General features: G+C 43.7%; 184 protein-coding genes, 1 tRNA gene, 1 rRNA gene, 1 pseudogene and 2 riboswitches (1 of these 189 cut by a window edge). Of the genes and pseudogenes, 30 read left to right on the forward strand and 157 right to left on the reverse strand.

What is annotated here, in order from left to right; translation table 11 throughout:
• Nucleotides 1-93: 93 nt before the first annotated feature.
• Nucleotides 94-169: transfer RNA gene (locus MHH86_RS28595), tRNA-Ala, on the reverse strand.
• A 101-nt stretch (nucleotides 170-270) separates the two neighbouring features.
• Nucleotides 271-1,828 (reverse strand): 16S ribosomal RNA (locus MHH86_RS28600).
• A 405-nt stretch (nucleotides 1,829-2,233) separates the two neighbouring features.
• On the opposite strand from MHH86_RS28600, the gene MHH86_RS28605 reads away from it, so the two are divergent.
• Complete coding sequence (locus MHH86_RS28605; protein WP_036678676.1) at nucleotides 2,234-3,490, forward strand: MFS transporter; 1,257 nt, start codon at nucleotides 2,234-2,236, stop codon at nucleotides 3,488-3,490.
• Nucleotides 3,491-3,494: 4 nt separating this feature from the next.
• Here the strand turns inward: MHH86_RS28605 and MHH86_RS28610 are convergent, their stop codons facing one another.
• From MHH86_RS28610 to MHH86_RS28730, 25 genes are all read right to left on the reverse strand, one after another.
• The gene (locus MHH86_RS28610; protein WP_038573471.1) at nucleotides 3,495-5,354 is read right to left on the reverse strand and encodes a PBP1A family penicillin-binding protein; all 1,860 of its coding nucleotides are present in this window, start codon (nucleotides 5,352-5,354) and stop codon (nucleotides 3,495-3,497) included.
• On the reverse strand, nucleotides 5,351-5,935 hold the full coding sequence (locus MHH86_RS28615) for a HAMP domain-containing protein (protein ID WP_036678672.1): 585 nt from the start codon (nucleotides 5,933-5,935) through the stop codon (nucleotides 5,351-5,353). Before MHH86_RS28615 ends, MHH86_RS28610 begins: the two co-directional genes overlap by 4 nt.
• A 62-nt stretch (nucleotides 5,936-5,997) precedes the next feature.
• Nucleotides 5,998-7,110 (reverse strand): HAMP domain-containing sensor histidine kinase, encoded by a 1,113-nt coding sequence (locus MHH86_RS28620; protein ID WP_342479563.1) that lies wholly within the window; start codon nucleotides 7,108-7,110, stop codon nucleotides 5,998-6,000.
• Nucleotides 7,111-7,129: 19 nt separating this feature from the next.
• Nucleotides 7,130-7,837 (reverse strand): response regulator transcription factor, encoded by a 708-nt coding sequence (locus MHH86_RS28625; RefSeq protein ID WP_036678667.1) that lies wholly within the window; start codon nucleotides 7,835-7,837, stop codon nucleotides 7,130-7,132.
• Nucleotides 7,838-8,017: 180 nt separating this feature from the next.
• A complete protein-coding gene (gene ligA, locus MHH86_RS28630; RefSeq protein ID WP_076274816.1) occupies nucleotides 8,018-10,030 on the reverse strand; it encodes an NAD-dependent DNA ligase LigA in 2,013 nt (670 codons plus the stop codon).
• A 77-nt stretch (nucleotides 10,031-10,107) separates the two neighbouring features.
• On the reverse strand, nucleotides 10,108-12,447 hold the full coding sequence (gene pcrA / locus MHH86_RS28635; protein ID WP_036678664.1) for a DNA helicase PcrA: 2,340 nt from the start codon (nucleotides 12,445-12,447) through the stop codon (nucleotides 10,108-10,110).
• 61 nt (nucleotides 12,448-12,508) lie between these two features.
• Nucleotides 12,509-13,228: a heptaprenylglyceryl phosphate synthase gene (locus MHH86_RS28640; RefSeq protein ID WP_139330100.1), complete on the reverse strand. Its 720-nt coding sequence runs from the start codon at nucleotides 13,226-13,228 to the stop codon at nucleotides 12,509-12,511.
• A 226-nt stretch (nucleotides 13,229-13,454) separates the two neighbouring features.
• Nucleotides 13,455-14,324 (reverse strand): phosphatidylinositol-specific phospholipase C/glycerophosphodiester phosphodiesterase family protein, encoded by an 870-nt coding sequence (locus MHH86_RS28645; RefSeq protein ID WP_076317158.1) that lies wholly within the window; start codon nucleotides 14,322-14,324, stop codon nucleotides 13,455-13,457.
• A 108-nt stretch (nucleotides 14,325-14,432) separates the two neighbouring features.
• Nucleotides 14,433-15,839, reverse strand: a complete 1,407-nt coding sequence (locus MHH86_RS28650; protein WP_076205799.1) for an undecaprenyl-phosphate glucose phosphotransferase — start codon at nucleotides 15,837-15,839, stop codon at nucleotides 14,433-14,435.
• Complete coding sequence (locus tag MHH86_RS28655; protein WP_076317157.1) at nucleotides 15,836-16,789, reverse strand: glycosyltransferase family 2 protein; 954 nt, start codon at nucleotides 16,787-16,789, stop codon at nucleotides 15,836-15,838. Before MHH86_RS28655 ends, MHH86_RS28650 begins: the two co-directional genes overlap by 4 nt.
• 103 nt (nucleotides 16,790-16,892) lie before the next feature.
• Entirely contained in the window at nucleotides 16,893-17,918 is a 1,026-nt protein-coding gene (locus MHH86_RS28660; RefSeq protein ID WP_076317156.1) for a glycosyltransferase family 2 protein, read from the reverse strand.
• Nucleotides 17,919-18,036: 118 nt separating this feature from the next.
• Nucleotides 18,037-18,900: a dTDP-4-dehydrorhamnose reductase gene (gene rfbD / locus MHH86_RS28665; RefSeq protein ID WP_038573485.1), complete on the reverse strand. Its 864-nt coding sequence runs from the start codon at nucleotides 18,898-18,900 to the stop codon at nucleotides 18,037-18,039.
• A 24-nt stretch (nucleotides 18,901-18,924) separates the two neighbouring features.
• Nucleotides 18,925-19,947, reverse strand: coding sequence for a dTDP-glucose 4,6-dehydratase (rfbB, locus tag MHH86_RS28670; protein ID WP_076317155.1), 1,023 nt, complete (start codon nucleotides 19,945-19,947; stop codon nucleotides 18,925-18,927).
• Between the two features lie 54 nt (nucleotides 19,948-20,001).
• Nucleotides 20,002-20,550 carry a dTDP-4-dehydrorhamnose 3,5-epimerase gene (rfbC, locus tag MHH86_RS28675; RefSeq protein ID WP_076317154.1) on the reverse strand — a complete coding sequence of 183 codons (549 nt, stop codon included), beginning with the start codon at nucleotides 20,548-20,550 and terminating at the stop codon, nucleotides 20,002-20,004.
• 20 nt (nucleotides 20,551-20,570) lie between these two features.
• Nucleotides 20,571-21,314 (reverse strand): sugar phosphate nucleotidyltransferase, encoded by a 744-nt coding sequence (locus MHH86_RS28680; protein WP_076099639.1) that lies wholly within the window; start codon nucleotides 21,312-21,314, stop codon nucleotides 20,571-20,573.
• Nucleotides 21,315-21,328: 14 nt separating this feature from the next.
• The gene (locus tag MHH86_RS28685) at nucleotides 21,329-21,733 is read right to left on the reverse strand and encodes a GtrA family protein (protein ID WP_076099640.1); all 405 of its coding nucleotides are present in this window, start codon (nucleotides 21,731-21,733) and stop codon (nucleotides 21,329-21,331) included.
• Nucleotides 21,684-22,619: a glycosyltransferase family 2 protein gene (locus MHH86_RS28690; protein WP_076099641.1), complete on the reverse strand. Its 936-nt coding sequence runs from the start codon at nucleotides 22,617-22,619 to the stop codon at nucleotides 21,684-21,686. Before MHH86_RS28690 ends, MHH86_RS28685 begins: the two co-directional genes overlap by 50 nt.
• Nucleotides 22,600-23,697 carry a DegT/DnrJ/EryC1/StrS family aminotransferase gene (locus tag MHH86_RS28695; protein ID WP_076317153.1) on the reverse strand — a complete coding sequence of 366 codons (1,098 nt, stop codon included), beginning with the start codon at nucleotides 23,695-23,697 and terminating at the stop codon, nucleotides 22,600-22,602. The genes MHH86_RS28690 and MHH86_RS28695 overlap by 20 nt, the downstream gene beginning before the upstream one ends.
• A 24-nt stretch (nucleotides 23,698-23,721) precedes the next feature.
• A complete protein-coding gene (locus MHH86_RS28700; protein ID WP_076099643.1) occupies nucleotides 23,722-24,279 on the reverse strand; it encodes an acyltransferase in 558 nt (185 codons plus the stop codon).
• Nucleotides 24,276-24,695: an FdtA/QdtA family cupin domain-containing protein gene (locus tag MHH86_RS28705; RefSeq protein ID WP_076123766.1), complete on the reverse strand. Its 420-nt coding sequence runs from the start codon at nucleotides 24,693-24,695 to the stop codon at nucleotides 24,276-24,278. The genes MHH86_RS28700 and MHH86_RS28705 overlap by 4 nt, the downstream gene beginning before the upstream one ends.
• Nucleotides 24,696-24,760: 65 nt before the next feature.
• Nucleotides 24,761-26,782: a glucosyltransferase domain-containing protein gene (locus tag MHH86_RS28710; RefSeq protein WP_076317152.1), complete on the reverse strand. Its 2,022-nt coding sequence runs from the start codon at nucleotides 26,780-26,782 to the stop codon at nucleotides 24,761-24,763.
• Nucleotides 26,783-26,829: 47 nt separating this feature from the next.
• On the reverse strand, nucleotides 26,830-29,100 hold the full coding sequence (locus MHH86_RS28715; RefSeq protein ID WP_143766168.1) for a glycosyltransferase family 2 protein: 2,271 nt from the start codon (nucleotides 29,098-29,100) through the stop codon (nucleotides 26,830-26,832).
• Between the two features lie 32 nt (nucleotides 29,101-29,132).
• A complete protein-coding gene (locus MHH86_RS28720; RefSeq protein WP_076192494.1) occupies nucleotides 29,133-30,743 on the reverse strand; it encodes a class I SAM-dependent methyltransferase in 1,611 nt (536 codons plus the stop codon).
• Nucleotides 30,740-31,963, reverse strand: a complete 1,224-nt coding sequence (locus tag MHH86_RS28725; protein ID WP_076192492.1) for an ABC transporter ATP-binding protein — start codon at nucleotides 31,961-31,963, stop codon at nucleotides 30,740-30,742. Before MHH86_RS28725 ends, MHH86_RS28720 begins: the two co-directional genes overlap by 4 nt.
• Before the next feature lie 23 nt (nucleotides 31,964-31,986).
• Nucleotides 31,987-33,351 (reverse strand): ABC transporter permease, encoded by a 1,365-nt coding sequence (locus MHH86_RS28730; protein WP_076099648.1) that lies wholly within the window; start codon nucleotides 33,349-33,351, stop codon nucleotides 31,987-31,989.
• A gap of 239 nt (nucleotides 33,352-33,590) precedes the next feature.
• On the opposite strand from MHH86_RS28730, the gene MHH86_RS28735 reads away from it, so the two are divergent.
• Entirely contained in the window at nucleotides 33,591-36,344 is a 2,754-nt protein-coding gene (locus MHH86_RS28735) for an O-antigen ligase family protein (protein WP_076212532.1), read from the forward strand.
• 72 nt (nucleotides 36,345-36,416) lie between these two features.
• Here MHH86_RS28735 and galU read toward each other — a convergent pair whose 3' ends face one another.
• The 7 genes and pseudogenes from galU to uvrB all read right to left on the reverse strand — a co-directional run bounded on the left by galU (nucleotide 36,417) and on the right by uvrB (nucleotide 50,421).
• Nucleotides 36,417-37,304, reverse strand: a complete 888-nt coding sequence (gene galU, locus MHH86_RS28740; RefSeq protein WP_076212535.1) for a UTP--glucose-1-phosphate uridylyltransferase GalU — start codon at nucleotides 37,302-37,304, stop codon at nucleotides 36,417-36,419.
• 322 nt (nucleotides 37,305-37,626) lie between these two features.
• Nucleotides 37,627-40,149 (reverse strand): U32 family peptidase, encoded by a 2,523-nt coding sequence (locus tag MHH86_RS28745; RefSeq protein ID WP_076317151.1) that lies wholly within the window; start codon nucleotides 40,147-40,149, stop codon nucleotides 37,627-37,629.
• Nucleotides 40,150-40,673: 524 nt separating this feature from the next.
• Nucleotides 40,674-42,587: a stalk domain-containing protein gene (locus MHH86_RS28750; protein WP_076317150.1), complete on the reverse strand. Its 1,914-nt coding sequence runs from the start codon at nucleotides 42,585-42,587 to the stop codon at nucleotides 40,674-40,676.
• A 27-nt stretch (nucleotides 42,588-42,614) separates the two neighbouring features.
• Nucleotides 42,615-43,652, reverse strand: coding sequence for a trypsin-like peptidase domain-containing protein (locus tag MHH86_RS28755; RefSeq protein ID WP_256717406.1), 1,038 nt, complete (start codon nucleotides 43,650-43,652; stop codon nucleotides 42,615-42,617).
• 188 nt (nucleotides 43,653-43,840) lie between these two features.
• A complete protein-coding gene (locus MHH86_RS28760) occupies nucleotides 43,841-44,050 on the reverse strand; it encodes a DUF2759 family protein (RefSeq protein WP_036678627.1) in 210 nt (69 codons plus the stop codon).
• Between the two features lie 1,059 nt (nucleotides 44,051-45,109).
• Nucleotides 45,110-47,982 (reverse strand): annotated as a pseudogene (uvrA, locus tag MHH86_RS28765) (excinuclease ABC subunit UvrA).
• A gap of 447 nt (nucleotides 47,983-48,429) precedes the next feature.
• The gene (gene uvrB, locus MHH86_RS28770) at nucleotides 48,430-50,421 is read right to left on the reverse strand and encodes an excinuclease ABC subunit UvrB (protein WP_036678623.1); all 1,992 of its coding nucleotides are present in this window, start codon (nucleotides 50,419-50,421) and stop codon (nucleotides 48,430-48,432) included.
• A 179-nt stretch (nucleotides 50,422-50,600) separates the two neighbouring features.
• Between uvrB and MHH86_RS28775 the strand changes: the two genes are divergently transcribed.
• The 3 genes from MHH86_RS28775 to MHH86_RS28785 all read left to right on the forward strand — a co-directional run bounded on the left by MHH86_RS28775 (nucleotide 50,601) and on the right by MHH86_RS28785 (nucleotide 53,521).
• Nucleotides 50,601-51,383 carry a flagellar motor protein gene (locus MHH86_RS28775; protein WP_076317148.1) on the forward strand — a complete coding sequence of 261 codons (783 nt, stop codon included), beginning with the start codon at nucleotides 50,601-50,603 and terminating at the stop codon, nucleotides 51,381-51,383.
• Nucleotides 51,380-52,210, forward strand: a complete 831-nt coding sequence (locus MHH86_RS28780; RefSeq protein WP_076317147.1) for a flagellar motor protein MotB — start codon at nucleotides 51,380-51,382, stop codon at nucleotides 52,208-52,210. Before MHH86_RS28775 ends, MHH86_RS28780 begins: the two co-directional genes overlap by 4 nt.
• 195 nt (nucleotides 52,211-52,405) lie before the next feature.
• Nucleotides 52,406-53,521: an IS110 family transposase gene (locus tag MHH86_RS28785; RefSeq protein ID WP_036683961.1), complete on the forward strand. Its 1,116-nt coding sequence runs from the start codon at nucleotides 52,406-52,408 to the stop codon at nucleotides 53,519-53,521.
• Between the two features lie 125 nt (nucleotides 53,522-53,646).
• Here MHH86_RS28785 and MHH86_RS28790 read toward each other — a convergent pair whose 3' ends face one another.
• Together MHH86_RS28790 and gcvH are read right to left on the reverse strand one after the other, a co-directional pair.
• The gene (locus tag MHH86_RS28790; protein ID WP_340888140.1) at nucleotides 53,647-53,805 is read right to left on the reverse strand and encodes a hypothetical protein; all 159 of its coding nucleotides are present in this window, start codon (nucleotides 53,803-53,805) and stop codon (nucleotides 53,647-53,649) included.
• Nucleotides 53,806-54,144: 339 nt separating this feature from the next.
• Nucleotides 54,145-54,537 carry a glycine cleavage system protein GcvH gene (gene gcvH, locus MHH86_RS28795; protein WP_036678614.1) on the reverse strand — a complete coding sequence of 131 codons (393 nt, stop codon included), beginning with the start codon at nucleotides 54,535-54,537 and terminating at the stop codon, nucleotides 54,145-54,147.
• Between the two features lie 278 nt (nucleotides 54,538-54,815).
• Nucleotides 54,816-54,914, forward strand: a riboswitch (glycine riboswitch).
• A gap of 186 nt (nucleotides 54,915-55,100) precedes the next feature.
• On the opposite strand from gcvH, the gene gcvT reads away from it, so the two are divergent.
• From gcvT to gcvPB, 3 genes are all read left to right on the forward strand, one after another.
• The gene (gene gcvT / locus MHH86_RS28800) at nucleotides 55,101-56,213 is read left to right on the forward strand and encodes a glycine cleavage system aminomethyltransferase GcvT (RefSeq protein WP_076316176.1); all 1,113 of its coding nucleotides are present in this window, start codon (nucleotides 55,101-55,103) and stop codon (nucleotides 56,211-56,213) included.
• 106 nt (nucleotides 56,214-56,319) lie between these two features.
• The gene (gene gcvPA / locus MHH86_RS28805; RefSeq protein ID WP_076316175.1) at nucleotides 56,320-57,672 is read left to right on the forward strand and encodes an aminomethyl-transferring glycine dehydrogenase subunit GcvPA; all 1,353 of its coding nucleotides are present in this window, start codon (nucleotides 56,320-56,322) and stop codon (nucleotides 57,670-57,672) included.
• Nucleotides 57,669-59,129, forward strand: a complete 1,461-nt coding sequence (gene gcvPB / locus MHH86_RS28810; RefSeq protein WP_076107087.1) for an aminomethyl-transferring glycine dehydrogenase subunit GcvPB — start codon at nucleotides 57,669-57,671, stop codon at nucleotides 59,127-59,129. Before gcvPA ends, gcvPB begins: the two co-directional genes overlap by 4 nt.
• A gap of 118 nt (nucleotides 59,130-59,247) precedes the next feature.
• On the opposite strand, the gene MHH86_RS28815 is transcribed toward gcvPB, so the two are convergent.
• Nucleotides 59,248-60,039 carry a helix-turn-helix transcriptional regulator gene (locus MHH86_RS28815; protein ID WP_076316174.1) on the reverse strand — a complete coding sequence of 264 codons (792 nt, stop codon included), beginning with the start codon at nucleotides 60,037-60,039 and terminating at the stop codon, nucleotides 59,248-59,250.
• 312 nt (nucleotides 60,040-60,351) lie between these two features.
• On the opposite strand from MHH86_RS28815, the gene MHH86_RS28820 reads away from it, so the two are divergent.
• The 7 genes from MHH86_RS28820 to MHH86_RS28850 all read left to right on the forward strand — a co-directional run bounded on the left by MHH86_RS28820 (nucleotide 60,352) and on the right by MHH86_RS28850 (nucleotide 68,399).
• Nucleotides 60,352-60,825: a hypothetical protein gene (locus tag MHH86_RS28820; protein WP_051491031.1), complete on the forward strand. Its 474-nt coding sequence runs from the start codon at nucleotides 60,352-60,354 to the stop codon at nucleotides 60,823-60,825.
• A 437-nt stretch (nucleotides 60,826-61,262) separates the two neighbouring features.
• On the forward strand, nucleotides 61,263-61,517 hold the full coding sequence (locus tag MHH86_RS28825) for a hypothetical protein (RefSeq protein ID WP_036678596.1): 255 nt from the start codon (nucleotides 61,263-61,265) through the stop codon (nucleotides 61,515-61,517).
• A 12-nt stretch (nucleotides 61,518-61,529) separates the two neighbouring features.
• Nucleotides 61,530-61,778, forward strand: coding sequence for a hypothetical protein (locus MHH86_RS28830; RefSeq protein ID WP_036678593.1), 249 nt, complete (start codon nucleotides 61,530-61,532; stop codon nucleotides 61,776-61,778).
• Nucleotides 61,779-61,977: 199 nt separating this feature from the next.
• Nucleotides 61,978-64,215: a peptidase domain-containing ABC transporter gene (locus MHH86_RS28835; RefSeq protein WP_244886399.1), complete on the forward strand. Its 2,238-nt coding sequence runs from the start codon at nucleotides 61,978-61,980 to the stop codon at nucleotides 64,213-64,215.
• Nucleotides 64,212-65,870, forward strand: coding sequence for an HlyD family efflux transporter periplasmic adaptor subunit (locus tag MHH86_RS28840; protein WP_038573521.1), 1,659 nt, complete (start codon nucleotides 64,212-64,214; stop codon nucleotides 65,868-65,870). Before MHH86_RS28835 ends, MHH86_RS28840 begins: the two co-directional genes overlap by 4 nt.
• A gap of 16 nt (nucleotides 65,871-65,886) precedes the next feature.
• Entirely contained in the window at nucleotides 65,887-67,167 is a 1,281-nt protein-coding gene (locus MHH86_RS28845) for a hypothetical protein (protein ID WP_076316173.1), read from the forward strand.
• Nucleotides 67,168-67,211: 44 nt separating this feature from the next.
• Entirely contained in the window at nucleotides 67,212-68,399 is a 1,188-nt protein-coding gene (locus MHH86_RS28850) for a copper amine oxidase N-terminal domain-containing protein (RefSeq protein ID WP_038573525.1), read from the forward strand.
• A gap of 69 nt (nucleotides 68,400-68,468) precedes the next feature.
• On the opposite strand, the gene MHH86_RS28855 is transcribed toward MHH86_RS28850, so the two are convergent.
• From MHH86_RS28855 to MHH86_RS28880, 6 genes are all read right to left on the reverse strand, one after another.
• Complete coding sequence (locus MHH86_RS28855; protein WP_076316172.1) at nucleotides 68,469-71,477, reverse strand: efflux RND transporter permease subunit; 3,009 nt, start codon at nucleotides 71,475-71,477, stop codon at nucleotides 68,469-68,471.
• Nucleotides 71,478-71,754: 277 nt separating this feature from the next.
• Nucleotides 71,755-72,909, reverse strand: coding sequence for a cation:proton antiporter (locus MHH86_RS28860; RefSeq protein WP_076316185.1), 1,155 nt, complete (start codon nucleotides 72,907-72,909; stop codon nucleotides 71,755-71,757).
• 222 nt (nucleotides 72,910-73,131) lie between these two features.
• A complete protein-coding gene (locus MHH86_RS28865) occupies nucleotides 73,132-73,455 on the reverse strand; it encodes an L-rhamnose mutarotase (protein ID WP_038573529.1) in 324 nt (107 codons plus the stop codon).
• A 122-nt stretch (nucleotides 73,456-73,577) separates the two neighbouring features.
• Nucleotides 73,578-74,738 (reverse strand): ABC transporter permease, encoded by a 1,161-nt coding sequence (locus tag MHH86_RS28870; protein WP_076316171.1) that lies wholly within the window; start codon nucleotides 74,736-74,738, stop codon nucleotides 73,578-73,580.
• Nucleotides 74,731-75,903: an ABC transporter permease gene (locus MHH86_RS28875; RefSeq protein ID WP_051491030.1), complete on the reverse strand. Its 1,173-nt coding sequence runs from the start codon at nucleotides 75,901-75,903 to the stop codon at nucleotides 74,731-74,733. Before MHH86_RS28875 ends, MHH86_RS28870 begins: the two co-directional genes overlap by 8 nt.
• Before the next feature lie 17 nt (nucleotides 75,904-75,920).
• Nucleotides 75,921-76,856: an ABC transporter ATP-binding protein gene (locus MHH86_RS28880; protein WP_076179811.1), complete on the reverse strand. Its 936-nt coding sequence runs from the start codon at nucleotides 76,854-76,856 to the stop codon at nucleotides 75,921-75,923.
• A 164-nt stretch (nucleotides 76,857-77,020) separates the two neighbouring features.
• Between MHH86_RS28880 and MHH86_RS28885 the strand changes: the two genes are divergently transcribed.
• Genes MHH86_RS28885 through MHH86_RS28895 form a run of 3 tightly spaced genes read left to right on the forward strand, consistent with a single transcriptional unit; the run spans nucleotide 77,021 to nucleotide 79,044 of the window.
• Complete coding sequence (locus MHH86_RS28885; protein WP_076107076.1) at nucleotides 77,021-78,178, forward strand: sensor histidine kinase; 1,158 nt, start codon at nucleotides 77,021-77,023, stop codon at nucleotides 78,176-78,178.
• A gap of 17 nt (nucleotides 78,179-78,195) precedes the next feature.
• Nucleotides 78,196-78,849 (forward strand): response regulator transcription factor, encoded by a 654-nt coding sequence (locus tag MHH86_RS28890; RefSeq protein WP_076140765.1) that lies wholly within the window; start codon nucleotides 78,196-78,198, stop codon nucleotides 78,847-78,849.
• A gap of 18 nt (nucleotides 78,850-78,867) precedes the next feature.
• Nucleotides 78,868-79,044, forward strand: a complete 177-nt coding sequence (locus MHH86_RS28895; protein ID WP_342479564.1) for a hypothetical protein — start codon at nucleotides 78,868-78,870, stop codon at nucleotides 79,042-79,044.
• Nucleotides 79,045-79,268: 224 nt separating this feature from the next.
• On the opposite strand, the gene MHH86_RS28900 is transcribed toward MHH86_RS28895, so the two are convergent.
• The 5 genes from MHH86_RS28900 to ftsE all read right to left on the reverse strand — a co-directional run bounded on the left by MHH86_RS28900 (nucleotide 79,269) and on the right by ftsE (nucleotide 85,202).
• Nucleotides 79,269-80,243 carry a PDZ domain-containing protein gene (locus MHH86_RS28900; RefSeq protein ID WP_339279497.1) on the reverse strand — a complete coding sequence of 325 codons (975 nt, stop codon included), beginning with the start codon at nucleotides 80,241-80,243 and terminating at the stop codon, nucleotides 79,269-79,271.
• A gap of 450 nt (nucleotides 80,244-80,693) precedes the next feature.
• On the reverse strand, nucleotides 80,694-82,160 hold the full coding sequence (locus MHH86_RS28905; protein WP_076316170.1) for a S41 family peptidase: 1,467 nt from the start codon (nucleotides 82,158-82,160) through the stop codon (nucleotides 80,694-80,696).
• A 124-nt stretch (nucleotides 82,161-82,284) separates the two neighbouring features.
• A complete protein-coding gene (locus tag MHH86_RS28910; protein ID WP_076107069.1) occupies nucleotides 82,285-83,583 on the reverse strand; it encodes a peptidoglycan DD-metalloendopeptidase family protein in 1,299 nt (432 codons plus the stop codon).
• A 28-nt stretch (nucleotides 83,584-83,611) separates the two neighbouring features.
• The gene (gene ftsX / locus MHH86_RS28915) at nucleotides 83,612-84,526 is read right to left on the reverse strand and encodes a permease-like cell division protein FtsX (RefSeq protein WP_036678558.1); all 915 of its coding nucleotides are present in this window, start codon (nucleotides 84,524-84,526) and stop codon (nucleotides 83,612-83,614) included.
• Complete coding sequence (gene ftsE, locus MHH86_RS28920) at nucleotides 84,516-85,202, reverse strand: cell division ATP-binding protein FtsE (protein ID WP_036678556.1); 687 nt, start codon at nucleotides 85,200-85,202, stop codon at nucleotides 84,516-84,518. Before ftsE ends, ftsX begins: the two co-directional genes overlap by 11 nt.
• Nucleotides 85,203-85,544: 342 nt before the next feature.
• Between ftsE and MHH86_RS28925 the strand changes: the two genes are divergently transcribed.
• Together MHH86_RS28925 and MHH86_RS28930 are read left to right on the forward strand one after the other, a co-directional pair.
• Nucleotides 85,545-86,972 carry a VanW family protein gene (locus MHH86_RS28925; RefSeq protein ID WP_038573545.1) on the forward strand — a complete coding sequence of 476 codons (1,428 nt, stop codon included), beginning with the start codon at nucleotides 85,545-85,547 and terminating at the stop codon, nucleotides 86,970-86,972.
• A gap of 153 nt (nucleotides 86,973-87,125) precedes the next feature.
• Nucleotides 87,126-87,533 carry a CBS domain-containing protein gene (locus MHH86_RS28930; RefSeq protein ID WP_036678552.1) on the forward strand — a complete coding sequence of 136 codons (408 nt, stop codon included), beginning with the start codon at nucleotides 87,126-87,128 and terminating at the stop codon, nucleotides 87,531-87,533.
• 37 nt (nucleotides 87,534-87,570) lie between these two features.
• On the opposite strand, the gene MHH86_RS28935 is transcribed toward MHH86_RS28930, so the two are convergent.
• The 8 genes from MHH86_RS28935 to MHH86_RS28970 all read right to left on the reverse strand — a co-directional run bounded on the left by MHH86_RS28935 (nucleotide 87,571) and on the right by MHH86_RS28970 (nucleotide 96,069).
• Nucleotides 87,571-88,173: a DL-endopeptidase inhibitor IseA family protein gene (locus MHH86_RS28935; RefSeq protein WP_076316169.1), complete on the reverse strand. Its 603-nt coding sequence runs from the start codon at nucleotides 88,171-88,173 to the stop codon at nucleotides 87,571-87,573.
• Between the two features lie 196 nt (nucleotides 88,174-88,369).
• Nucleotides 88,370-88,975 (reverse strand): type 4a pilus biogenesis protein PilO, encoded by a 606-nt coding sequence (pilO, locus tag MHH86_RS28940; RefSeq protein ID WP_036678550.1) that lies wholly within the window; start codon nucleotides 88,973-88,975, stop codon nucleotides 88,370-88,372.
• Nucleotides 88,959-90,560 carry a pilus assembly protein PilM gene (gene pilM, locus MHH86_RS28945; RefSeq protein ID WP_036678547.1) on the reverse strand — a complete coding sequence of 534 codons (1,602 nt, stop codon included), beginning with the start codon at nucleotides 90,558-90,560 and terminating at the stop codon, nucleotides 88,959-88,961. The genes pilO and pilM overlap by 17 nt, the downstream gene beginning before the upstream one ends.
• 15 nt (nucleotides 90,561-90,575) lie before the next feature.
• Nucleotides 90,576-91,325 (reverse strand): prepilin peptidase, encoded by a 750-nt coding sequence (locus tag MHH86_RS28950; protein ID WP_342479565.1) that lies wholly within the window; start codon nucleotides 91,323-91,325, stop codon nucleotides 90,576-90,578.
• Between the two features lie 108 nt (nucleotides 91,326-91,433).
• Nucleotides 91,434-91,916: a type II secretion system protein gene (locus MHH86_RS28955; protein ID WP_076222341.1), complete on the reverse strand. Its 483-nt coding sequence runs from the start codon at nucleotides 91,914-91,916 to the stop codon at nucleotides 91,434-91,436.
• 190 nt (nucleotides 91,917-92,106) lie between these two features.
• Nucleotides 92,107-93,312: a type II secretion system F family protein gene (locus MHH86_RS28960; protein WP_076144668.1), complete on the reverse strand. Its 1,206-nt coding sequence runs from the start codon at nucleotides 93,310-93,312 to the stop codon at nucleotides 92,107-92,109.
• A complete protein-coding gene (locus MHH86_RS28965; RefSeq protein ID WP_342479566.1) occupies nucleotides 93,312-94,361 on the reverse strand; it encodes a type IV pilus twitching motility protein PilT in 1,050 nt (349 codons plus the stop codon). Before MHH86_RS28965 ends, MHH86_RS28960 begins: the two co-directional genes overlap by 1 nt.
• 43 nt (nucleotides 94,362-94,404) lie before the next feature.
• Nucleotides 94,405-96,069 carry an ATPase, T2SS/T4P/T4SS family gene (locus tag MHH86_RS28970; protein WP_038573557.1) on the reverse strand — a complete coding sequence of 555 codons (1,665 nt, stop codon included), beginning with the start codon at nucleotides 96,067-96,069 and terminating at the stop codon, nucleotides 94,405-94,407.
• Nucleotides 96,070-96,433: 364 nt separating this feature from the next.
• Between MHH86_RS28970 and MHH86_RS28975 the strand changes: the two genes are divergently transcribed.
• The gene (locus MHH86_RS28975) at nucleotides 96,434-101,035 is read left to right on the forward strand and encodes a DUF5057 domain-containing protein (RefSeq protein WP_076179801.1); all 4,602 of its coding nucleotides are present in this window, start codon (nucleotides 96,434-96,436) and stop codon (nucleotides 101,033-101,035) included.
• A gap of 85 nt (nucleotides 101,036-101,120) precedes the next feature.
• Here MHH86_RS28975 and MHH86_RS28980 read toward each other — a convergent pair whose 3' ends face one another.
• The 3 genes from MHH86_RS28980 to MHH86_RS28990 are packed head-to-tail and all read right to left on the reverse strand — an operon-like array spanning nucleotide 101,121 to nucleotide 104,009.
• Nucleotides 101,121-102,920, reverse strand: coding sequence for a hypothetical protein (locus MHH86_RS28980; protein WP_076179800.1), 1,800 nt, complete (start codon nucleotides 102,918-102,920; stop codon nucleotides 101,121-101,123).
• Between the two features lie 14 nt (nucleotides 102,921-102,934).
• Nucleotides 102,935-103,477 carry a prepilin-type N-terminal cleavage/methylation domain-containing protein gene (locus MHH86_RS28985; RefSeq protein ID WP_076179799.1) on the reverse strand — a complete coding sequence of 181 codons (543 nt, stop codon included), beginning with the start codon at nucleotides 103,475-103,477 and terminating at the stop codon, nucleotides 102,935-102,937.
• Complete coding sequence (locus tag MHH86_RS28990; protein WP_076179798.1) at nucleotides 103,461-104,009, reverse strand: type II secretion system protein; 549 nt, start codon at nucleotides 104,007-104,009, stop codon at nucleotides 103,461-103,463. The genes MHH86_RS28985 and MHH86_RS28990 overlap by 17 nt, the downstream gene beginning before the upstream one ends.
• Before the next feature lie 188 nt (nucleotides 104,010-104,197).
• Between MHH86_RS28990 and MHH86_RS28995 the strand changes: the two genes are divergently transcribed.
• Nucleotides 104,198-104,986: an alpha/beta hydrolase family protein gene (locus MHH86_RS28995; RefSeq protein WP_076123851.1), complete on the forward strand. Its 789-nt coding sequence runs from the start codon at nucleotides 104,198-104,200 to the stop codon at nucleotides 104,984-104,986.
• A gap of 130 nt (nucleotides 104,987-105,116) precedes the next feature.
• Here MHH86_RS28995 and MHH86_RS29000 read toward each other — a convergent pair whose 3' ends face one another.
• The 78 genes from MHH86_RS29000 to spoIIR all read right to left on the reverse strand — a co-directional run bounded on the left by MHH86_RS29000 (nucleotide 105,117) and on the right by spoIIR (nucleotide 193,832).
• Nucleotides 105,117-105,953, reverse strand: coding sequence for a phosphoenolpyruvate hydrolase family protein (locus MHH86_RS29000; RefSeq protein WP_042192344.1), 837 nt, complete (start codon nucleotides 105,951-105,953; stop codon nucleotides 105,117-105,119).
• Between the two features lie 43 nt (nucleotides 105,954-105,996).
• On the reverse strand, nucleotides 105,997-107,205 hold the full coding sequence (locus tag MHH86_RS29005; protein ID WP_076179797.1) for a Tm-1-like ATP-binding domain-containing protein: 1,209 nt from the start codon (nucleotides 107,203-107,205) through the stop codon (nucleotides 105,997-105,999).
• 152 nt (nucleotides 107,206-107,357) lie between these two features.
• The gene (locus MHH86_RS29010; protein ID WP_076144658.1) at nucleotides 107,358-108,557 is read right to left on the reverse strand and encodes a phosphoenolpyruvate hydrolase family protein; all 1,200 of its coding nucleotides are present in this window, start codon (nucleotides 108,555-108,557) and stop codon (nucleotides 107,358-107,360) included.
• A 137-nt stretch (nucleotides 108,558-108,694) separates the two neighbouring features.
• The gene (argH, locus tag MHH86_RS29015; protein WP_036678523.1) at nucleotides 108,695-110,110 is read right to left on the reverse strand and encodes an argininosuccinate lyase; all 1,416 of its coding nucleotides are present in this window, start codon (nucleotides 110,108-110,110) and stop codon (nucleotides 108,695-108,697) included.
• A 94-nt stretch (nucleotides 110,111-110,204) separates the two neighbouring features.
• Nucleotides 110,205-111,440, reverse strand: coding sequence for an argininosuccinate synthase (locus MHH86_RS29020; protein WP_042192353.1), 1,236 nt, complete (start codon nucleotides 111,438-111,440; stop codon nucleotides 110,205-110,207).
• A gap of 311 nt (nucleotides 111,441-111,751) precedes the next feature.
• Nucleotides 111,752-112,720 carry an ornithine carbamoyltransferase gene (gene argF / locus MHH86_RS29025; RefSeq protein ID WP_076316167.1) on the reverse strand — a complete coding sequence of 323 codons (969 nt, stop codon included), beginning with the start codon at nucleotides 112,718-112,720 and terminating at the stop codon, nucleotides 111,752-111,754.
• Nucleotides 112,717-114,003, reverse strand: coding sequence for an acetylornithine transaminase (locus MHH86_RS29030; protein ID WP_036678520.1), 1,287 nt, complete (start codon nucleotides 114,001-114,003; stop codon nucleotides 112,717-112,719). Before MHH86_RS29030 ends, argF begins: the two co-directional genes overlap by 4 nt.
• A gap of 69 nt (nucleotides 114,004-114,072) precedes the next feature.
• Nucleotides 114,073-114,903 (reverse strand): acetylglutamate kinase, encoded by an 831-nt coding sequence (argB, locus tag MHH86_RS29035; RefSeq protein WP_051491025.1) that lies wholly within the window; start codon nucleotides 114,901-114,903, stop codon nucleotides 114,073-114,075.
• Between the two features lie 41 nt (nucleotides 114,904-114,944).
• Nucleotides 114,945-116,177: a bifunctional ornithine acetyltransferase/N-acetylglutamate synthase gene (gene argJ, locus MHH86_RS29040; protein ID WP_036678517.1), complete on the reverse strand. Its 1,233-nt coding sequence runs from the start codon at nucleotides 116,175-116,177 to the stop codon at nucleotides 114,945-114,947.
• 20 nt (nucleotides 116,178-116,197) lie between these two features.
• Nucleotides 116,198-117,247: an N-acetyl-gamma-glutamyl-phosphate reductase gene (argC, locus tag MHH86_RS29045; RefSeq protein ID WP_218640713.1), complete on the reverse strand. Its 1,050-nt coding sequence runs from the start codon at nucleotides 117,245-117,247 to the stop codon at nucleotides 116,198-116,200.
• A gap of 183 nt (nucleotides 117,248-117,430) precedes the next feature.
• On the reverse strand, nucleotides 117,431-118,315 hold the full coding sequence (locus MHH86_RS29050; protein WP_076316166.1) for a YitT family protein: 885 nt from the start codon (nucleotides 118,313-118,315) through the stop codon (nucleotides 117,431-117,433).
• A gap of 99 nt (nucleotides 118,316-118,414) precedes the next feature.
• Nucleotides 118,415-119,528, reverse strand: a protein-coding gene (prfB, locus tag MHH86_RS29055; RefSeq protein WP_143758633.1) for a peptide chain release factor 2 whose coding sequence is annotated in 2 segments (ribosomal slippage) — nucleotides 118,415-119,455 and nucleotides 119,457-119,528 — 1,113 coding nt in all. Because the reading frame shifts where the segments join, the coding sequence is not laid out codon by codon here.
• Between the two features lie 366 nt (nucleotides 119,529-119,894).
• Entirely contained in the window at nucleotides 119,895-122,402 is a 2,508-nt protein-coding gene (gene secA / locus MHH86_RS29060; protein WP_036678509.1) for a preprotein translocase subunit SecA, read from the reverse strand.
• Nucleotides 122,403-122,671: 269 nt separating this feature from the next.
• Entirely contained in the window at nucleotides 122,672-123,220 is a 549-nt protein-coding gene (gene raiA, locus MHH86_RS29065) for a ribosome-associated translation inhibitor RaiA (RefSeq protein ID WP_036678506.1), read from the reverse strand.
• Nucleotides 123,221-123,449: 229 nt separating this feature from the next.
• Nucleotides 123,450-124,883, reverse strand: a complete 1,434-nt coding sequence (locus MHH86_RS29070) for an S-layer homology domain-containing protein (protein WP_051491023.1) — start codon at nucleotides 124,881-124,883, stop codon at nucleotides 123,450-123,452.
• A gap of 317 nt (nucleotides 124,884-125,200) precedes the next feature.
• A complete protein-coding gene (locus MHH86_RS29075; RefSeq protein ID WP_019915069.1) occupies nucleotides 125,201-125,398 on the reverse strand; it encodes a cold shock domain-containing protein in 198 nt (65 codons plus the stop codon).
• Nucleotides 125,399-125,657: 259 nt separating this feature from the next.
• A complete protein-coding gene (locus tag MHH86_RS29080; RefSeq protein ID WP_143766081.1) occupies nucleotides 125,658-126,842 on the reverse strand; it encodes a methyltransferase domain-containing protein in 1,185 nt (394 codons plus the stop codon).
• Between the two features lie 69 nt (nucleotides 126,843-126,911).
• The gene (locus MHH86_RS29085; RefSeq protein ID WP_076316165.1) at nucleotides 126,912-128,645 is read right to left on the reverse strand and encodes a glycosyltransferase; all 1,734 of its coding nucleotides are present in this window, start codon (nucleotides 128,643-128,645) and stop codon (nucleotides 126,912-126,914) included.
• A gap of 13 nt (nucleotides 128,646-128,658) precedes the next feature.
• On the reverse strand, nucleotides 128,659-130,593 hold the full coding sequence (locus MHH86_RS29090; RefSeq protein WP_076144651.1) for a glycosyltransferase family 2 protein: 1,935 nt from the start codon (nucleotides 130,591-130,593) through the stop codon (nucleotides 128,659-128,661).
• A gap of 20 nt (nucleotides 130,594-130,613) precedes the next feature.
• Entirely contained in the window at nucleotides 130,614-130,952 is a 339-nt protein-coding gene (locus MHH86_RS29095; RefSeq protein ID WP_076144649.1) for a hypothetical protein, read from the reverse strand.
• A complete protein-coding gene (gene fliS / locus MHH86_RS29100) occupies nucleotides 130,952-131,341 on the reverse strand; it encodes a flagellar export chaperone FliS (RefSeq protein ID WP_076144647.1) in 390 nt (129 codons plus the stop codon). Before fliS ends, MHH86_RS29095 begins: the two co-directional genes overlap by 1 nt.
• A 27-nt stretch (nucleotides 131,342-131,368) precedes the next feature.
• On the reverse strand, nucleotides 131,369-133,072 hold the full coding sequence (gene fliD, locus MHH86_RS29105; RefSeq protein WP_076144646.1) for a flagellar filament capping protein FliD: 1,704 nt from the start codon (nucleotides 133,070-133,072) through the stop codon (nucleotides 131,369-131,371).
• 12 nt (nucleotides 133,073-133,084) lie between these two features.
• The gene (locus MHH86_RS29110) at nucleotides 133,085-133,462 is read right to left on the reverse strand and encodes a flagellar protein FlaG (RefSeq protein WP_076144644.1); all 378 of its coding nucleotides are present in this window, start codon (nucleotides 133,460-133,462) and stop codon (nucleotides 133,085-133,087) included.
• Nucleotides 133,463-133,615: 153 nt separating this feature from the next.
• Nucleotides 133,616-134,386 (reverse strand): flagellin, encoded by a 771-nt coding sequence (locus MHH86_RS29115; RefSeq protein WP_076144643.1) that lies wholly within the window; start codon nucleotides 134,384-134,386, stop codon nucleotides 133,616-133,618.
• Between the two features lie 186 nt (nucleotides 134,387-134,572).
• The gene (gene csrA / locus MHH86_RS29120; protein ID WP_076144641.1) at nucleotides 134,573-134,797 is read right to left on the reverse strand and encodes a carbon storage regulator CsrA; all 225 of its coding nucleotides are present in this window, start codon (nucleotides 134,795-134,797) and stop codon (nucleotides 134,573-134,575) included.
• Nucleotides 134,797-135,246 carry a flagellar assembly protein FliW gene (fliW, locus tag MHH86_RS29125; protein ID WP_076144640.1) on the reverse strand — a complete coding sequence of 150 codons (450 nt, stop codon included), beginning with the start codon at nucleotides 135,244-135,246 and terminating at the stop codon, nucleotides 134,797-134,799. Before fliW ends, csrA begins: the two co-directional genes overlap by 1 nt.
• Before the next feature lie 94 nt (nucleotides 135,247-135,340).
• Nucleotides 135,341-136,249, reverse strand: a complete 909-nt coding sequence (flgL, locus tag MHH86_RS29130; protein ID WP_076144638.1) for a flagellar hook-associated protein FlgL — start codon at nucleotides 136,247-136,249, stop codon at nucleotides 135,341-135,343.
• Nucleotides 136,250-136,270: 21 nt separating this feature from the next.
• Complete coding sequence (gene flgK / locus MHH86_RS29135) at nucleotides 136,271-137,854, reverse strand: flagellar hook-associated protein FlgK (protein ID WP_076144636.1); 1,584 nt, start codon at nucleotides 137,852-137,854, stop codon at nucleotides 136,271-136,273.
• A gap of 16 nt (nucleotides 137,855-137,870) precedes the next feature.
• Nucleotides 137,871-138,371: a flagellar protein FlgN gene (locus tag MHH86_RS29140; RefSeq protein ID WP_076144635.1), complete on the reverse strand. Its 501-nt coding sequence runs from the start codon at nucleotides 138,369-138,371 to the stop codon at nucleotides 137,871-137,873.
• A gap of 12 nt (nucleotides 138,372-138,383) precedes the next feature.
• Nucleotides 138,384-138,671, reverse strand: coding sequence for a flagellar biosynthesis anti-sigma factor FlgM (gene flgM / locus MHH86_RS29145; RefSeq protein ID WP_036678454.1), 288 nt, complete (start codon nucleotides 138,669-138,671; stop codon nucleotides 138,384-138,386).
• A 103-nt stretch (nucleotides 138,672-138,774) separates the two neighbouring features.
• Nucleotides 138,775-139,185, reverse strand: coding sequence for a TIGR03826 family flagellar region protein (locus tag MHH86_RS29150; protein ID WP_036678678.1), 411 nt, complete (start codon nucleotides 139,183-139,185; stop codon nucleotides 138,775-138,777).
• Nucleotides 139,186-139,354: 169 nt separating this feature from the next.
• Nucleotides 139,355-140,209: a ComF family protein gene (locus MHH86_RS29155; protein WP_256717291.1), complete on the reverse strand. Its 855-nt coding sequence runs from the start codon at nucleotides 140,207-140,209 to the stop codon at nucleotides 139,355-139,357.
• Complete coding sequence (locus MHH86_RS29160; RefSeq protein WP_342479567.1) at nucleotides 140,206-141,423, reverse strand: helicase-related protein; 1,218 nt, start codon at nucleotides 141,421-141,423, stop codon at nucleotides 140,206-140,208. Before MHH86_RS29160 ends, MHH86_RS29155 begins: the two co-directional genes overlap by 4 nt.
• Nucleotides 141,314-142,213: a hypothetical protein gene (locus MHH86_RS29165; RefSeq protein ID WP_342479568.1), complete on the reverse strand. Its 900-nt coding sequence runs from the start codon at nucleotides 142,211-142,213 to the stop codon at nucleotides 141,314-141,316. Before MHH86_RS29165 ends, MHH86_RS29160 begins: the two co-directional genes overlap by 110 nt.
• Before the next feature lie 138 nt (nucleotides 142,214-142,351).
• The gene (locus MHH86_RS29170) at nucleotides 142,352-142,795 is read right to left on the reverse strand and encodes a glycosyltransferase family A protein (RefSeq protein WP_051491194.1); all 444 of its coding nucleotides are present in this window, start codon (nucleotides 142,793-142,795) and stop codon (nucleotides 142,352-142,354) included.
• Between the two features lie 135 nt (nucleotides 142,796-142,930).
• Complete coding sequence (locus MHH86_RS29175; protein ID WP_036681509.1) at nucleotides 142,931-143,653, reverse strand: response regulator transcription factor; 723 nt, start codon at nucleotides 143,651-143,653, stop codon at nucleotides 142,931-142,933.
• A 4-nt stretch (nucleotides 143,654-143,657) separates the two neighbouring features.
• Nucleotides 143,658-144,818, reverse strand: coding sequence for a sensor histidine kinase (locus MHH86_RS29180; protein WP_036681511.1), 1,161 nt, complete (start codon nucleotides 144,816-144,818; stop codon nucleotides 143,658-143,660).
• 57 nt (nucleotides 144,819-144,875) lie between these two features.
• On the reverse strand, nucleotides 144,876-147,608 hold the full coding sequence (locus MHH86_RS29185) for a stalk domain-containing protein (protein ID WP_340893008.1): 2,733 nt from the start codon (nucleotides 147,606-147,608) through the stop codon (nucleotides 144,876-144,878).
• Nucleotides 147,609-147,822: 214 nt separating this feature from the next.
• Nucleotides 147,823-151,857: an Ig-like domain-containing protein gene (locus MHH86_RS29190; RefSeq protein WP_342479569.1), complete on the reverse strand. Its 4,035-nt coding sequence runs from the start codon at nucleotides 151,855-151,857 to the stop codon at nucleotides 147,823-147,825.
• Nucleotides 151,858-152,057: 200 nt separating this feature from the next.
• Nucleotides 152,058-153,260: a methionine adenosyltransferase gene (gene metK, locus MHH86_RS29195; protein ID WP_076099677.1), complete on the reverse strand. Its 1,203-nt coding sequence runs from the start codon at nucleotides 153,258-153,260 to the stop codon at nucleotides 152,058-152,060.
• Between the two features lie 339 nt (nucleotides 153,261-153,599).
• Entirely contained in the window at nucleotides 153,600-153,869 is a 270-nt protein-coding gene (locus MHH86_RS29200) for an alpha/beta-type small acid-soluble spore protein (protein WP_036681516.1), read from the reverse strand.
• A gap of 153 nt (nucleotides 153,870-154,022) precedes the next feature.
• The gene (locus MHH86_RS29205; RefSeq protein ID WP_038573625.1) at nucleotides 154,023-154,562 is read right to left on the reverse strand and encodes a hypothetical protein; all 540 of its coding nucleotides are present in this window, start codon (nucleotides 154,560-154,562) and stop codon (nucleotides 154,023-154,025) included.
• 87 nt (nucleotides 154,563-154,649) lie between these two features.
• Entirely contained in the window at nucleotides 154,650-157,463 is a 2,814-nt protein-coding gene (locus MHH86_RS29210) for an Ig-like domain-containing protein (RefSeq protein ID WP_076099678.1), read from the reverse strand.
• A gap of 500 nt (nucleotides 157,464-157,963) precedes the next feature.
• Nucleotides 157,964-158,305 (reverse strand): hypothetical protein, encoded by a 342-nt coding sequence (locus tag MHH86_RS29215; RefSeq protein ID WP_036681520.1) that lies wholly within the window; start codon nucleotides 158,303-158,305, stop codon nucleotides 157,964-157,966.
• Nucleotides 158,306-158,460: 155 nt separating this feature from the next.
• On the reverse strand, nucleotides 158,461-162,387 hold the full coding sequence (locus tag MHH86_RS29220) for an S-layer homology domain-containing protein (protein ID WP_076316162.1): 3,927 nt from the start codon (nucleotides 162,385-162,387) through the stop codon (nucleotides 158,461-158,463).
• A 160-nt stretch (nucleotides 162,388-162,547) separates the two neighbouring features.
• Nucleotides 162,548-163,675, reverse strand: a complete 1,128-nt coding sequence (locus MHH86_RS29225; RefSeq protein ID WP_036681523.1) for an MraY family glycosyltransferase — start codon at nucleotides 163,673-163,675, stop codon at nucleotides 162,548-162,550.
• Nucleotides 163,676-163,791: 116 nt separating this feature from the next.
• Entirely contained in the window at nucleotides 163,792-164,547 is a 756-nt protein-coding gene (locus MHH86_RS29230) for a WecB/TagA/CpsF family glycosyltransferase (protein ID WP_036681526.1), read from the reverse strand.
• A 6-nt stretch (nucleotides 164,548-164,553) separates the two neighbouring features.
• Complete coding sequence (gene csaB, locus MHH86_RS29235) at nucleotides 164,554-165,687, reverse strand: polysaccharide pyruvyl transferase CsaB (RefSeq protein ID WP_036681529.1); 1,134 nt, start codon at nucleotides 165,685-165,687, stop codon at nucleotides 164,554-164,556.
• Nucleotides 165,663-167,699: a DUF5693 family protein gene (locus MHH86_RS29240; RefSeq protein ID WP_036681532.1), complete on the reverse strand. Its 2,037-nt coding sequence runs from the start codon at nucleotides 167,697-167,699 to the stop codon at nucleotides 165,663-165,665. Before MHH86_RS29240 ends, csaB begins: the two co-directional genes overlap by 25 nt.
• Before the next feature lie 128 nt (nucleotides 167,700-167,827).
• Complete coding sequence (locus MHH86_RS29245; RefSeq protein ID WP_076316161.1) at nucleotides 167,828-169,549, reverse strand: phospho-sugar mutase; 1,722 nt, start codon at nucleotides 169,547-169,549, stop codon at nucleotides 167,828-167,830.
• Between the two features lie 42 nt (nucleotides 169,550-169,591).
• Complete coding sequence (fabZ, locus tag MHH86_RS29250; RefSeq protein ID WP_036681536.1) at nucleotides 169,592-170,014, reverse strand: 3-hydroxyacyl-ACP dehydratase FabZ; 423 nt, start codon at nucleotides 170,012-170,014, stop codon at nucleotides 169,592-169,594.
• Nucleotides 170,015-170,277: 263 nt separating this feature from the next.
• Complete coding sequence (locus tag MHH86_RS29255) at nucleotides 170,278-170,502, reverse strand: DNA-directed RNA polymerase subunit beta (protein WP_036681538.1); 225 nt, start codon at nucleotides 170,500-170,502, stop codon at nucleotides 170,278-170,280.
• Nucleotides 170,503-170,512: 10 nt separating this feature from the next.
• Nucleotides 170,513-171,334, reverse strand: a complete 822-nt coding sequence (locus tag MHH86_RS29260) for a flagellar hook-basal body protein (protein ID WP_076099680.1) — start codon at nucleotides 171,332-171,334, stop codon at nucleotides 170,513-170,515.
• 52 nt (nucleotides 171,335-171,386) lie between these two features.
• Complete coding sequence (locus MHH86_RS29265) at nucleotides 171,387-172,265, reverse strand: flagellar hook-basal body protein (protein WP_038573634.1); 879 nt, start codon at nucleotides 172,263-172,265, stop codon at nucleotides 171,387-171,389.
• Between the two features lie 47 nt (nucleotides 172,266-172,312).
• Nucleotides 172,313-173,311 carry a rod shape-determining protein gene (locus tag MHH86_RS29270; protein WP_036681546.1) on the reverse strand — a complete coding sequence of 333 codons (999 nt, stop codon included), beginning with the start codon at nucleotides 173,309-173,311 and terminating at the stop codon, nucleotides 172,313-172,315.
• Nucleotides 173,312-173,440: 129 nt separating this feature from the next.
• A complete protein-coding gene (gene spoIIID / locus MHH86_RS29275; RefSeq protein ID WP_036681548.1) occupies nucleotides 173,441-173,728 on the reverse strand; it encodes a sporulation transcriptional regulator SpoIIID in 288 nt (95 codons plus the stop codon).
• A 272-nt stretch (nucleotides 173,729-174,000) separates the two neighbouring features.
• Nucleotides 174,001-174,744, reverse strand: a complete 744-nt coding sequence (locus MHH86_RS29280; RefSeq protein WP_036681550.1) for a M23 family metallopeptidase — start codon at nucleotides 174,742-174,744, stop codon at nucleotides 174,001-174,003.
• A gap of 61 nt (nucleotides 174,745-174,805) precedes the next feature.
• Nucleotides 174,806-175,948: a stage II sporulation protein D gene (gene spoIID / locus MHH86_RS29285; RefSeq protein WP_076316160.1), complete on the reverse strand. Its 1,143-nt coding sequence runs from the start codon at nucleotides 175,946-175,948 to the stop codon at nucleotides 174,806-174,808.
• Between the two features lie 216 nt (nucleotides 175,949-176,164).
• Nucleotides 176,165-177,541, reverse strand: coding sequence for a UDP-N-acetylglucosamine 1-carboxyvinyltransferase (gene murA / locus MHH86_RS29290; protein WP_036681554.1), 1,377 nt, complete (start codon nucleotides 177,539-177,541; stop codon nucleotides 176,165-176,167).
• A gap of 199 nt (nucleotides 177,542-177,740) precedes the next feature.
• A complete protein-coding gene (locus tag MHH86_RS29295; protein WP_036681556.1) occupies nucleotides 177,741-177,998 on the reverse strand; it encodes a DUF1146 family protein in 258 nt (85 codons plus the stop codon).
• A gap of 196 nt (nucleotides 177,999-178,194) precedes the next feature.
• On the reverse strand, nucleotides 178,195-178,611 hold the full coding sequence (locus MHH86_RS29300) for a F0F1 ATP synthase subunit epsilon (protein ID WP_036681559.1): 417 nt from the start codon (nucleotides 178,609-178,611) through the stop codon (nucleotides 178,195-178,197).
• A gap of 102 nt (nucleotides 178,612-178,713) precedes the next feature.
• The gene (atpD, locus tag MHH86_RS29305) at nucleotides 178,714-180,114 is read right to left on the reverse strand and encodes a F0F1 ATP synthase subunit beta (RefSeq protein ID WP_036681562.1); all 1,401 of its coding nucleotides are present in this window, start codon (nucleotides 180,112-180,114) and stop codon (nucleotides 178,714-178,716) included.
• Between the two features lie 239 nt (nucleotides 180,115-180,353).
• A complete protein-coding gene (gene atpG / locus MHH86_RS29310; RefSeq protein ID WP_036681564.1) occupies nucleotides 180,354-181,223 on the reverse strand; it encodes an ATP synthase F1 subunit gamma in 870 nt (289 codons plus the stop codon).
• Between the two features lie 191 nt (nucleotides 181,224-181,414).
• Nucleotides 181,415-182,926 carry a F0F1 ATP synthase subunit alpha gene (gene atpA / locus MHH86_RS29315; protein WP_036681566.1) on the reverse strand — a complete coding sequence of 504 codons (1,512 nt, stop codon included), beginning with the start codon at nucleotides 182,924-182,926 and terminating at the stop codon, nucleotides 181,415-181,417.
• An 11-nt stretch (nucleotides 182,927-182,937) separates the two neighbouring features.
• Nucleotides 182,938-183,489, reverse strand: a complete 552-nt coding sequence (locus MHH86_RS29320) for a F0F1 ATP synthase subunit delta (RefSeq protein WP_036681568.1) — start codon at nucleotides 183,487-183,489, stop codon at nucleotides 182,938-182,940.
• A complete protein-coding gene (gene atpF / locus MHH86_RS29325) occupies nucleotides 183,486-183,974 on the reverse strand; it encodes a F0F1 ATP synthase subunit B (RefSeq protein ID WP_036681571.1) in 489 nt (162 codons plus the stop codon). The genes MHH86_RS29320 and atpF overlap by 4 nt, the downstream gene beginning before the upstream one ends.
• A gap of 97 nt (nucleotides 183,975-184,071) precedes the next feature.
• A complete protein-coding gene (atpE, locus tag MHH86_RS29330; protein ID WP_036681574.1) occupies nucleotides 184,072-184,284 on the reverse strand; it encodes a F0F1 ATP synthase subunit C in 213 nt (70 codons plus the stop codon).
• Between the two features lie 105 nt (nucleotides 184,285-184,389).
• Nucleotides 184,390-185,157 (reverse strand): F0F1 ATP synthase subunit A, encoded by a 768-nt coding sequence (atpB, locus tag MHH86_RS29335; protein WP_036681575.1) that lies wholly within the window; start codon nucleotides 185,155-185,157, stop codon nucleotides 184,390-184,392.
• Between the two features lie 29 nt (nucleotides 185,158-185,186).
• Nucleotides 185,187-185,564: an ATP synthase subunit I gene (locus tag MHH86_RS29340; RefSeq protein ID WP_036681578.1), complete on the reverse strand. Its 378-nt coding sequence runs from the start codon at nucleotides 185,562-185,564 to the stop codon at nucleotides 185,187-185,189.
• Complete coding sequence (locus tag MHH86_RS29345) at nucleotides 185,557-185,790, reverse strand: AtpZ/AtpI family protein (RefSeq protein ID WP_036681579.1); 234 nt, start codon at nucleotides 185,788-185,790, stop codon at nucleotides 185,557-185,559. The genes MHH86_RS29340 and MHH86_RS29345 overlap by 8 nt, the downstream gene beginning before the upstream one ends.
• Nucleotides 185,791-185,968: 178 nt before the next feature.
• Nucleotides 185,969-187,129: a UDP-N-acetylglucosamine 2-epimerase (non-hydrolyzing) gene (wecB, locus tag MHH86_RS29350; protein WP_036681581.1), complete on the reverse strand. Its 1,161-nt coding sequence runs from the start codon at nucleotides 187,127-187,129 to the stop codon at nucleotides 185,969-185,971.
• A gap of 58 nt (nucleotides 187,130-187,187) precedes the next feature.
• Nucleotides 187,188-187,817: a uracil phosphoribosyltransferase gene (gene upp / locus MHH86_RS29355; RefSeq protein ID WP_036681583.1), complete on the reverse strand. Its 630-nt coding sequence runs from the start codon at nucleotides 187,815-187,817 to the stop codon at nucleotides 187,188-187,190.
• Nucleotides 187,818-188,239: 422 nt separating this feature from the next.
• Entirely contained in the window at nucleotides 188,240-189,487 is a 1,248-nt protein-coding gene (glyA, locus tag MHH86_RS29360) for a serine hydroxymethyltransferase (RefSeq protein ID WP_038573642.1), read from the reverse strand.
• Nucleotides 189,488-189,602: 115 nt separating this feature from the next.
• Nucleotides 189,603-190,187: a TIGR01440 family protein gene (locus tag MHH86_RS29365; protein ID WP_076144622.1), complete on the reverse strand. Its 585-nt coding sequence runs from the start codon at nucleotides 190,185-190,187 to the stop codon at nucleotides 189,603-189,605.
• Between the two features lie 74 nt (nucleotides 190,188-190,261).
• Nucleotides 190,262-190,344, reverse strand: a riboswitch (ZMP/ZTP riboswitch).
• 48 nt (nucleotides 190,345-190,392) lie between these two features.
• On the reverse strand, nucleotides 190,393-190,980 hold the full coding sequence (locus MHH86_RS29370; RefSeq protein WP_076144620.1) for a low molecular weight protein arginine phosphatase: 588 nt from the start codon (nucleotides 190,978-190,980) through the stop codon (nucleotides 190,393-190,395).
• Between the two features lie 45 nt (nucleotides 190,981-191,025).
• A complete protein-coding gene (locus MHH86_RS29375) occupies nucleotides 191,026-191,598 on the reverse strand; it encodes a manganese efflux pump MntP family protein (protein WP_038573646.1) in 573 nt (190 codons plus the stop codon).
• A 104-nt stretch (nucleotides 191,599-191,702) separates the two neighbouring features.
• Nucleotides 191,703-192,968: an L-threonylcarbamoyladenylate synthase gene (locus MHH86_RS29380; protein ID WP_076316184.1), complete on the reverse strand. Its 1,266-nt coding sequence runs from the start codon at nucleotides 192,966-192,968 to the stop codon at nucleotides 191,703-191,705.
• 105 nt (nucleotides 192,969-193,073) lie between these two features.
• Nucleotides 193,074-193,832 (reverse strand): stage II sporulation protein R, encoded by a 759-nt coding sequence (gene spoIIR, locus MHH86_RS29385; RefSeq protein ID WP_081384303.1) that lies wholly within the window; start codon nucleotides 193,830-193,832, stop codon nucleotides 193,074-193,076.
• A gap of 243 nt (nucleotides 193,833-194,075) precedes the next feature.
• Here spoIIR and MHH86_RS29390 point away from each other — a divergent pair, with 243 nt between their 5' ends.
• Nucleotides 194,076-194,678 (forward strand): hypothetical protein, encoded by a 603-nt coding sequence (locus MHH86_RS29390; RefSeq protein ID WP_076316159.1) that lies wholly within the window; start codon nucleotides 194,076-194,078, stop codon nucleotides 194,676-194,678.
• Between the two features lie 264 nt (nucleotides 194,679-194,942).
• On the opposite strand, the gene MHH86_RS29395 is transcribed toward MHH86_RS29390, so the two are convergent.
• The 7 genes from MHH86_RS29395 to fni form a co-directional block, all read right to left on the reverse strand.
• Nucleotides 194,943-196,130 (reverse strand): FtsW/RodA/SpoVE family cell cycle protein, encoded by a 1,188-nt coding sequence (locus MHH86_RS29395; RefSeq protein WP_076316158.1) that lies wholly within the window; start codon nucleotides 196,128-196,130, stop codon nucleotides 194,943-194,945.
• 139 nt (nucleotides 196,131-196,269) lie between these two features.
• The gene (gene prmC / locus MHH86_RS29400; RefSeq protein ID WP_340893328.1) at nucleotides 196,270-197,226 is read right to left on the reverse strand and encodes a peptide chain release factor N(5)-glutamine methyltransferase; all 957 of its coding nucleotides are present in this window, start codon (nucleotides 197,224-197,226) and stop codon (nucleotides 196,270-196,272) included.
• A 25-nt stretch (nucleotides 197,227-197,251) separates the two neighbouring features.
• Nucleotides 197,252-198,328, reverse strand: a complete 1,077-nt coding sequence (gene prfA, locus MHH86_RS29405; RefSeq protein ID WP_076144618.1) for a peptide chain release factor 1 — start codon at nucleotides 198,326-198,328, stop codon at nucleotides 197,252-197,254.
• A 233-nt stretch (nucleotides 198,329-198,561) separates the two neighbouring features.
• Nucleotides 198,562-199,662: a redox-regulated ATPase YchF gene (gene ychF / locus MHH86_RS29410; RefSeq protein WP_036681604.1), complete on the reverse strand. Its 1,101-nt coding sequence runs from the start codon at nucleotides 199,660-199,662 to the stop codon at nucleotides 198,562-198,564.
• A gap of 100 nt (nucleotides 199,663-199,762) precedes the next feature.
• Nucleotides 199,763-201,130 (reverse strand): S41 family peptidase, encoded by a 1,368-nt coding sequence (locus MHH86_RS29415; protein ID WP_051491197.1) that lies wholly within the window; start codon nucleotides 201,128-201,130, stop codon nucleotides 199,763-199,765.
• A 167-nt stretch (nucleotides 201,131-201,297) separates the two neighbouring features.
• On the reverse strand, nucleotides 201,298-201,768 hold the full coding sequence (locus MHH86_RS29420) for a GNAT family N-acetyltransferase (protein WP_235219460.1): 471 nt from the start codon (nucleotides 201,766-201,768) through the stop codon (nucleotides 201,298-201,300).
• Nucleotides 201,769-201,804: 36 nt separating this feature from the next.
• Entirely contained in the window at nucleotides 201,805-202,944 is a 1,140-nt protein-coding gene (gene fni / locus MHH86_RS29425; RefSeq protein WP_081383770.1) for a type 2 isopentenyl-diphosphate Delta-isomerase, read from the reverse strand.
• Between the two features lie 283 nt (nucleotides 202,945-203,227).
• On the opposite strand from fni, the gene MHH86_RS29430 reads away from it, so the two are divergent.
• Nucleotides 203,228-204,763 carry a phospholipase D family protein gene (locus MHH86_RS29430; protein ID WP_076316156.1) on the forward strand — a complete coding sequence of 512 codons (1,536 nt, stop codon included), beginning with the start codon at nucleotides 203,228-203,230 and terminating at the stop codon, nucleotides 204,761-204,763.
• A 50-nt stretch (nucleotides 204,764-204,813) separates the two neighbouring features.
• Here the strand turns inward: MHH86_RS29430 and cls are convergent, their stop codons facing one another.
• Entirely contained in the window at nucleotides 204,814-206,322 is a 1,509-nt protein-coding gene (gene cls, locus MHH86_RS29435) for a cardiolipin synthase (protein WP_036681607.1), read from the reverse strand.
• A 227-nt stretch (nucleotides 206,323-206,549) separates the two neighbouring features.
• On the opposite strand from cls, the gene MHH86_RS29440 reads away from it, so the two are divergent.
• Complete coding sequence (locus tag MHH86_RS29440; RefSeq protein ID WP_076316155.1) at nucleotides 206,550-207,467, forward strand: TetR/AcrR family transcriptional regulator; 918 nt, start codon at nucleotides 206,550-206,552, stop codon at nucleotides 207,465-207,467.
• Nucleotides 207,468-207,582: 115 nt separating this feature from the next.
• On the forward strand, nucleotides 207,583-210,750 hold the full coding sequence (locus tag MHH86_RS29445; RefSeq protein ID WP_076316154.1) for an efflux RND transporter permease subunit: 3,168 nt from the start codon (nucleotides 207,583-207,585) through the stop codon (nucleotides 210,748-210,750).
• 659 nt (nucleotides 210,751-211,409) lie between these two features.
• Here MHH86_RS29445 and MHH86_RS29450 read toward each other — a convergent pair.
• Nucleotides 211,410-212,102, reverse strand: coding sequence for a molecular chaperone TorD family protein (locus tag MHH86_RS29450; RefSeq protein ID WP_036681926.1), 693 nt, complete (start codon nucleotides 212,100-212,102; stop codon nucleotides 211,410-211,412).
• Nucleotides 212,103-212,522: 420 nt separating this feature from the next.
• On the opposite strand from MHH86_RS29450, the gene moaA reads away from it, so the two are divergent.
• On the forward strand, nucleotides 212,523-213,524 hold the full coding sequence (moaA, locus tag MHH86_RS29455) for a GTP 3',8-cyclase MoaA (protein WP_036681928.1): 1,002 nt from the start codon (nucleotides 212,523-212,525) through the stop codon (nucleotides 213,522-213,524).
• Between the two features lie 263 nt (nucleotides 213,525-213,787).
• On the opposite strand, the gene MHH86_RS29460 is transcribed toward moaA, so the two are convergent.
• Genes MHH86_RS29460 through MHH86_RS29470 form a run of 3 tightly spaced genes read right to left on the reverse strand, consistent with a single transcriptional unit; the run spans nucleotide 213,788 to nucleotide 217,300 of the window.
• Nucleotides 213,788-214,840, reverse strand: coding sequence for a HAMP domain-containing sensor histidine kinase (locus MHH86_RS29460; protein ID WP_036681931.1), 1,053 nt, complete (start codon nucleotides 214,838-214,840; stop codon nucleotides 213,788-213,790).
• Nucleotides 214,837-215,514: a response regulator transcription factor gene (locus MHH86_RS29465; RefSeq protein ID WP_036681932.1), complete on the reverse strand. Its 678-nt coding sequence runs from the start codon at nucleotides 215,512-215,514 to the stop codon at nucleotides 214,837-214,839. The genes MHH86_RS29460 and MHH86_RS29465 overlap by 4 nt, the downstream gene beginning before the upstream one ends.
• Nucleotides 215,444-217,300, reverse strand: a complete 1,857-nt coding sequence (locus MHH86_RS29470) for an ABC transporter ATP-binding protein (RefSeq protein ID WP_036681935.1) — start codon at nucleotides 217,298-217,300, stop codon at nucleotides 215,444-215,446. Before MHH86_RS29470 ends, MHH86_RS29465 begins: the two co-directional genes overlap by 71 nt.
• A 361-nt stretch (nucleotides 217,301-217,661) precedes the next feature.
• On the opposite strand from MHH86_RS29470, the gene MHH86_RS29475 reads away from it, so the two are divergent.
• Entirely contained in the window at nucleotides 217,662-218,897 is a 1,236-nt protein-coding gene (locus MHH86_RS29475; protein ID WP_305953522.1) for an MFS transporter, read from the forward strand.
• 85 nt (nucleotides 218,898-218,982) lie between these two features.
• Here MHH86_RS29475 and MHH86_RS29480 read toward each other — a convergent pair whose 3' ends face one another.
• A complete protein-coding gene (locus MHH86_RS29480; RefSeq protein WP_036682422.1) occupies nucleotides 218,983-220,689 on the reverse strand; it encodes a glutamine--tRNA ligase/YqeY domain fusion protein in 1,707 nt (568 codons plus the stop codon).
• Nucleotides 220,690-220,919: 230 nt separating this feature from the next.
• Between MHH86_RS29480 and MHH86_RS29485 the strand changes: the two genes are divergently transcribed.
• Nucleotides 220,920-221,468 carry a GNAT family protein gene (locus MHH86_RS29485; RefSeq protein WP_036681941.1) on the forward strand — a complete coding sequence of 183 codons (549 nt, stop codon included), beginning with the start codon at nucleotides 220,920-220,922 and terminating at the stop codon, nucleotides 221,466-221,468.
• Between the two features lie 89 nt (nucleotides 221,469-221,557).
• Here MHH86_RS29485 and MHH86_RS29490 read toward each other — a convergent pair whose 3' ends face one another.
• From MHH86_RS29490 to MHH86_RS29505, 4 genes are all read right to left on the reverse strand, one after another.
• Complete coding sequence (locus MHH86_RS29490) at nucleotides 221,558-222,202, reverse strand: MOSC domain-containing protein (RefSeq protein ID WP_081384302.1); 645 nt, start codon at nucleotides 222,200-222,202, stop codon at nucleotides 221,558-221,560.
• The gene (locus tag MHH86_RS29495; protein WP_076316153.1) at nucleotides 222,183-222,713 is read right to left on the reverse strand and encodes a GNAT family N-acetyltransferase; all 531 of its coding nucleotides are present in this window, start codon (nucleotides 222,711-222,713) and stop codon (nucleotides 222,183-222,185) included. The genes MHH86_RS29490 and MHH86_RS29495 overlap by 20 nt, the downstream gene beginning before the upstream one ends.
• 68 nt (nucleotides 222,714-222,781) lie before the next feature.
• Entirely contained in the window at nucleotides 222,782-224,002 is a 1,221-nt protein-coding gene (locus MHH86_RS29500; protein ID WP_076316152.1) for an MFS transporter, read from the reverse strand.
• Nucleotides 224,003-224,462: 460 nt separating this feature from the next.
• The gene (locus MHH86_RS29505) at nucleotides 224,463-225,290 is read right to left on the reverse strand and encodes a formate/nitrite transporter family protein (RefSeq protein ID WP_036681949.1); all 828 of its coding nucleotides are present in this window, start codon (nucleotides 225,288-225,290) and stop codon (nucleotides 224,463-224,465) included.
• A 1,252-nt stretch (nucleotides 225,291-226,542) separates the two neighbouring features.
• Here MHH86_RS29505 and MHH86_RS29510 point away from each other — a divergent pair.
• Nucleotides 226,543-226,752 carry a hypothetical protein gene (locus tag MHH86_RS29510; RefSeq protein ID WP_076315815.1) on the forward strand — a complete coding sequence of 70 codons (210 nt, stop codon included), beginning with the start codon at nucleotides 226,543-226,545 and terminating at the stop codon, nucleotides 226,750-226,752.
• Between the two features lie 46 nt (nucleotides 226,753-226,798).
• On the opposite strand, the gene MHH86_RS29515 is transcribed toward MHH86_RS29510, so the two are convergent.
• From MHH86_RS29515 to MHH86_RS29525, 3 genes are all read right to left on the reverse strand, one after another.
• On the reverse strand, nucleotides 226,799-228,163 hold the full coding sequence (locus MHH86_RS29515; RefSeq protein WP_076145433.1) for an FAD-dependent oxidoreductase: 1,365 nt from the start codon (nucleotides 228,161-228,163) through the stop codon (nucleotides 226,799-226,801).
• Between the two features lie 334 nt (nucleotides 228,164-228,497).
• Entirely contained in the window at nucleotides 228,498-230,132 is a 1,635-nt protein-coding gene (locus tag MHH86_RS29520) for a formate--tetrahydrofolate ligase (RefSeq protein ID WP_076140696.1), read from the reverse strand.
• 249 nt (nucleotides 230,133-230,381) lie between these two features.
• On the reverse strand, nucleotides 230,382-230,686 hold the 3' portion of the coding sequence (locus MHH86_RS29525; RefSeq protein WP_036681956.1) for a glutathione peroxidase. The gene runs 172 nt beyond the window's last position; only the last 305 of its 477 coding nucleotides appear in the window; its start codon lies beyond the right edge, outside the window — the gene reads right to left on this strand; its stop codon occupies nucleotides 230,382-230,384.

Genomic DNA, 230,686 nt, shown 5'->3' on the forward strand with positions numbered 1-230,686 from the left:
AAGTTGCTAAAAGATGTTCTAAAACGCAAATTCGTTTCGGTATCCAGTTTTCAAGGATCAAGTGTATAGACATAACAAATAGATGAAGTTTGTTGGTGGAGCCAAGCGGGATCGAACCGCTGACCTCCTGCTTGCAAGGCAGGCGCTCTCCCAGCTGAGCTATGGCCCCGCAAATTCCATCAAAACCGAACAAATGGATACACGTTAATTAGTTTTGGAAGCTTAGCTTCCGATTTGAATGTTCTCATTGCAGAGAACGATTCTCCATAGAAAGGAGGTGATCCAGCCGCACCTTCCGATACGGCTACCTTGTTACGACTTCACCCCAATCATCTACCCCACCTTCGGCGGCTGGCTCCCTTGCGGGTTACCCCACCGACTTCGGGTGTTGTAAACTCTCGTGGTGTGACGGGCGGTGTGTACAAGACCCGGGAACGTATTCACCGCGGCATGCTGATCCGCGATTACTAGCAATTCCGACTTCATGCAGGCGAGTTGCAGCCTGCAATCCGAACTGAGACCGGCTTTGATGGGATTGGCTCCACCTCGCGGCTTCGCTTCCCGTTGTACCGGCCATTGTAGTACGTGTGTAGCCCAGGTCATAAGGGGCATGATGATTTGACGTCATCCCCACCTTCCTCCGGTTTGTCACCGGCAGTCACTCTAGAGTGCCCAGCATTACCTGCTGGCAACTAAAGTTAAGGGTTGCGCTCGTTGCGGGACTTAACCCAACATCTCACGACACGAGCTGACGACAACCATGCACCACCTGTCTCCTCTGTCCCGAAGGCCGCTGCTATCTCTAGCAGATTCAGAGGGATGTCAAGACCTGGTAAGGTTCTTCGCGTTGCTTCGAATTAAACCACATACTCCACTGCTTGTGCGGGTCCCCGTCAATTCCTTTGAGTTTCAGTCTTGCGACCGTACTCCCCAGGCGGAGTGCTTACTGTGTTAACTTCGGCACCAAGGGTATCGAAACCCCTAACACCTAGCACTCATCGTTTACGGCGTGGACTACCAGGGTATCTAATCCTGTTTGCTCCCCACGCTTTCGCGCCTCAGCGTCAGTTACAGCCCAGAAAGTCGCCTTCGCCACTGGTGTTCCTCCACATATCTACGCATTTCACCGCTACACGTGGAATTCCACTTTCCTCTTCTGTACTCAAGCCACCCAGTTTCCAGTGCGACCTCAGGTTGAGCCCAAGGTTTAAACACCAGACTTAAATAGCCGCCTGCGCGCGCTTTACGCCCAATAATTCCGGACAACGCTTGCCCCCTACGTATTACCGCGGCTGCTGGCACGTAGTTAGCCGGGGCTTTCTTCTCAGGTACCGTCACTCCGGTAGCAGTTACTCTACCGGACGTTCTTCCCTGGCAACAGAGCTTTACGATCCGAAAACCTTCATCACTCACGCGGCGTTGCTCCGTCAGGCTTTCGCCCATTGCGGAAGATTCCCTACTGCTGCCTCCCGTAGGAGTCTGGGCCGTGTCTCAGTCCCAGTGTGGCCGTTCACCCTCTCAGGTCGGCTACGCATCGTCGCCTTGGTGGGCCCTTACCCCACCAACTAGCTAATGCGCCGCAGGCCCATCCCTCAGTGACAGATTGCTCCGTCTTTCATTCTTCTCTCAGGAGAAAAAAGAAATTATCCGGTATTAGCTACCGTTTCCGGTAGTTATCCCAGTCTGAAGGGCAGGTTGCCTACGTGTTACTCACCCGTCCGCCGCTAAGTTATTTTGAAAGCAAGCTTTCAAAATAACTCCGCTCGACTTGCATGTATTAGGCACGCCGCCAGCGTTCGTCCTGAGCCAGGATCAAACTCTCCAATTAGTATTGAAAAGAGCGATATGCTCATTTTGAAACTGACGATTCATTAAATGAATCTTTTTTAAAAATTAACGCGTTCCATTTGTTCAGTTTTCAAAGAACTTGCTCCTGGCATTTCGACATCCAATGTCTCTCGCACAGGAATTAGAGTATATCATGTTTGTTTCTATCTTGTCAACTTATTTTTTCATCGCTTGTGTTTCGTATGTGCGATGCGTCGTAAGCACAAGAGATAATATACCATGCTGTCATTGAGTTTGCAAGCTTTTTTTGAAATAAAAAAATCATTCGTATAAATAACTTCGATACAACACAAATTGATACCATTCATCCATTATTTGTGGCTAAATAGAATTTATCGTATTCGCCAATCTTACCTTCTAACTAACAGTACAGAGAGGAGTCAAAATGAAGACCAAACCTACAGACGCTGCGTCCACGGTAGACAGCAAGGACAAGGAGCAGCGTAATCTGCAGCAGGCAACGATTTATAAAATTTTGTTAGCTGTCAGTTTTGTTCATTTATTTAATGATTCTATACAGGCAGTCATTCCAGCAATCTTCCCTATTCTCAAAGATAATCTACTGCTCTCTTTCGCCCAGATTGGATGGATCTCATTCGCTTTAAATATGACGTCATCAGTAATCCAACCCGTCATTGGATATGCTGCAGACCGTAAACCCCGTCCTATATTATTACCACTGGGTATGTGCAGCACATTTTTAGGTGTACTTCTATTGGCTTATGCCAATAGCTATTTTCTGGTCTTATTCTCGGTTATCCTGATCGGATTCGGTTCAGCCACCTTCCACCCAGAGGGTATGCGTGTTGCTCATATGGCCGCAGGTCAGCGAAAGGGATTGTCGCAATCTATTTTTCAAGTGGGCGGCAATGCTGGACAGTCCCTTGGTCCAATGCTTACGAAATGGGTATTCATCCCCTTTGGCCAGATTGGTGCCCTAGGCTTCACGATCGTCGCGGCTGCCGGAATCGCTGTTCAGACCTATGTAGCTCGCTGGTATAGAGAAATGCTAGATGCCGGTTATACCTTTCATAAAAAATCAACAGCACGAGCAATCGACCCCGCCCGCCGAAAAAGCATACGAACAGCAACGATTATTCTTGTATTCCTAGTCTTTGTTAGGTCTTGGTATGGCGCTTCTATCGGTAGCTACTACGCCTTCTATCTAATGGACAAATATCAAATGACACTGGATAAAGCCCAAATCTATATTTTTATGTATTTGGCTGCTGGCGCAGTGGGTACATTTTTTGGGGGTCCGCTGGCTGACCGTTTTGGACGGCGTAATCTCATCTTACTGTCAATGGTCGGAACCGTCCCCTTTGCGCTTGCTCTACCCTTTGTAGGTCCATTATGGGCGGCTGTATTGCTGCTGATTGGCGGTTTCATACTTCTGTCCAGCTTCTCGGTTACCGTCATTTATGCTCAAATGCTATATCCGGGCAACATTGGCACAGTTTCAGGTCTGATCACGGGACTTGCTTTTGGACTCGGCGGGATCGGCTCATTAGTCCTCGGCAACCTCATTGATAGTATCGGGATTGCTAAAGTGTTCATCGCTTGTGGCTTCCTCCCGCTGCTTGGGTTTCTTGCCTTGCTGCTTCCTAGAGATGAGAAATTAGAAGAATGGGCGGCGCAATAACTTCTCAATGATCACTTAAGGCTTTACTCATTACTGTAGAAAATAGAGCGGCAGCCTTCCCGCTGCCTTCAGTCATATAATTATCCTGATTCGTACGATCAAAACCCATCCATACCGCAGCTGTCCACTCCGAAGTATAGCCTACAAACCAAAGATCCCGATTGGCTTTCTTGCTCACGCCAGCCAAGTCCAATTGGGTCGTACCGGTCTTTCCCGCTACTGGTCTGTTCATCTGCGCTTTTTTCCCTGTTCCTTCATTAACAACATTGCGTAACATAGCCGTCATCGCTTCTGCGGTACGCGGCGAGATTACCTGACGTGATTCAGAGGGATGAGTATACAAGACCTTCCCTTTTGAATCCGTTATGGAGCGCACCATATGAGCCGCATTAAATTTGCCTCCACTAGCAAAGACACTGTAGGCCTGGGCCATTTTTAGTGGAGAAACCCCATTATGAAGCCCCCCCAAAGCTATAGATAAATGATTGTCCTCCTCCGTCAGTACAATTCCTAATTTGGCGGCAAATTGCCGCGCAGAAGAGATTCCAACCTGCTTCAATAGCCAAACAGCTGGTGCATTGATGGACTTTTTCAAAGCTGTATTCATTGTAACCTGACCTTGGTATATACCGTTCAAGTTCTCAGGCTTATAGCTGCCATAAGCAACTTTACGGTCGGACAGCATACTATTCGAGTTGAATTTCCCGCTCTCGAGTGCAGGTCCATAATCAATGATCGGCTTAAAACTGGAACCAGGCTGACGTGCATCAATAATAGCTCTGTTCAAATTGCCCTCGTTTTGATCTCGCCCACCAATCAACGCCACTACTTCTCCTGTACGATGATCCATTATGGCCATAGCTGCTTCTACCTGCTGATCTTTTCCGTCAGGTGGAAATGAAGCCTCTTTGAGAACGGTCCGCTCAAGTGCCTGCTGTGCTTTGATGTTCAAACCTGTAACTATAGTGTAGCCGCCTGTACGAAGCTCCTCTACGGATTTTCCTGTGATCTGAGCCGCTTCCTTAAGGGCGGCATCCACATAATACACTCCGGCAACCCCATTTTCGACCGCAGCTGGAGGCTGATATTGTTTATTCAGAGCTTCCTGCATTTGCTCATACGTGATTAGTCGCTGATTGAACATCATCTTTAGCACTAGATTTCTTCTCGTTTTGGATAATGCACTATTGTCTACTGGGTTATAAATAGAGGGGCCTTTAGGGATTCCCGCCAGAGTGGCTATTTGCCAGATCTCCAATTTTTTCAGATCAGACACGCCGAAGTAACGCTTCGCTGCTGCTTTTACTCCATATTGTCCCCGCCCCATATAAATCTGATTGAGGTACAGCTGCAAAATCTCACGTTTCGTCAGTCGCTGCTCCAAGGCAAAAGCAATAGAGGTTTCATTTAACTTGCGCAGCATGTTCTTATCTCTGTTCAAATAAAGATTGCGAGCAAGCTGTTGAGTAATACTACTGCCACCTTCTGATAAACTCATGTCCAAGATATTTTTTAAGAAAGCGCGTGATATCCCTTTATAATCGACCCCTTGATGGCTATAAAAACGGCGGTCTTCTACTGTTAAAAAAGTATCTATTAATAAAGCCGGCATCTCCTCAAGCGCTGCTGTAAGCCTATAACCCGAGCTCGGTAGCGGAGTCATTCGTATAACTGTTCCATCTGAAGCTGTGATGATGCTTGATTCTGGCAATTGCAGCCTATCCTCATGCCGGTTAAGTACGATCCCCCCATACTGGTATACATAAAAAAAAATCAAAAGCGCCAATACCGTACTAATAACACTCACATCAAATAATAGGTACCCTACTCGCAATATCCGGGCGCGTGCATTCCATCTGCTCATGATTCGATAATCAGGTTCTCCAGGAACCGCTCCATACTGCGCACTTCATCATTCGCTGCTGCAAGAAGTGTATGTACTTCCGCCTCATCCTCTTCAACCTCACGGAGGGTGCGAAGTATCGCCCTAGTCCTTATTAATAAAGCTACTGCTGGTGTGTCCTCTATCCGCTTTGAGCTTGCATCCCTATCTGGAACTTCTATTCTTTGCATTCGATTGAGGTTAGCAGCAATTTCACCTATTTCTCCTCCAGAAAGAACCTTGATGTTCTGAGCGACTCCTTTGTCTGCCAGCTCCGAGGTTCCCACCACTAGCGAGCGCAAATCATCAGCTATTTTCTGTGAACGAAGAACATACAGCCCACCGAAGACTAGAATAAATAGAAGGATGGCACTAGGGGTTTGACCCAAATGATTAATAACCCAATGAATAAGCCGGACAAAAAAGGCTTCTGATTGGCCCGAATAATGAGAATACAGCAAAGCGACAGCCCGCTGGACAACAAAAAGAAAGGCAGCACTCAAAAGAGCGCAACCCATAAAAATATATAAATAGCTGATACGAACCGTCCGAAGTTTTGGCATGGTAGTTCCCTCCTTGTGCCACAAGGATAACTTCCAAATCTTAAGAACCCGCCAGAGTTTTCTTAAGATTCTATGAAGAATGGGAAACGGGTAATAAAATCCGTGCGAAGAGATGTACTTTCTACATAAATAACGCCATTGTGGCGTTCGATGATACTTTTGGCAATCGCAAGTCCAAGCCCTGAGCCACCTGTATGCTGTGAACGCGACTTTTCTGCCCGATAGAATCGTTCAAAAATAAAAGGGATATCACTTTCCGCAATCCTCTCTCCAAAGTTGCTAATACGGACCACAGCATCCCTTTCCTTTTTACTGAAACCTATCTCCAATTTTCCGCCGCTTCTGCCGTAACGGATCGCGTTAGTAATCAGATTTTCATAAGCACGTACTAATTCTTTAGGCGAAGCCTCTATCCATAACTCATCAGCAACGTCCTCGATCTCATAGACCATATCCGCCTTTGTTAGTTCAGGAACCGACTCCTCCGCCAGCTGCCGTATGAAAGCCTTCAAATCCAATCTCTGCATAACCAAAGGGTACTCTCCACTATTTACACGTGTGTATTCAAAAAGATCATCGATCAGTTTACGCAGCACCAGGGATTTGTTGTAGGCTATATCCACGTAATACCGTATTTCCGCTTCTTCCTTACATCGATCTTGTTCGATGTATTCCAGAAAACCCAAGACAGAGGTAAGCGGGGTGCGTAAATCATGGGAAACACCTGTGATCAAGTCATTTTTTGCATTTACAGCTTTACGTTCCTCCTCTATGGAGTGCTGCAAACGCTCAGCCATTTCATTAATATTCTCAGCCAGCACACCCAGCTCATCCGTGGTTCTGACTTCAATTCTATGGGACATCCCGGAGCTTGTAATTTCTCGAATCCCTTTCGTGATCTCTTCCAGATACAGCACAACTTTACGAGTGTAGATAAAAAAGAATAATAAAAAGCTGATAATACCCGCTGCTGTCATTAGTGGCATAGAACCAATATGATTAATAATCCAGCGCAGTATGCGTGAATAGGGCGCCGACTCTGAAGCCGGATTTAGATAGATCATAAAGTTGACGAGTTGGTACCCTGCCATAAGCAGCAAAGCGCCTGAAAGCACACTCAGCAAAAAAGCGAACATAAACTTCCAGCGAATCGTCGTTATATATTTAGAATTCAAGAAGCCTCACCTAATCCTTTCAGGAAGGTCCGTCCAATTTATAGCCAACTCCCCAGACGGTTTGTATGTAACGTGGGCGTTTCGAATCGATTTCGATTTTGTCTCGGAGATTACGAATATGTACCATCACTGTGTTACCGCCATCTAGAAAAGGTTCATTCCATACCTTATTGTAAATTTGCTCCAAGCTAAGCACTTGACCTTGGTGTCTCGCCAAAAGCTCTAGAATAGAGAATTCCCGCGGAGTCAGTTTAATCTTCTGCTGGTCTACATACACCTCATGCTTAGACGTATCTATAGTCAGATCCTCAAAGCTTAGTTTGCTGTCGTTTCCCAACGTATTACTATCCTTATTAAATCCGTGATAACGGCGCAGCTGTGATTTTACTCGTGCCACAATCTCCAAGGGATTAAACGGCTTGCCCACGTAGTCATCTGCCCCGAGGCTCAGGCCGGAGATTTTGTCCATATCTGTATTTTTGGCTGATAGTATGATAATTGGCATTTTCCGCTCTTCACGGATTTTCATACATGCAGCTAACCCGTCCATTTTAGGCATCATGACATCAAGAATAATTAGATCAACTTCCTCTTTCTGCAGACATTCCAGCGCTTCCATTCCATCATAAGCCTTTAGCAGTCTATAGCCTTCATTACAGAGATAAATCGTTAACAGTTCTACAATTTCCTTCTCATCATCTACTAACAATATCGTTTCTCTCTTCACAGGAAGGGTTTCCTTTCAAATATAGTAATAAATATCTATAGCCTATATATTAGCAGATCATCCGAATTTTTTTCTAAAAAAGAAACGTTTAGTTGTATCCACGCAAAAAAGGCCCCTGCTCCTCTCGCACTTAAACGAAATGGAACCCGGAACCTTTTGGAATCGAATATAGTTTGTTACTTACATATCCAACAAGCGAATTAGCTCATCTTCATCCTCAATGACCTGAATGCCTAACTGCTGAGCTTTAGCCAGCTTACTGCCAGCTTTTTCACCAGCGATAACTAAATCCGTCTTCTTGGACACACTTCCAGACACCTTTGCTCCAAGTGCTTCCAGACGTTCAGCTGCTTCATCTCGGGTAAGCTTTTGCAAGGAACCGGTCAATACGACCGTTTTGCCACTAAAGAAGGAATCGGTATTAACAGGACGTGGTGCCTCAGGAGCCTTCGCTTCCACACCCAACGCCCGCAAGCGGGAAACATTAGCTACTACAACTGGATCTGCGAAGAAGCTGACAATGCTCTCGGCGACAATCCCACCAATGTCTGGTAACTCAGCGAGCTCCTCGGCTTTGGCCTGCATCACAGCATCCAGATCGCGGAAATGATCAGCCAACATCTTCGTCGTTGCTTTACCTGTGTTAGGGATCCCTAACGCAAAGAGAAATGAAGCAAGATCTCTACCTTTGCTATCTTCTAAAGCTTGCAGCAAATTCTGTGCTTTTTTCTCACCAAAACGGTTCAGCTGTACAAGCTGCTCAAAGTTCAGTTCATACAGATCCGCAGAGTCATGTACATTAAGCTCATCATAGAGCTGACCCGCCGTCTTCTCACTGAACGTCTCGATATCCATCGCATCACGCGAAGCAAAGTGGGTGATCCGACTGATAATCTGCGGCCTACAATTCAGTTTATTGTTACAGAAAAGATGTGCTCCGCGCATTTCTAACGGATATCCACAAGCTGGACAGTCCTCAGGGAAAATAATCTCTCCACCGTCATTCTCCTCTGTTACCTTGCCGAGAATTTCTGGGATAACATCATTGGAACGGCGAATAAAGACCCGCGAACCTAAGGCGAATTTCAAGTTTTTGCGCTCAATATCACCCACATTATTCAGGGTGCAGTTCTGAACGGTAACTCCGGCAAGCTCTACAGCCTCAACCCGAGCCAGCGGAGTCACTTTACCTGTACGACCTACATTCCAGCTAACAGACTCCAGCACGGTCGTCGTTTCTTCGGCTTCAAATTTATAAGCAACTGCCCAACGCGGGAACTTGTCAGTGTAGCCAAGCACCTCACGGATCCGGAAATCCGTGACCTTAATTACAGCCCCATCAATGAGGTAATCAAGACTCGAACGACTCTCCTCGATTCCAGCGAGCTGCTCAGTTACATCATCAAAATCATTGCAGTAGGTCAGGTATGGGTTCACTTTAAATTTGTTATTCCGCAGAAAATCCATCATTTCCTGATGGTCAGCGAACTCCGCGCCTTCTGCAAAGCCTACATTATAGAAAAAAGCGTTCAAACGGCGGTCCGCAGTAGTCTTCGGATTAAGATTACGCAGTGCACCTGCTGCTGCATTACGCGCATTCTTCAGCGGCTCTGCAGCCCTTGTATTATAATCAGCCAGCACAGACAGATTCATAATCCCTTCACCCTGAACCTCAATGACCCCATCCTTGAAGGGAATCGTCAATGGAACGGATTTGATGGTCTTCACCTGTGCAAGTATTCCTTCGCCAACTACACCATTGCCACGCGTCGATGCCTGTTCGAGAACACCATTACGATAGGTTAAATTCAGCGTCAAGCCATCGAACTTCAGTTCTACTGCATAACAAGGATCAGGAAGAGGGGTATCTGGATTCTTAAGATTGTATTCATTCACTAACCGGAGCACCCGGGTATTCCAGCTGCGCAGCTGTTCAATATTCTGTGCTTTATCCAGACTCCAAAGCGGTGCGAGATGCCGATGCGGCGTGAAGCCCTTAAGCAGCTCTCCACCTACACGTTGTGTAGGCGAATCCGGTAGTACGAAGCCACTCTCAGCCTCCAGTGCTACAAGCTTGTCGTATAAAACATCGTATTCCTTATCGCTGACTAGCGGTGCATCCAGCGTGTAGTAGTGGTAATTATAGTTATTTAATTCCGCAACAAGCTCTTCCATCACATGCATAGCATCCATGCAGGTACATCCCTCCGTCAATAAGTTTCCTAAAGTTAGCGTGGTCTAAATATCCGTTCGTTAATCGTTGTCTGCTATTATTCCACTTTGGTAATCGGCGCAAACCCCGCAAGCAGGCGTTTCACACCCACGGGTGCCGGAAAAGCAATCTGTAGCTCCGTGTCATTCCCGCTGCCTTTAACAGATACAACGGTGCCCGTGCCCCATTTGCCGTGGGAGACCTTGTCACCCGCTTTGTAATCGCCAGCTGCTGCAGCCCCTGCTCCGGTAGCACGCTGTGCGCCTCCGGAGGTCACGGTCACGCTGCTCTTGCTTGCCGCCGCTGACGCCGTGCTTCCGCCGCCTGCCGGCGTAGCTCCGGCGGCTCCGCCCCGGCCGCCAAAGTTCCCACGGCCACCACTGCCGAAGCCGCGTCCGCCGTAAGCACCGCCTACCTCCGCGCCTCCGCGCTGGAAGCGGTCTTGAGTCTTAACGGTATCTTCCTTCAGTTCCTCCGGAATCTCCTCTAAGAAGCGGGACGGTTGGTTCGCCGTCGTCCGGCCAAAGAGCGTACGCATCCGCGCACAAGAGAGAAACAGTTGTTTCTCCGCGCGGGTGATCCCCACATACGCAAGCCGGCGTTCCTCTTCCAGCTCGTCGTTGTCCTGGAAGGCACGGCTGTGTGGGAACACGCCTTCTTCCATTCCGACGATAAATACCGTCGGAAACTCCAGACCTTTGGCGCTGTGCATCGTCATTAACACAACCGCATCACTACGATCCTCTTCATCATCGTTCACACTATCGATATCTGCGATAAGTGCAAGATCCGTGAGGAAGGAGACCAGCGACTTGTCTTCGTTGTTCTTTTCAAACTCCATCGTCACCGATAAGAACTCATCGATATTCTCTAGCCGCGAGCGTGATTCGAGTGTGTTTTCATTTTGCAGCTCCAAACGGTACTGCGACATTTCCAGTATTTTTTCCGTCAATTCGGTTACAGACAAGAACTCCACCATACGGTGTAGAGCTTCAATCATATCGTAGAACTCTACTAGCATATTCCGCGTCCGTCCGGCAAAGCCCAAATCATCGACCGTTTGCAGCACTCGGAAAATAGAAACACCACGTTCACCAGCAGCAGCTGCCAGCTTGCCAACCGTTGTATCTCCTAATCCACGCTTAGGAACATTAATAATACGCGTCAGGCTGATATCATCATCAGGGTTAGACAATAAACGTAGATACGCCAGCAGATCCTTGATTTCTTTACGATCATAGAACTTGATCCCGCCAACGATTTGATATGGAATATCTGATTTGATCAAAATTTCTTCTATTACCCGTGACTGAGCATTCGTCCGATACAGAATCGCGTGATTCTGGTAAGCTTGACCTTGCTTCACATTTTTGCTGATTTCTCCGGTTACAAAATACCCTTCGTCATGCTCGGAATCCGCCCGGTACACCTTAATCTTGGCGCCTTCCTCGGAATCGGTCCACAGCTTTTTCGGTTTACGGCCACTATTAAGCGCGATTACCCCATTGGCTGCATTCAGGATATTAGCGGTTGAACGGTAATTCTGTTCTAGCAGAATCGTCTTCGCTTCCGGATAATCCTCTTCAAAATTAAGAATATTCGTAATATCCGCACCACGCCAGCGATAGATCGACTGGTCACTATCCCCTACCACACAAATGCGGTGGTGGCTGTCTGCCAGCATGCGGCACAACATGTATTGTGCTCTGTTCGTATCCTGATACTCATCCACATGGATGTATTTGAACTTCTTTTGGTAAAAATCCAAAACCTCGGGAACTTCCTTAAATAATTCGATAGTCTTCATAATCAAATCATCAAAATCAAGCGAGTTATTGCTTCTCAAACGCCGTTGGTACATTTTATAAACCTTGGCAACTAAACCTTCGAAATAATCACCGACTTTTTGCTCATACTGCGCCGGAGTAATCAGTTCATTCTTAGATGCGCTAATTATGGCTTGTACAGCTTTCGGTTCGAATTTTTTCGTATCAATATTCAGTTCCTTCATGCAATTACGAATGACTGATAACTGGTCTGTAGAGTCCAGAATCGAGAAGTTGGAAGTAAATCCAATGCGCTCAATATCCTTCCGCAAGATCCGAACACACATGGAGTGAAAGGTGGATACCCAAATATCTCTTCCCTCAGGTCCAACGAGCTTAGATACACGTTCCTGCATTTCCCTCGCAGCTTTATTCGTAAATGTAATCGCCAAAATCGCCCAAGGCGGCGCCTTTCGATTAGCAATCAGCCAGGCAATTCTGTGAGTCAGCACTCTCGTCTTCCCACTGCCCGCACCAGCCATAATCAAAAGGGGGCCTTCAGTAGTTTCGACAGCCTGCCTTTGTGGAGGATTCAATCGGCTGACCGCGTCTTGTATGTTAATAAGTTGCATGTGTAACATGCTCCTTTCTAAAAATGAAATTACAAATCATAAGTAGTCTATAAGCTAACCGCTAGTCGAACTGCTCTTGCACCGTCTTTTTAACAGCAAATACCGTACGAATTGCCTGCTCTACATCCCGATAAATAATATTGCCGACAACTACTGTATCACATAGAGCTGCTGCCTGCTCGGCCTCTGCCTCACAAGTAATGCCGCCTCCATAAAATAGTTGGGCTTGCTCCACCATCTCACGCACTATACGTACTGTCTCCATATCCCCAAATCTACCGCTATATTCAAGATAGACTATTGGCAGGGACATCAGCTTGTCCGCAACCTGGGCATACGCAGCCGCCTCTTCAGCATTAATGGTTGTCTCGGCCCCTGTAATCCGCGCAACTGAAGAATCACTGTTCAAAACGACGTAACCTTCCGTTAGCAGCTGATCCCATGGGATCATAAATCCATAACGCTCTATAGCTCGACGATGATGGCCTACAATCCAAGCTGGATCAGGTGTATTTAGCACCATAGGAATCATATAAAGATCAAATCCGGGTACAGCAGCTTCAAGTTCGGATACCTCGAGTGCACAGGGCAGCTCAAAACGTCTTACTCTTGATAAGAGATCTACTGTATTCTCATAGGTTACTCCTGTAGAGCCTCCTATCAATATGGCATCCGTGCCGGACAAGCAAACGGCCTCCAAATCCTCATCTGAAATCATACGATCTGGGTCCAACTTAAACACATGCCGCCAAGGTTTGATCATTTGCTGTACTGATTTCATGGGAATCATCCTTAATTGTCATTTGGGCAAGACAAAACACTCCTGCCGCCGCAAAAGATATAGATCTAGTCTATGCCAGCACAGGAGGTGTGTCAATTTAAAGCGAACAAAAATACGAACATTTTTTCGTATGTAAATTTGAGGTCCCCGCAAAGTACCTGAATACACATCTGAGGAAAGCAGCACTTTGCAGGGATATATTAGTTGTAATGAGTGGAGATAAATTTCAGCGTATACCTCTGAGGTTATTCAAATCATTTTCAGGCACAAAATCACTATAAAATCCGTCTACACCCATACGAGATAACGCTCTAATCTCATCCTCTTCATCCACTGTATGAACGTATACACGAGCTCCGATATTTTTTAACTGTTTGACAAAACTCTTGGTGGCCCGGCTAACTGGCATCGTAATATCCACACCTGTTTTTTTAACAAACTCAATAACTTGTTCATCCGTATCCTTAGATTGGTACAGGGTGTAAAGCACTTCTGGAAAAGAATACACTTTATTGATCTCATCAAGCATCGGCTGATTGTAGATCTGTGGAACTATCCGCTCCAACAACGCTGGATCCCGACGCTGCGCCGCTTCGGTCAGCAATGTAAATTGCTTCTCTATAAGTTCCGGTTGGATTTCTTTGGTATCCGTAACGATATAAGCATCTGGATAATTCTGCATTAGATCAAGCACCTTCTCAATATCAAGCGGAGAGTATATATTCAGGATGGGGCTGTCCATAAATTCCTCGTAATCTAGTGCCACACCCTGTTTATTAGCAGGGAGAACCTCCAACTGACCTAAAAGCTTGCTCATATTGACTGTCCATTCATGCCGCGCAACCAACTGATCATCCTTCGATAACAAAAAATCAACTTCAAATACGCGAGTTCCCCGTTCATAGTTAGCGACAAAGGCCTCCCAAGCATTGGTATACGTATAGCCGTTAATTCCCCCCATGGCATGTGCAACGATTCTGTGCGTTTCAAAACCGCTCGCGGGTTGTTGCTCTTCCTCTTTGTTCAACGTTATTACAAGAATTATTATTAGTGCGACAATCATTACTACGGTTGCAATAATCTTTTTCTTATTCATAGTTGTGAGTTTCCTTTGCAAAGTTTAGATTAGAAAATTAATACCCCGCTCTGCCTGTGGCAAAACGGGGTATTATTAAAATTTCACAAATCTAAATAAGTGCAGGTCTCAATATGCGTTTTTGTTAACGAAGCCGTTGCGAATCGTTTTGAAAATAATTCGAATATCGAACAGTAAGGACCAGTTCTCGATATAGAAAATATCGTGCTTAATCCGTTCCTCAATTGAAGTATCCCCGCGCAGCCCATTGCTCTGTGCCCAGCCCGTAATTCCTGGACGCACATGGTGCTTCACCATATACTTCGGAATTTCATCACGGAATTGTTCTACATAAAATGGTCGTTCTGGCCGTGGGCCAACTACACTCATATGACCGAGTAATACATTAAAAAATTGCGGAAGCTCATCCAGACTTGTCTTACGGATAAAGGTTCCAAATCGAGTTCTACGAGGATCTTCCCGCGTACTCCAACCTGTATCCTCTTCCCCGTCCTGCTGCATCTTCATTGAACGAAACTTATACATCATAAAATTACGCCGATTAAGTCCCACCCGTTCCTGCCGGAATATGATCGGTCCCGGTGAGGTAAGACGTACGCCGAGAGCTACGATCAGCATCACAGGAGATATCATAATAATAGCGAATAGAGAGAACACGATATCAAACAAACGTTTTGCCATCTTATTCCCCGTCATATCCAGTGGAATATCACGAACATTAATCATTGGCATACCTGCAAAGTTATCAAAGTAAGGACGAGCTGGTAAATAATCAAAGAAATCCGGAATAATCAATGTGCGTACCCCTGCTTTTTCACAGGCTGCAATAATCGAAGGATATTTAGAATGCGCATCGAGCGGCAAAGCAAGAATAACCTCGTCCACAGGCAGCATCTCCAGCATTCCGGATAACTGATCAACCGTACCTAGAATCGGTTTATAGCGCTGTTCTTCAATTCCATCCCAAGTATGATAGTCGTCTAAGAAACCAATGGCTTCATATCCAAGCTCAGGATATTGTTCCAAATTGTTGTAGAATCTTTTACCAAGAGTACCTGCGCCGATGATAAGTACGAACTGGCGATTCAATCCTTTTTCGCGCAAAGATTTAAGCATCTTCTTCAACACATAACGGTAAAGCATAATGGAAAGAACATTAAATCCCATATAAATAGCCAGATATGTACGGGAGATATCAATTTCTTTCACGAAAAACATTAAACCAAGCAGGATGAAGATGCTCATGATATGCACTTGGAAAATCTTAATAAATTCATCGACAAAACGTTTCTTACGCTTAGGCAAATAAAGCGATAAAAGGATACCAATTAAGACAGCTACTACGCCATAAATCATACTCCAATAAGCGTAAGACTCTACAGGCAGCGTATTATAGGATTCCATCCATCCGCTCTTGAACTTGATCCACCAAGCCGCTAAAAAGGACAGTTGGATGACAAGAAAGTCAGCAACCATATAGAGCTGTGTCAAAAATTTCTGATTCCGCCGAATCATAATCTCACCTCAGTATTCTTATCGTTACGAGCGCCTGTTTCCGTAGAAGAGCTAAGACTCTGTGCAGGTGATGGAACTGCTTTAGGAAAGATTAGGGCATTCCGCAAAAGGGACAGAGCAAACTTCATACCAACACCAGCATATACTGTTCCATTTATAATACTGTTGTACTTCCTACTATAATGCTTACGATGAAATAAAATCATTGCCCTGTGAAATTCATAGACGATCTTGAACGGTCTACGTCTGGCACTGCCGCCTTTGAGATGTACGATGGAGGTCTTCGGATAATAATAAATCTCCCATCCAGCCTCTTTAATACGATAGCACCAGTCTAAATCCTCACCGTACATAAAAAACTCTTCATCTAATCCGCCGACCTGATCAATCGTCTCCCGCCGCAGCAGCATAAACGCACCCACCAGACAATCTATCGGGTAATCAAGATCAGGGTCCAGATAACCTAACTGATAACCGTTAAACTTCGGTCGATCCGGAAACAACTTACTGAAACCAAAAGCATAATAGAAGGAAGCTGACGGTGTAGGAAATCCTCGCTTACACGCTTTATCCAGCGACCCATCTGGCAAAATAATCTTACATCCTGACGCCCCAACATCGGGCCGACCATCCATAAAGGAGATCATCGTCTCCAGCGTATCCCTGCTTACCACCGTATCTGAATTGAGCAATAGTACATACCGTCCGGATGAAGCTTCCATCCCCTGATTATTTGCACGGGCAAAACCGACATTGTCGTTATTTGCGATCAACATGACACTTGGAAACTCTCTACCAATCATCTCTACCGAATCATCATGGGAATTGTTGTCTATCAAAATAATCTCATAGGAATAGTTCGTTTCTGAGTCATATACCGACCTGATACAGTCCATCGTCAGGCGACACGTGTTGTAATTGACAATAAGTATGCTTACATCTACATTCACTGCGTAACGCTCCTGACAAATATAGTAATCTACCGACAATTATTATAACATAAAACCTCCCTGAGAGGAGATGACCTTTCAGGGAGGTTTTACCATATACTGTTTAATTTACGGGTTTCTTTCTCTCTTTTACGACGGTCTGTATATATTTTCGTTTCTTTTTTAACGCTGGGAGCTGAGTGAAAAAGGATTTCCACGCTACGATTAACTTCGGCTCTCTCAGAAGCATATAACCATGAGCGGCAATTTCATAGGGAAGAGATATCAAGATTGTTTTCAGCATAGTTCGAGCCGATTCATTCTTGTAGATCATTTTGTAGCGATTAATGTAAGATATTCGCCGGATGAACATTGGTTTGGTACTGCGGCCAGACGTTTTCCACCCACGTTCATGATACCCAATTGCCTCAGCATCATAATACCCTTGCCAACCAAATAGCTGGGCTCTCCAAGCCACATCCACATCTTCCTTATATGCAAAAAAATCTGCATCAAAAAACTCCCCATCAACACTAACGTCTTCAATCATCCGCCGAGAATACATCGCCGCTGCCCCAGATACACCAAATACTGTCCCCGATTGTGTCCATAGTTCTGCTGGCTCCCCCGCACCACGGTCAAACGCACGACGCGCTTTGTTCATCCGAAGACCAGTGCTATCCACTAATCCGTGATCAGCCCTTAGCAAAAGCTTACCTGTGGCGCTGCCGATCTGCGGGTTCGCTTCCATTTGTGCGATTAGTCTAGAGATATAGTCTGGTGCCAGCGTCAAATCCGGATTGAGAACGAGCACATAATCTGTTTCTGTAGTAGCTATAGCTTGGTTATGAGCTGGGGCGAAGCCTGTGTTTTTTTGATTTTGGATAAGTAGAAGGCTCGTGGGCGCTTCCTTGTTAGCTTGTGAATTGAACAGATCTAATTCCTCTAGTGAATTACTAGAAAAAGCCCCTTTATCGATCGCGTTAAAGAATATATTCACTTTCTCTGCACAATCGTCCGAAGACGCATTGTCCACAACAACAATTTTCTCAATAGGATAATCCTGTGCCATTACTGCCTCTAAGCAATCTATAATGTCATCCGCACTGTTGTAGGTGACGATATGTACACTAACTGTTTTGTTATTCATGAGTATCCTCGACTTTGTAATTTCTAATTAACTACCTGCTTCCTTCTTATTATAACGAAAGAACACAAAAAACTCCCGCATCGTTATAAACGATTTAGGAGTTTCAATTGGTGTTATTCTATTCTTTTAGCTCTAAGAGGAAATCTCTCAAGCCTTCACGCCAAGGTCGAATGTCCTCAAAACCATTCGTACGTATCGACAGATGCTCCATCACCGAATTCCGAGGACGTGGTGCAGGTCTCGGAAACTGTTCCGTAGCACACGGTTCAAGCGTAGCAGTGAATTTGAAACCCAAAATATCCTCGGCCTCTACAAAGATCGCCTGTGTAAATTCAAACCAGGTACAAGAGTCGCTATTTGACGCATGGTATACACCATACTTCTCAGTTTGAACAAGCTCAAGCAAGAATCGAGCTAAATCGACTGTGTAAGTAGGCGAACCTTTTTGGTCATCGACAACTTGAAGCATTGGCTTTTCTTGACCAAGCTTTAGCATTGTTTTGACAAAGTTATTTCCGTATTTGCCGTACACCCATGACGTTCGTACGATGAAATACTTAGAGGAGAGGGATTGAACGAGTACCTCACCCGCACGTTTCGATTTGCCGTATATACTCTTAGGGTCTGTATTATCATATTCATGGTAAGGCTGTGCACCCATACCATCAAATACATAATCCGTGCTAATATACACCAGCTTGGCTCCAGCTTTTTCAGAAGCTAGCGCTACATTTCGGCTGCCAGTAGCATTAATTAAATAAGCTGCATCAATATCACTTTCTGCCGCATCTACTGCCGTATGAGCAGCACAGTGAATAACCGCATCCGGTCCAAAACCGCCAATAACTTGGATACACTGATCCAGATCAGTAATATCCATCTCCTGACGATCGCAAGCCAACACTTCGTGACCTTGATGCTGGAGCAGTAAAACTACGTCCTGACCTAGTTGTCCGGCCGCACCTGTAACAAGTACCTTCATAGCTATTTTACCCCCGTATCAAAATTACAATGAGTCACCTAAACGATCACCATACTGCTGTTCAGCATATTTTTGGTATTCCCCAGATTGAATACGGGTCCACCACTCGCGGTTATTGAGATACCATTGGATAGTTTCTTTAATACCTGTTTCAAACGTATGTTTCGGCTTCCATCCCAGTTCATTCATAATCTTAGTTGGATCAATCCCATAACGGCGATCATGACCAGGACGGTCTTGAACATAAGTAATCAAAGAATTAGGCTTGCCTAGTTCCTGCAATACCGTGTTTACAATATGCACATTCGTACGTTCATTATTACCACCAATGTTGTAGACTTCGCCGTTCACGCCCTTGTGAATAACCAGATCAATCGCGCTGCAATGATCCTCAACATACAACCAATCGCGGATATTCATTCCATCGCCATAAACAGGCAACGCTTGATCAGCAAGTGCACGGGAAATCATCAGCGGAATAAGCTTTTCCGGGAATTGGTACGGGCCATAATTGTTTGAGCAGCGGGTAATATTCACAGGCAGTCCAAACGTTTCGTGATACGCACGTACTAGCAAGTCTCCGCCTGCTTTACTTGCTGAATATGGACTGTTAGGAGCCAGAGGAGTTTCTTCGGTGAATAATCCTGTCGCTCCCAGTGATCCATATACCTCATCCGTAGATACTTGAACAAACTTAGTGATACTGTATTTTTTCGCCGCATCCAAAAGCACTTGTGTTCCAAGTACATTCGTCTTCACAAACACTTCCGGCTCTAAAATACTCCGATCCACATGCGACTCCGCCGCGAAATTAACAACGACATCCACACCCTGGCTAATCAGTTCATCCATCGCAGTAACATCTGTAATGTCGGCCTTCACAAACGTATAGTTCGGATGATTCTCGATCGATTTTAGGTTCTCCAGATTACCTGCGTAAGTCAATGCATCCACGTTGACGATCTGGTAATCAGGATGTTGTTGCAGCATGTATAATACAAAGTTGCTGCCGATAAATCCGGCTCCGCCGGTAACTAGCAGTTTCATTTATAGCCCACCTTTTGTTCTTTGAGATTATATTTAAATTTTTGCTTACCACTGTTAATCAAAGTTTATTTCCGCATCTTTCAGTAATGGATGACGTTGATCCTTATCCGACAATATCGGACTAGAAGTCGGCCAATCAATACCTAAGGCTGGATCATCCCATAATATGCCACGATCATTTTCAGGGGAATAATATTCGTCCACCTTATATAATACTTGGGTGTTAGGCACTAACGTACAAAAACCATGCGCGAAGCCTTTAGGCACCAGTAGTTGACGCTTATTATATTCGCTAAGAATTACTCCCACCCATTGTCCAAATGTAGGAGAATTACGACGGATATCGACGATAACATCATAAATAGCACCGGATAAGACGCGGATTAACTTTGTTTGCGCCTTAGGGTTCAACTGGTAATGCAGGCCACGTAACACTCCAACCTCTGCAGAAAGAGATTGGTTATCTTGGATAAAGTGATAGTTAACGCCAAGCTTATGCATGATTTCTTCGTTATAGCTTTCCATAAAAAAACCCCGGTTGTCGCCGTGGACCACAGGTTCTAGTATACTAGCGCCTTGTAGTTGTAGAGGTGTAACTTTCATATTGCAAAACTCCTTCACATCTAAAGTTTCAGTTTTCCGAATTCTTCACCAAAGAGAAGGTCTTGAGCCAAGTTATGTGCTTTAGCTAATGAGGCATGTGTACCTGCATCCGTCCACCATCCCTGTAGAACATCAAATGTCAATTCTCCACGGTTGATATATGCATTGTTAACGTCTGTAATCTCTAATTCTCCACGTGCAGAAGGAGTAATCGTTTTGATAATATTAAACACTTCACTATCGAACATATAAATTCCTGTTACTGCATAGGTTGATTTAGGCATAGCTGGTTTCTCTTCAATAGAAACAATTTGATTTCCATTTAGTTCAGGTACACCAAAACGCTTAGGATCAGAAACTTCTTGTATTAAAATCTTCGCACCTGTCTTTTGCTCACGGAAATTGCGCACATACGGAGCAATATCATCAGCAAAAACATTATCGCCAAGGATAACAATCATTTGATCATCTCCGACAAATTGCTCTGCCAAGTCCAACGCCTGCGCAATTCCACCTGCTTCATCTTGTACTTTGTAAGTAAAGCAAACGCCCATTTCACGGCCACTACCTAATAGATTAACTACGTCGCCCATATGTTCTTTCCCCGTAACAATCAGTATGTCTGTTACATCCGCTTGCTTTAATTTATAAACAGAATGAAAAATCATAGGGTATTTTCCTACAGGAAGAAGATGTTTATTTGTTACCTTTGTTAATGGATATAAGCGTGAGCCTGTACCACCTGCTAGGATTATGCCTTTCATTATATTACCTCCATTCATTTACTTTTAATAATAAGCTTGGAAAGTGTGTAGGTAATTGGAATTGTCACTACAATAACTATTAAGGGTACGATTTGTTTCGATAAATTTAAATACTCTACTAAAACAAACAACATTAATAAATTAATTAAATACTGCACGAGATATACGACCGGAAATTTAAGAAACTTCCTGAATGTAACTTTTTCTTTAAATACAAAAATTGTATTTAAGTAATATGAAAGAAATATACCCGAGATATATGAGATTGTATAAGACATGGAATAGCTCAGGACTTGAAGAAGGAGCAAATAAACCAAATATGTAAATAATGTATTTATTCCTCCACTAATGACAAATTTCAAAAATTGTTTATTCAAAAGTTTGGTCAACAACGTAGGATGGTCTTTCTCTACTTTCATCTAATATCCTCCAGAGATATTCACCTATAATCCCTAACATAATCATTATAATCCCTAATAAAAAAGTAATTAGCGCTATAATTGTAGTCCATCCTTGTAACTCAATAATACCAAAAACAGTGCTAAATATAACAAAAACACCATATAGAAAACTCAAAAGAGCTGTAGCAAAACCAATAAATGACATAAAACGAATAGGTGTGTATGAGAAACTTACAAATGAATCAACAAATAGTTTTATTTTCTTCGAGAGTGTCCACCTAGATTTCCCTAGTTTTCTTTCTTGTCTGACATAAGGTATTTGTACTTGATCATGTCCGAGCCAATAAATGAGACTCATGATATTCGTATTTTTCTCTTGTATCTCCAACACTTCTTGTACAACCTGTTTATCAATTAGCAAAAAATCAAATCCGCCTTTTGGGTAACCCTTTAATGCAAATTTCTCTAATAAAAAATAATAGGTATTGGAGAACATTTTCTGAGAAAGAGACTCTTCTCTATCTGCTCTTGTTCCAAGTACAACCTTTTTTCCAGTCCGCCAATGTTCTAACATCTCTTCAAACATTTCAGGAGGGTCTTGTAAATCAGCAGCTATAATACCAACACAATCACCAGTGGTGTATTTTAAGCCCGCCTGTATAGCCGCCATCGAACCAAAGTTACGACTTAGTTTAATGACTTTAATACGGGGATCTTTTTCTTTAGCATCCATTAGTAAAGAAAATGAATTATCTTTTGAACCATCATCTACAAATACAAACTCAAAATCACAATTCGGAATGATTTTCTCTAAGTTCTGTAATCGTGGGATAGTATGTGGAATGTTCAGCTCATTATAATATATAGGTACAACAATCGATAATTTAATTCGGTTTATACTCATTTACAACCTCCACAATTCTTTTCACATCTTCCATATCCATCACAGGACTAATTGGAAGACTAAGAATTTCTGAATGGATTTTCTCAGAAATAGGGAAGGATAATTCATTCCATTCTTTATATGCTTCCTGTTTATGAGGTGGAATAGGGTAATGAATCATAGTTTGAATACCTTTTTGGTTCATGAAGTTAATAAAATCAGTTCTCAAGGACGTTCTAACAACAAACACATGCCAGACATGTGATTCTGGTTTTTCTTCAACATACGGCAATACAAGATTTTCGTTATTTATATTATTCAAGTAATATGTTGCGATAGTTCTTCTGTAGTTGTTATCTTCATCTAAATACTTTAACTTTTCACTCAAAATTGGTGCTTGAAGTTCATCTAATCTACTATTATATCCTTTGAAAATATTTTCATATTTCTTATGTGATCCATAATTTCTTAAAGCCTGAAGATTTGTATATAGTTCTTCATCATTGGTAGTGATGGCACCTGCATCTCCTAAGGCTCCGAGATTTTTGCCAGGATAGAAACTGAATGCTGCGGCATCTCCTAAATTGCCCACCATTTTATCAGCATAAACAGAACCATGAGCCTGCGCACAATCTTCAATTATCTTCAGGTTGTATTTTTCTGCAATACTCTTAATTGGCGTCATATTACATGCTTGACCATAGAGGTGAACAACTAGAATTGCCTTTGTATTAGGAGTAATACTATCTTCAAGTTTGTCAGGGTCTAGGTTATATGTTAGTAAGTTAGGTTCGACTAACACAGGTATTGCGCCATTAGCGGATATGGATAATATAGATGCAATATAGGTATTCGAAGGCACAATAATTTCGTCTCCAGGACCAATATCATAAGCTCTAATTATTAATTCAAGAGCATCTAATCCATTAGCTACTCCCAGAGCATATTTGGTGCCACAATAATCAGCAAATTCCGATTCAAAAGATTTAACTTCTTCACCCATTATATACCATCCAGAGTGTAGAACTTTGCGAACACTATTTAATATAGCTTCTTCATGACGCAGATTGATTTTCTTCAGATCGAGGAAAGGGATCATGTTTTGTTCACCTATTTCATTAATTTAGTGTTGCTCAACTATAACTTCATCTTCCAGTAAGTATTGTTTACTACAAGCAGAACATAACAATTCATTATTAAGTTTTTCTCCACAATTACAAATATATCCTTTGAATTTGGCTGGATTACCATACCATAACGTATTGTTTGGAATGTTTTTAGTCACTAAAGACCCTGCTCCAATCATAGCGTACCTACCAATTGTATTCCCTGCTATAATTGTTGCGTTTGCACCTATTGAAACCCATTCCTCAAGCACAGTCTTCAAAAATTCAGTTGGGTACTGTTTGGAACGAGGTCTCAAATCATTAGTAAAAGTAACATTGGGACCAATAAAAACATTATCTTCTATTGTAACACCATCCCAAATATACACTCCTGATTTAACAGTAACATTATCCCCTAAGATTACATCATTTTCGATGAAAGTATGATCGTTAATATTACAGTTTGAACCAATCACCGCATTCGGTAAGATATGTGCAAACGCCCAAACTCGGGTGTTATGTCCAATTTTTTCCGATTCGACAATAGCCTGCGGATGAGTAAAGTAATGTTTCATCCCCCATACACCTCTATAAATTTGTCATAATCACGAATATAATCTGCCGAATCATATAAGTGGGAAGCGAGAACGAGTAATACGCAATCTGGAGAAAAATCATACATTTCATGCCAATCATTTGGTTCAAGTATAAGTATTTTAGTTGGTGAATCTAGAACCACGTCCGTCTTCCTTTTCGTGTTATCCAAATAAACTTTACAGCTCCCTGATACACTTATTAGAGCTTGTCTAGTTTTATAATGAGCGTGGAATCCTCGACGTATATCGGGTAAGGTTCCATAAATATAAAACACTCTCTTAATGTCAAACGGAATAGAATTTTGCCCTTCTATAACAGTTAGATAACCTCTTTCATCTCCAAGTGCACTACTTTCTTTAATTGAACTTTCCTTCTCATTTCCATCCAATTTCATCTCGTATCTCCTCGTGATTTAATTCATAATATAGAAAACCAAATCCTACTAACTGATTATGCTAATCATTTAAAAAAAGATATTTCCTTAATTTTAATAACTGATAAGGCAGGAGGATCTATTCGAAGAGATATAAGATTATTCATAAACTGTTGTCTTTCACAAATTATCTTGTTCATCCCTTTTTTTAATTTAATAACCCCACTATACTTTTCACTATAGGACTCATTTTCTTGAAGTAAAAATAATTGCATGTCACCTTCAACATTAGACTCTATGGTAAAGGATATATGTTCAAAAGAATCCTTTTCTAATTTTTCTGCAAGTGATATTGATATATAAGGATCAATATCCCCAGCCTTCAAAATATAACTATCACTTTCTGCATTTTCTATAACCAAGTCAGAAAAAAAATCAATATTATCCTTATCTAGCTTTACACTTTCAGTTTTCTTATATTGAGACATAGATTTATTCTCATCATTTATTAAATTCAATCCGTATTTTTCAGGATTATCTGATAGATTAACGATTATTAAGTCATCGACTAATGCCACAGAACCTTTATATGGCCACACAGGCATTGATTCAGCCAACTTAGTTGCCTTCTCTCTTTCAATTTCAGTAGGAATCTTATATTCGTATCCTAAAGAACTCATAAATTTACCTATCCTATTATTGTTCCCTCCATCCCATTCAAAAAAGGAAAACCCTAAGACCTCTTGCTTTATAACATTAGCTCTTTTCTTTTGCTCATGTTTACCCAGATAAACAACAGGGTATGGCGGTGTTTCACCTAAATCAAGGTCCATAATTCTATAACTAATTTGGTTAGCTATCTTCACATCTTCTTCATATCTATTGTAATCACTATAAAACAATTGTGCCATTGACTGGGACTGATAAAAAACCGCAATTATTGTACAAACTATAAATACAATTTTTAATTTTTTTATATCTATTATTTTATATAGTAAATACCAACTTGCGGAGATAAATAATGCTAAAACAAAATTCGCTCGAATTGGCATGGCAGATCCTAACAAAACAGACATCAAAAAAGGAGAAACTACGAAACTAAGAAACAAGATTACTATTAACCACGCAGTTCTCCTTACCTCAGTACGGATTAAAGCTTTATATATGAATAAAAACAAAAGTAAGAAACAAACAATCATACTTGGTAATATAATGTTACTACCATAAATGACATCCCCCATTATAAGGCCTTTAAAGTTGTTGATTAGGCCTCTGATTATAATACTAGGATTTTCTTTACCCCAAACAAAAAAGCCTTCAACATAATTGGATCTCGGTATATATAATGAAATAACTGTATCAATAATCTTATAGACAATTAGACTAATCACAGTAACAAGTATATATTTTAATATTACTATTAGGTATTCCTTAAAAATAACATTGGTATTCACCTTACTTAGAGATATTAAATTTATCAATGTAAGTAAAATCACACCACATATAAAAACCGGTAAATATGCTTGATATATAGAGATGGCCAATATTAATAGAAGAATACCTACTGCTATATAGCAGTTATCTTTTCTTAAAATCGCCCATTTGGCAACAAGTAATGTAGCTATCGATATAAATACCCATCCAATTCCCAGCTCAAAACTCATTATAGAGAACCCTATATTTTCTGAATGAGCAGGAAAGCTTAAAAATAATACAGCTACAGTCAATCCTCCAAAATCAAACTTCATTTTATTTTTATCCGCATCCAAGCTACTAAGGGCGTACGCCCATATTAGACTTGTTAAGCTGAGTGCTGATACAGACAAAAAGGTACTCGTAATAGAATTAGTTTGCCCACTAAAGAACAGAGTCTTTAAAATTGATATTCCAAAACGTCCCTGCATGCTCCAAACAGTTATAGCATCTCCAATACGAAATAGAGCGTTCTCTTCATCGATAGAAAGTGTAAAATGTGTTAATGGAAATCCGTAGGCAAATAGAGCTACAAAAAAAATGACAACACAAAACAGCTTATTACTTTTTATATAAGAATAAAAAGATTGAAATTCATTATTTAATTCAAATAAACGTCTTTTGGAAGGGCCCATTGCTCAATCTCCTTTAAACTACTATATAACTATAATATGATATGTTTCTAAATTTTTAATAGATAAGCCTTATCACTCTCTAATGAGAGATTTATATTATAGTAGGGATCAGCCTTAATATATCCAGGCCATTTTTCTAACATATACTCAATTTCTTGCATAAATCTTGCCTTTTTCTCTGCCGTATCTTCAGCGCCTCTAGTTTTTGATTCATGATGATATAAACTCACATTATTTAGGCAAACATTATAATACCCTTTATCAATTAATTTGAGGCAAAAGTCCACATCGTTAAATGCTACAGAAAGATCCTCTTCAAGCCCACCAACTTCATTAAACACTTCTTTTCTTACCATTAAACACGCCGCTGTTACCACTGAACTATTACGATTTGTTAATAACATACCAAAATACCCAGGGTCGAATTCATTACAAGTTCTAAAAGCGTGCCCAGCGACTCCACCTAACCCCATAATTACACCTGAATGCTGTATAGTTCGATCTGGGTAATATAGCTTGGCTCCAACTGCTCCAGTATTAGGTCGAAGGGTGTACCCCACCATTTCTTCTAACCAATTTGGACTTATAATTTCAATATCATTATTAAGCAGCAATATTAAAGAACCATTAGATGCTTGAACAGCGACATTATTAATCTTTGAGTAATTAAACGGAATGTCTAAAGGAATTATTTTAAGATTATCGTTTAAACGTTGTTCCCATTTTTCAAATACAGAAAATGTCTCTTCATCTTTACTCCCATTATCTACAATTATTATTTCATAGTTGCTATAATTCGTTTTAGTAACAATAGACTCTAAACAAAGATCTAGTATTCCACTTCCATCCTTTGTAGGGATAATTATTGAAACAAGAGGTTCTTTGCTTATATTGTAATGGATTCGATACATATTAGGATAACCATCAATTTCTTGTACTTTACCATCTATACCTCTTCTTTTAATTGTATCTTCTAAAGCCCTTACTCCTGCGTAGTGTGTATAATTCTTAGCACCTGATCCAGAAGCTGTAGATTCAGGAATCGATCTCCAATGATAGAGGATTTTCGGCAAGTGATGTATACGCTCAGATAATTCAGTAAACCTTAATACAAGGTCGTAATCTTGACTGCCCTCATAACCTTTTCTAAATCCACCTATTTGATCTACGATTTCTTTCCGATATATACCTAAATGACATGTATACATATGAGAAAGAATCAGGTCAGGCGACCAGTCTGGTTTAAAATATGGGGAATGTCTCTCCCCATTAACTCCTATTTTATCTTCATCTGTATAAATCATATCAGCGTCAGGATATGTATTTAATAATTTCACTACCTCAAATAATGCCGTTGAAGCTAATTCATCATCATGATCTAATAATGCGATAAATTCTCCTGATGCTATTTGAAGAGCTGAGTTCGAGTTTTCCGAGATATGACCATTCGTCTTCCTAAACACCACTTTTATCCTTGCATCTTGCTCTTCATATTCTTTTAACACATTTTTAATATGCATTTTAGGTGAGGCATCATCTGAAATACACAATTCCCAATTTGTATAAATTTGACCTACTACTGAGTCAATACATTTTCTTAGCCATACTTCATCCACATTATAGACTGGAAGAATAACTGATATTAAAGGATTATAATTAAAATTCTTCATGCTTTCATTAGCTTCTTGATAAGCACTTGATGTAACAGCATTTCGAGTAAGCCACACTTGATAACTATTATTAGTATCTAATTTATTTTCTTGTACAATCTTAATTTTTTGTTTTAAACCCGCTAACCCTTGGGCTTTATAAACAGTTAAAGCTTTGTGCAATAATATTTTAATTGTTTTTATATTAAGTCCACGTTGTTTTAAAATATTCAGAATTGATTTTAAAATCAGATAGTGTTTAATTGTTTTTTTAATCAATACCTTTTCCATTTTAAACTCAAATTCCCTATCACCTGGATCTAGTCTCAATTTTTTAACGCCAATGGGGATGTGAAAAATACTTTTATACTTACTTTCACCCGCTGAAATGGAGGCCAAATTCATACTTTTTTCTTCCGAAAACCCCGCACCATCATCCCAATATAGTTTAACTGGAATACTATCGCTGCTCACTGAATTCCAAGATATGATGTTCCAGCCGTAATAAAACTTCCCTTCCAAAATAAATGCTGGATCTGTACCCAATGAAATCCATGTTCCATTCACTTTTTTCAAATCAGATACGGGAAGGGGGTTCAAGGTTGATCTAAAACCAAACACACCCGCTATCACTGTCAAAATTCGAATAACTATGTCTGTAATCTTCAATACAATCCTCCTAAGTGCGCTTCTTTTGTTAGTTATTTCCCCAATATTCTTCTCGTTTTAACTACTAACTTCCATGCTTTAGAGTTATAAATACTACTTAACTCTTGCTCCTTTTCTACTAATTGTTGGTTAAATATTTGCTCCTTTTCTACTAATTGTTGAATCAACTCTTGTTTTTCGGTTTCTTTTACAATATTCCCTGCTCTTAAGTGCTCAATTTCAGCATTCAAATTTTCAATTACCCTGCCATTATCTGATAAATTACTTATAAAAATTTCCTTCGTCTTTAAATGATTTTCATTTTCTTCTTCCAAGATATATTTGTCATTAGTTAAATTATTTATATGCGCTTCTTTCATCTCTATTTGCTGCTTATATTCATTATTTATAGACATAATTTCATTTTCTTTACTAACTGACATACTCACATATTGATTGACAATCTCAGTTGTAGATAATTTCGATATATAGAATTCAATGTGCGCTATGCCCACTTCAGATTCAAAATTCAATATTATATTTGGATCATCCTTTTCAAACAAATAAACATTAGAAGTTTTAAAATCAAAACTACCTGACATTTGATATTTTATCTCAGTATCATTATTAGCCCCAATAAGTCTGAGATTATCGATTTTATAAAAGCCACAGTAATCTGAAGGATCAATTCTAATACCTTTGATAACATCAAAATCACGAAGATCAACTTTAACAAATTTCATTAATTCTACATCATTAAATTGAAAATACTCACTATTTGACTCTGTAAACCCATCACCACAATCTATAAAGATCTGAACTTTATCCACAAAGGCATTTTCTTCCTCATTTTCACCTGTCATTGAGCATAGGTTATAAAATGTGCGTTCCATCATTTCTAACGTTTTCAATGTTTCTGCAGGAATTTCTGAAGATGTTTCAAATGATAAGTTTAGATTTCTTGCTTTTTCTAAAATAACAATTTTCCTATAGGAATCTTCCGTATAATCATGGTCAAATATATAAGAATTATAAAATCTATCAATTTCTTGGCGATAGACAGCCAATTCCGGATTCTTTGCGGCAAAAAAGTGAATTCCCATTAACTTTTCCCAAATATTTATTCTTCCATGTCCAATCATCATATATCTTATATTTTTTAATTCGAGATACTCTTTAAGAGAATCCTTATTAGGGAGTCCATTGTCCATATGTTCTTCTAACCATATGAAATTTTTTTTAAATAAACTCTTATAGACCGAGTTCACTCTAGATTCTGCATCTATCGATTGTTGTGAATGAAATGGTGCAGTTATAATACACACTTGCGAACTAACGCGGTATAACTCATCAATAAATTGATTTCTCTTTTCCACTGGAATATGTTCAAATACATCCAATGCAACAATTACATCATACTCATCATCTGGGAAATCCATATTTGTAGCATCGCCGAGAATATAACTTGGATCATGTTGTAATTCTTCCGGTAGTTGAATATCTAAATAGGTTATCTTGTCTAAAGGCAAGAAATTTTCTAAATTACGATGTTCATTAGCCCCAACTTCAAGAATACGGAAGCTTTCATCACCACATCGCATTTCATTAATAATTTTCCGAATATTATTATATCTTTGATATTGATCAAAGAGTGTGTTTTTCATTTTGACACTTCCCATCTATGGTTCATATATATTAGCCCTTCAGAAATATATTTATTTGTTATAATAAAGTCCACAATATTCTCTTTATAGTGTAGACATACTATTCCTTCATTATTGAATATCCCTACATCTATACAGAAAGTCCCACCAAGTAACGGCAAACTAGATATAATATATTTCACTCTATGTCTTCCTAATTTATTCGGAATATCAATTTTCTCTAAGTGTGTATTTGGGCCAAATATATACTCTCGATCTGGAGTATAAATCGCTACACCCAATAATAAATCTTCTATGACATCTTCATAAACTTCATATTCAACTTCCACTACTAGCTCATCAAAAGTTTTAAAGTTATTCTTGTTTAGTTCCACTTTTGTAATTGACGCTAATACATCGGGATTCGTCGGTCTAATAAAATCATCTTGTGGCACGACTGGAATTGGCTCATTATCATTGGTAATCGTAGTTTCCATAATATGCTCAGTATTGTATTTCATGAAATCTTCATATAGATCAGCAATTTCAGATGATTCTCCTGATGCTTGCACTATACCATCCTTAAGCCAAACTGCTTTATTGCAGAACCTCTTCACTTGCTCAGTTGCATGGGATACAAACAATATTGTTGTTCCCTTACTCTTCAACTCTTTCATTTTATCAATACACTTCGTTTGAAAACGTACATCCCCAACAGCAAGAGCTTCATCAACAATAAGTATATCTGGCTCTACATTAATAGAAACAGCAAAAGCCAACCTCGCAAACATACCGCTAGAGTAAATTTTTACAGGTTGCTCAATAAATTCTCCAATATCTGCAAATTCGATTATATCATTCATTTTGATGTCAATTTCTTCACGGCTAAAGCCCATCATCAGACCATTTAAGTACACATTCTCTTTGCCACTGTACTCTGGATTAAATCCAGCTCCTAGCTCCAAAATTGCAGATATCTTACCCTTTACTTGTATAGACCCACTTGAAGGTGATAAGACTCCTGTTATCAACTTCAACAGCGTTGATTTACCCGATCCATTTTTACCTAGAATCCCAAGAGCGTCTCCCTTCTCAACTTTAAATGAGATACCGTTAAGAGCTTTGAATTCTTTGTGATACGTTCTATGAGATATGGAAAGAGCCTCTTTCAAGCGGTCTATGGGTTTATCGTATAATTTATAAGATTTTACAACATCTTGAATTTCGATTATCTCATTCAAAACTTTACTCCACCTTTACAACTTTATATTACATCTGCAAAATGAGGCTTCAACTTTTTCAAGCTCTTTATTCCAACTACAAGTGCTGTTAAGCAGAACATCCAGAAATAAAGAGTATAGTAGGGATGTTGGATAAATGAAACGCTATAAATGAAAGTATCTCTATAGCCTTCTACAATATAGAACATAGGATTTAATTTAAAAACATTACTCCAAAAATCCGGTAACATAGTGTATGACCATCCAATAGGAGTGAACCAAAACCCTATTTGCAAAATTATTATTATGATTTGATTTAAATCTTTAAAAAACAACACAATTGCAGATGTGACTAGAGACATCGAAAAAACAAGCATGATTGTACAAATTAAATAATATAACATCTGAAAACTGTATAAATCAGGGTAATATCCATATCCAGTATACATCACGAATATAAATAAAATGAAAAACAAATGTACGAATAAAGCCGAAATAATCTTTACTATAGGAAGAAGTTCAATCTTAAATACAACCTTCTTGACAAGATAACTATACTCTGAGTACACATTTGTAGCACTAGACAAAGCTTCTGAGAAGAAAAACCATGGAATTATGGCAACTATAAACCACAAAATAAATGGAACATCCGATACACTACCACTTCGTAACCCTACCTGAAATACAAACCAGTAGGTCACAATGGTTAGTAGTGGTTGAATGAACCCCCAGACTATTCCCAAGTAGGAAGACGCATATTTAGTTTTAAAATCATTTTTAGCTAGGCTAAAAATCAGCCTTCTACCCTTAAATATCTCTCTCAAGAATCTATAAACTTCTTTAATGGAGTTTATAATGTAAAGACTAATTAACGTTGCAACGACACTGCTTAATGAAATTATCGAAATATTCAGAAGGCTAGTTCCTTCTATCGCCGTATCACGATGGTCTTTAATATCTAAAATCACATACGGATCAGAATCTAATACTTGAAGTTCTATTTGTTTATCTTTCTGACTTGTTATTTTCACTTCATGCTCTTGAGTTATTATTTCATCAAGTGGAATGATTACACTTGAGTTGCCTTTTAACTTAACATCTTTAATCTTAACTATAGCCTTTTGATTCCCCACATCTAATCTAAGGGAGTATACATTTTTAGGTAAATCATACTTTAGATTTACCCAGTCTCCCTTTTGCTCATATTTTTGATGAAGTGATTGTTCTTCTGTCCATTCCTGATCCTTATTCATAATATAAAATAGTTGGTAATCATCGGACTGGTTAGAATTCAATTGAACCTCAAAAGTTAATTTGGTTCCATTTTTTTGATATGTAGCAAACATATTAAAGAATAAGACCACTAAGATAAGTCCCATTACAGCAAGTATCAATTTTTTAAATTTCATTCGTATACCCCTTCAATTATCACGAAAATTTAGAAATAACCTCTGTTTCAAAAAAAATATATATTTAAAATCACGCCATTCTGTCTAACTAAATCAAGATCGCTAGTAGAACGGTCCAGAGATGATACAATAAGTGGTACTAGTTTACTTGGTCTTTATTGTGCAATTCATAGTAGTAGTAATAGAAGTTAGCAATATGCTAAAATATTGTCGTACCTACAGGAAAAGGAGATTATAACGTGTCGAAACCAGTATACGGTAAAAACGCCGCTCAGTCGAGAAATGTTGAAAAGATAGCAAGTCCGATATGGGCATTAGTTGTTGGTTTTATTTTATTTTTGTGTTGGACCCCATTTCAAGTGGGATTGTTTAATGGATCACTAGTTGATTACGAGAAGCCAATATATGTATCAGCACTATTAAGCGCACTGATGCTGCTGGCCTGTGTTGGCTTGTATTACAAAAAGTTCAAGCTTGAAGGGCAGAGTGATTTAGTAGCTTGGGCAGCATTATTGCTCCCTGTGACCTATGCTCTGTCACTGTTTGTCGCAGTTTCGCATTACACGGCGATGAATATGCTATTTATTCAGTGTACATATGCCGCAGTTTTCATTATAGCCTTTTATCTCATGAAGCAAAAGCAAGTAAATGTTGTCATTCAAAATGCTATATTAGCGATTGCATATTTTATAGTGGGTTTTGGACTTTTAAATTGGTTAGGCAGCAGTAAATTAGCAGGAGCTCTTGTGGGCTGGTTCTCAAACACCGTCCGAAATGATGTCTACTTAGATGCAGTTATGACTGACTCTAACGGACTTCGTCTGACTTCGATCTTTCAGTACGCAAATACGTACGCAGCCTTCTTGATGGCCTTTCTATTTGTAGCAATATTCGCGCTTATTCGCTCTAAAAAATGGTATGGAACGTTGACGCATGGCTTTATGTTAGTTCCCATCATTGTGTCGATCTTGTTAACCTTATCTCGTGGCGGCTTAGTCCTGCTACCTGTAGTATTCATACTCCTACTTCTATTCCTAAAACCTGCACAGCAAATCCTTTGGATTCTGCATCTAGGAATTGCTGGTATTGTAGCTTTGCTCATTACGACACCCGTTACTAACCTAGGAATAGAGTTAAATGCTAATTTCACTTCTTCTTCAGCTTTAAAAGGTTGGGCGTATCTATTAGGAGCCTCAATAGTTGTGGCTGGCCTTTCTTGGGTCATTCAGCGTTTTGTCGCACCATGGTTGTATGCAAAACTAGAGAATTGGTCGTCACGTAAACGGACAGGTCTTTGGATTCCGCTCGGATCTGTCGCTCTAGTTGCTATTGTAGCTTTCTTGCTTATCGGTACGAGTGCAAAAAGCATCTTACCTGACAACATGGAGACTCGCCTCGAGAACATCAATTTCCAGCAACATAGCGTACTCGAGCGGATTACTTTTTATAAGGATGCCGTGAAGGTGGTTAAGGATTATCCGGTCCTCGGTGCTGGTGGAGGAGGCTGGGCCTCACTGTATGAGCATTATCAAAACAACCCTTATACAAGCCGGCAGGTGCATAACTTCTTCTTACAATTTCTCATTGAAGTAGGTATTGTTGGATTTCTCATATTTATGAGTTTCATTCTGTATATCTTCTATAAATATATTCGTGGATATGTAAAACGGGATAAAAACGAATTTGAGAATGGTTTCTTCTATCTAATTATTGCTCTATCTATTCTTGTGCACAGTCTACTTGATTTCAACATGAGTTATGCCTTTATGGGCATACTAGTTTTTATTGGCCTTGCCGGAATGGCCTCCGTTATGGATAGCAAGCCACTGCGGAAAAATTGGAATAAAGCGGGCATCCGTTTCGGATACCTCGCTGTGCTTTCTTTAGGAACCTTGTTCCTAGTGTTCTTGTCAATCAGCTATATTGGCTCCAGTAACTCTGCTTTGAAAGCTAAACAATTGAGAAGTTATAGCACTTCCTACGAAGAGCTTAGAGCCCCATTGATTGAGACTTTGAACAAACGTCCAAGTCATCCAGAATCGACAATTTATCTATCGGCCTTGGATCAGCAGGTATTTAGTCAAACACAACAGGAACAGTTCCTTGACGAGGCATACAGTGTATTAACTCGCGCACTCAAAGATGAGCCATACAACAAAAATCTTCTGCTCCAATTAGTGAGCTACTACGATCTGAAAGGTCAAAGCGACGTCGCCTTGGGTATTTACCGTGACAACGCAGATAAGTTCAACTGGGATATCGATTGGTATGATGCAATAATCAGCCGTTCCTTTGCCTTAGGTCAGCAGGCACTTAATCAAAAAGATGAGACAAAGAAACAAGAGTATTTCAATGAAGCGCAAGAAGCATATAATCATGTTCTTGCTGGAATAGAACATCTGAAGACTCTTCCACCAGAACAACTGCAAGGGCGTCCTTTCTCAGTAACGCCAACTATCGCTTTGAACGTTGGCAAAATGCAACTTTTATCCGGACAAGAGGATGCAGCGAAGTCCACCCTCAAGCTTAATTCAGATGCTAATTACACAGATATTATGAACAGTGAAGCTCCGTGGGATATAAATTGGTACAGTTCACTCATCAGCCGTTCATTTGATTTGGGGCAGGCAGCTTATACACAACAAGATAATCCAGATAGAATAGACAACATGAAAGCTGGTTTTGTCATTGGGCTTTTGGCCTACAATCATGTACTTGCGGATAATGATCCCTCGAAGGCATTTACTCCGGATGTGACACTGAAGGTAGGAAAAATGCAGTATATGTCTGGAAAGATACAAATTGCAGCCTCCATCTTAAAAACAGCCTTAAGCCAAGATTTCGCTGATGCAACCAATCGTGAGATTGCTCGTTGGTACCTTGCTGCACTGGCGAAAACTGGTGGTGAAGATCAGGTACTATACGATTCGCTGATCGCAGCTGATCCTGCGGAAGCAGCACAAGTTGAGGCCATTACAAATTCACAATTTTAAAAAAGAAAGAAACCATAAAAGCGCGCCACTGTAATTACAGTGGCGCGCCTTTTTTCGATATATGAGATTTACTTATAGCCCGACCTTAGCTGCTTCGCTCTCGACAAGCTCTTTCATATAACGAAGCAAGTCATCTTTAAGCTCCTCGTGTTGAAGTGCATAATGAATGGTAGTCTGGATAAAGCCCATTTTCTCACCCACATCATGACGTTTACCTTCAAAGTCATAGGCAATAATTCGTTCAACCTCGCTTAGACGTGCTATCGCATCTGTAAGTTGGATCTCTCCACCTACACCCACCTGCTGTTCTCCAAGCATATCGAAGATACGTGGAGTTAAAATATATCGTCCCAGAATAGCTAAGTTCGAAGGAGCCTCTTCTCTCTTCGGCTTCTCTACTAGACGATTTGCCTTGTAGACACGTTCCGCCAAAGACGAACCATCTACCACACCATACCGTGATACTTCCTCCCACGGAACAGGCTGAACACCTACGATAGAAGATTTATACTCGTCATATATGTCAATCATCTGTTTGAGGCACGGTTTGTCCGCTTCAACAATATCATCGCCGAGTAGGACAGCAAACGGTTCGTTTCCTATGAATTTACGTGCACACCAAATCGCATGTCCGAGACCTCTTGGTTCTTTTTGACGAATGTAATGAATATCGGCCATTTCGGAAGATTTACGAACGGATTCAAGCAGCTCCCACTTCTGCTTCTCAGCCAAGTTAAATTCCAGTTCAAAAGAGTTATCAAAGTGGTCTTCAATCGCACGTTTACCTTTCCCTGTTACAATAATAATATCCTCGATCCCGGAAGCAACAGCTTCTTCAACAATATATTGGATCGTCGGTTTATCTACAATCGGTAGCATTTCTTTAGGCATTGCTTTAGTTGCAGGTAAAAAACGAGTGCCGAGACCTGCGGCGGGAATAATCGCTTTACGGATCTTCATCACATTAACTCCTTCTATCATATACTCTTTTCAATTACATATCTGTAAGTACCCTAAAATGGCATATTTCTTTCAATTATAGCAGTTACAGCACATTTATGTCAGAGTGTTTGTTATATTTGTATATCTATTCCAATGAAATAAGAGGGCAGGAATTATAATCAAATTGCTATTTTAAATACTTTGCTGCCCCCATAATATACTATTATTTAGTATATGCAAATTAGGGTGAGGACGAGATCAAATCTAATAAAATGGGCTAAGCAATACCAGCATCTACCTGGTAGTTACTTAGCCCTTTTTCTTTAACTCTTAACTCTTATTACTTCGCGTTCACCAATTGCCCACGCGTTACGCCAAGTTGGTTAGTAGCCTTTAGGCTCTTCCATACCTGCGTACCAGAGATTTCACCACGCAGAGCGCGGCTGTAGAGGCTGATTACCTCAGCCACTTGCTCTGGCGTCTCTTCCAAGAACTCCACACGGTATGAAGATACTCCTAGGTCACGGAAATTGTTCAAATACTCCGCACCAGACTGCTCAACAGCGTTATAGACGGTATTACGGCAGCCTTCATCCACACGAACTGGATGTGACATTCCAATACGGTCTTGCAAAGAAGCACGGTGTTCTTCACAAGGACGACCACAGTTCGTAAAGTCCGTGCCTTCACTCATAAAGGTACAGTACACACAGTGTTCAGTATGGAACATCGGCAAATGCTGATGGATAACGACCTCCATCCGGGAAGTATCGCTGTGCTCAAGCAGATCGACCATCTGTTGAATGTTCAAGTCATAGGATGGCGTTACTATGTCACAGCCTGCCTCAAGGAACAAATCCACTGCTTTATGATTGGCGATATTCAATGAGAAATCGCCAATCAGGCGTGGATGCACAGCATCCGGTTGCTCCTGGCGGCGGCGCAGATAATAATATAACGCGCCTGTATTACGCACGAGCACAGCATCTGGCTGCAAGCGAAGAATATTCGCGTGGTAGCCGTTCTCGCCCGGCATATGAATGCGCGGCGTGGCCAGCGCTATGCTGGCTCCTGCAGCCCGTACCGCATCTACCGCTGCCGGGAACTGCTTGATAAACTCGAAGTCGGCGTAGATGTTTCTCACGCCGGCCTCGAGCGCAGCCTGCACCTGCGGCAGGCTGCGGCACAGCGCGGTGAGCTCCGCTTCACCAGCGCACTGCGGAGCGACACCCCTGCGGGTGGCGTCGCCGTAAACCTCGATCGCCCGTTTCACGTAGACGGGCGGTTTCGGGCGCTCGCCCGCAAGCAGCTCCACCGCTTGGCGGCGGATGCTGTTCAGCTCGCGCATAGGGACGATGACGTCGCCTTGCAGATGCGACTCCAACGCGTCAAGCTGGAACACGGTCCCGCCCAGGCGGCCGAATTGTTCTTCCAGCAGCGCGGTATCCATCGGACGCTTTTGCGCGGCTTCCAGCGCGAGCTCCGAATCCACACGGACGGTAACGTTCTTCTGAACGTCCGTCCACCAAGTCGTCAGCTTCTCGCCGACGCAGCCTTGCACTCTAACATGTACCGGAAATACCCGGTACGGCTTTTCAGTTTCATAAGTCTGGCGCAGCGCCTTATCTAACGCAGGGTCATTTGTCTTCCAAATGCGGTCACCGACATTTAGACGACGAAGATCCACATCATTACGACCGGCTACGATGTCGATGATCCAGCCTTCTCCGGCTTCGCCTTCCAGCTTCACACCTTTACGACGAAGGTCGTAGACACGACCGCCTTCTTCTTTTTTCGTCGGATCCCCAGCGTCAAAAACAATTCCGTCCCCACGCTTAAGCGGTGCATGAATACGGCAGACCACTCCGTCACGCAGAATTTGCTCAACAGTCCCCAAATATACACCACGGCTTTTTGGGAAAGTCCCGTCTACCAGTTTCTTATTGTTCGTTCCATCCAGGAAACCATGTGTAAACCCGCGGGAGAAGCTTTGTTGCAGCTCACGCACCTCCTCCTTCGAAGGTTTAGACAGATCGCCTTCAAAATACCGATCAATCGCTTTACGATACTTACTAACTACATTCGCTACATATTCCGGGCTTTTGAGGCGACCTTCGATTTTAAAAGAAGTCACACCCGCCTCGATCAGCTCAGGCATTAGATCAATTGCTGCCAGGTCCTTAGGAGAGAGCAAATAAGTTACGTCTCCCATAGGTTTTACCTCACCATCCACCATCAGATCATAAGGCAGGCGGCAAGCCTGCGCACATTCACCGCGGTTGGCAGAACGTCCGCCCCACATTTCAGAGGTCAGACATTGACCGGAGTAGGAAACACACAAAGCACCGTGTACGAATACTTCCATCGGCAGGCGGGCTTGCTCCCCGATCGTACGAATTTGTTTCAGATTGTTCTCACGACCTAATACCACACGTTCCAAACTAAAAGGTTTAGTAAACTCGACCGCTTCCGGCGAAGTAATGGTCATCTGTGTCGATCCGTGAATCGGGAAATCCGGTGAGATTTCGCGGATCATTTTGACCAAACCTAAATCTTGTACAATTACTGCGTCCACGCCAGCATCCACGCATGCATCAATCAGTTCTTTTGCATCAGACAATTCATTTTCAAAAACCAGTATATTAAAGGTCAAAAAGCCCTTCACACCATAGCTATGCAAAAACGCCATAATTTCCGACAGCTCGTCCATGCGAAAGTTGTTCGCTCTGGCCCGTGCATTAAACTTCTCTACGCCAAAAAAGATAGCATCCGCTCCGTTTGCTACCGCTGCACGCATGCAGTCCCAATCACCTGCGGGTGCCAATAGCTCCACGTCTTCTCTGCGTATTTGTTGCTCTTTCATTTATATCCTCCCAAACCGCCATTTGACGGGTCATTTCTAGTTGATTAACTTGATAATTGTATCAAATATCACACTTGAGCGCCATGCGTTTACCAACATTTATATAGAATAAAAGTCATAATGCTGTCAGGAAGCTGACTTCTTGCTTATTGCTCTTTACTCCGTGAATGTTGTAGAACATGTAACTATATCGACTTATCCAGCGCTTCAACAACTAAATGTTGTACATAAAGCATCATTCTCACACTCTAGTATCGACAACTGGCACAAAAAGTTGCAACATTTACAACAATTCACTAGGAATATCGTGACATACAATAGAATGTTGTATCAAATCGAATACACTAATCCACCCTTTAGCTATTCAAATTATGCCCAACTTGGATAACATTGGGTCCAATCCCTTTTCCCTCTTTATCCAAAAAAAGAACGCCCCAAGCCAAATCGGCAACTGGGACGTTCTTCGTCTGATTGAATTATACGCTTCTATTCGTGTGTCAGCTACGACATTGGTACTCTTTTAACTACTTGCTGCCTGTAAACCGAAACGATTGTAACGTCTTGTCTAATAGAGCCTGCTGTTCTGCAGTGGCATTGGCATCATTCAGCGTAACGGTAATCGTGTAGACCACATCATTTTTGCCGAAAACAACCTGCTTGCTGCGAAAAGGGATGCCATTTTTGATTTGATGTGCAGTTATGATCGTAGCAGGGACATCCGCAAAGGTAGACTCCACTACACTTTCTATACGAGGGCCTTTGGGATCATTATTTTTATTTTGATAAGCATCTTTGAGAACATTAACTGTATAATCCACTGAACCCTCGGATTTTGAGTTGATCTGTAGACGTCCTCCGCTGAAGCGATATTCAATCGACTGCGTCTCAAAAATATCCTGATAAGGTGTCCATAAACTTGGAATATCAATGGCATAACCGTAGGTTTTGGATACTTTGGTTAATGTCTTATTTTTGAGCGTCTTATAATCATCACTAGCGAGTCGCCCGAAGTTCTCCTTCAGCAGATCAAAATCAATATCAATAGAGGATATGATGGCTTTGAATTTTGCCTTATCGTCATCTTGCCCAGCAGCTGTTACATATTCAAAATAATAGCGATACCCATTTTTGAGTATGAGAGCTTGATATTCTGTAGTAACACCGTTGCCGTAATTTAGCTGTAGCTCATTGATTTGTGCAGATACACCGGAGATCTCCGACTTGTTGCTGTCTTTCAGAACATAAGCATCCGCTACAAAGTTTTCTTTAGTTTTCGTTTTCAGATCTTCAGCCCAGCTCTCTAGTGTAGAACCAGCAGGTGCCGAGGTAACCGCCACACTCAGATGACTTCCCTGCTTACTCTCATAATAGAGATGCTGGTCGTCCTTACTCCAATCTGCGGGAACCTGTAGTGAAATCCCATAGTCCTCATTGTACGCGTCACGCAATCCACTTTTCACCGTAGAAAGATCACGGATTTTTTTACTTTTAGTATCAAAAGAAGGCTGGAAAGAGTTAAGTAATCCTGTGTATTTAGCAAAATCTTTATAATTAACTGCTTTGTTATCCGTCAAATAAATCTCGTAGAGTCGACCTTCAGCATATAACAGTCTGCTTTCCCAGAGCGCTCCACTGGAATCTTTACTGATCAATCTAGCATAAGGTATCGCGGCTTTGGGGAACGACTCCCGATCCAATATCAACTCCCCACCTGCCTCGACCTCCCGAACCAGCTGTTCCAGCAGCCCATCCGCATCTACCGCAACCGCCTGGTCACTTACATGAATCTCCACATAATATAGATTGTCCGCACTTGAAAAGGTAGCCACACTTTCATCTCCACCGCTATTTCCAGCAATCAGCCCTGAGGGATAATTCAGTGTCCATTGAAAATAGCTGTTTCCAATTTGAGTCTTACCAACATCGCTGTCAATCCCAGTCTCCTCTGGCGTATCTTCTTCGCTGTCTATAGGAACTAGGGTAACCATTAGCTCATCCCCACTCCCTTGAGAGAGTGTCGCACCTAACACATCAGCTACAAAGCGAAGCGGTACCATCAGCACATCTGAAACCATCCGGGGCGCTGAACCCAGTTTAACTTTGATTCCATCCTTCCAAGCGATATCGCTCCCAATCGTCATCGCCCCTGAATGAGCACCATAGGTTACTTTTACCACATTGTTCTGCTCTAAGGAAACAGTGCTGCCAAACGTCTTTTTAAAAACCCCAAGCGGGACCATAACCGTTCCGTTCTCCGTATAAGGCCGCTCGATAACCACCTTCTTACCATTCACCGTAGCTGAAGTACTGCCAACTTTTAGACTCAGCTGTAGCTTATCTCCTTGTGAAGCTAATGCTGTTTGTATGGGTAATATAGAAAATAGCAGTAATAAGGCCAGCATCGCACAAAATCCTTGTTTTAAAATTTTCAAGCCCATTTACCGTCCCCCTCTCCAGTTTGCTAATCACTCTTCCGCGTGCTCGTCCCCATCCGTTTCATAATCATCTCCGGTTAACAACGGATCACCTTGAGTGAGCACGAGTTTACGGACGACGATATCCCCATCGCTTTGCATAACCAGCCGCACAGTTGCTCCCGGCAGGTAGCTTTTGAACAATTCATTAATATCAACTAGTGAGACCACACGATGCCCATCGATGCTATACAAGACGTCCCCTTCAGCAACCCCTGACTTGAGCGCTTCTGAAGACACCACCTTCGTGACGGACAGCGGGTCCAGCGTTGGCAATCCCACAATCGTAGACCAGCTTGCCTCCAGCTCTAGCCCCAGACTCGGATGCTGCACCTCACCATATTTTAAAAGCTGGTTCATAATATACTGCACAGTATTCGCCGGAATCGAAAACCCCATATTTTCCACGCCCACTGCTGAGTATTTCAGGCTGTTGATTCCCAGCACCTCACCTTTCATATTTACTAGCGGCCCTCCGCTATTTCCGGGATTAATCGCTGTGTCACTCTGGATAAGACGGTAAGCCGCATCTACCTCACGGTTAAGACCACTTATAACGCCTACTGTCGCTGAATTTCGTAGAGAAAAGCTAATCGGTGTTCCGATAGCAATAACCTTCTCCCCAACCACTGTTTTGCTATTCGCTGGAATAAACTTGGCGGGCTTTAAATGGGTGGCATTGATTTTGATCAGCGCAAGATCACTAACTTCATCCAGATATGTTTCTTTAACACTGTAGGTTTTGGAGTCCGAGGTGACTACTATGGCATTTTGCAGATCCTTGATTACATGAGCATTGGTTACAATCCATCCGTTCGATTTCACAATGATGCCGGAGCCATGCGTCAGATTATACCGATTATCCGGGCCACTATTCCCGCCACTCTCGTCTTTGCCGATAATGCCCACAACAGAGGGAGTGATACTTTTAATAATTCCAGGTATCGGATCTTCTGCCGCCGCTTTACTGACCACCTTACTAGTACTATCAAAAGCAAACACCGACTGACTCCATACTCCTGACAGCATTACGCCGCATAGTAATAGACCTAGTCCTTTCCTCGCCAGCTTCTCCCCAATACTCCTCATTCCTCACCAGACCCTCTCTTTGCTCATGGATAAATTTTACATTATATTATTTGAAAAAAGACGCCTTCAATGCGCCCATGGCGTTAAAGGAGTCTTTTGGTGCAAAGCTGTTCAATTTAGTTCTTTCATTAACTTAACCAATGCATCACCATGGCATAGTCAGAGATCACAAAAACCAGCAAGCTAACGGCTCCAAAACCAATGGCAAATTTGTTCTTCTGGGGAGCTTTCAATAGTCGAACAACCCCGACCAAAATCAAGATGGTAAATAAAATCATAAACACATCAAAGGTATGAAATTTAGACGGTCCTTGCGCGGCAACTTCTGCAAGCAGCATAACCTTACCTCCTCAAAAATGTTGTCAAGCAAGATCCAGTAATCCCCATATCACCTTCTATGTTATCGCTACCATTTGGGCGATGCAATAGGTTTTGTAGAAAAATTATGTATTTGTCGCAAAAAATATATTTTATCCCTGCAAAATCCGTAATATTGATGAGATTGATCACTGACAGTTGAGTGCGCTTAGGGAAACGTTGTGAGCCCAATCAACTCTTTCGTCGTGAAGGTTACAATAGAAAGTCCGTTAACTGCTTTAGAGATGAGATAAATTGAGCAGTGAATTGAAATTTAGAACTTAGAACTTAGAACTTAGAACTTAGAACTTAGAACTTAGAACTTAGAACTTAGAACTTAGAACTTAGAACTTAGAACTTAGAACTTAGAACTTAGAACTTAGAACTTAGAACTTAACATTCTGAGCTCAAAATTTAGGTTTTTAAAGAATTAGGGAAATTCTCCCTAAAATTGTCCGATTAACAGTTCATTTTGTGGTTATCAGGGAATTCCTCCCTAAAAATCATTAGAAAACCGGGTATATGAGTAAATTCACCCGATAATTGGGGAGGTTTTCCCGGATTTCACCTTATATGATCTAAAAACTCGGATTTTCAGGGAAGTTTTCCCTAATCTAACAAACAGTTATTTGATAGAGTGATATGATGATTAATTATTCGGTTTTCAAGGAACTTTTGGCCCTAACGTTAATCAATTACTTGTTAACCCTATCAACAGAATACTCCTCATTGAATCTTACTACGAACATGTCCTACATATGCCTACCTTGCCTATTATTAAATCCATTTTTTCTATAGAATTCGTATAACTTTTGCTAGAAATATCACATCATATATCTATGAGCCGTCTTTCGTAAAATTACCGGATAATCCTACAACGCCTTAAATGGCCTTGACTCCATTCTAGAGGACGAGGTTAGCTGTTCGTTGTTATTTGTTATATATTTCCCCTGTGAAAATTATTGCTTACAACCTACAATAAAAGCCCCGGCAAGATACCGAGGCCTTATTATACATAGGTTATATTACTTACTGTTTATTTAGAGGGTTTCCGCCGTCTCAAGCATAAGCGCTTCGGTCCGCTCTGTATCACGAATCAGAACCGGCTTCAGATACTTACCTGTGTAAGACTCTGTGACAGTAATGATCTTCTCCGGTGTTCCTGTTGCCAGGACGGTACCACCGCCGCTACCACCTTCCGGTCCCATATCGATGATATAATCCGCAGTCTTGATTACATCCAGATTATGTTCAATAACAAGAACCGATTCTCCGGAATCCACCAAACGATGCAATACCTCAAGCAGACGACCAATATCATCTACATGCAGACCTGTCGTAGGCTCATCCAAAATATAAAGTGTTTTACCCGTGCTGCGACGGTAGAGCTCAGAAGCCAATTTTACCCGCTGTGCTTCACCACCGGATAAAGTGGTTCCCGGTTGACCAATCTTAATATAACCAAGTCCTACATCCATCAGTGTTTGCATTTTACGATGGATACGCGGGATATTTACAAAAAACTCTGTTGCGTCCTCTACCGTCATCTCTAACACATCTGAAATGTTTTTGCCTTTATATTTCACTTCTAGTGTTTCCCGGTTATACCGTTTGCCTTTACATACTTCGAAGGGACGTATACGTCCGGCAAGAAGTGCATCTCAATCTTAATGATCCCGTCTCCACGGCAAGCTTCACAACGTCCGCCTTTTACGTTAAAGCTGAAGCGTCCCTTTTGGAAACCACGTACCTTAGCCTCATTTGTCTTGGAGAATAGGTCACGGATGTCATCGAATACACCTGTATAAGTTGCTGGGTTGGAGCGCGGTGTCCGCCCGATTGGCGACTGATCGATTTCAATAACCTTATCGAGATTTTCTAGTCCACGAATTTCTTTATGCTGACCAGGACGCACCTTCACAGCCTTATTCAGCTGCCGTGCTAAACTCTTGTAAAGAATCTCGTTGATAAGCGAGGATTTACCGGAACCCGATACACCTGTCACCGCTGTAAATACACCTAATGGAATCTTCACATTCACATTTTTCAGGTTATTCTCTTTAGCACCACGTATTTCTACCCAGCGATCATCGGTAGGACGGCGTTTAGCAGTAACCGGAATAAATTTACGTCCGCTTAAATATTCACCCGTTAATGAATTCGGATCTTTCATAATCTCTTCTGGCGTCCCTTGAGCCATAACTTGTCCACCATGAATACCTGCGCCCGGACCAATATCAATAATATAATCCGCTGCCATCATCGTATCTTCGTCATGCTCTACAACAATCAGCGTGTTGCCTAAATCACGCATATGCGCAAGCGTAGAGATCAGGCGATCATTGTCCCGTTGATGCAAGCCAATACTTGGCTCATCCAGAATGTACAATACACCCATGAGACTTGAACCGATCTGAGTAGCCAACCGAATACGCTGCGCCTCACCACCGGAAAGCGAACCCGCTGCACGGCTAAGCGTCAAATAATCCAAGCCTACATTCACAAGGAATCCAAGCCGATTGCAGATCTCTTTTAGAATGAGGTTGGCGATGGCTGTTTCTTTTTCACTCAATTTTATCTCTTCAAACCAATGCTGGCAGTCTCCTATTGAAAGGTCCGTAACATCAGAAATATTATGATCATTGATAGTCACAGCTAATATTTCTTTTTTCAGACGTTTACCTTTACATACATGACATGGCTTAGCACTCATAAATCCTTCGATAAATTCACGAATACCATCCGAAGCAGTTTCACGGTAACGCCGCTCTAGGTTAGGTATAATCCCTTCAAAGGCAACCATCGCATCTTTCTTTTGACCGAAATCATTTTCATAACGGAAGCGGACCTTCTCACTGCCTGTTCCGTTCAGTAATTTATTCATATGATCAGGTGTCAGACTGCTTACCGGAACGTTCTGTGGAATTTTAAAGTGTTCACAAACCGACTTCAGGAATTGCGGATAGTAATTAGAAGTACTTCCAGTCCAAGCTAAAAAAGCACCTTCTTCGATGGATTTCTCAGCATCAGGAATAAGCAGGTCTGGATCGACCACCATCTTCATGCCAAGTCCATCACACTCTGTACAAGCTCCAAACGGACTGTTGAAAGAGAACATCCGTGGTGCCAACTCTTCAATACTAAAACCACAAATTGGACAAGCAAAGTTAGAGCTGAAAAGCAGCTCTTCCTGGCCGATGATATCCACAAGGATTTTACCGCCCGAAAGCTTAAGCGCCGTCTCCAGTGAATCCGTCAGCCGGGTCTCCACATCGTCTTTAACAACGATCCGGTCTACCACAACTTCTATTGTATGTTTTTTATTCTTTTCTAGTTCAATATCCTCAGACAGATCTCTTAGTTCCCCGTCCACACGCACACGTACGAAGCCTTGCTTAGAGATATCTGTGAAGAGCCCTTTATGCTCACCTTTACGTCCTGAAATGATTGGCGCCAGGATCTGCAACCGAGTTTTCTCGGGATACTGCATAATCCGGTCTACCATCTGTTCAACGGTCTGGGAGGTAATCTCAATACCATGCTCTGGGCAATGGGGATGACCAATACGTGCAAAGAGCAACCGCAAATAGTCATAAATCTCCGTAACTGTACCTACCGTGGAGCGTGGGTTCCGGCTTGTTGTCTTCTGATCTATAGATATCGCCGGAGACAAACCATCAATTGAATCCACATCTGGTTTCTCCATTTGTCCCAAAAACTGACGTGCATAAGCCGACAAAGATTCAACATAACGCCGTTGTCCTTCAGCATAAATCGTATCAAATGCAAGCGATGATTTACCTGAGCCGCTAAGTCCCGTCAGCACGACGAAACGGTCACGTGGAATCGTCACATCGATGTTTTTGAGATTGTGCGCCCTCGCGCCTTTAATTACAATATTTTCGTTCGCCAACGGAACCTCTCCTTTAAAAAACTATTTCAACTTTATTTCAAAATATTCTCAAAGCCTTTTCAAAGCCTTTCGATCCCTCCCAAACCCTCTCTTCCAAGGGAGGGCCCCAAGGGTTGCACCCTCTGGACACCCGCATTTTCTGGAGAAGGAGTATGGTGGGACGTAACTTAGTGACTATAATGCTCAGAGCGCTTATCCCTGCGGGACCGCTTGGACATTCTCGCACTACCTAAAAGCAGGTACAAGCAACTGTCATAGACGTTGCATGGTGCTGTCCCTGCGGGATACGCATAAGTACCAAGTACATTGCGGGCGCTGTCCCTGCGGGATACGTTTAAGTGCCATAAACATTACTGGATACGCGACCCTCTATTGATTCAAAAAGAACGGTCTAGGACAGCACCGTTCAATACCTATTTTAAATATCGGTGATGCATTAATGGTTTGTTACTCAGCCCGAAGCTCCAGCAATGCGTCGCGCAGCTCTGCCGCGCGTTCGAATTGCAGGTTCTTGGCAGCGTCCTTCATTTCAGCTTCCAGACGCTGGATCAGACTTTGTTTTTCTTTCTTATTCATCTTGCCACCAACACCTGTGAGATAATCGGCTTTAGACTCAGCAACCTTCGTTGCCTCGATGATGTCACGCACTTTTTTATTAATGGTGGTTGGGGTGATGCCATGTTTCTCATTATGAGCAATCTGAATGGCGCGACGGCGCGATGTTTCGCTCATCGCTTTCTCCATCGAATCAGTGATCCGATCACCATACATGATTACACGACCCTCAGAGTTACGAGCCGCACGGCCAATCGTCTGAATTAGTGAACGTTCGGAACGAAGGAACCCTTCTTTATCGGCATCGAGAATTGCAACTAAAGATACCTCCGGTAAGTCGAGACCTTCTCTCAGGAGGTTAATCCCTACCAGTACATGGAACGTACCGAGACGAAGATCCCGCAAGATCGCCATCCGTTCCAGTGTTTTGATGTCAGAGTGCATATAACGAACCTTAATACCGATTTCCTTAAAGTAGTCTGTCAGATCCTCCGACATCTTCTTCGTCAAAGTGGTAACGAGTACACGTTCATCACGTTCGACCCGGTCACGGATTTCGCTAATCAGATCATCGATCTGGCCTTCTGTAGGACGAACCTCAATGATTGGATCCAATAGCCCAGTCGGACGGATAATCTGCTGCACCATAGTTTCGCAGTGTTCCATTTCATAAGGTCCAGGTGTCGCAGAAACGTAAATGATCTGGTTCACTTTATCTTCGAACTCTTCGAACTGAAGCGGACGGTTATCCAGTGCAGAAGGCAGACGGAAACCATGCTCTACCAACACTGTCTTACGCGCCCGGTCACCGTTATACATCGCCCGAATTTGCGGAAGGGTAACATGGGATTCATCTACGACAATTAACATATCATCAGGAAAATAATCCATTAACGTATATGGAGTTGCTCCTGGCTCCCTGAAGGTTAGTGGCCCGGAATAGTTCTCAATCCCTGAACAGAAACCCACTTCCTTCATCATCTCAATGTCGTAACGTGTCCGTTGTTCCAGACGTTGCGCTTCCAGAAGCTTGCCTGCGTCACGAAGCACGGTCAGCCGCTCTTCCAGCTCCCGTTCAATATTGACTATTGCTACACGCATCGTTTCTTCCTTGGTAACAAAGTGAGAAGCCGGAAAAATGGCGACATGATCGCGTTCACCGATCAATTCACCCGTTAAAACATCAATTTCAGTGATCCGCTCAATCTCATCGCCAAACAATTCAACGCGAATCGCATGTTCACCCTGAGAGGCCGGGAAGATTTCAACCACATCACCACGTACACGGAATGTTCCGCGTACAAAATTGATATCATTGCGCTGGTATTGAATATCCACCAGTCTGCTCAGAATCTCATTGCGCGGCTTCTCCATCCCAACCCGCAAGGACAACAGCAAGCTTCCGTATTCCATTGGTGAACCGAGACCGTAAATACAAGACACACTCGCTACAATAATAACGTCACGCCGTTCGAACAAGGAGCTTGTCGCGGAGTGGCGAAGTTTATCAATCTCTTCGTTAATGCTGGAATCTTTCTCAATATAAGTATCGGAGGAGGGAATGTACGCCTCTGGTTGGTAATAGTCGTAGTAGCTGACGAAATAGTCTACCGAATTATTCGGGAAAAACTCCTTAAACTCACTTGCCAGCTGGGCAGCCAGTGTCTTGTTATGCGCAATAACCAGCGTGGGGCGATTTAATTTGGAAATAACTTGCGCGACAGTAAAGGTCTTCCCTGTACCTGTCGCTCCCAGCAGCGTCTGGTGCTTCTTACCCTGCCGGATGCCTTGTAGTAATTCATCTATGGCATGAGGCTGATCGCCCTGGGGTGTATACTCGGACTCCAATTCAAAAGTCTTCGTACTGACGACAATATCACTCATTTGCCCGTCTCCCCTCTATCGTCTAAACTAGATTAATATATTATAATTGTTGTCTGAATCTTCTCTCTCCATACGATAGTAAAAAATATGGAAGATAAGAATATGTGTTCCCGTTCATTATACAGTGTTGCTTAGATCGATGCAAACCATAATACACAGAAATGTTAGGAGCTTGAAGCATGGATATTACCGCAATAATCGGCCTAGTGGCCGGACTGGCTGCGCTAATCGGCGGCTACCTCTGGGAAGGCGGAAGCCTTTCCGGACTGCTGCAGCTTAATGCAGCTTTGATTGTATTTGGAGGTACGATTGCCGCCGTAATGATCAGCTTCCCGGCAGCTAAGCTACGTTCCATCCCCACCGCTCTGCGCATGGCTTTTGGCCGCAATCCTGAACGTGATGAAGAGAAGGCAGAAGAGCTCATCGCAATGGCCACAGTGGCCCGCCGCGGCGGCGTTTTAATGCTCGAAAAACAAGCGGAGATACATCCTGATCCTTTTACACGTGAAGGACTGCTGCTTATCGTCGACGGCACCGACCCTGAGCAGGTAAGACAGATTTTGGAATTGGAAATGGATGCGAAAGAATTGAAGCATGAAAGCTACGCCAAGATTTTTGAAGCCGCTGGCGGATATGCTCCAACGATGGGGATCATCGGTACAGTTATGGGACTCATTAGGGTACTGGGCAACCTTACAGACCCATCAAATCTAGGTACCTCTATCGCAGTAGCGTTCACTGCAACACTGTACGGAGTAGCCATCGCTAATCTAATATTTTTACCCATTGCTTCCAAAATCAAATCCCGCAGCCAAAGTGAGCTGCATAGCATGGAGATGCTGCTAGTAGGCATTCTTTCTCTACAAAACGGGGATCATCCGCTGCTGGTGCGTAAAAAACTGAACTCCTTCATTTCAGACACCACCACAGATGACCGTGCAGAAGCAAGAGGTTTTATATGAGACAAAGAGACCGGCGCAAACGGCGGGTAGAGAATCGAGAAAGCCGTGATCGTTGGATGATTACTTACGCAGATCTAATTACGCTTTTACTTATATTTTTCGTTATATTGTATGCGATGAGCAGCCTGGACACTGACAAATACAATATCGTAACCGGCTCTTTATCCCAGACTTTCAAGTCGAGCAGCACTGTTCTTGAAGGCGGAGATGGTATTTTAGATGCTGGACAGACCCCTGACAACAAACCAGAGAGTACAGATGGGAATGGGGACGCAACTGCAAAACCAAATGACGGTTCTGATAAACAAACGGAGAATGAAACACCTTCAGCACGGGAGTTGGCTTTTCGAGAACAAGAGGCGAAGCTTGCTGAGTTAATGGGTGTGATCACCCACTATGTGGAGGAGAATAATCTCGGTGAACAAATATTTGTAGCCGACAAACCGCAGGGCATAGAAATCACGCTCAGCGACCGTTTTCTTTTTGATGTGGGTAAAGCAGATGTGAAGTCACCAGCCCTTCCTGCTCTTCAGCAGTTGTCTGGCTTATTCAAAGATATCGGGGCAACGATCAGCATTGAAGGACATACGGATAATACACCAGTGTCATCAGCTTCCCGTTATAACGACAATTGGGAGCTATCGGGTGCTCGTGCGCTTTCTGTGCTGCGCTTTTTCTTAGATAATGAAGGACTGAACCCGGACACTTTTCAATATGCAGGTTATGCTGATACCCGACCAACAGCAGATAATACTACGGTAGCAGGCAAACAAAAAAATCGACGCGTAGAGATCATTGTACTTCGACAGCTTCAAGAGGTGGAATAAAATATAGTTGTTTGTGCTCAGAGCTAAGTTCGGCGGCTAAGGCCATTTCAATTGCCACATTGACCAACAAAGGGGTTTCACCTAATTTAATTAGTTATGATGAACGAAAGGCAGCCCCTGTTTCGCACACCGTAGGTTAAAATGGAAGTTAAAAGGACAACCATTACAGAGCTACATGCGAAAGGAGCTGTTACTATGAAGAATACCATAAAATACGTCGGTTTGGATGTGTCTAAAGAAAAAATTGCGGTGGCGATTGCAGATGAGGGTCGGGAACCCGCACGATATTATGGAGCCATCCCCCATACCCCAGATGCAGTGGCTCGAATGATTCGGAAACTCAAAGGTTCAGGGATTACACTGGAGGTCTGCTATGAAGCCGGGCCTACGGGGTACGACTTATACCGCTGGTTGACGAAGATGGGAATTTCCTGTGTGGTAATTGCACCTTCGCGTATGCCACAGCGTCCCGGAGATGCCATAAAAACCGACCGACGGGATGCAGAAAAACTGGCTCAGTTACACCGGGCTGGAGAATTGACTGCGATCTATGTGCCAACGCCAGAACTCGAAGCTTTACGAGATCTCATTCGTGCACGAGAAGATGCTAGGCAAGACCTACATCGGGCTCGGCAACGGCTCATTCATTTTCTATTGCGCCACCAAATTCACAAGCCAGAGGGTATGAAAAAACGCTGGACCAAAAGGTACCGGGAATGGCTCTCTATGCTGAAGTTTAATAATGTAGCTCAAGAACGGGTATTTACCGAATCCCTGCAACAGCTCCGGGAAGTGGAGGAGCGAATCAAGCGACTTGAAGCCGCAATGCGAGAAGAAGCACAGATCTGCCCTTACGCACCTGTCATTCAAGCGTTGCAAGGCCTGAGGGGAATCGCCCTGCTGACAGCTATGACTTTAGTTGTCGAGATTGGAAATTTCGAACGTTTTCGTTCACCGGCTCAGCTCATGAGTTACCTGGGACTCGTGCCACGGGAATATTCCTCGGGAGCAAGTACCAAAAGAGGGAGTCTTACAAAAGTCGGAAATTCCGGAGTGCGGCGCGCACTGGTGGAGTCCGCATGGAGTTACCGTCACCGCCCTGCCGTCAAGGGAGATTTAGCAGTGCGTCTTGAGGGCCAGAGTATTCATGTCCATGAAACGTCGTGGAAAGCCCAAGAACGGTTACACAGCAAGTATTTAAAATTAGTCAGACGCGGGAAACACCGAAATTTAACCATGGCAGCAGTGGGTCGTGAGTTAATTGGATTTATCTGGTCGATTGCGGTAGAGGCAGAACGAAAAATGGCGTAGGTGAAACGAAAAAAATAAAAACATACCCAAAAGATTTGAATCCTTGGGGCATGGAGACAAAGAGAAAGGTTCGAGGAGAATCCATGAATTCCCTGTGCACAGGATCCCTGATCTAACGTGCGAAATTAGTTTACGGAAGCTCCTTCGACGTAGGCATAATATGTGGTAACCAACCCACGGATAGCAGATTGCCAGCCGACGACTCGCATTTTGTCTCTGTGCCCAAGGGATTGAAAACCCTCTAGTTTAAAGGGGAAAACAGGGGAATTGACTAATTCGTTCATAGCAGGGAAAACCTCCCTGATTATTCACCTATTATCGTATCCAATCGCGGAATGAGGGAATTACTCCCTGATTATTACTCTTTTTAGTCTGAAATAGTGGTTTTACCGAGATGATTAGGGAGGAATTCCCTCAAAACCTAACTTTCACGCTATAATCGTCTAAAATGAGGGAGGTTTTCCCTAATTCCATACTCCACTAGACCCTCAAACCACTCAATTGGGTTTACGGATACTCGCACAATCTACATAAGAAACACAAACAGCAAGTCCCCAAATCACAGAAACTTGCTGCTAAAAACATCACACTTGATCAGACTATTTCCCGTCCCCAATTTCCAATTATTCAGCAACTAACGCGCTATAACCGGCTGCATCTAACAGACCTTTTACAGCATCAGCATATTCTCCATCAACTTCAATCTCAAAAATCCAACCCCCGCCATATGGCTGATCATTGATAAGCTCCGGACTAGCTTCTAATCCATCATTCACCTTGGTAACCGTCCCAGAGACGGGCGAATACAATTCCGATACCGTCTTAACGGATTCGATACTGCCTACGCTGTCACCGGCCGAAATGGTTGATCCTACCTCAGGAAACTCAACAAATACGATGTCGCCTAATAAATGCTGAGCATGGTCCGTAATCCCAACACGTACTACTCGTCCTTCTACTTGCTGTGCCCATTCATGCTCTTCGCTGTAAAGAAGGTTGTCTAATACTTCACTCATTTCAAGCCGCCTCATTTCCAATTTGGAGTTCTAAATTTAGTTATAGCCTAAGTTATCCCGGCTCACAATGTCAATATTACTAACAGGAAATTTAAATTTGTCATTTTTTCGACGTTTTCTTGTTGACAGCGCCCGACTATACCCGTTTAATGGAGACATACAAGAAGAAACGACGTTGTCGTCTTTTTATAGACAATAACCGTTTCTCGGAGAAATATAAGGATAATGTATAATGTGAACCATATACTTTCTTATATTTGAAATAAATATAGTTGCGGATGATGGCATAGGGAGAGACTGTCTCACTTGAAGACGGCGCCGAAGGAGTAAGCCCTAACAGGGGTGAATCTCTCAGGCAAAAGGACCTTTGTCGGACGTATCTCTGGAGAGCATCAGACGCAAGGCTAGATGCGTCAGATCACCAACGGGGAAACCTGCAAGCTAGTTACGGCAGGGTAACTCTCAGGTACAAAGGACAGAGCAGAAAGCGATTTGTGCATTTATGCATGATTGCTTCTGCCTGTCCTTTTTTCGTATGTAATCAGATCAAGGGGAGTGACGACATGGATGCTTTGAGAAGAACACCTTTTTATGGTCTCTATTCCGCTTATGCGGAATCCAGATGCATTGACTTCGGTGGCTGGGAGCTGCCAGTACAGTTTACAGGTATCGTAAAAGAGCATGAAGCCGTTCGCCAGCAGGCTGGGCTGTTCGATGTCTCGCATATGGGTGAATTCATGGTGATTGGGAGCGGTGCAGAAGCCTTTTTGCAAAAAATGACAACCAATGATGTCAGCCGCCTCACGGATGGTGCGGCACAATATACACTGCTCTGTTATCCAAATGGCGGAGTTGTCGACGATCTACTCGTGTATCGCCTAAGCGAAGGGCATTATATGCTCGTCGTTAATGCCTCCAACATCGACAAAGACTTCCAGTGGCTGCAAGAGCATTTGACCTCTGAATTCGGCGAAGTCACGCTCACTAATGTCTCTGACGAGACGCTTTTGCTCGCCTTGCAGGGTCCTCTGGCAGAGACCATTCTCGCGGTAGTTACTGATGCTCCTATTTCAACACTCAAGCCTTTCCATTTCATCGAACGCGCCACCGTTTGCGGTGTAGAGGTACTTATCTCCCGTACGGGTTATACCGGTGAAGATGGCTTCGAGATCTACGCTTCGCTGGAAGGTGCAGAAACGTTATGGAACGGACTGCTTGCTGCAGGCGCGCCTCACGGATTAACACCTGCTGGACTGGGTGCACGGGATACCCTGCGTTTTGAGGCAAAATTACCACTGTACGGTCAGGAGCTATCCGCTGACATCACCCCGCTTGAAGCAGGAGTACAGTTCTTCGTGAAGCTGGACAAAATAGACTTTATCGGACGCGATGCACTAATACAGCAAAAAGAAGCTGGGATTCCCCGTCGCCTTGTCGGCCTAGAAATGATTGATCGAGGCATTCCACGCTCCCATTATCCTGTTTGGGCAGATGGGGTTAAGATTGGTGAGGTCACAACCGGAACACAGTCCCCTACGCTGAAACGGAACCTGGGGTTGGCTTTGATTGATGCTGCTTACAGTGAAATAGGCACAGAGGTTTACGTAGAGATACGCGGCAAGCAGCTTAAGGCTGTAGTGATCAAGGCCCCTTTTTACAAGTATAAACGCCTTTAGCGTCCATATAAGGACGGTGAGCTTTTAAGCGAGAAATAGAAGGATAAAGTATAGCGTGAAAATTGTACTTTCTTATATTTTAAAAAAGCCAAGGAGTGAAACCTTAATGAAGCACCGTTATCTGCCCATGACAGAACAGGACCGCGTAGAGATGATGGAGGCCGTCGGGATTCAGTCTATAGATGAGCTGTTCTCCGATATTCCTGAAGCGGTACGTTACCAAGGCACTATGCCGATGTCTGAACCACTCGATGAATACGCCCTGCTGCGCCACATGAAAGGTTTGGCTGACCAAAATGCCGACTTTGATTCTCACGCCAGCTTCCTCGGCGCCGGATTATACGATCATCACATCCCTGTGGTCATCAACCATGTCATTTCCCGTTCTGAATTCTACACTGCCTACACTCCTTATCAACCGGAGATCAGCCAAGGTGAGCTGCAAGCGATCTTCGAATTCCAATCCTACATTTGCGAACTAACCGGTATGAAAGTTGCCAATGCCAGTATGTATGATGGCGCTACAGCTTTATCCGAAGCAGCGGTTCTCGCAGCTGGTGCTACCAAACGCAAAAAATTAATCGTCTCCCGTACCGTTCATCCTGAGGCTCGACAAGTGCTATGTACTTCGGCTAATGCTTGGGGTCTGGAGGTGGTGGAGATTGACTATAAAGACGGTGTTACCGATCAAGCTAAACTCGCTGAAGCTATCGATGGAGATACTGCCGCAGTGCTTATTCAATCGCCTAACTTCTTCGGCAGCATCGAGGATCTTCGCTCGGTTGAGCCGCTGATTCACGCGGTTAAAGGTCTTCTTGTAGTCAGCGCGAACCCAATAGCTCTAGGTGTACTTGAAACTCCGGGCAAACTTGGAGCCGACATCGTAGTGGGTGATGCTCAGCCACTCGGTATTCCAGCTTCTCTCGGGGGTCCAACTTGCGGATTCTTTGCCGTAGCTGATCACCTGATGCGCCGCATGCCAGGCCGGATCGTTGGCCAAACGGTAGACCGTAACGGTAAACGTGGCTTCGTTCTTACACTTCAAGCGCGTGAGCAGCATATTCGTCGTGAAAAAGCGACATCGAATATCTGCTCCAATCAGGCGCTGCTGGCTCTCTGCGCATCCGTCTACTTGTCCGTTATGGGCAAAGAAGGCATGCGTGAAGTAGGCGAGCTAAATATTCGCAAAAGCCATTACGCTGCTAATAAACTCAGCGGACTAACAGGTGCTGAACTTGCCTTCTCCTCCCCATTCTTTAACGAATTTGTCGTGAAGCTTCCTGAAGGCAGCAGTGTGGCCTCTATTAATTCGAAGCTGCTGAAGGAAGGTTATCTTGGGGGTTATGATCTGGGTCGTGATTATCCTGAACTTGCTGGACATATGCTGGTTGCCGTAACGGAAAAAAGAAGCAAAACCGAAATCGACCAATTCGCTATCGCACTGGAGGGCTGTTTATGAAACCGGAGCAAAGTCTAATTTTTGAATTAAGCCGTCCTGGCCGTTCGGCCTATTCTTTGCCACTATGCGATGTGCCGCAGGAAGAAACCTTGGAGTCCCTGATTCCATCAGATTTACTCCGTAGCGAACCCGTCGTACTTCCAGAGGTATCTGAAGTAGACGTCATCCGCCACTACACTTCTCTTTCACGTCGCAACTTTGGTGTAGACAATGGCTTCTATCCACTCGGTTCATGCACGATGAAATACAATCCGAAGATTAACGAAGATGTTGCCCGCTTCTCCGGCTTCGCCAAAATTCATCCCTACCAACCGGAAGAGAGTATTCAAGGCGCACTGGAATTAATGTATACCCTACAAAATGATCTGTCCGCGCTGACGGGCATGGATGCAGTATCCTTACAGCCTGCCGCAGGTGCTCATGGTGAATGGACCGGCCTCATGATGATCCGCGCCTACCATGAAAGTCGCGGCGAGACGCGTACTAAGGTTATCGTGCCGGATTCCTCGCACGGAACCAATCCTGCTAGTGCCTCAGCAGCAGGACTTGAAACGATCACGATCCCTTCCACAGATAAAGGAATGGTCGATCTTGAAGCACTGAAGGCAGCCGTCGGTAGCGACACAGCCGCACTAATGCTAACTAACCCAAGCACACTGGGCTTGTTCGAAACCCAAATCGTCGAGATTGCTGAGATCGTGCATGAAGCAGGCGGCTTACTCTATTACGATGGAGCCAACTCCAATGCCATTATGGGCATTACCCGCCCTGGCGACATGGGCTTTGACGTTGTGCATCTGAACTTGCATAAGACAATGAGCACCCCACATGGCGGTGGTGGCCCTGGGGCCGGACCAGTCGGCGTAAAATCTATCCTCATTCCATTCTTGCCACAACCTACTGTGGTGAAGAATGAAGATAGCCGCTTCTCACTTAACTTCGGTGGTCCTGAATCCATTGGACGCGTGAAAGCTTTTTACGGAAACTTTGGTATTCTGGTTCGTGCCTATGCCTATATCCGCACCTATGGTCCAGACGGACTGCGTGAGGTATCCGAAAATGCCGTGTTGAATGCGAACTATATGATGCACCGTCTGGCACCGTATTTTGAAATCCCATATCCGGGTGTATGTAAGCATGAATTCGTGATGTCCGGCAAAAACCTCAAGCAATATGGCGTGCGCACCTTAGACGTTGCTAAACGATTGCTCGACTTCGGCTACCACCCGCCAACCGTGTACTTCCCTCTGACTGTTGAGGAATGCATGATGATCGAGCCGACGGAAACCGAAAGTAAAGAAACGCTCGACGGCTTCATCGATACGATGATTCAGATCGTGAAAGAAGCGCAGGAGACACCAGAAATTGTAATCAACGCACCGCATACCACAGAGATTAGCCGTTTGGATGAGACACAGGCTGCGCGTAAGCCAGTTTTGAATTGTTCTTGCGGTTAAGTACTTATCAAAAAAATGTTCTAGACAGATAAAAGCCATCCTCCGTTGTTGATTAATTTCGGAGGATGGCTTTTATATCTTATGTACAAACGAGTATTTTGATGTTTATCATCAAAATTTACAACTTAAGTATTTCTATCAATTCCCATCTCTCGCTGATATCCATCTTACTATAAATACTCTTAACGATATTCCGCACAGTCCCCTCTTTCACATTAAGGTCATTGGAAATTTGCAACGCACCTTTTCTTAGTGACCAGTGATACGCTACCTCCCTTTCTCTGGGCGATAATCGATACGAATCACACTTTTCCTGAAATCTGTACTCAATTAACTTTGGGCTTCGTTCCTTCAACTTCAGAACAATCTTTTCGGATAATTGTTTAATAAAGAGAATCGAAAAGCCAATTTGCCTCTCGGCTTCAAATGAAATGTCGATATATCCACATATACAACCATTTATCATTATAGGAGCGCATACACAATTCCACTCTTTAAATATTGACATACTATGCTCTTCTCCACGCACTACTGCAATTGATTTAACCTCCATCGCTAGTGAAACTGCATTTACTCCAGAGAATTGCTTCGAAAGGTTAGTTCCACTCCTAATTCCAAAATGATCTACTTTCTTCTGAAACGCTTCGAAAGGAGTAACAATATTAATAATATTGCCGGCTTGATCTGTTAAGAAAAAAACAAAGGGCAATATGAGAAATTCCGTTACTTTCGCCAATTCTGAATGTAGTACTTCAACCAATACCTCGTAGGGAACCAGCTCTTCTATAGAAAAGGATTTTTCTGTTTTGAGGTTACTCCAAGGTTGGCAAAATTCACACAAGGAATTATTAGATTTTTTATCTACATCATCTACCGTAAACCAAGCTCGTTCACATTCAAGAATATCCAAACAAACCATTCTCCCAACTTATGGTATTAATTAAACAGAGCATAACACTCCATTCAAAAGAAAACAATGACATAAGTCGTGAGGTTTGTGTTAGATCAAAAAGATAAAAAATTGTTAAATAAAGTGGATTTATTGTAAAAAAAATATATTTTAGCACAGATTAACTCAAAAGGGAATATGTACTGAGGGATATGTATCTTAATAGATATTCTAGTTACTATAAAGTTATTAATCCACTCATCAGGGAGTTTAACAATTACGATAGGTTTGTGAAAATTCACATAGTTATGATCTTTTTTAGGAGGTGCTGAATTGTTTGAAATTCAAAAAAATCAAGAAATTTTGCTTGAAAATGTCCTTTCCGTTAGAAAGAAGATGAATCAAGAAGAATTACAAATAGAAATAGCTCAAACTGCAAAAATAATAGAAAAATATCAAGCAGTGAAAGCAGGACCCCTTATTACGAGCACATTCTCGGCGGAGATTGTTAATGGGGAATATTTAATGGACATGGAGATTATGATTCCTCTCAATAAGCCTTTTCCATCAGATCAAACTTATAAACACAAAAAAATTTTCCACTTAGTTAATGCCCTATCCTGCAGATTCATGGGGAACCCTGTTGGAGTACAAAGTACATATGAATCTATTATAAAGTACATATCAGATAAGGGACTTCAACAAATCACAGCATTTTATAATGTGTACACTTCAGATAACTCTGAAGCTTCCTTAGAAAAAATGATTATTGACATTTATGTAGGTGTAAATCCATCTATTTTATAAAAATGAGGAGCCGGCTATGAAAAAAAAAATAGTGATTTTCTGTTTTAGTATCACATTAATTTTCACTATCTTGAGTTTTATTTATTATATCGATACCTTTCAAGATACTACAATTACTGTATTAGGAACTCTTTTGATTTTGAATCTATTTATCATCAGTGAATGGAATAAGCTTAGACTGGGAAATCAAAATATTAAGCTTTGGAAGGTGTATTTTTCAGTTATTTGCTCAGGAATTATATTGATAGCCAAAATGAATAGGATTACTAATGGTCCCATATGGATACCCTTTTGTTTCACAGGATTTATCGCTCTCATATTAATTGGATTGAATTTTCTAGCCAAACACGAAAAATGAATATGGAATTAAATCAGGGATTTTCATTTGATCATTCACTCCCGATTTAATATAAATCATGATTAAAGGAGGTGACATAATGGAACTCAGTTTTAATCATAGTACGTTTGAAGAACTTGATTTATCTTCGTTGATGGATCTTAATGGTGGTGGCTGGTTAACTAAAGCAGTCGGCGTAGCCTCTTCAGTAGTGGGCGTTGGGGTTGCTGCTGCTGGAGTACCAGCAATCGCTAGTAGCTGCGCAATCTTAGGAGCAATTGCCACAGTACCAGCTCTTCCTGCATTAGGTTTAGCTGCTGCAGTAGCAGGCGTAGGAGTCGCAATATTTGGATAAGGGGGGATTGAATTGGAAATTTCAAGTAGTGGTTTTGAATTATTAAAAGGATCTGAATTGTACGATATTCAGGGCGGTGCTCTTTGGGGACAAATTGCAACTGGTATAGGTGGAGTTATTGCTGGAGCCACTTTAATAGCAGTTGCGGCAACAGCACCAGTTAGTCTTCCAGTAGTAGCAGCATGCGCCTTTGGCTATACTGCCTTAACTACATCTAGTATCATTGTAATTTCCGCAGGAATTGCTAATAAAAATATATAAAACACTTTCCTGAATATTTAGTAGCTCCAAGAGAATAAATATCATTCACTTGGAGCTTATTATGATTTCTATTAGGTCAGAGAAGCAATCTTCTAGTGAGGCTTATTTACAAAAAGATTTTGTTTCAGTTACGAAATCATTCTCTACATGGATAAGATATTGTTGATCCCAATGAATATGTACAAATCACTAATAGTAGGTGGGGTTTATTCTGTTTAAGAAATACTATTGTATTAAACAGCTTGATATTAAAGACTGCGGTGCAGCCTGTCTAGCAACTATCTCCAAACAATACGGTCTCAAATATCCAATCACTAAAATTCGTGAAGTAGCCGGAACTGATAAAATGGGAACCAATATATATGGACTCATAAAAGCAGCAGAAAAACTTGGGTTTACAGCAAAAGGAGTCAAGGGAAGCCATGAAGCCTTCTTCGAAAACTTCCCACTTCCCGCTATTGCCCATGTCATTATAGATCAGACATTATTACACTATGTTGTAATCCACAAAATATCAAATAAGGAAATAATTGTTGCGGATCCAGTCCAAGGCATAGTTAAATATACACCGGAAGATTTCTTCCAAATCTGGACAAGTGTCCTTATCTTAATGGTACCCACTCCTCAATTCAAAAAAGGGGACCAAACAAAAGGTCTATTTGCTCGTTTCTTTGGATTGCTGATTCCTCAAAAAAGAATGCTAGGAGGAATTTTTCTAACATCTATACTCTACACTATCTTAGGTATACTTGCTGCATTCTATTTCCAATTTCTTTTAGACGAAATTCTACCCTTTGGATTAAAAAAGACACTTAACATAATATCTGTTGGAGTCATCATTCTCTACATATTTCAAATATTATTAAATGCCTTTCGTAGCCATATCTTACTGACGTTGAGCCAAAAACTCGATATTTCACTCATACTTGGCTATTACCACCATGTGTTAAAGCTCCCAATGAATTTTTTTGGTACACGTAAGACAGGAGAAATAATATCAAGGCTTATGGATGCTTCGAAAGTACGAGATGCCATTTCCAGCGCAACACTAACCATCATGATCGATATTATCATGGTTATTGCCGGTGGAATTATTCTATATTCGCAAAGTGCTCTTTTATTCGGAATTACTATACTTATGGTGCCAATGTATCTGGTATTGGTTTGGAGCTTCCACAAACCATTTGACCGTTTAAACCGCGAACAGATGGAAAAAAATGCTCAGCTCACCTCCTATATTGTTGAATCAATAGATGGTATCGAGACAGTTAAAGCCTATCATGCAGAATCGAAAGTGGGCTATGAAACTGAACAGAAGTTCATCTCATTTCTGAGATCTGTCTTCAGTTTTGGTCTTTTCAATAACATTCAAGCCTCCCTCAAGAGTTTTGTACAACTCGTTGGAGGAGTAGCCATACTGTGGGTCGGAGCAAGACAAGTGATAAAAGGCAATATGACAATGGGCCAATTGATTACCTATAACTCGTTATTGGCTTACTTCCTGCAACCCATCCAGAACTTAATCAACCTCCAGCCCACTTTGCAAACGGCCATTGTCGCTGCTGACCGATTAGGAGAAATTCTTGATTTGGAAGCGGAGAAGCATAATGATGAGGACAAGAAGATTCAACCTGCTTCATTAAAAGGTGATATTAAATTTGATCGTGTCAGCTTCAGATACGGTACACGTTCCCTTGTACTTCATGATATCGATTTGACACTTAGACAGGGTGAGAAAATTGCCTTTGTCGGTGAGAGCGGCTCGGGTAAAACCACACTAATCAAATTAATTATGCAATTTTACCAACACGAAGAAGGCGATATCTTAATTAACAACTACAACATTAAAGATATTCATTTAGATAGCTTAAGACAGCGGATCGCATATATCTCACAGGATACTTTCTTTTTTAGCGGAACAATTCGGGAAAATCTATGTCTGGGTGTCGATCAGGATATGGATTTGGAACTGATTGTTACCGCCTGCCAAACCGCACAGGCTCACGAATTCATCAATCAGCTTCCACTCCGCTACAACACTTTGTTAGAAGAGAATGCGACCAATATTTCCGGAGGACAGAAGCAGCGACTGGCTATCGCCAGAGCGGTGCTCAAACAGCCGGATATTCTTATTATGGATGAAGCCACTAGTAACCTGGATTCTACAACGGAGAAGGCAGTATCGGAGACGATCAATGCTTTTGAAGACATGACTACGATTATTATCGCTCACCGTTTGAGTACAATCATGCGTTGTGACCGAATTTATGTCATGGATCAGGGGCGGATTATTGAGTGTGGGACACATCAGGAGCTTCTAGATTACCGTGGAAAGTACTACGGCTTGTGGAAAGATCAACTCCCCGGGGTTGAACAAAAACAAGATCACACCATTCAATATGCTGCTGCAGGAGTAGGCGAGGTGTCTCTCGTATGAGCGCACAAATACATAACTTATCAGAAATGACCGATAGCAGAGAAATCATGGAATCCAAGACCAGTCCTGTGATTTCTATTTTCATACTTATCTTATTTATTCTATTGGGGTCTGCGTTGGTCTGGTCCTATTTTGGCCAGATCGATGAAGTCGCCAAAGCCTCTGCTGTAGTTAGGCCCAATGAAAAAGTCAGTACCATTCAGACTTCATCTGTGGGAAAAGTGGAACAGGTATATATCCATGAAGGGATGCAAATTAAGCAGGGCGAGCAGTTAATTTCCTTTGAGCATAAAGAACTCGATATAGAATTATCCAATCGTAACTCCGAAATCAATAAGCTCACTAAGAAACTGCACTATCTCGAGCTTTATAAACAAAGCATTAGCAATTTAAACAATCAATTTTCTTCTGAACATGCAGACGAAGTTTACTATTATGACATGGTAGAACAATTTCTCCTTGAATACAGCCAGCAGCAGCAGACCTATCAAGGAACCCAGGATCAGCTTACAGCTGCCATTCACGAGAATATAGGTTTGCAAGAATCTTCTGCCTTTAGTGCCGAATCCAGTTTGGATAAATCTCTTCAAAATAAAATTGAACTGGAACGAAAAAAGAAACTGCTGAATGTTGAAATTACAAACGAGAAATTGCTTGTGCAATCCATCAAAGAGAATCAAAATCTGCTTCCATCTACAGATACCAAACGGACGGAACAATATAATACATACCAAATTAAATATGTGCAACTATCTAAACAATCTGCTGAGAAAAAAGAAATCTACAACCGTTCGCTCAGCTTGGGGGACCGCCTTGTGCCTCAATCTCAGATTACAGATGAACAGCATCTATATGAAAGTTCATATTTGCAAATCAACCAATTCCAAACCGAAGCCGTGCTCAGCGCAGAAAGCAATATCACCAATTACAATCAACAATTAGTTGAGATAGAGGTCAGCCTCGATTTGCTAATAAATGGGCACGATCCCTCAGTTTCAGAACGAAAAACTTTAGAAATGCAAAAGAAACAGCTGGCTGAGCAGCAAAATGATCTACTGAATCAAGAGAAACTTAACCGGTCAACCGAAAAAACCTCATTGGAAAAGTTGAAACTTGACCGTATTGTACAGATTCATTCAGCAATAGAAGAAAATAAAAGAACCTTAATTACGCTGCAAGAGGCTATTAAGCAACTTGAGCTTGAACGAAACAAAAGACTGCTCATAGCACCAATTTCTGGGACCATTAATATTTTAAAAGAAACCAACATCGGGGACATGGTACAATCCGGCGAAGCCTTGATCTCCATTATTCCTAGCAACGAGTCAAAATATAAAATGAGCATCGCCGTACCTAACGCAGAAGCAGGAAAAATAGCGATTGGCAATAAAGTTGATTTCAGCTTTTCAGCCTTCCCTAAACAAAGTTTCGGTTCCCAAAAAGGTACGATTACATCTATCAGCACAGATTCAATTGTTCAGCAAGACGGTCTAAGCTACTATTTGGTGGAAGCAACGATATCCAATGACCCACTTGTTAATCGCAGAGGTGAACGTGGAGAGCTTCGTGTAGGGATGATAGCGCAAGCCTCTGTTATTACCGACTCCAAGAAGATCATTGATTTTGTTCTTGAAAAAATCAACTTAAAGGAATAGTGAGGTTGCCAGCTAAATGTTAAAGAAAACAGCTCTCTTGATACTTTCCTTCTTATTACTTCTATTGCCGCATTCCATTACAGCTCATGCTGATACGCAGGTATCTAGTGCAACAAAATTGCTTTCCATGGAAGAAACAATCCAGCTAGCATTAACTAACTATGTAGATATCAAGCTCTCACAATGGAATATTGCAGAAACGGATTCCAAATTCTCGTATGTATCATCTGAAAAGAAAAAGCTGGAACAAAAAAATGTAGTCATAACTAGCGGACTGCTGCCAGTAAATCCTGATATTTTTATCAGTAGTATTCCTGGTTACTCTGATTTAAGTAAAGAAGAACAGGCAGGGGTTAATCAATCCATTCTCATTCAAATTATGATTAACACATCTCTGAATCAATGGGTTAGCGCTCAGACTGAAAGCCAAAACAGTTACAATACAGAGACTAAAACAGCGCAGCTCAAGGAATTTCGTGACCAGTTGCGCACATTAGAAACAGATAAAGTAATTAATCAGTTACGACTTCAAAAAACAGAAGCCCTCATCCGCTACTACGCTGTGCAGAAATATTATCAACTCTCTTCTCTAAAAAAAACGATTGAGTATGACAAACAAGAAAGCCAATATTGGTTTCAACATTCTGTGGATACCTTACGATCATACGAGCATGGTCTACTGTCTAAGAGAAGTTTGGACGATTTTAATCGTAAAAATGCGGAACGAAAATCTGCTTTTGAACGTAACCTTAGGAGTTATGAAGCTCAGCTAGAACAATTTAAGCTTGAGTTAGGATTATCATCCTATTCAGAAGTCCTGCTGGATGATGTCATCTCCAGTGCACCAGAGCCTGTGAATTGGAACACTGTAGTCAGCCTCTCTAGCAATTATGATTTACGCGAGGAAGATGCACGAATCACACTCGCCAAAGATAATCTTGACGCAGCTAAAGCTTCCGATGCTGAACTCATCACTTATTATTCAGTCCTATGGTCTAGCCAGATTGCACACAAAAATATAGTACAACAACAACTCGAAGAAAAACTGGCTAGTTATAAGCCGGAAGCAAATGAAATTGATTTTGAATATTCAGAACTAAAAGAGCAGCAATTGGAACTCGTACGCGTCTCCCAGGATAATGATACTCTCCTAAATAGCGGGTTAATCTCAGCGGCTCAGGCAGATCAGGACAAGCTGGATTTACTAAACTTAAATCGGCAATTCGATAAGCAAAAAGTAAAGTACGCTTTATTCCAAGCAAAGGTTACTCTGGCTCTTAGTGGAGTTATCCTCTAATAACCATTAATTTATCATTCATAACCCAAAGGAGAAATCACAAGATGAAAACCATATCCAGCATAATCGCAGCAACTCTTCTTTCTACCGCTATCGCATGGCCTGTCCATGCCGCAGAGAAGCCAATCTCCATTCAGATCAATCAGCAACAGCTCGCACTGAAGGGACAGGCTCCCTTCAATGATAATGGTACAATTGTCGTTCCTTTTCGCCCGGTTTTTGAAAAACTAGGACTTTCAATCGATTGGAATCAAACCACAGGTACCATAACGGGTACTAAGGAAGGGCTTACGATTACACTGCAACTAGGCAGCAAGCAGGCCAGCGTCAATGGTGTAATAACCCAACTTTCTGTTGCCCCTAAGCTCATCAATAATTCCACTTACATTCCGCTGCGCTTCGTTGGGGAGGCTACAGGTAATGAAGTCTCCTGGAATGCACACTCGAAGACAGTAACCATTACAGGCAAGACTAACCAGGTAAACCCGCAGGAAATCAATGCTTTTTTTGAAAAATACGTAACCTATACCAACAATGAGAATTATGAAGGGTTCATGAGCCTAATCGATAGCAAGTCTCCTCTTGTGGTCATCGGGCCACAGATTAAGAGCCAAATGGAACAATACGATTCGACCACTTCACTTGATCAATTAGAGGTTATCAGCCTTCAACCCACAGAGGCTACGGTTCACGCCGTTGAAACGACTACACACCTCAGCGGTCCATTCACCTTAGACAATACCTCTGAATATATTTATAGCTTAACGCGTACTGCCAGCACTGAAGACTGGAAAATCAACAACCTGCAGATTAAAGGCGTACAATATATACTCCCAGATAAACTGCTGAACGCTAAGCCAGCTGTGACGAAGTCGGATGAAACGGATATATTAGCTGTGCTTAAGAGCAACTTGGACTATACCAATGCAGAGAATATTCAAGGTGTGCTATCTACTATTGATCCTGAGTCCCCTGCTCTCGAACAAACCAAACAGCTCTTCAGCCAAATTTTCACAGTCTATGATCTAAAGTTCACTCTGGAATCTGCCAAAATCATTCATTATACCCAGGATACCACAGCCGTATATATGGTTCAGACGAGCATCAAGCTTAAGGGTCCTGAGTTTCAGGATAACCGCTCCACCTCTGTCACAACGCTGAAGAAATCCAAAGCAGGCAAATGGATGCTGGATCAGACCTATCCGATTAGTGTAGACAAGTTAACTCCATAATTATAAGGATTTGTAACAAAACATAAAAACGGCAAGCCCCATTAACCCGGAGGCTTGCCGTTTGCCTATTTAAAGCGCTGGAGCATTAGTTTTTTCTGCTCCTTTACGCTCTTTTGCCGATTTACGGAAGTAGAACAACTCGTAAATCGCCGGCACTACAATCAGCGTAAGCAGTGTTGCTGCGGTTAAGCCGCCAATGACCACAATCGCCAAGCTTTGCGAGACGATGCTGCCCATCTCGGCATGGCCGAACAGCAGCGGTGTCATGGCGCAAATGGTGGCAATCGCCGTCATGAGAATCGGACGCATCCGTGTTCCGGCAGCTTCTAGAATAGCCTCGTGAATACTCATATTGGCTTCATTTTGCTTAATCCGGTCAATGAGCACAATGGCATTCGTAACAACAATACCTATTAACATCAACGCCCCGAACAGAGCAGTGAAGTCAGGCGTTACACCGGACACGATAAGTCCAACAATTGCACCAATCGCCGCTAGTGGCAAGGAGAACATAATCGCCAGTGGAGCCCGAAGGGTTTTAAAGGTGAGTACCATGATCAGATACACCAACCCGATGGAGATTAATGCCGTCATACCCAGGTCGTTGAAATCCTCTGACTGATCAACTGACGCTCCGCCTGCAAATAAGGTCACGCCTTTCGGAAGTGTAAGACTATCGGTTTCTTTTTTAATATTCGCACCGATCTCAGATACCTTCTTCGGATCAACCTCTGCTGTAATTCGTACATACGGCTTCCCATCTTTATGGAACAACATTGCAGGCTCATTCCGAACCTCATAAGTTGCGAGCTGAGACAGTGGCTTCGGCCCCTCAGCCGTCATGAGCGTCAGTGCTTTTAAATCCTGCTCCGTTTGCGGCTGAACCATAGGATCTAATACTACACCTGCTGCGTCACCATCGAGCTCAATTTGCCCCATTGGAATCGGATTAAGCATCGCTGATAACTGCATTGAAATCTCTTGCGCATTACTTTGCGCCGGATCTACCTTAAAGGAAAATACAGGTTTGGTATCCTCCATATTACTACTGACTTTTTGAATCCCCTCTACGGTCTTCAGCTTAGCGGTAACATCTGTTGCTACAGTAGTAATATCCGCAAGGTTATCTCCGACAATATCAATATATTCGCTGGTAGAGCTGGATCCCATCATGCTCATTTGATTGGCAACAAGCGTTGCTCCAGTGTATGAATCTTTTACCTCACGAACATGATCAATAAAAGCCTGAGCATCTGCACCTTTTTTCATAACAACGGTATAGTCCACTAAGGTTTCAGAGGTAACATTCCCCCACTTAGCGGCGTCCGCACTATTCCCTGATTGCATGATTACCGTTTCTGCTTGTGGCTGCTTCATCAAATCTTGTTCTAACTGCTTTCCCTTTTCCAAAATATCTTTGACAGGAACATCCTTCGGATAATTCATCTGAACAGAAACATAGCTGGCATCTGAAGCATCGAGTGCCCCTTTTGGCATAGTCACATAAGCAGCAATGGAGCCAATCAGAAGCAGGAGACCCAACGATAAGCTAACCCATTTACGGCGAAGATTCCAGTCCAGAAAGCGGATAAACCATTTAGAAGGTTCATGTTCTTTCATTGATGTCCTTCTCAGCAGCCATGAGCTTAAAAGAGGAACAACCGTCAAAGCTACTACGAGTGAAGTAAGCAATGAATAGGTCACTGTTAAAGCAAACGGCAGTAAGAAAGCTTGCAAACTACCACGTAAGAGACCCATCGGCAGAAATACTGCTACCGTAGCGATGGTTGATGAGGTAATCGCTCTAGCCACTTCCCCAGTTGCGCTAATAATCATTTCACGAGAAAGGGGTTCTTTTTGCAGCCTACGGTAAATGTTCTCAATCACCACGATACTATCATCGACCAAGCGGCCTACCGCAACCGCGACTCCCCCGAGTGTAATGATATTTAAGCTTATGCCGGAAATGTTCAGCAGATATAAGGTGACCGCTAACGAAAGCGGAATGGATACTGCCGTTATCAGAGTAGCCCGCAGGTTACGCAGGAACAACAGAATCACGATCGTCGCAAATAATGCACCTAGCAATACCTCACGCATCATACTATTCACCGAGGTAACTACCATATCCGATGTACTGAACACCACTGCTGCTTCTGCATTAGGAATAGTTTTATTAATATGATCTACTGCAGCCTGAATGTTATCTCCGACACTGACTGCATTCGCATTAGCCTCTTTGGTCACTATGGCGAATAGAACGTCTTTCCCGTTCGAACGGCTGACACTTTCCTGATCCTGCTTCAATTCGACAGCAGCGATATCCTGCAGCTTAACGCCCGCAGATACAGGAAGCTTTTTTAAAGTATCCATACTATCTATCGTAGAAACTACGTTAACATTACCGGTTTGCCCACCAATCGTTTGCTCCCCAAGGGATGCCGAAACATTACGTCCTTGAAGTAAACCTAATACTTGTGGAGTCGTGACTCCCATCTCAGCCATTAATTTTGGGTCCAGCTTAACACTGACCTGCGGAGTTACCTTACCATATAAAGCAACGTTCGCTACCCCTTCAGCTTTTTGCATCTCTGGAATGATAGTTTCTTCCGCAAGCTTAAGATTCTCTTTAGTCAGGCCTTCTTCAAAAGCAAGGGTAACCTGGGATACAGGAATCATGGAGGTATTCAACTGAAGTACAAAAGGAGCCATTACCCCTTCCGGGAACTTCAATGAATCGACGACCTTCTGGACCTCCTGCGCAGCATCCTTCATATTCGTTTTCGAATCATAAAAAATATTCACCTGCGCATATCCGTCTCCGGAAGTGGACAGTATTTCCTTCTTCCCTTTCACAAAAGCTGCTCCAGCTTCTATCGGCTTCGTTACATTAGTCTCCATAGCATGTGTATCCTGGCCAGGACCCAGCACAGTTACAGTCACTTGAGGATTATCCGCCTCTGGCATAAATTCCATCGGTAACGAAGTGTAGCTCATCCCTCCCACCACAAGAGCCATGACTACTAAAAGCCCCACCGCAGCCTTGTTACCGAACGACCATTTTGTTAACCATTTCATTTTCTTTTTCCCCTTCCACTCCACATGATTTCTGGCACTCCCCTTATGTCTGTTTGATTATGTATTAATTTCCATCCCGAGATTTAGTTTAGTCATTTTTGGCTGAAGTCAAAACAGCCCTACGGCTGGTTTCGTACTCAGTCTTAAGACGGGGAACTTTCCCCTTCTGCAGACAGATCCCCGTACTTTTTCTTGATGATGGCAACTGGAACGTGAGCATAAAAAAAGAGCCCCGTTAGCCATATAAATGGCCAACAAGACTCCCTTTTGTTATGGTTTATTTCCCTTCCGCATGTACTGGATCACGGAACATAAATTTCAATAGTGGCGGCGTTACAAGTGTAGTTACAATGACAACAATAATGACCGAAGTAAAATACTGTTGCTGTAACAAGCCGCTTTGCAGCCCTGTGGCGGCAATGATCAACGCAACTTCCCCCCGTGAAATCATCCCTGACCCAATAATGGCAGACGAGTGGTTATCAAAGCCTGTAAGACGCGCGCCCAGACCGCCACCAAACAGCTTGGTCAGAATGGCAACCACCGTAAGCAAGATCACGAAGCCTATTTGACTGCCTACCCCTTCAAAGGAAACACTAAGTCCGATACTTACAAAAAAGACTGGCACAAAAATCGAATAAGCAATCGGCTCGAGCTTGGATTCTACCGTGTGCTTAAAGGAAGTTTGCGAGATAGCAATCCCAGCCGCAAAGGCACCAATGATTCCTGCCATCCCCATGATTTCAGCAAAATAGGCGAATGCGAAACAAATCATTAACGCTGCTGAGATAACTGCCTCTGTCACCTTCAGCGGAGCCATCCATTTCATGACCCGAGGAACAATAAACCAGCCGGCAACAATCGCTACGGCAAAGAACAACACCTTTTTCCCAATTAGAAGACCAATAGAAACGTCTGCCCCTGTACCGAAAAAGCTCATCAGAACAGCGAGCAAAATAACAACCAGAATATCATCCACTACAGCAGCCCCCAGAATTGTAGAGCCTTCACGTGTGTTCAGCTTATTCATATCTTTTAACACCTGCACCGATATGCTGACCGATGTTGCACTAAGAATAACGCCCATAAACAATGCATTATGATAAGCAAAACCAAACATTTCTCCTAAGGCGAACCCACCCAAAAAGGGTAATATAATTCCACCGACGGCTACTGCAAAAGCTGATTTCCAGTTCTTGCGCAATTGATCCAGGTCCGTCTCAAGCCCTGCTATGAACATTAACAGTAGAACACCGATCTCAGAGATATAATGAATAAACTCTCCATCCTGAACCCAGCCCAGTACCGCAGGCCCCAGTATGATTCCCACAATAAGCTTGCCTAGCACAGCTGGTTGCCCAAGCCGCACAGATAGATCACCAGCTACTTTGGTGAACAATATGATCAGCATAAGATATAAAACAAACTCCATCTTTCTATCCACTCCCTTGTTGTATATAAGAACTGCCAACCAGGAGCTTCTCCAAGCCAAAAAAAGACAAAGAGGAGCCCTTGTTGACAGGCTCCTCCAAAAAACAAATAATTATTCAATTTAACTTTATAAATTATATTATACCTATATTTAAAATAACTGTAAACCAGATGCGCCGATAATATAATTATGCACATTTGATTTGTTCTAGAATGCAATTACTTATTTCAGATAGAACACTTCACGTAAGGGCTGCATAGGCACCTCATCATTGAAATCAAATGACCCTTCAACCATCTTAGAGGTAATCGCATTCCAGCGGTTGCAGGCATCACTTTTGGCAATGTAATCAAAAGCCGCCTTACTATCCTCACACTCATAACAGTAAAAAAATTGATTGCCATTCTGAAAGATGGAATAGTTAGAAATACCAGCCTTACTGTGCTCCTCCAAAATTTCTGGCCAAGGATTTAAATGCATAGCTACATACTCCTCTAAACATTCTTCCTTCACCCGCCATGTCCAAGCCAATTTATTGCTGCTCATCTGCTCATCCTCCTAGAAATCCCCTCTTTTGCACATATTAAGAACTAGGGACATTTGATACCTATTATTGTACCTGAATAGAGTAGTCCAAGCTATGCATATCTATATTCTCTGGAAATTTCTTAAGCGTTAATTCCGGCTTCACTCGGGCGAAGAATAGCAGAACCAATCGCCAGCAGCACGGCGGCCATAAGGCCCAAGATGGCAAAGGGCAGCCATAATTCATTCCAGCCCCCACCTGTAGCAGCGATATCGATCGCTTGGATCGCCCATTTTTGCGGTACAAAATTAGCTGCCTTCTGCATATAGTCCGGCATAATGGATAACGGCCAGAAGCAGCCTCCAAGCATACAGGTCGGGGTCAGGATCAGCGAATTAAGCATGCCCGTATTATTAGGATTGCGAATCAGACCTGCTACCGTACTGGCTAAACCCATGGAAACTAGCATAAATGCTGCAAGAACCAAGAAATACAAGTAGAGCGGTAATCCAAAGTCAAACTGCAGTACATAACGGCCCAAGGCAAGTACTACAACGATTTGAATTAACCCAACGATGAAGCTTCCCAGAAAATTACCGAGGGCAATCTCATACGAACGAACCGGGGCACTGAACATACGTTTCATCGTTCGTTCTCTTCGATCATCCATAATAAGTGACACTGAACTTGTAACCAGCCCCATTAAGAACATCAAAGTAAATCCTGTGACGATGCTTAAGCCCTCTTTTGGATATAAATCATAATCTGTTCTTATACTGCCTACACTATGTTGCTCTGCTCTCTGCATTACGGCAGCAAACTGTGAGTCCGAGCCAGTAGCCTCAGCCCGAGCTGCTCCAATTAGTCCAGCAGTGTTTCGCATTTCATCAGCAATTACACTGATTTTCATTTTTACCATAATTGATGTTTCGGTAGCCTTAAGCTCATACACACTAATTTGCGGCTCTTCTCCAGCAAGCAGTGCGGAGGTGAAGTTTTGCGGTATCAAAACACCGGCTTCTCCGTTCTGATCGATAATACTCTCCCTCAAATTATCCTCATCTGTCTTCTCCACAAGCTTATAATCACCGGTATTCTCCAGCTCGGTAAGCAAATGTTTACCTGCTGCACCATCATCCATATTCGAATATAAAATAGCAGCCGGTCTTTCACCCATACTTCCACTAATTGCTACTATCACCGACACGACAATACAGGGCAGAAGAATATACGTAAGCAGCCCATTCCGAGAACCGATCGTTCTTTTCACCATATTCCAAGCAATCGTTAAGATCTTATCCATGGTAACCTACCTTCCGGTACGAGATAACCGCTCCACTGAATAGAACTAGACAGATGATCGACATGACCAGCAGATTCGGCAAAATCTCTGAGACCTCTGCATGCAGCATCATTTTTAGAACAGCTTGTAGCACCCAGTGATTCAGGGTAAATGCCCCGACGGAGTTCACCCATGATTCCGGAAGTGGAGCCATCCCTCCACTAATAAAGGTCATGACCACAGTGATAACATTAATAATACTTCCTGCACTTGCTTTAGTTTTGCTAAACATTGAAATGACAATCGATAACGTCATGGAAGCAATGATCATTAAGAGACAGAAGAGCAGCAGCAAGCCCGGACGATTGCCCCAATTTACGCCAAACAACAAGTGAGTCAGGATAATAATCGCTGCACACTGCACTACACTTACAACCCCTACACCTAACATTTTACCAATAAACAGCTCAGAACCTTTTACCGGCATTGAAGTTATTCGGAAGAGGGTATGATTTTCTTTTTCATTAAAAAGAGAGGTACTGACGGTCAAACCGCTATATAGCAGAAACATCAGCATCATGGATACCGCATAGAATTGGGAGGCTGTATAGGATCGGCCACCTTCACTGAGCGCCCCAACCTTAACAGAAGGCTGCTCCCCCGAACTTGGTGCAGTAACGGTCAAAGCTTCTGGACCCAGCGTCATAGCTACGGACTGCTTATAGTTAATATTGTTCAAAAAGTTATCGAATACCGTCCCCGCAACCATATTATCTGTCCGATCTTTACCCAGAATAAACTCTAGCTGTGCAGTATCACCGCTTTGTACTTTTTTATCGAAGCCTGGAGGAACAATAACCGCATAACCATATTTTCCGGTACGCAAGCCGCTTTCCGCTGTCTCTCGGCTCCCTACTTTGACCGGAATGATGATATCCTTAAGCTCCGGCGTCTTCAAAAAGCTGTCTATCATCGCCGAGCTTTCATATCCTTCTCCAGAAAGATTAACTATACCAACACGTACTGGATCAATCTCAGACGCTGCCTTATCACCGATTACACTGGAAAGGGAGGCACCCAGCAGAAAGATCAAAAGCAGCGGTAGCAGAAACATATTAATGATGATTGAGCGTGAAATAAACAGCCTGCGAAGCTCATAAATCATAATTGTCCAAATATTTCTCAAAGCGTTCTCTCCCTCCTTTAATCGCGCAATGTCCGTCCTGTCAAACTAAGGAATAATGTCTCCAGATCCGGCTCCTCTATATTCAAAGAACCAATAACCCCTTCATGTTTAGCAAAAATAAATAAGATATCCTGCAGCTCATCCTGTGAGGAGGGAAGATACATTTCTACCGTTCCCTCTTTACTTTCCACTCTCGTGATCCGCGGGTGTAGACTAAGCTCATTGATTAGCTCCGGGGTGATGTTCGTTGCTTTGACCACTATTTTTTCTTCCTTAGAAACCCGTTCCCGCAGCTCCTTTTCCGTACCACAAGCAATGATATGTCCCTTATCCATAATCGCTACCCGATCACAAATGGCTGCAACCTCTTCCATATAATGACTAGTGTAGATGACGGTTGAGCCAAGCCGATTGAGCTCTTTGACCGACTCAAGGATATGATTACGAGACTGCGGATCAATCCCTACGGTCGGCTCATCCATAATAATCAGCTTTGGATGATGCATGATGGCACAGGCGATATTCAAACGTCTCTTCATCCCTCCGGAGAAGGTGGCTGGTTTTTCTTTGGCCCGGTCACTAAGTCCTGTGAAAGCAAGAGCTTCCGCCACCCGCTCTTTCAGCAATTTTCCCCGCAAACCATACAATCTTCCGAAAAAAGTTACATTTTCAGCTGCTGTCATTGTATTGTACAAAGCCAAATCCTGCGGAACTAAGCCGATCTTTTTCTTAACCTCCAGTGCATACGAAGAGACTGATAACCCATCAATAACAATGTCTCCACTATCAATCTTTAGCAGGCCGCAAATCATACTTATAGTTGTACTTTTGCCCGCCCCATTCGGCCCCAGCAGACCAAAGATCTCTCCTGCTTGGATCGTAACATTCACATGATCTACCGTTAATTTGTTCTCATACCGTTTCACCACATCGGTCAACACCGCGATTGCCATCTCTTATCTCCCCTGTCGTGTGTGCTTCTATATTTTCAATTTTATTCTAGGTTGAATTTTTACGGATGTACGAAAGGTCATTTTTTGAAGGTGACTAAAGTCATCTCCTGAAGTAGTGGGATAATATGCTAAGATTATTAAAAAACATAAAGGATGACTAAGGCGTGCCCAGAGAGCTAAATTTATTGCGTTACGGACTCATCTTAATCCCTGCGTTTATTACTATTTATGTCTATCAATATAACGATTATGGAATCTTCACGCTGCATATCCTGATGCTTCTATTCCTTGTGGTCATGGTGCCAAAGCTCCCTCGATCCATTCATGCTCTGATTAGTATCATTGAAATCTTGTTCACGGCCTGGTTATGTTATCAATATGGCAGCATGATGATTTTCCCCGCTATATCAGCACTGCTTTATTATTCCAGACTCCAGCCTAAAGCAGTGCCTTACGTGTTCACAGGTGTACATCTGATAGCTTTGAACGTTGCACTCCAGAATTCTCCATCGCTCGTAGTAACTTACATTAACTTTTCATTTCTGCTCACTGCCTACCTAAATAAGCTATTATTAAAAGCTGGCCAGCGGCGCGAAGACACTCTTCTTCTATATGATGAGTTGCGCAAAAAGCATTTCGAACTCGACGAAGCTCGCAACCGCCTGCTGGAGTTCAGCGCGCAAGTAGAAGAGTCTGCCCAATCCAAAGAGCGCGTCCGCATCTCACGACAGCTCCATGACGATATCGGCCACCGGCTAATCCGGATTAAAATGATGATGGAGGCCGCCCTCCAGACCTTGCCTACCTCTCCCGAGAGCGGAATGCAAATGATGGAACTGATTCGTGACCAGCTGTCGGCCAGCATGGACGATATGCGGTCCGCAGTTAAACGTATCAACTACACTCCGAAGCTTGAGGGAGCGTATGCGTTAGACCGGCTGCTCGAAGAAATTGGACGTGAGACGGGGATCGAGACCTCATACCAAGTACAGGGCATACCTTATCCACTCTATCCCAGTATTCAAGTAATCCTGTACAAAAACGCCCGTGAAGCTATAACCAACGCCTTGCGGCATGGAAAAGCAACGTCCATCCGGATCAAAATTGACTACGCGCAAGCAGGAATCACTATGGAGGTTAGCAACAATGGATCACTTCCAGAAGAAGAGAAGCTCCGCAAATTATTGGGGAGTGGTGGAGACGGGATGAAAGGAATGTACGAGCGCACTCATCTGATCGGCGGAACACTCGAACTAAGGCAGGCGCCACATTTTACAGTCGTTACACGGCTGCCCATTTATAAGCAAGATGAGATTGTATAACGAAAGGAGCCATGCTAATGATTAAAGTGTTGATTGTTGATGACGACCCCTTTATTCGCCAAAGTCTGCAAGTATTGCTAGGTATGGACCCAGATATTGAAGTTGCCGGAGCAGCTTGTGAAGGTAACGAGGCCTTGGAATTACTTCAAAAAGGATTAAAGACCGATGTAGCTCTGATGGATATCCGCATGCCCGGCTGCGGTGGCGTTGAAGGAACGGAGAAGATTAAGCAGGCTTTTCCGCAAATTGCGATATTGATGCTGACCACTTTCGATGACGATGAATATATCATTGAAGCACTGCGTAACGGAGCTAGTGGATATTTGCTCAAAAACATACCGCCAGACCGGATCATCCAGGGCATTAAAACGGTTTTTGATGGGAACATGCTTATCCACCCTGATATCGCCCGCAAGCTGGCAACCTTTCTGCAGCCTACGGCACGGCAAGAATTGCCACAGGTACAGCCACTGGAATCATTCGGATTGACCAAAACAGAGCTGGCTGTAGTGTCTTCTATCGCTGAGGGGCATAGCAACAAAGAAATCGCCGGACAGCTTTTTTTAAGCGAGGGTACCGTCAAAAATTACATAACGGATATATTAAGCAAATTAGAGCTCCGCGATCGTACGCAAATTGCAATTTTTTATTTGAAGAATATGCGGGGTTGAACTAGTAACATAAAGCCTGTGAGTAGGCCACTGCCAAAGTTAGTTTTTCTTACGGACTCCAGTGACGCTACTCCTTGGGCGCGGGTTCGGACTCCAGTGACGTTGCTCCTTGGCGCGGGCTCGGAGTTCAGCGACGCTACTCCTTGGGCGGGCTCGGACTCCAGCGACGCTATTTACAATTTTATCGGCGTTTGAGCAGAGTTTCGGACCCCAGCGACGTTATTCCTCAGAAAGAGGCTCATTTGGGGTGTTTTTAATGCCAATAGTGGCTTTGGGGTCCGTTACCATTCTAAAAAAGCGAAAATGCTGCGATTAGGGGCAAATGGGTCCGATAGCAACTTCTCGCACGCGAAACTACCATCTAATCAAAAACAAAGATGCCCCATTCACCATTTCATGGCCTATGGGGCATCTTCTAGTTATCCTTCCGCTGATTCCTGCTTGGCTTCAGTGGTTTTTTTTCGTTTAAGTTGGCCGTCCGGAAGGTTCCGGCTGCGTATGCCTGTCTTCATCCCGATGATGCTGTAGATGCTGGAAGGCTTCGCCTCAGCGGTAATCATCCCATCCGTCTCCGGCACCAAAATAATACCGAGCTGATGGTGATCCCCATCATAGATCGGGCTTTGAAGGTATTTGCTCTCCCCTTCACGGTTCAGCACCTCCAGCTTGCAGAACGCTGGATTCATGCGCAGCGCCTCATGTAGCTGCGCCGCATCGGTCAACAGGACCCCGTTGACCTTCAGTAAGATCTCGCCGGGCAGGATGCCCAGCTCCTGGCCGGGACTGCCCGGCAGCACGGCCAGCACTTTGCGGCCGCGCGGTGGATGCACGAAGATGGGGCTGATGCTGCGCTCTTCCAGAGCGCTGTACCAGCTTAACCCTTCGTGCAGCACAATGGCTGCGAGCGTCGCGACCAGGGTCAGCGGGCTCCACCAAGCGGCAAGCAGGCTTAAGCCGAGCAGGACGATGCTGTAGATCAGCAGTCGTCCTGCAGTGCGGGCCGCCTTGCGCCCGGGCAGCATGCCCTGCGTCATCTCGCTGAAGCCGATGATGACGGGCAAAGAGACGATGCCAAGGCTGCCGCCGAGCAGCGAGTGCCATGGCAAATCCGTTCCTGCACCCGAAGGGAGCAGCAGGAACAGCGGCAGCGGCCAGAAGGCCTGCAGCTGATAGCCGCCAACGACCATGCCGCGCTTTCCCTTCAGGAAGAGCGGCGTTGCAAGCTTGGCCCCTTGTCTGCGGGCCAGCAGTGCCTCCGCCATGTGCAGCAGCGCAGCTAACACTAGCAAAGCAGGAATATCCATCTCCCTTATGGCGGTGGTAATATTCCCTACCGTTCCACTATCTAAAGCATCTGGAAAGAAAGAAATTACAAACTGAATGATACCTAACAAGCCTATAGAATACGCAAAGCACAAATACCGCACACGCAGTAGCGACAACACGAGACTAACTACCCAAATACAGGCTACAGCGGTACCTGATAACGATATTCCTAGCAGAACGGCTGCTATAGAGACGACCAAACCCATGACTAGACCACTCCATACCGTCCGCCACGTTTCCTGACCCCAGCTATGTAATTTTACATGTATCAGCTTTCGTTCTAATGCCACCTGCCTACGGTAATATAACGCAATAAATATAATAGCAATGTAGTAATACGGCTGGATCAATAAGTGTAAGAACGCAGTGCCCAAGCTTCCTAACAGTTCCTGAATCACATTCAAACTGTTCGTCACACTCCTTTTCGTCCGATGACTGATTTGTATATATTCTAATTCCTCTACGTCGGTTGGCATTTTCTTATCTAAAAGAAAAAAAGAAGGCTGAATTCAGCCTTCTTACTTTTTCGACGCTGCCGCCTTAATTTCCTTCTGAATCTCAGCAATCCCTTTATTCCGTTGGTTGTCGCGAGCAGGGTCTTGAATGACCTTGATCAGCGCCGCTTCCAGCGCCTCCGCTGTCTTGGCGTCAATTGTGCCTGTGACTTGGAGCTTTGCTGTACTTTGGAACTTCTTCACTGCGTCCTTAGTGCCAGCATCGAAATAGCCATCTTTACGTCCAGGCTTGTAACCCAAACCGTCCAGCATCGTCTGTGCACTCTTCACATCAGCGTTGTTCATATTATATTGCAGCGCCACGCTTTTGTTAATTGGAGCCACCGAGAAGTAATCCGGCTGCGCTACCGCGATATCCGGTTTAATGCCCTTGCCGTGGATCCATGTGCCGTCTGGCGTAAGCCATTTGGCAATGGTAACTTTCAGCAAGCTGCCGTCTCCAAGCTGTTTGTCAAAGCTCGTCTGCACGGTGCCTTTACCGAAAGAATTGTCACCGATTAGCTTAGCTCCTGCCGACTGCTGCAAGGCACCCGCCAATATTTCCGAAGCACTTGCGCTACCTTTATTCATCAGCACGACCACTGGATAAGCTTTACTCGATCCTTTTGAGGTGCTAACTTCGCGTTTTTTGTCTTTGTATTCTATTTGCACTATAGATTTGCCAGCTGGAACAAATTGCTCTGCCATTTCAATAACAATCGGAAGAACACCACCTGGATCATTGCGGACGTCAATAACAAGTCCCTTCATGCCTTGCTTCTCTAACTTCTCCAGCTCTTCCTTGAATCGTTCTGCGGTATTCAAGGAGAACTGCGTAACCTCGATTACGCCCACATTGTCCTTTTCCATGGTAGCGTAGACTGTTTCGAGCTTCACATCATCCCGGGTAAGAACAAATTCCAGCGGCTCTACAGCGCCGGAACGTTGTATTTTCAAAGTGGCCTTACTGCCCTTAGGACCGCGAATCTTGGCAACAGCTGCATTCAGCTCCATACCTTCCAGCGATTCACCGTTAACGGACAAGATAACATCTTTGGCCTGAATCCCAGCTTTCTCAGCAGGTGAGCCCTTGATCGGAGAGACCACGACTACCTTGCCATTATCCGAAGAGACCTCCGCACCGATACCTGAAAAGGAACCCTCAATGCTTTCTTCGAATTTCTCAGCTGTTTCTTTACCCATATAGTTGGAATAAGGATCGCCCAGCGCTTCCATCATACCGTTGACAGCACCGTCTATCAGCTTCTCCCGATCTACTGTCTCGTAGTAATTGCTCTCAATCAGACTGAGAGCAGTTCCAAGCTTCTGGGATTCCTTCTGCTGAAGGCCAGTAACCTGCAATGCTGAGGCCAGTCCTTCTCCTGCAGCTTGTCCAATAACATGACTATAACCCGTCACGCCCAAGGTCACCAGACTACCGCATAGCAGGGCGGCGATAATCATAAACGCCGCTGTGCTTTTTTTTAACATGATGTTCCCACCGTCCCTTCTTGTCCATCTCGCAAACAACTCCATAAGTCCGTCCTGAAAGGTACGGTATCTCTTCCAGTATATGCCGTACGTTCAAATAATATGAGTTATAAGTTCTTAAAAATTAGAGATAAGGCATCGGATTTACTGTCTTGCCGTCGATCCGAACTTCAAAATGGAGATGGGGGCCCGTCGAATTACCTGTAGAACCGGATTCAGCAATCACATCCCCACGATTGACTCTATCCCCAGGGCTAACCTTGATACCACCTTTACGGATATGTCCGTAGAGGGTCCAAACTCCGCCGCCATGATCAACAATTACACAATATCCATAGCCGCTATACCATTCAGCTACGATTACCGTTCCGGAATCAGCCGCATGAATATTGGTTCCTTGTGGAACTGCAAAGTCTACCCCGGTGTGTACTTTCCCCTTCTCACCCGTAATTGGGTGTGTCCGTGGTCCGTAGGAGGAAGAGATTCTTGCCGAACCTACAGGCAGCAGGAAGGGTCCATCTCCACCAGCATACGCGGTTGAGGAGCTGGAGCTCGAACTGCTGCTTGCCTTGCTAGCTGCAGCTTTCTTGGCCGCTGCTGCTGCCCGGCGTGCTGCTTCTGCTTTGGCGGCTGCTGCTTTGCGAGCCGCTTCCTCAGCTTTAATCTTATCCTTTTGGGTTTCCAAAGCAGAACGTTCGCTCGCCAGCTTAACCAGCTTCTCGTTCTGCTCTTCACTTAGATCATCGCTTTCTTGAATCTGCTTATCATAAAATGCGATAAGCTCCTGCTTCTCCGCTTCCTTCTCTTTCAGCAGGCTTCTCTGATTTTCCAAGGAGGTGTATAACTGCTTGGCTTGAGCATATTGCCCCTCAAGCTCCTGCTTCTTCTCTACAACTGTCTGCTTGTCCAGCTTGTGTTGGACTAACAGCTCCTGATCCTGATCCACAATCATCTTAAGCGAATCGGTGCGGCCCAGAAAATCAGAGAAGCTTGTCGATGAGAGCAAAACATCTAGGTAAGACACCGCTCCATCAGTGTACATCAACCGGACACGGGATCCTAAGAGTTCTTCTCTTGAGGCCACTCGTGCCTCTGCTTCATCCAATTCCGTTGCTGTAACGTTAAGAGATTCTTCTGTATCGGAAATTTTGTTAGAGATTTCGGTCATTTTGCCTTTAACTTGATCCACTTGCTGCAATACATATTGTAAATTAATATTTGTCTTATTCTTATAGTGCTGCGCTTCCTGCGTTTGGGACTCCGCTTTCTCTTGCTGCGCCTTAGCTTCCTGCACCTCTTGTTGCAGCTGCTTTAATTGCTTATCGATCTCGGCAACACTTGTTTTTTTGGCATATCCATCAGAGGGTTGGAATATAGTGACAGCTAGTAACATTACGGCTAGTCCGGCGGCAATCTTCTTCAACTCGCACTCCCCATCCTTCACTCTTAAATTAAACTTTCAAAAACTTACGAATAGAAACCGTACTTCCCCAGACGCCGATCAGCACGCCTAGTCCTACTAACAGACCTACGAGCAGCAGCCAAATATCACTGAAAGGGATCAACTGCAATCCGAGCATAGGATCTCCCTGTACCGAAGATTCCAAACCGTTGTAACCGGCATATAAAACACCCGAAGTAATCAATGATCCAATGAGTCCAATTAATGCCCCTTCTATAAAGAAAGGCCAACGAATAAAATAATTTGTCGCGCCTACCAGCTTCATAATCCCAATCTCTTTACGCCGGGCAAGAATCGTTACCCGAATAGTATTGGAGATGAGGAACATAGACATAAGTGCCAGCCCCGCTACAAAAATAAATCCAATGTTTCGTACGGCACGCGTGATTTTAAACAATGTTTCAATCGAGCCTTTGCCATATTTCACTTTGTAGATAGGCTGCTCGGTATGTGTCTTGTTAAGGGCTTGAATCTTCTCAGCCACAAAAGCAACGGTTGTAGGTTCAATAACCTCTACCTGAAGGGTATCTGGAAGCGGGTTATTATCTTCATCGAACCCTTCCAGAAGCTCTGCTGCCTCCTCGCCCATATCCGCGCGGAGATCTTTAAGTCCCTGTTCCTTGGAGATGAACGTAATCTTGCTGACCTCCGGCATATTGCCAATTTCAGTCTGCAGGGTCTCGCGCATCTTCTGATCTGTATTCAAAGCTAGATGCACTTTGATCTGTACCTGACTGTCTGCCTCATCAGCTACAGAATTTACGTTGAGGACAAGAAGAATAAATACACCTAGAACAAAAAGAGAAACAACAATCGAAGTGATTGAGGCGATCGACATCCAGCCATTACGGAATACGCTTTTAAAGCCTTCCCGCACATGTCGCAAGAAGGTTTTAAAACTCATAACCATATTCCCCTCTCGCTTGGTCTCTGACAATGTTTCCATTCTCAATCGCAAGCACCCGTTTGCGCATTTTGTTCACAATATCTCTGTTATGGGTAGCCATTACAATCGTTGTTCCACGAAAATTAATCTCGTCAAGCAGCTGCATAATGCCCCATGAAGTCTCGGGGTCTAAGTTACCTGTAGGCTCGTCCGCAATAATAACAGAAGGATTGTTGACGATAGCCCGTGCAATAGCGATCCGTTGCTGCTCACCACCAGAAAGCTGTGAGGGCTCACGATTCGCTTTACTTCTTAGCCCAACCAAATCAAGAACCTCATTCACACGTTTCTTGATGACTTTTTTCGGTGCTTCAATAACTTCCATAGCAAAAGCTACATTCTCGTATGCCGTCATTCTGGGCAAAAGCCGAAAATCTTGAAATACAACGCCGATATTACGGCGGACATAAGGGATTTTGCGTGGTTTTAGCTTTCCTATATTGAAACCTCCCACCGAAATCTGTCCTTTGGTAGGCACTTCTTCTCTATAAATCAATTTCATAAAAGTAGATTTACCCGCGCCGGAAGGGCCGACAACGTACACGAATTCATTGCGGTCGATTTTCACTGAAACTCCTTGCAGTGCGTGAGTTCCGTTAGGGTACGTTTTCCATACATCTTGCATTTCAATCATTTTCTCACTTCCCAATTATGACATTTTCCACTTGTGCGAATCGACATTGTCCACCTCAAGTTTCCATAAACTTCAATATTTCCGCAATGTATCTATTGTAACAAATCTGTAACTGATTGAGTACCCCGTAACTGCACGACTATTCGAAAGTTTTGTAGTGACTGGACATATACATATAAAAAAGCACCTAACGGTGCCTGTTATCAGATGTCGTAACTCCCTTTATTAGAGACTACTTGTTTCTTACTAAGTTATTATCGGTATCCCACGAAGTGTTCTTTAAGTTTTGTTACAGGGCCGCGCCTGCTTAGCGCAATCCAAATCCCCAAAAGGAGATTAATTATGAAAAAAATCCATGCTGCCCTCATAGTGGTCATCGCACTCGTCCTTATCGGCTCCTGGATTTACGGAGGGCTTCATCTATATGGCAGCAAAACTACGCTTCCAAAGGGTACAACCCTTGCCGGCTGGCAGGTCGGAGGCATGACCCTCACCGAGGTCCGCTCCCAGCTGGATCAGCGGCTGCGTGCCCTCGAATCCGTCCCTCTAGTGCTAAAAGTGGAGGGCAATGCAGATTTACCCCTAACTCTTAGTAAGACTGGGTTGAGTTATGAAGCCGCTGCTTTTCAGCAGGGCTTAAAAGAGCTTGCCGAAGGAACACTTTGGGAGCGGGTAAAGGCACGCTATAACTTCCCTCAGCTGTGGAAGCTTGAAACGCATCTGGAAATCGCACAATTCCAGAAAATTCTAAGTCCCACTTGGGAGAAGGAGTCCTTTGGTGAACCAGTGGACGCTACGCGGCGAATTACAGGCGATGACCGAATCGTATATACTTCTGAGAAAACTTCCCTGGAGGTCGATTGGACAGCTCTGGAGACTTCCTTAGGAGCAGCTGCCCCCACCAGCTTCAATCATCTGAATACCCTCTTGGAGAAGGGAATCACGATGGAAGTCCCTTTGTTAATCCTGCAGCCTGACATAACATTAAAGAAATTAAAGGAACAAGGTATCGAGCGAAAAGTAATGCAATTCAGCACCTCTCTAGGTGCAAGTGGACCTGGACGAAGCTACAACGTAGAAGCTGCTGCCAAAGCTGTGGATGGAACCATTCTCCCGCCTGGAGCCGTCTTTGATTATGGAAAAGCTATAGAAAAAGCAAAGGTGAATTACGGCTTCCGTGAAGCGCCGGTGATTGTGAACGGCAAGCTGCAAGCAGGTGTTGGTGGAGGGATCTGCCAAGTGTCGAGCACTCTTTACAATGCCGCACTGCGTATAGGGCTAGAAATTGTGGAACGCCGTAATCATTCCTTGCCCGTCAACTACTTGCCCAAAGGTCAGGACGCAACATTCGCTGAAGGTTATATCAACTTTCGTTTTCGCAATACGACTGGCAAATATCTCATAATTAAAGCAGCTGTGCAGGGTAAATCACTGACCATAAAGCTGTTCGGCACGTTTCCGCAAAATGTCACTTACAAAGTTCATTCAAAAACAGTAGAGGTGCTCCCTCCAGTCGATAAATACGTAAACGATTCTTCACTGCCTCGTGGCAGCTCACGCGTTATTCAAAATGGGAAAACCGGATATATTGTAGAAACCTACATTACAAAGTATGTTGACGGTAAATCCACTGAGGTGAATAAACTGTCCCGCGACGTATATTACGCACAAAAACGATTAATCGCCATTAATCGTGGAGGCGTGAGCAAATCCATAATCCCCGATGTCCCCCGAAAGCAGCTGGTGGAGGACGGGGTCCGCAGTGAATAGCTAACAACAAATAACCGGTCAGAGCCCCTAAGGTCTGACCGGTTATTTTTGCCAGCAATCTATTTTACCTGTAGCTTACGTTACCCGGCTTTGAAATTTACGATTCAGGGGTACATTAGAAGTAGACCCATAATCAGAAAGGATGAACATCCTATGACAACAGCTCTTGTAAATGATCTTACTGGTATTGTCCGCAGTGCTCCCGCTATTTTTGCCTCACGCACTTGCAGAGAAGCTCTTCGCGTCATGTTTCAGCATCCAGAATCCAAATGTATCGTCGTCTGCAATGCTATGAATGAACCCCTCGGATTGTTGATGAGCGAACGTTTCTTTTTAAAAGCTACAGGAAGATCCGGAGTAGATCTGTTCTACAGAGAACCTGCCATGAAGCTTATGAACAAAACCCCGCTCATTCTTGACATTTCCACTCCACTCGATACGGTATTGAGCCTCGCTATGAACCGCCCAGACCCTATGAAAAATGATTGTGTCATTATCACTCGCAAAGGTAAATTCGTTGGTGTTGCATATACCTCTGACCTTATCCGCGCCCAAGCGTAGAACCTCTTTGCTCTTCCTCTTCTACCCTAACCCTTCCTCAAAAAAGAATATCCGGTGACGTATCAATTCTCCAGTATCCATTCACCTTTTTCAGCTTCACATACACCGACTCACTGCCTTCCTGCCCGCTCGAATAAGGAACTGTTAAGTCAAATTCAGCGGTTGTTGCAGTTTTGGAGAGCATTCGGGCGGTGGCTTTTTCAAACATTAATGAGTTTCCAAGATCCGTATTCACCTGTGACATTCTACCTTCATGCTCCAAAAATTGAGTCTGCACATAATAAGCTGCTGCATTATGCGTGTAGGCTTTTTTTATGTAATTCATCAGCTTCGCCTTTGTCCCAATATCATTGGAAAGGTAACGGTACTCTTGCGCTTTATACATGAAGGTTTCCATCGGGAAAAAGTTGCCCCCACGGCTAGTATAGAAATAGATTGCTCTGGCATGTACAACAAGCGGTACCACACTTTTTACCGTCAAATTGTTTATAGTAGCTGGGCCTTCTTTTCCTGTGCCAATCACAGCCACATTTTTTATTGCCGAGCTTCCCACTGATGATGAAGCTGCCATAACTCCGCTACCTGCTGATAAAAGGCCTAAGGATAGGGCCAACGAACCAAGCATCCATTTTTTGTTCATCTGAAGTTCCTCCTCTTTCATCTGAAAAATACAGGCGATCGCCACTGTTTCAGCTTATGCACCCCGCAAGCTAAAATACCCAATAAACAGAGGAATGAAAACGTATTACAACTCTTTTGAAAATATAAAAAAACTCCACCCTCCTGATTCACAGGAAAAGCGGAGTAATATAGTTAAATAAAGTAGTACAAGAACCCTAATCGGATGCTGCTGCGGTGGCCTCAAAATACGCTGTAAAAGCTACGTTAGCAGTCAAAATACTCTCCGTATTGTTCTTAGTACGATCCTCGTAGGATTGCTGAAAATTGAAAGAGTCCACATTCACAATACGGGGTAAGGCTTGTAGTTCATCCATCCATTGCCGGATCCCCGAATATGTCCCTTCCACCACTGCAGTCATTTTGATCTGTTTGACCGTCGGGAATGACACCTCAGCTGAACCTGTCATTTGCTGAATCGGATTAGCCTCATCCATAACAAAACTAAGATCCTTTAGCCGCGCTTGTGAGGACGTGCTAACCTCCCGCAAATCAACAATCAGACCTTCGCTGTCATCGCCCTTTGGGAGTTCCCCCAGTAATTCCTTCTGTTCTAGATCTCCCTCAGTGCCGCTGCCCTTCAGCTCATAGATTTTGTTTTGGAGGACTTCTGCTTCCTTTTCCAACTGACCGATCTCGCTGCTCTGTGCGGAAATTTCCTTATTGGTCGGCTGAACACCCAGCATATAGAACGCAAACAATATCAGGAACAAAATCAGCACTCCCAGAACAATCGGCGAGCGATACTTATTGATCTGTTCCATCGCTGCTCACCTCCCCTTGGCTGGCATCCGTTTCACTGTTTTGAAGCTTAGCCGCTGCTAAGTTCACTTTATAAATAGCCGTATACGTATTGTATGAAATGGCATCTGCGGCTCCTTCAGTAAGCTTTTGAATAGAGGCATCGGTCGTAAAAGACATTTGGCGAAGTTGTCTTAAATAGTTGGAAGCATCCTCCATAGTGGATACATTTACAGTCAGATCTATAGAGGTCCGGTAGGTATAGTTAATATCACGGATTAGTGCCTCCTTAGGCAATCCCTCCACTAATTCGTCCAAGATAGGGACTGCAATCACCTTATTGTCCTGAAGCACTGTGATGGCTGCTTTCCGATCTAGCTGTCCAGGTCCGCTGTTTTTAAGCTTCGCGAGCTCTACTTGGAGCATTAAACTGCGATCCTGCAGGCCTTGCAGCTCTTCTTTACCATTAGAAATCTGACCCTTATTGGCCGAAAAATAAATCCCCGTTCCGATCATCCCCAGCAGCCAGATCGCTACAAGCCCCATCGTGACATAAGGAAATAGCAACGTCTCCCGATCTTCTCTCGGCAATAAATCAATCGTATCCGTGTTGATGCTATTTTTTAGAGCGGTCCCGGCAGCTACGCGGTAATCATTTAGTTCAGGGTCAGAAACAGCAGCACTAGCCATCTGTTCCAGACTTATTGGTGTTATTACAAGTTCAGCTAGGGACTGCTGGAGTTCTAGGTCCAGTTGTTTACGAATCGAGGGAGTGCCCGTAATCACTAAATTGTTGATACGAGTGGAACCGTCATGCAAGCTGTATTGATAAAAGCTGAGCATACGGGAGATTTCCGCAGTGATTTCCACCATTTGCTCGGGTGATAAATGTTCTTCTACAGCGACAGCTGTTTCTGCCAAGGTTTCACTGTCTGTCAAAAGATCCATTCCCGCTAAATTTCTTCCTTTATGTAGATCAAGTAAGTTTATCGTACGAATGAAGACCGGATTCCCGTTTCTGAACATATAAATGTCCATTACCGATGGCTCCATATTAATCAGCATCGTCTCCGCAAAGCTCTCCCCGTGCCCAGTGGTTATAGCACGCGCCAAGGCGGTTGCCGAAATTTCGACACTGCTTATCCGAAGACCCGCCCGCTCCAGAACTTCTACGTAATCCTGAATCGATTTTCGCGGAGCAGCAAATACGAGCAGGTGACTTTGCTCCTCATCCACTTCGAGCGTTACATAGTCATAGACAGGATTTTCAAAAGGTAAATGCAGTCCCGTCTCCACTTCCAGCTTCACCAGTTGTTCTACCTGTTTGTCGTTGGTACTAGGAATACTCATTTTACGGATAATGATCTGTGAAGGGGGAATGGACAAAGAAACCTTACTGCCCCGTAAGCCTTCCTTCTTCACCCACTGCCTTACCCGATCATAAAGCGCCTCGCTATCCGCCACCTGATTCTCAATGATCATGCCTGGAAGGAGCGGGAGAAACCGTTTTTTACGGACTTCCCATGACTGTTTATTCTTAAAACTAATATAACGGATTCCGGCAGCTTCAATTGAAAGTCCGGCCACTTTGGGGCCTAATCCAAGCATGTGATCAATGTCCTCCTATCCGATAAGCGAGAGATACGCGCCGATGATGTGTGAGCCATATCCAAAACTAATTAAAGCTCCTATAGCTAACCATGGGCCGAAGGGTACCGGCTGTTTACGTTTGATTACACCGAGCAGCATCAGCAGTCCGCCCACCACGCTCCCAAGCAAACAAGCCACAAAAAAAGCCAAAATCACATTCGGAAAGCCAATCACCAAACCCAGCAGCGCAAATAACTTCACATCTCCAGCCCCCATGCCACCTAATAGAACAAAAGGGATAAGAACCCCTCCCCCAAGCACAGCTCCTAGCAGATGATGCCATATCGGTCCATCCGGAAATAGCAGTACAAGAATCAGCAGCAGCGGTAAAAAAAACAACAATACCTTGTTGGGAATCAGCATGTACTTCAAATCCGCAACCGTCACGATAACCGCTAAACTTACAAGAATGAACCCGATGATTCCCTTACCCGTCAGGCCAAATTGTAAATACACCCATAAAAAAAGCAAACCCGTTGCCGCTTCTCCAAGCGGGTATAATGGCGATACCCTTGTGCCGCAGTATCGGCACTTGCCTCCTGACAGCAGGTAGCTTAGCACCGGAAACAAATCCCGCGCTTTCAGCCGCGTGTTGCAGTTCGGGCAATGTGACGGCGGATTAAGCAAGGATTCCTTGACCGGCACCCGTAACGCCACTACGTTATAGAAGGAGCCTAGAATCAGACCCAGTAATGTGATGTAACTTGCGATAAATATCGTCATGGCTGTCCTCTATTAGCTTCTGGATTTTAAAAAAGGAATCGGGAAGTCCGATTCCTTAAGGATAAACCAAGATAATTCAGAAAAATAGAACATATATTTATAGAGTTATTACTTAGTCTTAGATTTCAAAACCTGCTCCGCTGTAAATGTACCCCCAGTAGTAGTACCTCCAGAAGTAATTGGTGTAGAACCTTCAGGTTGTGGAGATATCGATACCGAAGCCAATTGACCTTCCGGTGTATATGTTACAGTTCCTCCGCTGATTACCTTTTTCGAACTTGGGAGACTTAAAGGTTTATCCAAATACCCTTTATCTTGCATTTGGTCGATAGTTACTGTTACTGCATTTGTTGAATCATTAAATTTCCCATTGCTTTCACCAACAATATATAATCTGGAGGCATCATAAATTTGACGAGCAGTAGCAACATCAGAATCTTCTTTAGCATTCGATATTACATTCCCAATCAAAGGTATTGCAATAACCGCAATAATCCCCAAAATAACGATAACCGCCAGCAACTCGATCAGCGTAAAACCCTTTTGATTTTCCTCTTTGCTTAATCTTCTTTTAATCGCTTGTGCTAACATTTGATTTCCCCCTCTAAGTGGTGTGTGAGTGATAAAACCTATATTCTTCATTTCAGTGAATCCAACATCATCTTTCTTGTGCTTACGGAAACAGCTCGTCCATCGTCGTCTAATCGCCAGCGTAAGTTCGTGGATCTTGCCCCGCCTCCCCGGCGTCACCCCTCTCAATATATACAAGGAACCAAGAGGTTCACATATTACCGTACAGACTGAACATCGGCAGCATAATGGCAGCTACAATGACACCTACAACAGCAGCTAAAAAAGCAATCAGCAGCGGTTCAAGCAGCGATTTCAGACGGTCGACGGTATTCTCCACGTCCATCTCATAAAAATCAGCTACCTTGGACAACATCGTGTCGAGCGCCCCTGTCTCTTCGCCAATCGCTATCATCTGTGTAACTAGTGGCGGAAAGACCCAAGCTTTTTTTAGCGGCTCAGATAGTGGGTTTCCTTGTCTCAGCGAATCGCCTGCACTACGGATGAATCTCCCGATGACCTTATTTCCTGCTACCTCCTCAACAATCACCAAGGATTGTAGAATCGGTACAGAGCTGGCATAAAGAGAAGAAAAAGTGCGCGTAAACTGAGCAATCGAGCCCTTTTGATTCAGCTTGCCGAACACAGGAATTTTTAACTTGGCATAATCAAGGGCGTAAGCACCCTTTTCCGTACGTTTTGTAATCTGAAAAGCTATCACTAGGAGAAGTACTCCGAGTATCCAGAAATACCATTGACCTTGAATGCTTTTGCTAAGTGCCAAGACCATCTGTGTAATTGCCGGAAGCTCGGCATCCATCGATTCAAACATCGTTACAAACTGCGGCACAATCGCCCAAAGTAGATAGATAACCGCGGCAATCGCCATAACCCCTACGGTAATCGGGTACGTAAGCGCTGATTTTATCTTCTCTGTCGTGGTGTGCTGTTTCTCAAAAAACATAGCCAACCTGTCCAACGTCCCCTCAATATCACCGGATTCCTCACCGGCACGGATCATGCTGACAAATAGCTGCGGGAAGATTTTTTTATGATCCTGAACGGCTTGTGAGAACGATATCCCGCGCATCAGGCTGGAATTAACATCTACTAACGCTTTGCGCAGTGGCTTACTCTCGGTCTGCTCTGCCAAAATACGCGTTGCATCCACAATCGATACCCCCGCCCGCATAAGCGTGGCAAACTGCCTGCAATAAATGATGAAATGAAGCGGCTTAACGGGATTACCAATATAAATGTCCATCGATAAAATCGTGGTTTTGCGCTCAATCAGTGAAAATACCGTAAGTCCCCGCTTGCGTAGCTCCTCCATCGCCGTAGGTTTATCGGTTGCCGTTAGTTTCCCTTTGATAGATTTGCCTGCGGATGTCTTCACCTGATATTCAAAAAGAGGCATCAGCTGCTCACCTCCGCCATAAACGCCTTAGCTGCTGTTGGATCAATAAGCCCCTGCGATAAATAGTCACGGATGCTCATGTCCAATGTGTGCATGCCTTGTGAGCGTCCCGTTTGCATCACATTTTTGATCTGATGTGTTTTTTCGGTACGAATAAGATTGGCTACGGCTGGTGTATTGAGCAAAATTTCCGTAGCGCATAAACGCCCCCGACCTCCAGCCCTTGGGAACAACCGCTGACTGACTACTGCCAGCAGCACTGATGCTAATTGTGAACGAATCTGTCCCTGCTGATGTCCCGGAAAAGCGTCGATAATTCGGTCAATCGTCTGTGGTGCATCTGTTGTATGTAAGGTAGCCATCACAAGATGACCTGTTTCTGCGGCCGTAACTGCTGCTGAAATGGTCTCCAAATCCCGCATCTCACCAACGAGAATGACATCCGGATCCTGACGTAAGGCAGCACGTAATCCATTAGCAAAACTTGCGGTATCGCAGCCCACTTCACGTTGATCCACTAGACAGGTTCCATGGTTATGTAGAAATTCTATCGGATCTTCCAGAGTCACTATATGTTTGCTCTCCGTCTGGTTAATATAATTCAGCATAGCTGCAAGCGTAGAAGATTTGCCGCTGCCTGTGGGTCCTGTAACCAAAATTAGACCTTGTGGCTTAAGCGACAAAGTAGTTAAAATCGAAGGCATCGACAGCTGTTCCAGACTCGGAATCTCTGCAGGAATGGCCCGGGCGGCGATACTAACCTCGCCCCGCTGACGAAAAACGTTCACCCGGAATCTTACCCCACCATCAAGCGGATATGAAAAATCCAACTCGCCCGCATTCCGAAATGCTTCAATTCGTTCATTACCAAGTAGCGTTTTGGCCATATCTGCCGCTTCTTCAGCAGCCACGGATTCACCCTCAAGCGAGTGCAGCTTTCCATCCATCCGAATAACCGGCGGTGATCCTACGGAAATATGTAAGTCAGAAGCTTTGGAGGAGTAAGCCGTTTGTAATAGTTGTCTAATATCCCGCGTATACGTTGGCATTAGCCGCTCCCCCTAAGTCAGAATGCTAAATCCCTGTTAACCTCTAATGTGAGACCGTCTCGCGCATGACTTCTTGAAGCGTTGTAATTCCTTGACTGACCTTGAGCAGTCCGTCATCCATCAGTTGAACAAGCCCACGCGCTTTACCTGCTGCACGCAGTTCTTCTACTGAGGCAGTGTTTGTTATGAGCTGCCGTAAGTGATCATCAATACTGAGTACTTCATGAATCGCTATTCGTCCACGATAGCCAGAATTGTTACAGCTACCACAGCCGCGTCCACGCTGTAATTCTTCCGCAGGTAGTCCTAAGCTACGTAGCATAATTGCTTCCTGTTCAGATGGTTTGTAGGTTTCTTTGCAGTCAGTGCAGATTTTGCGCACCAGCCGCTGTGCTACCACACCAATCAGCGAAGAAGCGATCAAATAAGGTTCTACCCCCATATCCCGCAGTCGGGAGACGGAGCTAATCGCATCGTTTGTATGTAAAGTAGACAACACTAGATGACCCGTTAATGAGGCGCGAACAGCAATTTCTGCAGTTTCCGCATCCCGTATTTCACCAACCATTACGATATTCGGATCTTGTCGAAGAATCGAACGCAGCCCAGCTGCAAAGGTTAGTCCAATAGCCGAGTTTACGTGCACCTGATTTACTCCTTCAAGCTGGTATTCCACTGGATCTTCGACTGTGATAATATTTGCGCTTTCTACATTAAGTTGATTCAACGCTGAATATAAAGTTGTTGTTTTTCCGCTACCGGTAGGTCCTGTGATCAGCAAAATCCCATAAGGACGAGCTATCATCTCCTTAAAAGCTTCTGCATTCCCCTCACTGAATCCCAAAGCATCTATGGATTTGACCCCTGTGCTTAAATCTAGCAACCGCAGCACAATCTTCTCTCCGTGCATCGTTGGTAATGAAGACACACGAATATCTACCATTTTGTAATCGAACTGCATTTTGATCCGTCCGTCCTGCGGCAAACGCCGTTCTGCAATATTCAGGCGGGCCATTATTTTCAGACGGGCGGTGATAAAGCCCTGCATCTGCTTAGGAATAATCCGCTCTGTCCGTAAGGTTCCGTCAATGCGGTAGCGGATGGTTAAATTATTTTCACCTGGATCCATATGTATATCAGACGCCCGCAGAGCAACTGCCTGCTGAATCATCTGGTTGACCAAACGTACGATTGGGGAGTCCTCATCTGTAATCTCTGTCTCTTCTATTTCTTCCTGTGTCGGGAGTTCTACCAGCATCTGATTCATAGAATCGCGCATGCCATAGTGACGCGCAATCGCCCGCTGCAGCTCATCTCTCGTAGAAATAGCGGGTTCGATCCGGAAGCCAGTACTCATACGTAAATCTTCTATCGCAAAATAATCCAGCGGGTCCGCCATCGCAACCATCAGCTTGCCGCCCTCTTTTAAGAATGGAAGCACCTGATATCGCTTAGCCATACTTTCAGGGATTATCTGCGTGATTGCGGGATCTATCTGGTATTTAAATAAACTGACATGCGGGATGCCGAGTTGAAATTCAAGCACTTCAATCAACTGCTGCTCCGTAATATAGCCTTGAGAGATTAGCAGATCGCCGAGCTTACGTTTGCTCTTACGCTGTTCCGCGAGAGCCTCAAGCAACTGGTCCTGCGAAATAATATTATTTTCTACCAGCAAGTCTCCCAGTCTCTTTTTCGCGATAGCCAAGTCTATTCATCTCCGTATGCCGTTATTTATGCCGGCTGAAATAATGGATATTTTTTATAGAAATAGAAATCAAACTCCCAGCAAAATTCACTCAAAAACGAAAGACATAATTACCATAAATAGACCTTCCATAAATTTGTCAATTTTGAGTATTTTTCAATCTAACTAGGACTTTAGTTATAATTTAATAGGTATATTTCAATAGATTTATGTTGTCTATCAATGCTGAATGTCCTAGAATGTATATAACATAGATTGGATAATTTTACAACGACACGGAATGAAAAAGGCTGTCGGAATCTAGCATATACGAGACGGAATACGACCATATCTGCCAATAGTTAACAATCAGGGAGAGATGACAATGAAACTTGCCAGCAACAAAAAAGTTTTTATTTTTACAGTAACTACCCTGCTTCTCCTTCTGCTTGTTCTGCCGATCAAAAATCACTTTATGAATGTCGATGCCAGTTCAAATGAATACCAAATTCGTATGCTGGAGGTTACTGAGAGTGGGGTTAGTGAGCTTGCGTCTCTAAAAACAGGAATATCTAACCTTACCATTGACACGATGAGTATGAAGCGCTTTGTGGCGCTGCGGGATGATCTGGACGGAAGATATGATGCGGTATATATCGGGAAGGGGACTTACAATCCTGCACAGGTAAGTAATCAACAACCCGCCTCTGAGGAAAATAGAGCTAAGGCCCTTAATACCAAAAGTATGAAGAACGACATTACTCATCTGAAGGCTGATCAAATTACAAAGGAATTTATCAACAAGGGATTATATGTTTTTTTTCATAGCCAGCCCTTTAAAGACAAAGATGCAAAACCTCAAACTGAGCAAGGTATACTGTACAGCTCTTTTAACAGTTATCGTCTTTCCACCTCCAACCCAAATGTTAAGTTTGTAGATGACAGTGAACTCGCGGATATTTTTGCCGATTTAAAAAAACAAGACTCCAAATACATAAACGACTTGAAGAAACGCCCTCATCTACAAATTACGAATAGAATTCCCAACTATGACCCTAATGCAACTAACAGCAAAATCTATGTTCCTGGGGAGAAGCTTTCTTTTAATTTCAATGTCACCACACCCTCTACACAAAATAGTGCTCCGCTCTCAGTCAAACTGTACGTTGGTCTTGATAAATCCATCAAAATGGGAGAAAAACAGGTCGTTGCTGAAACTGAGATTAGTACATCCAGCGGAACTATTGAATACACTTTGCCAAAAACATACTCTGGGTTACTCTACTGGAAGCTAGAAGTTAATGATTACCACAGTACACAATTAAAAGACTTCGACAGCGGTGTAATTCGTTACCGTGGCGAGAAAACCATAGTAAATATTCTTCAGGTTATGCCTGACACTCTAACAGAAAGCAGCCTCCTGAACACTAGTAATATGAATCCGAATTTTCTCGATACATCTGACTATAAGCTCGATATAAAAATCAAAACGATGACTGAATTCAAAAACTATATTGATGACAGCTATGCTGCAACACATAGTTACGGACTAAATGGCACTTATGACATGCTCATCTTTGGATTTGTAGACGAATACTACAAAAAATCTAATTTAAACACTAATGCGATCAACGCTATTACACAATTTACTGGTACCTTCAAGCAAAGCGCCTTGTTCACTCACGATACCATCATTAATTTAGATGCAAATAAAAAGAACTGGATCAATAATTTCATGGGGATTACTGGTCAGGTGAATCCTGAGACCAACTTAGGCCATAATGCCATCAATCTTTCCACCAAGGTTAAGCCGGTGAATGACGGGCTTTTGATGCAATATCCTTTTTATCTAAGCAAGAGGGACGACAGCAACCAGCAAATCGATATTTCCACACCACAAATTGCACCAACACATAACCAGTACTTCACACTTAATTTGGAAGATCCTGAAGTAGTATCTTGGTATAACATTCAAAGTGAAGCATCAGGTACGAGGATAAAACCAAATGGAGAATATAATCAATACCAACGTGATACCGAGGATAGCTGGAATCAATATTACACATATTCCAAAGGAAATATTACCTACTCAGGTACAGGTCACTTTTTTGGAGTAAGTGATATTCCAGCCAATCTAAAGAAATTCCCGGACTGGGAACAACAATTGTTCGTTAATACTATGTATCGTGCTTTTATTGGGGCCAATCATGCTCCAGAGATTACCGTGCATACGCCGGCTAATGATTCATCGATTCCGTCTTATCAAGAAACACTCCTTGTCGACTATACAGTAACTGATTTGGACTTTAACGATCGTGATCTAACAACTGAAGTCCGTTTCAAATCAGGGAACACGTACTTTCCCAAGATTGAAATAAGTAAGATGAACATCAAATCCGGTCAAAATATATATAGAACAGTTGACAATCCGCTTCCAAACGGAGGTCTACTCGACATCGAAATTAAAGCTTGGGATCAAAATGGTGCGCTCTCAAGTAAAACGCTCAGAGTAAATGTCCTGCCGTCAAACACCAATTTGAGTGTAACACGATCTCTCTCTCAGAATGTTGTGAATGGCAAAATAGAAAAGGGAGAACCGGTCACTCTTAGTTATTCCATCACCCCAAAATCTGTACCGTTTGATAAAGTCGGCACGGTCAACCAGACCTCTAACACACAATTAATATCGGATATTGTATTTACCGAGAATCTCCCACCTAACCTGGAGATTTCAGGAGAATTACCTGCCGGTACGATCGTCACTGGAAATGCAACCAGTGGATTTAGATTGACACGCAATCTAAATGACATAACCTATTCATTAAAAACGGTGAACGGCGCCCAAATCTATAAACCAGACTCTGAACAGCCTATAACGTTCCAAATCACAGTTAAACCGACCGAGACCCAAACCTATATTTTAAATGATTCCAAACTTAGTTATATCGATATTCATGCCACATTGCCACCGCTAGGAATCTTAGGTAAATACAATGCACTTATCCTTCATACCACTTCACTTCGTGGTGGAACTATCAAGGGACCACTGGCTTCCGGGGGAACAGTCAACTTCAACAACGCGGGTATTACAGTAAATGAACAATTTAAAGACCAAGTGCCATATGGTATTGTCACGGGCGGAGATGTTTCCCTTCCTGAAGGAACAGTTTACGGAAACCTAATGGTTAAAGGCACCGTTAAAGACCAACGTCCTGGTTCTATCCAAAATGGTACCATCAATTACGGAGAACTTCTCGATTTCAACAAGCAAGAGAGTTATCTCCTTGGACTCTCTGATGCTATTGCCAAGCTGCCTTCCAATGCCACGGCGACTCATGAATACGGAAAACTTACGGTCACAGGTAACTCAGATATCAATATTGTTAATATTTCTAGTTCAGCGTTAAATACGCTTAACAGTTCCGAGCTTAAGGTTCCGCAAGGATCAACGGTAATTGTTAATGTACAACAAGACAGTAACAGTGAACCATTCTTACATTTCCCACTGGGGAGCGACGGTAGCCGTGTGCTATACAACTTCCCTAACGCCAAGCCTTTGCTAATTTCCCAAGCCAACGTATACGGAACCATTCTGGCACCACGATCTACTATAAACTTTGATGGAGGACAGGTGTATGGAACAATCATTGGAGCTTCAATGAATATGAGTAGTGCCACTTTATACCATTTCCCTTTTGCCGGTAGCCTACCAGCGGAAATCTATCCGCTACCTGTTCCAATCCCAACAGATCCTTCATCGACTAATTTAGCGCGGACTACAATTTCGTTTGAGACTTTAACTTTTACAGCCGAATATAAGATTAACGCCCTGCAATTGGATGACAAAACTATTTATGTAGGAGATGAGATTCGACTAATCCCAATAGTTACGCCTTCAGATTTAAGTAATTCTGCATTCCTCTGGACAACTAGTAATGCTTCAGTTGTGCAAATAGACTCCAACAGTGGCGATATTATCGGTTTGGCCAAAGGATCAGCACAAGTCACTGTTAAGGCTCTTGATGGTAGCGAAGTTACTGGTACTGCATTCATAACTGTAGAAAAACGTAATTCTCGTTCTCTATCAATTAAAGGATATGAAACAGGGAGAATCTATGAATCCATTACGTTAAGTGCCTCGTACGTTCAAGACAGTAAAGAACCTGAGACCAACATAACCTATATCTGGTCCGTTAAAAACATTACCTCTGGGGCAAGCACTGCTGTAATTAATACCAATCCAGAGTATCCCGGTGATGATACCGAAAAGATTTTCAGTGCGACGCAGTCAGGAACTTACCTAGTAAGTCTTACTGTAAATTCAAGTAACCCGGTTCCAATTACCCAAGAGAAAACCATAACAGTTACTAACCCACTAACCTCATTGTCGATTACAGGTCCAACAACGGTATTGATAGGAGGGCAAATCGATCTAAGCGCAAGTAGAAATCCTACGTATGCTGATCCAGCAACGCTAAGATGGAGATTCGTGAAATCAACGGATAAAAATATTACGGATGACACTATTACGAATGATCATATTGCTACTCTTACGCCTTCTAGTGATGGCTCAACCGCTAAATTGACGGCTGGTGATACCGCTAAAGAAGGACTGCTGATTGAGGTTTCATTCAAAGATATGACTTCAACACATGAGGTTAACATCGTTGAGTTAACGGGAATAAGATTTAAAGAACAGTCTATTACTATTGAAGTGGGTCATACTTTCCAATTAACCAATATTTTATGGGCATTCCCAACCTCCGTCTCGATAAAAGACATCAAAGATAACTTGAGCTGGGTAAGCGACAATTCTTCAATCGCCAGTGTCGATAATGGAACCAATATTGATACCAGAGGAATTGTTACCGGTGTCAAAAAGGGATCAACCACCATTACAGTGACTTATACCGGAAGCACAGGCACAACAGCAGAAGCAGATATTACGGTTAAGGTTGTAGAACCCCAGAATGACGATCGTTACTAATCTTTACATTTAAAAATAAGAAACTTCCAACGAAAAAAAGGGTATCCCTAAGCACTCGCTTAAGGATACCCTTTTTCAATTGGTCTCAATGACTCACAAGCTCCAGAGGGCCTACAGTTACATTCACCTGCTGCACACGCGGGAGGCTAGACTGCTGATGAGTAAAAACATCCTGATTATATTGAATCTGAAAACGGTGACCCAAATTATATCGATCCGCATCCTGATTTTCAAAATTAAAGCCGAGAGCCGGATCTAAGGGCTCAGTTACTCCTCCTAGTACTGCGTTTACTGTAAGATTCCCTTTGGCAAAGAAGCCACCATTTAACCAAAAGATTGACCCCACTCCGTACAAATCAGCGTCACTATCCGTGTAAAAAAAAGCTTTCATATAAAATGAATCCTGCTCAACTTTTTTCTTAGGTGGATTAGTAAAAGTATCAATTCGGTTAATGAGCACATCTCCTTGAGATATGAGGACTAACTCCTTACTACTTAAACCTTGGATCACGGCATCCTCTACTTTCGTTTCTCCTAAAACAAACATAGTAGAGTTGAATTTCACCTGACCTTTAATAGTAACATTACCTGTAACTAGAATATTAGCTTGTATCTCCAAAATTTTAGTTATATCTGGGCTATAGTTATTTACCTCCAGATCACCATTAACAATAAGCCATTTGGGCTTATTAGAAGGATTACCTGTTTTGGCTTCATCACTAAACTTTAACTGTTTGTAATCAATTCCATCGATAAGCAGATTACCGTTATAAAACGTAGAATTATTCAAATCTTTATCCAACAAGGAGTTCTGATATATTCTCAATTGTTCTTCGTATTGGCTGCACTCTAGTTCATACTTATCCTTTTCTTCTTTTGTCGGATTATCTTCAAGTACTGGCTCAGTGTAGGGTGGATTCTCATCGGGTAGTCTATCTAATGTTGTTGTGCTTAAATAATTCCCCAGTTGATTATCCTTAATAGCTTGCTTAAGTTCAGACCTTTTCCCGGTCAACCCTGTCGCTTCCTCCACTTTATCAAGAAACGATTCCAGCACATTAATCTGCACGAACTTTTTTTGCGGTTTGATAAACACCTGCTCTTTATTAACTCCCAGTATGTTAGGAAGAATAATTGAGGCGTTGTTTTTATTTACTGCTGCATTAATAATTCCATTTCCGGAATATTTAATACTTTCAAGTGATTGCACATGCACCTCAGGAAGAGGTTCCGTAGATGCTAGACTGGCAGGGTCTTTTAGTAATTCTACTTTAGGATATTGAGTCTTTTCTTTAAGATCTTTCACTTTCTTATACGTATAAACAGCCGTATCGCTGATGTTTAGTTCTTCACCCGCATATATATTGCCATGGAGACCAGGTGCTCCGTTTAATGTTAATACTTTTTCCGATCCAAAAGCATATTTAAGAAAATCAGGATAGGTATCAATGACTATCTTTTGTCTCAGCTGTCTGATGACGCCATTAACTGTGGCTTGTGCTTCAATATCGACATAATATTTTTGCTTATCCTGCTTCTCATAGGTGATGCTTTTGATCGTACCGCCAGCTCCAGATAGCCCCGTACTTACGCCATTGTTAACGCCGACAACTTTGGTGGTCACCTCATTAACAATACTTTTAATCTCATCTTCCATATGATCAGGATCAATATCCGTACGCCCGTCCAACTTCGTCTGTATGTATGCCGCTGCTTCATCGAGCCCCTTTTGAGCCAGATGCAGGCTCTGCACGTCGTTTTCCCTTGTCTCCGTTCGTTGTGCGCCACCCATCGTTGCCCCGAGTACAGCTACTCCGAGTATAGTAAGTAGAAGAGCAACAAACATAACTAATACTAGGGCTGAGCCTCTTTCATTATTCTTCATCCCTCCTGCTCCTCCTAGAATCCGAATTTACTTTTCAACTCCAATGGGTAATCCCTTCCGTCGTAGCTCTGAACTAGCGATAAATCTATAGATATCAAGCCGCTATCACAAGGGATGCTATTCTGACACTCTAAAGTTATAGCAGAATCCTGTTCTAATTTAGATATCGTCTCAGTTCTTGCATCTACTGGTGGATCGACTACATCAGGATTTGCTATTGTAAGAGCACCATTAACAATACGAATCTGAGACTTAGTTCCATCCTGACGTTCTAACGTAATGTAGCTATCAATAATAGTCCCTGAATCATTTTTGAGAATAGTTGGAGTGACCTTCTCAGGAGCAAATGTATACAACTCCGTTATAATTGCGGACATTAACAAATCACCTTCGTCTCGTAATGAGTTTTCAATCGAAATTTTATGATAGCTTCGTAAGCCCAGCATTGTTATCCCCGAAATAATTCCTGCTGCAACTGTAAACAATGATAGTGCCACAATTAGCTCTACTAATGTAAAGCCGCCTTCTCTGCGAAGAAGATTAACGAATTTTCTCATCGGTAATATATCCCTCCACAACAGGTTCACTTTGAGGTCCGCCAGAAGAATCCGCTCTGCTGACTTTGACCAACACAGGCAACAAATATACTGCCATCTTCTGTTTCTCCGGATCACTAGATTCCAAGCTTTGGTTATGTAGATCACGCTGATATTTAATATCTATCTGATAGTTCACACCATTTATTGCAGGATTCAAAACCTGGTTTAAGATTTCTGTATCCTGAACAAGCCCTTTGTAATCCTCACACTTCAGAGAATCATCCGTATCCTTTTGGCATTTTTCAGCCTCTATCGCATCTTCCCCTTGCGTAAAAAATTCCTTCATCGCCTTAAAATCCTGCTTCTCCACATAAAACAGTGCATTCCGCGCCAGATTGACCATAATCGTTTTGTTCTGGTTCGATTTAGAGTAACTCATGGCGTTAGTAAAGTAAGACGTAAGCACCAGTGAAACTATCGATAAAATTACAATAGCTGCCAGCACTTCGATTAATGTAAATCCTTTTTCCTGCTTTAGGCCCGGTTTCATCCTACTTTCCGCCTCTCGCCTATGAAAATACTTTTCGTATTTGCACGTTTTTCCTAAATTTTCTACTTCCATTATATTCTCTCATATCCAGCTACAGCAATCCTCAAAACCCTTATAATTCAGATATTTCTACAATATCTCTCCCTTTTGGTCTATGCTATGATTTGGAAAGAGAGGAGATGAATGAAATGGCTTTAATAGAGTGCAAATTTTATTCTGAAGTACTAGGTTTGAATACCTCAATGACTGTAATTTTGCCGCAAAAAACAACTACACAAATCGGGATGAGTAATGTAACAAGAGGTGATCTTCACCCTACTTTGTATTTACTGCATGGCTTGTCTGACGATGATTCGATCTGGCTGCGCCGGACTTCCATAGAACGGTATGTAGCGGAGATGGGGATAGCTGTGGTAATGCCAAATGTGCACCGCAGTTTCTACACAGATATGGCCATGGGGGGCCGTTATTGGACCTTCATTAGTGAGGAGTTGCCGATGCTGGCGCGCTCATTTTTCCCGCTTTCCGATAAACGCGAGGAGAACTTTGTAGCCGGGTTGTCGATGGGTGGTTATGGAGCGATTAAGCTGGGACTGCGTAAACCGGAATCTTTTGCAGCAGCAGCGAGTTTGTCTGGAGCACTTGATATGGCGCATAATTTCTTGAACGGGGAAGGTGCTACCACTAAAAGCAAAGAATACGAAATGATCTTCGGAAAAGAAGATACCGCTGGAACGCCGGAAGACCTTCTTTGGCTGCTTGAGGAAGTGAACCGCTCCACGGGGCCAAAACCAGCGTTGTATCAATGCTGTGGCACAGAAGATTTCCTATATACCGATAACTTGAGATTCCGCGATGCCTGCCAGGCAACCTCACTTTCTTTAACCTATGAAGAAGGTCCGGGGACACATGAATGGGGATACTGGGATGCCAAAATCCGCGATGTGCTGGCATGGCTACCTTTAAAAAGTAACTAGCTGTACTTAATAGACCACAAAAAGATGCAGCCATAAGCTGCACCTTAATATCTGTTCTACTCAGATTGCCCTCTTCGGAGGGTTCTTCTCGCTTAATTGCTTACCGTCCTTATAAGAACGCCGAAGGCAATTATGCTTGTTTGGTGATTTTTTTAAATAATCCAGTCTGTTCTGTGATTCCTTTTTCAGCAGCAAATCTTTCAATACTCGATGCACCAAAGAATCCGTCTATGCCTTCTGTCCGTTCAATTACGTACGCCGCATCTTCTGGCTCTGCAATCGGTCCGCCGTGACAAATTACCATAATATCTGGATTTACTGCTTTCCCTGCTTTAATAATCGCTTCGATTCTTTCTACACAATCATCCAATGTAAGAGCGGTCTTAGCTCCAATTGTACCTTTGGTAGTTAAGCCCATATGTGCCACCAAAATATCCGCTCCTGCTTCTGCCATAGCCTTAGCTTGCTCAGGATCAAACACATAAGGAGTGGTGAGCATATCCAATTCATGCGCAGCTCTAATCATATCTACTTCTAAACCATATCCCATGCCGGTCTCTTCTAGATTCTGTCTGAATACGCCATCGATCAAACCTACAGTTGGGAAGTTTTGTACGCCGCTAAAACCTTGTTCCTTAAGTTGTTTTAAATAAACCTCCATTACTCTAAATGGATCTGTTCCGCATACGCCTGCTAATACAGGGGTGTTTTTTACAACAGGCAATACTTCCGAGCCCATTTCGACTACAATTTGGTTGGCATCCCCATAAGATAATAACCCTGCCAGTGATCCACGGCCTGCCATTCTGTATCTTCCTGAATTATAAACAATCAGCATATCTGCTCCGCCAGCTTCACTGCTTTTTGCAGTAATTCCTGTGCCAGCCCCCACGCCTAAAAGAATCTTTCCATTTGCCACTTCTTCTCTAAACTTCGCCATGATTTCAGTTCTTGTATTTTTGTTCATGTGTAACGCCTCCATTTAAATATTTATTTATCTTATAAAAATCTTATTTGCTCATGAGATCTATTAGCTTCTGCGCTGCTGCTTCTGCAAACTCCACATCATTAATGGCACAATCCATTTCGATAACCTCGACAACATTTCTGTTTACACCATTTCTTAAGGTATCAAATAACATTTGATCTTCCTCTACCCCATAAAAAGCTTCCCCTGCGACATCAATGCCGGATATCCCTTTAAGCGGCAGCATTAACACCGTTTTCTCTTTGGCCATATTTAATTTCTCGACAAGCTTTTTGCCGATGGCTTCATTTTCTTCTACTGTTGTTCTCATCAGAGTAACTGTTGGATTGTGTTTATAAAACTTATGTCCAGCAAATTTGGCTGGTACCGTATCATAAGGGCCAAAGTTGCACATATCAAGCGCACCTACCGAGACAACCTGTGGAATATGATGTTTACCAGCAGCTTCTAACCGATGAGGTCCAGCATTTAGCACACCACCAATAATTTCGTCCGCCCATTCTGTTGTGGTCAGATCCAATACACCTTCAATAAAACCAGCCTCGATTAGCGCTTCCATGGACTGGCCACCTACACCTGTTGCATGGAATACAAGCACTTCATATCCTCTAGCTTCAAGATAGTTACGGGCTGCCGTCACACAGGGGGTTGTTACCCCAAACATGGTTGTAGCTACTAATGGTTTTTTCTCTATCACTTGTTTATTCTCAAATTTAAGCATACCGGCGATGGCGAAAGCTGCATTGGTAAAAATCTTTGTTGAAATGGAGTTCAGACCAGCAACATCTACAACTGATGGCATCATGACAATATCACTAGTGCCTACATATGGAGCAGTATTCCCTGAAGCTACGGTCGAAACCATCACTTTTGGTACACCAATAGGCAATGCCCGCATACCAGGGGTTACAAGTGAAGTGCCTCCAGTGCCCCCAAAGGAGATAATTCCATCAAATTTGCCTTGCTTATATAATTCAGGTACTAATTTTTCCATACCTTTGGCTAATAATTCTGTTGCTAGTGCTCTATCTTTTTTGGCAACGAGCTCATCTATACTTACACCCGCGGCTGCTGCTACTTCTCTATTAGAGATATCCGGTGTAAACGTGGGCTCAAACACACCTGTATGAATTGTAAACGTACCCAGCTCCAAGCTTTCCAATAAATTTTTAATGTAGAGATATTCTTCACCCTTGGTGTCAAAAGTTCCGGCAATAGCAATCGTCTTCATTTCTTCAACCTCCTCTTCAAATATCTACAACAAGAAATATAAGGATAATGTATTATGTGAAACTTATGCTTTCTTATATTTCAAAAAAAAGCATGATCAACTTATGAGTTAATCATACTTCTTTGATTTATGGATGAAAACGCTTTTATGTCTTATGTTTTTGTGTTTATGTTAGATTTATATTGTTTTGGAGAGAACCCTTTATACTTCTTGAACATTTTGCTAAACTGCGCATAATCCTGGTATCCAACTAATGGCGCTAGCTCAGATAACTGGATATGGTCTCTATGTAATATTTCCGCCGCCTTATCCATCCGAAATTGCACGAGATACGTTTGAAAGCTACAACCTACTTTTTTGGTAAACAAACTACTCAAGTAACTTCGGGATACATGTGCCACCTTAGCTAAATCTGCAAACAAGATCTCATTCATATAATTTTGAGCTACGTATTCTTTTACAAATTCAACATAATCATAGTGCTTTGTGATGCCGTCTAACATTTTGACCATAAAATCATCTTCATCCAGCGTCCCCGACACTTTAAAAGCTTTGGTTATATTCGTAATGGACTTCTCCGATGGAATTCTTTCAAAAGCAGAGCCTCCGATATATCCCATCAAGTTTTGATTATTGCTGTACATATATTGCACATCAATTGGCGTTTTCACCGGACCACCGTAAACCAGCTTAATTAAATCTGGCTTTAGCTCATTGCATGTATTAAATATCTTGTCCGCTTTAACCTTGGCCGCTTCCAGAGAGAATACTTTTTTAGCGCCTAATAACCCGCCTTCTGTTAGACCTAGATGTGCACAAATAATATCCGCTCCAGCCTCAATCATCTGTGCTGCCTGGATTTCGTCAAATACAAAAGCAATGGTAAACAAATTCTTCTCATGGGCTATTCTTATGGCTTCTACTTCAAGTAGATAACCATTCCCCTCTTCTTCGAGCGCTTCTCCAAATTGACCATCTATTAAACCAACCGTGGGGTAATTATTAATGCCGGCGAAGCCTCTATTCTTTATTTCACTTATATAGGATTCCATATCTTTGGTCGGATCAGTTGCATTGAGGCCAAAAATAATAGGGATATCTCTGACCAACGGTATGATCTCTCTAGATGCAAAGTCCATCACCATATCATTGCTATTACAAAATGGTAAAATACCAGCGAGAGAGCTCCTCCCCATCTGGCGAAATTTACCCGAGTTTAACATCAGAATAAAATCAGCTCCACCTTGCTTCGCATACTTTGCCGTTATACCAGCACCGGTGGCTACTCCAATAATATGATTGCCTACTTTTAATTCCGATCTAAGCTCGTCTAGGATTTGCTTTCTGTTCATATCTACGAACCCTCCTATCCTAACCTAAGGATAACCGTAAAGAACACTGCTAATCCAGTCATAGTTCATTTAGTTAATAAAAAAAATCCCGCCTGACACCTATAAAGGTCTGAGGCGAGATTTGATATTAATACGGTTTACAATATAGCATCCCCGTGTTGTACAACCCATTCATTAGCTTCGTGCAATGCCAGCTCTGCGCGTTCAATTGCAGCCTTCACCTGCACGGTGGCTGTGCCGCCATAAACGTTACGAGCGTTAACTACAGCTTCCGGTTGAAGAACAGCATAGATATTCTCGTCGAAAAGCGGCGAGAATTGCTTGAACTCTTCCAGGGTCAAATCCAACAAGAATTTGCCTTCGTTGATGCAGTAGAGTACCGTTTTCCCGATTACCTCATGCGCTTGGCGGAAAGGAAGCCCCTTGCCTACCAAGAAGTCAGCGATATCCGTTGCATTCGAGAAATCCGTGTTCACCGCTTCACGCATACGACCTTTGTTCACCTTCATAGTGGAGATCATCGGCGCGAACAATTGTAGTGCACCAGTCAGCGTAGTAACCGTATCGAACATGCCTTCTTTGTCTTCCTGCATATCCTTGTTGTACGCCAGTGGCAATGATTTCAGCACCGTCAGTAAGCCAATCAGGTTGCCGTAAACACGGCCTGTTTTGCCCCGTACCAGTTCTGGTACGTCAGGGTTCTTCTTCTGCGGCATAATGCTGCTGCCTGTGCAGAAAGCATCATCCAGTTCTACAAAGCTGAACTCTGTGCTGCTCCACAGCACCAGTTCCTCACTGAGTCTGGATAGATGTGTCATGATAAGGGAAGCATTCGCCAAGAACTCCACGATGAAATCGCGGTCGCTGACAGCATCCAGACTGTTCTCATACACACTGTCAAAACCCAGTTGTTCCGCTACAAAATGACGGTCAATCGGGAAGGTCGTTCCAGCAAGCGCTCCTGCTCCGAGTGGCAGCACGTTGATCCGTTTGTAGCTGTCCGTCAGACGTTCTGCATCGCGGCGGAACATCGATACGTAAGCCAGCAAGTGATGAGCAAACAGGATCGGCTGTGCCCGTTGCAAATGCGTATAACCAGGGATGATGGTCTCCACATTGTCTTTTGCTTGTTCGATCAAAGCTTCCTGCAGCTCATGCAGCAAACTAACTAGCTCAACTACACGGCCACGTAAGTAAAGGTGCATGTCCGTCGCCACTTGATCGTTACGGCTACGTCCTGTGTGCAGTTTACCACCAACTGGACCGATTTCCTCGATCAGATGTTTTTCAATATTCATATGGATGTCTTCATCCGATACTGAGAAAACAACCTCTCCAGCATTAACCTTGTCCAGCACTTTGTTCAGACCTTGTTTGATTGTTTCCACGTCTTCTTGTGGAAGGATTCCGCATTTGCCCAGCATCGTGACATGCGCCAGACTGCCTTGCACATCCTCTTTGGCCAAAGCCTTATCAAATCCAATGGAAGCCGTATATTCCTCCACCAGCTTGTTTGTTCCTTTAGTAAACCGTCCGCCCCAAAGCTTGCTCACCTGTAGTTTCCTCCTCTTGGACGCCAGAGGGCCGCTCCTATCCTGACGGGAGGAACGGCCTTCGGGGTTGCCCGTTTAAGTTTATGTTATCGTTCTATTTCGAAGCTCCATTTACACCTGTAGAAACCTTAAGGCGCAATGCGTTCAAGTGGATAAAACCAGTTGCATCCCCTTGATCATAAGCTTGTGTAGGATCAGCTTCCATCGTTGCAATTTCAGGGTTGTACAGGCTGACTGGGCTCTTCACTCCAGCGCCGATGATGTTGCCTTTGTACAGTTTAAGACGAACAGTACCTGTTACATTTTGCTGGCTCTGTGTTACAAGAGCTTGCAGTGCAATACGCTCTGGTGCGAACCAGAAACCGTTATACACCAAAGTGCTGTAACGGGTGATCAGGCTGTCACGCAGGTTCATCACTTCACGGTCCATCGTGATGGACTCCATTTTGCGATGAGCGACGAACAGGATTGTTCCACCCGGAGTCTCATACACACCACGGCTCTTCATGCCGACAAAACGGTTCTCAACCATATCCACACGTCCGATACCGTGTTTACCGCCCAGCTCGTTCAATTTCTCCATCACTTGAAGTGGGTTTAAGGACTCACCATTCAGCGCTACGCAGTCTCCCTTAACGAAATCGAGTTCCAAATATTCCGCTTCATCCGGAGCATCCTCTGGAGCGTTGCTCAGTAGGAACATTCCTTTGTTCTCTGGTGCACTTGGATCAAACCAAGGATCTTCCAGTACGCCGCTCTCATAGCTGATATGCAGCAAGTTACGGTCCATCGAATACGGCTTCGCCGCAGAGGCTTGTACCGGAATATCATTAGCTTCCGCATAAGCGATCATTTCCGCACGACCTGGGAATTGATTGCGGAACTCTTCTAGACGCCAAGGTGCGATCACCTTGATGTTCGGAGCCAATGCAGCTACGCCAAGCTCGAAACGGACTTGGTCGTTCCCTTTGCCTGTCGCGCCGTGCGCGATAGCCGTTGCGCCTTCAGCGATGGCGATATCTACCATGCGCTTAGCGATCAATGGACGAGCAATACTAGTTCCGAGCAAGTATTGGCCTTCATAAAGTGCGCCAGATTGGAACATCGGGTAGATGAAATCGCTAGCGAACTCATCGCGCAGATCGTCGATGTATACTTTCGATGCGCCAGTAGCAAGTGCTTTTTCCTCCAGACCGTCGAGCTCTTCTTTTTGGCCGATATCGGCTGTGAAGGCGATGATCTCCGCGTCATAGGTTTCTTTAAGCCATTTCAAAATAACGGATGTATCCAATCCGCCGGAATAGGCGAGTACAATTTTTTCTTTAGCCATGGTGTGGCAACTTCCTTTCGTGTGGGGGGTATAAGATTCGCTTAAATGCGCTTATAGAACTCCGGTGATAAAGCGCAACTACGTGAAATGTTTGGACTTCCGGTCGCTGTTATAATCAGATTTCTATGATTGTAGTCTGCCTTCGCAGATGAAATCTGATTATAAAGGCGAACGCTAACGCTCCTACAGTTCCAAACTTTCACTTCATTGCTCCGCACCGGAATTCCAGCGCTACTTATTAAGTTCATCTTATATAGTATTTTATATAATCTTAGACCAATATAAGTTCAATCCTAATTATCTATAATTCCTTAACTCATCAACGCAGCCATTAAAGCTTTTTGCGCATGCAGGCGGTTCTCAGCCTGATCAAAGATCACCGAGTTAGGGCCGTCAATCACGCCTGTGCTGACCTCTTCCTCACGGTGGGCTGGCAGACAGTGCAGGAAGAGATAATCGCTCTTAGCGCCTTTTACAAGCTCCTCATTGACCTGATAGTCCTTGAATGCCGCTTCGCGTGCCTTTTGCTCCTCCTCGAAGCCCATACTCGCCCATACATCTGTATAGATGACGTCAGCGTCTTGTACAGCTTCTTGCGGGCTGCGAGTGATCACAATCTTCGCTCCGGTTTCTTTAGCGATCTCACGAGCTTCTGCGACAACCGCTTCATCCGGCTCATAACCTTCCGGTCCGGCGATAGATACGTCCACGCCCAGCTTAGCTCCGCCAATCATTAAGGAATGCGCCATATTGTTGCCATCGCCGATGTAAGCCAGCTTCAGGCCCTTGAGCTTTCCTTTGTGCTCATAAATCGTTTGATAATCGGCCAGCACTTGGCAAGGATGTGCCAGGTCACTAAGACCGTTGATTACGGGAATAGAAGCATAACGAGCGAGATCTTCAACCTTGTCATGGCCGAAGGTACGGATCATAATTCCATCGAGATAACGCGACATTACTTGCGCTGTATCTCCAACAGTTTCTCCGCGTCCAAGCTGGATATCATTTTTGCTCAAGAAAAGGGCATGCCCTCCCAGCTGATACATTCCAACTTCAAACGACACACGCGTACGTGTAGAGGATTTTTCAAAAATAAGTCCAATCGTCTTTCCCTTCAGCGGCTGAAATTCTTCGCCATTTTTCTGCTTCTTCTTCAGCTCAATCGCCGATTCAATCAGATACGTAATTTCCTCCGGGCTGTAATCGTTCAGCTCCAGTAAATCACGGCCTTTCAGTTGCTGCGCAATGGTGTGTTTGTTACTCTGTACGCCCTGACTCATGAGCTTACCTCCCCGTTTGCTTGTTTAGCATAAGTATGAATGAGTTCGCATAGGATGTCCACCGCTTGGTCGATCTCCTCTTTGCTTACATATAGATTTGGCAGCAGACGAAGAACATTAGGACCGGCTGTCACGAACAACAGGCCTTTCTTTTGTCCAGCCAGTACAATATCGCCTACTGGGGATTGACATTCAATCCCGATCAACAGCCCTTTACCACGGATATCCTTCACAAAAGAACAGTCCGCCAGCTTCTCTTTCAAAAGGCCTGTCAGGTATTTACCCATTTCTTCGGCGCGCTGTGGAAGCTCATCTTCCAGCATCGTCTCAATCGTCGCTGCCATAACAGCTGTTGCTAGCGGTGTTCCCCCGAAGGTGGACGCATGGCTGCCCGCTGAGAAGGCTTCACGCAAATATCCTTTGCCAAGCATTAAACCTGCCGGGAACCCACTAGCAATCCCCTTTGCCAAGGTGAAAATATCCGGTTCAATTCCATAATGCTGATGAGCGAACAGCTTGCCTGTACGTCCCATACCTGTCTGTACTTCATCTACAATCAGAAGCAATCCGTGTTTCTTACACAAGGCCACTACAGCGTTCAAGAACTCAGGTTCTACCTCAAGCACGCCACCCTCTGCAAGTACCATCTCCAGCATGATAGCAGCTGTATGATCTCCGATAGCAGCTTCTAACGCTGGGAGATCATGCAAGGGTACGGTCTTGAAACCTGCTGGAAGCGGCAGGAAGCCTTCTTTTACCTTTTGCTGGCCTGTAGCTGTTAGTGTTGCTAGTGTACGTCCATGGAAGGATTGTTCGAATGTGATAACCTCATAACGGTCGACACCTTTAATCTTCTGATGGTAACGGCGGGCCAGCTTAATAGCAGCCTCATTCGCTTCTGCCCCGCTATTGCAGAAAAATACTTGATCAGCGCAGCTATTCTCTGTCAGAAGGTTGGCAACTTTATCTTGTCCCGGAATATGGAACAGATTCGAGACATGCCAGAGCGTATCAATCTGATCCTTCAGCTTAGCGCCGACTTTTTCAGGAGCATGACCTAGACTGGTCACAGCCAATCCACTGGTGAAATCCAGATACTTATTGCCTTTATCATCCCATACCCAGGTACCCTTGCCTTTAACTAAGCTGATATCATATCTGGCGTAAGAAGGGAACACTGCACTCAGCTTGCCTGCTGTAACATCCGGTGTACCTGATCCTACTGTATCGGTCTGCTGTGCCCCTGCTTGCGAATCCAACTCCGCTTGTGTAAGCTTGCTCATTCTAAGTCACTCTCCCATCGGCTGCTCCTGTGAACAGGCTGCGCCTCTAATTTGTATTCATCTATGATTCTACGAACGAATAATACGTGTACCTATCGCTTCACCTTGCAGTACTCGACTAAGCACCCGCGGTTCTTTTCCATCCACAATGATAACCTCTGATACGCTGCCCTGAATGCAATCTATAGCTGCCCGCACTTTAGGGATCATGCCACCGTAGATTTCTCCACTTTCGATCAAGGCTTCAATTTCCTGTACAGTAACGGAGGGAAGCACAATCTTTTCACCTTCCACTGTACTCATGATGCCTGGCACATCTGTGACGACGATCATTTTGGGAGACTCCACATAGGAAGCAACTGCCCCTGCTGCCGTATCTGCGTTAATATTGTAGCGCTGACCTGCTGCATCTACTCCGATAGGAGCAATGACAGGAATATAACCCATCCCAACAATACCAGTTATGATCTCAGCCTTAACTTCCGTTACTTCTCCTACCAAACCTACTTCGGCGCTGTTCGCCACTGGTTTAGCAAGGATCATATTCCCATCGATGCCCGAAAGCCCCAGAGCTAGACCGCCGCTCCCTTGAATTCGCCGGACAATCGCCTTGTTTATACTCCCTGCCAGGGTCATCTCTACAACATCTAGTACTTCCTCGGTGGTTACTCGCAGGCCATTCACAAAGCTGCTTTCAATGCCCAGTTTCGCTAGATTCTCAGAAATGGCTGGCCCTCCACCATGAACAATTACTGGCTGAATGCCCTCCTCCTGCAAATCTCGCAAATCCTCAAAAAAAGAATCAGGTAGAGCCGCAAGTGTACTGCCGCCGCATTTCATTACAAACAATCCACTACCATCTAAAGCATCTATAAGTTCAAGCTCGCTATTTAGCGTCATATGATCGGTATCCTTCCCTTATGGGCTTAACACGCCATAAATTAAGTGCGATATGCAGCGTTAATACGCACATAATCGTAAGTTAGGTCACAGCCCCAAGCCGTTGCTTTTCCGCTTCCATCATGCAGATCTACAGTGATCAGCACAGTTTCACTTTTTTGCAAATAGGCCAAAGCCTTTTCCTCGTCAAAAGCAACTGGCTTCGAGTGCAAAAGCACCTCAATATCCCCTAACGAAATGTTCACATGCTCCGGCGATACCGGAACACCCGCGCGTCCAACCGCAGCAATAATCCGCCCCCAGTTCGCATCCGCTCCAAAAATAGCAGATTTCACTAGACTAGAACCAACCACTGTCTTAGCAATCGCTGCCGCCGCCTCATCATGAACAGCACCATTCACTTGAACCTCAATCAGGTGAGTTGCACCTTCGCCATCTCGAGCAATCGCTTTGGCAAGCGTCTGGCACACATAAGTGAATCCAGCAGCAAAAGCGTCCCAATCCGGATGCAGCCGTGTCAGCTTCTCATTACCGGCAAGCCCACTCGCCATCGACACTAACATATCATTGGTGCTAGTATCTCCATCGACTGTAATCATATTAAAAGTAACATTCGTAGCTGAACGCAAAAGACTAAGTAAATCCTCCGCTGCAATATCAGCATCCGTGGTCATAAAGCCAAGCATAGTAGCCATGTTAGGATGGATCATCCCTGAGCCCTTTGCTGCTCCCGCAATTGTAACTTCTACACCGCCAACGAGCACCTTCACGGCAATCTCTTTTTTAACTAAATCGGTGGTAAGAATAGCTTGGCAGAATTCCTCCGCGCCAATAGCTCCACCGTCCAGCTTCTCTGGTATTGCAGTAATCCCGCTACGTACGCAGTCCATCTTCAACAGTTCACCAATAACTCCGGTCGAAGCAACTGCCACATCATTAACGGCCACACCTAAATGCTGAGCCGCAGCAGCGCGCATCTCATAAGCATCTGCTTCACCTTGTTCGCCTGTGCAGGCATTGGCATTCCCGCTGTTCACGATAACCGCCTGCAATACTCCGTTCGAAAGGCTTTCGCGAGTCACTTTCAGCGGAGCTGCCTGAAAAACATTCGTCGTATATACGGCCGCAGCTGTTGCCGGAACTTCACACAGAATCACTCCGAGATCGTTGCGATCTGTTTTTTTTAATCCACAATGCAATCCTCCGGACTTAAAACCCTTAGGTGAAGTGATGCTTCCACCCTCCAAGGTGGTAAATAACTCAATCTCGCTCATATTATTTGTACCGCTGATCCTTATGGATACACAGGTGTGTAGCCGAGGCCAAGGGTTTCCTCCCATCCCATCATCAAATTAAGGTTCTGTATTGCCTGCCCTGCCGCACCTTTTACAACATTATCAATGACGGAGACTATGGTCACCCGCCCTGTACGAGTATCTGTTGCAAATCCGATATCACAATAATTAGAGCCGCTAACTTCTTTTGTCGCCGGAATCACACCTACATCACGCACCCGCACATATGGCCGGCCCGCATAATATTCACGGTATAAATTCACAAAATCCTGCTCCGTATAATTGTCCGTCATCCCTGCATACATCGTACTCATAATTCCCCGGCTCATCGGCACGAGATGTGTGGTGAACGTTACCGTTACCTTTTCTCCAGCAACCTCTGTTAGTGTCTGCTCAATTTCTGGTATATGTTGATGCTTATTGATTTTATAAGCTTTAAAGTTCTCATTAATCTCTGCATAATGCACCATAAGGCTTGTTCCGCGTCCTGCTCCAGTAACTCCTGATTTAGCATCAATAATAATACTGTCGTGTTTAATCCAACCTGCCTGAATTGCAGGAATTAGTCCAAGAAGTGTAGCTGTAGGATAACAGCCTGGATTAGATATAAAATCTACCCCAGCCGCACGCTCTCCAAACACCTCGCAAAGTCCGTATACAGCCTGCTCTAGATATTCATCAGCCGGAGCGGGATGTTTATACCAGTGCTCATACTCTGCACCATCCTTCAATCGGAAATCACCGGACAGATCCACGACCTTAAGTCCAGCTTCCAGCAGCTGCGGTACCAGCTTTGCGCTCACACCCGACGGCGTCGCCGTAAATACCACATCCGCCCGCTCAGCCATCTGAGCCGGGTCAACGCCATCCAGCCTTCGATCAATGATGCCCGTCAAATGCGGAAAACCTTCCTCTATAGCATCCCCTGCACTTGATGAGGAAATTACCGAAGTAATCTCTACCTTAGGATGACTTTGTAGCAGCCGAATCAGCTCTACGCCCCCATAACCCGTTGATCCAACAATCGCCGCTCTCAGCTTGCCTTCCACTGTCATCCCCACTTCCTGCTTATCATGAATTATAATAAATAATATAATGCATACCGTCTTAGAAATATGTATTATTATACGACTCAATTAATATAAATACAACACATAGTGTTAACTTTCTTTATTCCTAAATATAATTGTATTTACAAAAAAAGAGAAGCATAGCTTCTCCTTGAGGAGAAATTACACTTCTCTTTTAAACCCTTCACCCAGTACCTCATGCGCCTCAGTTATAATCACAAAAGCACTAGTATCTACCGATTGAACAATCGCTTTTAATCTGGAAACCTCATTCTGGCCTACTACAACCATCAACACCGTACGCTCATCACCAGTATAACCGCCATGTGCATCCAGCTTCGTCAGACCCCGATCCAGATCATTCAAAATCGCCTCAGATATTTCTTCCGTCTTGTCCGAGATTATGTAAGCCACCTTTGTATAACGGAAGCCTACCTCTATCGCATTAATGGCCTTACCTGTAACAAACAGACCGATCAGTGCATATAGTGCTTGTTCCATACCGAGTATAAAAGCAGCCAGCACAATGACCGTCCCGTCCAACAGCACTACGGAAATCGAGAAGCTGAGACCGGATATCTTTTGAATAATCTGCGCCAAAATAGTAAGTCCACCTGTCGAGCCCCGTCCGCGGAACACAAGACCTAACCCCACCCCCACACAGATACCGCCATAAATGGAAGCTAAGAGTGGATTGGTGGTAGGTGCAGGCAAATCTTTTGTCAACAAGATAAAGAGCGGCAACACAAAGCTCCCAAGCAGCGAGCGAACTCCGTATTGTTTACCCAAGAAGATTACCCCGAGTACAAACAACGGAATATTAAGCGACCACTGCGTAAATGCCGGTTCAGCCCCAAACCAAGCTTCAGCCAATACAGACAGACCGGATACACCACCAGAAGCAATATGATTAGGCAGAAAAAAAAGATTAAACCCCAGCGCTGTAACTAGCGATCCGAGCAAAATTAACATCGTATCCACCACATGTCGGAGTGGCCCATTCAGAGGAATCAGTGGGGGTTTATTACGTGAATTGACTTTTTGCATTTCAAAGGCTCTCCTTAAAGTGTCATCTTGCTCTACGAAAGAAGAAACGGCCATCCCATCCTAATCCATGAATGGTATCCGTTTCCCCGAAACTCTCTTTTATTCTGCCTCAATCTTGATCTGGCTACGCAAGTAACCATCAATGAATGCATCAATATCTCCGTCCATCACAGCGCCAACATTCCCCGTTTCCACGGAAGTACGGTGATCCTTAACCATGTTATACGGATGGAATACATAGGAACGGATCTGACTGCCCCAAGCAATATCGGATTGCTCACCGCGAATCTCATCCAAATGCTGCTGTTGCTCTTGCAGTTTGCGCTCATATAGCTTGGAACGCAGCATTTTCATAGCTTGTTCGCGGTTTTTGATCTGTGAACGTTCGTTCTGACAGGTTACCACCACACCCGTAGGTAAGTGAGTAATCCGTACCGCGGAGTCTGTGGTATTAATATGCTGTCCACCGGCGCCACTTGCACGATACGTATCGATCTTAAGATCCTCCGTACGAATCTCAACCTCTACATCATCGGCAATTTCCGGAACGACATCACAGGATACAAAAGAAGTATGTCTTCTGCCCGAAGAGTCAAACGGAGAAATCCGTACTAGCCGATGTACACCTTTTTCAGCTTTCAGATATCCGTAGGCGTTGAAGCCTTTAATAAGTAGTGTGACACTCTTAATTCCCGCTTCATCACCCGGTAAGTAGTCCAGCACCTCAACCTTGAATCCACGTTTTTCAGCCCAACGAGTATACATCCGCAGCAGCATCTGGCCCCAGTCTTGGGATTCCGTACCGCCCGCACCCGGATGGAGCTCAAGAATAGCATTCAGCTTGTCATACGGCTGGTTAAGTAGCAATTGCAGCTCGAATTCATCAACTTTACTGCCTAAACTGCTGATCGTCTCCCCAATCTCTGCCGCAAGACCTTCATCGCCCTCTTCATCCGCAAGCTCCGCCATCATTGCAGCATCGTCGTATTCTTGTTGCAGCTTCTCGTATTGATCCACGGACGATTTCACGGCATTCATCTCGCCGATCACGCTCTGTGCCTGCTCTGGATTATCCCAGAAGCCTGGAGCAGCCATTTTTTCTTCAAAGTTCGAGATCATCTCTTGCTTAAGATCTAAGTCAAAGAGACCCCCTAAGGTCAGTTAGTTTCTTGCCTATTTCACGCAGATCCTGCTTTACATTAGCTTCAATCATATGGTCACTTCACCTTTCAAAATAGGTTGTTACGGTCCTCGCTATTGGAAAGTTAGTAATGAGTGAATGTTCAGCCATTCCGAGAAGGATTGGACTTCCGATCGCTGTTGTTTCCAGATTCCTTGAATTGATAACCGCATAGCGGTTGGAATCCAGAAACAAAGGCGATCACTCCGTTTCTCCAGTTCCAAACCTTCTCTCCATTCCTCATTCACTCAAGTGCTAAATATCCAAAAAAAGCGACTGGGCCGTAAACGGGGGATACCCCCGGGCCCAGCCGCTCTTTATGGTTAGTATACCCATAGAGATCAGGGTTAAAGACTTACATCTTCAACACCTGAATATGAGCGCTACTAAACGTTTGTCTTATGCGTTTTGACCGTGGCAGTTCTTGTACTTCTTGCCACTTCCGCAAGGGCAAAGATCATTACGACCAGCCGCAGCCTCAACATGTACCGGACGTTTCTCAGCAGGTTCGCTGTTAGTGGAAATTTTATTTTCCTCTACAACGGATTGACGCTCCTGATTTGTCTCGATGTGAGCCTTCATAATATAAGTAGCTACTTCTTCTTGAATCGTAGCCGTCATAGTATTAAACATTTCGAAACCTTCGAATTGATACTCGCGAAGTGGATCTGTACCACCGTAAGCACGCAGGTGAATCCCTTGACGCAATTGATCCATCGCATCGATGTGATCCATCCACTTGCTGTCTACAGAGCGCAGCACGATTACCTTCTCGAATTCACGCACCAATTCTGAACCCAGGCGTTCTTCACGAGCAGCATATTTCTCAAGTACACGTTCGAAGATGTACTCAATGATCTCTTCTGCTTCTTTGCCCCACAGAATATCGCGAGTCAAAGCACCTTCTTCAAGCAGCTTGCTGTTTACGTAATCAGCAACTTCTTGCAGCTCCCAGTTCTCAGGAATATCGTCACTGCAGTGTGCGTGAACAATACGTTCAATAACCGGCTTGATCATTTCAAGTACGATATCTTTAATATTTTCAGACTCCAGAATCTCACGGCGTTGTTTATAAATAATTTCACGCTGTTGATTCATCACGTCATCATATTGCAATACGACTTTACGAATATCAAAGTTATTACCTTCAACACGTTTCTGAGCAGATTCCACAGCACGCGTAATCATGCGGCTCTCAATCGGCTGATCTTCCTCAAACCCAAGGCGATCCATCATACTCAAAACGTTGTCAGCGCCAAAACGCTTCATCAACTCATCACCAAGGGATAAGTAGAATTGTGTAGAACCTGGGTCCCCTTGACGACCCGCACGACCACGCAGCTGGTTATCAATCCGGCGCGATTCATGACGCTCTGTACCAATGATATGCAGACCTCCAAGATCTGTCACACCTTCGCCCAGAACGATGTCCGTACCACGACCTGCCATGTTGGTAGCAATCGTAACTGTACCTGGCTGACCTGCATGTGTAATGATTTCAGCTTCAGCAGCGTGATGCTTCGCGTTAAGCACTTGGTGTCTAACGCCTTTGCGCTTCAGCATTTCAGATACGAGCTCTGAATTCTCAATCGATACTGTACCAACAAGTACAGGTTGGTTCTTTTTGTGACGCTCTACAATTTCTGCCACAACAGCGTTGAACTTACCGTTCTCACTCTTGTAGACGACATCTGGCATATCTATGCGCTGATTTGGTTTATTCGTAGGAACTTGAAGAACTTCAAGACCATAAATCTTCTTGAACTCTTCTTCCTCAGTTTTAGCTGTACCTGTCATACCGCCCAATTTGCGATACATACGGAAATAGTTCTGGAAAGTAATCGTAGCAAGCGTCATGCTCTCATTCTGTACTTCGATTTCTTCCTTCGCTTCAATCGCTTGGTGCAAACCGTCACTATAACGACGGCCTGACATTAAACGTCCCGTAAATTCATCAACAATAACGACCTCACCCTCGTTAACAACGTAGTCTACGTCACGACGCATAATTACGTTTGCTTTCAGGGCTTGGACGATATGGTGATTCAAGGTTACATGACTGTGATCATACAAGTTCTCAATACCAAAAGCGCGTTCAGCAGTAGCTACACCTTTTTCAGTCAAGGCTACGGACTTCACTTTGATATCAACTGTGTAGTCTTCTTCAGCTTTAAGCTTTTTCACAAAACGGTCTGCTGCAAAGTACAATTCAGTAGACTTCTCAGCTTGTCCGGAAATGATAAGAGGTGTACGGGCTTCATCAATAAGAATGGAGTCCACTTCATCAATAATACAGAAATAAAGAGGGCGCTGAACCATTTGTTCTTTATAAAGCACCATGTTGTCACGCAAATAATCGAAACCAAATTCGTTGTTCGTGCCATACGTAATATCGCAGGCGTAAGCATCTTGTTTATCAGCATGGTCCATACCGCTTAGGTTAACCCCAACCGTCATGCCCAGGAAGTTATAGATTTGTGCCATTTGTGCGCTGTCGCGCTGAGCCAAATAGTCATTGACCGTTACTACATGTACGCCTTTACCAAGCAAAGCATTCAGGTAAACCGGCAATGTTCCTACTAGAGTCTTACCTTCACCAGTCTTCATCTCGGAGATTCGGCCTTCATGCAGAGCCATACCACCAATTAATTGTACATCAAAATGCCGCATGCCAAGCGTCCGTTTGGAAGCTTCACGTACGGTTGCAAACGCCTCAGGAAGAATTTCTTCCAAGGTTTCGCCTTTCTCAATACGGGCGCGGAACTCTTCCGTCTTAGCTTTTAAAGCTTCATCGGATAGTGCTACAAATTCCGGCTCCAATCCATTAATTACATCGACTGTCTTCATGAGACGTTTAACGTCACGATCGTTTGTGTCTCCGAATATTTTCTTTACAAGTCCTAGCATGGTTAACCCCTTTCATGCAACACAGATGGTGGAACCGAGCCCATCCTCACAAAATTGAAAGGGCCATTTATAAATTCGATTCCGCTGCTTCATAAATTGTAACAGTTTGTAAGAGATGCCGCAATACAAGGTGTAACAGCCACATTTTTCATTTATACGCACAAGAGCCCTATTCGCAATAAGCGAATAGGGGCTCGGTTTAAATTTCTTAGGTTCTGACTAACTCTCGAGGCCCTTTATACTTAGAGCATAACTGGCATCATTATAACTTAGCCCTGTTCAATCAGTCCATATTTACCATCATCACGTTTGTAAACTACGCTAACTTCCGAGGTGTCGATATTGGAAAACACAAAGAAATTATGTCCTACCATGTTCATTTGAAGAATCGCTTCTTCCACATCCATCGGCTTCATCGTAAAGCGTTTGTTCCTAACCACTTCTAAATCATCATAATCTTGTTCTTCTACAGCAACAGCGGCACTAGCTCCATCCACAAACAGCGTTTTGAGTCCCTCTTGACGGAACTTCCGATTCAGCTTCGTTTTGTGTTTGCGAATTTGACGTTCCAGCTTGTCCACAACGGCGTCTATGGAAGCATACATGTCATCGCTGCGATCTTCCGCACGAAGCGTCACGCCAGCAAGCGGAATGGTTACTTCCACCGTATGAAGGCCGCGAACTACGCCAAGCGTCACAGACCCTTCAGAGGTAGGGGGTGCTTCGAAATACTTCTCAAGTTTGCTGAGCTTCTTATCAACATACTCTCTCAAAGCGTCGGTCACGTCAATTTGTTGACCTCGAATGGTGAATTGCATGGCCACTCCTCCTTTAGTTACACCTTCATTATACCAAATTGTAAGCGCTAAGTAAAAAGCAATTCCTTACAGCCCTTACATTTAGATAACAAATGTTGTCATAGCGTTCACAAATAAAACAAGTCCGGTAAGAGCAACCAATCGCCCTACCGGACCAAAAGTAAACCTGTCGTTATTATAGTACGGATTCCACTCTTATATTCTCCGAATGAAATCACATAAGGTCAGGCTATTTGGTATGAATTTGAATAATTTCTACAGGGGACCATTGAGAACCCGATCCTGCAATAACATATACCTTATAGGCAGTATTTGCTGCTAAACCAGTTAAAGTCTGTGTATGCTTTACACCAGGAGCAAACGTAAGCGTGTTAGTCCATGGAGCAGCCAATGCAGTACCGCTACCATTTTGACCTAAGGCAATCTGCGCTGCAGTAGGTGCCTTCTCATTTGCCGGCAATACTACATATCTAACTGGGGTTGTATCGCCACCTGTTACACCATATTTAACATATACATCTGCTGTAACTGTACTAACTTGTCCCGGCTCAAAAAGCGAAATCGAGCTAGCAGTAGCTTGAGCAGTAGTCAACCGAACTGTCGTTACAGTAGACAAGTTACCAGCTGCATCCGCAAGCGTGATATATGTTGCATATTCTGTACCAGGATTCAATCCGTAAACAGAGAATGTAACCGTTGTGTTAGCTACAGTCGCAACACTACCATGGATACCACTTGCAGTCCCGTTACTAATTTGTCCTTTTTCCACCTGTAATGCAGTTGGAGCAATTACATCAGCATTATAAGGAGCTACAACATAGTATACTGCACCAGTTACGGAAGGTGTCAGGTATACATCCGCTGTGACCGAACCAACATTACCGTAGGTTGCCCCACTTACTGTTGGCGCTGTGCTACTTCCGCCACCGTTACCACCGCCAGAACCTCCGCCAGTACTACCACCTGGAGCAGCAGTTGGGGTTGGTGTAGCTGTTGGTGTCGGAGTAGCCGTTGGAGTTGGTGTAGGTGTTACACCACCACCTGTGCCACTACCAGGATAATAGATAGCTGAAGTATTGATAATACCTACAGCCTCGGCACGTGTTAACGATCTCTTAGGACCAAAGGTTCCATCTGGATAACCGTTAACAATCTTCTTTTCCACTGCGGCTGCTACAGCACCTTTTGCCCATGCTGCAATTTGTGCATTGTCTTTAAATTTGTTCGAAGTTGTATTGGTGCTCAATTTAAGTAATTTTGCAGTAATTACAGCTGCTTCTTCTCTTGTAAGCGGATTATTAGGACGGAACGTATTATCCTCGTATCCTCCGATATATCCAGCTTCCACGGCTTTAGCCACTTCACTGTAATTCCAGTTTGTGCTCTTCATGTCTTTGAAAGTTACTGTTGCTTTAGTTGTAAACCCTAACAGGCGATTTACCATAGTCACATACTCACCACGCGTAATTGCTTTGTTTGGTTTTACCGTTCCATCTGGGTAGCCTCCAAGGTAACCTCTATCTAGCCATTCCTGCAGCTGACCTTGCGCCCAGTGGCCTTGAATATCCTTAGGTACAGCTGCAGCAGATACGCTGCCGAGAGACCCCAATAACATACTAGTACCTAATATTCCGGTCATAAGACCGCGCCACATCTTCTTCATCCTGCTAATCACCCTCCTAATTGTTTTGATAGCTTAGGCTATATTGAATTTCTTCGTGAATGTAGTAACCTAGGCTAACATAGTGTGTGTCGAGGTAAGATAAACAGCTCAACGTATATCTATTACCCACCTTTTGCAGAGTTCTAACATTTTCCATAAAATGAATTTACAAAACAGGCTATTTTCTTTACTAGGATTGGCTATACTAGACACATATGAACGCACAAAAAAAGGATCTTGGAAGATTCCAAGATCCCTGCTAGCGCTGTCTAAATTGCTAACCATCTACTTATATGTAGTTCGGCTTCGCCGGATGATTATAATTTGATTACGTTAGCTGCTTGTGGTCCACGTGCACCTTCAACGATATCGAATTCTACGGATTGACCTTCATCCAATGTCTTGAAACCATCAGTTTGAATCGCGGAAAAGTGTACGAATACGTCGCCACCGTCTGCAGTCTCGATAAAACCATAACCTTTTTCTGCGTTAAACCATTTTACTTTACCTTCCATTGATTAAACATTCCCTTCGTCATCAGATGAACGTGAGTCTTGCTCACAATTCGACTATACCACCGTAACTTCTTTATTGTCAATTGGAAAAGAAAATGTTTACATTCAATAATTTACCACGTAAAATAAACTATTAAATTTTCCATAAACAAGAAATAGATGCGGTACAATGATCAAAAAAAGGAGCAGACGGTATTTAATACCCGTCTACTCCTATAGTGAAACAGAGATGAACAATTTTATTGTTACTTTAAAATCTCTACTTTTTCTTCTTTCTGCATACCGCAACTAAATACATAGGTTCCGCATCTTTAATTTCCCCCAAAGGCATCAATGCAGAACCATGGGGGATTGAATTAGGATAAGATAAATTATTAATATTTAGTTGTCTTACCTCTCGCATAATTTTTGAATAATAATTCATATTATCATTTGTAAAATTCTGACCATATATTTCAATTAAATCATATTCTTTCAATAATTCTCCGACAAATTCTGAAACTCCATATTCGAATCGATGATGTGGATTTAAAGGTTGCTCTACGTAATACGTCCCGGGGTTTGTTATTTTCCTATTAGGAGTGGAGACCAAAAATATCCCTTCATCCTTCAGAATTCTAGCCGACTCTTTTATCCAGTTTGCTCCTGAATCTATATGTTCAATTGTTTCAAATGAAACAATTACATCAACACTCCGATCTCCCATATTCAGCTTATTCACATCCCCATACATATAACTGATATTGTTTTCAGCATATACTTTCCGAGCATTTTCTAAGCTTTCATTATCAATATCAACCCCAGTAACATGCGTGGCTCCCGCTTGTTGAAGCATCTTAGAGCCGTATCCCGCCCCACATGCTGCATCTAACACTAGTTTGTTATTTACATATTTACAAGCTAATTCATATCTCTGCAGATGTTCTTCCATTATACTATTGTAATTTTCTTTCACATGTTGATTTATCACTAACCGCTCTCCTGTAAAGAAGACATCATTCTGCTCTAGCGTTACAATATCTTCAGATATGCTCTTTTTAGGTTTATAGAGAGAAGCGAGTCTAGCCTCTATTTCCCTGACTTCTTTACTAGGATTGATTATTTTTCTAATATATTGAAGTGCTAATTCTGTCTCCCCGAAAATATCTAATATCTCACTTAAGTTGATTAAAGTATCCGTTTGTAATGGATCGTAATCCAAGGCAAGCTGAAGAGTAGGTATAACATTCTCATAAATGCCACAGTTAAAAAAACCAACTGCCAGCATATTAGTAATATCGATTTTATTTTCAATTTTTTCAGAAATCATTGTGAATATTTCACTTAATGGAACATTATCTATTTTAACTCTATTAATTAATAGCTGAATATTTTCTTCAACATTTTGAAACCCATCAATTTCTTTTAACAATAACAAATTACTTTTCTCCTGCTGTATATCCATCGGAATCACCCTTCTCTACCCTCTTCAGCTAAATCGTGGTCTAACTAGATTGAAAAACAAAAAACTTTACTAACAAATCACTTCAACTAGTTGCTTATAAAGTCCCAAGTCCAATTTTTTAAGTAGTAACATATATTCCTGTGCAAGTTCTGTTTCCCCCACGTACTGAAGAAAGTATGAAAGATTATAAAGTACCTCGCTGTTTTTCTCATCTAGTTCACGTGCTTCTTCGAAAAAAGGGATTACATTTTTAATCATTCCGTGTTCAAAATTAATTACTGCGAGCGAGTTAAGGAATTTAACACGTTCTTCTATAGTAAATCGATTTCGTTTACTGAGGTTTATAATATCCTCAGTTGAATAATTCATTGCACTTTTCCATATTTTCTCACCATTATCTTGATTGTCAATAACAAACTGCAAAAAGTCATTTAAATCGTCATTACTCGCACTGATTATATATTGATATATTTTATACTGCTGTATTATATGTTGCGGGCATATTTGTGTTAACTGCTGATAAAACAGTTCTTCTTCTTCTGACAGATTAATGGTAGTTCCTTCAATTACAATATTACTGTATCCCTGTTCATTTAACATATCTTGTATCGATTGATATGTGAAGAACCTTAAATGTGTTCGATCCATAATCCCTGCATCTTCATACTTCCATTCACCTTTTGCAATTAAATTCCTCATAACACTTACATGCATCACATTCGGAACACTAATTAATAGTTTTCCATCCTTTTTAAGAATCCTTTTCAACTTATTCACAATTGTCCAAGGATTGACCAAATGTTCAAGTACATCAGCTAATATAATATAATCAAAGAACTCGTCATTAAAAGGCAGGTCATTATTTTCAATATTTATTGAATACACTTCGCAAATCAACGCTGCAACTTCTGCTGCATACTCATTTAATTCGATACCGTATAGGTTGCTTTGTTTATATTTATTTTTGATTTCTAGAAGAGCACCTCCGCAAGCACAGCCAATGTCAAGGATATTCAACTCTTTATCTAATGGCTCTTGGATGAAGTTAATAATCTCTCTACGTAGATTTTGAGAATATAAAGGATTAAAACCCCACTTATTTTCATATTTCTTAGCGTTAGTGATCATCAAATTCTTATATTTCAACAATTCTTCTTTAAAACTCACGCTCCCATAATGATGAATAAAAGTATCCTTACACAAAAGTAATTTATATCCCGCTTTTCGAATTCTCAAGCTATAATCGTCATCTTCAAAATTTCCCGGAAAGAACATTTCGTCAAGAAGTCCTAGTTCGTTAATCACTTGCTTTTTGATCAACATGCAGAATCCGACAAGTTTCAATCTTTCATCCCATAAGTTACTGTCAAAAATATTATGTTTCTTCGCGAATCTATGCATTTCTTCTATAGAAGCATAGTCTACAGGAATCTCTTGTCCATACGAACAATTATTTGTAACACAACTTACAGCCCCTACTTTTTCATCACTATAAAGCGCTTTTAACAAATTAGATAGCCAATTCTTAGTAACAATAGTATCATTGTTCAGCAATAAAATTTCCGAGCCCGTCGCTATCTTAATACCAGCATTACAGCCACCTGGGAAGCCCAGATTATCTTTATTTAAGATAGTAATTATATCTGCCTGCTCTTGAAGCCAATCTATCGTTCCATCTACTGAATTATTATCAACAATAATAATTTCGTAATCCTCTTTATTTGTATATTTACGGATACTTTCAACACATTTCACAGTATATTCTAGTTTATTATAGGTCAGTATTATTATGCTAGTTTTCAATTCCACACATCCTTCATCCAAGCTTTCTTATTTCAATTGCTTTTTTAACAAATGAAATATCTTTAAATTGCGGATATCTTTCCTGGAACATTATTGAATATTTATCTTTATTTTCAATATCGGCATTTTTAATAACATTATAATACAGATGTCTTTTCTTCGGATCCATTTCTAATGCCATTGCTAAAAATTCAAAGGCCTCTTCCTGCAAATTATGATTGGATTGATAAAACCCTAAATTTTCGCAACTTAGAACGTTTAGCTGTTGCTTAGAAAAAAGAATAGAGTAGTATTTCATTGCCGCTTCCATCATGTTGATGTTGTAAAAGTAATTTGCAAGCATATTAAGTAACTCAGGATGTTGAACTTTTATAACAAACTGGTCAAACATCTCGTATCTTTGTAACATAAACAAGTCTTTAGCAATTAAAAACAGTTCATTACTATACAGATTTAACTCAACTTCTAACTCCTCTTCTCTAAGATATTGAATTAATAGCTGATTGACCTGCATAAACTCTGAGGAAACAGTAGCTAATACATCTGTATTTCGCCATATAACTGAACCTACAGCTAATTGTAGCCAGGTATTTAACTCGTTGCTATCCAATACTTCCGGAACGTTTATCTGCTTCATCCATTCCGAGGCATTATCATCAATAAGAGCAAATCTTGCTAACTCCTGCGATTTAAAAGGAATGTCAATACTAATTATTTTTTTGTATTGATCTACTAGTTCTTTTTTCCCTAGCGCTAATGTTATCTTCAATAGGAATAACACATCTGCTTGTTCCCCACAATCATAATTACTATTTAGGAAATCAAGAATTGCGTCCACATGTTCATTGTGACATAACCACTCCAACAACTTAATCGCAGTGTTGGCGTCTTTTTTATTAATTTGTAGTAATTTTGAGAACCAGTGGATGGCTTCATTATTTCTGTTCAATTTAAATAGCAAACTCATTAATTGAGTAGCTGGTATATTAAAGCCAAACTCAGGATTCATAAGCCATACTTCTGAAGACTCTCTTGCGTTTAGTTCTGCTCTTTCGAAAGCTTCTTTGTATGATAGTAATGCTTCTTCATAAAATCCTAATGTTTCATAATGATACCCCTTCATACTATGATATTCTGGGTAGTTGCGGTATTTTACAAATTTTGACTCAATTAAATTCCATGAGAGGTTAAGTTTGTCCATTTTCAAATAAAGACCGCTTAAGGCCAATAAACTGTACGGATACCATGACGCATTTTGAGGGGCACTCTTAATTGCTATTTCATAGCACTCCAAAGCCTTATCTTCGTCTTTAGCGAAAACATATTGATTACCCATTGTGAAATAATCATAGGCGCTCATTTCCCCATTTTTGTGCATTCTTCTGAATATATCCATATTTCTTTTGTGTTTATTTTTCTCTAGAACTGTCTGTTCCTGATATCCAGTGTGCTCTATAGTCAAACTCAATCTTTTATTGAGAAGTTCTCCAGTTTCGTTGGTTAACTGCTCATGAATAGGATTCATAAATCGAATTCCCATATGATTAGGAAACAAACGAGTGATAGGGGCTGTTGTAATTCCTTTATTAGCTCCATCATGGTTTACCACAATTATAGAATATGCAACATTCTTAGAGGGAACCTCTGTATCTAAGAATGTTCTCCATTCCGCCAACTGATTTACTGATAAATATTCATCCGCATCGAGTACTAATATCCATCTTCCCTCAGCATATTTCAAAGATTCGTTACGAGCAATTGAAAAGTCATCACACCACTTAAAGTCATAGATCTTATCTGTAAATTGATGCGCAATCTCTTTAGTATTATCCATTGAACCAGTGTCTACGATTATAATCTCATCTGCTAGCTCTTTTATACTATTCAAACATCTTGTTAAAATATCCTCCTCATTCTTAACAATCATGCAGACACTAAGAAGCTTCATGTTCCCCCGCCTTTAAATAATTAATTCTTCCGATCAAACAGTATACTTTCAGATACATAACTTGAGCCATAAGCTGTTTTTTGCTCTTTAATAGTTCCTTGTTTTAGTAACCAATCGCTAGCATCTAATTTTAAGATATTCATTTTATGAATAATAGTTGCATCGTAAGCATTCAATTTGGATAACCTTTGTTTTGCTTCCCAAGGTAATTCCTCTTTATATCTCTCTAGTAGCTTAATCAATTGAAATCGCTCTTCAGAAAATTCCTCTAATTGCTGATAAGTAACCGTGTTTATATTATTAACTACATCTATAGTTATACGTTCTAGCTCATCTATATAATTATTGAACGCTTGCATTACACAAGTCCTACTTTACTATTACTCAGTGACTTGTTGGCCGTATCCCACGCCTCACGTAAGTCTATCAAATAGTTTAGTACTTCAGTAGCCGTCGCTTTTTCCTTATTTATATTTGCCTTTATTAATTGATGAATCATGTATTCATATACACTATGAAGAGTATTTGATATTTCATAATCAAAGTTCAATGCTGCGATCAGTTCATGAATAACCCCCTGTGCCTTTCCCAAGTAAGTATTCGTTTTTTGAACATCCTTTTCTTCTATTCCTGAAATTCCAACTCGAATAAATCGAATAGCTCCATCATATAGCATCAGTAACAATTGCGCAGGTGAAGCAGTCTGTAATTGCGTCTGCTGGTATTTCTGATATGCTTGGTTAATCAAATTCATTCTCTCCTTTATACTTATACTCTAGGATAACATGCTAGTTAAACTAGAAGATGCGCTATTATATTTGTTAATAGCTGTTTCCATAGCTGAAAATTGTTTGTAATAACGGGTCTCAAGAAGGGTCAGACGTCTATTCATTTCTGATATCCGTGTATCTAAGCTATTAATCTGGTCACCCATTTGGCTTTTCACAAGAAAAGCAGTTGTCAGTTCACTGCTGTATTTAGAGGTTCCTGCTTTATCAGACAATGAAGTCAATGCGATGTTATCAATTTTTTTCAATCTACTAAAGATACCGTCGGACGATGTATAGTTAGTTGTAGATGAATTATCCGTTCGTCCAAAGAGTGCGTAAGCATTCTCCGGGTTAGCTTGGAGTGCATCTCTTAGCTTAGTTTCATCGATAATAAGTTTTCCTTTTTCACTATAGTTCCCGGTTGTTATGCCTAATTTGGTAATATTAAACTTACTTCCATCCGGCATGAGAACATCAGTCATAAGAGCAGCTCTCATATCACCGATCGTCTTGTCCACAATTGAATCGCTTTTCAGCATTCCACTTTTTGCTTTTGATTCCCAAAGTTTAATCTCATCTTCACTCATATCTGCCCTCTGCTCGGTAGTTAGTGGCAAATATTTCCTATATCGTTCTTCTGATGTTTTCTGATTCAACGTCGATAATGTTGCATTGTATGCTTCAACAAAGGATTGTATGGTCTCTACCAACTTGTCTACATCCTGAGTTACTGAAACTTGAGACGTCTGTCCTGTGGGTGTCACTCCAGTAGCTGTAATTGTGACCCCATTTACTGTAAAGGTATTAGAGGACTGTTTGGTTTCCAAACCGTTAATTGTTACTAAAGCATCCGTACCAAGTGTTTTAGTGGAGGTTGGGCCAAAAATATTAGTTAACAAACCACCACTAGTTGTTATATCTGTATTTCCGGTAGCGTTATTAGATAAAGACAATTTTCCTGAAGTCGCATCGTAGATCGCGGTTACTCCAGCTTTACTGCTGTTTATCTTAGTAACGAATGAAGTTATAGTGTCTGTATCTTCGACGAGAATTTCTATTCCATTGATTAATACTTTATCTGTCCCAGCATAAATTTTCGAAAGTGGTGTAGAACCTCCTGCAAATAAATTATCTAACAATTCACCACTTACTTCTACATCAGCACTCCCGGTGGTCTTATCAGCAAAAGACAACTTTCCTGTAGTGTTATCAAATCTCGCAGTAACTCCAGCTGCACTATTATTAATCTTAGTAACCAAAGAAGATATAGTGTCTGTACCTTCGAAATTAATTTGGGTCCCATTAACCGTGATACTGGTCTCAGAACCACTATAAACGCTAGAAAGTGAAGTTTCGGAAGCATTATTGCTGATTTTTGAAGATAAAGTTGTCGTAGCAGATGCCAAGCTCTGTATACTAATATTCATATTGCTGTTAGTAGCTGCTCCAGAGGCAGTAGCTGTTACATTTGAAGCACCAGTAACAGTAGCTTTCTTGGAATTAATTGAACTACTTAGACTGAATTTCGACAATTTTTCATTAAGACTAACCAAAGTCGTACTTACTTGACGGTACCCCTCACGTTTCCATTCCGTTAACTGCTTCTGCTGGTTTAACTTGTTTAGAGGACTTTTAGATGCTGTCATTAGATTTTTGACCATTGTATCAATATCCATCCCTGATGCTAGTCCACCAATTCTAATTGTCATACGAACCACTCCTTAGGCTTTTTCATCAAATAGAAGACCATTTAGCTCCATCATGTTAGCAGCAACATCTAATAGCTTCTCAGATGGGATTTCACGTATTAGATCACCAGTATTTTTATCAAACACCTTAACCATTATTGCTTTAGTATCCTTATGCACAGAAATCTCAAAAGCCTTTTCAGGCCCTTGAACCGCTCGGATTATTTTATCCAGCTGCTTAATGATCTGTTGTGTGCTACCATCTAATTGATTAATATTTTCGATTGGGGTGATCTTTGAGCTGCTATTCACTGGAGAAACGATAGTTTGTTCAATACCACTCTTTACCGATGACATATTTCCGCCCCCCATAGCAGGCATCCGGCTACCTGGAGTTATTATATTATCCATAGAGTGCTCCTCCTCAAAATTTTATACAAATTATTATGTATGCCGTATTCAGGATTGTTACTCTTTATATCGGAAAAACAGAAAGGTTTATGAAGAAGAAAAAAGAAAAGAGGCCTTGAAATTCCAAGGCCTCTTTGAAGAAAAAACTTAATATTAACGAAGTACAGACAAGATACCTTGTGGTGCAGAGTTTGCTTGAGCCAACATGGATTGCGATGCTTGCAGCAAGATGTTGTTCTTGGAAAGTTGAACCATTTCCTTAGCCATATCTGTATCACGGATACGGGATTCAGCAGCTGTAAGGTTTTCAACAGTAGTACCCAAGTTGTTAGAAGTATACTCAAGACGGTTTTGAACAGCACCAAGCTTAGCGCGTTCTGTTGATACCGCTTTAATGGAAGTTTCAATATCAGCAAGAGTTTTTGTGGAATCCAATGAAGTGAAGGATGTTGTTGTAATACTTGCAATCGTAATTGTGCTTGTAGCTTTATCGTTTACAGTGATTGCTGCACCTTCAGTAATAGTGATTCCGTTGAAAGTTGTTTTAGTCATGATTTCATCAATTTGCTTACCCAATTGATCCAATTCTTGACCAATATTAGCTTTATCTTCAGCACTATAAGTACCACTGGAATCTTGAACATTCAGTTCTTTCATACGAGTTAGCATGGAGGATACTTCGTTCATCGCACCTTCAGCAGTTTGTACGAATGAGATCCCATCCTGAGCGTTACGTTGAGCTTGTTCCAAACCACGGATTTGACCGCGCATGGATTCGGAGATGGACAAACCAGCAGCATCGTCAGCTGCACGATTGATGCGTAGACCGGAAGACAATTTCTCCATGTTTTTGCTAGTTGCAGTTGTGTTAAGACCCAAGTTACGGTGAGTGTTTAAGGCCGGTACGTTATGGTTGATAATCATTTAATATTTCCTCCCTGAAATGGTTTTATTCCCACATCCATGTGGTGTCAGCGTCTTCACAGGTCGGCCGCCCTGAAGAATTACCGCTCTAATTTATATATCGACTTTACAAGTACATTTGTTTAGAGTTTTTTCTCAAATTGTTTGATTTTTTTACAACCATTTATTTTATGATTAATGTTATTCTTATTTATCCATTTCTAACATCGCTTTTTCAATCGCTTCTGGGTCCATCACAGCACTTTGATTATTCTGCTCAATTGCATCGAAAATTTCTTTTCGATAAATATCAACATTTCTAGGAGCCGATATCCCAATCTTCATAACATCTCCTTCTATAGAAAGGACTGTAACGATAATGTCATTCTGAATAATTATGGACTCACCTTTTTTACGTGTAAGCACCAACATTAGAAATCACCGCCTTCGTAACCATTTTTAGGTATCCTCCATAAAGGGTGCTTTGTGGTATACGATGTATTTTGCAGTATAATTTGCTTCCCTTTATTATTTCCATTATTCAGAATCAGAGGTGCCAACAAATTTGCTGTTGTCTTCTGCCTGTCACTATGCCATGTAACAATACAGCGAATGGTAACATCTTCTCGGTTCTCTACTCCGATCTCATTGATAATATCTTCTGGCAGAATAAACTCATAGTCCTGAACAAAATCAAAAGGGTTGACCGTAATAAAATTAGCAGCAGGGTGATCAATTGAACTTAATAAACTAAACAATTCATTATGCTCCACTAGCCTATATTCCTTCAAATCTTCAAAACCAGGTAGTCCTTTTGGGAACAAGTATACTGGCACTATAGTTTCCAGCGTCACGTTCTGTTCTGTATAGTCTGGTGTCATTTCATTATCCTCCTAGAAATAATAAGAATACTAACAAAAGAAGCTATGGACTGCTTTGTCCATAGCTTCTCATTACCTTTTCAAAGAATCAAGTCTAGCTCATGAAATCCATCAGTGAAGGTTGCAATATTTGAGCAGATGATTTTAAAGCCGATTCATAAATGGTTTGTGCAGTTGTCGCTTGAATCATCAGACTAGCAATATCTGCATCCTCTGTCTTAGACTGCAACTTCGTTAAGTTTAGCTCCCGGTCATCCAGTCGAGATTGGACCAGCTCAACACGATTTGTGCGTGCCCCTACTTCAGATAGGGATGCCAGCATCTTTAATGATCTAGATTCAATCTTACTGGATTGAGCTGCAACATTTGTATAATCACTGTTACCTAGGGCAGTAATCAGATCGTCTATTATTTTAAATGCATTATCGCTGTCAGTCGAACTTCCGAAGAATTCACTACCGTAAGTATTAACCTGAAATGTCGATTGATCTCCAACGGCGTATTTAACTGCTCCCTGATCTGTATCAATTTGAGAGAAGCTAGTTACAGTACCAGAAAGCTGATATGGAATTTGATCATAATTTTGTCCATTAAAAATGTATTTACCCCGAATTTGGCTATTACCGATATTTCCGAGTTGTTCTTTCAATTGCTCGACCTCAAGCTTGACAGCATCCAAAGCGGATTGAGGAGCAGTTTCACTTGACCCCAATACAGTAAGCTCCTTTAAACGCTTCATGACATCATTAGCTTGTTGCATCGTTGTATCCGTGTAATCCAGCCAACTTACAGCAGAATCCGTATTGCTCTTGTACTGTTCATTGGAGGCAAGTTCTGCTCTATAACGAAGAGAATAAGTAACTCCAACCGGATCATCGGAAGGCTTGTTGATCTTACGTCCGGTAGAAATTTGATTTTCCATTTTACTCATGTTGCTATAGTTTCTGTTCAAGTTGCTGAGCGTCTGCATACTCATCATACCTTGGGTAACTCGAACTGACATCACATTTCACCCTTTCCTAATTTAAAGACCTACACGCCCAGTGCCATTAATTAATTTATTTAGCAGTTCATCAAAAGTGGTCATGAATCTGGAAGCTGCACTATATGCATGTTGAAATTTAATCAGATCAGTCATTTCTTCATCCAGTGATACACCGCTTATCGATTGTCTGCTCAATTCTACTTGCTCGGTTAATTGCTGTGCATTACTGGATTGGCGTTCTGCTTCTTGAGTCTGAACCCCCATTTTCCCTACAATAGCACTGAAGAAATCATCAACTGAACCCTTTGTAGACAATGCGTTACCAAAATCGAATTTCGCAGTCTTTAATCCCGCCATCGCCAAAGCCATATCATTATTTCCAACCACTACCTTCTCATTTGACGTCCCAACGCCTGTTACACGCATAGATGTAGATATTTTATTCGCATCATTTTGAATAAGTGGGTTCAAAGTAATATTGCCAGAAGTAATTGCTCCGCCATCCTTAGATGTAAAGAGCGGTAATCCTTTCTCAGGCGTAGTACCACTAACCGTATAACCAAGTTGAAGCAACCCATTAATTCCTTTAACCGTTACTGTGGTATCAGCTGTTAGGGTTCTGTTATTATTTGAATTGGAATAAGTAACTGCGGTTCCGTTCGCCCCAGTATTCAGAACAGTACCATCAGGAAGCACAGATCCAGCCGGTAGTGTTATTTCAATATCCCCATTAGCCAGTGTGTTTGCCAATTGATCAATCTCAGATTGATAGTTTGCTACGTACGTATCCTTTGACATTAATAGCCCAAATACTTCACCGCCTGTAAGCGCTCCGCCATCATATGCCGATTTCAAGCTTTCTGCCGACATGGTTACCGTTACTTGATTGCCTGAAACGGCTAATTGTCCACCTAAAGTAACTTGATAGCCATCACTGAGCTGAGTTACTTGAACATTGGCTATTTTGGAAAGCTTATCTATAGCTAGATCACGTTGATCGCGAAGATCATTCGGATTCTCACCCAGACCTTCCAATTTTGTAATACTATTATTAAGATCAGCTACAGTCTGTAAAAGAGAGTTCGCCTCTGATGCCTTTAACGCAATGCTATTTGTTAAATCAGAATTTAAAGCATTTAACTGTGTGCTCATTTGATTCATTGCATCCGTGAGAGCTTTTGTAGTCTCACTGACAATCTTACGGTTTGTGATATTCTCAGGGTCCTGGCTCAAATCGGACCAGGCGTTCCAGAAATTATCCAACACTTTGCGCAGCCCTGTATCAGATGGCTCATTGATAAGTGCTTCAAGCTTCTCCAACGTGTCAAACCGTACACTCCAGCTGCCGTAATTTGAGTTTTCATTTCGATATTGGTCATCCAAATAACTCTGTCTTACCCGCTCAATCGAATTAAACTCAACGCCTGTACCCATTTGACCAGCTGCTGTTGATCGCAAGAAGCCGTAAGCTTCCATAGGAAGAGATGCTTGCATTTTAACAATTTGTCTGGAATAACCCTCTGTGTTTGCATTGGCGATATTATGTCCTGTCGTGTTCAATGCCACTGTTTGTGTGTTAAGGCTTCTCTTGGCGGTTTCTATACTATGAAATGTTGAGACCATCTTCTATTCCTCCAAATTAGGCTCGAGTATCAAAAAGCCCAGAGCGCTGTGCTCCAACCGTTTTTTCTGCCGGATGATGATATGTGGCTTCTGATTCTGAGTAATAAGACATGCTTTCTATCGAAAAATCTATATAAGAGAGTGCCTGTTGAAGTAACTGCTGGTTCAGTGTATTAGCATCCTTCAGCTTCTGCAATGTACCTGATAACTTGTGCTGTGACTGTTGTAGTTTCTGCTTTTCTTCAAGATCAAACACAAGCCTAGACAACTCTGTCAAATTCAGATTTAGGTTGGAACGGATCCCAATATCCCGCAAAAAGACATAGGTAGCTTGCTTACGTTCTTCTTCAAGGTGCTCAATGAGCTTCACAAATTTGGACTCTTTATTAAGGATTTGAATAAGTACTTCAACCTTATTTTCTTTGATAGCTTGTTTCTTGTCTGCGGCCAGATCCAGCATTTGAACATGCACTCCATCTAGCCGCTCCAATAGTTCTATTAATGTCGTCAATGCCATGGATGTTTTCACCTAATTCTCGGAGGATTGCTTAAAGTAAGGGGCGAGTTTCTCTGCTAGCTTAGATGCATCAACTTGATAGGTACCTGCGGAGACCTGCTGCTTTAGATTGTCGATCTTAAGTGCGCGTTCTGGATCATTCTTGCCAGTGTTTTGTGCTTGCAAGAGTTGAATCGCTTCATCAGAGATCGAAACCTCATCCTTGCGTGTGCTTTTCTTCATTTGTTCCTGCCTTTGCGCTTCCGCGCTGCGTTGATACGGATTAATCGCGTTAATTCGTCCGGTCTCGTTAATTTTCATAACTTCCACCTTCCTTCTAATATAAAAAAGCCGATAATCTTTACTAAGTTTATCGGCGTAGACTGAAACATTCTTTATAGCTGCAAACGTTTTTTTGCAGATTTTATAGGTCACGCAGCTTATCTATGGCACGATATGCACCATCAGATGTCTTTTTAGTAGTATCCTCAGCAGAATTTTCCTTGACAGCATTCGTGAGATCTTTTCTGAGCCGGCTACGACAGCTGTCACACATATGGCCATCCCGAATCAGTGTACCACACACTTCGCAAGGGTACATCATATTGGGTGCATTAGCTATAGAAATCCGGCCTTCTCGAATAAAGCGGGTAATCTCTTTAATAGAAATCCCCGTAGCATCGGAGAGCTCCTGAATGTTGGTTCCTTTGTTTTCCCGTAAATAATTCACGCAGATCTCATATTCATGCTCCAGCTCTTTGATACAGGACTGGCACAACCCCATAAGATTCTTGACAAACAACCGGCCGCACCTTGGACAATTGTCTAGATTCATAACAAGCAGCCGCTCCTCTCCGTACATTCTGTGCAATGCATAATATTCTTATGCTCCTAGATTACATGATTGCAAGGAATTCGTCTATGGGACAGAAGAAACGCTACCAACCGCAACTAATCCTTAATGGAATGGATATAGCTGTTCACAATCATGCATTTTTCGCGTTTTAGGAACGCGCCCAGGTTAGGCTATAGATTTCTGCAGCATAATCATAGTTTGAAACCATTTGTTTTAGAATTTCGGCGCAAGCACGAATCGTGCTTCCCGTTGTATAGATATCATCAACAATAATAATTCGAATAGGACGGCTTATAGGTGAGTTATCTTTCAGCCAATCCTTAAATGGTGTGGAGACTGCCGGATTCGCTCCAAAAGCATTCTTCATATCTGCCAGTCTCTCCGCACGTCCTTTAAAGCTCTGCTTACCCGTATGATGCGTACGAATTAGTAGCGGTAGCTGAGGAATCTTCCTATGACGAGATAGAACATCGGCCAATCTTTCCGCTTGATTGAACCCCCGTTCTAGAAGCCTTGAATCACTGACAGGTACCGGAACTAATAAATCAGCTGACCAAAGGCTGTTTTTTATGTACCTTTTATGTTGAATAAGATGAAAAAACGATGCCTTCTGGGATGAAAGAGCCCCCTGTTGCTTTTCCTCCTTTAGGGTTAAATATGCCCTATCCAGCATGAGTCCAAGCAGAGGGGCATATCGTTCATTCCCGCGATATTTATATTGACCGAGCCATTCTCTCATCTTATTAGTGTAGGCTACCGCACTCCGGTTACATACAATAGGTGAGGGCTCAGCGCTGCGAGTGCAGTCTGGACAGCCTACATGCCGCCCACATATCAAGCAACGTGGAGTACGTATCCAAGGAATGGATTCCGCACAATTCTTACAGATACCAGGCAGCTGTGAGGACTGTGGGCTGTGCTTCCCGCAGGTTAGACATTGAGACAACGAGGGGGTGAGGAGGAAAGACAGAGATTTTCGGAAACTTGTAAGCTTGGTATTCATTTAGCCCCACCTTTACGGATATATCCTTGGCGGCGAGCGATGATATTCATAGTACGAATCTGAGCAATCGCTCCACGCTGGGATCGGCTCCACTGTGGGGAGGCAAATACAACATGCCCATCAGGATCGTCTTTAGAACGTCCGGCACGGCCTGCCATCTGTACCAAAGAAGCTTCGTCAAATAGACCACTGTCTGCATCCAAAATAAACACGTCACTGCGTGGTACGGTAACTCCCCGTTCCAGGATCGTAGTAGTTACTAACAGAGAGATGATACGGTTGCGAAAAGCAGTCACCTTTTCTGCCCGAAATGAATCCTTGGAAGAGGTGCCTTCAATAACCACGCCGGGAAAGCTACGACGAAGTAGGATCAGCAATCCTTCGATATGAGCTATTCGAGACACAAATAGAAAAATTTGTGCTTTTCGCTCCAGTGACTTTTGAAGATTTTGTATAAGCGATCTTGGCAAACTTCCACGCTTTAGACAGGTTAGAACCGAGGGTATACTCAACTGCTGCGGGATAGGCAAGGGATGACCATGGAAGCGGACAGGCACTCTGGCATGTGGAAGTTTGCCTAACCGAACCAAACGCTGCATTTCTTGTGGTGGCGTAGCTGATAAATAAATGAAAGAGCCGTCCACTTTACAGGCTTGTTCAGCGGCATAGGCCAACATAGGATCATTGTGGTAAGGAAACGCATCCAGCTCGTCGATGATTACGAGATCAAAACCTTGATGGAAGCGCAGGAGCTGATGGGTGGTTGCGAGCGTTAAGCGACCGCTCACCCAGCGATCTGCGCTGCCGCCATAAAGTACGGCGATAACCTCCGCCGGAAAGGCCCGGGCGAGCCGCGGCGCGAGCTCAAGTACGACGTCGCGGCGCGGCGTCGCTACCAGCGCCCGCCCTCCGGCGGCGAGCACAGCCTCTAGGAGCGGGAATATCATCTCCGTTTTCCCCGCTCCCGTCACCGCCCAGAGCAGAAACCGCTCTGGGCAGGTACTGGCGGAGCGCTTGCGCGCCTCCGCCAGAAAACCCAGCGCAGCGCCAGCGGCTCCCGCCTGCGCTGGGCTCAGCCCCCACCGGCCTGCGGCCGCGGCGGGGTCAAGGGCGGCCGTGCACCGCACGGCCGGAAGTGCTGCGCTGCGCAGCAGCAGCGCACAAGCCCGGCTGCGCCCAAGCGCGAGGCAGGCCTCGCAATAGGCGCAGCCCATAAGCCCGCACGCGGCGCATGCCGTGCGGCCGGTGGGCACGCTGCCGCAACGCAGGCAGCGCGAAACCGCGCGGCGAGCGACAGCGCCGCAATACGTGCGGCAGCTTAGCCGCCGCACGCATCATAACGCCAGCACCCGCAGGGAGCTGGCGGACCCGCGCCCCGTGCGCAGCGGGGGCTGCATTGCCTACGGCGGCTGTAAACATCAGCCGCCCCTGTAGATGCGCCAGTTGTGCCGCCTGGCGCCAGCCTCCCCCTAGCTCTGGCAATTCTTCTGCCAGCAGCGCTTCTACTTCCGGCTCCAATAAAGAGCGCCCGGCCACAGCCCGCAATAATTGTTCTGAATCCGATTCTAGTAATCCAGATTGAAAATCCTCTTTTTCACACCAATCGTATCTTTCATTCTTCTTATTGTCCTGATCTATTCCGAAACTTGATTCATTAGGCTTCCATATGAATATTCCATCATTCAGCCACTGTGCCTCCCACAGTCCCCCTGTCTCTTTCTCCTCTCTCAACTCAGCCTCAAGCATACTATTAATATATTGCCCCCACTCCTTAATCCCCCAGGTGCCCATTGCGCTTCTTTGTTTAAAGTTGTCCCGGAGCTTCACAGCCCACCCTAGCGGTAACGCAGAAGAAAGCAGAACCAAACTATCCGCCGCTAACGAACTCCCAGCTTTCTTCTCCGGTCTAGCTACAGACCACCACCATCTATCCACCCTAAGATCTAATGAAATCCAAACCCGCCAGCTCCTTTTGCATTCCACAGCATATACAGCGACTTGCATAATAATCCCTCCTACCTCTCGCCTGTACTTAACAACTCCATATTTGATCCCAAATTCACGACTACGTCTCCCCAAACGCAAAAAGCACACTCCCCCAGTTCTTGGAGAGTGTGCTTCACCCGTTACTTACATATTTACTTAAGATCTGTTGCGCTTTGATTCGCATCCCCTACTTCCTGCCATCCCCATAAAAGGCAGCGATACAGACTGCCCTGACAACCGCAAGTCTACTACAATTCCTTCATGCTGTAATTCTTCACTCATCTGAAGAGAGTACAAAGATGTTGCAAGATCGATAGAGCAGCCGCTAGCGGCCATTTTGGAAACTATCCCAAGTGTTCCATCACTCGAACCATCATCCATGAACGTTACTCGCAATCGTTTTCCGGTTAGAAGAGCTTGAAATGTCAGTGCCCGAATGTACCATTCCACAACAGATTCATGATTGCGGGTAATAAAAATATAATGAATCCATTTTCCGGACTGCGGTGTTTTACGCACCTTCTGCCGGTTATGCAACATATGAATCATCACTGCAGCGGATACATAAACAACCGCAATCCATATCAACTGGGCTACCATGGAGATGCACCTCCTCTGTATACCAACACTATATGCCGGCATTAAAAGGTCGGTGACTGCCTAGAACACCCATCAGGGAAGCAAGCTGTGTCTACTTAATTTCTTTCCTATATGTAACGTATTACTGTGAAGCTTCTACAAGGTTACCCAGCCATATTTAATCGAATTAATAACGGCTTGAGTCCGATCATCCACTTCCATTTTTTGCAAAATACTGCTAACATGGTTTTTAACTGTTTTTTCACTAATGAATAAATATTCACCGATCATTTTATTGCTCTTACCTTCAGCCATTAGACGCAGCACTTCTGCTTCACGACGGGTCAGAGGATTGTTGTCGCCAGCAATAAATTTAACACCAGCTTCCTTCACCACTGTATCTGTAGTTACGCCAGTCTCGTTAAGGTAAGTCATACGCCGCAATTGATTGATAAGCTTTCCAGTAACCTTTGGATGGATAAAGGCATGTCCTTCACAGACCGAACGAATAGCATTAATAAGGGATTCGGCCTCCATATCCTTCAATAAATAACCATTGGCGCCCTTACGAAGGGTCTCAAATACATAACTCTCATCATCATGAATGGATAAAATAATTACCTTAACCTCCGGGAACATTTCCCGAAGTTTTTGAGTGGCTTCTACGCCATTCTCAACAGGCATATTGATGTCCATCAGTACGATGTCCGGTTTAGTCCCGTTACAAAACTCTAATACCTGAATACCGTCGCCGCACTCCCCTATGACCTCGATATCCTCCTCCATATTCAAAATGCGTTTCAGCCCTTCACGAAAAAGCTGATGATCATCCGCCAAAAGAACCTTAATGGGCGTTTTACTAGAGTTTAAGTTCTCCATCACACTACTCCTTCCCCTTCTCCACATTCGTCGGAATATGGATCACGATTGTTGTCCCCTGATTCTCGGCTGATACAATTTCCATTCTTCCTTCAAGCAGTTCTACACGTTCCCGCATACCTACTAACCCGAAGCTTTCCCGATTACCTTGCTGATTTTTTAACTTTTGTACATTAAAGCCTAATCCGTTATCTTTAATCACAATCTTAATTAACTGCGCTTGGTATGTAATCTCCACCAATACGAAGCTTGGGTAGGCATGTTTTGCTGCATTAGACAATGCTTCCTGAACCAGACGATATACCGCCGCCTCCATCGCTGAAGATAGTCGGTGTTCCTGTCCCCGGGTTTCCAAAGTCGTCCGCAGTTTCGTCTTCTCTTCAAAATCATGCACATATTTCCGCAAAGTCGGAATCAAGCCCAAATCATCGAGAGCCATCGGTCGTAAATTAAAAATAACCTTACGCATTTCTTCCAGGCTGTTACGAACCTGCCCTTTTAAATCTACTACTTCGTCCTGCACCAGCCCAAATTCCTGCTTTACCAGCATTCTTTCTACAATTTCCGTCCTAAGGACTAGATTTGCCAGCATTTGAGCGGGACCATCATGAATTTCCCGGGCAATTCTCTTCCGTTCTTCTTCTTGAGCCAGGATAATTTTGAGTCCGATCATCTGTCTGTTCTTCGCAGATTCGACAATTCTCGTCACTTGGCCTAGTTCTCCCGACAAATATTCGAGCACTACGCTCATTTGCGAACCAATTGACTCTGCACGCTCTACAGAATTTTCGACACTGCGCACTCGCATTTGTAATTCATCACGTCTGCTTCGAAGATAGACCTCTCGCTCACGCGTCATCATGAGTTCGAGCTGAAGCTCCGTAGCCTTCTCATAAGCAATACGGATATCCTTCTCTGAGTAGCGGACAAAGTCCCGGCTGACCTCTGTCAGCCGGATTCTGGAGCGGTGATACTGTAGCTCCAGCTTGTCTACCTTTTTCAATGTTTCATCCGTTTCGTCCATGACCCGCTGCAGTTCCTTGTTGAGTGCAGCAAGTTCATCACGTGCAACCTGCAATATTTCAAAAATCTGATACTTGCTGCTCTCCATCACGTCGATGGTATTTTTAATAACGCGATCAATCGCATCGGCTTGAAATTCCACGGATGCTTGCCCCTTTTCTATCGGATCGTATTAAGGTTTTCCTTATATATTAACATATCACGATTCGATAGTTACGGTCTTCGTTTTCTGTTCCCATTTTACAGTTAATCCTAACTGTTCAGAAACCAGTCTCAGAGGTACTAAAGTCCTACCCTGTAAAATAATAGGTGCTACTTCAGCACTTTGTCGCTTACCATTTAACAGGTATTCCTTTTTATTTACCGTCAGATCCAGTGCCTTAGCTCCGCGCAACACCATGATCTTCTTATTCACCTGATCCCAGGTAGCATTCCCTCCAAAAGCATCCAGCACATAACGGATCGGCACATAAGTACTGCCGTCTTTCACAATTGGAGCTACATCAATAGCCTTCTTATTTCCGTTTACGGTCATTGCTTTGGAGCCGATGCTCATCGAAGCTGTACCCTTTGGTAACCCAGCATCACTGGAAAGTGAAGGCATTGTGAAGGTGATATTATCAAAAGCAACGGTACCTGTCTTCGCCCGTTCATCTTGGCCCTCCTCTACGTTGACTACATAAAGTCTTTTCAGCGTAGCCGGGAATTTAATCCCTGATCCTGACAAGTCGATGTTTATGTTCTTCCAACCGTTCCAATCGATAATCTTCGCAAGATCTACATAGGCTGTAGCTCCACTATTGTCGACAAACTCAGCACGCAGCCAGTTTAAGCTCATATCGCCCATCACATCAACTGACATCGAAGTTGCAAGCGCTGGAACGGCTTTTCCACTTGTGCCGTTAAGTTGAGCATAAGCGTACATTTTACCACTGCCAGCCGTCATATCATAACTGAGTGACAGCACCTTGGAGCCTACTCTTTCAGCCGATCCGTCTACTATTGTGGCAGTCCCCTGCACCGCTGGCACATTGGTAGTAAAGTTGACTGGATAACTTACCTTCTCGAAATCTTCCCATGTTGTAGCTGCTGCTGTCGATAATACAACCGCTGTGCTAAATCCATCATAACGAGCAATAGCGTAACCTGTAGTAACCCCTGCATCCACAGAGTTTACAGTAAGCTTGCCATTTTGCACGACTCCCTTAAAGCCTACAAATTCCCACTTCAGCGCTGAATCTGGAACGCTTATGGTTGCTCCACTCTTCGTAGAGGCCTTTACAGGGACAGATACAGTTGTCCCAGCTGTCAGTGGCGCTGTAGCAGTGCCTACACTCATGCTGGATAGATCATCTCCACCCAAGACTGTAAGGGTTGTAGAAGCGCTTGCTACGCCGCTTTTAGCCGTTAAGGTAACGGTGCCTGGCTTCACTGCCGTTACTTCTCCTGCACTTACAGTTGCACTTCCTCCACTTGATGTCCAAGTAGGATTGCCTGCTGCTACATCTATAGGGTTATAGTAAGTGTCATAACCTTTTAACGAATAAGTAGCCTTTTGTCCAACTAATAATGAAGTGCTTCCGCTAATTTTAATTCCTTTTACTTCACCTTGTGGTGCGTTAGTATAAACACCAAGCGCGTTAACAATGCTGCGCTGCTCTGTGCCATACTCTGTATTAAAGGTTAGTGTGGCTGAGGTTTCACCGAGAGGCCGGTCTACCATCGTTGTAGAGCCGCCTCCGTCTAAGTTAAGCCCCTTCCAGACTCCAATATTGGTCATAAAAGATTGCAGCTCGGTCAATGACATTCCTGAGCTGTTGCCATTTTTCTCAGTAGCTATGATATAAACATAACGTCCATCCTGAGAGTATCCTAAAGCCGTACGTGCACGATAACCGCCAATGCTGCTAGTCGAGCGAGAGAACGTTGCAGCTTTTCCATTATTTACAAGAATCGTATGTCCACCAATCATTGTTTGCAGATTAGCAGGATCTAGCGATTGCTGCGTAGTCTTCGATTTCAGGGAGTACACACTTGTTACCGGTTGTCCAACAGTCAGATGGGCAGTAACATACCGTGCGGCTAAGCCATGGGCCCGCAAAATATAAGCTCCCTTTGGAACCGCTGTAGGAAGCGCAGCATTTTCAGATATTTGAGTAACTACGCCGTTCTCAACGAGCACCTCTGTCGGTGTGGTTGAGCTGTTTTTGGGACGATCGAGTGCGGTCCATACATCCGTATAGATATACATTGCATTAGCATGGCTATAAGTAGAGCTTCCACCTTCAGGACTATAAGCACCTTTATTGATACCGGATATCTCAAACTGTGCGCCGTCAGGTGCGGTTATCATTCCTTCAAAGCTGAACTCATCAATAAGAGGCTTGCGGTCCTTAGTCACTGCAAAGGCATACATTCCATCCAATTGCGAAGGGGTGGATACCAATACTCCACTGGATACTTGTCCACCAATCGGAGCACCTTCCCCGCCTGTATTAAAATAATCTCCGTTTACTGCAGCCACGGCTCCAGTTTCCTTAGCCATCCCACCAGTACTTTGACGTGTTGTCAGGTTTCCACCTTTACCTGTCATAACATCTAAAGAAACATATGGATTGTTGAGGTCAACGCGAATAACATCCGCCAAGCCAGAAGCGCTCGCTCCTGAACGTGTAGCCGTATATTTGTATTTCATCATAATGGCGCCCGAAGTAATTACTTCTTCTCCCAGCTTGCTTACTTTAAAATTAGATGTGGCTGCGGCAGCAATCGGTGTGGAACTATGACCAAACATAGCCAAGCCTTCACTGCCAATTACTGGCATAATCCACAACACACCTGCCAATGAAGCGGCAACCCATTTTTTAGTAGATGATAATTTCATTCCCCGAACAACTTCTCTACTCTTCTTCTCCATGAAAACTTCATTCATTTCGACGTAACTCTCCCATCTCTTTTTTACTCTTCAAGTCCGTTATCAAAAGTCTGGAAACTGGTTCCTATTTTTCTAGTACTCTTTTAATAGACTGAAAATAAGCGAAAAAGTTGCGAAATTGAGAGATTTCAAGCTTTATAGAGTCTCGTAACACAAACTGTTAACATAAAAAAAGCCCAGCAGAATGCCAGGCTTTACCAATCTATTTATTCTATAAATAATCTGTTTGCTTCAGCATCCGATGCAACATCACAGCAGCTTGTGCACGAGTGGCATTACCCTGAGGTTGGAACTCACTTGTGGTCATTCCCAAAATAATCCCAGATTGCACAGCTTTAGCTACGAATTCTGCACTTTGATTCTGAATTTTGGACTTATCCTTAAAGCGAGCCAGTGTTGAGGCAGAAGTGCCGCTTAATGTAATAGGATGTTTGGTGTATTCCATTGCCCGAATCATCATGATTGCCATCTGCTCACGAGTGATATTATCATTAGGCCGGAAGGAGCCATCCGTGTTGCCTGTAATAATACCTGCCTTAGCTGCTGCACCAATATAGTCTCCCGTTTGTGTGGAAGGCTGCACATCCCGGAAGCGCTGTGCGGTCTCGCGATCGCCTAGCAAACCAAGTCCCCGGCTAAGCATTACTGCAAACTCTGCACGGGTAATCTTTTTTTCTGGACCAAATGTAGTCCCGTAACTGCTATCGATGATAGTCTTTGCACTAAGCTCAGCTACGATTGAATTACTCCAATGTCTACTCATATCTGAAAAGGCCCGGGTTGATATAAAGGTTCCTAACACCTGATTACCCTCCGTACGAGCACGAATAATCGTATAGCTACCTACCGTACTTACTTTTGTTGGCAGATAGGCTGCATCGTAATAGGAAAGATCCAGTCTAGCAGCAGATGTCTGCGCATTGTTCAATGAAGAAGTTGTACGCACAGTGTATTCTCCAGGTACCGATAATGCCTTAGCATTAGAATAATTGCTGCTTACTATCGCAGTCACCCGGACATCCATAAGACTAGTAACGCTCTGCATCCCCATAGTTTTTAGCTTTTGCTCAAATGGGGAGAACGTACCTGCCGGAACCTTTTCTAAGCGGAACACCAGCGAGATATTTTTACTGTCTGCAATCAAGCTTGTCGCTAATCCGTTCATATCGATATCGTCTAATCCTACGCTATATAAGTGATCGCCATAACGTATCATAAATTTTGTGGTTTCACTGCGATTTACAGCATCAAGCAAAGGCTTTAAAGGAACAGTCACATAGGCCGATTGTTCTGTAGCAGGCACCTCAAAAGCTAATGTATCACTACTTGCCTTATACAGATATTCAAAACTGGCCGTCAGGCGATCTGTGTTTAAGGTATATCTTTTTACAGATTGATTGTATAACGAACGGTCATCCACGATTTGTGAAGAGTCACTCTTCAGCAGCGCGTATTCTTTTCCAAACTCACTTGTTGCAATCGTCCCTAGATAGGATGGACGATTTCCCGTTCCGGTGCTCACGCCGGTTAGGTTCTTAACAGAAAGTGAAGAGAAGGAGGACAGTATATTACCACTTAAATCCTTGATCGTACCTGAACCTGACATATAGGACAAATCGATAGTTTGCCCGGTCTTTACTACTGAGGATGTTGTTATTTTCAAAATATCCCCTGACAAAGTGTAGTTTTGTACACCCATACTGCTTCCATCTGCTCTAACTCCGAACTGATTAGCATAGAGGGAACCAGATGCCTGCATGTTTTTACTGAATGTAACCGTAAGCTCGTCGCCATTGATGGTGGCAGAACTAATCTCAGGTATGCTAGTGCCGCTATTTTCCGAGATGGACACAGGCTGCAGGTTAATATAAGCTGCACGGTTTCCATTTAAATCGCTTATTCCGGTAGTCCCCGGAACATAGGATAACGTAACATTCTGATTCACCGTCAAAGCACTCTGGAGCGTTAGCGTGACCTGTGAGCCACTGACGGATACATTCGTAACATAGTTAGGAGTGCTGCCAACAAGCACAGAGAACTGGCTGTTCATCGGGAGGTTTGTCGTTGACAAGCCTTCATTGTAATTCAGAAGGATTTTATTGCCACCTCCGGTTGCACTTTGGAACACGGGTGGAATTGTATCGTTGCTGTTGCGAATGTAGAAATCTGTGAAATCCGCAATATTTTGTCCAAAAGAATTCTGCAAAGGATAAGAGCCTGCATAATAGGAGACACGAACGGTCTGGCCATTAGAAGCATCGCTATTTAACCCTAAATATACAGTGTTCCCGCTGGAGCTTATGGAGTTGACCCCTAGAGATCCCCCATCTGAAGTCACTAGAAACTGACTATGTGCGTAAGAGGAAACTGCCTTTAAAGAGTCATTGAAATTCAACGCTACAGTTCTACCTGTGATCCGTCCATCTTTGGGTGTAGGCATGGAGGACTCGATAGTGTTAGTAACCTGCTTTGAGCTAAAGGTGCTGGCTGCATTTCCGCTTGGATCTTGAATGGTCCGCAGACCCCCTGTGTAGCTAACCTTCACGTTCTGTCCAACCGCTACCCCTGTACTGAGTACCACATAGGCGCTGTCTCCCTGGATATAGACACTTTCAATTGTACGATTCTCATCATTCACCGTAGCACCAAAGCTGGAGATCAACAGTGCAATGGAAGAGTTAAGACTCTCATTGTATTTTAAACGAATGGTCCGATTGTTCTCGAGTGATGCAGATGTGAGCTGTGGAGCTGTTTTGTCCTGAGACAAGGTCCGGAAGCTCCATGAATTTTTGCCGCTTAGTCCATCATAGATAACATTAGCATCAATAGCGTCTACAAAAGCTCCTTTAGCAATATCAATATAATAGGTTGAGTCGCTATCTAAAGCTGTTTTAGGCGTAATTACATATTCGCTTGCAGCAGTTGTACTCCGGTTAACAGTAACCGGAACCTGTGCGCCACCACTTTTATAAAGCGCTACACCATTTTCCACAGCACTGTTATAATTCACATTACGATTGAATGTGACAGAAAATGATCTGTTGTTAGCTATGGATTCACTCCGGTCAGCTGGGTTTAGCGCGCTGACATTAAGTCCTGTCAAAGAAGCCGTTGTAAATGTCCAGGTATACGCACCCGAAGCTGGAAATACATTTCCGTCTTGATCATAAAAAGCTCCCTGCGGTATCGTCACCGTATACTGCGTACTGTTTAGCAAGGGTGATGCTGCTGATGCTGGAAGTAATGTTATAGTTCTGCTGCTTCCTCCTGTAACGGCTGGGGAGTTTACATTAAGCCATCTCGTTCTAGCATCGTTAGCTGCACCTGGAGATACTGTTATGGTTCCAGCTGCAGGCATCATAGGACGATCAAATGTAAGCTGTAGGGCTCCAGTGGTAGATACCCCACCTGATCCGTTTGCCGGTGCAGGAGTCACTGGAATCTCTGCCACACCTTTAGTAGAGAAGCTCCACACATCACCGCTTGAAATCCCGGAATACGTTCGATTATCAACATCCTTAAAAGCATAAGAATCTATAAGAACATAATAGTTACTTCCGGAGGCCAATGTTTTATCCAATGTTAGTTTAACTGTAGTAGAGTTAGCATCAGTCTGAACGTTAACTCTAGTATCATCATCCTTAATTTTGAACTCTTGTACGGTTGCATTATCTGCAGACGACAAAATCCGGATGTAACCTCCACCTTTTATCAGGTTTTTATTTAAGGTTAGACTTAGCTCCTTAAGGGCTCCTGCATCCACTCTTGTATTATTAGCAGGTGAAAAGTTACCTGCCGTAATCGCTGTATTACTCTCAGGCGCAGTGGTAAATGCCCATGAAGTAACACCTGACTCATTACCATCATTATCCTTGAACAACCCCTTAGGGATTGTCACTGTATAAGTCTTGTTTGAAGTAAACTGTTGATTTAGCTTAAGCTCGTAATCTTTTGAACTACCAATTAGACCATAACTACCAATAGGAATCGTTAAAAAAGGTGAGCTATCACCTTGACCCGTGATAGTAATTTCACCTGACTGCGGGTTTACTTGACGATCAAAGCTCAGTCTAAGGGATGATCCGATAGTTACATAACTTGCTCCAGGCGCTGGTGAGACTGTTATACCAAACTCTGATGCAGCGTACACTGCTGAATTCCCTATTCCAATAGCAGGATAACCCGAACCAAGTACTAACTCTCCCGCTAGAATAAGTGCCGTCCATATTGAAATTTTTCTTTTCATTCCGTGATAGACTCCTCTCAAGCCATACTATCGTCTTTATGTATATTCTTATATTTCGGCTAAAAGGCTGGCAAAGTTTAGTAGTCTACTTCTCTATGGTTAGATTCACTAGCCTTGCTCGTTTTCGCACGCAAAATAACCCGCAGAGCTGACACCATGGCCAACTTGCGGGTTAACATATTATAAGACCGTATGATGAATTACAACCCTGCTAGATCTCTTAGTAATTCTGCTTTATCTACGCGTTCCCATGGAAGATCAACATCAGTACGTCCGAAATGACCGTAAGCTGCAGTTTGTCTGTAAATCGGTTTACGCAAATCAAGCATAGAAATGATGCCCGCAGGGCGAAGATCAAAGTTGTTGCTGATCAGTTGAACCATTTTCTCTTCACTGATTTTACCTGTTCCGTATGTATCCACATTTATCGAGACAGGAGTAGCTACACCGATGGCATAGGCAAGTTGGATCTCACATTTGTCGGCCAAACCAGCAGCTACAAGATTCTTAGCTACATAACGAGCCGCGTAAGCCGCAGAACGGTCTACTTTAGTTGGATCCTTACCTGAGAATGCTCCGCCGCCATGACGAGCATATCCGCCGTATGTATCGACGATAATCTTACGGCCAGTTAGACCAGCATCCCCTTGAGGACCCCCAATAACAAAACGTCCGGTTGGGTTAATAAAGTATTTGGTTTCTGCATCAAGCAGTTCCGCAGGAACAACAGGCAAAATAACATGTTCTTTAATATCCGCCTGAATTTGTTCAAGAGAAATTTCCTCTGCATGTTGTGTAGATACTACGATAGCGTCTACGCGTACAGGTTTTTCATCTTGATACTCAATCGTAACTTGTGTTTTGCCGTCTGGACGAAGGTAGTCCAAGGTTCCGTTCTTACGAACTTCAGATAAACGACGTGCAATACGATGTGATAAGGCAATCGGAAGTGGCATCAGTTCAGGTGTCTCGTTCGTAGCAAAACCAAACATGAGCCCTTGATCGCCTGCACCAATATTAGCTGTTTCTTCAGCTACTTGAGCAGGATCACGGTGTTCTAAAGCAGAGTTAACACCTTGGGCAATATCAGCGGACTGCTCGTTAAGAGAACTCAACACAGCACATGTATTATAGTCGAAACCATACTTTGCACGTGTGTATCCAATTTCTTTGATGGTATTGCGTACGATGGCAGGAATATCAACATACTCTGATTTGGTACTGATTTCCCCGATCACCAGTACAAGACCTGTTGCTACTGCTACTTCGCAGGCTACACGTGCATTAGGATCATTAACTAAAAATGCATCCAATACCGCGTCGGAAATCTGGTCACAGATTTTATCCGGATGCCCTTCCGTAACGGACTCAGAAGTAAACAAATGACGCCCTTTAATAGACAAGTATAACAACCTCCCATATGGTTAGTCTGACACTGTATAAGGGATTCCTTAATGATAACAGGCCAAATAATAAAACTAAATAATATAAATAATTCAGGTTTGCCTGATTTCTTTTCATGAAGGATTTTCGCAAAATTTAATGCCTGCATTCACTAAACTCTTCAAAAAATGAACCTTTTCCATATGGAAAAGGTCTAAGGCTTTCCTCAAAAGTCATATTATCTTATTTAGGGGGTGGTGTCAATTAAACACAGAGCCCCCCGTGAGAGTATGAATATTGATTTCACGCTATAAAAAAGCAATATCAGATAAGGAATAAGGGTATCCTAACCCCTGATATTATTGAAAAAGAGACTGTTCAGCTTGCTTAATGAGTCTCTTCGTAATTTCTCCTCCAACAGACCCATTATCCCTTGAACTCAGATGCCCAAGGTACTGACTACGGCCAGAACCACTACCTCCGACTGCTCCTAACTCAGAAGCAAACTCCGTGTCTGCCCCGCCTCCATAATGAGCCCCATATAAACCAAATTCAGCTGCAATTTCATATTGCATTTGTTTCAGCATTGTCCGACTTTCAGGTACGACTGTACGATTATTACGTGCCATGTTACAGCACCTCCTGTGAATTTGTAAGATTACAGGAATATTGTGCGTCCATCACTTAATCTTCAATCGCGCCAATGATTTGTAACTTTGGAAAACAGTTTGAAGGTATGATTACGTCTGTTTACGGGCATTATAAATATATATCATTACACATTATTTCAAGGTATATCCACCACGAACCATCACAACAAGACCAAGGGTTTGACCCTCTTGAACAGCTATACCACGACCATCACGAGGGAAGGACAATAAGTGGTTAGATGGTGCAGCTAGTCCATTTGTAAGATCTTTACCATCTGTTAAATCGGCCACACCATTCGCATCTTGTGAAACGATTACTGCTTTACCCGCGCGAACGATAAACTCAGCGCCTGCAGAAGCAATTAAAGTTTGGCCAGGCTTCACATCAACAATCACAGATTCATTACTACTATTTTGACCAGGTGTAGCTACTGGCGCTGTGGTTGCACTAGGCGCAGGTGTAGCAGTCGCTACCGGAGTCGTCACTGCACCACCTGAAAGTGCTTTCTGAATTTGCTGATCGACGTAGCTTTTAGTAACTACAGGATCATCCGTTGTGCCAGGCTGAGAACCAACACCTGCACCTTCAGCAGTAATGTTTAGCAAAGACCCAGCCCATATACCACCAGCCAGCAATACAGCAGCGGTTGTTACTTTCCATACCGATTTCAAAGAAGTTCCTCCTCATTATTGGGGATAAAAACCTATAAAAAAAGAATAGCCTCCGAAGAGGCTATTCTGTGCTTCGGTAATCGGAGATTACTTAGCGGAGATTTCTGTTTCGCCAGTGATTTTGTTACCAACTTCATCGTGTGCGTCTGCATCTTTAACAATCTTAACGATGATTCTGTTAACTTCATTGGAGTTCAGATCCAATTCATCATTGATATTTGCTTTGGAATCAATGATTTGTTTCGAGAAAGTAACAGACCATTTGCCTTTATCCGATCCATTAGCAATCTTAGTTACTTTGTAATACTTTTGATCAAGACGAGTTCCAACAGTATCATTGTTGATGTAGATTGCCAGATGTTGTTCGTCTAGATTTGTTATTTCTTTAGAGAATCCAAGAATCAATTCATAAGAGTTGCCGCTGGAAACTACTGCAGATTCGAACACTGGGCTAGTTCTGCTAGTAAGTTTACCTGTCTTGGAAACTGCTTCGATAGTGTTACCAGATACATCAGTAACACCGTTAACTACAAATTTGTAGTCAGATTTAGTTTCAGTGATTGAAGAACTAGGGATATTGATTGTTGCACGAGCATATTTTGGACTGGAAGAGCTAGTTGTTACATTACCCTTCTCATCAAGAGTACTAATATTTACATAAGTACCAGCAGGCAATGCCTTGTCGTTCAATGTGTAGCTATTAACATCTAGTACAGAAGCAACGTTAAGGCCACTTGCATCTTTCAGATCAACAGTGACAGTAGCGTCACCATAAACAGTTCCAGTTGCAGTTACAACTTTTTGGCTGTCATTGATTACAATGCCGTTGTTGAACAGTACTGGAGCATCGCCATCAGTAGATTCTGATCCGATTTTCACAGTCAATACAGTTGCAGCAAGCTTGTTGCCAGAGAAAGATTTATCTTTGAAGAGTCCTTCTGGCAGACGCACAGTGTACTCACCAGTATCTACATTAACAGCAGTTAATGTATGTGTTTTTCCGCTACCATTTGTAGTGTTAGCAATTGCAGTAGATTGACCAGTTTTGTTATTGATCAGTACTACTGAACCCAATCCAGTGTTTACAACATCTTCAGAGAAAGTCAATTTTAGACCTTTAACAGAAGTTGAAGTTGAGTAAGTGATACCAGTAACTGTAGGAGCTACAGTGTCCTTAGTGAAAGTGATTGCTTGACTTGAAGCAGTTCCCAATGTGTTACCCAATGTATCCTTAACAGTTGCTCCGAATACAACGGTTCCAGTGAAAGTACCAGTGGATGGGAAGCTATTCAGAGGACTTTGCAAGGTGAATTTCTTGCCATTACCAGTAGTAATAACACTAAATGTACCTTGGCTTTCTCCAACAGAGTTCAAGAGACGAACATTACCAACCAAAGATGCACGGTCAACGTTCTTGTCAAACTCAACTTCAACAAACTTGTCGCTAACTGGAGTTACACTCTTGATTACAGGAGCAGCAACGTCAGAAACAACAGTTACAGTTGTTTTGATTGGGTTTGGATTAGCAACGTTACCTGCATAGTCAGTTACATTAAGCAGGGATACATCATATGATTTACCACTTTCCAACGATACTCCACTCAGTTTGAACTCAGTGTAAGTGTCATTTTGTACAGTCGCGGAAGCAGAAGAACCATTTACGTAAGCCACGATGCCAGTAGTTTTAACTGGTTCGCTAAATGTTACGTATACGTCTTTAGTTGTTGCTTTAGCTGTAGAACTAATAGTAGCAACAGTTGGAGCTACAGTGTCAGCGATAGGAAGCAAAGTTGTGAATGCTGGAACAGCTTCACCAGCAGTTGTTTTAACAGTATCGTTCACAACAACTGTGTAGTTACCTTTAAGACCTTTAGTTCCTGGCACAGTAATAGTAGCTTCTGTGTTGTCAGCATTGAAAGTTACATAAGCGTTAGCCACTTCATCATCTTTGCTACCAACTTTAGTTACTTTTACAACACCGTCGATAACTTTGCTGGATTCAGCCAGTGTATCTGCATCGATCGAACGGTTGAATTTGATTACTACTTGTTTAGCATTTGGAGCAGTTGCGGAAACAACCTTAGGAGCTGCCAAAGTTACTTTAGTAGTGTAATCATGATCGTTGTGTTTGAAGTTGATTGTAGTTTCAACTCCAGCTACAAGAGCAGTTGTCAATTCAACAGTTGTAGTAGTTTTGTCAGAGAAAGTTACAACTACTTTAGTTGGGCTTACTGCTTCAGCAGAAGCGATTGTAGCTGCTTGGCTCAATTGATCAACAGCATAAGCTGTTTCAACTACCAAAGAACGGCTAGCGTTAGCTTTGAAGTTAGTATCTTTAGCAACCAAACCTGCATTGATTACTGCTTGAGCATAACCTTTAGCCCATGCAGATGCAGAGTTATCAGTTGTAGTTGGTTGTTCCAATTTCAAAGCGCGGAACAATACAGCCGCAACTTCTTCAACTGTTACTTTACCGTTGTAATCGAAGATACCTTTAACAGTATCTTTACCTTGCATGTAGTTTACTGCAGTAACAGCTTCGATGTAAGGCACAGCCCAGTTCGATGCGTTGTAACCTTTGTCTTTGTAAGACAATTTGTTACTTACTTCAGTAAGGTCGAACAATTTAGTAACGATCTTCGCGAACTCAGCACGAGTAAGATCTTTTTCAAGGTGAGCTTGACCATCTGGGTATCCGTTGAGAATACCTTTCGCTGCCAAAGCATCAAATTTTTGTTGCGGAGTTGTTGCTGCGTCACCAAACGCTACAGAGGCAAACATCGAGAATGCCATTGCTGTAGATAATGCTACGGATAAAATTTTCTTCATAACCTTTTTTTCTCCTCCTTGGACGTTCATAAACTGAGATTTTTCTTTAGTTGAGTAGCTCATGTCACTCATTAGCCGATGCACCCCCTTTCCCGAGTTGAGCAAATTAAGTATAAATAATGTCTGTGACGGGTATCACAGAAACTGGTAAACGAATTTAGGACATGACAATACTAGATTCCTAATTATACCTAAGTATTATACAATGTGCCTCAAGTCACGTAAAGCTAATTTTTCCATTTTGTTAAATTGGCTTTACCAGCGGTTAATTTCAGCCCCTGTGTAAATGACTCTACACCTTAAACGCAGAAGATTTGAAAAAGTTGCGGTTTCTCAAAAAAAATCTTCTTTTTTATATTTTCCGGTGTGATCCCATTAGAAGATACATATGTATGTTCTACTAACTATTGTTAATCATGGGTGCCTACGGAAAACAGTATATCATAGTCGCTTTCTAAACGTCATTATGCAATATTTACTAAGAATCATTAACACTTGTACTATTAATTTAAACATTCCTACAAAAAACAAAAAAAGCGCCGTTGCCGACGCTTGCTTCTATTACATTGTTTCTAACGAATCTTCATAGATAATTGGATCAATTCCTGACGCTTCTCAGGACTCGAGTTCACATTGTCATACATTGCATCAATAGCTGCGCGGTTCTCGCGGTAGCTCTTCTCATGCTTGATTGTAGTATGAGACCATTCGATCAGAGCATTCTCAGTAACAACAAGCTCGTTGTATGAATCGTGGAATCCTGTTGCTTGCACCAGTTCTTCCATGACCTCTTGAGTGATCTCCTGTAGTGCCCGTTTAGCTGCAATTTCCTTCTCCAACACTTTTGCTCTATTCTCAAACATATTCTTGGCTTTCATGTAATCCAACTGTGCTTTTGATAAAATCGGTTTCATCGATGGCTTTCACCTTTCAGAAAATAATATTTTCTACATTATTGTATCGTAAATCGGTGCAGATTACAAAATTTATGTCGCTGGTAATTGTTATCTTTACATCAAAACTCCGACCTACGAATACTTTTCGCAAGCCGGAGCACTTTTTTTATTCTTTAGTTAAAGTTCTTAGGGAAGATGCTTGTACTCTTCTGTAAGAGTGCCACAGTAATCTTACCGGCCTCTGCTCTAGTCAACTTACCCTTCGGGTTAAAGTTATAGACGGGCTTCTTTTGGCCTGTAACGGTCACAGCGCTTCCTTCCATAATCTTAGCTTTAGATATAGCTTCAATTGCAGGACGTGAGTAGAAATCCATGTTACTTGTATCAACAAATGATTTGCTTAAGCTTGCCAGCAGTTTACTGTCATTCAAAGACATCTTGAGTTTCAACGCCCTAGCTATCATTACTGCGGCTTGTTCACGTGTTAAGGCTTGATCAGGCCCAAAGAAGCCATCACTGAGGCCTGTAACAATACCTGCCCTAGCAGCTGTCTCAATGTGTTTGAAATCCCATGTGGCCGCGACGGCTTCTGGCACAATATCAAAGAAGGTTTGTTTATTAGCATCATAGTTCAAAGGAATACTTAATGATTTCACCAACAATGTAGCGAATTCACCACGAGTGGTCAAATCATCGGCCCCGAATGCGTCTGCTCGAAGGTTAGTCATGAATCCTTTGGAATACAATCCATTCATTATATTTCTGCCCCATGGATGATTCGTAATATCAACAAAACCACGGCGCAGCTTCATAACAGTGTAATAACCAAATTCATCGAATGGAACGGTGATGGTATGTTTTTTCGTATCTACGACCCCGCCCAAGTTCTCCCACTTACCTGAATCTGTATATCGGAATACTGTAATAGTCGATCCCACTTCATCCACAATGCTGGAGTTGAAAGTAAGCGTCAATTCACCACGTTGGGAAGGTACGATTTTTCTCGTTTGACTATACTGTGTAAAATATCCAGTCTTTCCACTGGCATCCACGAAATGTGGGGTAACCCCGTTGGTCTCAAGATTAACGCCATCATTTCCTAGACCACCACTAAGCCAATAGATATCCGATACTCTCGAAAAGTTATTAGTAGAGACGGTTGATGTAAAGCGTAGAGCAAGATCCTGTGGAATCACAAGCTGCCCGCCCCCGCCTTCGGTTCTGTCGTCACTACCCGTTACGTTGATAATGTTCCCGTAATCATTCTTACGTTCAACAACGCCATCAGCGGGATCCGCGATACCAAACAACAGTTTTGTATTAGGATAATATTTTGCAGCACCAGAGCTAGTATATCCCTTCATAATCGTACCTTTAGGGAAGTTCAATTCCAAGGTTTTATTAAAGACACTATACTTCGTAGCTACCTTCTCCGCCATATATTGTGTATCAATCTGCACAGCACTGGCATAATACACATTTATGGTATCGCTTATTGTGGAGTTAGCACGAACCACTTGTATCTTAATAGGATTCGATTTGTCTGCTTTTAAACCCACATAATCATAGGTGAAGCGATCTTGATTTGGCAAATCCGTACGTTTTATTGCTTCTTCTTTGCCAATTATTACTTTAGTGGCACCTTCAGCCTCAATATCAAAACGAACAAAGTTTTTGTTAACAACAATTTGCTCACCTACTGTCGCTACAGGTGACAAAAGACGATATGGAGCAACTTCCCGCACTACTTCAAGACGTTGTGTAGTTCTTGCCCCTGTTTTGTTAATAAGCTCTAGGGTATAAACTTGACTTCCTGGGGCATCAAACTTAATGTCACGTAATCTTAAAATAAAGTTTTTAGCACTGCCAATGTAGTCATAATACAAACCATTTGCAGCCACTTCATCAGGATAACGTTTAGGACCAATAGGTCCAGCGGTTTCCGTACCGTCAATTAGCAGCTTATCCTGCCCCGTCGAAGTAAACACCAGAGTAGAGCCCTGATAAAGATTCAGCGTTGTAGCACCACTACCTTGTAGTACCAAGTCGAATTTATCTTTGCTTGTTGTATATTTTTCATCCTTATATACAATCTCAGCTGGCAATGCCAGCATGGCATTACGCTCGACTTCATTAGAAAGGGTTGTAGTTGTAAATGGTAAACGATTATCCCCTAAAGTAGGATGGAATTGTTTTACCCCAGAAATGTTGGTATCAATGATGTAGATTTTAAGTTCTTTTTTGATAATACGTTGGTTACCAGCATTATCTCTTGAGACTCCAGTAAATACGATTTTATTCTCACCGTATACCAGTGGTCCCGTCTGACTGATTGTCACAGTGAAATTAAAAGTTGTTTTATTTACTGTTGAGTTTTTTTCTACTTCAAGCTTAAAAGGGTTGCTAGTTAATGTGTTACTGTCTGTGCCGTTAATTTGCACTTGTGCATTTTCTATATTTTCGAACCCGATATATTCCCCAGAAACATTAAGTTTTCTTTCTACACTGGAATCGAATTCATAGGTCTGACCATCTTGCAGATTACTTACATATATATAGTTTTTCGATACATATGAAATATCAGCATTATAGAAGGATTCTGATCCTTTATAACGGAATTGTACCTTTTGTTGACCATTAGAGAACCCTGATATTTTATAAATATATTCATTTGTTCCTGTGCCTGCAGTTACATAAACTATAGATAGTGGTTTATTACTCAAAGGCAAATAGTTTGCAGTTATATCTTCTGGGGTTGTTGATCTATTTGTCTTCGCCATTATATAGAAACTATCCGTCTCTAACTGTTGGCCATTCAAAGGCAATTTAGAGATATTGGTAAGATCACCTGAGCCTGTATATCCAGGAAGGTAGTACATTTCTGTTATAACAGTCTCATTTTTTAAAAATTTATATGAATAAAGATGAGAACTGCTGTGGCTGCCATAATCGACAGACAATTTAAAGTCATTTACACCCGCCAAGATTTCTAAATCAGCTGCAGTCTTAAATTTAACCAATTTATACGTTGGAGTAACGCCATCAGGACCAGGAATTGTTAATTCTTCTGTCACAGCACTAATCGTTACAACTTTTTCGGAACTATTACCTTTATTAAGAGTTAGCACAGCATTTGTTGCAAACGGAGCCACGTTATATGGAACTAAGATCTGTCCAGTAAAACCTGCAACACTTGGAGTCAAATCAGCAGTCAACGTAGGCACATTATCATTTAAGATATTATAGTCCGCATTGTCGTGGTTGATGTTCAAAGAAGCGTACGGTTGATCCTTATCAAAGAAATATACGGATCTGTCTATTGTTATTGAATCCGAAGCATTTTGAATAACAATCTTAAGCGTACTTAATCCCGGACTCAAGTTCAGCGCGGGTGTGAAAAATGTTCCGTCTTCCAATAGGGAAGTTTGTAATGCAGTTCCTCCATTCACGGAGACACTGACTTTAGTGGCATTCGTTACTTTACCTTGAAGAGTAACTGTAGATACTGGTACGACAACTTGTGTTCCTTCATTTAAATTAAGCGCAGAAGGACCACCCAAAACTTTTAATTCTGTTACATAGGGAACTTTATCATAAAGAACATAAAATGATTCTGAACGTTGGAGATTCCCTTGCATACCAGAAAAGGTCACCTTATTAAAACCTGTATACAAAACAAGACCAGATGCTACAAAACGGTTATCCGGGCTATTGGTATCTGTTGTTACCGCTCCCGTAGTCAGGTGAGTAGCATCTGTTACCCATTTATTAGATTGACTGTCTTTTGTAAGCTGCTCTACAGTAACCTTCATCGTGGAAGATGTTACCTGAGAGTAGGTTCCTGTAATTGAAAAGGTAGGGCTACTTACTTTGTAAACACTAGAACGGTCAATAAGTCCCTCAGGATTAGGATTAGCTGTTGTTGCTACAACATCCTGTTTCAACAGAACAGTATTACGTAATGTGAGATCATCCGGACTGAAGAAAGTCGTGGAGCTCGTGGTAGCCGCTGCCGCTATGGGCGTGTATTTACCTGGGAACATAGAAACGATCAAAGCCGCCAGCATCAGCCAAACGAACGGTCTCTTAAAGCGTTGCATGTGTTATATCTCTCCTTTGAGTATAAATTCTCGTAAACCTTCACTTTGTTCTTTATCGGTCATAGGAAGCGATATTTTTAGGGAAAACAACAAAAAACTCATCCGAAAAGGGATGAGTTTTGTTAGTTATAGAAAATATTAGAATAATACCATTAATAAATTAAGATTTGGAACCTCTTTCCGGATTAGCTTTCATACGAATTCTTAAAAAGAAATCAATCAACGGACGTTTAGTCTTACCGATCAAACCTGTAACTTCCGCACCGATCTGCAAGAAGAAGAGCATGATGCAGATGACTACAAAGGTAACCCAGTTCGCCTCGTAAAGAGCGGCAGAGGATTGAATAACAGCTAAAACTCCGAAAAATGCAGCAATACCATAAATAATGAGCACAGTCTGACGATGACTAAAGCCTAGCTCGCGAAGGCAATGATGCAAGTGACCTTTATCTGGTGCAAAGATTGGTTTCTTCTGCAGCTTACGGCGCACGATCGCAAAGAACGTGTCCGACAACGGTACACCAATAATAAGCAAAGGTGTAATAAACGAAACCACGGCAATCTGTTTAAACCCTAGCAAAGCAAGTAAAGCTAAGCAGAAGCCTAAGAACAGCGATCCCGTATCCCCCATAAAAATCTTGGCGGGATGGAAGTTGAAGAACAAGAATCCGATTATGCTACCCAGAAGCAACAGGCATAACATTGCAACCATCGTGTTACCCATCAAGAAAGCCATTACCGCAATCGTAGCAATCGCAATCCCTGATACACCAGCAGCAAGCCCGTCCAACCCGTCAATCAGGTTAACAGCATTGGTGACACCAACAATCCAGAAAATCGTAAGCGGGATAGCAATCCAGCTTTCCAATGAAGAATACGTATTGTTAAATGGAATATTCACAAAATCTACAGTAATACCAAAACCGAAAACTACAATACATGCTGCGACAATTTGGCCCAGCAGCTTCAACTTTGCTGATAATTCAAATCGGTCATCCAACCCTCCGATAAGTACAATCAGTCCGCCGCCACACAGCAGCGCTTTGATGAAGTTGGCCTCCCGCGGAGTGAACTCATATGGAATAATCGGCAATACGGCAAGCAGGCCTAACACAAACGCCAGAAAAATAGCTAATCCGCCAAGGCGGGGCATAATTTTCGTGTGCACTTTACGAGCATTCGGCACATCTGTCGCACCAATCTTAATGGCGAATTTTTTCACCAAAGGTGTGAGGCCAAGTGCGAGTCCCATGCATACGATAAATCCAGCGATGTATATGATTAACATTTGATCAGTCGACCCCCATTTCTCTACCGCATTGAATTATACGCTGTTACAAAAACAAATTCCAATCCCTTTTTTAGGCTATTCATCTGATTTTCTAGGTGAATATCGGCATTTGACTAGACTTTTGTTACTTTATCTTTCTCACGCACCACTTTTAATGCGAATTTCGGCAACGCAAGCATTCTTTTGTACCGCGTAGGCTCTTTTAATAAACGGTACAACCATTCAATTCTCATTTTTTGGAAAACTTTTGGCGCTCTCTTGCTCTTGCCAGAAATTACATCAAAGCTGCCGCCGACCCCCATCATGATCGGAACACCTAACTTGGATTTGTGTTTTGCAATCCATGGTTCCTGACTATCCGCGCCTCTGGCCACAAATAATAAGTCAGGATTGGTTTTAACAATTCCAGCAATAATTTCATCGTCCGATTCCGGACCAAAATAACCGTCATGATATCCTGCAATAATAACACGCGGATATTGCAATTGTAACCTTTCAGCGGTTTCCTGAATCACCTCAGGTGTAGAACCAAGGAGATATACCTTCCATCCATATCTTTCACCCTGTTGCATCAATTCATGTAACAGGTCAAACCCAGCTACCCGTTCGGTTACAGGCTCCTTACAATAATTAGCAGCCCATACCACACCGGTTCCATCTGGGACAACCAATTCAGCTGACTTCATTATCTCCATATAAGCTGGATCTTCCAAAGCAGCCATAACCATAATCGGATTAGCTGTAATCACTTGATGCGGGATACGGGTATGAACCGCCTCTGTCAAATAAGCAACAGTTGCTGCCATATCCACCTTGGAGACTCTAATCCCAAAAATAGGAACTGTAGGTACCGCGCTTTCTGCTTTCACTTTAGATCATCCTTTATGGTGGAAATATTCTACGATTTGCCGTGCTGGAGCCCCTGCTTCTTGAATCAACGAGGAGAGGATCGTCTCCCGCTCATTTCTCCATCCCTCTGTTGTTTCCAAAAGATGGCCTATCTCAGCAGCAACTTGTCCAGCATCTAATGATTGGGTCGTGCCCACAGGCTGACACCGAACTCTGTCTAGAAAATGATCAATTTTCGGATCATAAGAGATACCAATCAGCGGAACTCGCCGCCCTGCGGCATAAATCAGGCTATGAAGACGCATTCCGATCAGCACTTCACATTGCCCTACTTCCCGCAGCATGTGTTGCGGATGACTGGCATCTTCACAAATACTGACCTGCCCCCCATGCTGGCTTATATTTTCTTCCAGCTTCTCCATCACATAACGTGAGGCTTCAATATCCGATGGAAGATGAAACGGAAGGAATCTTAAATGCAATGGTTTCTCAAGATTCGCCTTAATCAAGCCTTGAGCAAGAGCGTCCAGCTCCTTGCGATCTTGTTCCCAATAACGTACCGAAATACCTACTACCGGAAGTGAATCTGAAGACTCTGGTAATTCAGCAGCATCAGTATCATCAGGTAAAGATAAGCCCATCACCGGGTCAGGAACAACCTCTATGTTCTTCTGTTCTAATCCCATAGAAAGTAAAAGCTCGCGGGATTGTTCATCCCGCACAGAGATATAGGTACATTTGCGAAACACTGATTTGATTAATGGGTGGAAAAGCTTACGATTCACAGGTCCGATTCCTTGAGCATAAATAAAGGTCGGTTTACCCATCCACTGCGCAAGCTTGATAATACCTAAATAGTAAGGAATACTCTTGCTTCCTGTTACATCTTGCAGCAAGCTACCTCCACCGCTGATCAGACCAGAACTCTCATAAATAGCTTGACGGACTTCAACCAGCTTCATCCGGTGCACAGATTTCACTCCATATGTGGCGCTAGTCCACTCAGGATCGATGGACAAGACAATGGGTTCGATCTCTATACCTGCAGCTTGAGAATGTTGTTGCAGTGCAATCAATATAGATTGCAGTACCGCCTCATCCCCGCTGTTATGGAAACCGTAATAACCGGAAATAACTATCTTTTTAGGAGTGGCGACCATCGTTTCCAACACCCTTCTGCAATTTGCCATACGATTACGGCAATCACACCAATGATCAGTCCTAATCCAAGACCGAGCAAGCCACGAATGAGCGAGATCAGAACTGGCGAGTGAATATGTGCAAAGGTATCCACCATGGAGAGCTGACCGATTACAGCAATAATCATGATAAACGCTGCATTCCGGTATCTAAAGGCCAAGAATGCACCAAGAATTAATAACGGATGCGCTAGCAAAAACTCTTTATTACGCGGTCGAACGCCAACCGTATTTTCCAAGAAGGTACGTAAAACCATTTCCAGCGGACTCACACTGCCACCGTTACCTGTACGGGTCATGTAATAATAGCCAACAACCGCCAAAACAAAGGCAATGATAATCATCGCAAATGTGATTGGTGTCCGCAGCAGCTTACCTGTCTTGTTAAAGACAAAATCCCCGCGATACAAAAGTACGTAAAGTGCCACAAGACCGATAGGCGCCATATGAAGCAGACTGACACCACGGAACTGGTTGAGAACCAGGCTATAAGTAACATTATTAAGCAGTGCTATCATAAACGGCACAGCGCTCAAAGAGATCAGTGAAGTCTTAAAATAAAGCACTAAGCTATGTGTAAACCGGCGTTGCGGGCTCATAGCCTTATAGGTAAGGGGATTGCTCCGTAGAGGTGGCCCCATTTCATTAACCTTACGAATGGCAAGCACAACGGCAAGCGTTGGTGCACTTATCGCAGCGGCAAGCGCGAGCGCTTGTTCAAACATTTCAGGCTTCACTAGCATCAGGCCTGCACTTCCAATCAGACCTAACACCCAGGCAGCAAGCGTGAGCTGTGGAATGAAGTAAGAGACCAGCAGAGCCACTAAAGACACTGCTCCAACCACCGCAACTAACTTAAAGTAACGTTGATAAGAGGAATCTACAACCTCAAATGCCGTAGCTTGTCCCAACTTAAATCCATTATCTTCAATCTGCTCAACAGCTCCGCCTGGTTCGCTTAGGCTGGTAATAAGATTATCTAATGTATCTGTTACCTGTGCCTTAGCAGTATTTCTTGCAGGAATCGTGTTTAAGTAGATCATGCGGATATTCCGATCCTTTGTTGCCAGAGCGAAACGGTCCGAAATCACTTTTGGATCTAAAGCAGAATCACCCTCACTAAGGGAATATAAACGCGTCACATTATAATCCAGCAAATAAGCGAGCCTGTTAAAGCCCTTTTGCTGTTTCTTAATATTCTCAATTGCTGCAATCCCCATTCCACGTTCCTTAAGGAGATTAGCAAAGTCAGTGATACTGCCAGTATCGGCATCATCATTAAACCCTTTAACAGACTCACCTTCAAATAGAATCCGTTTAACACCCAATTCCTCATAACGATCCAACAGCTTCTTTACCGTGGCTTCATTATAAGTCAGAGAATCCACAAGACGAGGTACAATACTGAATCCCTTGTTGTGCAGCATCTCCAATGTAAATGGATCGGGCTGGAGCGGCTTCAATGTAGCATCTTCTAGCGGGGTCTCAATGATAAGACCCTGCTGTCCGCGGAAACTCCAGTCTCTTGAATTAATCCCAAGATTACTAAATGCTTCTTTAATTACAGGCGCTAAAGTATCGCTGTAATCAGCACTGGTAAAAAGAATATAGGTATAGTTCTCATTTTCAGGAATGATCGTGTCCGTAAGATTAGCTATATCAGCCGCACCCCATATCATCAGACGACGCGCCTTACGATAATCTTCCAATGTGCTTTCGTAAATCGCCATACTCTGAACACCCGCGTCTTTAAGGCGATCTAACTGCTCGGAAATATAATCTTGTGGATTTGCACGATAGCTGGCTACATCAACCAGATCACGATAATCAAATACAAATTCTACTGTCTTGGAAGACTTCTCCGTCTGCAGTCGATCATAGACCACAGGCAAGGCTGCTATAACGCCAACCACAACTATGATCCACAGCCACTTTCGGGAAGTAATATTCCAACGTTGCCATTTTTGCCGCACCAAAAGTACCTCCTCTTTCGCTTTAAAAACTCTTTTAACAAAAGTAGAAACGGATCGTCATCCTTTTAGAGACGGTACCCGTTTCTACATAAAATATAATTCACAATATAGAAGGCACTCTATATTTATTATTGTCCCCCGTCAACGCGAGCCATAACCTGTTTCGACAGTGCAGCAACCTTATCCTTAGCATTCTGCAGGGAGTCACCCACTACTGCAAAATAAACCTTAATCTTAGGCTCTGTGCCGGAAGGGCGCAGGCAGAACCAAGATCCGTCAGCCAGCAAATACTTCAGTACATTTTCCTTCGGCAGTCCATTTAAGCCCAGAGAATAATCCTGAATTTCTGTTACGGCAGATCCAGCAATTTCTTGTGGTGCATTAGAACGCCAATCATTCATGATTCCTTGAATTTGCGCAACGCCATCTTTGCCTTTCAGCGTACGGGACTCCAAGCTTTCCAAGAAGTATCCGAACTGCTCGTACAATTCCTGAAGAACATCATATAATGTTTTGCCTTGAGCTTTATAATAAGCACCTGCTTCAGCGATAAGCATAGCAGCAAGAACAGCATCCTTATCACGAGCATAATTGCCTGCAAGATAACCATAGCTTTCTTCATATCCGAAAAGATATGTGTATTCTCCGGATTGTTCGAACTGCGTCATCTTTTCTCCAATATATTTGAAGCCAGTCAGCGTATTAAATACAGTTGCACCATAATGAGAAGCTACAGCAGCCCCCATTTCGCTAGTAACGATAGTCTTTACAACCGCACCATTGCGAGGCAGCTTTCCTTGTTCCTGCAAACGACTCAAATAGTAATGAATCATCAGTGCTCCGGATTGATTGCCGGACAGAACAACAAATTTACCTTCATTGTCGCGAACTACCGCACCCATACGGTCTGCATCAGGATCTGTACCAATCAAAAGGTCAGCATCCAACTCTTCGCCCAGCTTCATAGCCAGCGTAAAAGCTTCACGTTCCTCCGGGTTCGGAGATTTCACTGTAGAGAATTCAGAATCCGGCTGCTCTTGCTCAGGTACAACATGCACCTGGGTGAAGCCGATTTTCTCAAGTACACGGCGGACTGGCAAATTACCTGTACCATGCAGCGGAGTGTATACGATTTTGAAGTCTTTTCCAAGCGTAGAGGCAATCTCTTCACTTGCAAGACTGACCGCAGCAACAGTATCGGTAAACGCTTCGTCATCCTTCTCTCCTAGCCAGTGCAACAGTCCTTGAGCTTCAGCTTCTTCTTGCGAAATCCGCTTCACACCATCAAAAGTGTCAACCTCTAATATGTAAGAAATGACCTTTTCGGCTTCGTGTGGTACAAGCTGTCCGCCTTCCGAATTATAGACCTTATAACCATTGTATTCAGGAGGGTTATGGCTCGCGGTGATTACAATACCACCCGTTGCTTTCAAATAACGCACACTGAATGACAGCTGTGGTGTTGAACGAAGGGAAGTAAACAAATGCGCCTCGATACCATTAGCAGCCAGTACGAGAGCAGCCTCAAGTGTGAATTCAGGCGAGAAGCGGCGAGAGTCATGCGCGATAACAACCGAAGGTCTGCCTTCTCCAGTATGCTTTTCTAGAATATAATTAGCGAAGCCTTGTGTAGCTCTGCCAACAGTATAACGATTGATACGATTGCTGCCCGCACCAATAACCCCACGCAAGCCGCCTGTACCAAACTCTAAGTCTCTGTAAAAACGCTCTTCAAGCTCCTGTGGCTCATTCTCCAGAGCGCGAAGCTCTGCCTTTGTAGCCTCGTCAACAGAAGGGTCCTGCAACCAGCGGGATAATGTGTCTGCCGCTTTTGCACTTAATTGAGTCATATGAATCTCTCCTTTAGATATATTTATAAAAAAATAAAATATTTAGCTCAGAGCAAACATAATTTCTCCAGAGGCTACAACCTTACCTTCAACGGAAGCAGTAGCTTGTCCTTTTCCGATGCTGCCCTTAAGACGGGTGATCTCTACTTCAAGAGTAAGTGTATCGCCTGGTACCACTTGACCACGGAAACGGAATCCGTCCAGCCCAGCTAAAAAACCGATTCGGCCGCGATTAGCCTCTACTCCCAGGATAGCAACCGCACCCACTTGTGCAAGGGCTTCTGTAATCAGTACACCCGGCATTACCGGATAGCCCGGAAAGTGACCTACAAAGAACGGTTCATTGATCGTTACATTTTTGATTCCTACAGCTTTTTTGCCCATTTCAATCTCGATAATTTTGTCCACCAGCAGAAATGGAGGCCGATGGGGGATGATTTCTTGAATTTGGTTGATATCCAGCATTATGACAAAACTCCTTTCGGATGTTGCACATTTTCTTTTATTCTTTGCCGAAATGCATAAAATTAGGCAGGTTCGGTAAAAACTATATTTATCCTTCACCAACTGCAGAAGTGGAGGTTGAGATAAGGGGCTTTCTCCACCGGATGCGGCAGCATGGCGGAGAGGGCCCTTTTTGCTGCCCGAGGCCCCCCACCATTATACATTTTTCAGCATAAAAAAGAAAACTCCCTTGTATAACAAGGGAGTGGTTAAATCATCTTCATTTATGGAGCAAAAACCAAATCATATACATGTCTCCACGTGCTCCACTGCAGAGCATCGCTTAACTCTTTCTTACCCAGGACAACGTAACCGACGGCCAGGCCGCCTCCAAGTGCAGCTACGAGAAGCAAGGGAATAAGAACCCATTGTATCATGGTCCATTTGGAGATCCCTCGTGGAGAGGGTTCTTTCTTCTCTTCCGATTTAACTTTTTCCTGTCGATCCATTCCTTCACCTCTACGCGCGCATGTTATTGGCTAGACCAAACATCTGATCACTGGACGAAAGTGCCCGAGCTACGAGTTGATACGTGCGTTGAATCTGCATCATTTCTGTCATTTCTGAGGTCATATCGACATTCGACTGCTCCAGCCATCCTGAGCGCACTCCAATTCCAGATGCCTCGCCTGCCGCTCTTTGTACAAAAGCCTGCTGTGCTGTAACTCCATCTGCAAGCATATAGAAATTCCCGTCGACAGCCTTTAAGGCATTCTGTGTCTTAGGTTCTACTATCATTATAGTACCCGCTACCTGAACAGGTCCATTCTCCGTCTTTTTCGTTAACACACGACCGGATTCATCGATAGCAGCATTCACACCTACAGGAACCGTTAGAGGTTTGCCCTCTGTATTTAAAACGGAGTTTCCTGTGTTATCAACCAATACCATCTTTTTGGCATCAGTCGTGTCAGGAATAAAGTGAAAATCACCCTGACGTGTGTACGCCGTAGTACCATTGACCTGAACACCAAAAAGCCCGTTGCCCTGAATGGCTAAGTCGGTCGGACTCCCTGTTTCTTTAAGGGGACCCTCTTCCCAATTCGTTGAGATCGAAGGCACATAAGTCCCAAAACCCATATTAAAGCCTAGGGGTGTAGAACGGCCCGGTTGGTCATAATCATCCGATTGCTGTTGTACACGAGTCAGCACGTCCTCAAAAGAGCCCTGCTTGCTCTTATAACCATTGGTATCCATGTTGGCTAGATTATCCGCTATAATATCAAGCCGCTGCTGAAGGCTCGACATGGAGACTGCTGCACTAATCGTTGAGTTGTTCATAGATCAAACCTCCTATAAGCTCTACCTGTAAAGCTCATTTCCTAAGCACTGCCTAAACCCTGCCAACTTCACTTACAGCCTTCTGCAAGCTGCCATCATAATATTGAACAATCTTCTGGTTCGCTTCATAAGCCCGATAGGCGGCATTCAAATCCACAGTAACCTGAGTAGGATCTACATTGGAGCTTTCCAAGTAACCTTGGCGTACTTGCATGTTATCTGTTCCGTTAGAGAAACGGATATCTGCCGCCTCTACATCATCAGCGTGAAATACACCATTACCGTCACGTACAAGCTCCTGTGGCTTTGTTACTACACTCACACCAAGCTTGGTCCCTGTCGGAAGTCCTGTTACTGGATTAAGCAAATTACCCTGCCCGTCCACTTTAAGGGTGTCCTGATTTCCTGTCAAGACAAGGGGCTTGCCTGTGGAATCAAGAACCTTGAAGCCACCACTGCTCAGTACCTCTCCTGTAGCCGCGTTTATTGAGAAGCTCCCATTTCGCGTATACAGATTATTCCCTTCAGCATCCTGTACAGTAAAGAAGGCCTGTGGACGATAAACAACCTCACCCTCAGGGCTTACATATTTGCCCGAACCATCAAAGGAGATATTTTGACCTGTCACAGGATCAGCTACTTGCAAATCCGTAGATAAAGCAAAATCCATGGTCTTGCCGCTCTCCCTTAAATCACCCTGTAAATATTGGGATATCGACTGTTCTGCAAAAACCCCAGTGTTAAGACGCCCCACTGGCTTGGTATTGCCATTACTCATAGCAGAGATCAATACATCCGGAAAAGCATGATTGACACTGTCAACCTGCTTGTACCCCGTTGTATTCAAGTTAGCGATGTTCTGTGTTGCCGTATCATGTCTACGCTGCTGTGTAACCATACCTGCAGCGGCTGTATATAATCCTCTTATCATGAAGGTAGTCCCCTTCCGAATCTTTTGCTACCTTTTATATCGGCTGCTTAGAACTTTTTCTTAACGACCTTGTCCAAATTATCCAGCATTATTCCTGTTCCCTTAACTACACAATGCATCGGGTCTTCCGCTATCCACACCGGAACATGTAATTCTTCCGAGAGGAGCTCGTCCAATCCATTAAGTAAAGCGCCACCGCCAGTTAGAACAACACCCCGGTCAATAATATCTGCTGATAGCTCAGGCGGTGTACGTTCCAGAACGGACTTAGCAGCTGCCACAATAGAAGAAACCGGATCCCATAGTGCTTCTTTTACCTCGCCTGAAGTAATAGTGAGCGTCTGAGGGAGTCCACTTACCATATCACGACCACGAATATCCATTTCAGCCTGCATCAGGCCTGGACGCACGGTGCCAATTGTAACCTTAATATCCTCTGCCGTACGTTCGCCGATTAACAGCTTATACTTTTGTTTAATATATCTTAAAATGGCCTCATCGAACTTGTCTCCTGCGACTTTAATCGAAGAAGCGGTAACGACGTCGCCCATAGAAAGTACGGCTACATCCGTCGTTCCGCCACCGATATCGACGACCATGTTCCCACTAGGCTGATAAATATCCATTCCCGCTCCGATTGCAGCGGCTTTTGGCTCTTCCTCCATAAAAACTTCCTTAGCCCCGCTCCGCTCCGCCGCTTCCCGTATGGACTTCTGTTCCACAGATGTAATATTTGTAGGGGCGCAAATCAGAATACGGGGCCGTGCGTACCAGGACCGGCCGCCAACGCGGTCGATAAAATACTTAAGCATCATTTCTGTGATTTCAAAATCTGCAATGACACCATCCCGGAGAGGACGGATTGTTATAATATTTCCAGGTGTACGTCCAACCATGCGACGTGCCTGTTCTCCCACCGCAAGGACTCTCTTCGTATCACTTTCAAGTGTGACCACGGAAGGTTCATCCAGAACGACTCCCCTTCCCTTAACATGTATGAGCACATTGGCCGTGCCGAGGTCGATTCCGATATCCTTGCTAAACATAATGAAAGAGCCCCCAAAGTGTTATTTTAATTGAAAAAACAGCAGTTAGTACTAAATTTAAAAATACCATACTTTAGGGGAAGTACACAATGTATTAAAGCTGAATATTTCCTTAAATTTCCGAAAATCTCATGGCTTTGATGCTACAGCAACCTCACGTTTTTTCCCCGTCGATTTTTTATATTTGATTTTTGTGGCTTCTCCCCCCCGAAGATGTCGGATGGACTTGTGATATTCGAGAATGTGCTTCACCTGATCGGCCAGATCAGGGTTGATCTCTGGCAGACGCTCAGTTAAATCTTTATGCACCGTGCTCTTTGAAACGCCAAATTCCTTGGCTATGGTCCGGACCGTATGCCTGGTTTCCACGATGCAGCGTCCGATTTTGATCGTACGTTCCTTGATGTAATCGTGCACGCTCCCGCCTCCCAACTGTGGATAGTTTGGTACATTATATGAGGGGCGGGCTTATATATTCGCGCTTTCAAGACATGACAAGCTATGGAGGGCTCATTTTATTTAATGGACAACCTAATAACCCGTGTTATTAGCATGATGAAAAGCCGTCGCTGTCCCTTTAGGTCAACAACCGTTTCCCGCGTAAACAAAAGGCTCATCACAAACATAACCTTAAAAATCCCTATATACACAAAAAAATAGGGGGCTTTCGCCCCCTGCTATAGAAATTTTTATCGCTGTGGCAGTAAATCCGATGGATTGACTACTTTGCCATCTTCGTACACTTCAAAGTGTACATGATTTCCAAGGTTCTTTTCGATCTCACTGCGACCAGCTGTGGCAAGAGTATCTCCCTGCTTCACTACATCGCCTTGTTTAACTTTTGTTTCACCAAGACTTTGGTATACAGTCTTCAAATTACCTTGATGGGTAATTTCAATCACTTTACCTAATACCGCAACATCTTCCACTCTGGTCACTTCACCGCTGAGCGCTGCTTTGACATCGAACGTATTGTTGTCTTCACGGGCAATATCGATTCCGACATTAGGAATAAATTTGTCGTTATATTGCACCATAGCGGCAACGTGATTGTCCTCTGTACCATTCTCATCATAATACGGCTTAACTACTTCTACTTCACCTGGATTAGCTACTGGCCAAGTCATACTTTCCGTTGAAGCAACAACTTCAAGTGCATCTGGACCTCCGGTTGTTGTACCAGCTTCATTAGCGGAAGTTCCTACTTGCTGCGAAGTGGCGGCAGTGTCCTGGTTGAGCGGCTTTTGGCCGGCATCCTGATAGACCCACACCAAGGTTAGTATAATTGCCGCTGCCGCCGTGTAGACTGCTGGGAATACCCAACGTTTAGATACCAGTCTGTTCCATGAAGAAGGTTTTGCACCAGGTAAATCTCCCTGAGTTTTTTTGAGAGATTCATCTTGGTTTGTTTTGTTTTTGTCTTGTTCATTCATATGGTTATCACCTCAGTAACCAGTGTTACCGGGCTTTTCTCTTTTATACGTATCTTTCAAGTTATTTTTTCAGAAGAGTTGAGATTTGTGTAAATGAGATACCACTATAATAGTGTTTGAGAATTTGGGTAGCTGTTCCACCCTCTTTGGCCATCCCATTTGCCCCCCACTGACTCATCCCTACCCCATGCCCATTTCCGAAGGTCGTGATCAAGATCTTATTCCCCTTACGGCTCCAACTGAATTGGCTGGATCGTAGGCCTAGCTTCTCCCTCACTTCACGTCCAGTAAATATAGAGCCTCCAATAGAGATCTCTTTAATCCGATGTCCAGTGGTAAGAGACAACACTTCCATAGGTAATCTCGAAGATGATGAAATCTTCGTTGTAGTTCCTGAATTGGTAGTTTCTTTGGAGGCTGGAATGACTTTATCGTTCAGACCCAATCTAGTAAGTATTTCAGAAACAGTAAAAGTGTTAGTCACCGCATAGTTTGGGGTAATCTCTTTCTCCCAAGGACTCGTCACACTGCGCAGATAGGGAATCGCTGCATTCCAATACTCTTCTGAGTTCTCAGTATATCCTCCACTGGAGGCGAAAAAGGAGGCCGTTATCGGCTGCCCTTTATAAGTCATAATCACTCCGCGCGTCTCAAGGACCGCGCGCTGCAGCTTTGCGAGGTCGGCGCTTCTTCCGCCGAGCTTCCATTGCCGTTCCAGCGTGTCCTTAGATATGTAAGCCTGATGGCTTACCGTATCGGTTACATCCGCCTCCGGAACGGGTACGCCGCTTCTGTCGCCAGCCACCAGGCGGCGCATGATAAAGGTGCGGGCCGCTACGGCCTGCGCTTTGAGCGCTTCAAGCTCAAAGTCGGCCGGCATCTCGGCCGCAAGCACGCCGCGGACGTAGTCCTCCAGCGGCAATGTCTCTATTTGTCCGCTGTACGACAAATAGACAGAGACGTTCGGCTGCGGCGCTTCCTGCGCAGCCGTCTCCGGCGCCGCCGGAGGGGCCGTGACCGCCGGCACGGCCACAGGCGCCGGTTGTCCCCGGTGTAGCGGGACAACCGCCAGCGGAATCAGCAGCGCCGCCAGGAAAGGCGCTGCGAGCCAGGCGACGGGAATGAGTCGCCTGCGCCGGGGAGCAAGGGGACGCGAATGCCAGCGCGTTGTCTTGTTTCTTCGCAAGTAGCGGAAATCTTTCATCTCTATGGCTCCTTCCGTGAATCACTGGTGATTCTTATAGATATGAAATTACAGCAACTGCTAGAACACAATTTGAGAGAAAGAGAGTTCCTGTCCTCAATCTATTACTAGACCGCAGGCTATTAAATTGCGCACAAAAAAATCCCCATCAGATGAGGATTCCATAAAAAAAGACCAAGCTGCAATCTGCAGCCTGGTCTCTCCTAATGAGTGATATTATACCCAAGTTGGTTGAACCTGAAAGCGTGGTTTAACCTCTTCGGTTTTAGTCGATTCACTCTTGGATACTTCCGGTTTAAGAACTTCATCCTTCACGGTTTGCGCTGAAGTATCCTCCATGGAAATGCGCCAAATTTCCGCACCCAGTCCGGACAACTTCTCAGCCAAATGAACATACCCGCGGTCAATATGATGAGTTCCGCTTACTTCAGTAGTGCCTTCAGCAACCAGACCTGCCAAAATAAGCGCAGCTCCCGCACGCAGATCCGTAGCACAAACCTTAGCTCCGACCAATTGTGCATTACCTGTAACGATCGCCGAGCGACCTTCGATCTTAATCTCAGCGTTCATATTGTGGAATTCATCCACATGCATAAACCGGTTCTCAAATACGGTTTCTGTAACGACACTGGTACCTTCAGAACGCAGCAATAATGCCATCATTTGCGACTGCATATCCGTAGGAAAACCTGGATACGGCAAAGTCTTCAAATCAACAGCTTTGAGAGGCTTGTCACTGATTACACGAATACCGTTCTCGTCGGGAATAATGGTTACACCCATTTCTTCCATCTTAGCAATAACAGGACCTAAGTGATCTGCAATTGCGCCTTCCACATATACATCGCCACCGGTAATTGCTGCAGCCGCCATGTACGTACCTGCTTCGATACGGTCAGGGATTACATGATGTTTGACCCCATGCAGACGTTCTACCCCTTCAATACGAATAACGCCTGTGCCCGCACCACGCACGATAGCGCCCATACCATTCAAGTAATTAGCTAGGTCTACAATCTCAGGCTCCTTAGCCGCATTCTCGATAACGGTCACGCCTTCAGCTAGTGTAGCTGCCATCATTATATTTTCGGTCGCACCTACGCTTGCTACATCCAAATACACTTTGGCACCGCGCAGGCGTCCGTTGCTTTTCGCTTCAATGTAGCCCTGGCCGAGACTAATCTCCGCACCCAGTGCTTCAAACCCTTTCAAATGCTGATCAATCGGTCGTGTACCAATGGCACAGCCGCCTGGCAGGGAAATTCTTGTCTGACCAAGTCTAGATAACAGTGGGCCCATGACTAAAAAAGACGCCCGCATTTTTCGAACCCATTCATAAGGTGCTTCACAGGAAGTGATGTTTGTAGCATCCACCTGGATAATATCGTTCTGATATGTAACCCCTGCACCCAGAGATTCCAACATTTTTGATATCGTCATCACATCATCAAGCGGAGGTGCGTCTACAATGACGCTTACTCCTTCTTCTGCCAATAGAGAGGCGGCTATGATCGGTAATACGGAATTTTTTGCGCCGCTAACTTTCACGCTCCCGGTCAATCTGTTGCCACCGCGGACGATAAATTTGCTCATTTTCGGTTTCCCTCCGCGTCCATTATTTCTTAAATTATTTTTTTAGATTAAAGTAATTGCAAAAAAGTTCTCTACTCCATCAATACGCCCATTTACTCGGGCATGTTCCTTAAAGTTCAGTGTTGACATAATAAAACCTTATTATTCGACACCTTTTGACCACTGCGACCTAAGACACTTATAACCAAACTACATCCCCTTAAAACATATATCGGATCATCCCACTCCAGCTCAGGTAATCCAGGAAGAACCCCGCTACAAAACGACCAAGTACAATGGCCAACAGCAAGTGCAGCAGCCTTCCCTGAGGACTCTTGGGATATCTTATGACCAAATCGAGCTTAAGGTTCTGCAATGCCCACCAAGATAATACAACACTGAGCAAAGATACAATCATTGAGACCATACTGCTGGTTCCAACTGCACTAGACAACCCACCCGACAATATATCCTCCATGCTAACCCTCCGTGTTCGTATTACTCGGAAATCGACTCTTATATCATACTTGTGAAGGGCAAAAGAATCCAGTACTTTTACAAATTTTTAAACAATTCAGCGCCATTATCCAAAATAATGAAGAAATTTTAACCTTTTTCAATAGATTACTATAATAAAAAAGCAGTCAAACCCATAAGGCTTGACTGCTTTTTTCCTACTGTTGTCCTTTTCCAGTGGACACTTTAATCCGTGTAACAGCGCGTTGCAGCGCCAATTCCGCACGGCGGTGATCGATATCATCTTGTTTGCTCCGAGTCTGGAGACGGCGCTGAGCCCGTTCTCTAGCCGCTTCGGCGCGCTCAACATCGATATCTGTTGGCAGCTCGGCACTTTCAGCCAGCACAGTTACTTTGTCCTTATGCACTTCAACGAATCCGCCATGAACGGCGATGGAGATCGTAACACCGTCCGATTTGACGGATAACGGAGCAACCTGAAGTGGAGTCACAAGCGGAATGTGTCCCGGCAAAATACCCAACTCGCCTTCGACCCCTCTTACAATCAAGCTATTCACTTGCTTGGAGTAAACGAGATGCTCCGGCGTGACAATTTCCAACAAAAAGGTATTCACTTCCATTCCTCCTTAAAGCTTTACATAGTAAAGCTCGCTTCGAAAGCATGCACTAAGCTTTACGAAGTAAAGCTTGCATCGAAAGCATTAGCTAAGCTCAGGTTACATCGATTTCGCTTTTTCTACTGCTTCTTCAATCGTACCTACAAATAGGAAAGCTGCTTCTGGAAGATCATCATGCTTACCATCCAGGATTTCCTTAAAGCTGCGTACAGTTTCTTTGATTGGTACATATTTACCCTTAAAGCCAGTGAACTGTTCAGCCACGTGGAACGGCTGCGACAGGAAGCGTTCAACTTTACGAGCACGAGCTACGATAACCTTATCATCCTCACTCAATTCATCCATACCCAAGATGGCAATGATGTCTTGAAGCTCGGTATAACGTTGCAACAATTGTTTAACACCTTGTGCTACGTTGTAATGTTCTTCACCAACAATTTCTGGAGCTAGCAAACGCGAGCTGGAAGCCAGTGGATCAACCGCTGGGAAAATCCCCTTCTCGGAAATTTTACGCTCAAGGTTAGTTGTTGCATCCAAGTGAGCAAACGCTGTAGCCGGAGCAGGGTCAGTGTAGTCATCCGCCGGTACGTAGATTGCTTGAATCGATGTAACGGAACCTTTTTTAGTCGATGTGATACGCTCTTGCAGCTGGCCCATTTCAGTAGCCAAAGTCGGCTGATAACCAACCGCGGATGGCATACGGCCGAGAAGAGCGGATACTTCGGAACCCGCTTGGGTAAAGCGGAATATATTATCGATAAAGAGCAGCGTATCGCGGCCTTCCACATCACGGAAATATTCCGCCATGGTCAAACCGGTCAAAGCTACACGAAGACGTGCACCTGGAGGCTCGTTCATTTGTCCGAAGACCATTGCTGTCTTCTTAATAACGCCGGAATCCGTCATTTCGTGATAAAGGTCATTACCTTCACGAGTACGTTCACCGACACCTGCGAATACGGAAATACCACCGTGCTCTTGGGCAATGTTATTAATCAATTCTTGGATTGTTACTGTTTTACCTACGCCGGCACCGCCGAAGAGGCCGACTTTACCACCCTTAGCATAAGGTGCGAGCAAGTCGATAACTTTAATACCTGTTTCCAGGATTTCCGCTTGTGTTGACAATTCATCAAATGTTGGTGCGAGACGGTGAATCGGGTTCTTTTTCTCAGCAAGAACTTCACCAGCGTTATCAATTGGATTACCAAGTACGTTAAATACACGGCCTAATGTCGCTTCCCCTACAGGAACCGAGATTGGACCTCCTTGATCGATCGCATCCAGTCCACGAACCAGACCATCAGTAGAAGACATCGCGATACAACGTACCAGATTGTCTCCCAAGTGATTGGAAACCTCAAGTGTTAGGTTAAGCTGACGACCATTGTCCAAGACGGTTTCAATTTTGATAGCGTTGAAAATCTCGGGCAACTGGCCGCGTTCAAATTCAATATCGACAACCGGACCCATAATGCTTACAACGCGTCCTTTGTTCATCTTCTTTTCCCTCCTCGAAAGCTGTTACATCAAGAAGAAACGACGTTGTCGTCATATAAAGATGACAACCGTTTCTCGTAGAAATATAAGCATTTTGTATAGTGTAAAACCTATACTTTCTTATATTGTAAGAAGAACTTACAGTGCCGTTCTTAAGGAACTATGTACCCTAAGCAAGCGACACTGTTTCTCGTAAAATACAAGACAAGTTAAGCACTCTGTTTAACTTTTCTTGTATTTTAAGACTGCGCGTTCGCTCCGGCCACGATCTCGGTAATTTCCTGCGTAATTGCCGCCTGACGGGCACGGTTGTACGTAAGGGTAAGTTCTCCGATCATTTTCGACGCGTTCTTCGTTGCACTGCCCATAGCTGTCATTTTCGCACCCAGCTCACTGGCCTTGCCATCCAGAATTGCGCTATAAATCAAAGTTTCAGCGTACTTTGGAAGCAATACTTCTAGTACGCCTTCCGGTGAAGGTTCATATTCGTAGTTTGCAGAAGCTTCATGATGCTCTTGATTCCCTACTCCATCCATAGGCAACAGTCGCTCAACGGTTGGGATCTGGGTGATAGCATTGACGAATTGATTGTAACAAACATACAACTCATCATACGTACCATCTACAAACTGCTGTACTGCCGAATTCGCGATAGACTTGATGTCAGCAAACTTCGGCGCATCCGATAGCTCAGTAACTTCCTGTACAATCGGATATTCACGGCGACGTAGAAAGTCACGGCCCTTACGACCAATAACAAACAATGCGTACTCATCTTTGGACTTATGCTTCTCCGCGATGAGCATCGTCACCTTACGCAAAATATTAGCGTTGTAACCACCTGCAAGCCCTCTATCAGAGGTAACGATTAGATAACCAGTCTTCTTCACAGGGCGGCTAACCAGCATAGGGTGTTGAACACCTTCTGTGCCAGCAGCAATGCTCGATACAACCTCTTTTAGCTTCTCAGCATAAGGACGGGCGGCAATTGCCTTCTCCTGAGCTTTTCTCAGCTTGGATGCGGCTACCATTTCCATCGCTTTTGTGATCTGTCTTGTGTTTTGAACACTCTTAATTTGACGTTTAATATCACGCATGCTTCTTGCCATGATTTCACCACCTTAAAGCTTTGACGGAGTCAAAGCTAACTTCGTAAGCATCATCTTAGCTTTGACGGAGTCAAAGCTAACTTCGTAAGCATCATCTTAGCTTTGACGGAGTCAAAGCTACTTCATAAGCACAGCCTGAGCTTCGGCAGAGCCAAAGCTCACTTAGTAAAATCCGTTAAAGTCTATCTATATTAGCTAGTAGCGAAACCTCTTTTAAAGGTATCAATCGCTGCTTTTAGAGCGGCTTCGTTATCAGCTGTCAAATCTTTTGTATCCCTGATGGATTGAGCTACATCAGCAGCACTGCTATCCATGTAAGCAAGGAATTCCTTTTCAAAACGTTTTACGTCTTTAACTGGAATATCATCCAAATATCCTTTTACAGCTGTGTACAAGCTAAGCACTTGATGCTCAACAGACAACGGCTGATTCACACCTTGTTTCAGAACTTCCATCATACGTGCCCCGCGATTCAGACGGGCAAGTGTAGATTTATCAAGATCTGAGCCGAACTGTGAGAAGGCTTGAAGTTCGCGATATTGGGCAAGATCCAAACGGAGCGAGCCGGCTACCTTCTTCATCGCTTTGATTTGAGCGGAGCCCCCTACACGGGAAACGGAGATACCGACGTTGATCGCCGGACGTTGACCAGAGTAGAACAGATCGGATTCAAGGAAGATTTGACCATCTGTAATCGAGATTACGTTCGTAGGAATGTAAGCTGATACGTCAGATGCCTGTGTTTCGATAAATGGAAGTGCGGTTAATGAACCACCACCAAGCTCATCACTAAGCTTAGCTGCACGCTCCAAAAGACGGGAGTGCAAGTAGAATACGTCACCTGGGAATGCTTCACGACCCGGTGGACGACGAAGCAGCAAGGACAATTCGCGATAAGCCGAAGCTTGTTTCGAAAGGTCATCGTAAATGATCAGTACGTGCTCGCCCTTGTACATGAAGTATTCGCCCATTGCGCAGCCTGCGTATGGAGCAATATACAACAATGGGGACGGCTCGGAAGCCGATGCAGTTACAACGATTGTATATTCCAAAGCGCCATGACGGCGAAGAGTTTCTACAACCTGTGCTACTGTGGATTGCTTTTGACCAATGGCAACATAAATACATTTCATGCCGTTGCCTTTTTGGTTGATAATCGCGTCAATTGCGATTGCAGTCTTACCTGTTTGACGGTCACCAATGATAAGTTCGCGTTGTCCACGACCGATTGGTACCATCGCATCAATGGCTTTAAGACCTGTTTGCATCGGTTCATGTACCGATTTACGATCGATAACACCTGGTGCATTATTTTCTACAGGACGGAATTCAGTTGTAGCAATTGGGCCTTTGCCGTCAAGCGGCATACCAAGTGCGTTAACTACACGGCCGAGCAGAGCTTCACCAACAGGAACTTGCATAATTTGTCCTGTACGTTTTACTTGATCGCCTTCACGAATTTCCTTGTACTCACCCAGAATAACAACACCGACGTTGCTTTCTTCCAGATTGAGCGCCATGCCCACTACTCCGTTGGAGAACTCTAGCAATTCGCCTGCCATTGCGTTTTCCAGACCGTAGACACGGGCGATACCGTCGCCGACTTGAATGACGGTGCCGACTTCGGCAACTTCGATATCGGCTTTATATTCCTCAATTTGACTTTTGATCAAAGTGCTGATCTCTTCAGGTCTGATGCCCAATATCCTCACCCCTATCTTCTATGCTTATCATTAAAGGATTTCTCGAGACGCTCCAATTTGTTAGACAGACTGCCGTCATACAGCTTATCGCCGATATAAACTTTCAGTCCTCCCAACAGGCTTGGGTCCACCACATTCGTAATCCGGATTTTACGGTTTACGAGTTGGCCGAATTCTGCAGCTACAGCTGCTTTTTCTTCTTCACTTAAAGAATAAACAGAGTATACCTTAGCATCACCAATGCCAAGAGCGTCTCCTTCAATCTTGATATACGTATCCAGCAGATCGGCAAAAATATCGGTTCTGCCTCGCTCTACTAACAATTCTACAATGTTCATCACGATGGGAGAGAGCTTATCTTGAAGCGCTGTGCGCAGCACTTTCAGCTTGTCGGACTCCGAGATGCGCGGTGCAAGAATAAACCGCTTTATCTCTTGGTCGGAATGTAATAATCCAACCACTGCCTTGAGCTCTTCTTCTACTTCAAGGGTAATCCCTTTCTCTACCGCTGCACTGTACAATGCTCTAGCGTAGCGCTTGGCAACTACCGTATCGCGGCTCATGATTGGCCTCCTACCTCTTTGAGGTATTGGTTCACAAGTTGCTCCTGCTCGCCGCTAGCACTAACTTCTTTCTTAAGAAGTTTGGAAGCAATACGAACAGATGCCGTTCCAATTTCGCTGCGCAACTCTTCCACTGCTTTGTTCTTTTCGTTCTCGATATCGCGCACAGCCTCTTCTTTGACACGTGCTGCATCTGCTTTGGCTTGTGCCAAAGTTTGTTCTACCTGTAGATTGCTCGTGATTTGCGATTGTTGAATAATCTGTTGAGCTTCCTGGCGTGCACTGTTCAGCGCTTGCTTCTGCTCTTCCACATACGCGACCGCTTGTTCTCTAGTCTTCGCAGCTTCGTCCATTTGCTGCATTACCAGCTCACGGCGCTTCTCCATAACTGCAAAAAGTTTGCTGAACGCATACTTGCTAAGCAAGAAATATAAAATCCCAAAGGCGACAATTGAAAATACTATGTTTGTCCAAACAATATCCACTGAGGTCACTCCCTTCCGTTACCGCGTCATGCGGACGTATACAAAAGTAAGGCGCGGATGGCATCGGCCGTCCCCGCCAAACCGTAACTACGGTTTATTAAGTAAACATAATCAGGAATGCGATAACTGTTGCTGCCAACGGAATAACTTCGACGATACCTACACCAATAAACATTGTTGTTTGCAAAGCATTTTTCGCTTCTGGTTGACGAGCGATGGACTCAACTGTTCTACTAACGATCATACCGTTACCAAGACCTGCGCCAAGTGCACCCAATCCAACCGCTATTGCTGCTGCTAAAAATTCCATTTGTAAATATCCTCCTTTAATTTCGGTTCATATTTGTGTTTAATGATATAAGATATCTCCCACGAAGGAAAATCAGACGATAGCCGTTCTCTTCGCAGCAGTTCATTAATGTGCTTCTTCTTCGTGAATCGTCATCTGTGCGATATAAACCATCGTCAGAATCGTAAAGATAAACGCTTGTAGTGCCCCGACGAAAATACTGAAGCCCTGCCATACAGCCAGGAACGGAATACTGAGAATCCCCAGCTTCAAAATGACTGTAATCAGTACTTCTCCGGCGAAAATGTTAGCGAATAGACGAATAGCCAACGCTACAGGTTTTGCCAGGTTTTCGATAATGTTCAGTGGCAAAAAGATTGGAAACGGCTCGATGTAGTGTTTGAAATAATGTTTGCCGTTGAGCTTAATGCCCAGAAAGTTCATCAGTACAAATACTATGATTGCCAATCCTGCAGTGACATTAATGTCAGCAGTTGGCGACTTGTACCATAAAATTTCTGCATGCTCACCATTCGCCAAGTTCTTAGTTGCTTCAATCACGTGGCCAAACACTGTTACAGGTCCATGCGCCTCAGTTACAACGGAGAAAGGCAATCCAAGTAGATTGGAAACAAAGATAAACAGAATCAATGTCAACCCTAAAGATATGTAAGGTTTTCCTTTCTTCAGATCCATGGCACTGCTTATGACACCCTCTACAAATTCCACAACCCATTCCATGAAGTTCTGAAGCTTGGATGGATTTTCAACGGAAAGCTTACGAACCGAAAGCATAACCAGAACAAATACCACTGTACAACTGATCAGAAGCATCAACACGGCGGATAAATCTATCGGTATTCCCCCGACAAATATTTTCGGCATGTCATGCATAGTATCATCCCCCTTTCTCTTTAATCTGGTTAAAGCTTATTCTTCACACTCAGATATATCCCCGCAGGAATGGCGAGAAGCTGAGGAATGAATACGCCCGAAACAGTTGCTACCAGGGAGAAATGCTCAATCTTGACCGAGAACATGGTGACCAAAATTGCGAAGCTAATCCGTGTAACAAAACCGAGGCTGAAGGCATTCCCTTCGTTGCTCGCAATCGACTGCGTAACCCGTCGAACCTTGACGGCCAGATAACGAAAGTTTACCAATCCCGCCACCAGACCCAGAGTCATGCCCAGTGTAATTGCCCGGGTCTCATGATGAAGCACCCAGCCCATTAAGAGTCCTGCCATAAGGACGAGCGTAACTCTAGTGACGGTATTGATCATGGGAGTCATATTATCCATTCTGCTCCCCCAAAAATTTTTTAATTAACAAGGCGACATTCACAATTCCCAGAATCATTCCAGTTATAGTGCCAATGGCGAGCCAATATTTTGGCCCCTCCATCAGGTCTTTCAGCCATCTTGCCGCAAAAAAACCAATAAGAATGTAAGCGGCAAGCAAAGTGCCTGCACTTCCAATGACAAGCGCGGTCTGTAACAAGCTGTCCTTGCTATTTTGTTCTTTCATGGGCTACAATCCCAACTAATTTTACTGAATTTCCTGAGTCTTTGTCAATTCATTGAACATTGCCTAAAAACCCTTGAAAACATGAAAATAATCACAGCAAAACGTTCCAAAACCATATAAACCGTACAGTTTCACTGTATGTTGATTTTAATCAGATCAGATATTAGTTTAATTGAAATTATTTATTTTTTGTGAACATTCTGTGAAACTCTTCAGGACGTTCCTTATTAACACCAAAATGGTGCAAAATCGCATTGACAATCCGTTGGGAAGCCTTGCCATCTCCATACGGGTTGGCGGCCCGACTCATCGACTGATAGAGCTCATTATCAGTCAAAAGAGCATGTGTCCGTTGATACACCTTCTCCTCGTCCGTGCCCACAAGTTCCAGCGTTCCAGCCTCTATCCCTTCGGGACGCTCCGTTGTATCACGAAGCACAAGAACAGGCACTCCATAAGAAGGAGCTTCCTCTTGCAGACCGCCGGAATCGGTCAATATCAAGTGGGTATGCGGATAAAAATTATGCAGGTCCACGACATCCAGCGGATCAATCAGCTTAATTCTTGGATGTCCTCCCAGTATCTCATGTGCAGGTTCCTTAACGGCAGGACTCGGATGCACAGGGTAAACAATGGCGACATCTTCGAATTCATCAGCGATTCTTTTAATAGCTCGGAAGATATTACGATGCGGTTCACCTTGAGATTCTCTGCGGTGAGCAGTCATCAAAATAAGTCTTTTTCCTGAAGCAAAATCCAAAACAGGATGCCGGTAATCCGGCTGTACGGTATATTGAAACACATCAGTTACGGTGTTGCCTGTGATATAAATACTTGATTCTTTTTTGTTCTCGTGTCTCAGATTACTAGCTGACCAATCGGTTGGAGCGAAATGCAGATCGGCTAATACACCTGTTAATTGACGGTTCATTTCTTCAGGATAAGGAGACAATTTGTTCCATGTCCTAAGTCCTGCTTCTACGTGCCCAACCTGAATTTGCTGCAGGAAGGAAGCGTAACTAGCTAAAAACGTTGTTAAGGTGTCCCCATGCACCAGCACGAGGTCAGGCTTAACCTCCCTCAGTACAGGTTCCAAACCTTCAAGCACACGAATAGTAATCTCGTTCAAGGTCTGACGGTCCTTCATCACGTCCAAATCGTAATCAGGGGTGATATTAAACACTTCCAACACTTGATCGAGCAGTTCTCTATGCTGTGCTGTTACACATACTATTGATTCGATATGCTCAGGATGCTTCTTCAGTTCAAGAACCAGAGGAGCCATCTTGATCGCCTCGGGGCGCACTCCGAAAATAGTCATTACTTTGATTTTGGACATAACCCCTACCCTCTCATCAAATATTCTCGCATTACTATACTTAATACTTAATTACTTATTACTTGGTTCCATAAAGACGGTCACCAGCATCTCCAAGACCTGGCACGATGTATCCATGTTCATTCAAATGATCATCAAGCGCTGCTACATAAATATCAACATCCGGATGAGCTTCCTGAACTGCAGCAACACCTTCTGGCGCTGCAATCAAGTTCATCATTTTGATCTGTGTACAACCACGGTTCTTCAGTGAGGTAATCGCAGCAATTGCGGATCCGCCTGTAGCAAGCATTGGGTCAATCACTATCAACTCACGTTCCTGTACATCAGTTGGAAGCTTGATATAATACTCCACTGGTTGAAGAGTGTCTGGATCACGGAAAAGCCCTACATGTCCTACTTTAGCCGCAGGTAGAAGCTTCAGTACACCTTCAAGCATACCTAAACCCGCACGAAGAATAGGAATAAGCCCCAGCATTCTTCCCGAAATCACTTTGCTTTCCGTCTCAGTGACCGGTGTCTGTACCGTAATGGTCTCTAGTGGAATATCACGTGTAATCTCATAAGCCATCAATGTGGCAACTTCGTCAACATGTTCTCTGAAATCCTTCGTGTTTGTTCTAACGTCGCGAATAAATGTTAGTTTGTGTTGAATTAAAGGATGATCGCAAATCACCAATTTTCCCATTTACTGTCCCTCCGGTAATTGTAAGTCTTGTCTATAGCCATAGAAAGCGCTTTGCTTCTCAGTGGCTAAATCCTGTCTATTATAGCACTCCCGCCGCTGCATTTCACCTCAGAATGGTACTTGAACTCACATTGAACATATTCCCTTGTATTTCCTTGTTTTTAAAGGTAATGATTGGCTTAATTAGGAAACCAATCACTTATAAAACCTAGATTATGTTGTGCAACTTTGGCTTTTTCATACTATTCACATTATTTTCACTAATTTTATTGAAAGTTCCATGAACTTTCAAGATTAATTTCATTCAATTTCATCTATTAACTGCAGTAATATTTGTGAACAATATGCAACAAAAAAGCCTCCATCAAACCCGGAAGAGGGTATGAATGGAGGCAGAATCATTTCTTATTGGAAGCAAAAATTTAGTATTTCAACTCTGGATAAAGAGGGTATTGGTCAGTCAACTCAGCCACTTGACGGGCAGATTCTGCCAAGTTTGCCTCATCCTTCGGATTCTTTAGAACATTAGCAATGATACGTCCAATAGTGACCATTGCCTGCTCGTCCATACCACGGGATGTGACTGCAGGTGTACCAATCCGAATACCGCTTGTTACAAAAGGACTTGTAGGATCAAATGGAATTGCGTTTTTATTCACAGTAATCCCGATGGAATCTAGTACTTTTTCCGCATCTTTTCCGGTAATGTTCAGATTACGGGTATCCAGCAGCATCAAGTGGTTATCTGTACCTCCGGATACAATGTTAACCCCTTCACTGATCAACGTTTCTGCAAGAACATTAGCGTTCTTCACTACATTTTGAGCATAAGTCTTAAAGGATGGCTGCAATGCTTCACCAAATGCGACTGCTTTTGAAGCAATTACATGCATCAAAGGTCCACCTTGGGAACCAGGGAATACCGCTTTATCAATAGCAGCTGCCCACGGCTGTCTGCACATAATCATACCTCCGCGGGGACCGCGCAAAGTCTTATGCGTAGTAGTTGTAACGAAATGAGCATGAGGAACCGGGCTCGGATGAAGACCAGCAGCAACCAATCCTGCGATATGGGCCATATCTACCATAAATAGCGCACCCACATCATTGGCGATAGCGCCAAGTTTTTCGAAATCAATAATACGCGGATAGGCACTAGCACCAGCTACAATCATTTTTGGACGGTGCTTGAAGGCTGCTTTACGTACTTCATCATAATCAATTAGGAAAGTATCTTCTTGTACTCCATAAGCAACGAAGTTATAAAGCAATCCTGAAGCATTAACTGGGCTACCGTGTGTCAAATGACCGCCGTGAGCCAAATTCATTCCAAGAACAGTGTCGCCAGGCTTAAGCGCAGCCAGATAAACTGCCATATTTGCTTGAGCGCCGGAATGTGGTTGTACGTTGACATGATCCGCGCCAAACAATTCTTTTGCACGATCACGAGCAAGGTTCTCAACGATATCTACATCTTCACAGCCGCCATAATAACGTTTACCTGGATAACCTTCTGCATATTTGTTCGTAAGCACGGAGCCCATAGCTTCCATTACGGCTTCGCTAACGATATTCTCTGAGGCAATAAGCTCAATGTTGGCACGCTGACGTTTCAGTTCCAGTTCCATCGCTTCCAGTACTGCCGGGTCACTCTTACGCAATTGTTCCATGTTCTTATTTCCTCCCTAGTGTGTGTAGATATGTTGTATTTAAGTAGAAACGATTTGCCCGCCATAAAGAGACTTAGGTCTACGTTTCTGCAAAAAATATAAAAACTAAAGTTCGTTAATCACAAAACTGTGAACCACTTTGTTCTGGAGCACGATATACCGCACGTTCCCCGCCAATTAGTGGGGGTCTGGTCCATGCCGCATTCACTCTGGCTGCTCCAATGTATCGTAGAGTCGGACGGAAAGGAACGGCTACCCGCCGTAAATGCATTCCTATCAGTGTCTCGCCAATATCTAAGCCAGCATGAGCTTCTATCGTTTCCGCCAAAACAGGATCTTTCATAGCGTGATAAGCAGCCGTAGCCATCGAACCTCCAGCACCTCGTATAGGTACTGCTGATACTTCCTTCAGACCAAGTGACTCTAGCAGAGAGCGTTCCATCACAAGTGCACGATTTAAATGCTCGCAGCACTGATACACCGGATGAAATCCTTTTTCCGCTGCTACTAAATGAACACCTTCAAGCAGTTGTTCTGCAACTTCAAGTGCACCACCAGTTCCAATCCGGACACCAGCAACTTCACTTGTGCTCACTCCGACGACAACAATTTTGCCTGACCCAAGGTTACCAGCCTCCGCCAACTCCCTTAACACAGTGACGGTGGCTTCAGTTAATGATAGCTCCATAACTTCGTCCATCACTCTACCTCCTCAAACTTCAAACAAGCTTATTTTAAACAAAAAAGAGCAGTCCGCAGGTAGCTGCGGATTTGCTCTTTTGCCCAGGCGACCGGCCGTTTATTCCGATGCTCCATCGTGGTTTGATCCACATTTGTCGCCAGTTACATCGGAACCGATTATTTGTAACTTCATCTTAAAGCAAAGTGAACTGAAAATCAACCATTTACAAATGGCGGGAGGTTTCCAGCTTATCCAGCAAACTGAATAGCGCAGTGCGAATCTCAGCAGCAGTTAGCTCATAGTCCTCACGCGTGCCACCAAATGGATCAGAAATATCGAAGCTCGGAATACGCTGGCGAATCTCAATCATCCGCTGCAGATCCGTTGCATTCGGTTCACCACCAAGGGCTAAGCTCAACTCCGCATCTGCGTAAAGGCTGTCCAATTCCTTGATATCTTCCGTCACCGCATCTTCATCATGCACGTATTCCTTCAATGTATAGGTTTTCGTTACAGCATCCGGAAAATACTGCAGCAAATGCTGCTTATGCCCACCCGTCAAGGTCAGCACAAGGTCGGCCCAAGCGACAGCTTGACCTGTCAATTGTGACGACTCCATTGAATCATGAATTCCTTCTTCCTGCAGTATAGCTGCAGCATGTCTTGATATAGAAGTACCGGAAATGGCGGATACACCTGCAGACCGCACTTCCAGGTCGATTCCACGTTCCTTCGCGAGCTTTCGTAAAAGCCCCTCAGCCATAGGACTTCGGCATGTATTCCCGGTGCAGACGAATAAAATATGCAGCATGTTTTGCACCCCCATGAAATTAAATATTCTAATGCCGTTATTGTATCAAAAGATGAATAGCAAGCCAAACCCCAGAAGTATTGCACCGCCTAGCGCTTCTCCATAATCCCCGAGACCACGACTGACATGCCGTCCAATTAGCAACCCTAGAATCGACATTAGTCCCCCGCAAGCACCGAAGGCTAAGATGGTCAAAAGTACTCCATTCACAAACATCCCCAGTGATACACCCACGGAGAAAGAGTCAATACTGACACTGAGCGAAAGAAGTATCATCCCCCACAAGGTTCGATGATCCATAGCTCGTGAGCTTCCTGTATCCGGACGAAAGGAGTTGTACACCATATGCCCGCCTAAAAGAACTAGAAGACCTCCAGCAGCATAAGTCGTTACTTGACCTAACAAGTGTCCGACATAACTTCCTGTCAACAAACCCAGGAGAGGCATCAGCATATGAAAAACAGCAATGAGCAGACTCATTTGCAGAACATGCAGCAGACGAATACCTTTCATCCCGATCCCTACACCGAGCGAAAAGGCATCCATCCCTAATGCAACCGCCATTATAGTAATGGTAACAATCTGCCCCCATTCGGTATATACATCTCCTAAGCCCATGCTTAACCCCCCAAGTCCGAAATATCTTGTACAACAACGATATGCGGACAAGGGGGTAATCATGACTTCATATGGGAGTCATATACGAAAAAGCAACGCCGTGGTTATCCGGCGTCGATGACGGATCCGCCGGCGGCTTTCATAAGCCGGTTCATGATGGCAGCGCCGAGGCCGGTATACGGGCAAGCTTCGGCTAAGATGTAAGTCGCTCCCGCTTCATCGAAACGCCGCAAAGCGGCATATAGGGAGCGAGCCCCTTCCTCCGGCGAGGATAACGAGCCGAGGGAAAGAACGCAGGCGGCAGGATCGGCGGGATAAAGGGCCTTATGCTCCTCAAAGAGGAGCAGGCCCGTGATCTCGCCGTTTAGCTGCGCCGCCTGAAGTTGACTTGCGGCTTCGTCCGCCACGCGCTGCGGGGAAGAGCCGCGCACTACACCAAGCCAGCCGCGCGGCGCGTAGTGCGTGTACTTCATGCCCGGCGCGCGCGGCGCCGAGCTGTCGCCAGCAGTACTGAAACCAGCAGCAGACTTAGCGGTTTCAGACCTAGCAACGGGAGTCTTTACAGCCTCCGAATCAGATACGACAGTAGCGGTAGAGGCAGCAGTTGCCTCAGCATTACCGGGCTCTGAGCTTACAGCTTCTGCTCCCACCACTGCAGCCAATTGCTCCGAAGTAATCCCGCCGGGGCGCAGCACAGCAACTTTTCCGTCAGGCTGTACCTGTACCACTGTTGACTCTAGTCCAACTCCAGCAGCACCACCATCAAGGACGCCATCGATGTATCCAGCCAAATCTTCCATCACATGTGAAGCTAACGTTGGGCTCGGTCGACCCGAACGATTAGCGCTGGGCGCCGCAACTGGACAACCTGCTGCACTTATCAGCGCCAGAGCTACCGGATGATCCGGCATCCGCACACCAACCGTATCCAAACCCGCCGTCACACAAGGCGACAGTACACCTTCACGAACAGGAAGCACAACTGTCAGCGGACCAGGCCAATAAGCTGCCATCAGCGCGGCCGCCTTAGGATGCATCTCTGCAACAAGCTCGTCCAAAGCTGCCGTATCCGCAATATGTACAATTAACGGATTGTCAGAGGGCCGGCCTTTTGCCGCAAAAACAGCCTCAACTGCCGACGTATTTCGGGCATCCGCCCCTAGCCCGTAGACGGTTTCGGTTGTAAAAGCCACTGTTCCGCCTTCGCGAAGCATTGTTGCTGCCTCCGCTATCGCCAGCTTGTCAGCTTCATTCGGCTGAAATACCTCAGAGTTCGTTCCCTCAACAGAATTCAACTTCCAGTATACAGTCTCAGCTCTATTTCCACTCCGCCGCTGAACGGCGAATAAAGGATTATTGTGTTCATTCATTCTCATCACAGGCTTTCTAGAAGATATAATTTATCTTAGCAAAAAAACGGCCCCAGTAGGGAGCCGTGATAGATCTGCTTATAAAATAGTAACATATCTGGGGTCTTACGACCATAATCCACTGATCCAGTTCCAAAGGTTTTGCAGCAGCTCCCAGACGAAGAACCGTACCTCTGGCTCAGCGGCGGTTTCTCCTGATGGAGCACTTCCTGCCGAGGAATCAGCCTGCACTGTTTTTGCAGCTGCCGATTTCACCTTAGCACTGCTATCCGCACCAGCAGCGGACACTGTTTTTGTACCTTTGTCAGCAGCAGGCGCTGCCGCATCTCCGGAGCCTGCATCGATAAAGCAAAGCGGAGGAAACAGTACACACCACCAATTTTGTCCCTTGCCTGCACCAAGTGTGACTCTTACAGCTTCATACTCCCCAGCAGGATAGACGGTACCACCGTATAATTTGGTGGGAAAAGGAACCACGCCGAGCTCCACTTTGTAGGAATATTCAATGCCCCGTTTCTCCAGCTCTGATCCAACCAGCGCATTAAGCTCCGGCAGATGATTTCTAATCAGAGCACGTGCCTGCTCCAAGCTCTGCGGATCCTCAAGAGCAGATACCCACTGGTTCATTTGCTCCACAATTTTATCGCGAATTTGCCGTTTCACCAGCTGATCTTGCGCTCCGTCAGAATTAGCTAGAATACGTAACCGGATAGATTCTTGGGGAATAGATACTTCAGCTACTGCAGCATCGGTTTTTTGACCTTCCCAAGCCATCATGAGGACCATAAAAAAACAAATTAAAATGGCAGTATACTTAAAAGTTACACGTAAGGAATCTCTTTTATCCATATGATTATCGTTCATTTGTTGCAGCCCCTCTCCTCTTAACTCTCATGCTAGTAGTATGCCCGGAGATAAGAGACTGCAAACCTATGAATCTATGATTTTAAGAAACGAGCAGTTTCAGTGAGATCTTAACAGTCCTATAAAAGAGAATAAAGGTAATATTTTACTTTTTTAAATCATTATGATATAGTGGATATATTCGGTATATTGCTTATATTTTTCTTTAATATCCAAATTTATATAAACTTAAGGAGGTTCATTATGAAACTAGTAAAAACTGTATCTACTTTGACTTTGGCACTCATTGCTTCAACTTCCATTTATACTACAAGCTCATTTGCCGCAGAAACCTCTACTAATCAAGTTGAACAAAGTGCTACGACCTCAGTCACCTCATCAGATACTACTTTTGTAAAAACAGTTACTGCTGATGAGATTGAATCGATTAAAGAAGAAGCAGCTCTAACTCAAAATATAAACCAGCCAAATTTTAATGAAAATAGCAATAACTCATTAGGCATATTCTCCTATACGGAAGGTTTCACTTTTACAATGGATGGATGGGCTTCAGGCACACAAAAGAGAACGAATGGTGAAATAACTTTCACCTCAAATTCTGATGTCTATGCAACGATACATCAAAGAACTTCCTTTCCTACCGAAGCAGTTCCGATCATCTCTTATGAATTGATTAGCAAAAGTAGCGGTAAATCGGCAGGGGTTAGAAACGTGTCTTGGCCTTATGCAGAAAGCAGCCCGTATACTATCGGTTGGAGTAATGTTCTTCCAGGAACTTACTATTTACTAATCACTAATCTGGGACCCAATCAAATATTCGGCGGAGGATTCCTAAACGCTTACTGATAAGCGAAATTGAATACAATAAAATCGAGGCAGATTCCATTGGTGCTTCCATTTTTTAATCCGACGGAAAGTATGGCATAGAATTCCTGTAGCATTATTCATTAAAGCGAGATATATCCTATTGTAATATACCGAATTTAATAACTAACTAACAAAAGCGCATGCTGATAATCAGCATGCGCTTTTGTTAAGTTTCAAAAAATATTATCTCATTACTGATCTTTTTAGTATCAGGCTTCTTTCGGGTTCTCACCCTTGACTATTCTAAACACCTTTAACCGATACATGATTTATGATCGGGTCTGGAAGATCTTCTTCCTCTTGCTGACCATGCAGACGTACACTCATTACCAAACCAATGCTGGCCATATTGATGAGCAGTGATGTACCCCCGAAGCTGATGAAAGGTAGCGTAATACCAGTCAAAGGCATCAGACCAATAAACGCGCCAATATTCTCAAAAATCTGATATAGCATCATGGCGACAATTCCGACAATCAAGAACGGCCCGGCTCTATCCTTACACTCCAGCGCAATCAGAATCATTCGGTGAATGAGGATAAAGTACAGCAGCAGCAGCAGCGCCGCCCCCACAAAACCGAATTCCTCGGCAATTTGCACGAAAATGGAGTCCGAGTAGGTATATGGCACACGATTCGTTTGAACGGAATCTCCCTTCATATAGCCATCACCACTCATTCCTCCAGAAGCAATAGCAATTCTAGCATTGGTGGTATGATACTTAGCCTTTTCTGTTGCCTTTTCGGGAACAAGCCAAGGATCAAAACGTTCAATCCAGTGAGATCGCCCAATATCCGTAAGAAAGGTTTTAATTTCATCGTGATAATGGATATAACTCATAATTCCCGCAATCGCAGAACTAGCCACGATGACCAGCCCGATTAATGCATGCGTGTATTTAATATTGCCAATCCACAACAGACCCGCAAGAATCACAACGTAAGACAAGGCATTCCCAAGGTCATTTTGGGTAAGAACAATAAGAAATGGAAACAAGGTCAGAAGGCCGAGTGGCACAACATCCCGCCAGAACAGAAGCTTACTCTTATTCTTGCGGACAAGCATGGCCGCCAGAAAAAGAATTAATATCAACTTGAACAGCTCAGCAGGCTGCAGACTCAGTCCTCCAGGCAGGGTCAACCAGCCTTGTGCATTATTTTTAGTCTCGCCCAAAAAGCTGACGAGCACCAGCATCCCTATCCCAAACAAATAAATATATATCGCATATTTCACTAATATTCTGTAATCCAAAAAGGTCATTCCAATAAAAGCTACAAAACCAATAGCATAATACATCATCATACGAATATGATGTCCGTCCAGCTTCTCTCTTCCATGAGTAACACTATATATGGCGAAGATGCTGACCACCATGAGTAATAACAGAACGACTACAATAGCACCATCAATCTTTTTAATCTTCTGAAGCACGCTCTGCCTCCCTACTCTATATCCGGTCTTTCTTTATGATCCCCTGAGAAATCCTGCTAAATACTATTATAAAGGAAGTCGGATTGAAAATACAATTTCTCTACCCTGGACAAAGGAACCCTCTGCAAAGTAGGCAATATTATTTCGTTATGCCTAGCACATGACGCGGGATTCCAGCCAGATCATTAATGGTGATAATCTCCGTCCAATGGCCCGCTGCCGCAAGGAGTGCAGCGACTTGCTCAGCTTGACCGAAGCCAAGCTCAAAGCCGATCAGGCGCGGCGGTGCCGGGAGCAGCGTCAGCTGCTCCATCATGCGGCGGTACGGGTCCAGCCCGTCCGCTCCGCCATCCAGCGCAGTGCGCGGCTCATGGTCGCGCACCTCACGCTGCAGCCCGGCGATATCCTCGCCGGGGATGTACGGCGGGTTGGAGACGAGAATATCCGTCTCCATCCCCGCGAACGGCTCGAGCAGATCGCCGAGCCGAAAGTCCACAGCTGTGCCATTGCGCAAAGCGTTGCGCTCGGCCACAGCCAGAGCCGCCGGCGAAATATCGCCGGCGCAGACCCGCCACGCCGGCGCTTCCGCCGCCAACGTGACGGAGATCGCTCCGCTGCCGGCGCCGATGTCGACGGCGGTCAGCGGTCTTGCGGCGCCGCGCACGTCCCCCGCGCCGCCTCCGTTGCGGGCCGTATCTCCGCCCGCGCTATCCAGCGCCGCTTCGCCCGGCGTTACAACGCCGTTTGGCCAAAGCTCCGCGCCGTAACGTAAAATCGCCTCGACAAGCAGCTCCGTCTCCGGCCGCGGAATAAGCACGTCAGGCGTCACCTCAAAAGGCCGCCCGTAAAATTCTTGCTCGCCGATGATATACTGCACCGGCTCACCAGCGCCCCGGCGGGTAACTCCCGCCTCAAATGCTTCCTTAACCGCTGCTGGAAAAGGATCTGCCAACGCCATATAATAAGCTGCGCCAGACACTCCAAGCACATGCTCCAGCAGCAATTGTGCACTGCGCTGCGGTTCATTGCAGCCGCTCCGGCTCAAAAAAGAAGAAGCCTCCGCAAAGGCTTCCCGGATGCTTTTGACTTCCGACATGACATATACGCCATCGTTCAAAGCATTATTCTCCATTATCCATATTATCCATCAAGTCAGCTTGTTCAGCGATTGAAAGGGCTGAGATAATTTCAGTGATTTCTCCGTTCATAACCTGCTCCAAACGGTGCAGTGTCAGGCCAATACGATGGTCTGTAACCCGGCTCTGCGGGAAGTTATACGTCCGAATGCGCTCACTACGGTCACCCGTACCTACTTTACTCTTCCGTTCACCAGCATACTTCGCTTCTTCTTCCTGCCGTTTCATATCAGAGATACGGGCACGAAGCACTTGCAGCGCTTTTTCTTTATTGGAGTTCTGTGACTTACCGTCCTGACAGGTAGCAACGATGCCTGTAGGTACATGGGTTACACGTACTGCAGACTTGGTCGTATTTACAGACTGTCCACCTGCACCACTTGAACAGAAGGTATCCACGCGAATATCTTTATCATGGATCTCGATCTCAAAAGCCTCAGCTTCCGGCATCACGGACACCGTAGAAGTAGAGGTATGAATACGACCTCCGGATTCGGTCGCTGGGATACGTTGTACGCGATGCGCACCACTTTCGTATTTCAGCTTACTGTATGCACCACGGCCGTTAATAAGGAAGATTACCTCTTTGAATCCACCAAGATCACTCGCGTTAACATCCATTAACTCAACGCGCCATCCTTGTGCATCAGCATAACGAGTGTACATCCGGTAAAGGTCTGAAGCGAACAATGCTGCTTCATCTCCACCCGCTGCACCACGAATTTCAACGATTACGTTCTTATCATCATTCGGGTCTTTAGGCAGCAGCAACACGCGGATTTTCTCTTCCAGCTCCACTTGACGTTTGGAAAGGTCATCAATTTCCATCTTGACCATTTCTTTCATCTCATCATCAAGCTTTTCGCCTTGCATCTGCTTAGCAGCTTCAAGCTCTTCCATTACGCTCTTATATTCAGTATACGCCTCAAATGCAGGCTGTAGGTCTGATTGTTCTTTGGAATAGTCCCTCAGTTTCTTACTGTCGTTTGCAACATCCGGATCACAAAGCAGTTCACTGAGCTTCTCATAGCGGTCCGCCAGGGATTGCAATCGGTCCAACAAGGGAATTCACCTCTCCTGATTCAATTTCAAATTCGCAAATATAACATCAAATTTGTACTGTCATAAAAATAGATATACGACTTTATATTATACCAAAGATATTGTGAAATGGCTACAGTTCCGTACGCACAATACCTTAATAAAAAGCTTATATTTTTAAAAAGGATCATCCCAGCAATAGAAACTCCCACTGCTCGAGATGACCCCTATATCATTCGTACACTTAAACCTTCTTAAACGTTAAAACGGAAATGCATTACGTCGCCGTCTTGCACCAAATATTCTTTACCTTCAAGACGCAGTTGACCACGTTCCTTCGCACCGTTCATGGAACCAGCTGCCACAAGATCCGCGTAAGCCACTACTTCAGCACGGATAAATCCCCGTTCGAAATCTGTATGAATCACACCGGCAGCTCCAGGTGCTTTGGTGCCGCGACGAATCGTCCACGCCCGAACTTCCTGAACGCCTGCTGTGAAATACGTATACAAGCCAAGCAGTTTATAAGCCGCTTTAATCAACCGGTTAAGCCCGGATTCTTCCAGTCCCAGCTCTTCCAGGAACATAGCTTTATCTTCACCTTCAAGCTCAGCAATTTCTGCTTCCACCTTAGCACTGATCGGAACAACTTCTGCACCTTCAGTAGCTGCAAAATCGCGAACTTGCTGTACATAAGGATTGTCCTCAGCACTTGCCACTTCATCTTCACTTACATTCGCCGCATACAGCACTGGCTTCAATGTTAACAAATGAAGATCACGGATAATAAGCTTCTCGTCATCAGACAATTCTATACTACGTGCAGGTTTATCTTCGTAGAGCACTTCTTTGACGCGTTCTAGCAGCTCAACTTCTTGAGCGTATTTCTTGTCGCCGCCTTTGATATTCTTACGGGAACGCTCAATCCGCTTCTCAATGCTCTCAATATCAGCAAGAATCAACTCCAGATTAATGGTCTGGATGTCGCTGATCGGATTTACCTTTCCATCAACGTGGGTAACGTTCTCATCTTCAAAACAACGAACCACATGCACGATAGCATCTACTTCACGGATATGGGCCAGGAACTTGTTGCCTAGTCCTTCTCCTTTACTGGCACCACGCACGAGACCAGCAATATCAACAAATTCAAAAGCAGTAGGTACGGTCTTGTTCGGCTGTACCAGCTCAGTCAGTTTATCAAGACGTTCGTCTGGAACTTCAACAACACCAACGTTAGGGTCAATGGTACAAAAAGGGTAGTTAGCGGATTCTGCTCCCGCTTGCGTTATCGCATTAAACAATGTGGATTTTCCTACGTTAGGAAGACCGACGATTCCAGCTTTCAAAGCCATTTATATGACAACTCCTATTTTCAGCTAAATTGATCATCCGAATAAGCTATACGATCTAAACCATTATATATTAGAACATATTCGCCAGCAACACCGGATGTCAGGCAGATGTGTCCGAACGCGCAAGCTCTAATACCTTTTTTATCGCCGGCTGGTCCAGTAATGGCTTAGATTTATCCGGATCAACCTCCACATCAGGCACAGTCTTTACCTCTTCATTACAACTTCCATCAGAATTCAGACCCATTTCAAAGGAAAACCTGAAGAGATAACCGCTATTAGGCAATGCAACAACAAGCGGATCTATCCCTAGTCCATCCCCACCTGTCCTGCCGCCTACAACCGTTGCAAACCCGGTGCCTTTTACAAAGGCTGCAAGACCTTCCGATGATGAATACACAGAGCTATCTACCAGCAAATAGATTTTCCCTTTAAATCCAACAGATTTATTAGGGGTTACTACATCATTTGTTTTTCTATATGTCTTAAACATCTTTAAAGCTTCGGTTGGCAGCTTGGGCAGTTGCTCATCTTTGATGCCAGCAATAGGTTGTTGCCCCTTTGTAATCTGACGTGCTTGCATAAAGGTCTCCGCATATTTGCCTCTTGTATAAAGTAAGTATGTATTGTATTCGATAGGTTTATTGATCAACATAGGGACAAGATGAATTCTCCAATAATTACTGTTTCCTCCCCCATTTCCGCGGATATCTAATATTAATGTCTTATAGTCCTTTACCTCTATTAAAAAATCATGGATCTCGGAGCTGTCCATCTCCATGAGACTCCCGTCAAAGCTTTGCATGCCGAGATAAGCGATTCGATCGGGCTCTATAATGACTTTTTTTACATTCCCAGAAGTCTTTTTTGTTACATCTCCTACTCCATCTCCACCATTATGCATATCGTTATTGATATCATTAGAGCTTTGCTGCTCCGCTAAAGGTTTCTGGTTGTAACGGGCCAATACGTTAGGCTGCTGAAACACGTTGACCCAAGGCTCAAAACCAAAACCTAACTGAGCATACGTATGTAGATACCAGGGGTATTCTTCCTTGGATATAAAATTTGTATGCCCATTGTTTAATCTGCTAAGGACAAATCTCATACGTTTCAAAAACTCATCATCCGATTTCACGGCTGCTATTTTATTGCGGTATTCCTCTTTTTTAGCAAGCCAATCCTCTCCATTGAGACGTTTATTCACCTCTAAGAAAGGATAGTTCTCCTCAATAATCTTCCACATATAATCAAAATCCTCTAGCCTTTGTTCTACCGTCAATGAAGGCAAAGCTATTTCTGATGGTTCTTCAACTACAGCTGAAGAGGCTAGCGGTGCAACCGGACTTGCCTGAACTTGCTCAGACTCAGATTTCTTCTTTCCTGGTAAATCGCCACTGTTGCAGCTGACCAGTAATAGTAATATAACTGCTGAAACAACCACCCACGATACAGTCCTTGGTCTCAACTTAATCCCCCTTTTTCTCTTTTATGGATTTATCCATTTTCAGGAATTTATTTTTTAATCATATTTTCCTAATCATCCTAATTCAAATATATTTATCACAATTATTTACATAATAATTCAGTAGAACAACAAAAAAGGACCTCTTTCGAGGTCCTCACACTTATGGACTATAGATCTTTAGACATTGTGATGTCAGTTACGATATATCCCATTTTTTTGTATAACTCAAATGCGCGATTGTTCTGGCCGAAGACGTGCAACCCGATTTTGGTAACATTCATCTCCCGGGCTTCTTCATCGAGTGCGATCATAGCCTGCTTGCCATAACCCTTACTCTGGAACGGTTCAAAAACATAAAAATCATAAATGAAAGCCTCGCGGCCGCCTCGGCCTTCACTTACGTTAAACCAGATATAACCAACCTGTTCATCACTGCTTATTTCTACTATAGAATATAGATAAGCACCATCTGTGTGCAGCCCTTTTGGCAAAGAGCGTGTTATGGCTTCCTCAGACAGCTTCATCGCGATCTCCGGATCCCAAGCACCGGCGCTGATCTTATCTTCCGCATAATCCCGGGTAGCTTGACCTAAGAAAAATTGAAAGGCCGACTCATCCATATGGACCAGTTTAATCATAATCTTACTCACTTCCTCGCTTCAATATTTACCATCCTATTTACGTATTAAACGGGAAGTACCACGTAAAGTTGCTAAATCTGGAGCGCCAATACCAAACATTGCTATTTTTAGCTCCAGCTCAACCTGTGCCAATGCAGCATCCAGCGCCTCTTCAGAATCGACAGCCGGCCCTAACAGATTGCGGCCAAAGCCTGCCAGATCAGCTCCAAGTGCCAGTGCTTTCGCTGCATCCACGCCATGTTTTAGTCCGCCGCTGCCAATCAAAGCGCCCTGCGGGGAAACTGCGCGCACCTCTGTGATACAATCAGACGTTGGAGTACCCCAATCCGCGAAAGCCTCCGCCGCTGCCCGCCGTATAGGATCTACACTGCGGAACTTCTCCACCTGACTCCAGGATGTCCCGCCTGCACCCGCAACATCAATAAAAGCCGCACCTGCATTATAAAGACGTGCAGCTGCATCTCCATCAATGCCCCAGCCTACTTCTTTCACACCTACAGGGACTTCAAGTGCACGGCATACCTTCTCTATCTGGGATAGCAAAGAGGCAAAACCAGTGTTCCCTTCCGGTTGAAAGACCTCTTGCAGCCCATTCAGATGCAGTACAAGAAAATCAGCACCTGCGATATCCACAGCTCGGCGACATTCCTCAATCCCAAAACCATAGGACAGCTGTACAGCACCAATATTGGCGATAACCGGAATATCAGGTGCTTGATCCCGCACATAAAAGGTCGCCGTAAGCTCAGAACGCTCCACTGCCGCCCGGACCGAGCCTACACCCAGCGCCCAACCACGACGCTGTGCAGCTGTGGCCAACCGGGCGTTAATCGCTCCTGTAGCTGCGCTGCCACCTGTCATCGAGCTGATGAGCAGCGGTGTACGCAGCTTGCGATCCAAAAACGTAGTCTGCAATGATATATCGTCAAAATTCAGCTCTGGAAGAGCATTATGCTGAAATCTGTAATGTTCAAACCCTGTAGTCACACCGACGCCACCTACTTCTTCATTTAGGCAAAGGCGTACATGTTCAATTTTGCGTTCGCCTGTCTTCGATGTAGGCAATAAAGATCTTTTGTCAGAAGCCTCTACAGCCGGCAGGTCCTTGCCATGATCTGCGCCAGACTGCCTAGTCGCATCATATGGCACGGCCTCTTCTGGCGTATGATTCATGCTGCGTTCCTCCTATTCCCAAACTCGATTTATTATAACATATCCCTACAGATGAATTTACAATATGAGGTTAGCGATTACAATTCTCCGGTTTAGTAATCATTAATTTCATAAACTTCGTACTAATCGTTCAAACTCATTATAGCTAGCTGAATGTTATTTATTAATGTTAAGGATATTTGGGCTGCTTCATTTTGCTCCACTAGGTGTTAATAGGTTGGTAATACACCGGAGCATCACAATCCTAAGGAAGTGCTCTGCAATAATTTCAGGAGGAACTTCCATGAATTCAGATCGTCAGCAACCCGTTCACCCCCATAAACCTAAAGATATAAACTACGCTCCCGGTTTAACTACGAAGAAACGTTCCACTTCACGCCGCCGTACACGGGTGTTATGGGCTTTCGTCATTCTACTCCTTTGGTTAACCGGCGTAATGATTTATCAGACGCACAAACCTCTACCCAGCGGTATTTCCTTTGAAAGCCCCATATACAAAACAAATCATGTATCCTTCTGGCACGACTTAACCTATTCGGACGGTACAGCCACGGGCACTCAAGAAAGTCAGATTCTTTCGAGGATTCTACAAATTATCGAGGAGTCCGATGAATTTTTGGTGATTGACCTCTTTCTTTTCAATGATTATACCCATAAAGATCAGTCATTTCCTCCAGTCAGTCGAATGTTGACGGACAAGCTTATTTTACAAAAAACTACTTATCCTGAGATGGAGATCGTCTTCATTACGGATGAGGTTAATACCAATTACAATTCTGCACCTAACCATCTCCTGGAAGAGATGAAGGCTGCAGGGATTAAAGTGATTATGACTGATGTAAATGCTCTACGCGATTCTACGCCTGCTTATTCTGCTGTCTGGCGTACCTTTATTCAATGGTTCGGACAGTCGGGCGAAGGCCGGATTCCGAATCTTATGGCCAGCGGCGGACCGGATATTACTGCTCGTTCTTATATGAAGCTACTCAATGTAAAAGCTAACCACCGTAAGGTAGTTGTTAGTGAGAATAGCGCTCTAATCTCCTCAGGAAATATCCATGATGCCAGCGCCTATCATTCCAATATCGCTCTGGAAGTACAAGGTCCAATTATTGCTGATATTCTCCAGACGGAACAGGCCGCGGTCAATCTTTCGGATGCAGGGCCATTGCTCACTTATGAGCCGGATTTCACCAAGGATAAGGACCAGCACTCTGAAGAATCTATGGGAGTCCGCTATTTAACGGAAGGAAAGGTATATAAATATGCAAGACAAGCCCTCCAATCTGCACAGGAGGGTGACACCATTTGGATGGGTATGTTCTACCTTGCCGATGATGCAATTCTCGATGAATTGGTAGAAGCTACCGAACGAGGGGCTACGGTAAGATTGATACTGGACCCCAATCAGAACGCCTTCGGCCGTGATAAAATCGGCATTCCTAACCGTCCAGTTGCCATGAACCTGAACAAGCGCACGAACGGAAAAATCTCTATTCGCTGGTACAACACGACCAAAGAACAATATCACTCGAAGCTGCTTTTCATTGCCAAACAGACTGGAAGTTCCATCATTCTTGGCGGTTCCACCAATTTCACGACACGCAATCTGGATGACTACAACCTGGAGAATAATCTGTGGGTATCTGTAAAACAAGATCAGCCTCTTTATGCCCAGATGGAAGCCTACTTCAATCGACTGTGGAATAACGAGGATCATGAGTATACCCTACCTCTTGAGGCTTATCAGGGCGAAGTGACCTGGTTCAAATATATCCTGTTCCGGTTGCAGACCACCTTGGGCTTAACTACTTTTTAAAGCAAAAACCACCGCAGATGAGGCACAACACCCTCTGCGGTGGTTTTTGGTTATAGTAACGGCGACATAAGTCGAGCAGCAGATTCCAGTATACGGATCACCATACGCTTATTCATAAATTCCTCATGCTCAATTAAGCTGGTAGATAATAAATCCCGCTCAAAATCAGCCACAATACGAGCAACACTCTCCGTCTGAATCAGTAATGCATTCACTTCAAAGTTAAGGTGGAAGCTGCGCATATCCATATTGGCCGTACCGATTGTTGCTATTTCACCATCGACTATAAGCAGCTTAGAGTGGATAAATCCCTTTTCATATTCATAAATCTTCACGCCAGCTTCCAGCAACGCCGGGAAATAAGAATGTGAAGCCAGAAAAGGAATCCACTTATCCGGCTTAGCCGGGAATAACAATCGCACATCTAAACCAGAAATAGCGGCTACACGCAGTGCAGTTAAGATGTCCTCATCAGGAATAAAATACGGACTGGCAATCCACACCGATTTCTCGGCAGAAGTGATCATGGAGAAGAAAATGTTTTTGAGCGCACGACGTTCGTTATCCGGTCCGCTAGCAATAATCTGTACGGCTCCATCACCTGTCATAAAGCGAAGTTGTGGAGTGAGGTAGTCTTGCTCCAGTATTTTTTCACCCGTAGTGTGCATCCAATCTTGCAGGAAAATAATTTGCATCGTCCGTACCGCTTCGCCTCTAACCAACATATGTGTGTCACGCCAAAATCCATAAGTCTTACTGCGGCTTAAATATTCATCGCCTACATTGAGACCACCCATGAATCCGACATCTCCGTCGATCACAACAATTTTACGGTGATTCCGGTAATTCACACGGCTGGAAAAAAAGGATGTTGAATTTCCGTAAGAAGCCACCTGAACTCCGGCGTCACTCATTTCCTTCAAAAAAGCTTTGGAAAGCTGAAAACTGCCAACGGCATCATACATAAATCTGACTGCAACACCGGCACGAGCTTTATCGATCAGAATTTGTTTAATGCGTGTTCCAATGTGGTCCGCCCGGAAGATGTAATACTCCATATGAATGTGATGCTTAGCTTGACGGAGCTCCAACAATAACGTACCAAACGTCTCTTCACCATTAGTGAGGATACGAGTTTCTGATGCAAAGGAAATAGGAGTACGTGCTAAAGTCTTGGATAACAGCAACAGTTTTTGGCGCGAGGGATCAAAGACTGACCAATCTTGGTGCGTACGTAAAGCGTCATTCTCAATTCTTTCGTAGGCCATAAGGTCTCTTTGTGCCTTTTTATCATATTTACGGCGTTTGAACACATTTTGCCCAAATAGAAAATAGAAGACCAGTCCCAGCACCGGGATCAACGCAAGCAATAAGATCCATGACATTGTTGTAGAAGGATTACGGTTCTCCATAAAAATAGCCAAGCTAATCGAAATAACTGTCAGAGTGGAGAAGATACTAATAATCGTTCCCGCAGTACTCCCAAAAATGCCGAAACCAAAATAATAAAATGCTATGAATGCCCCAATGATAATTATAGATTGAAGTCCTCTTCTCATACTCTACCTACCTTCTTATTCATACAAGCAACACGAAATTGACACATTTTATATATTACATGAAGAACCCTTTTCTTCCTAGCTAATTACTGTGCAAAAGTCTATTTACGACAAAACTGTAACCCTTCTGTTCCGATATTTGTATTGCCTGGTTGGATGGAATATAATAATTTTGACCAACTAGTCAATTATAGAACCCAGTAGTCAGAAAGGAGGTTAATCCTTTAATGAATGATAAAACTATTGACAAGCAGGAACAAATTATTAAGATCGCCATGCAGTTATTCGCTGTGAAAGGCTCCTCGTCCACATCCATGCAAGAGATCGCTGAATTATGTGGGATTTCGAAGGGCAGTTTGTATCTGGTATTTAAATCAAAAGAAGAACTGGAGCGCAGTATCTTCCTTTATTGTTATCGGATGATTCGTGATCCCTTGTTACGTGAAGAACAGGAAACCCGACGAACACCACGTGAGAAGCTTAGGAATCAGATAGAAATTCTGCTAAGTCACGTGTACGAATTGCGCGAGTTCTTGCAGCGTCAAATTCAGGAGGTTGCGGGCAAAGGATTTGATACTGAAGTCCCGGACTGGCTGCGGAGAAACAACGCTTCCTTCTTAAGATGGTTCCAGATGAAGATGGAGTTGCTCTATGGAAAAGACGTCGTTCCCTATACCGGAGATTTATGTATGATCGGACATGGTCTCATCAAGTCTTATATTGCGGTTATTTTTCGTAAGGATACGCAGGTACCCATTGCCGATATGGCAGATCATCTAATGAATCTAATGGATATGATTGTGTCTGGCTTACTCACTAGTAAACAGGTTCCACTAATCAACTCTGCTACTTTAGCGAACTGGATGGCGGAGAATGAGGAGAATAAACGAAAGAATCCATTACAGCTCATTAAAGAAATGAAGACTGTGGTCAGTAAATTAAATAGTATAGAATCCGAAGAAGCAGCCGATCTGCTGGAATCGCTCAATATTCTGGAAGGTGAAGTGCTTATACCTCACCCACGAAAAGCAATCATTCAGGGGATGCTGTCCAACCTCCAATCCTGCTCTGAGCTCACAGCAGAATTAGAAGAGCTGAGGAAGCTAATTGCCTCAATTCCGCACAATTCATGTGTATTTCGTTAATTGACTCTAAGAAGAGTTCGGTAGAGAGAAAGTCATGGATAGTGAGTATTATGAATTTTTATAATGGCGCCTTATTTCGTAAAGAAAAGGGCCGAGAGGAGCAGAAACGAAACTTATGAAAAGCTTAATTAATTTCTCGCTCAGGAACAAATTTGCCATTTGGCTTCTGACGATAATTATTGTGTTTGCCGGTTTATATAGCGGACTGACGATGAAGCAAGAAACCTTGCCTAATATTAGTATACCCTATCTTAGCGTAACAACCATTTATCCGGGGGCCGCACCAGAAGGCGTCGTTAATGATGTCAGCAAACCGTTGGAGCAAAAGCTCCGCAATGTGGATGGTGTAAAGACGATCACCTCCACTTCTCTGGAGAATGCCTCCAGTATCCAAATTGAATTCGATTACGGAACAAATCTGGATAATGCTACAGCAGCAGTGCGCGAATCGCTAAATGAGGTCTCATTGCCAGACAATGTGCAGAAGCCTTCCATTTCCCGTTTTAGCCTTAGCTCAATGCCTGTCGTTTCGCTCAGTCTTTCCAATGGAGATACCCAGGACCTTGAGGAATTGACACGTATTGCTGAGAACGATATTCGCCCAGCCCTAGAGGATGTTGAGGGTGTGGCTTCTATTCAAATCTCTGGTCAATACGTCAAAGAAGTATCACTTAAATTCAATCAAGATAAGCTCAGCCAATATGGACTGACTGAAGATACCGTTAAAGGTATCATTCAAGGCTCTTCCCTCCGTGTTCCACTAGGACTGTTCGAGATGGACAAGGCTCAAAAGGCAGTTGTCGTGGACGGCAACATCACTACCGTTGATGATCTTAAAAATGTGACCATACCGGTAATGCCAACTGGCGCTAACGCTGCAGGTGCTGCAGGTGCTGGAGCTACCGGCGCTGGTGCTGCTAACGGAGCTGCTGGTGCAGGTGCTGGAAATGCTGCTCCTGGCGGAGCTGCAAGTATGGGACTTCCAACCGTGAAGCTCGGAGAGTTGGCCACGATTGAGGTTGTGGGGAATTCCGAATCCATCTCCCGTACAAATGGTAAAGAATCGATCGGTATTCAGATTGTCAAAGCCAATGATGCCAACACTGTTGATGTTGTAAATGGCGTTAAAGACAAAACTGAAGAATTAAAAGCACAATATAAAGGCATTGACCTTACTGTTCTGCTTGACCAAGGTAAGCCCATTGAGGACTCCGTAAATACGATGTTGTCCAAAGCTGTGTTTGGTGCCTTATTCGCAGTAATTATCATTTTGGTGTTCCTGCGGAATATTCGTTCGACGATTATTTCTATCATCTCTATTCCATTATCCCTGCTGATTGCAGTGCTGTGTCTGCGGCAGATGGACATTACGCTTAATATGATGACACTTGGAGCGATGACGGTCGCGATCGGGCGGGTAGTCGATGACTCGATTGTAGTTATAGAGAACATATATCGACGGCTCTCCTTATCTGGTGAGAAACTGAAGGGCAGAGAATTAATCAGTGCAGCCACGCGTGAAATGTTCGTGCCTATCATGTCCTCTACAATTGTAACCATCGCGGTGTTCTTACCACTTGCTTTGGTTAGTGGTATGGTTGGTGAGCTGTTCTTGCCTTTCGCTCTAACCATGGTCTTCGCCCTGCTCGCTTCATTAGTAGTTGCGATTACCCTAGTTCCTGCAATGGCTCACTCTTTGTTCCGTAATGGATTGAAAGGTAAAAAAACTCACAGCGAGAAACCAGACAAACTTTCTGCTGGTTATCAAAAGATTCTGAACTGGTGTCTTTCTCATAAGCTCGTTACTTTTGGAGTTGCTGTTCTTCTCCTTGCGGGCAGCTTGTTCTTAATCAAGCCTATTGGCGTAAGCTTCATGCCATCCCAAGAGGATAAAACTGTAATGCTTACTTATTCACCAAAGGCTGGACAACGAATTGAGGAAGTTCAAGAACAAGGTCTGAAAGCTGAAAAATACATTTTAGCGCAGAAGCATATAGACAAAATGCAATATTCCATCGGCGGTGGAAGCCCGATGGGTATGGGTGGATCCAGCAATTCAGGACTATTTTTCATCGTTTATGATAGTGATACTCCTGATTTCGAAGCTGTTAAAGAGAAACTTATTGAAGGTTTGACCGCAGAAGTTCCAGATGGTGTATGGGGTGACATGTCCGCTCTGATGAGTGGAGGTATGGGTGGAAGCACTCTAACCGTGAATGTATTCGGAGATGAACTGGATCAGCTGAAGCCGGTCGCGGATGAGATTGCCTCAATCGTACAGGCTGACACCACTAATTTCAAAGACGCAGAAACCAGTCTCAAGGAAGCTTACGATCAATATACGATTGTAGCGGATCAACAGAAGCTTAGCTCCCTTGGACTTACAGCCGGACAAATTGCAATGAAGCTGAGTCCAGCAGGCACACGTCCAGTGCTCACAGAAGTAGAATTGGACGGCAAGAACTACAAAGTCTATATCGAAACAGATAAAGAAACGTATAAGAGCATTAAAGAAATGGAAGAGGCTACTTTGACTTCGCCACTAGGCATCTCCGTGCCAATCGGGCAAGTCGCTAAAATTGAAAATGGCTCCTCCCCTGACTCGATTACTCGTATGGACGGTAAAATGAAGGTCGATGTTACTGCCGAAATTATTTCGAGTGACGTGAATAGCGCTTCGAACAGCGTGAAAGAAAAAGTAGACGCTATGGAATTGCCTGATGGTGTAACTGTTACCTTCGGCGGTGTAACCGAGCAGATCAATGATACATTTGGTCAATTAGGAATTGCTATGGCAGCTGCTATTGCCATCGTATACTTCGTGCTTGTGGTTACATTTGGCGGTGGATTAGCACCATTCGCTATCCTGTTCTCACTTCCTTTCACAGTGATCGGGGTACTCGTTGCCCTTCTCATCGCTGGAGAAACCTTAAACGTGTCCTCGCTCATGGGTGCGCTGATGTTGATTGGTATCGTAGTAACGAATGCGATTGTCCTTATCGACCGCGTTATTCATAAGGAAAAAGAAGGCCTCACTACGCGTCAAGCCTTGCTTGAAGCAGGTGGCACACGTTTACGTCCAATCCTGATGACTGCCCTTGCAACGATTGGTGCATTGCTGCCATTGGTTACTGGACTTGAAAACAGTGCAGGAATTATCTCTAAGGGGCTCGGCGTGACCGTAATCGGTGGTTTGGTCAGTTCCACGCTGCTGACACTTGTAGTAGTGCCAGTCGTGTATGAATTCCTGATGAAATTCCGCAGCAAAAAGGTAATTGATTAGAACACCTGATGTGACCAAGTAAATTAGATTTAAACAAGAGGCTGTCTCCAAAGTAGTGAATTCTACTTATGAGGCAGCTTCTTTTTTTAGTAAAAGGCTGCACAGCGGATTCCTCCTTTGCCCAATAGACTGTGTGCTGTGCCAATTGTTCATCACTATTAGGTTGGGTGGTGGATGATGTGCGTTTGTGCGTGGGGAGGCTAATGTACCGTGAACGTTTGCGATATGCGGTATACGCGGGTGATCTGCGTGGGTCGTTTGGACGGCGTACATTTGTATTTACTGCATTCTGTGTTTGGGCGATGCGCGGAGTGGATCTTAAACTAATTAGGGAAAAACTCCCTGAAAAAAGCTAATATTTTCTCTAAATGAACGAAATTAGGGATTTCCTCCCTGATAATAAGGGGGATTTCTTTAATTACCACCGAATCAGCTATATTTTAGGGAGGTTTTCCCTAATTATTAGTCTGATGACTGAAAATCCCAGAATTTCAGGGAGAAATTCCCCAATTATTCTATCGGCGCTTGAGTTGGGCAACAATAAGACGCTTCGGTTGGTACTTCAATTACTACTTCAGTTGGTGCTTCACACAACGTTTCTTTTCCACTTGACCAGCACGCAAAAACCCGACCTAATGGATAGGTCGGGCTTTCTAATATTAAATGCTTGTAGCTGCACTGCTCTCCAATGAAGCTCTCCAGGAACGAAGCATTTGCAGATCAAGTGGCAGAAACTCCTCAAGCATATGAGAGAGGCCTAGATATAGCGGACTATCTGTTGCTGCATTTAGTTTCTGACAGAACTGCGGTGTCCATTGAAGTAGATGCTTTTCCAAAAAGGACTCCTGAATATCAAGCAGCTCCATAGCACTTCTTATTGAAAAACTATTGTAAAGCATACGCTCATGCATGACTGCCATAAATTCGAGCTCAATAGCAATATGATCATCGGCTTCACCATTACACTTATTGAATACAATTCCAGCGGAGGTGTACACATCTGCAAGCACGTTGCAGAAATCCTCCGAACGACCTAAAATCGCTGCTTCGCGCAATTTAAAAGAACTAACGGACTGTTCTTGCATAAGCCGTTTATATTCTTTGCTCTCTTTCTCGCATATCATTGGCAGCTTGTTCGGTTCCTGACTCAAATAGCGCTTCAGCTCCCGACCGCCTTCTGTCATCTCTGCCGCTACACTCATCTGGCGATGGCGGCTCCATTGAGCCACTAGAGAGAGTGATGGTTTTCTACCCAAAAAATCCACTAAAAGCTGATATATTAATCCCCGACTTTCCAACCAACGGCTAAAAGCCTCCGGAACGGTGAGCGATGGAACAGTATGTGTACTCATTTTGCAAATCCTCCTCAATGGTTTCCCGGTCACTCTCCGTCACACACATTACCGACGTGCGGTTTCCGGTATCCTATCTGTTTTCGCAAAAGTGAACGTTAAAACTAATCCGCACCTAGATTATATCGGAAATTAAAAGCGCTTTCCGTGAGCATTCTATGTCTAAAAACTTTATTTGTCGTACTTTTGTCACACTTTTCGTTGTTCAATATGCGTTATCTTCTTATCTAGTTTGTCCAGTTTTATGTAATGAAACCCTGTCGTCCAGAACTTTGCTCATTGACGTGAATCCAAGCAATCTTTAAAATTCTAAACAAGTATAAACATCTTCGCGTTCTATCCTGTTAGTGACGTTAGGCGTTTATACGAGAAAATTCAAGAGCAATTTATCAGCCAGATTTAAAGGAAGGGAGCAACGCCATGGAGCCGCTGACGGACCCTTTTGGACGTTTACACGATTACATCCGCATTTCGGTTACCGACCGCTGCAACCTGCGTTGCATCTATTGTATGCCAGCGGAAGGGATGCAATTCCAACCGCAGGACGAGATTCTAAGTTACGAGGAAATTACCGCAGTCGTTAAGTCGCTAGCCCCTCTTGGATTACGTAAAGTACGACTAACTGGCGGAGAACCTCTTGTCCGCAAAGATCTGGAAAAGCTTGTTGCGATGATATCCGCGATTCCAGGTATAGAAGATATTTCGCTGACTACAAATGGTTTAATGCTTCCAGCCAAAGCCGCGCTGTTAAAAGAGGCTGGTCTGTCACGGGTAAACATCAGCCTAGACTCTTTACGGCAGGATCGATTTTCTATGATTACTCGTGGCGGTGAAGTCGCCAAGGTATTAAAGGGGATCGAGGCCGCACAAGCCGCCGGACTTCAACCGATAAAGCTTAACGTTGTATTGATGAAAGGAATTAATGACGACGAAATCAAAGACTTCATCTCCCTTACGCTGGAGAGTCCTCTAAATGTACGCTTTATAGAATACATGCCGATTGGCAGTGCTACTGATGCTTGGCGCCAAACTTATCTGCCTCTGGAAAGGGTTGTAGAAGCTTGTACTGAGGCTGGTTGGGAAACGGAAGCAGCAGAAATGCCCTCCGGGAATGGCCCTTCCCAGAATCGGCGGGTTGTTGGAGCCCCTGGTACATTCGGCCTGATTCATCCGGTGAGCGATCACTTCTGCGATAATTGCAACCGCCTGAGACTTACCGCAGATGGGCACATCAAAGCTTGCCTGTATTGGGCAGATGAATACAATGTCCGTCCTTTAATAAGCGATCCTGCTGCTGTGCAGGCCTTATTCCGGAAAGCGCTGGGCAACAAACCTCATAACCATGAAATGGCCTTAGCTCTGGAGAAAAAAGCACAAAGCCACACGCCGACAGCTCGGCGCATGTCTCAAATTGGTGGATAAACGTCCATCCCGGTATTATAGTTCCTCTTTTAATTTCATAAATACAAAAAACGCCGCTTTCCCACTGAACAATCTGGGAAAGCGGCGTTTGGTTTAAAGCTTAGCGATGAACTATTCAATCACTATTAGAGAGACAGAGCTTCGAGCAGCTTATAAATAGTCGCTCCTGCCTCGGCTCTTGTGGCATTATTCTCAGGACGGAAGGTGTTATCCTCGAATCCACCCAGAATACCAGCTTCAGCTGTTTTTCACATACAGCAAGTTTATTTCTTTCGTACTCGCAAGCTCACCTTAAAGGCGGTTCCTTCCCCCGGACGACTATGTACAGTTACCTTACCTTCATGCAGCTCAACGATTTTTTTAACCAGTGACAGACCCAGTCCACTACCGCCACCACTTGCGGTTCTAGCTTTATCTGCCTTATAGAAACGCTCGAAGATCCGAGGCAGATCTTCCTCCGAGATGCCAATCCCGCTATCTTGAATCTCCACCTCTACCTGCTCATCCACCATGCGAAGGCTAATATGGATGTAACCGTTCTGCGGAGTAAACTTGATGCTGTTATGCAGTAGATTGGTCCAGACCTGGCTCATTAAATCTTTTACAGCAGATACATTCACTTCTTCCAGTTCAGCCTCTACCTCTATATTTTTCTCCAACCACTGTGGTTCAGAAGCCAGAATCGTATCTCTAAGCTGCTTATCCAGGCGGTAAATCTGATTTTCAAACGGAAAATTGCCCGATTCAAGCGCGGACAGCTTCAATAAATTATCACTGAGCCCAGATACACGGGTACTCTCAGCCACGATAATATTAAGGTAGTGCCTCCTGCTCTTCACACTCAAAGTTTCATCTTGCAGCGCAAGAGCAAAGCCGCGGATAGAGGTTAGCGGAGATTGAATTTCATGCGATACATTAGAGATAAAGTCTTGACGCATGGTCTCCATCTGACTCAGTTCGCTGGCCATTACGTTGATGCTCTCTACAATCTCACCAAAATCACCATAGTCCTTAGTATTATCGAGTACCACATTGAAATCACCCTTAGCAATACGCCCTAAACCTTCGATAATTGATTTATAAAAAACACGTTCCCAGCCCCGGAATAACTTGGAGGTTACCAATGCCATCATGAACAAAATCACAATTCCGACCATCACGCCGATTAACTGGGTCAAATACTCCGAAGAGGGGCGTCCAACCCTGCCATATATCCAGTTCATCAAGAAATAAGCTGCACTCCAGCTAATCCCAACGCCACCGAAGTAAATAAAAGTCATCCCAATCCGCTTAAGAAGCTCCTTAAACCGGTTCATGCCTCTGCCTCCAGCCGATAGCCTAATCCGCGGATGGTACGAATAACAAACCCGTATTTATCTGGAGCGAACCGTTCGCGTAAACGGTTGATATGCACATCGAGCGTCCGCTCATTCCCTTCAAAATCATAACCCCATATCTCTTCGATCAGCCTGTCTCTAGTCAATGTCTGCCCCGGATAGCTGCCCAGCTTAAACAACAGCTCAAATTCCTTAAGCGGCAAGGTGACTTCTCCATACTCTGAGGATACCTCGTAGGTTTTACGATTCATTCGCAGCCGGCCGATCCCCACACTTTGTGCAGCAGAGATTTGGTAACGTTTGAGCAGCGCCTTTACTCGCGCAATAAGCACCACTGGCTCAAAGGGTTTGACGAGATAGTCATCACTTCCCAGTTCAAAGCCCTTCACAATTTGGGAGGTCTCACCCTTAGCCGTCAGCATCAATATCGGAAAATCATAAGTTTGGCGCATCTTCCGGCACAGCTCCCAGCCATCCAAATTGGGCATCATCACATCAATAATGGCTAAGTCTATGTTATGGCTCTCCAGAATCTGAAGAGCCTCCAGTCCATCAGAAGCTCCATAGATGTCATCCATCCCCTCAGCTCTCAGAAATACTTCTACCAATTCGCGGATGTGCGGATCGTCGTCCGCTACTAGTATTTTTGTCATGTATCACTGGAGCCTCCTCTTTATTGTCTTGAATCTCAAGGTTATTCATCTGCAGCTGCTGGGTGGCAAATTCACGATACAGCTCATGGTTTTCCAGCAGTTCTTCATGTCTTCCCATCCCGGTAATCTGACCCTTTTCCATAAAAATAATCTGCTCAGCATTTACAACAGTAGCCAAACGGTGCGCAATTACAATCGTAGTCCGGCCCTTCATCAAATTGGACAGTGCTTTCTGTACTACGGCCTCTGATTGGCTATCCAGACTGGAGGTAGCCTCATCAAGCATAAGAATCTTTGGATTCCGCAGCAGCGCTCTAGCAATAGCAATCCGTTGCCGCTGTCCACCTGAGAGCTTCACACCTCTCTCACCAACATCCGTATTATATCCTTCAGGAAGCTCATCGATAAAGCCATCTGCATAAGCCATTGCTGCTGCTGCACGCATCTCCTCCATGCTAACGTCGCGATCCAATCCATAGGTTAAATTCTCAGCAATCGTACCTGCCAATAATGGGCTTTCCTGTGAGACATACCCGATCAGTTTCCGCCATGAGCGTAAAGAGAAGGTTGACACTGGTTTATCACCTAACTTAACCATACCTTTCTGAGGCTCATAGAATCGTTCGAGCAGTGAAAATAATGTAGTCTTGCCGCCCCCGCTCGGTCCAACAATAGCCGTCACCTGACCCGGAAGCATCCGAAAGCTTACATCGGTTAGCACATTCTCACCATTTTTATATCCAAAGCTTAGATCTTCTACCGAGATAGGACCTTCTGCACCGTTCGCCTCTTCCTGGCCCTCATATACCTCCTCTTCTGCTGCCAGGGTTTCAATAATGCGCTCTGATGCCCCTTTAGCCTTCTGAATCTGTGTAAAGAACGTGGTCAATTGAGTAAGCGGCATAATAATCTGAATGAGATACAGGATAAAGGCTACCAGCTCTCCAGCTGTCAAAGCCCCGGAAGATACCTGCATTCCGCCATAACCGATAATGACCACAAGTAACATCATAAAAACAAAAGAGACAAGTGGACTGATCATAGCGCTGATTTTGCCTTCACGAATACCAAAGGAGAGCAGGTTCATAATTCCGGTTTTGCCTGCTTCGTACTCTTTTTTCTCTGCACCCGAGGATTTGACCAGACGGATTTCTGACAATACACCACTAAGTGTCGCGGTAAAAGAGGCTGTTTCGTCCTGCATGCCTTTGGAGATTTTGTACATCTGCCGTCCAAGCGGCACCAGAATCAACGCAGATAGTGGAAGAACGGTGAATAGAACAAGCGTCATTTTCCAATTTAAAAATAACAGCACAGCAATGGAGCCCACAATGGAGATCACTCCGGTAAATAAGCTGGCCAGATGTTCAGAAATCAGCGTTTTGATGATCCCTGTATCATTCGTCATCCGGCTGACGCTTTCTCCTGTTCGATTATCATTGTAATAAGCTACTGGCAATACTAAAAATTTACGCCATAACCGGTCACGTAGACCTGCAACCATCTTCTGGCCCACGTAATTCAGCAGATAGATGGAAATTCCCCCGGCGATCGTCTGCGCGATAAAAGCACCCGCTATACCCGCAATTTGCAGCTTGCTGACGGAGGCCAAAGAAAAGCCATCCACCAGATTTTTGGTGAACATTGGGATCACCAGACTAACCAATGTCGAGATCATGCTTAGTGCAATGGCTATTGCCAATAAGCCGTATGAAGGCTTGGTCTCTTTTAATAATGTGAGGAATGGCTTCAGCGCCGTTTTCCCCTTAGCTTCGGATTTTCTCATGCAAAAACTCCCCTTTTCTTGGTGACTCTGCGAGAAGAGTGTATCATCTCTGTTTCGCTTAACCCCATCCTAGCCCTGAATTGTAAACTGAAGTTAAACCCGTTGATCCGCTTTTGTACGACGTAGATAGGGTAATCCTCAGGCATATTCCTAGTAAGGAGGAGCGATCTCTTAACATTTCTGCCACCTGCAAACTTGTTATATGCGATTTTTGTCACTTAGCGGATCAAATTTAAATAAACGTTAAAAAAATGTAAAAAAGTAAAAAAGGAAGTTTGTATCCCTTTTCAACACGTGTTACAGTGATAGAAGGGCCTAATATTGGTCAGTATATCCATGCAAGACATCTAGTGGGAAAGGAGTGACGCATTTGCGGAAAGGCGTTAACTATCCATCTTCTTTCACGTCTTTAAAATGGTTCAATTTTTTTGTATACGGAACCATGGTCCTCTTCTCCAGCTTCTTTCAACTATACCTGCTGGATGTAGGGATGAACAAATTAGAGATCGGTGCCGTATTCTCTATGGGTGCGCTAGTATCCATCTTTGCAAATCCATTCTGGGCGATCTGGACTGACCGATACCAGAATATCCGGCGAATCGTTTTGCTTATGTTAATCGGAACGTTAGTGTTATCCCAGCTTATGTTTCGGGCAAATACATATGAGATGATCTACATCTCCATTCTTTTGTTCTATTTCTTCCAAGGACCGTTATTTGCTCAGAGCAATACGATGATTCTCAGCTATATTGACGGAACTAACTATCGCTTCCGTTCTTTTCGGCTTTGGGGTTCATTGGGGTGGGCACTAATTGCAATTGCCGCCGGATTGGTCCTTGACTGGGCTGGTGTATCTATCTTGTCCTATCTGTTTGCAGGCTTACTATGTGCATCAATGTTATCCATTCTTGCATTACCGAAACTTAACCATACCATTGGCATGGCTCCCATGCCTTATAGAGGCTTCAGCAAGCTAATTTATAATCCCTTTTTCTTGTGTTTCATATTGTTTGGTATCCTAGTTTCCATACCGAACACCATGAACACTACATTCATGTCTTTGTATATTACGGATCTAGGCGGCTCCAAGGGAATGATTGGTCTCGCAGTATTCCTCTCCTCTATTTTGGAAGTGGGTGTATTTGTTCTCTGCGACCGATTCCTTAAACGTAAAATATCTGTTCTGCTCGGCTGGCTTGCGCTGGTTAGCGCTTTATTCGTACTACGATGGTGGTTCATGGCGGACGCGACTACAGCCCTCCAAGTAGTGCTCATTCAAATTTTACACTGCATAACATTTGGTGGTTTCTTCTATGTAGGCACTCAACTGACCATGCTTCTTATTCCAAGACCTTACCGTGCTTCAGGACAAGCACTCTACACACTGACTTGGAGCGGTATAGCCGGTATTGTTGGAGGAGTTCTCGGCGGGTGGATGTATCAGAATCTAGGTGCACAGAGCATGTATCAAGCGGGTGTCTTCTTGACACTGTTTGGAACGCTAGGCTTTACTTTCATGTGGCTCTTTGTAAACCGTGGAGGCTACCGGCCCCCTACAGAGGATGAGGAAGAACTCTCTCACATCGAAATATTATAAGCGAAAATATAAAAAACAGGCTCAAACGTACCTAAACGGGACGTTTGAGCCTGTTTTATTATAAAGAACCTGAACGAATCAAGTGTTAGCCTTGTTTTGGAGGCTGAAATGAACTCTTCAGTGAAACGATAAGATTGAATACGAGATGCCCAGGCGCCGAATATTTGCTATCTACATTAAAATAGCCATGACGGAAAAACTGGAATTTATCCTGAGCCACACTGTCCTTAAGTGCGGGTTCCACAAAACCTTGTAAGATTTCAATGGATTTAGGATTAAGCTGATCCAAGAAGCTAGGCTCCGCTTTCTCTACCGTGGAATCCAGACCTTCAACTTCTGCAGCTTCATCTACTTCTTCAGCAGAAATCAGTGGCTCGTATAAACGGAATTCTGCAGGCACAGCTTGACTAGCTTCTACCCAGTGCAGAGTACCTTTTACCTTGCGGCCTGTAAATCCACTGCCACTCTTTGTTTCCGGATCATACGTACAATGCAGTTCAACAACCTCGCCATTCTCATCTTTAATGACTTCATTACATTTGATGAAATAAGCATGCTTCAGGCGTACTTCATTGCCGGGGAACAAGCGGAAATATTTATTGGGCGGATTCTCCATAAAGTCGTCGCGCTCAACATAAATCTCACGAGAGAACGGAATTTGGCGTACGCCCATTTCTTCATTCTCTGTATTATTTTCCGCTTCAAGCCATTCTGTTTGACCTTCCGGATAATTGGTGATAACAACCTTAAGCGGACGAAGTATAGCCATAGTGCGAGGCACAGTTAACTTAAGGTCTTCCCGGATAAAGTGCTCCAGCATTTGCAGGTCCACTAGACCCTGACTCTTGGAGATCCCTGCCTCGAACACGAACTTACGAATCGCTTCCGGCGTATATCCTCTGCGGCGCAGGCCGGAGATCGTTGGCATCCGCGGATCGTCCCAGCCATCCACATGTTTTTCGTCTACCAGCAGCTTTAGCTTACGTTTACTAGTCATGGTTTGAGCGAGATTCAGACGGCCGAATTCATATTGATGCGGAACAGAAGGCATCTCACATTCCGCTACGACCCAATCATAAAATGGGCGTTGATCTTCAAACTCAAGCGAACAAAGGGAGTGAGTCACTCCTTCAATAGCGTCCTCAAGTGGATGAGCGAATGTATACATCGGATAGATGCACCATTTATCCCCTGTATTATGGTGATGCGCATGAGTAATCCGATAGATGACAGGATCACGCAGATTAATATTTGGTGAAGCCATATCGATCTTGGCACGAAGAACCTTCTCACCATCTTTGAATTCCCCTGCCCGCATACGGCGGAACAGATCCAAATTCTCTTCGATGCCGCGCTCACGATGTGGGCTGTTCTGTCCTGGCTCCGTCAGCGTTCCCCGCAATTGGCGAATTTCATCCGCGCTGAGGTCATCTACATAAGCTTTGCCTTTAGTAATTAATAATTCGGCACGTTTGTACATTTCCTCAAAATAATCCGATGCAAAACGCAGCTCTTCCCATTCATAACCCAGCCACTTTACATCTTCCTGAATGGAGTTCACATATTCCGTATCTTCTTTGGCAGGATTCGTGTCGTCAAATCTTAGGTTAGTCTTGCCACCGAACTCGTCCGCCAGTGTAAAGTTAATCCAAATCGCCTTGGCATGTCCGATATGTAAGTAACCGTTCGGCTCCGGCGGAAAGCGTGTGACAACTTCTTTTACTTTACCCGTACGGAGGTCTTCGGTAATAACATTTTTAATAAAATTGGAGGGGGTAGTACGGTTCTCCACAGCTATCAACCTTTCGTTCTGTAGTGTTACACTACTTCTTGTATAAACATGTTTCCTACTAATATACCCGTTAACTGTAGATTGTTCAATAAAAGGGGGCACATGGCCTGGATCAATTTTTAGCATCTTTAGACCTTTTGACTTCTCTGCGGGCGATAGAGTAGCATGATAATCATAAGAAAAAATCCATAATCATACATAAGGCCTTGTGCCGAAAAGGAGGCAACCGCTTGTTTAATTATGTCATCGACGAAGAGCTTATCTTAAAGCCACTCATGCCTGAGCATGCTAGGCACATATTCGCGTTAGTGGAGCGCTCGCGGGAACGACTTAGGCAATGGCTTCCTTGGGTTGATGCCGTTACGGAACAGGATCACACCCTTAATTTCATTAAAAATGCTATAAAACAAGGCACCGACAATGGCGCCTTCACTGCTGGACTTTGGGTCCGCGGCGAGCTCGCCGGTGTCATTGGGTATCACCAGATTGACTGGCATAACCGTTCCGTAGGGATTGGTTATTGGCTTGGTGATGGCTATGAAGGCAAAGGTTATATGACCAGCGCCTGCCGAGTTCTAGTAGACTACGCACTGCTGGAAATGGAGCTGCAGCGGGTAGAAATTCGCTGCGCGACCGCCAACGTAACTAGCCGGGCAATTCCTGAACGGCTTGGTTTTGTGCTCGAAGGTGTGATCAGACAGGCAGAAAAGCTGCCCGATGGCTACGTGAATCACGCCGTATATGGTTTATTGCGTAGTGAGTGGCAGCTGCTCGGCTAAGTTACGTAAGCAAAGTTAAACAAACACACAAGCAGAAATAAACCTGGCTGGCATACGCCCCCAGGTTTATTTTATTGAGCAGACCAAGATTAGATCTCTGGCATACCCAGCTGTTTTCGAAACTTGTTCCGTACTACGGCTGAGAGGGCTTCCAGCTCCACAAGCTCTGCCAGAGCAGCTTCCTCTTGCAGCCCAACCTGCATTAAATGCAGTACATGCGCCACGGAAGCATTGCTGTCTCCGTTTTCTTTTTTGACAATTGCATCGCCGGTTGAAATCATTCCTTCACGAAGTACACGCAAGTAAAATCCGCTATACCTTGTATCCAGAACTTGAGCCGGAAGATCTGCGGGTCCATGCTTTTGTGAGATTTTGAAGCAAGGATATCTTGGCTGGCTAACCTGAAGCAAAGTGGTGCCTAATTCATATACATCGCCAATACACACCTCTGTCTCCAGCAGACCCGTTGTGGTGATATTTTCTCCGAAAGCCGAGTACTCCAGTTTCTTTCCCAGCTGCTGTTCCCAATAAGGATAGTGCTCAATGGGATAGGCGCACACCGCCTTGTCAGGACCTCCATGATGTTTAAGATCTGCCTGACCATCTCCAACAAATCCATTGGTATGCAGCCGAACCGATCCTTCTACAGGCGTTTTATAAATTCCGGTCTCCAAAGGTTTTCCCCGATAATCCACCGTCACCGGCCGACCGACATTAAGCGAGACGATCTCCATATCCATTTCCTCCTGTCAGCATAAAGCTCATAAATATCTCATCCACATAACGGCCGCCAAGATAAAACTCCTCCCGCAGACGTCCCTCTTCCACAAAACCGCATTTCCGGTAAAAAGAAATCGCTGATTCATTACAGGATAATACACGCAGGCGAAGCTTACGAATAGCATGCGCCGCAGCATGTTCCTTAATGGCTTCCATGAGCTGCCGGCCGATGCCTAAACGTTGATAGTTCGGATGAACAGCAATATTAACCTCGCACACATGCCGGTTGCTCTCCATTCTACTAGGGCAGCCAAACCCGACATATCCGCATAGCTTGTCATCTTGCAGCGCTACGAGCTGAGAGCCCGGAGGAGCATTCAGCAAGAAATCCTCTTGTGAGCGCCACAACATAGGTCCCGGGCTAGTGTCCTCTGTCCAAATCAGATGGTCCAGATCAATCAGTTCTCGCACGTCTTTAATCTCTGATGGTCTAATAGTTAACCTTGCCTTGTTGATTTGTTTCATAAGATGTACACCCCTTGCCTTGCACCTCTATAGAATTCACAGCAGATGTTGGAATCCACTGTGTATAGTTATCTTACGGACCGCTCTAACGAATGGCCTTTACGATTGACTAAAGAATGGATGACGAAAAATCCTACAGACAGCAGCGCCATCGCACAGGCCAGCCAGGCTGTTGGTGCCAAACCACCGCTATCATAAAGTCTGCCCATGAAGTAAGGGCCAATGACTCTCCCGACCGCACCAATCCCTCCGCTTAGTCCCAAATAAAATGGTGCGCTGCGCCCCGCATGATCCGAGATAAAGGATGGCATCGCTGGAGAAATCAGCATTTCTCCCAGTGTAGCAAGCACCATTCCAAGCACTAAACCAGGATAATTAGGCATCCACAAAAGAAACGCATAGCCACCCAAATAAAACAGGGCACTTGCAGTCATTTGCGCCGTTGAGGTAGACGCGAACCAGCGCTTAATCATCGTTACCAATGGCTGCGCTGCAAAAATCAAAATACCGTTCAGTGTCCAGAGAAAACCATAAGTTTTCTTAGGCCAGCCCTCTGAAATAATGAACGGAGATACCCCTGTATTCCAGATAGAGTTACCGAGAAGCAGGAACAAAGAACCGATCCCCATATAAAGATAAATACGAGTATGCCCCATTAGCTTCCACGTGGATTGTTTCTCTGGTTCATTCTTCTGATGCCCCATTACCTCATGCGCAGGTTCTCCACCGATTTTCTTCAGATATACAAAAAAGAAACCCGCAAATACAGCCGAGGTTACACCATTCATCACAAAGCTTAGCATATAGGAAATATCGGCCAAAAAACCACTTAATGCCGTACCCAGTGCTACACCAATATTATTGGCGACATAAATAACATTAAACAGCTCACCACGCTGCTTCGTGAAACGAAAGCCGATAAATGCCTGAATGGCAGGTAATGATAAGGAATTAAATAATCCTACCAGTCCCATTGCAACCATAAATAACGTCCAGTTGTTACTAGCTGCCGGCAAGGTGAACAGTGCCAAAGCATTCATGGCGAGCGCTCCGACAATCAGCCGGTTAACGCCTACCTTATGATAGAGTGAGCCCCCGAGTAGTTGACCCACGATCCCACCAACCGATTGAATAAGAATCACCAGTCCAGCATCTGACATGCTGCGTCCAAGCTCATCAAATACATACATCGTAACGAGCGGCCACATCAGCGCACTACCTGTTGCATTAATTAGGCTGGCAATTAGAAATATTTTCACTTCTTTTGGATATGCCTGTAAAAACTTCATAAGTAGTGTACATCCCCTGTTATATATGTGTCATTAATTCATCCAGTATTATCCCAAAACAGGGTTATGAGCAAGCATACACATTGACGTTTTATCGCGATAAAGTATGCATGAAATCTAGAGAATAAAACGCACATATCGCATGAATTATCCCGTCTCCCTTGGGGTTCACGTCCGCAGTCCTCCCTAGTTCTAATATCTATTCTTATTTTAAAGCCGTGGCTGTCGTCCGTAAAGCAAACTAAACAAGAAGAAACTGATTCGCTTTTAGAAAGACGGGGTAATAGAGCCTAGAAACACTCCCCCTTCAAAATTCGCCGTGATCCGATTTCGTTCCCCCGAGCGCGGATATATCACGGCGGATTTTTTTGTGTCTACATAACAAAAAGCACCCCTTAAACATTAACGCCACCAATAAGGCAGACCTTGAATGTTCTATGGAGTGCTCTATAAGACGAGCTTAAGCGTGTTTTTTGACACTGCTGCCGGACATGCTATCTACGGATTGAATAGCCGTAGGTGCTTTACGCAAGTATGCCATCCAATAGGCAGCTGCGACAAATATTGCTCCACCCGTTAAATTGCCGAGCCAGACGGGAACAAAGTTAGTGAAGTATTGCCCCCATGAATAATAACCTTCAAAAATAGCTGCTGGAATTAGGAACATGTTAGCTACAACGTGCTGGAATCCGATCGCAACAAAGGCCATCGTTGGGAACCAAATACCAAGGATTTTGCCGCTGAAGTTATCTGCTCCATAGGAGAGCCATACTGCCAGCGCAACGAGCCAGTTACAGCCGATACCCGAAACAAATGCCGGAAAGAATTCTGCATCGATTTTATGACCAGCCATATCCACCAATTTTTCTAAGTACACACCCTCTGAAGTTAAACCCACCACATGACCGAAGAAATAAGCTACAAATAATGCCCCTGCCAGATTACTAATCGTAATGAGCAAAAGATTCTTCACAACTTCCCAGAAAGAAATCTTCTTAGCCATAAAAGCGAGCGGCACGGCCATCATATTCCCTGTCAGCAGTTCTCCACCTGCAAGGAGTACCATGATCAGCCCAACGGGGAAGACTGCGGCTCCGATAAAGTTAGCAATGGAACCCCATTCCTGTGGTGCGCCAGCAATGACGCGAATATCCAATAAAAACCCGAGCGCAATAAACGCTCCTCCCAAAAAGCCCAGAATAAGTACGGTACTTAGCGGATTATGAGCTTTTTTTATGCCATTCTCTACAGTTACTTCGGCAATTTGCTGCGGTTTGCTATAAGCCATGGTTCCTATCTCCTTCATCTATTTACTTCAAATTTGTTCCTTTATGACCATTGTAGCGTGTCGTAAAACACATTAACGTGATAATTATCACTTTGAGAAAACTAAGTGAAAGTTTTCACTGACATGTCAAATTTACTGCGACCTGTGCACAAATAGAAGTTTATGTATGACCGACTAGCCAGCATATCTTGTTTCGTTGGATTACATTTGAGCGTACGCAGCAGCTATCGGACTCGGATGACTCTAATCGTAGCTTTTGAGCATATTTGGCCCACACCCGGACATCGGACCCAGATGCCCCTAATCTTAACTTTCGAGCACATTTGGCTTGCTATCGGACCCCATCGTCGCTATTAGCACGAAAAACACACTAGTTGTACCTCGTTCTATGTAATAGCTGCACTGGAGTCCGAAATCACGCTCAAAAGGCGATTAATTGCTATATAGCGCCTTCTGAGTCCGAAAGCTTCTGCGGAGGGATGATGACTCAGCACGATCGGACTCAGATGCCCCTAATCTTAACTTTCGAGCACATTTGGCTTGCTATCGGACATCGGACTCAGATGACCCTATTCGTAGCATTTGAGCACATTTGGCTCGCTATCGGACCCCATAGTCGCTATTGCCACCAAAAACACACTAGTTGTACCTCATTCTATGTAATAGCTGCATTGGAGTCCGAAATCACACTCAAAAGGCGATTAATTGCTAAATAGCGGCTTCTGAGTCCGAAAGCTTCTGCGGTGGGCGTTGACTCAGCACGATTGGACTCAGATGACCCTAACCGTAGCTTCTGAACACATTTGGCTTACTATCGGACATCGGACTCAGATGACCCTATTGGTATCATTTGAGCACATTTGGCTCGCTATCGAACCCCATAGTCGCTATTGCCACCAAAAACACACTAGCTGTACCTCATTCTATGTAATAGCTGCATTGGAGTCCGAAATCACGCTTAATAGGCGATTAATTACCAAATAGCGGCTTCTGGGTCCGAAAGCTTCTGCGGTGGGCGTTGACTCAGCACGATGGACTCAATCGACCTTATACGTAGCTTTCAAGCACATTTGGCTCGCTATCGGACCCCATAGTCGCTATTGCCACCAAAAACACACTAGTTGTACCTCATTTTATGTAATAGCTGCATTGGAGTCCGAAATCATACTCAAACAGCGATTATTTGCTATATAGCGGCTTCTGAGTCCGAAAACTTCTAAGGAGGGCGGTGATTCAGCACGATCGGACTCAGATGACCTTATACGTAACTTTTGAGCACATTTGGCTTGCTATCGGACATCGGACTCAAATAACCCTAATCGTAGCTTCTGAACACATTTGGCTCGCTACCATCGCCGAAGCCATTGGATTGTACCTACCTATGCAGCTAATCATTCTGCACCTACAAAAAAAGCAGCAATCCTCCCGTTACAGGAGAATCGCTGCTTTTCTAGCTTTATAAGGTTATCTTTTTCGTCGATAAATCACTCAGAAACAATCGTTTCTTTTTAAACCGTTACAGCCTCTTTGCTTGGTAATGTTGTCGGCAGCGCTTGAAGACCTACTGTATTCAGGAAGTTCCAAGGTTTGTTGTAATGCGGTTGGAAGAAGAAATCGATAAAGGCTAGTTGGTCGATTGTCATTTGATTTTGAATACATACAGACACTGTGTTGATCGATTGCGTCAGATCCATCTTGGACATAATTTGAGCCCCGAGAATACGGCGTGTGGCGCGATCAAACACTACTTTTAACTGAACCTGCTCAAAGGTGGGCATAAATTCTGGACGGTAGTTATCAATAATCATGGCGGTTTCTACGTCCATTCCTTCAGCCTTAGCTCCTTCTTCAGTAAGCCCTGTTGCAGCGATATTATCTTCATAAATCTTAATGCCCGAAGTCCCTTGTGTACCCATATAAGGAATGGTCTCTGTTACCAAGTTGCGTGCAACTAAGGTTCCCATCCGCACAGCATTGGTTGCCAGTGGGATATAGGCGTGTTTGCCTGTAGGGTTGTAGTGAATCGCACAGCTGTCGCCCGCGGCATATACATCTGGGCAGCTAGTCTGCATATAGTTATTGACCACAATGGCACCATTAGGCAGCATATCGACTTGACCTTTTAAGAGTTCAGTATTAGGACGGAAACCAATGCAGAGAATGACCAGATCTGTTTCATGCTCTCCTTTGCTTGTAATGACCTTTGTTACCTTACCATCTTTGCCCGCAAAAGAGCTGACCTTCTCATTCAGTGCCAATTTAATCCCATGATCCTGAAAAGATTGTTCGATCGGTGCAGTAAATTCTTGATCCAGATATTTACTCAGAATGCGATCTTCACCATCAATTAGCGTAACTTGCTTACCATTCATTTGAAAAGCTTCCACCAGTTCAACGCCGATATATCCAGCACCGACGACGGTTATTTTATTCGCTTGTTTAGCTTTTTCTATAATAGTGTTGGAATGATCATAGTTCTTGGAAAGTAAAATCCCCTCAAGTTCAAACCCTTCAAGCTTCGGCACAATCGGCCATGAACCTGTAGTCATAATCAGCTTATCGTAGGTGTCAGCGAACTCGTGGTCTGTCTCCAGATTGCGTACACGCAATGTTTTGGACTTCGTATCCACTGCAGTTACTTCATGACGCATATTGGTCTTTACGCCAAGCTCTGCAAGCTTTTCTGGTGAAGAATAGAATAGCCCCTCTGGGTCTTTAACCACTCCACCTACATACAAGGCAATTCCACAGGATAAGAAGGAAATATTATCATTACGCTCATATACAGTAATCTCGGCATCCGGGTAAAGCTGAGCAGTATTCACAATTGCGGCGGTTCCGGCATGGGTACATCCAATGACAGCTACTTTCATTATTTCTTCCTCCTTCAAATGGACAATCGGGTTATATATTTGACTTGCATGACCGATCAATGATGGAATCTGATCAACAATGGGTTAGTTGTGATTTATTTCACTTTATAAATTGATTATATTGTGATATTTATCACATTACAAGTCTTTTCCGCTTATATCCTCAAATTGTTCACAATTTTAAGTTTTTTCCGCCACTGCTGCCGAATGCGACGACCTCATTAGCTTTGCCACGTGAGAGGTACATTATGATCTGCATTTGCAGGAATCCAAAGGAAGCATAAAAAAGGCTTCCCCTCTAATACAACAAGGAGAAGCCCTTTATTAAACACTTTTACACCAGACCGTGAATCTCTCCGTCCTCGTCCATCCATAGTCCCTCAGCAGCTGGCTTAGCTGGCAGACCTGGCATCGTAACGATATTGCCTGTAATAACTACCGCAAAGCCTGCACCAAGCGAAAGAGTAATATCTCGGACACCAATCGTAAAACCTTCCGGTGCTCCGAGGAGTCTAGGCTGGTCGGAGAAGGAATAAGGCGTCTTCGCCAAACATACTTGAAGATCATTTAGCCCAAGCCGCTCAATAACCGCCAGACTACGCTTAGCCGCCGGAGAAAAGTTCACTTCTGCCCCGCGGTAAATCTCACGGACAATTTTGTTGATTTTGGATGAAATGTCGAGATCTTTCTCATACAAAGGAGCAAAGTGGCTCGTGCCACTATTATTCAAGAGCTTGTTCAGCTCAGAAGCCAGCTCCTGTCCACCTGCACTACCTTCCGCCCATACTTTTGAGATTGCAGCCGGCACGTTTAAATTGCGGCAGGCCTCCAGTACATCGTTAATCTCGCCCTCACTGTCCCCTTCAAAATGATTAATGGCAACTAAAACAGGGACTCCAAATTTACCGAGATTCTCTACATGGCGTTCTAAATTCACCAATCCCGCGCGCAGCGCCGTCCGATTCTCGGTTAGAAGCTCACCTTTAGGCACACCACCGTTATATTTCAAGGACTTAACAGTTACGACAAGAACAGCAGCAGAAGGGGTTAACCCGGCCTGTTGGCATTTGATATCCATGAATTTCTCTGCACCAAGATCCGCTCCGAAGCCTGCTTCGGTGACCACAACATCCCCTAGCTTAAGGGCATAACGAGTGCCAATAACACTGCTGCAGCCATGAGCGATATTCGCAAACGGACCCCCGTGCACAATAACAGGCGTACCTTCCAGAGTCTGTACCAAGTTTGGCTTAACTGCTTCCTTAAGCAGCGCTGTCATCGCTTCAACGGCCCCGATTCGCTCGGCTGTTACCGGTTGTCCCTCTTGGTCATAACCAATTAGAATACGGTTCAAACGCTTCTTGAGATCAATGAGGCTATCGCATAGGCATAACACAGCCATAATCTCAGAAGCCGTTGTAATCTGAAAGCCACTTTCCCGTACGGCTCCGTTTCCGTCTCCGAGCCCAGTCACAATACTGCGCAGGCTGCGGTCATTCATATCCATGACACGTTTCCAAACGATACGCTGCGGATCCAGTCCCAGCTCATTGCCTTGGAAGATATGATTATCAATCATTGCGGACAATAAATTATGCGCAGAAGTCACCGCATGAATATCACCGGTAAAGTGCAAATTAATCTCATCAGCCGGAACAATCTGCGACTTCCCGCCGCCTGTTGCGCCGCCCTTCATCCCTAAGCAAGGCCCGAGCGACGGCTCACGTAAAGCAGCCACAGTCTTCACACCTGCTGCATTCATTGCCTGCGCCAACCCGATGGTTGTTAAGGTCTTACCCTCGCCAGCAGGGGTGGGATTCACCGCAGTGACCAGAACCAGCTTGCCATCTGGCTTGTTTTTCATTTCCTCCCATAAGGATGGCGAGAGTTTGCTTTTATATTTGCCGTATAGTTCCAGATGCTGCTCGTCGATCCCTGCTTGTGCTGCTACCTCTGTAATTAACTTCATGCTTGTATAAAACCCTCCTGCCGTTATTATCCTGCTGTACTCCACTTTTTTATGCATGTTCGCACAGTTGCTATATTCTCTTCAAAGGATACATGGTCTTTTTAAAGCGTCAAGTATAATTTATCACAATAAAAATTCAAGGCAATCTCCATTAATCCTTTTAAAAAAAGAAAATCCCCGCGAGCATCGGTCGAAACCGAGTCGAAGGGATACTTGGAAGATCACTCTGCAACTAACCCCATAAAGGGTCTACAGGAGTGACTCAATATGTTGTTTCATCGTTTCCGGCGATTCTTTGGGCTCCACACGAGCCACTACATTGCCGCTGCGATCAATAAGAAATTTCGTGAAATTCCAGCTAATGTCGCTGCTGTCTCCAGCACCAGGCTGCTGCTCCTTCAAATAATTGAAAAGCGGGCTGGCATCCGGTCCATTAACATCAACTTTGGCGAAGACCGGAAAGGTAACTCCATAATTAATCTGACAGAATTCCTCAGCCTCTTCACTCGTACCTGGCTCCTGACCCGCAAACTGGTTGCAGGGGAATCCTAATA

It is taken from the genome of Paenibacillus sp. FSL F4-0097 (assembly GCF_038593125.1).
Lineage (GTDB): Bacteria > Bacillota > Bacilli > Paenibacillales > Paenibacillaceae > Paenibacillus_AQ > Paenibacillus_AQ odorifer.

Bases quoted from the DNA above. Each gene is read 5' to 3' on its own strand.
- MHH86_RS29465 (WP_036681932.1), bottom strand. From the start codon at position 215,514: ATGACAAAAATACTAGTAGCGGACGACGATCCGCACATCCGCGAATTG.
- MHH86_RS29030 (WP_036678520.1), bottom strand. From the start codon at position 114,003: ATGAGCAAGCTTACACAAGCGGAGTTGGATTCGCAAGCAGGGGCACAG.
- MHH86_RS28685 (WP_076099640.1), bottom strand. From the start codon at position 21,733: ATGAAAGTAGAGAAAGACCATCCTACGTTGTTGACCAAACTTTTGAAT.
- MHH86_RS29115 (WP_076144643.1), bottom strand. From the start codon at position 134,386: ATGATTATCAACCATAACGTACCGGCCTTAAACACTCACCGTAACTTG.
- MHH86_RS29450 (WP_036681926.1), bottom strand. From the start codon at position 212,102: ATGAGTACACATACTGTTCCATCGCTCACCGTTCCGGAGGCTTTTAGC.
- argJ (WP_036678517.1), bottom strand. From the start codon at position 116,177: ATGAGCGAGATTGAGTTATTTACCACCTTGGAGGGTGGAAGCATCACT.
- atpG (WP_036681564.1), bottom strand. From the start codon at position 181,223: ATGGCAAGAAGCATGCGTGATATTAAACGTCAAATTAAGAGTGTTCAA.
- MHH86_RS29420 (WP_235219460.1), bottom strand. From the start codon at position 201,768: ATGATTAAACTGGTCCATATGGATGAGTCGGCCTTTCAATTTTTCTTA.
- cls (WP_036681607.1), bottom strand. From the start codon at position 206,322: ATGAGAAGAGGACTTCAATCTATAATTATCATTGGGGCATTCATAGCA.
- MHH86_RS28950 (WP_342479565.1), bottom strand. From the start codon at position 91,325: ATGACGATATTTATCGCAAGTTACATCACATTACTGGGTCTGATTCTA.
- atpE (WP_036681574.1), bottom strand. From the start codon at position 184,284: ATGGAATTTTTAGCAGCAGCAATAGCGGTTGGATTGGGTGCACTTGGC.
- MHH86_RS28605 (WP_036678676.1), top strand. From the start codon at position 2,234: ATGAAGACCAAACCTACAGACGCTGCGTCCACGGTAGACAGCAAGGAC.
- atpB (WP_036681575.1), bottom strand. From the start codon at position 185,157: ATGCATGACATGCCGAAAATATTTGTCGGGGGAATACCGATAGATTTA.
- MHH86_RS29245 (WP_076316161.1), bottom strand. From the start codon at position 169,549: ATGACTCAATTAAGTGCAAAAGCGGCAGACACATTATCCCGCTGGTTG.
- MHH86_RS28750 (WP_076317150.1), bottom strand. From the start codon at position 42,587: ATGGGCTTGAAAATTTTAAAACAAGGATTTTGTGCGATGCTGGCCTTA.
- ftsX (WP_036678558.1), bottom strand. From the start codon at position 84,526: ATGAGTTTTAAAACCTTCTTGCGACATGTGCGGGAAGGCTTTAAAAGC.
- MHH86_RS28660 (WP_076317156.1), bottom strand. From the start codon at position 17,918: ATGAATAACAAAACAGTTAGTGTACATATCGTCACCTACAACAGTGCG.
- flgK (WP_076144636.1), bottom strand. From the start codon at position 137,854: ATGGTCTCAACATTTCATAGTATAGAAACCGCCAAGAGAAGCCTTAAC.
- glyA (WP_038573642.1), bottom strand. From the start codon at position 189,487: ATGGAACAATTGCGTAAGAGTGACCCGGCAGTACTGGAAGCGATGGAA.
- MHH86_RS29005 (WP_076179797.1), bottom strand. From the start codon at position 107,205: ATGAAGACGATTGCTATTGCCGGAACTTTTGACACCAAGGGTGAAGAA.
- rfbB (WP_076317155.1), bottom strand. From the start codon at position 19,947: ATGAAACTGCTAGTTACCGGCGGAGCCGGATTTATCGGCAGCAACTTT.
- MHH86_RS28680 (WP_076099639.1), bottom strand. From the start codon at position 21,314: ATGAAAGGCATAATCCTAGCAGGTGGTACAGGCTCACGCTTATATCCA.
- MHH86_RS29140 (WP_076144635.1), bottom strand. From the start codon at position 138,371: ATGGCATTGACGACATTAATAGAACTATTGGAGCGGCTAGATGGAGTG.
- MHH86_RS28905 (WP_076316170.1), bottom strand. From the start codon at position 82,160: ATGTTAAAAAAAAGCACAGCGGCGTTTATGATTATCGCCGCCCTGCTA.
- fabZ (WP_036681536.1), bottom strand. From the start codon at position 170,014: ATGCTGGATATCAACCAAATTCAAGAAATCATCCCCCATCGGCCTCCA.
- MHH86_RS28710 (WP_076317152.1), bottom strand. From the start codon at position 26,782: ATGGGCCCTTCCAAAAGACGTTTATTTGAATTAAATAATGAATTTCAA.
- fliW (WP_076144640.1), bottom strand. From the start codon at position 135,246: ATGACACCAGACTATACAGAACAGAACGTGACGCTGGAAACTATAGTG.
- MHH86_RS28780 (WP_076317147.1), top strand. From the start codon at position 51,380: ATGAGACAAAGAGACCGGCGCAAACGGCGGGTAGAGAATCGAGAAAGC.
- MHH86_RS28960 (WP_076144668.1), bottom strand. From the start codon at position 93,312: ATGCCTCTTTTTGAATATCAGGTGAAGACATCCGCAGGCAAATCTATC.
- MHH86_RS29155 (WP_256717291.1), bottom strand. From the start codon at position 140,209: ATGAATACCAAGCTTACAAGTTTCCGAAAATCTCTGTCTTTCCTCCTC.
- MHH86_RS28985 (WP_076179799.1), bottom strand. From the start codon at position 103,477: ATGAGAAAATTCGTTAATCTTCTTCGCAGAGAAGGCGGCTTTACATTA.
- MHH86_RS29190 (WP_342479569.1), bottom strand. From the start codon at position 151,857: ATGAAAAGAAAAATTTCAATATGGACGGCACTTATTCTAGCGGGAGAG.
- csaB (WP_036681529.1), bottom strand. From the start codon at position 165,687: ATGGTCGCCACTCCTAAAAAGATAGTTATTTCCGGTTATTACGGTTTC.
- MHH86_RS29445 (WP_076316154.1), top strand. From the start codon at position 207,583: ATGAAAAGCTTAATTAATTTCTCGCTCAGGAACAAATTTGCCATTTGG.
- murA (WP_036681554.1), bottom strand. From the start codon at position 177,541: ATGAGCAAATTTATCGTCCGCGGTGGCAACAGATTGACCGGGAGCGTG.
- MHH86_RS29020 (WP_042192353.1), bottom strand. From the start codon at position 111,440: ATGGCTAAAGAAAAAATTGTACTCGCCTATTCCGGCGGATTGGATACA.
- MHH86_RS28990 (WP_076179798.1), bottom strand. From the start codon at position 104,009: ATGAAACCGGGCCTAAAGCAGGAAAAAGGATTTACATTAATCGAAGTG.
- MHH86_RS28980 (WP_076179800.1), bottom strand. From the start codon at position 102,920: ATGAAGAATAATGAAAGAGGCTCAGCCCTAGTATTAGTTATGTTTGTT.
- ftsE (WP_036678556.1), bottom strand. From the start codon at position 85,202: ATGATTGAAATGCAAGATGTATGGAAAACGTACCCTAACGGAACTCAC.
- rfbD (WP_038573485.1), bottom strand. From the start codon at position 18,900: ATGAAGGTACTTGTTACAGGTGCGGCCGGACAACTAGGTCAGGACGTA.
- MHH86_RS28925 (WP_038573545.1), top strand. From the start codon at position 85,545: ATGAAAAAAATCCATGCTGCCCTCATAGTGGTCATCGCACTCGTCCTT.
- MHH86_RS29515 (WP_076145433.1), bottom strand. From the start codon at position 228,163: ATGAAAGTAGCTGTCATTGGATGTACCCATGCCGGAACCGCCGCAATT.
- MHH86_RS29000 (WP_042192344.1), bottom strand. From the start codon at position 105,953: ATGAACAAAAATACAAGAACTGAAATCATGGCGAAGTTTAGAGAAGAA.
- raiA (WP_036678506.1), bottom strand. From the start codon at position 123,220: ATGCAATTCACCATTCGAGGTCAACAAATTGACGTGACCGACGCTTTG.
- MHH86_RS28975 (WP_076179801.1), top strand. From the start codon at position 96,434: ATGAAACTTGCCAGCAACAAAAAAGTTTTTATTTTTACAGTAACTACC.
- MHH86_RS29080 (WP_143766081.1), bottom strand. From the start codon at position 126,842: ATGGATATACAGCAGGAGAAAAGTAATTTGTTATTGTTAAAAGAAATT.
- MHH86_RS29175 (WP_036681509.1), bottom strand. From the start codon at position 143,653: ATGGAGAACTTAAACTCTAGTAAAACGCCCATTAAGGTTCTTTTGGCG.
- MHH86_RS28930 (WP_036678552.1), top strand. From the start codon at position 87,126: ATGACAACAGCTCTTGTAAATGATCTTACTGGTATTGTCCGCAGTGCT.
- MHH86_RS28650 (WP_076205799.1), bottom strand. From the start codon at position 15,839: ATGATTCGGCGGAATCAGAAATTTTTGACACAGCTCTATATGGTTGCT.
- ychF (WP_036681604.1), bottom strand. From the start codon at position 199,662: ATGGCTTTGAAAGCTGGAATCGTCGGTCTTCCTAACGTAGGAAAATCC.
- argF (WP_076316167.1), bottom strand. From the start codon at position 112,720: ATGAGTCAGGGCGTACAGAGTAACAAACACACCATTGCGCAGCAACTG.
- MHH86_RS28850 (WP_038573525.1), top strand. From the start codon at position 67,212: ATGAAAACCATATCCAGCATAATCGCAGCAACTCTTCTTTCTACCGCT.
- MHH86_RS29375 (WP_038573646.1), bottom strand. From the start codon at position 191,598: ATGGGCTTAGGAGATGTATATACCGAATGGGGGCAGATTGTTACCATT.
- MHH86_RS28860 (WP_076316185.1), bottom strand. From the start codon at position 72,909: ATGGAGTTTGTTTTATATCTTATGCTGATCATATTGTTCACCAAAGTA.
- MHH86_RS29470 (WP_036681935.1), bottom strand. From the start codon at position 217,300: ATGAGAAAATCCGAAGCTAAGGGGAAAACGGCGCTGAAGCCATTCCTC.
- MHH86_RS28610 (WP_038573471.1), bottom strand. From the start codon at position 5,354: ATGAGCAGATGGAATGCACGCGCCCGGATATTGCGAGTAGGGTACCTA.
- MHH86_RS28615 (WP_036678672.1), bottom strand. From the start codon at position 5,935: ATGCCAAAACTTCGGACGGTTCGTATCAGCTATTTATATATTTTTATG.
- MHH86_RS29220 (WP_076316162.1), bottom strand. From the start codon at position 162,387: ATGCAACGCTTTAAGAGACCGTTCGTTTGGCTGATGCTGGCGGCTTTG.
- MHH86_RS29210 (WP_076099678.1), bottom strand. From the start codon at position 157,463: ATGAGTGACATGAGCTACTCAACTAAAGAAAAATCTCAGTTTATGAAC.
- wecB (WP_036681581.1), bottom strand. From the start codon at position 187,129: ATGTCCAAAATCAAAGTAATGACTATTTTCGGAGTGCGCCCCGAGGCG.
- MHH86_RS29075 (WP_019915069.1), bottom strand. From the start codon at position 125,398: ATGGAAGGTAAAGTAAAATGGTTTAACGCAGAAAAAGGTTATGGTTTT.
- MHH86_RS29520 (WP_076140696.1), bottom strand. From the start codon at position 230,132: ATGAAGTTAATTACAGAGGTAGCAGCACAAGCAGGGATCGACGAGCAG.
- MHH86_RS28855 (WP_076316172.1), bottom strand. From the start codon at position 71,477: ATGAAATGGTTAACAAAATGGTCGTTCGGTAACAAGGCTGCGGTGGGG.
- MHH86_RS29340 (WP_036681578.1), bottom strand. From the start codon at position 185,564: ATGGATAATATGACTCCCATGATCAATACCGTCACTAGAGTTACGCTC.
- MHH86_RS29440 (WP_076316155.1), top strand. From the start codon at position 206,550: ATGAATGATAAAACTATTGACAAGCAGGAACAAATTATTAAGATCGCC.
- MHH86_RS29050 (WP_076316166.1), bottom strand. From the start codon at position 118,315: ATGCAAAAAGTCAATTCACGTAATAAACCCCCACTGATTCCTCTGAAT.
- MHH86_RS29270 (WP_036681546.1), bottom strand. From the start codon at position 173,311: ATGTTTAGCAAGGATATCGGAATCGACCTCGGCACGGCCAATGTGCTC.
- MHH86_RS29495 (WP_076316153.1), bottom strand. From the start codon at position 222,713: ATGAAACAAATCAACAAGGCAAGGTTAACTATTAGACCATCAGAGATT.
- MHH86_RS28995 (WP_076123851.1), top strand. From the start codon at position 104,198: ATGGCTTTAATAGAGTGCAAATTTTATTCTGAAGTACTAGGTTTGAAT.
- MHH86_RS29460 (WP_036681931.1), bottom strand. From the start codon at position 214,840: ATGAACCGGTTTAAGGAGCTTCTTAAGCGGATTGGGATGACTTTTATT.
- rfbC (WP_076317154.1), bottom strand. From the start codon at position 20,550: ATGAAAGTTACACCTCTACAACTACAAGGCGCTAGTATACTAGAACCT.
- flgL (WP_076144638.1), bottom strand. From the start codon at position 136,249: ATGTCAGTTCGAGTTACCCAAGGTATGATGAGTATGCAGACGCTCAGC.
- MHH86_RS29110 (WP_076144644.1), bottom strand. From the start codon at position 133,462: ATGGATAATATAATAACTCCAGGTAGCCGGATGCCTGCTATGGGGGGC.
- MHH86_RS28825 (WP_036678596.1), top strand. From the start codon at position 61,263: ATGGAACTCAGTTTTAATCATAGTACGTTTGAAGAACTTGATTTATCT.
- galU (WP_076212535.1), bottom strand. From the start codon at position 37,304: ATGAAGATCCGTAAAGCGATTATTCCCGCCGCAGGTCTCGGCACTCGT.
- MHH86_RS28760 (WP_036678627.1), bottom strand. From the start codon at position 44,050: ATGCTGCTTGCAGAAGTTGCCGCGCAAGGACCGTCTAAATTTCATACC.
- ligA (WP_076274816.1), bottom strand. From the start codon at position 10,030: ATGGATGCTATGCATGTGATGGAAGAGCTTGTTGCGGAATTAAATAAC.
- spoIIR (WP_081384303.1), bottom strand. From the start codon at position 193,832: ATGAACGATAATCATATGGATAAAAGAGATTCCTTACGTGTAACTTTT.
- MHH86_RS29500 (WP_076316152.1), bottom strand. From the start codon at position 224,002: ATGAAGTTTTTACAGGCATATCCAAAAGAAGTGAAAATATTTCTAATT.
- MHH86_RS28935 (WP_076316169.1), bottom strand. From the start codon at position 88,173: ATGAACAAAAAATGGATGCTTGGTTCGTTGGCCCTATCCTTAGGCCTT.
- moaA (WP_036681928.1), top strand. From the start codon at position 212,523: ATGGAGCCGCTGACGGACCCTTTTGGACGTTTACACGATTACATCCGC.
- fni (WP_081383770.1), bottom strand. From the start codon at position 202,944: ATGAATCATACGCCAGAAGAGGCCGTGCCATATGATGCGACTAGGCAG.
- MHH86_RS29200 (WP_036681516.1), bottom strand. From the start codon at position 153,869: ATGGCACGTAATAATCGTACAGTCGTACCTGAAAGTCGGACAATGCTG.
- secA (WP_036678509.1), bottom strand. From the start codon at position 122,402: ATGCTAGGACTTGTAAAGAAAATATTCGGAGACACAAACGATCGTGAC.
- fliD (WP_076144646.1), bottom strand. From the start codon at position 133,072: ATGACAATTAGAATTGGTGGACTAGCATCAGGGATGGATATTGATACA.
- MHH86_RS28845 (WP_076316173.1), top strand. From the start codon at position 65,887: ATGTTAAAGAAAACAGCTCTCTTGATACTTTCCTTCTTATTACTTCTA.
- MHH86_RS29090 (WP_076144651.1), bottom strand. From the start codon at position 130,593: ATGAAGCTTCTTAGTGTCTGCATGATTGTTAAGAATGAGGAGGATATT.
- MHH86_RS29280 (WP_036681550.1), bottom strand. From the start codon at position 174,744: ATGAATGAACAAGACAAAAACAAAACAAACCAAGATGAATCTCTCAAA.
- MHH86_RS28965 (WP_342479566.1), bottom strand. From the start codon at position 94,361: ATGCCAACGTATACGCGGGATATTAGACAACTATTACAAACGGCTTAC.
- MHH86_RS28690 (WP_076099641.1), bottom strand. From the start codon at position 22,619: ATGAGTATAAACCGAATTAAATTATCGATTGTTGTACCTATATATTAT.
- MHH86_RS29265 (WP_038573634.1), bottom strand. From the start codon at position 172,265: ATGATAAGAGGATTATATACAGCCGCTGCAGGTATGGTTACACAGCAG.
- MHH86_RS28695 (WP_076317153.1), bottom strand. From the start codon at position 23,697: ATGATCCCTTTCCTCGATCTGAAGAAAATCAATCTGCGTCATGAAGAA.
- MHH86_RS28880 (WP_076179811.1), bottom strand. From the start codon at position 76,856: ATGGCAATCGCGGTGTTGACCGATGTGGTGAAACGGTATGAGAACAAA.
- MHH86_RS28645 (WP_076317158.1), bottom strand. From the start codon at position 14,324: ATGAATAAGAAAAAGATTATTGCAACCGTAGTAATGATTGTCGCACTA.
- MHH86_RS28865 (WP_038573529.1), bottom strand. From the start codon at position 73,455: ATGAGCAGCAATAAATTGGCTTGGACATGGCGGGTGAAGGAAGAATGT.
- MHH86_RS28790 (WP_340888140.1), bottom strand. From the start codon at position 53,805: ATGAACGAATTAGTCAATTCCCCTGTTTTCCCCTTTAAACTAGAGGGT.
- gcvT (WP_076316176.1), top strand. From the start codon at position 55,101: ATGGATGCTTTGAGAAGAACACCTTTTTATGGTCTCTATTCCGCTTAT.
- MHH86_RS29260 (WP_076099680.1), bottom strand. From the start codon at position 171,334: ATGAACAACTCAACGATTAGTGCAGCAGTCTCCATGTCGAGCCTTCAG.
- spoIID (WP_076316160.1), bottom strand. From the start codon at position 175,948: ATGAAAGATTTCCGCTACTTGCGAAGAAACAAGACAACGCGCTGGCAT.
- pilO (WP_036678550.1), bottom strand. From the start codon at position 88,975: ATGGAACAGATCAATAAGTATCGCTCGCCGATTGTTCTGGGAGTGCTG.
- gcvPB (WP_076107087.1), top strand. From the start codon at position 57,669: ATGAAACCGGAGCAAAGTCTAATTTTTGAATTAAGCCGTCCTGGCCGT.
- MHH86_RS29430 (WP_076316156.1), top strand. From the start codon at position 203,228: ATGAATTCAGATCGTCAGCAACCCGTTCACCCCCATAAACCTAAAGAT.
- MHH86_RS29225 (WP_036681523.1), bottom strand. From the start codon at position 163,675: ATGTTAATCATATACATCGCTGGATTTATCGTATGCATGGGACTCGCA.
- MHH86_RS28705 (WP_076123766.1), bottom strand. From the start codon at position 24,695: ATGAAATTGGATGGAAATGAGAAGGAAAGTTCAATTAAAGAAAGTAGT.
- pilM (WP_036678547.1), bottom strand. From the start codon at position 90,560: ATGCTTGGATTAGGCCCCAAAGTGGCCGGACTTTCAATTGAAGCTGCC.
- MHH86_RS28955 (WP_076222341.1), bottom strand. From the start codon at position 91,916: ATGTTAGCACAAGCGATTAAAAGAAGATTAAGCAAAGAGGAAAATCAA.
- MHH86_RS29505 (WP_036681949.1), bottom strand. From the start codon at position 225,290: ATGGCTTATAGCAAACCGCAGCAAATTGCCGAAGTAACTGTAGAGAAT.
- gcvPA (WP_076316175.1), top strand. From the start codon at position 56,320: ATGAAGCACCGTTATCTGCCCATGACAGAACAGGACCGCGTAGAGATG.
- MHH86_RS28840 (WP_038573521.1), top strand. From the start codon at position 64,212: ATGAGCGCACAAATACATAACTTATCAGAAATGACCGATAGCAGAGAA.
- MHH86_RS28720 (WP_076192494.1), bottom strand. From the start codon at position 30,743: ATGAAAAACACACTCTTTGATCAATATCAAAGATATAATAATATTCGG.
- pcrA (WP_036678664.1), bottom strand. From the start codon at position 12,447: ATGCAACTTATTAACATACAAGACGCGGTCAGCCGATTGAATCCTCCA.
- MHH86_RS28700 (WP_076099643.1), bottom strand. From the start codon at position 24,279: ATGAAACATTACTTTACTCATCCGCAGGCTATTGTCGAATCGGAAAAA.
- MHH86_RS28640 (WP_139330100.1), bottom strand. From the start codon at position 13,228: ATGAAATCAGTACAGCAAATGATCAAACCTTGGCGGCATGTGTTTAAG.
- flgM (WP_036678454.1), bottom strand. From the start codon at position 138,671: ATGAAAATTAACGAGACCGGACGAATTAACGCGATTAATCCGTATCAA.
- MHH86_RS29380 (WP_076316184.1), bottom strand. From the start codon at position 192,968: ATGAATGAACACAATAATCCTTTATTCGCCGTTCAGCGGCGGAGTGGA.
- MHH86_RS29490 (WP_081384302.1), bottom strand. From the start codon at position 222,202: ATGGAGATCGTCTCGCTTAATGTCGGTCGGCCGGTGACGGTGGATTAT.
- uvrB (WP_036678623.1), bottom strand. From the start codon at position 50,421: ATGAGTGATATTGTCGTCAGTACGAAGACTTTTGAATTGGAGTCCGAG.
- MHH86_RS29170 (WP_051491194.1), bottom strand. From the start codon at position 142,795: ATGGTAGCCCAGTTGATATGGATTGCGGTTGTTTATGTATCCGCTGCA.
- upp (WP_036681583.1), bottom strand. From the start codon at position 187,817: ATGGGAAAATTGGTGATTTGCGATCATCCTTTAATTCAACACAAACTA.
- MHH86_RS29160 (WP_342479567.1), bottom strand. From the start codon at position 141,423: ATGGGCTGCGCCTATTGCGAGGCCTGCCTCGCGCTTGGGCGCAGCCGG.
- MHH86_RS29010 (WP_076144658.1), bottom strand. From the start codon at position 108,557: ATGAACAGAAAGCAAATCCTAGACGAGCTTAGATCGGAATTAAAAGTA.
- MHH86_RS29370 (WP_076144620.1), bottom strand. From the start codon at position 190,980: ATGCTGCATATTTTATTCGTCTGCACCGGGAATACATGCCGAAGTCCT.
- MHH86_RS29345 (WP_036681579.1), bottom strand. From the start codon at position 185,790: ATGAAAGAACAAAATAGCAAGGACAGCTTGTTACAGACCGCGCTTGTC.
- MHH86_RS28785 (WP_036683961.1), top strand. From the start codon at position 52,406: ATGAAGAATACCATAAAATACGTCGGTTTGGATGTGTCTAAAGAAAAA.
- MHH86_RS29320 (WP_036681568.1), bottom strand. From the start codon at position 183,489: ATGAGCCGCGATACGGTAGTTGCCAAGCGCTACGCTAGAGCATTGTAC.
- MHH86_RS29510 (WP_076315815.1), top strand. From the start codon at position 226,543: ATGACCTTATACGTAACTTTTGAGCACATTTGGCTTGCTATCGGACAT.
- gcvH (WP_036678614.1), bottom strand. From the start codon at position 54,537: ATGAGTGAAGTATTAGACAACCTTCTTTACAGCGAAGAGCATGAATGG.
- MHH86_RS29215 (WP_036681520.1), bottom strand. From the start codon at position 158,305: ATGAAACCGATTTTATCAAAAGCACAGTTGGATTACATGAAAGCCAAG.
- MHH86_RS29365 (WP_076144622.1), bottom strand. From the start codon at position 190,187: ATGGACGAAGTTATGGAGCTATCATTAACTGAAGCCACCGTCACTGTG.
- MHH86_RS28745 (WP_076317151.1), bottom strand. From the start codon at position 40,149: ATGAAAGAGCAACAAATACGCAGAGAAGACGTGGAGCTATTGGCACCC.
- MHH86_RS29150 (WP_036678678.1), bottom strand. From the start codon at position 139,185: ATGAATCTAGACAATTGTCCAAGGTGCGGCCGGTTGTTTGTCAAGAAT.
- MHH86_RS28890 (WP_076140765.1), top strand. From the start codon at position 78,196: ATGATTAAAGTGTTGATTGTTGATGACGACCCCTTTATTCGCCAAAGT.
- argB (WP_051491025.1), bottom strand. From the start codon at position 114,903: ATGACGCTAAATAGCGAGCTTGAACTTATAGATGCTTTAGATGGTAGT.
- MHH86_RS29070 (WP_051491023.1), bottom strand. From the start codon at position 124,883: ATGAAGAAGATGTGGCGCGGTCTTATGACCGGAATATTAGGTACTAGT.
- prmC (WP_340893328.1), bottom strand. From the start codon at position 197,226: ATGTCGGAAGTCAAAAGCATCCGGGAAGCCTTTGCGGAGGCTTCTTCT.
- MHH86_RS29390 (WP_076316159.1), top strand. From the start codon at position 194,076: ATGAAACTAGTAAAAACTGTATCTACTTTGACTTTGGCACTCATTGCT.
- MHH86_RS29255 (WP_036681538.1), bottom strand. From the start codon at position 170,502: ATGGATCGACAGGAAAAAGTTAAATCGGAAGAGAAGAAAGAACCCTCT.
- atpD (WP_036681562.1), bottom strand. From the start codon at position 180,114: ATGAACAAAGGACGCGTTGTAAGCATTATGGGTCCGGTTGTCGATATT.
- csrA (WP_076144641.1), bottom strand. From the start codon at position 134,797: ATGTTGGTGCTTACACGTAAAAAAGGTGAGTCCATAATTATTCAGAAT.
- MHH86_RS28775 (WP_076317148.1), top strand. From the start codon at position 50,601: ATGGATATTACCGCAATAATCGGCCTAGTGGCCGGACTGGCTGCGCTA.
- MHH86_RS28870 (WP_076316171.1), bottom strand. From the start codon at position 74,738: ATGGATAAGATCTTAACGATTGCTTGGAATATGGTGAAAAGAACGATC.
- MHH86_RS29295 (WP_036681556.1), bottom strand. From the start codon at position 177,998: ATGGAGGATATATTGTCGGGTGGGTTGTCTAGTGCAGTTGGAACCAGC.
- MHH86_RS28730 (WP_076099648.1), bottom strand. From the start codon at position 33,351: ATGAAATTTAAAAAATTGATACTTGCTGTAATGGGACTTATCTTAGTG.
- MHH86_RS28755 (WP_256717406.1), bottom strand. From the start codon at position 43,652: ATGCTGTCAGGAGTATGGAGTCAGTCGGTGTTTGCTTTTGATAGTACT.
- MHH86_RS29185 (WP_340893008.1), bottom strand. From the start codon at position 147,608: ATGAATGAAGTTTTCATGGAGAAGAAGAGTAGAGAAGTTGTTCGGGGA.
- MHH86_RS29095 (WP_076144649.1), bottom strand. From the start codon at position 130,952: ATGCAAGCGTTCAATAATTATATAGATGAGCTAGAACGTATAACTATA.
- MHH86_RS29165 (WP_342479568.1), bottom strand. From the start codon at position 142,213: ATGCAAGTCGCTGTATATGCTGTGGAATGCAAAAGGAGCTGGCGGGTT.